The sequence below is a fragment of the Halomonas salsilacus genome, assembly GCF_051216275.1.
Taxonomy (GTDB): Bacteria; Pseudomonadota; Gammaproteobacteria; order Pseudomonadales; family Halomonadaceae; genus Halomonas.
Window position 1 is genome coordinate 260987 of sequence record NZ_JBPKAQ010000001.1, and the last position, 228165, is coordinate 489151.

The window sequence follows — 228165 nt, forward strand, 5'->3', positions numbered from 1 at the left end:
CCTTGCGGGAAAGCGATGTCATTGTTGTGTTCTCCTGGCTTTCGGAAAGCCGAATGCCTGTTGTTATAGTTCGGGATGCTGTTGTCGTTAGATGGCTCGCCGTTGCCCGCGGGACGAGGGGCAGCGCGCCAGGCTTCATTGATACCCTCCCGGTATCGACCTGTACATTGGTGATTCATGAAGCCGCCTTCTCCAAACAAGAAGGCAAGAAAAGCCCCACTTCCATGCCGCATTGCAGCGTTAAAAATCGCCCCGTATGTCTTGAAGATCTCCGGCATTATCCGCCGGTAGCGGCGGATTCGATCAGGTGATCGACGAACATGCGTGAGGCCATGGAGAGCCGGTCGAGGTCGTGGACATAGATGCTCAATCTGCGCCTTGCCCAGTCGTCTCGAATCCCCAGGACCCTGACATCCAGCCCGCCCACGTACTGCCGGATGGCGCCACGGGGCACCACGCCGACGCCCAGTCCGGCCTGGACCATCATGCACAGGGCGTCGTAGCTGGTGACCTGGATGCGCAGCCGCAGAGGCCGGTTGGCGAGGCTGGCGGCACGCAGCAGTTCCAGGTTGATGGCGCTCGAGGTGTGCAGCCCCACGTGAGGGAAGTCGAGGCACTCGCGGAAATCGATCCTCTCTCGATCGGCCAGCGGGTGGTTCTGGGGCGTCACCAGCACCAGGTCGTCGACATGGTAAGGAAATTCCACCAGGTCGTAGCCGTGGGGAAGCCGCGCGCAGACGCCGATGTCGGCATTGTTGCTGACCACCTCACGGGTGATGATCGGGCTGACTTTTTCCTCCAGCTGAACGCCGATATCGGGGTATTTCTCGAAGAACAGTTGGGTCTCGGTGGGCAGGTACTGGGTGATGGCCGACATGTTGGCAAACACCCTGACGATGCCCCGGTTACCGCTGGCGTACTCGCGCATCTGCAGCTCGAGATCTTCAAGGTTATGCAGCACGCCTCGCGACAGGTTGAGCAGGGCGTTGCCGGCCGGGGTCAGCTCCACCCCGCGGTTGTTGCGCTTGAGCAGCGGGCTGTTGAAGTGGGCCTCCAGCTCGCTGAGCCGCTTGCTGACCGCCGAGGTGGCGATGAATTCCGCCTCGGCGGCGCCGGTGATGGTGCCGGTCTCGGCGACCCGGACGAACAGCCTGAGCGAGGTGGGGTCGAGTCTCATGCGGCGCTCCCGGGTCAGGGGTCGAGCAGCTGGTCGGCCAGGTCGTGAAAGTCATCGGCCACCAGGTCGAAGACCGGGTCCACCGTGAGGTCGGGGATGGCATCCGGTCCATGCTCCAGTGGCCGCTTGACGAAGGCGGTACACAGCCCCTCGCGATGGGCCGCCTGAAGGTCGTCCTGGTGGGCCGCCACCATCATCACCTGGTGGGGGGGCAGGTCGAGCAGCTCGCAGGCCTTGTGGTAAACCTGTGGGTCGCGCTTGTAGTGGCCGGCCAGCTCCGCCGAGATCACGCAGTCCCAGGGCAGTCCCGCATGCCTGGCCATGTTGACCAGCAGCGATACGTTGCCGTTGGAGAGGGTGGCGAGGATGAATCGGGGCTTTAGGCGCCGAAGCCCTGACACGCTGTCCGGCCAGGCATCGAGGCGGTGCCAGGCACGGTTGAGGTGCTGCCGGTCCTCCTCGGTAAGGGCCTCGCCGATGCCGAACTCGTCGATCAGGCGATCCAGGGTCAGGCGGTGGAGGTCGTCGAGCCGCGTCCAGGGCAGCTCGCCCTGGCGCACCCGGTTCATGGCCGGCGCATAGCCACCGCGCCAGGCATCGGCGAAGGCGGCCCAGTCGACGCTGATGCCGCGGGCCTGACCCAGGGCCTCACCCTCGCGGATCACGCTGCTGCGCCAGTCCACCACAGTGCCGAAGACATCGAAGGTCAGGGCCTTGATCTCGCTCAGGGTATTGCGTGTCTGACTCATCTGCAGGCTTCCCGGTGGGCATTACGGTTGAAGAGATAGGCGTCGGGCAAATCTATGCCGGTGCCGGTTCGCTATGCAAATCATCGTTCGCCTGGAGCAGGTGATCGACCAGGTGGCGGGCCACCACCGGCAGGGTCTCGTAGTGACGCATGCCGATGACGATCTCCCGGCGTGCCCAGTCATCGGCCAGCGGGATCAGTCGCAGGCGCAGGTCACGCAGGTCACGGTAGAGGGTTCGCTCGGGCAGCACGCCGATTCCCATGCCGTGGTGGATCATGCGGCAGATGGCGTCGAAGCTGCGTACCTGGATGCGCATGCGAAGGCTGCGCCCCGCCTGATTGGCTTGATCGTGGAGCAGCGACTGCAGGGAGGCGTCCTGCTGCAGGCCGACGAAGTCATGCTCGGTGGCCTCGTGCAGGAACAGGCGATCGCGATCGGCGAGCGGATGATCCTCCGGGGTCACCAGCACCAGCTGGTCGCGACGGTAGGGCACAACCTCGAGGCCGTCGGCGGCCACATGGCCGGCGAAGATGCCCACATCGGCCACGCCGTCGCGCACGGCGGCGATGGCCTCGGCGCTGGTCCGCTCCTGGAGGTCGAGCTTGATCTGCGGGTACTCCCGGGAGAAGACGCTCAGGTCCTGGGGCAGGAAGGCGATGATCGCCGAGGTGTTGGAGTGGATGCGCACATGGCCGCGCACCCCCTCGCCGTACTCGCTGAGCTCCGCCTCGAGGCGGGCGACATCCTCGAGGATGCGCCGGGCGTGGTGCAGGAAGGCCTGGCCGGCCGGGGTGAGCTCGACGCCGCGGGAGCGCCGGTAGAGCAGTTCGGTGCCGATCATGGATTCCAGGTCGCTGACCCGTTTGCTGACGGCGGCCAGCGCCAGGTGTTCGCGATCCGCGGCGGCGGTCAGCCGCCCCTCCTCGGCGATGGCAACGAACAGCTTGAGGGTCACGAAATCGAAGCGGCGCATGGCTTCTGGACTCCAGGGAGGGGCGGATCCCTCCCATGCTAGCCCATGGCTTCGTGTACAGCGAAACCTCGGTTCCCGATTGCCGAATTGCTAGGGGAGCCCGAGGTGGCCCACTCTCGGTGACTACAAACCGCGTTATTCAGGAGTTCCTCCATGACCTCCCCGACCTCCCCGACCTCACGCCAGCTGCCGCTGGCCGGGCTCAAGGTGATCGAACTGGGCCAGCTGATCGCCGGTCCCTTCGCCACCAAGTTGCTGGGCGAGTTCGGCGCCGACGTGATCAAGGTCGAGCCCCCGGGCACCGGCGACCCCCTTCGCAAATGGAGAATGATCGAGGACGGCACCTCGCTGTGGTGGCATGTCCAGACTCGCAACAAGCGCTCGGTCTCCCTGGACCTGCGCACGGCCGAAGGCCAGGCACTGGTCCGTCGGCTGGCCGCAGAGGCCGACGTGCTGGTGGAGAACTTCCGCCCCGGCACCCTGGAGGGCTGGGGGCTGGGCTACGAGGCGCTGGCGTCCGCCAATCCGGGGCTGATCATGGTGCGCGTCTCCGGCTACGGCCAGACGGGCCCCTATCGCGACAAACCGGGCTTCGGGGTGATCGGCGAGGCCATGGGCGGCCTGCGCTACCTGACCGGCCAGCCCGGTGAGCCCTCGGTGCGGGTCGGGGTCAGCATCGGCGACTCCCTCTCCGCCCTCTATGCGGTGATCGGCACCCTGCTGGCGCTCCAGGAGCGACACCACAGCGGGCTTGGCCAGGAGGTCGACGTGGCCCTCTACGAGTCGGTCTTCGCCATGATGGAAAGCCTGCTGCCCGAATACGACGCCAGCGGCCAGGTTCGCGAACCCAGCGGCAGCGCCCTGCCGGGCATCACGCCGTCAAACGCCTATCGCACCCGGGACGGCGACTACGTGCTGATCGCCGGCAATGGCGACAGCATTTTCAAGCGTCTGATGGCGGTGATCGGCCGCCCCGAGCTGGCCGAGGATCCCGAGCTGGCCCAGAACGATGGCAGGACCCGCCGCGCCGGGGAGATCGACGCCGCCATCGAGGCCTGGACGCGGTCCCGGGGGCGTGACGAGATCCTCGCCGCTCTGGACGAGGCGCGCGTGCCGGCCGGCTACCCCTACACCGCCGCCGACATCGCCAGTGACCCCCACTACCTGGCGCGGGAGATGATCCAGTCGTTCACCCGGCCGGACGGCCGGCCGCTGAAGGTCCCGGGGGTGCTGCCCAAGCTCAGCGCCACGCCGGGCCGCCTGGGCCACGGCGGCCCGGCGCTCGGGGCGCACACCGAGGAGGTGCTCGACGAGTTGGGCATCGACGCAGACACCCGCGCCAAGCTGCGCGACGCCGGCATCATCTGATCCCCGGCCGATCCAGGACACCGATCATGACCCAACTGCAGATCAACGAGGTGGCGACCCGCGATGGCTTCCAGAGCGAGGCGACCTTCGTGCCCACCGCGGAGAAGATCCGCCTGATCGACGCGCTCTCCGCCACCGGCCTGGCCCGTATCGAGGCTACCTCCTTCGTCTCGCCCAAGGCGATTCCTCACCTGAGCGATGCCGCCGAGGTGGTCGCCGGCATCCATCGCCGTCCGGGGGTGGGGATCACCGTGCTGGTGCCCAACCTCAAGGGCGCCGAGCGGGCCCTGGCCTGCGGCGTCGACGAGATCAACCTGGTCATGTCGGCGAGTGACTCCCACGGCGGGGCCAACCTGCGCATGACGCCGGACCAGTCGCTTGCGCAGTTCGCCGAGATTCTCGCGGTGGTGCGATCGCACCCACAGGGCAGCGGCGTCTTCGTCAACGCCTCGCTCTCCACCAGCTTCGGTTGTCCCTTCGAGGGCGAGGTGCCCCAGGCGCGGGTCCTCGACCTGGTGGGCAGGCTGCTAAAGCTCGGCGTCCAGGGAGTGACCCTCTGCGACACCACCGGCATGGCCAACCCGGCCCAGGTGGTGCGGGTCTGCGAGGCGGCGCTTTCGCGCTTCCCCGGCACCCCCTTCACCCTGCACTTCCACAACACCCGCGGCATGGGCCTGGCCAACGCCCTGGCCGCCTGGCAGGCCGGCATCATCCGCTTCGATGCCTCGCTGGGCGGCCTCGGCGGCTGCCCCTATGCGCCGGGCGCCACCGGCAACGTCTGCACCGAAGACCTGGTGCACATGTTCGAGCAGATGGGCGTCCCCACCGGCGTCGACCTGGACGCCCTGCTGGCCGCCGCGGCCCTGCTGCCGGCGATTGTCGGCCATGATACCCCGGGCCAGGTGGTGAAGGCAGGGAAGGCCGACAGACGCTATCCCATCCCGGCCCGCTGACGCCGACGCCCCATCAACGACCGTGATCATGAGACCAATAACAATGACTTCCTCATCAACGCCCCTGAACCTCGCCCGACAGCTGATCCGCGATCATCTTGTCGAGGGCGAGATGACGCCCGGCAGCGAGATTGCCCTGCGCATCGACCAGGCCCTGCTGCAGGATGTGTTGGGCACCCTGGTGATGCTCGAGCTCGAGGCCATGGGCCTCGAGCGGGTGCACACCGAGCCCAGCGTGCAGTACATCGACCACGGGCTGGTGCAGGCCGACCAGCTCAACGCCGAGACCTATCTGTTCCTCAAGAGTGCCTGTGAGCGCTTCGGGGTCTGGTACTCCGGGCCCGGCAACGGCATCAGCCACCCGGTGCACATGGAGCACTTCGGCATCCCGGGGCAGTCCATCGTCGGCTGCGACAGTCACACTACCTCCGCCGGCTCGCTGGGAATGCTGGCGATCGGCGCCGGCGGCATCGAGGTGGCCACGGCCATGGCCGGCGAGCCGCTCTACCTCACCATGCCCGAGATCTGGGGCATCCGCCTGGAGGGGCGGCTGCCTGACTGGGTCTCGGCCAAGGACGCGGTGCTCGAGCTCTTGCGCCGCCACGGCGTGGCCGGCGGCAAGGACACCATCATCGAGTATCACGGCCCTGGCCTCGAGCACCTCTCCGCCATGGACCGCCACGTGCTGGCCAACATGGGCACCGAGATGGGCGCCACCGCCACGGTCTTTCCCAGTGACGAGGAGACCCGCCGCTTCCTGACCGCCCGTGGCCGCGAGTCGGACTGGAAGCCGCTTTCCGCCGAGCCGGGCTGTACCTATGACCGCGAGGAGGTCCTGGACCTCTCGAGCCTGGAGCCCCTGATCGCGCTGCCCTCGAGCCCCGACAGGGTGGTGCCGGTGCGCGAGGTGGCCGGCAAGCCGCTGCACCAGGCCTATGTGGGCTCCTCGGGGAATCCGGGCTACCGGGACTTCGCGGTGGTGGCGGAGATGGTGCGCGGGCGCAGCGTCGCCGAAGGGGTCTCGCTGGACATCAACCCCTCGTCGCGCCAGGTGCTGGCCACCCTGATCCGCGAGGGGTATCTGGGGTATCTGGTGGCCAGCGGTGCGCGGCTTCACCAGACCGGCTGCAACGGCTGCATCGGCATGGGCCAGGCACCGGCGGCGGGCCTCAACAGCCTGCGCACCGTGCCGCGCAACTTCCCCGGCCGCTCCGGCACGCGGGAGGACAGCGTCTTCCTGTGCAGCCCGGAGACCGCCGCCGCCTCGGCGCTGGCGGGGATGATCACCGACCCTCGGACCCTCGACATGGCCTATCCACGGATAGCGGAACCCGAGAGGATGGTGGTCAACCGCGATCTGTTCACGCCGCCGCTACCGCTGGCCGAGGCACGCCTGAAGCCCCTGCAAAAGACCGACAACACCCCGGCGCTCCCGGAGCTCGCTCCGCTGCCCGACCTCATCGAGGTGCCGGTGCTGCTGGTCACCGGCGACAACATCTCCACCGACGACATCATGCCCGCGGGGCAGCGGGTGATGCCCTACTGGAGCAACGTCTACGCCTCGGCGCCCTTCACCTTCGAGGCGGTGGACCCCGACTACGCCCGCCGCGCCGAGGCGACCCGCGAACTGGGCGGCCACGCCATCGCCGGCGGCCACAACTATGGCCAGGGCTCCAGCCGCGAGAACGCCGCCCTGGTGCCGCGCTACCTGGGGCTGCAGGTGGTGCTGGCGAGAAGCTTCGCGCGCATCCACTGGCAGAACCTGATCTGCTTCGGCGCGCTGCCGCTCATCTTCGTAGACGAGGGCGATGGGGACAGGCTCGAGCAGGGCGACAGCCTGGTGATCCGTGACCTGTATGCCCAGCTGGCCGCCGGCCCCACGCTAGCCGCCGAGGTAGTGGGCAAGGGCCACTTCCGCATGCACCATGGCCTGACCCGGCGGCAGCGGGAGCTGATCGCCCTGGGCGGGGTGATCAACCAGCTGCGGGCGCGCCAGGGCGAGCTGATGGCGGCCCGCTGAGTTACTGGATCAGCGGGTCAGGGCTTCCTCGACAAGTTCGAGGCGGTCCTGACCCCAGAAGGGTTCACCGTCGACGCTGTACCAGGGGGCGCCGAAGCAGCCCTCCACCAGCGCGACCCGGCAGGCCTCGTCGAGGCGGGCCTGGGCCTCGGGACCTTCGGCCTCGGCCAGCAGGGCCCGCCCGTCGAGCCCAACGGTGTCGGCGATCTCGCGCAGGATGCTCGCCTCGGCGATGTCCCGTTCCTCGACCCAGCAGGCCCGCATCAGGGCAAGCGACAGCTCGGCGATGTCGTGCCCACGGGCCTTGGCCGCGAGGGCCAGACGGGCGGCGGGGCGGTCGTCGGTGGGAAAGTGCTTCGGCTCCACGTTCAGCGGCAGTCCCAGCCGCTGGGGCCAGCGCCGCAGCTCGGCCATACGGTAGGCCTGGCGGGCCGGGGCGCGCTTGGCGAGTGGCTGGCCCCCGGTGCGCGGGAAAATCGCGCCCAGGGTGATCGGCACGTAGTCCACCGTGGCGCCGTGGCGCGCGGCGATCTTGCCCAGTCGGGCATGCCCGAGATAGCTCCAGGGGGAGACATGGGTGTAGTAGTAGGTGATATGGCGGGACATGGGCGTTCCTCGTCGGTTCAGCGGTAGGTGGCGTCGTACTGCTTGCGCAGTTCGTTCTTCTGCACCTTACCCATGGTGTTGCGGGGCAAGACGTCGACGAAGAATACTCGCTTGGGCTGCTTGTACTTCGCTAGCCGGCCATCCAGATGGGCCAGTACACCGACCTCGTCGATGCTCGCGCCCGGCTGGCACACCACCACGGCGGTGACGCCCTCGCCGAAGTCGGGATGGGGCAGGCCGATCACTGCCGACTCGTAGACCTCCTCGAGCTCGTCGATCAGCTGCTCGACCTCCTTCGGGTAGACGTTGTAGCCCCCCGAGATCACCAGGTCCTTGTCGCGGCCGACGATGTGCACGTAGCCGCGCTCGTCGACCATGGCCAGGTCGCCGGTGATGAAGAACCCATCCTCCAGCAGCTCCTCGCGAGTCTTCTCGGGCATCCGCCAGTAGCCGATGAAGACGTTGGGGCCGCGGATCTCGAGCATGCCGATCTCGCCCTCGGGCACCTCGCCCCCAGTCTCGCGGTCGGTGATGCGGAACTCCACGCCGGGCAGCGGCATGCCCACGGTCCCGGCGCGGCGCTCGCCATCGTAGGGGTTGGAGAGGTTCATGTTGGTCTCGGTCATGCCATAGCGCTCTAGGATGGCATGCCCGGTCTTCTGCTCGAACTCCCGGTGGGTCTCGGCGGTGAGCGGGGCCGAGCCGGAGACGAACAGGCGCATGCTGGCGGTTGCCTCGGGCGTCAGGCGCTCGTCGGCCACCAGGCGGGTGTAGAAGGTCGGCACGCCCATCAGCACGCTGCCGTGGGGCATCTCCTCGAAGATCACGTCAGCATCGAACTTCGGCAGGAAGAGCATGCTCGAGCCGGTCATCAGGGTGACGTTGCAGGCCACGAAGAGGCCGTGGGTGTGGAAGATGGGCAGCGCGTGGATCAACCGGTCCTCGGGAGTGAAGTGCCAGGCCTGGCGCAGCGTCTCGGCGTTGGAGCCGAGGTTGCGGTGGGTGAGCATGGCCCCCTTGGAGCGCCCGGTGGTGCCCGAGGTGTAGAGGATCGCCGCGAGGTCGCGCTCGCCGAGCGTCACGATGTCTTCCCGAGGCGTGGCGGCGGCGGCCTTCTCCATCAGGCTGCCGTCGGCGGCGGTGCCGAGGGTCTCCACCGCCGGGCAGCCGGTCTCGGTCGCGATACGCTGTGCTTCGTCCAGGACGGCGGCGCGGCAGACGAACAGGGCCGGCTCGGCGTCGGAGAGGAAATAGCGGATCTCCTCGCCGGTGTAGCCGGTATTGAGCGGGAGATAGACCGCGCCGATGCGTAGGCAGGCGAGGTAGAGCAGGATGGCCTCCGGGCTTTTGTCGACCTGCACCGCCACCCGGTCCCCCTGCTGCACGCCTAGCGCGGTCAGTGCACCGGCGAGCCGGGCGCTGGCCTCCAGCGCCTCCGCGTAGGAGTAGCCTCGCCCCTCGCGGGCAGTGATGAAGTCGGCGTCGCCGCGTTCCTGCATGCGCTCGGCGAAGGTCGCGAAGAGGTTGTGGTTCATTTGCTGTGCTCTCCCTTGGCCAGCTTCCGTGCCTTGCGGGCAAGGTCACGCACCTCGCTCGAACAGGCCACGGCGGCGTTGGCGGTATAGTTCTCGTGGTTGCGCTCGATTTCCTCGAGCACGTAGAGATAGTTGACCATCAGGCCGGCGGCCTGCTTGAGCCCCTTGGCGGAGACGTCACCCAGCCAGTTGACCCGGTGCAGCTCGGCGCCGTTGCCCAGGTGGAAGCGGGCCACCGCGTTCTGCGGCTTGCCGCGTGCGTTCTTCTCGTGGACCAGATAGCGCGCGGCCAGCGGCTTGACCACCGCCTCGAGCTTTGTCGCCCGTTCGGGGTCACGCTGCCACTCGGCCGCGTCGAGTTCGCCGAGGGTCTTGCGCAGCTCGCCGGGCAGGCTGTCACTCTGACGTTGCTCGGCCAGCCAGTGGGCGAAGCCCGGCACCGGCGACAGGGTCACGAAGTACTTTAACTGCGGCAATTCGTGCTTGAGCTCCTGGACAACCTGCTTGATCAGGAAGTTGCCGAAGGAGATGCCGCGCAGGCCTGTCTGGCAGTTGCTGATGCCGAAGAAGGCGGCGCTGTCGGCGTCCTCGGGGTCCTCCACGCCGCTGTCCTCGCCGGTCAGGATCGGCTGGATGCGGTTCGGCAGTCCCTTGCACAGCGCCACCTCCACGAAGATCAGCGGCTCGTCGCCGATTGCCGGGTGGAAGAAGGCGAAGCAGCGGCGGTCGCGGGCATCCAGGCGGCGGCGCAGGTCGTCCCAGTCCTGGATCTCGTGCACCGCCTCATAGCGGATGATCTTCTCGAGTATCGAGGCGGGGGTGTTCCAGTCGATGCGCTTGAGCACCAGGAAGCCGCGGTTGAACCAGGAGCCGAACAGGTGGGCGAAATCGGCGTCGATGGCGTCCAGCCCGGGGTGGTCGCGCAGCAGGGCCAGCAGGTCTTCGCGCATCCGCACCAGTTCCACGGTGCCGTCGCTGGCCAGGTTCAGCCGGCGGAACAGCTCCTGGCGGCGCGGCTCACAGGCCTCGAACAGCGCCTGCAGGCTGGCGTTGTCGCGGTCCTCCTGATAGGCAGCATAGGCCGCATCGATGCGCTCCGGCTCGGCGGCGAACTCTGCCTCCAGGCGAGCGAAGAAACGCTCCCGCTCCGGGGCGGAAAGACGGCGGTACATGGCCAGCGCCCGGCTGGCCAGGGCGATGCTCGAGGCCTCGCCATCGCTCTCCAGCAGTGCCTGGCAGGCCGCCACCAATTGCCCGTGGTCGGGCGTGGCGGACTCCCCGCTGCGGCGCCGCCGCAGGGCGTCGCGCTGGGTGATGTTGTTGAACAGCTCCTGCAGGAAACTCATGTTCATGGTCTCGTCTCCATTAGCCCATGATCAGGTTGGGCAGCCACAGGGCGATGCCCGGGAAGAGGCACAGCAGCAGTATGCCCAGCACCATGCAGAGCGCGTAGGGCAGGCTGCCCATGAGGATGTCGCGCAGGGAGATATCCGGAGCGATCCCCTTGATGATGAACAGGTTGAGGCCCACGGGTGGTGTGATCAGGCCGATTTCCAGGTTGATGGTGAGGATCACCGCGAACCAGTAGGGATCGAAGTTGGCGGCCAGGATGATCGGCAACAGGATCGGCGCGGTCATCACGATCACCGCCACCGGCGGCAGGAAGAAGCCGGCCACCAGCAGGAAGAGGTTGATGATGCCCATCAGCACCCAGCGGTTGACGTCGAGGTCGCTGATCGCGGCGGCAATGGTCTGGGTGATGAACATGGAGGATAGGGCATAGGCGAACACCTCCGCGGTGGCGATCACCAGCATGATCATCACGCTCTCGCGCAGCGAATCGCGCATGATCAGCTTGATCGGCTTGACCTGCCACATGCGGTAGATCAGCACCGCGAGGGCCACGCACAGGAAGGCGCCCACGCCGGCCGCCTCGGAGGGCGTGGCCACCCCGCCATAGAGGGCGAACAGGATGCCGGCGATCACCAGCAGGAAGGGCACCACACGAATCAGGGCCTTGAGGTTGGTATCGACGTTGGCCTTGATGTTCTCCTTCACGCGCTCGGCGGTCTGGGACATCGGGTTGTTGTAGCCCCCCTCCAATCGGCAGGCGATCATGGTCCAGATCATGAACAGGCCGGCGAGCATCAGCCCGGGCATGATCCCTGCCATGAACAGACGACCAATGGAGGTTTCGGTGGAGATGCCGTAGATGATCATGGTCACCGAGGGCGGAATCAGGATGCCCAGGGTGCCGCCTGCGGCGATGCAGCCGGCGGCGACGCCGTCCGGGTAGCCTCGGTTGCGCATTTCGGGGATGCCCATCTTGCCGATGGCGGCACAGGTGGCGGGAGACGAACCGGAGAGGGCCGAGAAGATGGTGCAGGCGCCAATGTTGGACACGGCAAGGCCCCCTGGCAGCCGGCCCATCCACAGGTCCAGGGAACGGTAAAGGTCGCGCCCGGTGGGCGAGGAGGCCACGGCGGCGCCCATCAGGATGAACATGGGGATGGCCACGAAGCCAAACTCGGCGATCCTGTCGAAGAAGGTCTCGCCGAAGTAGATCAGCTCGGGTAGCCCACGGTCGTATATCAGCGCGAGCAACGACACCCCGCCCAGGGCGAAGGCGATGGGCGTGCCGATCGCCATCAGCAGGACCAGCACGACGGCAACGATGATGCCCAGTGTAATCGGATCCATGGCTAGGCCTCCCCGCGCAGGATTTCAGCCACGTATTGCAGCGTCAGTAGGGTGGTTCCCACGGCCATGGGCATCAGGGCAGGCCACAGCAGGGGGTTCCACACGGTGCCGGTGCGCCAGTTGAATTCGAAGGCCTCCACGACGTAGACCCAGGAGGCGTAGGCCAGGGCGGCGCAGAAGGCGAGTCCGACCAGGGAGGCCGTCAGCCGCATGGCCTTGCGGGCCATGCCGCCCAGGGCGTCAGGCAGGATGGTGATGGCGACGTGTCCGCCTGTCATCAGCACGTAGGGACTACCCATCAGCATGGCGCCGGTCACCGAGAATACGGTGAACTCGGTCTGCCAGCTGGTGCTCATGCCGAGCAGGTAGCGAATGAAGACCATCTGACAGATCACCAGCACGCCGGCGATGAACATCACCGTCGCCAGGTAGGCGCTGGCCCGGGACAGCACATCCATCAGCCGTATGTAGCCGCCGATGACACCGGGGCGTCGAGCAAGGGGTTGGGAATTGGCCATGGCCGTTGACTCCTCCCGGTTTGCGAAATGGGGGCCGCCCCTTGCGGGCGGCCCGGATCACGGTGGGAAGGGGAAGGCGTTACTCGACCGCGAGGGCGGCGTCGATGATGGCCTGGCCGTTAGGTACGTTCTCGGCGAAATTCTTGTAGGAGGTTTCCCGGGCGATATCGAGCCAGGCGTTGTAGTCCTCCTCGCTCATGCTCACTACCTCGATGCCGTTCTCCCTGTAGACGTCCACCATCTTCTGATCGACGGCGGCCGCTTCTGCAGTGAAGTACGCCTCGGCGGCCTCGCCGGCCTCCATCAGCACGGCCTGCTGCTCCTCGGTGAGGCCCTGCCAGACCTGTTCGGAGATCAGTACCGGCTCATACATGAACCACAGGGCGAAGTCGCCCGGTTCGGTCAGGCACTCCACCTGCTCGTAGAGGCGGAAGGAAACGAACGACATGGAGGAGGTGTTGGCGGCGTCCAGCACCCCGGTCTGCATGGCCGTGTAGACCTCCGACGAGGGCATGGAGGCGATGGAGGCACCGGCGGCCTGGAGCATCTGCTCGAAGGCGGGCCCGGCGGCACGGATGTTCTGGCCGGCCACGGTGTCCGGCGAGGTGATGCACTGCTCGCTGGAGGCGAAACCGCCGGCCAGCCAGCTGTCGGCCAGCACGCGAGCGCCGTTGTCCGAGATCACCTGCTTGATCATGCCCATGTATTCGGAGTCGTTGAGGCGCGCGGCGTGCTCGTGGTTGCGCACCAGGCCGGGCATCAGGGTGGCGGAGAACTCCGGATGGCGACCGCTGGCGTAATCGAGGGGGAGCAGGGTCATGTCGAGGCGGCCGCGAACCAGGGCACCCCACTGTTCCCCGGCACGGAACAGGGACTGGCCCGGGTAGACCTGAATCTGCAGGCCCACATCGGCCTCTTCCACGTGGCGGGCCATCAGTTGGACCATCTCGTCGCGGATGTCCCCCTGGCCCCCGGGGAACTGGTGGGAGGCTCGCAGGACGGTGTCGGCCGAAGCGGAGCTGGCGGCGATGGCAAGGCCCAGGGCAGCGACGGCGGGCAGGGTATAGCGTTTCATTGGGCGTCTCCAAGGTTGTTCTTGTGTCTTGGTCTTGTGTGCTTGGTCTTGTGAGCTTGGTCTTTGGCGTGATGTTTATCAGCGGCGCTGATGTATATATCAATAGTCTTGACATATGCTACTGTCAAGGAAAGGACACATGTTGCGGGCCCGCAAGATACTGCTCACCGGGGCCCGATAGCTTGGATAGCTTGATCTAGGGAGGTGTCGCATGACGGGTGCCAAGCGCTCCAGCGCCCAACGACTCAGGGATGCGCTGGAGGATGACATCATCAACGGGCGCCGGGCGCCGGGAGAGCGCCTGGACCCCGAGGCCCTGGGGCAGGAGTTCAACGTCTCGCGCACGCCGGTGCGGGAAGCGATCCAGCAGCTGATGGCCAGCGGGCTGGTGACGGTATCACCCAAGAAGGGCACCTTCGTGGCCCGGGTGGGTATCGATCAGCTGATCGAGATGTTCGAGGTGATGGCCGAACTGGAGGGGATGTGCGGTCGCCTGGCGGCGCGGCGCATCAGCGAGGAGGAGCTCGCGGCCCTCAAGGAGGCCCATGCCCGCTGCCAGGCCGCCGCCCGGGTCGGTGATCCGGACGAGTACTACTACGAGAACGAGGCCTTTCACTCCTGCATCTACGCGGCCAGCCATAATGACTTCCTGGCCAGCGAGTCGCGCCAGCTCAAGCAGCGACTGAAGCCCTATCGGCGCCTGCAGCTGCAGGTGCGCCATCGGATGCACACCTCACTGGATGAGCACCAGGCCATCGTCGCTGCCATCTCTGCCGGAGAGGCGGGGCGCGCCGAGGCGCTGTTGCGCGATCACGTGCTGATCCAGGGCGAGCGGTTCAGTGATTTCGTGGCCAGCGTGCGTCGCTTCGAGAGTCCGCTCAGCGGCATGGGGTGAGCCCCGGGGCCCGAATGGATGCCATCAACGCCTCGCCTGCGGTAATCTCGTCAGCCTGACAACGACAAGGCCCCGCCGCCATGAACTTCACATGAAGGCGGAAGGCCACGCTGGACTGACACGAGGCTCCCATGAATCGCATCAAGACGCTGACCCTGGCCGTGGCCGCCACCGCGCTGGCCGCCTCTTCATTGACCGCCCAGGCGCGGGACTTTCGCCTGGGGTTGATCACTCCGCCGCAGCACCTGTGGAGCACCGAGGCCGAGGCCTTCGCCGAGACCCTCCATGAGCGCTCGGGCGGCGAGCATAGCATCAGCGTCTTCCCGGCCCAGCAGCTCGGCAACGAGGCGCAGATGGTCCAGCAGCTGCAGACCGGCGCTCTCGACATGGCCTTCCTGACCATCGCCGAGATCTCCAACCGCATCCCGGACTTCGGCGCCCTCTACGCCCCCTACCTGGTGGATGGCGTTGACCACGCCGCGCGCCTGCTGCGCTCCGACACCGCCGCCGAGCTGCTCGAGCTGATGCCCGCCGAGGTGGGCCTGGTGGGGCTCGGCTACGGCATGGTGGGCATGCGCCAGGTGCTCAGCCGCGCCCCCATCGAGCGCATGGATGACATGCGCGGCAAGCGCCTGCGCATCACCCCCTTCGAGCCGATCCGCGACTTCTACACCGCCACCGGCGCGGCGCCGGCGCCGCTGCCGCTGCTCGAGGTCTATGACGCTCTGGCCAACGGCCAGGTGGACGCCATCGACATGGATTTCGATTCGATCCTGATCCTCAAGTTCTATGAGCAGGCCGATAACCTGCTGATCTCCAATCACATGATGTTCCCGATGGTGGGCGTGGTCTCAGGCCGGGTGTGGCGCGAGCTCTCCGCCGAGGACCGCGAGCTGATCGAGACCACCATGGCCGAGCACCTGGAGAACGTGCTGGCCGGCTTCCAGGCCATGGACGCCGCCCAGGAGGAGGAGATCCGCGGCCTGGATCTCAACATCGTCGAGGCCGACGCCGAGTACTTCAGCGAGGCCATCGCCGAGTGGGAAGCCACCTGGGCCGAGAAGGCGCCGATGCTCGAGGCGCTGCGCGAGGAAGCCGAGCGCCTGCGCCAGTAAGGAGACGCGGAGCCAATGCTGTCACGCCTCTCCGACCGCCTGGCGCGCCTGGAGGAGATCGCCGCCGCTGCCCTCGCGGCGTCGGTCACCCTGTTGATCCTGGTCAATGTGGCCTTTCGCGCCGCGGGCAGCCCCCTCTACTGGATCAGCGAGCTGGCCATCTTCGCCATGATCTGGATGACTTTCCTGATCGCCGGCGCGGTGCTCAAGCGCCGGCAGGGCATCGCCGTCACCCTGGTGGCCGATGCCCTGCCGGGCTTCGCCCATCGCCTGCTGATGGTCTTGGTGGATCTCGCCGTGCTGGTCTTCGCCGTGCTGCTGCTGTGGCTCTGCTGGCGCTGGTACCAGCCGCTGGAACTGGCCCGGCTGGGCTTCGACGTCCGCGCCTTCCAGGGCGAGACCTTCAATTTCATCTACGCCGAGAACACCTCGACGTTGGGTATCCCCAAGTTCTGGGTGTGGCTGATCGTGCCCTGGTTCGCGCTGTCGCTGACCTTCCACGCCGTGGTCAACCTGGATGAGGCGCTGCGCGGGCTGCGTGACCCGGTCGAGCCGTTCCGGCCGCCGCGGGCGGGGCCATGACGGTCGCGGTCTTCGGGCTGCTGCTGCTCGGCGCGGTGCCCATCGCCCTGGTGCTGGCGCTGACCGCCATGGTCTATATCCAGGTCTCGGGTAACAGCGTGCTCTTCGAGTCCTATCCCCAGCAGCTGTTCGGGGCCATCGAGAGCTACGGGCTGCTGGCGATTCCGTTGTTCATGCTGGCCGGTGAGCTGATGAACGAGGGCGGGGTGACGCGCCGGCTGATCGATCTCGCCCGGCTGCTGGTGGGCGGCTTCCGCGGCGGGCTGGCCTACATCAACCTGGTCGCCAACATGATGATGGCGGCGATCATCGGCTCGGCCGCCTCGCAGATCGCCATCATGTCCCGGGCGATGGTGCCGGCCATGGAGCAGGAGGGCTACAGCCGCTCCTATGGCGCAGCCATCACCGCCGCCGGGGGCCTGCTTTCGCCGATCATCCCGCCCTCGATGCTGTTCGTGCTGTTCGGGGTGATGGCCCAGGTGCCCATCGCCGAGATGTTCATTGCCGGCATCCTGCCCGGGCTGCTGCTGGGCTTCAGCTTCTTCCTGGCCATCGCCGTGGTGGGGCTGGTGCAGCAGTATCCGAAGGGGCGCTGGCCGAGCCGCGCCGAGGCGAAGCGGGCGCTGGCCATGGGTCTGCCGGCGCTGGCCATCCCCCTGATCATCATCGGGGGCATCCTGCTGGGGCTGGCCACACCCACAGAATCCGCGGCGCTGGCGTCGCTGGCCGCGCTGTTGCTGGGGCGCTTCCTCTACGGCGACTTGCGCTTCGCCATGCTGCCCACGGTGCTCAAGCGCACCGCGGTGAATGCGGGGCTGGTGATCATGCTGATCGCCGCCGCCGGGGTGTTCGGCTGGGTGATCGTCTACGAGCGCCTGCCGCAGATGGCCGCGGCCTGGATCGCCGCGCTCACCACCGACCCCTTCCTGTTCCTGCTGCTGCTGATCGGCGTGCTGCTGCTGGTGGGCATGATCATCGACGGCATCGCCGCGTTGATCCTGGTGGTGCCGATCCTGCTGCCCATCGCCACCCAGCAGTTCGGCATCAGCCCCTACCAGTTCGGCGTGGTGGTCTGCCTGACCCTGGTGCTGGGGCTGCTGACGCCACCGGTGGGGGCGGGGCTCTACATCGCCTCCTCCATGACCGGTGCCCCGCCTCTGCGAATCTTCCGCTCGCTGGTGCCCTTCCTGCTGGCGAGCCTCGTCACCCTGGTGCTGCTGGCCTGGCAGCCCTGGCTGACCACGGCGCTGATCGGACGCTGATCGGGCCGCCGAGGACTCTTCATCGGCTGGCCATCATGCTGCCCGTTACCACCAGCAGCGCGGCCACCGGCAGCCGCCAGTCCGGCGTGGCAACCCCTGCCAGCACCAGGAACAGGGTGGCCAGCACCGGCACCGTATGGGCGAGATGGCCGACGCGGTGAGCCTGTGGGTCGCCCATGGCCCGATCCCAGGCCAGCATGGCCAGGCCGTAGGGTCCCAGCCCCAGGGCGGCGGTGATCAGCAGGGTCTCCGCCGAGGGCAGAGCAATGGTGCCCTCCAGGATCAGGCTGGCGATGCCGGTGACCACGCTGGCGATCAGCAACAGGTGCGGCATGCGCTCGCCCAGGCGCCAGGCCGATACCTGACAGGCCAGCGAATAGAGCGCCCAGCAGAGCGCCGCGACCGCGGCCAGCAGGTAGCCGCCCCAGGCGCCGGAAGCACCACCGGTCAGCGCCTGGGGCGCCACCAGCAGGGCGGCGCCGGAGAAGGCCAGGCCGGCACCGAGCAGGGTGCTGCTCGGCAGCCGCCCCGTTGTCAGCCACCGGCTGGTCAGCAGCAGGAGCACCGGCCAGGTGTAGAGGATCAACGCCGCCTCGCCGGCGGGGGCCAGGGTGAAAGCGGCGGAGCAGGCGCCCACCGCGCCGGCGACCAGCAGTGGCACGCCCAGATAGACCAATCCCCCTTGCGTGCGGGTCAACCCGGCGCCAGGCCGCCGGCGGTACGCCATGGGCAGGGTGCCCAGCGCCCCGGCCAGCAGCGCCAGGGCCGAGAGCCGCAGCGGCGGCAACTCGTCCGCCTGGGCGACCAGCAGCGGTACCAGCGCCCACAGCACCACGGCCAGTATCGCGGCGCTGCCTCCGAACCAGGGGAAGTGAAGGGACCGAGAGGGATGGAATTGCATGGGGGTGACCTCCTGCGAGGTGTCGATGGGGTCAGTCGGGAGATGCCACCATGCTATCCATGCCATACTCATCAAGATAACGATCATTCTTGAAGATAATCATCAAGGAGCTTGATGGTTTCATGCGCGCCCCAACCCTCGACCTGAGTCTGCTGCGCACTCTGGTGGCGATCGCCGATACCGGCAGCGTCACCGCGGCGGCGAGACGCCTGGCCTATACCCAGTCCACCGTGAGCATGCAGCTGAGCCGCCTGGAGGCAGCGCTGGGCGTGGCACTTCACGAACGGGAAGGGCGGCGCATCCGCTTCACCGCCGAAGGTGAGCGGCTGCTGGGACATGCGCGGCGGCTGCTGGCGCTCAACGACGAGGCGTTGGCCGACATGCGTGCCCGGCGCGTCGCCGGTGAGCTGAACCTGGGGATTCCCGAGGACTATGCCTCCCTGCTCACCTCGGTGTTCTCCTGGTTCCATCAGCTCTATCCGGACGTGCGCCTGCAGGTGACCTGCGGCACCAGCGTCGATCTGGTCGAGCGGGTGCGTGCCGACGAACTGGACCTGGCGCTGGTGACCCGCCAGCGCCGCTCGCCGGGGGGCGAGGTGATCCGCCGCGAGCCCTTGGCCTGGGCGGTGGGCCTGGAGCGCCAGCCGCCGCTCTCCGACCCGCTGCCGCTGGCGCTCTATTCCCCGGGGGCCGACCTGTTTCGCGAGGTGGCCGAGGAGGCCCTGGCCGCCGCGGGCCGAGACTGGCGGGTGGCCTACACCAGCCAGTCCATGGCCGGGCTGGCGCCGGTGGTGCAGGCGGGACTGGCCATCGTGGTGGTGACCCGCAGCATGCTCGGCCCCCAGCTGCGCGCCCTGGATGAGACCAGTGGCCTGCCGCCGCTGCCCGCCGTGGAGCTGGCCCTGCACCGCGCCGCCCGTCGCCCCACCGAGCCGGCCCGGCGCCTGGCCGAGCTGATCCGCGAGGAGCTGATGCCGCTGGAGTCCAGCGGCGGCGTCGGGCCGGCTCGAAAGGGATAAGCCTGAGCGTTATACTCGGGTATCCGTTCCTCCCGCTCTACGCCGCCGACCGGAGCCGCCATGTTTCCCGAGTTCACCCTGTGCTACGCCCGCCTGCCCGAGCACTTCTTCGAGCGCTTCGACCCCGTGCCGGTGACCGCGCCGCGGCTGGTGGCCTTCAACCGGCCGCTGGCCGAGGAACTGGGCTTCGATCTCACCCGGTTCGACGAGGCCCGAGCCGCCGAATGGTTCTCCGGCAACGCCGTGCCCCAAGGCGCCGAACCCGTCGCCCAGGCCTATGCTGGCCACCAGTTCGGCCACTTCAACCCGCGCCTCGGTGACGGTCGGGCGGTGCTGCTGGGCGAGGTGACCGATCGTGAGGGACGGCTGCGCGATATCCAGCTCAAGGGGGCGGGAATGACGCCTTTCTCCCGCGGTGCCGACGGCCGCGCCCCGCTCGGCCCGGTGCTGCGCGAGTACTTGGTGAGCGAGGCGATGCATCGCCTCGGCGTGCCTACCACCCGGGCCCTGGCCGCGGTGACCAGCGGGGAGCGGGTCTTCCGCCGGGTGCCCGAGCCCGGCGCGGTGCTGACCCGCGTCGCCGCCAGCCACCTGCGGGTGGGCACCTTCCAGTACTTTGCCGCCCGCGGCGACCACGAAGCCGTGCGCACCCTGGCCGAGATGGCCATCGAGCGCCACTATCCACCACTGGTGGAGTTGGCGGACAGTGAGCGCTACCAGGCGCTGCTGGAGGCCGTAGCGGCGCGTCAGGCGGCGCTGGTGGCGAAGTGGATGGGGCTGGGCTTCATCCACGGGGTGATGAACACCGACAACTGCGCGATCTCGGGGGAGACTATCGACTACGGCCCCTGCGCCTTCATGGAGGCCTACTCGCCGACCATGGTGTTCAGCTCCATCGACGAGCAGGGGCGCTATGCCTTCCGGAACCAGCCGTGGCTCGCCCAGTGGAACCTGGCGCGCTTCGCCGAAACGCTGATTCCGCTGCTCGATCCCGACCAGAAGCGCGCCGTGGAGAAGGCCACCGCGGTAATCGAGGCCTTCGAACCGCGCTATGAGGCCGAGTGGCTGGCGGTCTTTCGTGCCAAGCTCGGGCTCGTGAAGGAAGAGGAGGGCGACCGCGCCTTGGCTGAGGCCTTTCTGGACGCGCTCGCCGCCGGTCGTGCCGACTTCACCCTGGGTTTTCGCCGCCTGGCCGAGGCCGTGGAGGAGGACGCCCCCCCGCTGCTCGCGCTCTTCGAGAGTGACGGGGCGCTGCAGGAATGGCTGCCGCGCTGGCGTGAGCGGCTGAGTCGGGAGGGTGTGGGCATGGAAGAGGTCGCCGCGTGGATGAACGCAATCAATCCGCTCTACATTCCCCGTAACCACCAGGTGGAGAGGGTGATCGCCGCCGCCGCCGAGCACGACGACTTCGCCCCCTTCGCGGCACTCACCGAGGTGCTGGCCGAGCCCTTCACCGAGCAGCCCGGCCGTGAGGCCTACGCCCAGCCGGCGCCGCCCACTGAGCGGGTGTTTCGGACCTTCTGCGGGACCTGATGTCGTTAACACCGCTATTCACTTACTGGGCAGCGGCCCCTGCACTGTGGAGCATCAAAAAAGTCGCCCGGGGTTGTCCCGGGCGACTCTGTATCTCAACCAGGCAGAATGCCTGGCTTATGCCACCATCACATCTGGAGCTTTTCCAGGTCGAAGCGATCGGCGTTCATCACCTTGGTCCAGGCCTTGATGAAGTCCTTCACGAACTTCTCCTGGTTGTCGTCCTGGGCGTACACCTCGGCATAGGAGCGCAGAATGGAATGCGATCCGAATACCAGGTCCACGCGGGTGGCAGTCCACTTCAGTTCGTCGGTCTTGCGGGTGCGAATCTCGTAGACATTGTTGCCCGCCGGCTTCCAGGAGTAGGCCATGTCGGTCAGATTGACGAAGAAGTCGTTGGTCAACTGACCCTCTCGATCGGTGAACACGCCGTGCTTGGTGCCGCCGTGGTTGGTGTTCAGCATGCGCATGCCGCCGATCAGTACGGTCATTTCCGGTGCGGTCAGCCCCATCAGTTGGGCGCGGTCGAGCAGCATCTCCTCCGGCTTGACCACGTAATCCTGCTTCTGCCAGTTGCGGAAGCCATCGGCCAGGGGTTCCAGGAACTCGAAGGAGGCAGCGTCGGTCATCTCGTCGGTGGCGTCGCCGCGGCCCGGGTTAAAGGGCACCAGCACGTCGTGGCCGGCGGCCCTGGCGGCCTGCTCGATGCCCACGCTGCCACCCAGCACGATCAGGTCGGAAATGCTGGCGCCGGTCTCGGTGGAGAGCGTCTCGTAGACCTTGAGCACCCTGGCCAGGCGATCGGGCTCGTTACCTGCCCAGTCCTTTTGCGGGGCCAGACGAATACGGGCACCGTTGGCGCCACCGCGCATGTCGGAGCCCCGGAAGGTGCGGGCGCTGTCCCAGGCGGTGCTGACCAGTTCGCCGATGGAGAGACCGCTGTCGGCAATCTTCTGTTTGGTTGCCTCGATTGAGTAGTCAGTGCTTCCGGCCGGGACCGGATCCTGCCAGATCAGGTCTTCCTGTGGGACTTCCGGTCCGATATAGCGGCTCTTCGGCCCAAGGTCGCGGTGGGTCAGCTTGAACCAGGCGCGGGCGAAGCAGTCCTTGAAGTATTCGGGATTCTGACGGAAGTTCTCGAGGATCTTGCGATAGCTTGGGTCCACCTTCATCGCCATGTCCGCATCGGTCATGATGGGATTGTAGCGAATGGAAGGGTCGCTGGCATCGACCGGCTTATCCTCTTCCTGGATGTCGACGGGCTCCCACTGGTTGGCACCGGCGGGGCTCTTCCTCAACTCCCACTCATGGTCAAGTAACATGTCGAAGTAGCCCATGTCGAACTGGGTCGGATGCTTGGTCCAGGCCCCCTCGATACCCGAGGTGATCGCATTGGCGGCCTTGCCTCCCATGTTCGGGTTATGCCAGCCAAAGCCCTGTTCATGAACGTCGGACCCTTCCGGCTCCGACCCAAGGGATTCGGCATCGCCGTTGCCGTGGCACTTGCCAACGGTATGGCCGCCGACGGTCAGCGCCGCAGTCTCTTCGTCGTCCATCGCCATGCGCGCAAAGGTTTCACGCACCTGCCCGGCGGTCTTGAGCGGATCTGGCTGGCCGTTCACACCCTCCGGGTTCACGTAGATCAGACCCATCTGCACGGCGGCCAGCGGGTTCTCCATGGTGGCCGGATTCTCGACATCTCCGTAGCGCTCATCGGAGGGCGCCAGCCACTCCTTTTCCGCCCCCCAGTAGATGTCCTTCTCGGGGTGCCAGATGTCTTCGCGACCTAAAGCGAAGCCGAAGGTTTTCAGGCCCATGGACTCGTAGGCCGCGTTCCCGGCCAGAATCATCAGGTCGGCCCAGCTGATCTTGTTACCGTACTTCTTCTTGATCGGCCACAGCAGACGACGTGCCTTGTCCAGGCTGGCGTTGTCGGGCCAGGAACTGATGGGAGCGAAGCGCTGGTTGCCGGTACCGGCGCCGCCGCGGCCGTCGGCGATGCGGTAGGTGCCTGCCGAGTGCCAGGCCATGCGAATCATCAGGCCGCCGTAGTGGCCCCAGTCGGCCGGCCACCACGACTGGCTGTCGGTCATCAGGGCGTGCATGTCCTTCTTCAGAGCGTCGAAATCGAGCTTTTTTACCTCTTCTCGATAGTCGAAGTCCTCGCCCATCGGGTTGGTCTTGCGATCGTGCTGATGGAGGATGTCCAGGTTCAGGGATTCCGGCCACCAGGCGACCACATCCGCTTTCCCTTGCGTGTTGGCCCCGTGCATCACCGGGCACTTGCCTGCGTTCTGCTGATCACCCATAGCGCTCTCCAATCTTGGCTGCGTTGTTCTGACTGCCACCTCTATATAGACGATGGCGGTTTGGCGGGACAGTGAGCCTGGTCAACCCTCGGCCACTGGGTGGCGACGAGTTCGGCTACACACCCGAGTACCACCAAACTACTCTCCATGAATCCATTAGCACAATGCGAGATTGTCGACCGCGTCGATAGCCAATCTTTATCGGCGACCGACGCCTGGGGTGCTAGGGATGGCGGGGGATTCAGGCCTCTGGCAGGCGCAGCTCTGGAGCCTCGCCCACCAGGAAGGCGCGGTTGACCTCCAGCGCCTCGCGCAGGAAATCCCACAGCAGGCGCACCCGGGCCAGGCGGCGCTGCTCCTGGCGAGCGGTGATCCAGAATTGGCGGTCGATGGCCACCTCATCCGCCAGCACCCTGATTAGTGGCCCGCTGCTCTCCGCCATGAAGCAGGGCAGCACCGCCAGGCCGGCCCCGTGCAGGCAGGCGGCATGCTGGGTGGTCACGCTGGTGCTGCGCATGGCGAAGTGGGGCCCGGGGTGGCCGACCACCGCCGGGTCGAGCAGCGGCTCCAGGTAGCTGAGCTGCTCGCTGAAGATCAGGTCGTCCACGTAGCCGATCAGCCGGTGAACCCCCAGCTCGGCGAGCTTCTCCGGCCGGCCGTGGCGGGCGAGATACCCCTGGCTGCCGTAAAGCCGCAGCCGGTAGTCGCACAGCCGCGAGATCACCAGGCCCGGGCTCACCGGGCGCTCCACGGTGATGGCCAGATCCGCCTCGTGGCGGCTCAGGTTGACCACCCGGGGCAGGGCGAGCAGATCCAGGGTCACGCCGGGGTGGCGTTCGCAGAAGGCCGAGAGTAGCGGGGCGATTACCCAGGTGCCGAAGCCCTCGGTCACCCCCAGGCGGATCTGGCCGCTGATCTGATGGTTCTTGTCGGTGAGGCTCTCGCCGGCCTCGAAGGCATGGCGGGCCATTTCCTCGGCGTGGGCCAGCAGCTGCTGGCCGGCCTCGGTGAGGTGGTAGCCGTGGGTGCTGCGCTCGAACAGCTGGGTGTTGAGCTTCTGCTCGAAGCGTCGGGTGCGACGCGACAGGGTGGAGTGGTCGAGCCCCAGCCGGCGGGCAGCATCGGTGAGCCGCTGGCTGCGGGCCACCTCGAGAAAGATCTGGATATCCTGCCAGTCGAGCATGGGGGCCTCGCCGTGGGGGATGAGCGGCTGGTTGTGCGCAGGCGCACAAACAATGTGCCCGACTGCCCGTTGTCACACCATCCGACCTCTGGATAGACTCGTCTCTATCAACTTCCGTGTTTTTATACACACAAAGTCTAATGTCTGGGTGATCCACGGCAAGGTCCAACAACAAGCCGATCCCCGGGCAGCGACAGAAGAGAGAGGAGCATGCCCATGTCAGTCCGCGAAATCCCCATGGTTATCGATGGCCAACAGGTTCAGTCCCAGAGCCAGGAGTGGCGCGACGTGGTCAACCCGGCCACCCAGGAAGTGGTTGCCCGGGTGCCGTTCTGTACCCCCGAGGAGGTCGAGCGCGCCGTGGCCAGCGCCAAGGAGGCCTTCAAGACCTGGCGCAAGGTCCCGCTGGGCAAGCGCATGCGCATCATGCTCAAGCTCCAGGCGCTGATCAGAGAACACACCGACGAGCTGGCCGTGCTGATCACCGAAGAGCACGGCAAGACCCTGCCCGACGCCGTGGGCGAAGTGGGTCGCGGCCTGGAAGTGGTGGAACACGCCTGCTCGATCACCTCCCTGCAGCTGGGCGAACTGGCCGAGAATGCCGCCAGCGACGTGGACGTCTACACCATGCACCAGCCGCTGGGCGTGGGCGCCGGCATCACCGCCTTCAACTTCCCGATCATGCTGCCCTGCTTCATGTTCCCGCTGGCCATCGCCACCGGTAACACCTTCGTGCTCAAGCCCTCCGAGCAGGACCCGAGCTCCACCATGCGTCTGGTCGAGCTGGCCCATGAGGCGGGCATCCCGGCCGGCGTGCTCAACGTGGTCCATGGCGGCCCGGACGTGGCCAACCAGATCGCCGACCATACCGACATCAAGGCGCTCTCCTTCATCGGCTCCACCCACGTGGGTTCGCTGCTCTACAACCGTGCCGCCGCCGCGGGCAAGCGCATGCAATCGATGATGGGCGCCAAGAACCACTGCGTGATCATGCCCGATGCCAACCGCAGCCAGGCCATCAACAACCTGCTCGGCTCCGCCTACGGCGCTGCCGGCCAGCGCTGCATGGCCAACTCGGTGGTGGTGCTGGTGGGCGAGGCCCGCGAGTGGCTGGAGGATATCGTCGAGGGCACCCGCAGCATGAAGGTGGGTCCCGGCACCCAGACCGACGCCGACCTCGGCCCGCTGGTCTCCCCGGCCGCCAAGGAGCGCGTGGAGCGCCTGATCACCGCCGGCGAGAAGGAGGGGGCGACGCTGCTGGTCGACGGCCGCGGCTGCCAGGTCGAGGGCTACCCCGACGGCAACTTCGTCGGCCCGACCCTCTTCTCCGACGTCACCGCCGAGATGACCATCTACCGCGAGGAGATCTTCGGCCCGGTGCTCTGTGTGGTGAACGTCGATACCCTGGACGAGGCGATCGCCTTCATCAACGCCAACCCCAACGGCAACGGCACCTCCATCTTCACCAACTCCGGCTGGGTGGCGCGCCGCTACGAGACCGATATCGACGTCGGCCAGATCGGCATCAACGTGCCGATCCCGGTGCCGGTCGCCTACTTCAGCTTCACCGGCTCGCGGGCCTCAAAGCTCGGTGACCTGGGCCCCAACGGCAAGCAGGCGATCGCCTTCTGGACTCAGACCAAGACCGTTTCCGCCCGCTGGTTCGAGCCGGAGAACGTCTCCAGCGGCATCAACAGCACCATCTCGCTGAGCTGATTCTCAAAGCCCGGTGATCCGGCGGCCCCGTCTCGAGAGAGGCGGGGCCGCCTGCGTTGGTGGCCTTTTATCGTCAGGTCAGGCGAAGCTGCTAGAGTGCACGCATCGTACGGATACGATCTCGGAGCTCACGTGACCCGTCGTTTCTCGCCCCTGCCAGCGGCCATGGCCGTCTGGCTGCTGCTCGCCTGCCTGCTGGTGTCGCCGGCCCGGGCCGCCGTCGACGTCAGCGAGTCGCCCGGCGAGCTCAACCTGGGCCCGCACATGCAACTGCTCGAGGATGCCGGCCGTGAGCTGGGCATCGACGACCTGCTTGGCCGGGACGTCCCCCTGCCCTGGCGGCCCACGGGTGAGGAGACGATCAACTTCAGCTTCTCCGACTCGGCCTGGTGGCTCCAGGTGGAGCTCGCCAATACCGGCGAGGGCCCAGTGCGCCGGCTGCTGGAGCTGGCCATGCCGTTGCACGACTACCTGGATGCCTGGGTGGTCGACGAGGCGGGGGAGGTGGTCGGAGCGTGGCAGACCGGCAACCGCCGCGCCTTCGACACGCGACCGGTGGCGCACCGCACCTTCGTGCTGCCCATTCCGCTGCCGCCCGGCGAGACGCGTCGCGTGATCCTGCGGCTGGACACCCACGACGGCCTGTTCGACGCCACACCGCTCTACCTGCTGAGCGACGGCAGCTTCCTGTACAAGGCCCAGCGCGAGCTCATGGCCTTCAGCCTCTACTTCGGCGCGCTGCTGGCGCTGATGATCTTCAACCTGCTGCTCTACCTGGTTATCCGGGAGCGCAGCCTGCTGCACTATGTGGTCTACCTCGGCACCTTCTTCGTGCTGATGTTCGCCGCGCGGGGCTTTGCCTTCCAGTACTGGTGGCCGAGCTGGCCTACCTTCAACAACCAGATGCTGCCGCTCACCATCGGGCTCTTCGCCGTCACCCTGGCCGGATTCAGCAGCAGCTACCTCAACCTACCCCGGTACGCGCCGCGCTTCTCCCGGCTGCTCCACGGGGTGGCGGGCCTGTGCCTGGCGAGCGCCTTGCCGGCGCTGCTGGGGCACTATGCCCTGGTATTTCGCATCATGATCCCCGCCGCCATCCTGCTCTCCTCGCTGATGCTCGGGGTGGCCGTCTGGCGCAGCTGGCTGGGCGACCGGCTGGCGCAGATCTTCCTGGTGGCCTGGAGCGTGCTGCTGGTGGGAGTGTCGCTCTACTTCCTGCGGGTGGCCGGGGTGCTGCCCTACAACTTTTTTACCGAATACGCCGTGCAGGCGGGCTCTGGCCTGGAGTTCCTGCTGCTCGCCTTTGGCCTCGCTTACAAGATCAACCTTCTCAAGAACGAGAAGCTCGCCGCCGAACGCGCCACCCACGACCTGGAGCGCTCGCACAGCCTGCGGCTGGAGGCTGAGGTCGCCCAGCGTACCCGCGAGCTCGAGGCCGCCAACCGCCGGCTCGCCGCCATGGCCCGCACCGACCCGCTGACCGGCCTGCTCAACCGCCGCCAGTTCCAGGAACTGGTCGACGAGGAACTGCAGCGGCGACGTCGCAGCGGCCGGGCGCTGCTCTTCGCGGTCATGGATATCGACGCCTTCAAGCTCTACAACGACACCCTCGGGCACCAGGCCGGTGACGAGGTGCTCATTCGAGTCTCGGACCTGCTGCAACAGCACTTTCGGCGCGCCGGTGACCGGCTGTTCCGGCTGGGCGGGGAGGAGTTCGGCCTGCTGCTCGAGGTCGACAAGCTGGACCAGGGCCGGCACGGCCTGGAGGCCTTCCGCCAGGCGCTGGAAGACCTCGCCATTCCCCATGTGCAGGCCGAGGGCGGCGTGGTCACCGCCTCCTTCGGGTTGGTCTGCTGCAACGACTACCGACGCGTGCCTGACGCCGACCGGCTCTACCGGGAGGCCGACGAGGCGATGTACGAGGCCAAGGAGCGCAATCGCAACCGGGTGGTGACCCGCGCCATCCTGGAGGAGACGCCATGACCCTTGCGTCTCCGCCCTGGGGGCGTGGCCGGGTTCAGGCCGGCACGATGTTCTGATTCAGGTGGAAGAGATTCTGCGGGTCGTACTGCGCCTTGATCCGGCTCAATCGTTCATAGTTCGCTCGCCCGAAGCCGGCGATGATCCGCTCCCTGCCTTCATCGCCGATGAAGTTGAGGTAGACGCTGCCGCTGGCCCAGGGGCTGAGGTCGCGGCGCAGGCGATGCGACCACTGCCTGCCCCGCTCGTCGTCGGCCGGATCCTCCCACATCCCGAAAGGGTGCACGGCCCAGGGGGCGTGTCGCCAGGGAACCGGGAAGTCCGACGGCCCCCTGGCCACCGCACCTCCCTGGGGAATCAGCACATGCTGGGAGTGGGACGGCACGATCATGTCGCCCGCCCGTTCGCAGAACAGCTCGATCGCCTCGTCGGGCAGGGTATCCAGGTAGTCGGCGGAGCAGTAGTTGCGATAGCCGTGCGGGTCATCGAGCATGCACTGCAGGTCGGCGTAGGGCATCTCGGCTATCATCTCGCCCTCGTGGCCGAGTGCCAGCAGCGGGGCCACCACGTCGCGTGCCTCGACCTCCGGCCCGGCGTAGACGATCAGGACGGCGAAGGTGAGCCTTGCGACGAGGTGGTCAGGCACGAAGGCCTCCGGAGGGGCCGTCAGGTAGACAACGGCGCCTCCGACGTCATCCGGTGCCGCTTCCAGAAAGTCGCGATAGGCGTGCAGGACCTCCGGTGCCTTCTCGGGCGACCACAGCAGCAGCAGGGCGGTGACCTGCTTCAGCACGTGCAGCCGGAAGGTCAGCGATGTGGCCACCCCGAAGTTGCCGCCGCCCCCGTGCAGCGCCCAGAACAACTCGGGATTTTCCTGCGCACTGGCGTGCACGATGCTGCCGTCGGCGGTCACCAGCTCGGCGGCGATCAGGTTGTCGCAGGCCAGCCCGAACTTGCGGGCCAGCCAGCCGTCGCCACCGCCCAAGGTGTAGCCGCCCACGCCGGTGGTCGATACCCGGCCACCCGTCGTCGCCAGGTCATGGGGCTGGGTAGCGCGGTCGAGGTGGCTCATGGTCGAGCCGCCGGCGGTGGTGGCGGTGCGCGCCTCCGGGTTGACTGCCACGCGATGCATCCGGCGCAGATCGATCACCAGCCCGCCATCCGTCAAGGCCTTGCCGGCGACACCGTGTCCGCCGCCGCGCACCGCGATCTCGAGCCCCAGCTGCCTGCCGAAGTTGACGGCGCTCACCACATCCTCCACTTCGTCGCACTGGGCGATGACCCCCGGGTGGCGGTCGATCATCGCGTTGAACAGCGTGCGGGCTTCATCGTAGCCGGCATCCTCGGGGAGCAGGACCTCCCCGGAGAAGCCCTGGCGAAACTCCTTGAGTGCTGTGTTATCGATGTGAGTTGTCATGACACCCTCCTCAGAAGAGTGAGGCCGATGGGCATGATCCGATAGAGTGACGGGTCGCCTTCAGTATAGCGTTACAGCCGAGTGCTCCTGCCATTTTCGTCACGCGAGCAGCACCCCGAAACCGATGACGAGGCCTGCGCCACAGGTCCTATGGACAGGAATCTGACGTTGACGTTAACTGGAAGACGAATTGCCACCATAGCCCGTTCAGGAGCGCCCATGACCACCCCGATCAGCCGTTTTCCCATTCCCGAATCCATCCAGGACCTGCCGGACGATATCCGCGATGCCATGCTGGCGGTGCAGGAGAAGGCAGGCTTCATTCCCAACGTTTTCCTGATGCTGGCCCACCGGCCGGCGGAGTTCCGCGCCTTCTTCGCCTATCACGATGCCCTGATGGAGCGAGAATCCGACAGCCTGACCAAGGCGGAGAAGGAGATGATCGTGGTGGCCACCAGTGCCCGCAATCGCTGTCTCTACTGCGTGGTGGCCCATGGTGCCCTGGTACGCATCTACAGCAAGGATCCGCTGCTGGCCGATCAGGTGGCCATCAACCACCGCGTCGCCGGCCTGAGCGAACGCCACACCGTCATGCTCGACTTCGCCATGCATTGCGGTCTGGAGGTGGGTGAACTCACGGAAGAGTGGCAGACCCGCCTGCTTGAGGTCGGCTTCACCCAGGACGACATCTGGGATATCGGCGCCATCGCCGCCTTCTTCGGCATGTCTAACCGCCTGGTCACCCTGGCTGCTACCCCGCCGAATGAGGAGTTCTATCTGATGGGGCGGGTGCCGCGGGAGAAGTAGGAAACGCCGGTCTTTGTGGGAGCGCAGGCTTCCTGCGCGAAGCCGGGGATACCCAATTTTAGCTAATTGCTGGTACCTTGGATTGCCTATGGAAAGGGATAATCGGGGTTACGCATGGATCGGCTACCTGAAGGGGTGTATGAACGGCTACTCGATGAAGAGCTGAAGACGCAGTTGGATGCGCATCCCGAACTGAAACCAGTTCTTCGCTCCCTCGACGACGAGACGGCACCCCATGCCTACTCGCAATTTATCGGCCAGTTGCTCCATCAAGCCTTACGCATCGTAGACGTCCAGGATCGGCTACGGCTAATTAACCGCATCATCGAGTTGGTGTCGGCGACCGATGGTCTCGACCATCTGACTCGCAAGCGACTACTCAGCACCGATAAGCCACTTCTCACTGAGGTCGGCCATCACCGCGAGTCATTACCCCGCCCGCATACACCACTTTCTACCAGTGCACTTCTCACTGGCTTGGGACATGATCCGCCATTGGAGCATGAGCTGCGGGCCGAGATGGCCACGGCGGATGGCGTCGATATCTTGGTCTCCTTCATCAAGTGGTCGGGTCTGCGGCTGCTGATGCCTGCATTAGAGCGTCTTGCGAAACGCGACATACCGGTGCGCCTTATCTCCACCAGCTACATGGGCGCCAGCGACCCGACGGCATTGGAGTGGCTATCTCGGCAGCCCAATGTCACCGTGCGCGTCTCCTACGATACCGGCGGCACACGTCTCCACGCCAAGGCCTACCAGTTTCGCCGTGATAGCGGCTACTCGACCGCCTATATCGGCTCGGCCAACATGTCCCACTCGGCAATGACCCAGGGGCTGGAGTGGACGGTCAAGGTCACCGAGCAGGATATGCGGCATGTTTTGGAGAGGTTTGCCGCCGAGTTTTCCGCCTACTGGGAAAGCGACGAGTTCGAGCCCTACACCGAGGCAGATTTCACCCGCTTTCGACAAGCCATCGCGGCGCACAAGGAACGTGATCGACGTGGGGTGACCTTCTTTGCCGAGATCACGCCGCGGCCTTTCCAATTGCGCATCCTGGAGGCAATCGACGCCGCGCGACAGCGTGGCTCCTACCGCAATCTGGTAGTAGCGGCCACCGGCACCGGGAAAACCGTGATCTCGGCGCTGGACTACCGACGGGTCTGCGAGCACGAGGGACGCCAGGTGCCGCTGCTATTTGTGGCCCACCGTAAGGAGATCCTCGAACAGGCCCAAGGCTGTTACCGTACTGTGCTGCGCGATCAGAACTTCGGCGAGCTCTGGGTAGGCGGACAGACGCCGACAGAGCACCGCCATCTATTTGCGTCGGTGCAGACGCTCAATCGGCAGCGGCCTTGGGAAAGTCTTGGTCTTGAGCACTTTCACTATGTGGTAATCGATGAGGCACATCACGAGGCTGCTAGTAGCTATCGAGCGCTGCTTGAGGACCTAAAGCCGGTAGTGTTGTTGGGATTGACGGCGACGCCTGAAAGGATGGACGGCAGCAGCATCCTGCCAGACTTTGATGGCGACTTCGCCGCGGAGATTCGCCTGCCCGAGGCGTTGGAAGAGAAGCTACTGTGCCCCTTCCACTACTTTGGCGTTAGCGACAACATCGATCTCAGTGATGAAAGCCTATGGCGGAATGGGCGCTATGACGCCCGGCAACTCGAGAACCTGCTAACCGGCGACGACTTTCGTGCTCGCCAGCGCGTCGATACCGTTAGGCAGGCGTTGGAACGCTACCAGCCTGACCTCCAAGGCTTGCGTGCGGTGGGGTTCTGCGCCGGCGTGCGGCACGCCGAGTATATGGCTAAGTGCTTCAACGCACTCGGCGGCGAGTATCGGGCCGCCGTGCTGGTCGGCGACACCCCGGCGGAGCTCCGCGCTGAGCGGCTGCGGGAGTTTCGCGAGGGCAGGCTACCATTTCTTTTTACTGTGGATCTTCTTAGCGAAGGCGTCGATGTCCCCGACATCAACCTGGTGATGTTCCTGCGTCCCACGGAGAGCCTAACGGTGTTCTTGCAGCAGTTGGGACGGGGATTGCGACATGCGCCGGGCAAGGAGTGCCTCACCGTGCTGGATTTCGTGGGCCAGACCCACCGCCGCTATCGACTGGATACCAAGTTTACCGCGCTGCTCTCCTGTCAGCGGCAGCGCCTAGACCGTGAGGTAGAGGCCGATTTTCCGAGCCTGCCGCCGGGCTGCAGCATCCAACTGGAACGCATAGCGCGAGAAAGAGTGCTCGGCAAGATCCGTGCGGTGCTGAGTGATTTGAATCAATTTATTCCTGAGACCCTGCGCACCTGGTCGGAGGAGGTGGGCCAGCCGCTCACTTTCGGACGGTTCCTTGAGGAGACGAGGCTGACGCCGGTTCAGGTGCTCGCTCGCCGCAGCTGGACGGAGTGGAAGGCGATGGCCGAGTATCAAATGCCGCCTGCGGACCCGGACCTTGAGCAGGCCCGAAAGGCGCTGCCGCGAATCGCCCTGCGTAGTGATCCTGAACTTCTCAAAGCTATTGAAACCCTTGGCGCTCCGGATGGCAGCGTTGAGGAGGCTCTCGGGCGCTATGACGTCGCGCAGCAGACGGCGCTGCACTATCTGCTGTGGGCCCGAAAGGGTGGCTTGGCGGGCGTCGAGAGTCTCGAGCAGTCTTTGCAGAAGTGGCGCAGCAATTCCAGCGTGGCGGCGGATGCCGCCGAGATCGCCGCCTGGCGGCGAGCGCACCAGCGGACTCCACTACGCAGGTTAGATGATCTGCCTTTTGAATGTGATCTGCTGCTGCATGGAGCCTACGGCACCCCCGAGATCAAGGCGGCACTGAGTCTAGCCAGCCTCGAGAAACCAGGGGCCACGGGCGTGGGTGTCATCCATGCCAAGGAGATCCGCGCTTACATCCATCTGGTCACATTCCATAAAGAGGACGGTGACTTCTCGCCCACCACGCGTTATCGCGACTATCCTATCAGCCGAACGCTGTTGCACTGGGAGAGCCAGTCTAATACTACGCAGGCGAGCTCGACGGGGCAGAACTACCTCCATTTCGAGGGCCGTGGCTACACCATTCTCTTCTTCGCTCGTCTGACTAAACGTATCGAGGGCGAGACGGCGCCATTTATCTTCCTGGGCCCGGCCAAGGCGCTAAACCGTTATGAAGGAGATCGCCCTATCGCCATGACGTGGGAGTTGGCGTATCCGATGCCAGCCGAACTCTTCGAGGAGGCGCGTCCGGCATGAATCAGCCGATGGGGAGATGGCCGAGGGAGGCCGAAGCGGTGTCCCGAGCGGCGACTTCGTGATGAGATGGGCCTTGCTCAACAAGGGCTGCAAGCCGCCGGGCCTAGCCCTTGTGAGCACTTGCCGTCGCTGGCAGTCGGTCAGTACTCCCAGAAAATCCGCTGAAGTTCCTTGCTGTCATCGGTCTTTGTCAGGGCTACCATGGCCAGGATGCGGGCTTGTTGCGGGCGATGGTCGTGGGCCACTACCCAGTCGTAGTCGTCATCGGGCTGCTCGGCGTTGCGTAGCACGAACCCGGCGGGCACCCGGGAAGAACGGATGATATTCACCCCCTTGTCACGCAGTGCCTTCAAGGCATCGACCGCCGGTGCCGCTACCGAGCCATTGCCCGTACCGGCATGGATCAGTGCCGCGATGTTGGTCTCGCCGTAGGCCTCGATGCCCGTGGTATTCATGTTGCCGTAGCCGTAGACGATATCGACGGCTGGCAGGGTGTCGATATCATCGATGTTGAATTCGGATGAAGTGGTGTGACGCTTGACCGGGTCGCGGAACCAGTAATTGCGCCCTTCGACCACCATGCCGAGCGGGCCCCACTGGCTCTGGAAGGAGTTGGTCTTGATGTTGATGCTCTTGCTGACGTCACGCCCGCTCAAGATGTCGTCGTTCATGGTCACCAGGACCCCCTTGCCCATGGCATCCTCGCTGGCAGCGACGCTCACGGCACCGTAGAGGTTCAGGCCGCCGTCGGCGGACAGGGCAGTGCCAGGGCGCATGGAGCCCACCAGCACGATTGGCTTGTCGGTTTGCACCACCAAATTTAGGAAGAAGGCGGTCTCCTCCAGGGTATCGGTGCCGTGGGTGATGACGATTCCGTCGACATCGGCCTGCTTGGTCAACTCCGATACGCGCTGGCCCAGGGCAAGCAGATTTTCATTGTTGAAGCTTTCGGAGGCGATCTGAAAGACCTGCTCCCCGCTGACCCGAGCAAGGTTTTCCAATTCGGGTAAGCCCGCCAGTAGCTTATCGACCGGTACCGTGGCGGCGGCGTAGGTCGCGCTATCGGCGACGGAGGCCCCTGCCCCGGCTATGGTGCCACCGGTGGCGAGCACCACTACGTGCCGTTCCTCCGACTGCGCCAAGACAGCCGCCGATACCGCCATCAGCACAACCCCTGCAATCCAGCTTCTCGCTAACTGTTGTATTTTCACGATACCCCCACCCTGTTGGCTGGTTAAGTTGGCTTGAGACGCAATCAATTAACGCTGCAGGCTTGACTGCTTCCAGATAAACACCATAGCCAGTTCATCGGGATGTCGCCGTGATTTTTCCCCAACTGTCGATTCCTGATGGGTGCGTGATTGATAGGTGGCGTTATGGGGGGATAGCGGGGTTAGGAGGTGGTCGTTCGAACCAAGCGCGTGCGCTATCATGACTCTCGTTCCTTCCGCTATCGGCCAGGCCGGCCGGGACGCGAGGAAGGACACCCACCATTCATTCACTTGTCGCCAGGGGAGTCCCACCGCATCTGCGAGGGCTGAGAGGGCCATGCGCCGACCCTGGAACCTGATCCGGTTCACACCGGCGGAGGAAGTGCGACATGCCCTACCTGACGTCTGCCGTGCTCGGCGCGGCGCTCTTGTGCTTTGCCTTCCTGGGCCTGAGGGCCCGCCGGGCCGATGGCCTTCTCGATGACTACGTCACCGCGCGCAACTCCCAGGGCGCCCAGTCCATCGGCCTGTCATTCCTGGCGTCCAGCATGGGCGCCTGGATCCTCTTCGCGCCGCCGGAGATCGGTGCCTTCGTGGGGCCGGTGGCGCTGGCCGGCTACGCCATCGGCTCGTCGCTGCCGTTCCTGATCATTGGGCTCTATGGCCCCTCTATCCGCCGCTACCTGCCGGAGGGGCGCAGCATCGGCGAATTCGCCGAGGCCTGCTATGGCGCCGGCGTGCGGCGCTGGGTCTCCTTCGTTTCCGTGGCCTACATGGCCATCTTCCTGGCGGCCGAGCTGACCGCCATCGGCGCCATCGCCGCGCTGCTCTCTGACGTGCCGCCCTCGCTGGTGATCCTCGGCGTGGCGGTGGTCACCCTGGTCTACACCACCCTGGGCGGGCTGCGGGCGAGCCTGGCCACGGACCGCTGGCAGGCCTGGCTGCTGCTGACCCTGCTGGTGCTGGTCGGCGGCGTGGCCTGGTGGTGGCTGCCGCCCATGCCGGCCGGGGCGGTGATGCCGTCCATCCCCATCGGCAGCGCGCTCTCCGTGTCGCTGACCCTGGTGATCGCGGTCACCGCGGCCAATCTCTTTCACCAGGGCTACTGGCAGCGCATCTGGGCGGCCGCGGATGACCGTGCTCTGGGCCGCGGGGCGTTGTTGGGCGGGGCCAGCAGTCTGCTGGTGGTGATGGCCATCGGCGGGTTGGGCATGCTGGCGGCCATGCAGGCGCTGCCGCTGGGCCAGCCGCCGATCCCCTTCTTCGCGCTGCTCTCCGCCGCACCGGCGTGGCTGGGCCTGCCGGCCCTGGTGCTGGCGGTGACCCTGGTGGCCTCCAGCGTGGACACCCTGCAGAACGCCATCGCCTCCATGGCGGTGGCCAGCGCCGGGCGGCGCGGGCTCTCGGTGCGGGGCGCGCGGTGGGTCACGGTGGCGCTGATGGCGCCGGTGGTGTGGGTGGCCCTGCAGGGCTTCTCGGTGTTGCGCCTGTTCCTGATCGCTGACCTGCTGTGCGCCGCCATCGTGGTGCCGGTGCTGCTCGGCCTGTGGCAGCGCATGTCGCCGTTGGCAGCCGTGGCCGGGGGCGTGGCGGGCCTGCTCGGCGCGGTGCTGCCGGGCTGGATCACCCAGGGCAGCCTGGCTGCCGGCGTGCTGGCGGCGAGCTTTCCGGACAGCATTCCGACGCTTCCGCCCTTCCTGGGGGCGCTGGTCGCCTCCACCCTGGCCAGCCTGCTGATCGCCTGGCTGCGCCCGGGGGCGAGATTTCACCTGGCAAGCAGGGGAGATGCCCGATGACCACACGCTCCGACTGGAACGCCTGGGCCGCCGGTCGCGAATCGGCGCGCATCACCGACTGGCTGCGCGAGATCAGCGAGCCTGACTGGTCGGCCACCGTCAACCATCCGCTGTTCGACGCCCTGGCCGAGGGGCGGCTATCAGGGGAGGGCTTCGCCGCCTATATGGTGCAAGACTACGGCTTCGTCGACCCCTTTACCGCGCTGATCGGCCACGCCATCGGCCAGGCGCCGACCATGGATGACCGGGTGGTGCTGGGTCAGTTCATGGGCATGCTGACCAGCGACGAGAATAGCACCTTCCAGCGCACCTTCGAGGCCTTCGATGTGCCGGCGGCCCAGCGCGAGGCGCCGGACTACCTGCCGCAGACCCTGGCCTTCCAGGCGCTGCTGCGCGACACCGGCCGGGGCGGTGGCTATGCCGAGATAATGGCGGTGCTGGTGGTCACCGAGTGGATCTACCTGGAGTGGGCGCTGCGCGTGACCCGCGTGGTCGGGCTGCACCCGCTGATGGGCGAATGGATCGATCTGCACGACAACCCGGCTTTCCAGGACTTCGTGGCCTGGCTGCGCTGGCGCCTGGATGAGGAGGCGGAAGGGCTCGGTGACGCCGCCTTCGCGCGCATGGCGGAGCGCTTCCGCGACACGGTCGCTAGGGAGCGCGCCTTCCACGATGCGGTGCAGCCCGCCTGAAACAATCCCCGTCAGTGTGGCGGTTGTCAGGCTCGTTAATGAGGGCCACCCTCTAACGGTCCCCCGATCAACGCATAGGAACTGCCATGAGCGATACCCCGAAGGATTCACGCCGCCGCCACTCCGCCAAGGTGGTGGATGGCCCCGGCAAGGCCGCCGGCCGCGCCATGCTGCGCGCGGTGGGTTTCACCGACGACGACTTCACCAAGCCCCAGGTGGGCATCGCCTCCACCTGGAGCAACCTCACTCCCTGCAACAGCCACATCGACGAGCTGGCCCGCCATGCCAGCGACGGCGCCGATGCGGCGGGCGGCAAGGGTGTGATCTTCAACACCATCACCATCTCCGACGGTATCGCCAACGGTACCGAGGGCATGAAGTACTCGCTGGTGTCGCGGGAGGTGATCGCCGACTCCATCGAGACCGTGGCTGGCTGCGAGGGCTTCGACGGCCTGGTGGCCATCGGCGGTTGCGACAAGAACATGCCGGGCTGCCTGATGGGGCTGGCGCGGCTCGACCGGCCGAGCGTGTTCGTCTACGGCGGCACGATACTGCCGGGCAAGGGCCATACCGACATCGTCTCGGTATTCGAGGCCATGGGCGCCCACAGCCGCGGCGATATCGACCTGATCGAGCTCAAGCAGATCGAGGAGACGGCGATACCCGGGCCCGGTTCCTGCGGCGGCATGTACACCGCCAACACCATGGCCTCGGCCATCGAGGCGCTGGGCATGAGCCTGCCGGGCAGCTCGGCTCAGAACGCCGTCTCCAATGACAAGCGCGAGGACTGCGAGGCGGCTGGTGCCGCCGTGCTCAAGCTGCTTGAGCGCGATATCAAGCCCTCGGACATCATGACCCGGGAGGCCTTCGAGAACGCCGTCACCGTGGTAATCGCCCTCGGCGGGTCCACCAATGCGGTGCTGCACTTGATCGGCATGGCCAGCACCATGGGGGTGGAACTGTCGCTCGAGGACTTCACCCGCATCGGCAAGCGCGTGCCGGTGCTGGCCGACCTGCGCCCCAGCGGGCATTACATGATGAGCGAGCTGGTGGCCATCGGCGGCATCCAGCCGCTGATGAAGCTCCTGCTCGAGGCCGGCCTGCTCCACGGCGACTGCCTGACGGTGACGGGGAAGACCCTGGCCGAGAACCTGGCCGACGTGCCCCCCTATCCCGATGATCAGACGATCATCGCGGCGCTGGATCGCCCCCTCAAGGCGGAGAGCCACCTGCGCATCCTGCACGGCAACCTTGCGCCCGAGGGGGCGGTGGCCAAGATCACCGGCAAGGAGGGCACGCGTTTTTCCGGCACGGCGCGGGTGTTCGGTTCCGAGGAGGAGGCTCAGGCACGCATCAATGACGGCACCGTGGTGGCCGGCGACGTGGTGGTGATCCGCTACGAGGGGCCGAAGGGCGGGCCCGGCATGCGCGAGATGCTCACGCCGACCTCGGCGATCATGGGCCGGGGCCTGGGCAGCGAGGTGGCGCTGATCACCGACGGGCGTTTCTCCGGCGGCAGCCACGGCTTCGTGGTGGGGCATGTGACACCGGAGGCGTTCGACGGCGGCCCCCTGGCGCTGGTGGAGGATGGTGATGTGATCACCATCGATGCCGAGGCCGATACCATCGAGGTCGATCTCAGCGACGATGAGCTGATGCGCCGCCGGGCCGCCTGGCAGCAGCCGGCGCCGCGCTACACCCGCGGTGTGCTGGCCAAGTACGCCAGGACGGTGAGTTCCGCCTCCACCGGCGCGGTGACCGACCTGCCGGAGTGACTTGTCACGCCGTACCTATCTCCGCCGGTTGCCCGCGTCTCCTGACCGGCACCTGACACCTTGTTCCGCGCGGAAGCCATGCCTCCGCGCGGCCCCTTCGTCAGGTCTTTGCCCCCCGGACTACCTCCTTGCCTGGCGATATTTACGAACCATATGAGGCATTCGCTGCGCCGGTTGAAATCCCTCACCCGGGCACGGTTGGCCCAGCGGCATGAGCTATCCTCTTATCGACAACATCGTGCTTACGCAAAGGACGCGATGATGACGAAACGGGAAGCCCATATTCGGCCCGAGGGTGACACCGGCACCGTTGTCGCCATTCGTGGTGGTGTCGTGGATGTCAGGTTCGCGAAGCCGGTACCCGCTATCCGGGAGCTCCTGTATGTCGGAAAGACGGCCCTGGAGGTTGCCGGCCTTGAGGACAAGGGCATCGTGCGTTGCATGGCGCTGGGCCCGGTCAGGGGGCTTGGGCTTGGCATGCCGGTGCGGGCCACCGGCGCTCCGATCAGCGTGCCTGTCGGCGATGCCGTCCTGGGTCGCATGCTCAACATGTTTGGTGCGCCTATCGACCGCAAGCCCGCGCCGGTGACGGCGGAGCGCCGCGCCATTCACCAGGCGCCGCCTCGGCTGGAAGACCGTGTCGTTCGCAGCAGGATACTGGAGACTGGCATCAAGGCCATTGACCTGCTGTCCCCCATCGAGCGAGGTGGCAAGACCGGCCTGTTTGGTGGCGCCGGTGTGGGCAAGACCGTGCTGATTACCGAACTGATCAACAACACGGTGCAGCAATACAAGGGCGTGAGTCTCTTCTGCGGCATCGGCGAGCGCTCCCGCGAGGCAGAGGAGCTCTACCGGGAAATGGGCGAGGCCGGCGTGCGGGACAACACCGTGATGCTGTTCGGCCAGATGAACGAGGCGCCCGGGGTGAGGTTCCTGGTCGGCAAGACCGCCCTGACCATGGCGGAGTATTTCCGCGACGAGCAACACCGGGATGTGCTGCTGTTGATCGACAATATCTTCCGCTTCGTGCAGGCCGGCTCCGAGGTCTCCGGGCTGCTGGGCCGAATGCCCTCGCGGGTGGGGTATCAGCCGACGCTGGCGACCGAACTGGCGGAGCTGGAGGAGCGCATCACCTCCACCCGCCAGGCCGCCATCACCTCGGTCCAGGCGGTCTATGTGCCCGCCGACGACTTCACCGACCCCGCGGCCGCCCATATCTTCTCCCACCTGTCGGGCTCGGTCGTGCTGTCCCGCAAGCGTGCCAGTGAAGGACTGTATCCGGCCATCGATCCCCTGGCCTCATCCTCGGTCATGCTTACGCCGTCGGTGGTGGGGCAGCGTCATTACGACATTGCGCGGGCGGTGCGCCGTACCCTGGCCGAATACGAGGAGTTGCGGGATATCATCGCCATGCTGGGTATCGAGGAACTGTCAGCCGCTGATCGAGCAACCGTTGCCCGCGCCCGCCGGCTGGAACGCTTCCTGACCCAGCCCTTCTTCACCACGGCGGCCTTTACCGGTGCCGACGGCCGGCGCGTGACCACCGCCGATACCCTCGAGGGTTGTGAAACCATCCTGAGCCAGACCCATTTCGAGCGTAACGAAGGCGACTATTACATGATCGGCGCACTCTCCGATCTGGAGGCGGTGGCATGACCCAGTCAACACAGATGCAGGTGACCTTGCGACTACCGACCAGAACCCTGCATCAGGGCCCGGCAAGTCGGCTGTTTGCCGAGGCGGAAAACGGTGCCTTCGGGATGCTGCCGAACCATGTCGATTTCGTCACCGCCCTGGTGCCCTCGGTGTTGATCCTGACCATGGCGGACGTCGGAGAGCAGATCTTCGGCATCGACGAGGGGATCCTGGTGAAGAAGGGCCATCGCGTGGATATCGCCATCCGGCGGGGTGTGCGGGGAGCGGATCTGGCCTCGCTGAGGGAAACCGTGCAGAGAAACTTTATCGAGATCGATGAGGATGAGCGCGTGGCCCGCTCCGCCTTGTCACGCCTGGAGGCGGGCATCGTGCGGCGGTTTGCCGACCTGCAGCGACCCAAGACGCCATGACCAGGCAGCGAAAGTCTCCGGTGGATGACATCGGCCGTCGTGCTCGACGTCTGAAAAGGGCACGGGATGACCCCGGTACGAGCCCCCTGCGGGGCCTGGGTGTCTTCGGCATGATCGGTTGGTCGATCGCAGTACCCACCGTGGGCGGCGCCTTTCTCGGGCTGTGGCTCGATCGCAACATGCCGCAACATTTTCAGTGGACCATCGCCTTGATTCTGGGTGGCGTAACCCTCGGCAGCTTCATTGCCTGGGCCTGGGTCAGCAAGGAAGGCAAGGAAAACGGGAGTGACCATCATGACGATTGACTGGCATGCCGTGATCACCGGCTTCGGCACCGGTATCACCGTCAGTATCCTGTACTTCGTGGGCCTGGCACTGAGTGTCCGCCTGGCACTGCGCCTGACTCACCCCGTCTCTGTCCTGCTGCCCAGTGCCGCGCTGCGGATTGGCCTGCTGCTGTCGGCAGGCTGGCTGGTGACCGATGGGGGAACCTCGGGCTGGGCGTTCGCCGGCTATACGCTCGCTTTCTTCGTGGTGCGCTTCAGCGCCACCCTGATGGCCCGGATACCCCGGGGGAAGGAGGCCGGATGCAACTGACACCCGACGAAACGACGGTCTTCACGCTATGGGGACTCGGTATCAATGAAACCGTCGTCAATACGTGGATCGTCATGGCCCTGCTGACCGGCGCCTCGATCCTCGTGACCCGGAGACTGAGGCCGGATGTGCCGCCGAATCGCTGGCGAACGACCCTGGAAGTGATCGTCACCGGGATCCAGGGGCAGATAGACGACATCTCGCCGCACTCGTCGCGCCATGTCCTGTACTTTTCGGGAACGCTGTTCCTGTTCATTGCATTATCGAACCTGCTGCTGGTCGTGCCGGGCTTCACGCCGCCCACGTCCTCGCTGTCGACCACGGCGGCCCTGGCCTTGTCGGTGCTGATCGCCGTCCCGCTTTTCGGCATCACCCGACAGGGCATCGGCGGCTACCTGAAAACCTATATCCAGCCATCGATCATCATGCTGCCCTTCAACATCATCAGCGAGTTCTCCCGGGGCATCTCGCTGGCCATACGCCTCTACGGCAACGTGATGAGCGGAGCGGTCATTGCCGGCATACTGCTGGGCGTGGCGCCGTTCTTCTTTCCCGTGGTGATGGACGTGCTGGGCCTGCTGACCGGCCTGATCCAGGCTTACATCTTCGCCATCCTGGCGACCGTCTACATCTCGTCGGCAACGGCCATCGTCAAGAAGCCGGAAAACAAGGAGGAAGATCGATGACAGAAGCAGCCCTCATCGCGGCCATTTCCATCCTCACCGCGGGACTGACGGTGTCGTTCGGCGCGATTGGCCCGGCGCTGGGGGAAGGCCGCGCCGCGGCCGCCGCCCTGAGCGCCATCGCCCAGCAGCCGGACATGGCCTCCATGCTGTCGCGAACCCTGTTTGTGAGCCTGGCGATGATCGAGTCCACCGCGATCTACTGTTTTGTGGTGGCGATGATCGTGCTGTTCGCCAACCCGTTCTTGGATCAGTTTGTGCAAGCCACCCAAACGGCGGCAGGCTAGGCCATGTCGATCGACTGGGTTACGGTCCTCGCCCAGATCGCCAATTTTCTGGTTCTGGTCTGGCTGCTCAAGCGTTTTCTTTACAAGCCGATCTTGAATGGCATCGATTCTCGCGAGGCCGAAATCGCCGAGCAGATGGGGGAGGCAGCACGGATCCAGCAGAAGGCGGAAGCCGTCGAGGCGGACTTCGTGGCAAAGAAGCAGCAGTTGCTGGTCGACCAGGCCGCCCTGGCGGACCGGGTTCGCCAGGAAGCCGAGCAACAGCGGAACGCCCTGTTGGCCGAAGCCCGGGAGAAACTGGAGCAGGAGCGGCTGGACTCGCAGGCGCACCTGGCGCGAGAAAGGGAACGCTTCACGACGGAGTTGTACAAGGCGAGTGCCGAAACGCTTTACCAGCTGGCCGGCCGGGCACTGCACGACCTGGCCGACGAGCGCCTGGAGGAGCACATTGCCCGGCATGTGGTCAGCCAGCTTGCGCCGCTGTCGGAAGAACTGGCCGCTGCGGCCGGCAACGCCGAAGAGGCGGTGGCCACCACCCATGCCCCGTTAACGGAGGGCGCCCGGCGAAAGGTGAAAGTCGCACTGGAGCCCCTAGTGCCTGGAATTCCCTTGCGCTTTACCACGGATGACAGCCAGTCCCCCGGGCTGGTCCTGCGAATCGGCAGCATCCAGCTCGACTGGACGGTGGACAGCTATACCGACGAGCTGGTGGGTCTGCTGGAAGAGCGCCTGGCAAGTGGCGAGTCGGGCAGGGTGCACGATCATGGCGGATGAATCGCGACGGCCTGGCGTGCAGGGGTTTATCGACGTCCTGCTGGACAGCCCAGCACCCACGCCGGTGCTGGCCGAGGTGGGCACGGTCGTCGCGGTGGGGGATGGCATCGCCGTGGTGGCCGGGCTGGGGCGTGCCCTGGCGGATGAGCTGCTGGTGTTTGCTTCGGGGGTGCGCGGTGTGGTGCTGGACCTTGAGCCGGACCGGTTGGGCGTCGTTTTGCTGGGCCCTTCGGAGCGGGTGAGTGCCGGCGAGGATGTCTGGCGCACCCGCAAGGTGATCAGTGTGCCGGTGGGGCCGGGCCTGGTCGGCCGTGTGGTCGACGCCACGGGCCAACCACGGGATGGCAAGGGCAAGGTGACCGCCGTAGCCGAACGGCTGGTGGAAGCCCAGGCACCGGATATTCTCAGCCGCGCGGCCGTCAGCCGCCCCCTGGCGACCGGCCTCAAGGCGATCGATGCCGCGGTGCCTGTGGGCCTGGGGCAGCGGGAGCTGATCATCGGTGATCGGCAGACCGGCAAGACGTCCATCGCCGTGGATACCATCCTCAACCAGGCCCGGTCGGAGGTCCTGAGTATCTACTGCGCCATCGGCCAGCGTGGGGATGCGGTGGCCAGAGTCATCGAAACGTTGAGAGAGAGTGGACAGCTGGCGAAGACGATAGTGATGGTCGCCGGTGATGAGGACCCGCCGGGCCTGGCCTACATCGCCCCCTATGCAGCGATGACGATGGCCGAATACTTCGCCGACCAGGCCCGGGATGTACTGGTCGTTTTCGATGACCTCACGCATCATGCCCGCTCCTATCGTGAGCTCTCGCTGCTGCTGCGGCGTCCGCCGGGGCGTGAGGCATTTCCCGGCGACATCTTCTACGTGCATGCCAGGCTGCTCGAGCGAGCCGGCCAGTTCACCCCGGAGGCCGGGGGCGGTTCCATTACCGCCTTGCCCGTGGTGGAAACCCAGGCGGAAAACCTGTCGGCCTATATCCCGACCAACCTCATCTCGATCACCGACGGCCAGATCTATCTGTCACCGCGACTGGTGCGCAAGAACCAGTTCCCGGCGGTCGACCTCGGGGTGTCGATGTCGCGAGTGGGCGGGAAGGCGCAGCACCGGGCGTTTCGGGAAGTTGCCGGCAACCTCCGCGTCACCCTGTCCCAGTTCGAGGAGTTGGAAGACTTTGCCCGCTTTGGCACCCGGCTGGATGACGCCACCCGGGCGCGCCTGAGCCGAGGCGCGGCGGTCCGGGCGGCCTTGCGCCAGCCCGAGCGGGATCCGGTGCCGGCGGTGGAGCAGCTACTGGTGTTGCTGGCGGCGATGGACGGCATGTTCGACGGGCTGTCAGAAACCGAGGTGGTGGCTGCTATGGAAAACGTCAGAGCGTCAGTGGGAGACGCCCTGGCAGGGGTCGCAACGCGAATCGCAGACAACCAGCCACTGGATGAAGATGACCGCGCCTCCCTTCGGGGAGTGGCGCGTGCCGCCCTGGGTGTGCCGGAGGAAGGCCATGACGCAGACGCTTGAAGCCCTGACCCGCCGCGATGAGACACTCACGAGCATTCGCGGGATCGTTCACACCATGAAAACCATCTCTGCCATCAACGCAGTGCCCTATGAGCACGCCGCCAGGTCCATCGAGGCCTATCATCGGACGGTGCGAAGCGGACTCGCGGCCTTTGTCGCCAGAACCGGCCCCATCGCCTTGCCGCAAGCAGAACCGGCCGAGAGCATCGTGGTGGTATTCGGCTCTGATCATGGCCTATGCGGCAACTACAACGAACTCCTGGCCGAGAAGGTACGGGCCGAAGCCGCACCCACAACGGCCGCAACTTCGGGTATCCGGATATTGTGTGTCGGCGCCCAGATGAATGATGCTCTGGCGGGGCAGGGACTCAGCCCCGAAAGCGTTTTCCTGCCACCGGCCTCTGCAGATGGCATCGGACGCTTGGCGGGCAGCATCGTGACCCGGCTGGACGACATCGGGCGCGGTGAGCCCCACCATCGGAAGGTCACGCTGGCCTTTACCCGGCGAGCCGGGCGCGGTCAGCACGAACCGGTGCTGATGCCGCTGCTGCCCCTTGGCCAGGCGTTCCTGGCGGGGCTTGCCGACCGACCATGGAAATCCCGTTCCCTGCCCGACTATTCGATGCCGCCATCCGAGCTGTTTGCCGCCTTGTTGCGCAGCCATATCTTCGCCAGTGTCTTTCGTGCCTCGGCGGAGGCCATGGTCACCGAAAATGCCGCACGTCTTGCCCTGATGCAGCAGGCCGAACAGTCGGTGGACGATCGCCTGGACGAGGTGAAAGGGCAACTGCGATCTGTTCGCCAGGATGACATCACCACCGAGCTGCTGGATGTCATCATTGGCTTCGAGGCCTTGCGCAATAAGCCGCGCAGGGCCTAAACCCAGGGGCTCGCGCTCCATCGGTGCTGTACGTCTGCTCGAGGATGGCGACACCATTCACCTAAACATTTCTCCAACGGGTATTTCCTGCGATACGCTTGACTGATGTCAAGCCGTTACCCGGCTGTGCTGTCTAGTGTGAAGGAGCCGGTCGGAAAAGACATTCGGCCTTCAATGACACCTTGAGGCCTGGTAGATGAAATCGATCACGATGGCGAAAAGCAGGATGCCCGCCCGACTCGATCTGTGGCAGAGCCTGAGTGGGTTGGTGCTGGCGCTGTTCATGTGGTTCCACATGTTCTTCGTCGCCTCCATCCTGCTCGGCGCCGAGTCCTTCGATCGGGTGGCGGGCTGGATGGAGGGCTCGATGCTCTTCGAGCAGACCTATCCCATCATCGTCTCCATGGCGGCCATGGGGGTCTTCGCTCTCTTCGTTCTGCATGCGCTCCTGGCGCTGCGCAAGTTTCCCTCCAGCTATCGCCAGTACCGCACCTTTCACGGTCACATGAAGCGCATGGGGCATGAGGATACGACCCTCTGGTTCGTCCAGGTCTTTACCGGATTCGCCATGTTCTTTCTCGGATCGGTCCATCTCTACATCATGATGACGCGCCCCGACACCATCGGCGCCTATGGTTCGGCCAATCGGGTGGTCTCCGAGTGGATGTGGCCGCTGTACCTTCTCCTGCTGCTGGCTGTGGAATTGCACGGCTCCATCGGCCTCTACCGCCTGGCGATCAAGTGGGGTTTTCTTACCGGCCGCAACCCCGTCGAGGGTCGCAAGAAGCTCAAGCGTGCCAAGTGGTTGGTCACCGTCTTTTTTCTGGCGCTCGGGCTGGCCTCCCTGGCCGCCTTCATCAAGATCGGTGTGACCCAGTCGGATCATTATGGACAGCCGGTCTTGCCAGCGGAGCACTCGCTGCTGTCTGTCGCTTCGGTGGGAGGAGTGTCATGAAACTGGTCTATACCGACGTCCTTGTCATCGGCGGTGGCCTGGCGGGTATGCGCACCGCCATTGGTGTCAAGCAGCGCGGCAATGATGTGATCGTGCTCAGCCTGGTACCAGCCAAGCGCTCGCATTCGGCTGCGGCCCAAGGGGGCATGCAGGCCAGCCTGGGCAGCAACGCCATGGGCCGAGGCGACAACGAGGATGTGCATTTCGGTGACACGGTTCGGGGCAGCGACTGGGGGGCCGATCAGCGCGTCGTGCGGATGTTCACCCACGTCGCGCCCAAGGCCATCCGCGAGCTGGCCGCCTGGGGCGTGCCCTGGAATCGCGTACAGAAGGGCGACCGCGAGAGCGTGATCAATGCCGAGCGGGTGGTGATCACCGAGAGCGAGGCGGCCCATGGCCTGATCACCGCCCGGGACTTCGGCGGCACCAAGAAGTGGCGGACCTGCTACACCTCCGACGGTACCGGCCATGCCATGCTGTTCACCCTGGGGGATCAGACCATTGCCAACGGCATCCCGGTGATGGAGCGCATGGAGGCCCTGGCGCTGATCCACGACGCCGGCCGCTGCTACGGTGCCATTGTCCGTGATCTGGTCACCGGCCAGCTCACCGCCTTCGTTTCCCGGGCCACCGTCATCGCCACCGGCGGCTACGGGCGCATCTACAAGGTCTCGACCAACGGCATCATCTGCGAGGGCACCGGAGTGGCCCTGGCACTCGAAACCGGCCGGGCGGCGCTTGGCAACATGGAGGCGGTGCAGTTCCACCCCACCGCCATCGTGCCTGCGGGCATCCTCACCACCGAGGGGTGCCGGGGCGATGGCGGCATCCTGCGCGACGTGGATGGCTATCGCTTCATGCCCGACTACGAGCCCGAAAAGAAGGAGCTGGCCTCCCGGGACGTGGTGTCGCGGCGCATGACCGAGCATATCCGCAAGGGCAAGGGCGTCACGTCGCCCTACGGCGACCATCTCTGGCTGGACATTACCGTGCTCGGCCGGGCCCATGTTGAGAAGAACCTGCGCGAGGTCACCGACATCTGCCGCTACTTCCTGGGCATTGACCCCGCCGTGGACTGGATCCCGGTTCGGCCGACCCAGCATTACTCCATGGGCGGGATCCGCACCGACCATACCGGTGAAAGCCAGACCCTCAGGGGGCTCTTCGCCTGCGGGGAAGCCGCCTGCTGGGACATGCACGGCTTCAACCGCCTGGGGGGAAACTCGGTCGCCGAGACGGTGGTGGCGGGCATGATCGTCTCGGAATACATCGCCGATTTCTGCGCCTCGGGTGCCAGCGATATCGATATCTCCACCGGCCTGGTACGCGACTTCCTGGGCCGCGAGCAGGGCAAGCTCGATGACTTGATGAAGACGCCAGGCACCGAGCGTGTCGTGGCCATCCGCAAGCGCATGGAAGAGATCATGATCGACAAGGTGGGCATCTTCCGCACCGGTGATGAACTCGCAGAGGCCGTGGACGAGCTCGAGCAGCTGCTGGAGAAGAGCCGCCATATCGGCGTGGCCTCGCGCGCACTCGGCGCCAACCCGGAGCTGGTGGCGGCCTATCGGCTGCCGAAGATGCTCAAGGTGGCGCTCTGCGTGGCCCTGGGCGCGCGCGAGCGCACGGAGAGTCGCGGCGCCCATTTCCGCGAAGACTATCCGCAGCGCAACGATCACGACTGGCTGAAGAGGACCCTGGCGACCTGGCCCGACGAGGCCGCCAGCCTGCCACACCTGGACTACGAGGCCATCGATGTCATGGGCATGGAGATGCCGCCGGGGTTTCGCGGCTATGGGGTCCGCAATCACATCGATCATTCCGATACCCCGGAACGTCTGGCCGAGGTCGAGCGCGTCCAGGCGGAACATGCCGATGCGGACCGAGCCGATCTGCAGCGGGCGCTGATGTCCTTCGAGGAGTTGCTGCCGCCCAGGTATCGAGGCCCCAACCAACGGCTTGAGGATGACACCCATGAGCACTGATTCACTGTCGGCTTCAACCGCTGATTCAACGCCTGATGCGCCCGGGACGGCACCAGGGCGTCGGTTGACCTTTCACATCCTGCGCCACAATCCTCAGGAACCGCAGAGCCGTCCGCAGATGGTGACCTACGAGATGGATGAGGCGCCGGGGATGACGCTCTTCATCGCGCTGAATGCCATCCGCGACGAGTACGACCCGTCCCTGCAGTTCGATTTCGTCTGTCGGGCCGGGATCTGCGGCAGTTGCGGGATGCTGATCGACGGGCGCCCGGGGCTTGCCTGCCGGACCCTGACCCAGACTCTCGGCGAGGAGATTACCCTGGCTCCGCTGCCGGCGTTCAAGCTGATCGGCGATCTGTCGGTGGATACCGGCCAGTGGATGCGGGGGATGAGCGAACGCCTGGAGACCTGGGTGCATGGCCAGGAAGAGATCGATCTGGATCGCCTCGAGGCCCCCATGGAGCCCACCCTTGCCGAGGAGATCTACGAGCTCGACCGCTGCATCGAATGCGGCTGCTGCGTGGCCGCCTGCGGGACCGCCCTGATGCGTGAGGATTTCATCGGTGCCGTGGGGCTCAACAAGATCGCCCGCTTCCGCCTGGACCCCCGTGACGATCGCACCGATGCGGACTATTTCGAGCTAATCGGCGACGACGACGGGGTCTTCGGCTGCATGACCCTGCTCGGCTGCCAGGATGTCTGTCCCAAGGACCTTACCCTGCAGACCCAGATCGCCTTCCTGCGGCGGCGAATGATCGCCACGGGATAGCGGATTGCCGGGGAGCGATCTTTGCTGTCTTGCGAATGGGCCTGGTCTTAACGCTTGCCTGAAGGGCTCAGCCGGATGGGCGCCAGGCCATCCCCCGCGGGATGCACGCGACCGATGATCCTGGCCCGGGCATAGCCCTGCGCCACCAGGTCGGCCAGGCAGGCCGCGGCATGCTCGGTTGGCACGCTGGCCAGCAGGCCGCCGGCGGTCTGGGGGTCGAAGAGCAGCGGATAGCGGGGGTGGTCGACCCAGGCCTGGAGGTCCTGCAGAGCATGGCGCAGCCGCATGTTGGCGGGTTGCAGGGAGCTCAGGATGCCGGCGGCGACGGTCTCTTCGGCGCCCTCGAGGAGGGGCAGGGCCGCCAGGTCGAGCTCGGCGTCCACCCCCGAGGGGCGCGTCATCTCCACCAGGTGGCCCAGCAGGCCGAAGCCGGTGATGTCGGTGCAAGCACTGGCGCCGTGCTCGCGCAGGCAGTCGGCGGCCTGCCGGTTCGACTGGCACATGCTCTCCAGGGCCGCGTCGATCCAGCGCCCACGCGCCGCCAGCCGGGCATGGGCGGCGAACAGGGTGCCGGTGCCCAGGGGCTTGGTCAGGATCAGCACCTCCCCGGGTCGCATCCCGTCCTTGCGCAGTACGCCGTCCATTCGCTCGTCGACCAGGCCATTTACGGCAAACCCCAGCGCCAGCTCGCTGCCCTCGCCGGTGTGTCCGCCGACCAGGGCGCAGCCGGCCGCGTTGAGCACCTCCACGGCGCCGGTCATCATCTGGAACACTGTGTCCTCGACTTTCGCCTCGAGCCCCTGGGGCACGGTGGCGATGGCCGTGGCGGTCTGCGCCTCGGCACCCATGGCGAAGATGTCGCCCAGGGCGTGATTGGCGGCGATCTTGCCGAACAGGTACGGGTCGTCGATGAAGGCGCGGAAGAAGTCCACGGTGTGCACCATGGCCTTGCCCGGCGGCACCCGCACCACGGCGGCATCATCCGGCGCATGCAGGCCGATCAGCACCTCCTCGCGCTCCACCGGCGCCAGCTCCGCGATGGCCCGGGAGAGCACCGGAGCGCCCACCTTGGCCCCGCAGCCGCCGCAGCGCATGGCCATGGCCGAGATCGCCTGGTCGTTTTCGGCCGCGTCGAGGGGGACGCGGCTGGCCCTGGCCGGCTTCATGGGGCCTGCCTGCATCGGTGGCAGATCGTTGAGCTGAGACATGAAGCGGGCCATGAAGCGCCGGTCGATGCGGTCCTTCCAGCGCCATACCCAGTCGCCGGCGAAGCAGAGCCCGCCGCGGGAGGCCACGGCGTGGCGGTCGCCGGTGCTGATCAGGGCCAGCCATTTCACCTGGGGGCGGTAGGGCCTGAGAGGCCGGCCGGTCACGGCGGCGCGCAGGTTGTCGGCCAGCGGCCGGCCCTGGCGCACGGCGAAGACCCCGGCCTTCTCGCGGGGGTGGTTGATCAGGTGGGCGATGTCGCCGGCAGCGAAGATGCGCGGATCCGAGGGCGAGCGCAGGGTGTCGTCGACCTCGATGAAGCCGTCGTCATCGAGGGCCAGGTGGGTGTCGCGCAGCCAGGCGGCGCCGCCGGCATTGGTCACCCAGACGATTTCGTCGGCGGCATGCCAGTGGCCATCGGCGTCCTTCAGCCGTTTCGCTTCCACCGCGACGACGTCCGTGCCGGTATGCACGGTCACATGGCGGCGGGCCAGAGTGTCCTCGAAGCGAGCGCGCACCCGGGCGTTGTGGGTCGGCAGGATCGTCTCGCCGCGGGTGTAGAGCGCGAAGGAGAGTTCGGCCGGGTCGCGCTCCCGGGCGGCCAGCTCCCTGCCCAGCCGGTACTGCATGGCCAGCAGCAGCTCGACGCCGCCGGCACCGCCGCCGACCACCGCGACGCGGGTCTTCACGGGGTGCTCCTCGATGCGATGGAGCAGCGTCTGCCAGCGGTCGTTGAAGCGGTGGATCGGCTTGACCGGGACGGCATGGTCGCCGGCGCCGCCGACGCTATCCATGCGCGGGGTCGAGCCGATGTTGATCGACATGACGTCGTAGGACACCGGGGGGCGTGAACGGCACAGCACTGTCCGCGCGTCATGGTCGATGCCGATGGCCTCGTCGCGGAAGAAGCGGGCGCCGGCATACTCTGCCAGGCGTCGCAGGTCGATGTGCACGTCGTCATAGCAGTAATGCCCGGCGATGTAGCCCGGCAGCATGCCCGAGTAGGGGGTATGGGTGTCGCGACAGATCAGGGTGAGCCTGACGCCCGGTTCGGGCGCCATGGCGAAGCGCTTGAGCACCCCCACGTGGGTGTGCCCGCCGCCGACGAGGACGATATCCCGTAACACCGGCTGCTGTGGCGTTGGCTGCATGGTCAGGCGCGCTCCAGATAGGACTGGCATCAGGGTGATGAGGCAACAAGGTGGTGACTCAATGGCGCTGGCGTGAGCTCCACGACGCCATCCGTGCTGATAACCACTGGCTGCCGACCCTGCTCGACTTAGGAGCTTTCCACCCAACGCAAAGAGCGCCCCACGGGGCGCTCTTTGCATGTAGGGCTATCCGGTCATCCACGCCCGCTTGGCGTCAGGCGTTGCCGAGGGGTCAGTGGGACGTTGGCTGGGGGTCGATGGTGCGGTAAAGAATCTGCAGCTCCTCGACGGAGAGGTGCTCGAGGCGGCCGGAGAGCAGATCGCTGACCTTCTGGGTCGGCAGGCCGGCACGGCGGGCGATCTCTCGGCATCCGAGGTCGGAGACGGCAATCAACCGACTCACGATGCGCATGAGGCGTGAACGTTTTTCCAGGTCCCTGACGTCGAGGTCAGGGCTTGTTCGCGGGGGGTCGGAAAGATCCGCGCTGTGGGTGTTACGTGCAGTACTCATGGTGCTCCAGTAGGCGATTTCGACACGCACACTATGGCGGCTGTCCGGCGATTTTGCCAGTGTCGATTCCATGATGCTTTCGTTGCATTTTGAGTGATCGGGCCCGTAGAAGATCAGGAGCTCTCGGCGTCCATATTATCGAGCTCGATGCCTGTGCCGAAGCTGACTACTTCACCCACGCCAGGACCCTGCACAACCCGCGCCAGGTGTGAGGGGAAACGCCGCGAGCGGTGGGGTATCCTGACCGGGTCACGTCGCGACCAGGGCGTGGCCGTCTCATTGCAGGAGAGAGGAAGGCATGTACGATTTCGTCATCGTGGGCGGCGGCATCCTGGGGATGTCCACCGCCATGCAGCTCAAGCAGGCCTACCCGGAGCGGCGCATGCTGCTGCTGGAGAAGGAGGCGGGGCCGGCCATGCACCAGACCGGTCACAACAGCGGGGTGATCCACGCCGGGGTCTACTACACGCCCGGCAGCCTCAAGGCGCGTTTCTGCCTCGAGGGCAACCGGGCTACCAAGGCCTTCTGCGACGTCCACGACATCTCCTATGACACCTGCGGCAAGCTGCTGGTGGCCACCAGCGAACTGGAGATGCAGCGCATGACCGCGCTGTGGGAGCGCACCGCGGCCAACGGCCTGGAACGCGAGTGGCTCTCGGCCGAGGCACTGGCCGAGCGCGAGCCCAACATCACCGGGATCGGGGGCATCTTCGTGCCCTCCAGCGGCATCGTCGATTACGCCGAGGTCACCCGCGCCATGGCCGCCGAGTTCGAGCGGATGGGCGGCGAGACCCGCTACGGCTGCGAGGTCACCAGCCTGGAGGAGCGCAGCGCCGAGGTGGTGGTGAAGGGAAACGCGGGGGAGTTCAGCGGACGCTATCTGGTGACCTGTTCGGGGCTGATGGCTGACCGGGTGATCCGCCTGCTGGGCCACAACCCGGGCTTCACCATCTGCCCTTTCCGCGGCGAGTACTTCCGGCTGCCGGCGAAGCACAACGCCATCGTCAACCATCTGATCTACCCGATTCCGGACCCTTCCATGCCGTTTCTGGGCGTGCACCTGACCCGCATGATCGACGGCAGCGTGACCGTCGGCCCCAACGCGGTGCTGGCGCTCAAGCGCGAGGGGTATCGCAAGCGTGACCTGTCGCTTACCGACATGGCGCGGATGTTCACCAACCCCGGCATCCTCAAGGTGCTGGGCAAGAACCTTCGCCCGGGCCTTATGGAGATGAAGAACTCGCTGCACAAGCGTGGCTACCTGGAGCTGGTGCGCAAGTACTGCCCGAGCCTGAGAATGGAGGATCTCGAGCCCTATCCGGCGGGGGTGCGCGCCCAGGCGGTCTCACGCGATGGCCGGCTGGTGGACGATTTCCTGTTCGTGAATACCCGCCGCACCCTCAACGTGGGCAACGCGCCGTCGCCCGCGGCGACCTCCGCGATTCCCATCGGGGCGCATATCGTCGAGCAGGTGAAGACAATGGTGGCAGAGTGAGGTGGAAACCCGTGGCGTCGCAGGGCGGTCTCGGTAGAATTGCCGAAATAAACTCGGAACGTAGAAATATGGCCGTTGGCTTCCCACGCAGGGGCCGTGCTAGCTTCCATTGAGGCGCTGGGTCCCTGCGCCGCTAACACGCACACAACAATCGGGTTCCAGCCCGGAGGATCGCCATGAAAGCCATGAAGTACGCCATAGCCGCCTCGCTTCTCGCCTCGGCCCCGCTGGCCGCGGCACAACAGCTGTCCATCGCCACCGGCGGCACCGGCGGGGTCTACTACCCACTGGGCGGTGGCTTGGCCGAGCTGATCAACAACCACCTCGAGGGCGCCAGCGCCGTGGCCGAAGTCACCGGAGCCTCGGTGGAGAACATGGGGTTGGTGTGGCGCGGCGATTCCGACCTGGCCCTGGCCCTGGCCGATACCGTCTACCAGGCCTACAACGGCACCGGCGACTTCGAGGGCCGTCAGCTCGACAACATCAGGGCCCTGGCCTCGGTCTACCCCAATGCCGTGCAGCTGGTCACCCTGGCCGATTCCGGCATCGAGAGCCTCTCCGATCTCGAGGGCAAGACCATCTCGGTGGGCGCCCCGGGCAGTGGCACCGAGCTCAACGCCCGCGCCCTGCTGGAGGCCAATGGCATCAGCTACGACGATTTCGATCCCCGGAGGCTGAACTTCAACGAGACCGCCGACGCCATTCGCGATGGCGACATCGACGCCGGCTTCTGGAGCGTGGGGCCGCCCACCAGTTCGATCCTCAACCTGGCCACCACCCGCGACATCCGCCTGATCGCCCTCTCCGACGAGGAGGTCGCCAACGCCCGCGACGCGGAGCCGGTGTTCGCGCCCTACAGCCTGCACGCCGATCTCTACGACGGCATGGAAGAGGCGGTTCAGACCATCGGCATTCCCAACGTGCTGGCGGTGAGCAGCGAGATGGACGAGGAAATGGCCTACCAGATCACCAAGATCCTCTTCGAATACACCGACGAGCTGATCGCGGTGCATCCGGCGGCCAATGACACCACCGTGGAGTTCAGCATCGAATCCACCCCGATCCCCTTCCATGACGGCGCCCTGCGCTACTATGAGGAGGTTGGCGCCGAGGTCGCCGATCACCAGCGTCCCTAGGCAATGGGGAAACTGCATGTGAACGCGGGACGGGCCTGGCTGCCCGTCCTGCTGCTGTGTGCGGGGCTCATCCTGGCCGCTCCCGCGGTTGGCCAGGATGAGCCCCGCCTGGAGGTGATCGGCGAGCTGGGCGAGACACTGGTGGCGCTGCCCATGCCCGAGGGGAAGGCCTGGTGCCTGGAGTGGAACCACTCGGTGGCAGGTTTCGCGGTGCTTGACTGCTACCGCCATCGCGACCGTCGCATGGTGCTTGAACGCAGCCACCTGCCCGACTTCGCGGCGGGGCTCGACCATATCCCCGGACGCGGTCGACAGGTTTCCGATGGCGAAGGCGGCTACTGGATCGAGGCGATCGACGAGCCAGTGCCGGGCAACTCCTACCGGCTGAGGGTGGGGAGCCTGTGTGTGGACCACCGGCTGGTGGTCGACGGTGAGCGCATCAGCTTGAGTCGCCTGGCCGCCAACCGCCGCGTCACACTCCGTCTGACCCTATCGGACTGAAACACGACCCTTCGAGAGAACCACGATGAGCGATTTGGACAACACACCCATTGTCCCCGGCAGCAAGGCCAACCATGCCCGGCCGGTGCTGTGGCTGATCACCCTGGTGGCGGTGGGGCTGTCGCTGTTCCAGCTCTACTCTGCCGGTATCGAGCCGCTGGGGCTGTTCTACCAGCGCAGCATCCACCTGATGCTGATCATGGTGCTGGCCTTTCTGATGTTTCCGGTGTTCGGTCCCCATCGCCGGCGCGGCGGGCTGGGCTGGGCCATCGACTGCCTGTTCCTGGCCGGGGCCCTCATCACCGGCGGTTATCTGGTGATCTACCTGGATGATATCTTCGGGCGCGCCGGGTTCTGGAGCCAGACCGATATCGTGGTGGGCTGCATCGCCGTGGTGACCGTGCTGGAGGCGGCGCGCCGGGCGGTGGGGCTGGGCATGACCATCATCGGGGTAATCGCCATCCTCTACGCCTTCTCCGGCCCCCGTGGCGAGCTGCCCTGGCTGGGGCAGTGGCTGCCCGGCATCCTGGAACACCGCGGCTACAACATCGACCGCGTGGTGGGCCAGCTCTACCTGGGGCAGGAGGGCATCTTCGGCCTGCCGCTGGGCGTGGCCGCGACCTACATCTTCATCTTCGTGCTGTTCGGTGCCTTCCTGGAGATCACCGGCGCCGGCAAGTTCTTCATCGATATGGCCTATGCGGCCACCGGGCGCCAGCGGGGCGGCCCCGCCAAGGCGGCGGTCATCGCCTCCGCCGGCATGGGCTCGATCTCCGGCAGCGCCATCGCCAACGTGGTGACCACCGGCGCGTTCACCATCCCGCTGATGAAGCGACTGGGCTACAAGCCCAAGCAGGCCGGCGGCATCGAGGCGGCGGCCTCCACCGGCGGCCAGATCATGCCGCCACTAATGGGGGCGGGGGCCTTCCTGATTGCCGAGTACACCCGGATGCCCTACCTGGACGTGGTCAAGGTCAGCATCGTGCCGGCCATCATGTACTTCGGCACCGTCTACCTCTTCGTCCATATCATTGCGTTGAAGCAGGGCATGCAGGGCATGGCCAGAAGCGAGCTGCCGCAGATGCGCGATGTGATGAAGCAAGGCTGGCACTTCCTGCTGCCGCTGGGAGTGCTGGTGTGGCTGCTGGTGATGAACATGTCGCCGATGCGGGTGGGTTACTACGCCGTTGTCACCATGCTGGCGGTGGCGGTGCTGCGCTTTCTGGTATGGTTCCTCTTCGTGGCACCCAGGCAGGGTGAACCGGTGACCGGTGAGCGACTCGCCGCGGCCACCGGCAACGGTCTGATAAAGCTGATGCGGGGCCTGGAACTGGGGGCACGCAATGCCGTGGCGGTCTCCATGGCCTGCGCGGTGGCGGGTATCATCGTCGGCATCGTCGGCCTCACCGGCCTGGGGCTCAAGTTCTCGGCGATGATGCTGGCCTTCTCCCAGGGCAATCTGCTGCTGGCACTGATCATGGTGTTGCTGGCCAGCCTGGTGCTGGGCATGGGCCTGCCGGTGACCGCCAGCTATATCGTGCTGATCGTCCTGGTGGGCCCGGCGCTGACCGCCGAGTTCGGCGTCCCGCTGTTGATCGCCCACCTGGTGGTGTTCTGGTACTCCCAGGATTCCAACGTGACGCCACCGATTGCGCTGGCCGGCTTCGCCGGGGCGGCCATCGCCGGCTCCAAGCCCATGGAAACGGGCTTTCAGGCCTGGAAGTTCGCCAAGGGGCTCTACCTGATACCGTTGTTCATGGTCTACAACCCGGAGCTCATCATGGGTGGCCCGCCGCTGGTGGTGGTGTGGACCGCGCTGACCGGCTTCCTGGCACTGGGGGCCTTCGCCGCCGCCCTGGAGGGCTATCTCTTTGTCCGCCTGGCCTGGCCGCTGCGTGTGGTGCTTCTGCCGGCCATCGTGGCGGTTTTCTACCCGAACCTTATGGTGGAGGCGGCCGGGGCCGCCGTGATGCTGGCGGTGATCATCGGCAACTGGCTGGCCAGCCGTCGCGAGGCGCAGCTGTCCGGATAGTCAAGGTGACGGGGGAGGGCCGCGCGGCTAGAATGTGCGGCTTTTCTTATTGCACCCTTTACCGTTCTCCCCATTCCATGAACAGGCAGTCGCCGAGGAGCCGTCCATGCAGTCCGAACAGTCGCCGAAGGTTGGCGTGATCATGGGGTCGAAGTCCGACTGGCCGGTGATGGAACACGCCGTGGCGATGCTCGAACGCCTGGGCGTACCCTGCGAAACTCGCGTGGTCTCCGCCCATCGCACCCCGGACCTGCTCTTCGACTACGCGAAAGGCGCCGCCAAGCGGGGCCTTCAGGTGATCGTCGCCGGCGCCGGCGGGGCGGCCCATCTGCCGGGCATGGTGGCCTCCCAGACCGCGCTGCCAGTGCTCGGCGTGCCGGTGGAGTCCAAGGCGCTCAAGGGCCTGGATTCGCTGCTTTCCATCGTGCAGATGCCCGGTGGCATCGCCGTGGGGACGCTCGCCATCGGCAAGGCCGGCGCCACCAACGCGGGCCTGTTGGCCGCGCAGATCGTCGGCCTGCAGGACGCGACGGTGCGCGCCGCCGTGGAGGCCTTCCGCGCCGAGCAGACCCGGACGGTGCTCGACCATCCTGACCCCCGGCCCGACCCGCGCGCCCAGCCCTGATCCAGACGGACGAATGAAGGAGGCAACCATGAATATTGGCGTCCTGGGTGCCGGCCAGCTCGGCCGCATGCTGGCCCTGGCCGGCTACCCCCTGGCCAACCGCTTTACCTTCCTCGACACCACCGGTCATCCCAGCGCTGGCATCGGCGATGTGATGATCGATACGGATCGCAGGCACCTCGAGGCGTTCCTCGCCAAGGTGGACCTCGTCACCTACGAGTTCGAGCACCTGCCGGTGTCGCTGGTCCGTGCCATCGAGGAGGTCAAACCGGTTTTTCCCTCGAGCGAGGCGATCCGCGTCTGTCAGAACCGCGCCGAGGAGAAGGCGCTGTTCGACCGCCTGGGCATTCCCACCCCGGCCTATCGCCTGGTGGAGCACGCCGACGAGCTCGAGGCCGCGGCCCGCGAGCTGGGCTGCCCCGTGGTGGCCAAGTCGGTCACGGAGGGTTATGACGGCAAGGGCCAGGCGGTGCTCAGGGACCCTGGCGAGGCCCATGACGCCTGGCGCTCGATCAACCACCCGAAGCTGATCGTGGAGGCCTTCGTCGACTTCGTGCGCGAGGTGTCGATCATCGCCGTGCGCGGCCGCGACGGCGAGGTGGTCTTCTATCCCATGGCCGAGAACCAGCACGTGGACGGCATTCTGCGCTACTCCATCGCGCCCCTGCCGGACCTGGATGACAGCGTGCAGCAGACCGCCGACGGATATATCCGTACGCTGCTCGACGAGCTCGACTACGTGGGCGTGCTGACCCTGGAGCTGTTCCAGACCCGTGACGGGGGCCTGCTGGCCAACGAGATGGCGCCCCGGGTGCACAACTCCGGCCACTGGACCATGGACGGCGCGGTGACCAGCCAGTTCGAGAACCACCTGCGCGCCATTCAGGGCCTGCCCCTGGGCGATACTGCCGCGCGGATGCCCACCTGCATGGTCAACGTGATCGGCCGCGAGGGCGACCCGGTGGCCATTCTCGCCCTACCGGACGCCCACCTGCACCGCTACGACAAGAGCGAGCGCGCCGGGCGCAAGCTGGCCCACGTCAACCTGGTGGCGCCGACTGTTGATGCGCTGCTTTCGAAGGTACGCGCCTGCGCCGCGCTGCTGCCCGATGCGCCGCCGCCGAGTTTCAGCTTCGAGTAGGCTGACTGCCTGACGTTGTCGTTCGGCAATGCAAGCGGCCCCGCCATCTGGCGGGGCCGCTTGCGTTACTAGAGTGAAAATAGAGTATGTGTCAGGCGGTCTTGCGCTGGCTGATGATGCCGAACGCCCCCAGAGCGATGCCGATGATCACCATGATGGCAATGACCCATAGGGGGCTATAGAAGGTGGTGTAGACCGCCCATCCCATCAGGCCGAGAACATCGGAGAACATCGTCGGGGCGCCCACCAGGTGGCCACCCAGGGTGCCGGCGGCGGCGAAGAACAGGCCACCGACCAGTGCCAGGATCACCAGCGCCCAGCGGCGGGCGCCGTAAAAGGCGGCATCGCCGGCGCGCCACACCAGCACGGTGATCACGGTAAAAATGCCCAGCGACCAGAGCGCCATCAGGATATGGTTGCGCGCCAGCGGGCTTGCCAGGTTGGCCGCGATCGGCCAGACAGTAAAGCCGGTGATGATGGCAACCAGCGCCCCCAGAAGGCTGAGTACCAGCACCGGCAGCAGGGCGGCGCGGCTGAGCTCGGCCATGCGACCGGACAGGAAGGCACCGACCAGGATCATCAGGGTAGCGAGTGCCCAGAATCCCAGCGGGAAGTGAACAAGCATATGGTGCATGCCGGTCATGAGCGATCTCCTTGGCGAGTCGTGCGGAAGGCAGGCAACAGGGCGAGGGTCACGCCGAGCATGACGATCAGGCCCGCGATCAGGGTCATCAACCAGCGTGAGGTGATGGTGTCGTTAAACTCCATCTCCACCCCGTAGAGGGCAAGCTGCATCTCGCTGTGGCGTGCCCGGACCGGCGTGCCTTCAGCGATATCCTCGGCACCGGCGTGGGCGCGGCTGACCAGCAGCGGCCAGTTCACCTGTCCGGGATAGAAGAGCGTTACCTCCTTCCAGTCATTGGACCAATCAGGCGTGCGGCCCTGGAAGCGGTTGGCGGTCAGGTCGGCGTCCTCGCGCCCCATGCCCAGGGAGTAGGGGTGGGAGACCTGGTGCCAGCGCCCGCCGGTGGCGTCGCGGTGCACCGCGAAGGCCACCGAGTAGAGCCCCTGGTCGCGCAGGATCTTGTCATCCAGTGGGCTACCGGTATCCAGTGCCCTGGCCAGGGTCACGTCCCAGTAGCCGTCGGCCCAGCGGCCCTCGCCGTGGACCCGGATGCTGCCCCGGGAGCCGGCCGGCTCTTGCAGCAGGCGGTAGGGGATAGTGTCGCCCTCCTGCCAGTCATGCTCCGGGTCGAAGGGAACCGCGAAGTCCTCGGCCAGATAGTAGCGGCTGTCGAAGTCCAGGACGCCGGACTCAATGTCCTCCCAGCGCATGGCCGTCATGTCGGTGAGCTCCGGCGAGAACATCCACAGTGGCACGCCGGCATCGCCGTCCCAGTTGGTGGAGTAGGGGCTGCGGCCCTCGTCGCCGCTACGCGCCTCACCGACCCACTGGTCGTCGGAGACGTTTATCGGGTTGGAGCGATGACCGCGCCAGTGCCAGAGGTCGAGGAAGTAGCCGGCCTCGCGCTGGGCCTGGAGGGTCTCCGGCGCCTGACGGCTGGCCCAGTCGCCCAGATCCATGCGGGTCGCTGGCAGTGACTTGGAGACCTCTTCCGGGGCCTCGTCGGTGAAGCCGGCGGCGCCGGCGCCCACGGTAAGGTAGCCGCCATAGAGAGCAAACTGGGGCACGCTGCCGTCGTCCATCAGCATCGTGACCCGGTCCTCGTGGAGGCCGTCGGGCTCGGAGCCCGGCACGGCGCGTCCCTTGCGGACCCATTGGCCCCCCTCGCGGACCAGCACGTCGTGATGAATACCGGGGCGCTCGGCCGGCCAGCGGTATCGGAAGAAAACCTCGTTGCCGTTGTAGGCGGCCTGCACCTGCAGCGGCATGGTCAGCTCATCCGGGATCGAGATGTTGCGCTCGGGATCGTTCGCGACCACCCCGGTGCCCTGGGTGACCCAGGCCAGGCCGAGGGCAATCGGCAGCCCAAGGACCAGCCAGGGCCCTGTTCCCTTGTTATGTGTTGACATGTGAACTCCTGCTCTTGAAGGGGCAATTGCTTCATTGTCCGCCATCAGTATGGCCCCGTTCTATGAACGTTTCCTGTTGCAGATCAACAGGAGTGCAACAAAGCACTGCCGGCCTTGAAGACTGATGTCGATCGTCGACACTGTCAGGGAAGCCGTGGACCCGGGGAGGCATGATGCGACGATGGTTAAGGCGGGGCGATATCGCCCTCGTGGTAGCGCTGCTGCTGCCGCTCGCGGTGGCGCTGCCGCGCCTGGGCGGGCTCGGTGGCCCCCCCGAGCTGTGGCTGACCTGGGTGGGGCGAGTGACCGGCATCCTGGGGCTGGCCATGATGCTGCTGGCCGCGGCGGTGAGTTGCCGGGTGCCGGGCTTCGATCGCCCCTTTGGCGGGCTGGCACGGCTCTGGCACCTGCATCACTGGCTGGGCTTCACCGCCTTCATCCTGGTGATGCTCCACGCCCTGGCGCTGGGGCTGTCGGCGGTGCCGACCTCCCTGGACGCCGCGGTGACGACCCTCTTCCCGCCGGTTTCCCATGGCAGCGTCTGGCTCGGCTGGCTGGCCTGGGTGGCGCTGGTGGTGTTCCTGGCGCCCACCTTCGACTTTTTCGGCCAGCCCCACTACCAGCGCTGGAAGCGCCTGCACCTGGTCTCGGCGGCGGCACTGCTGCTGGGGCTCTGGCACGCCCTGTTGCTGGCCGGCGAGACCTGGCCCTGGTGGCTGCTGGGTATCGCCGGGCTGGGTGCCATCGCCTGGCGCAAGGGGGTGGCGCCGCGGTACCGTCACGCCTACCGCATCGAGGAGGTGGTGCCGCTGGCTCGCGGTGTGGTGGAGGTGGTGCTGCGTCCCGAGGGGAGCGGTATCCGCCATGAGACGGGGCAATTCGTCTATCTCTCGCCGCTGGACGAGTCGCTTTCCGACGGGCGTGGCGAGGAGCACCCCTACACCATCGCCTCGGCGCCGTCGGATTCCCGCCTGCGCATCGGCATCAAGGACCTGGGCGACGCCAGTCATGCCCTGCAGACGGTGACGCCGGAGACCCGTGTACTGGTCGAGGGGCCCTACGGGGAGTTCTTCGGACGCCGCTTCCCCGAGCGCGACATGCTCTGGCTGGGCGGTGGCATCGGCATCACCCCCTTCGTCGGCGGCGCCCGCGACCTGGCCGGCGGGGCGGGAGGCGAGGGCCATGTCCATCTGTTCTATCTCGCCCACGACCCCGATCGCGCCTACTACCGGGAAGCGCTCGAGGGGATCGCCGAGGCCCATGAGGGCTTCGCCTTCACCCAGCACTATTCTAAAGAGCAAGGCCGGCTGGACGAGGCCTTCCTGCGCGGGCATTGCCCGGACTTCACCGAGCGAGAGATCTACCTCTGCGGCCCGCCGGCCATGAACGCCCACCTGCAGCGGTTGCTCACCGACCAGGGGGTGCCCGCCTCACGCATCCACAGCGAGGTCTTCGATTTCCTATGAACATGCACAAGATCGCCTACTCCTTCTTCATCGCCTTCGTGGCGAGCCTTGCCACCCTGGTTTCGGTCAGCGCACTCTCGAGCAGCGAACGCGACGCGGCCGACGATGAGGGCCTGGATCCCATCACCCTGGACGAGCTGGCCGAGCATGACGGCGCCGAGAGCTGCTGGAAGGCCATCCATGGTCGTGTCTACGACATCACCGACTACGTGCCCAACCATCCCACCGACCCCGGGGTGATCCTCGAATGGTGCGGTCGGGAGGCCAGCGAAGGCTGGGACAACAAGCGCCCCGGCGTGCCCCACAGCCCGCGGGCCGAGGGGATGCTCGACGAGTACCTGATCGGGCGCCTGGTAGATGAGGAGGGCGAGCCAGCCGCGGCCGAAAGCTCGGCGGCCGCCGACGAGGCTCGCGATGACGCCGGCACCGCCGAGGTGCCGCTCTCGCCCGCCGAGGACGAGCGGCTGCATCGGGCGCTGCTGAACCAGCCGCTGGATGGCCGCTACCGCGGCGTGTTCGGCGACGGCGGCGAGATGCAGGTCAACGTGCAGTTCGACCTGCGCGACGGCCGGCTGTCGAACGTCGGCTATCGGCACCTGGCCTATCGCGGCGTCGACTACCGCCAACTGGACGAAGACGAAGACCTCTACCCGGTCATGGTGCAACACCTGCAACTGGCCGAAGGCCTGGAGGGTCAGCCGCTGACCGCCATCTTCGCCCTCTACGAGCCGGAGCGGATGGCGGAAGACCTTGATGGCTACAGCGGCGCCACCCTGCGCGGCAACAAGGTCCACTCGGCCTTCCGCGACGCCCTCAACCGCGGGGTCTACAGCTGGCCCTGAGGCTTGGCTCAGCCTAGCCGAGTCCACCGGTCAGCCACAGCCACAGCGCGATCAGCGCGAAGTGGCCGGGATACCAGGCCAGCCACAGTCGGCGCGGCATCGCCAGGGGCACCGTCGGCGCCAGGCGGTGGGCGCCGGCAGCCAGCCACAGCGCCGCCAGGCAGGTGGCCACGGTGAAGGACTTGGCCATGTCGGTGACGTTCATCTGGCCGGCCACCACCAGCACCGGCACGGCCACGGCGGCGGCCGCCAGACGCCCGGCGATGGGATTGCCGGCCCGGTTCAGATGGTGCATGGCGAGCATCAGCAGCGGAAGCAGTGCAAGGCCGTTGTGGCCGTATTCCACCCAGCCTCCGAGCAGGTACCACATTGTCAACGAGGTCGCCAGGCCAAGGGCCAGCCAGTGAAGGGCCAGGCCGCCTTCACGGTAACGGGCCAGAAGCTCGCGCAGCCAGGCGCCCCAGGCGAGCCCAGCGGCCAGGGTGAAGCAGACGTTGAACAGCAGGGCGTCGGAGGCGCGGGGCATCATCATGAACGGCCACTGGGCGACGAGGCCGATCACCAGGATGCGCCGGGCGTAGCGCAGCGGATTGCGGGTATTGAACAACCCGTGCCAGGCGACCATGGCGGCGAACAACGGGAAGGCGATACGGCCCAGCGACGAGCCGACCCAGTCGAGGCCCCAGGGTTCTGGCACTATGTAACGGGTCAGGTGGTCGAGGGTCATGGTAGCCAGCGCCAGCCACTGGCCCCAGCCGGTCCAACTTGACGAGGGGCGCGGGGTGGTATCGGTCGACTCGGCTGCGAGGGCGGTTCTTGAGGTCATCCTGTCCTTCCTTCGGGGGCGACTCACAGTGACAGGCCGTGCCGCCGAGAGTTCCTGCGTGGCGCCGGGTGATACTCGTCAGGGATTCGTGTTGCAACGCAAGCGGCCTCGCATCTGCGAGGCCGCTGACAGCGTCCTGCGTCAGGAATCACTCGTCGTCGAAGTAGCGGGCGAAGATCTCGTCGTAGGTGCCATCTTCCTTGAGGGTGGCGAGTGCCTCGTTGAAGCGCTCGGCCAGGGCCTCGTCACGCTGGCGGAAGGCAATGCCGAAGCCTTCGCCGAAGTACTCCGCCGGCTCGCTGACCATCTCGCCGACCACCTGGTAGTCGCCTTCCTCGCTGTTCAGCAGCGTGGCCTGGCCGACCACGTACTCCAGGAAGACGATGTCCAGGCGCTGGGCCTGCAGGTCCAGCACCATGTCGTCGGCAGTGGAGTAGCGGTTGACGGTGGCGATACTACCGTAGGTGTCGGTGGCGAAGTTGTCGTAGGTGGTGCCACGCTGCACGCCGATGCTCTTGTCGGCCAGGGTCTCCTCATTCACCTCGGAGATCTCGCTGCCTTCCGGAGCGAACCAGGCGCCAGGGATGGTGATGTAGGAGTCGGAGAAGAGCACGGTCTGGCGGCGCTCGTCGTTGATCGACATGGAGGACATGATGGCATCGTAGTTGCGCGCCAGCAGACCGGGGATGATGCCGTCCCACTCTTGCTCGATCCACTCGCAGGTCACGTCGATCTCAGCGCACAGGGCGTTGCCCAGGTCGATGTCGAAGCCTGTCAGTTCGCCCTCCGCAGTGCGGTATTCCATGGGCTCGTAGGGCACGTCGACGCCGATGCGTACGTGGTCGTAATCGCGGGCCTGGGCGGTGCCGGCGGCTATGGCCGCACCGAGGATCGAGATGGTCAGCAGTTTCTTCATGCGGTGATTCCTTGTGATGAAGCGGCACCCGAGGTGCCAACGGGCTCGACTCTAGCCCAGCCGTCCCGGGACTGGAAACCCCGGGCGGCGGTTTTTTAAACGCTTGTTTGACGCTGGCGCCGTGGCCCGCCCCCGGGCGCTCAGTTCTGGGGCCGGAGGTGGGCCAGCAGACGCTTCTCCAGCCAGCGGAAGAAATAGAGGATGGCGAAGGTCAGGCAGAGGTAGATGGCCGCCACGAACAGGAAGGCCTCGAAGGGGGCGTAGTAGCGTGCGTAGATAAAGCGCGCCGCGCCCGTGAGGTCCATCAGGGTGACCACGCTGGCGATGGCGCTGGCGTGGAGCATGAAGATCACCTCGTTGCCGTAGGCGGGCAGGGCGCGGCGGAAGGCGCTGGGCAGGATGATCCTGCGCATCATCAGGCTATCCGACATGCCGTAGGCCCGGGCCGCCTCAATCTCCCCGCGGGCGGTGGCCTTGATGGCGCCGCGGAAGATCTCGGTGGTATAGGCAGCGGTGTTGAGCGTGAAGGCGATCAGCGCGGGATAGAAGGCCTCGCGCAGCATCGGCCAGAGGAAAGTCTCCTGGATGCCGTCGAAGAACACCACCCCGTAGTAGATGATGTAGAGCTGGATCAGCAGCGGGGTGCCGCGGAATACGTAAGTATAGAGGTAGATCGGCAGGCTGATCCAGCGGCGGCCGGAGCTTCTGCCGATGGCCAGGGGCACCGCCAGCACCAGGCCGATTACCAGCGACAGGAACACCAGCTGGGTAGTGGTGACCAGGCCGTCCCAGTAGTAGCCGATGGTCTGGGCGGTGAAGATCGCATTACCGGCCAGCAGGTCCTGGAACCAGAAGGAGATATCCGGCATGTCAGTGTCCTCCGAAGCCGACGTCGTAGCGCTTCTGAAGTCTGGCGAAGAGCCACTCCGAGACGCTGGCGATCAGCAGGTAGACGGCCGCCACCGGGATCAGGAAGGTGAAGGGCTCATGGGTGGCCCGGGAAGCCTCGGCAGCGACGCGGACCATGTCGGTGAGCCCGATCACCGAGACCAGCGCGGTGGTCTTGAGCAGCACCATCCAGTTGTTGGAGATGCCGGGCAGGGCGTGGCGCATCATCTGCGGGAAGCGGATGCGCCGGAACACCAGCCAGGGCGACATGCCGTAGGCCTTGCCGGCCTCGATCTGGCCAGCGTCCACGGCCATGAAGGCGCCCCGGAAGGTCTCCCCCATGTAGGCACCGAAGATGAAGCCGATGGTCAACGCCCCCGCGGCGAAGGCATTGAGGTTGACGTACCAGTCGACCCCGAAGCGGTCATAGAGCGCATCGGTGACCACGTTGAGCGCCATCTGGCCGCCGAAGAACAGCAGCATCATCAGCACCAGATCCGGCACGCCGCGGATGACCGTGGTGTAGAGGGTGGCGAGCCTCTGCAGCAGCCAGTTGCGGGACATCCTGGCACTGGCGGTCGCAAGGCCCAGCAGAATGGCCAGCGCCAGCGAGAGTACCGCCAGCTGGAGGGTGACGCCGGCGCCTTCCAGCAGCCGCGGGCCGTAGCCTTGAAGATCCAGCATAGTATTCTCCCGCTCGGTACTTGGGGGGGGCGCTCAGTACTTGGGGGCCAGGAACTGCCTCAGGCGTGGAGACTGGGGGTTGCCCAGCACCTCCTGCGGCGGTCCGGCCTCCTCGACCAGCCCCTGGTGCAGGTAGATCACCTGGCTTGAGACGTCCCGGGCGAAGCCCATCTCGTGGGTCACCACGATCATGGTGCGCCCCTCGGTGGCGAGTTCGTGCATCACCTTGAGGACATCGCCGACCAGCTCCGGGTCCAGCGCCGAGGTGGGCTCGTCGAACAGCATCACCTCCGGGTCCATGGCCAGCGCCCGGGCGATGGCGCCGCGCTGCTGCTGGCCGCCGGACATCTGAGCCGGATAGGCGTCGGTGCGGGCGGTGAGTCCCACCCGCTCGAGCAGAGCGCGGGCCTGCTCGATGGCCTCCTTCTTCGGCTTGCCGAGCACGTGCACCGGGGCCTCGATGACGTTCTCGAGCAGGGTCATGTGGGCCCAGAGGTTGAAGCTCTGGAACACCATCGAGAGCCTGGCGCGCATGCGCACCACCTGCTTCCAGTCGGCGGGCTCGCGGCCACGGCGGGTATGCTTGAAGCGGATCTCCTCACCGTGAACGATCAGGTCCCCCTCGTCGGGCTGCTCGAGCAGGTTCATGCAGCGCAGGAAGGTGCTCTTGCCGGAGCCGGAGGCGCCGATCAGGGTGATCACGTCCCCCTTGTGGGCAGAGAGCGACAGCCCCTTGAGGACGTCGGTATCGCCGAAGCGCTTCTTGATGTTACGCACTTCCAGCGGAATCGGGGTTTCGGCCATGGAATGGGCTCCGGGTCAGGGTCGCCGCGGCGACACGCCGTGGGCGAGCGGCGCTCGGCAAGGGCGATGCCAACGGCGCACAGGCCACCCGACCGGGGCGGGATGGCGATCGAAAATGCGGCGCTGGTCCAGTGCGGATCGGCAAAGGGGCAAGATTTTACCCTTCTGTCAGGGTTGTTTTAAGGTTTTTTCTTCTGCCGATCTGGCCATTTGGCTCTGATCGGAGAGGCTAGCCCGTCGGCGGCGGTTCCGGATGCACCAGCAGGGCGGCGCGGGCGCCGACCTCCACCGCGGCGTTGGGGAAGACCACGGCGAGGGGCGCCTCGCCGACCCGGGTCTCCCCGGCCTGGGCATCCTCGGCCAGCAGGGTGCCGGGGGCAAAGGCCGTGAAGTTGGGCGTGTCGTCGGGGAAGGCCAGGTGGAACGCTTCGGATTGCCGCATCAGTTCGTGGGCGACCCGAAAGAAGGCCATGCGACCCGATGGCGCCTCGGGAGGCTCGCGTCCCTCTAACAGCGCCGCCAGCAGTTTCCCCATGGGGGCCAGCACTGACAGATCATTGTGCCCGAAGGGCAGGGCCTGGCCCAACTCCAGGGTAAAGGCCTGGGCGCCGTGAATGTGCTTGCTGTAGTGGGAGAAGGTCCAGCTATGGCGGTGCTGGTGGAGCACCGCCTGGATCTCGGCGGCGGCCAGCCACTGCCACTGCGCCGCCTCCACGGCCGTGCGCTCGGTGAAGGGGCTGACCACGAAGCGCGGGTAGCGGCTGTCGCGGATGGCGGTGTGAAGGTCGTAGTGCAGCCGCCCAAGCCCGGTGTGGCGAGCGAAGAATGCGTCCACCGCCGCCATCAGTGTCCGGGCGCGGTCTGGCTCCATGCCCGCATCAGGCAGGTCGTGGCGGAACAGCCGGTTGAGGTTGGTGCCCACATACCGCACCGCCCGGCGGGCCGCCTCCGGGTTGCCGAGTATGACCAGGGTGGGAGCGCCGAGACGCAGCTCCCCGTTCGCCAGGCGTTTCATCAGCCCGTCGAGCAGCTCCATGGGGGCGGTCTCGTTGCCGTGGATACCTACCGAGAGCACGCAGGCCCGTGCCGAGGGTCCAGGGTGGTCGGGCACGAGCTCCATCAGCCCATGGCCGTGCCATCGGAAGTGCCCGTCGGCCAGGCGGCCCTGTTCAGGGAACTCGGCCTCTTCAAGGCTTCGTGTCAGCCACTCTTGCAGCATGGGATCGTTCTTTAGCACGCTGTCAGGCCTCCTCGCGCCAGGGCGCGCAGGCTTCGCCCTGATCCACCACGATCAGCTCCTCCACGGGGAAGGCCATGCGTTCGGCGCGCTCGACCAGGTCGCGATAGGTGGCATCAGGCAGGGTCGGGGTGCGGGCCAGGATCCACAGGTAGTCGCGATCCGGTCCGGCCACCAGCGACCACTGGTAGTCGTCGTCCAGGGCCAGCACGTTATAGCCGCCGTAGAAGGGGCCGAAGAAGCTCACCTTGAGCCGGCCCACGCTCTCGTCGCCGATGAAGTAGGCGCGTCCCTCCGCCTCGTTGGCCTCGCCCTCGTCGAGCTTCACGCCGCGGTTGAGTACCCGCACGCCGCCATCATCGCGCAGGCTGTAGTCGGCGGTGACACAGTTAAGCCCCCGCTCGAAGGAGTGGTCGAGCCGGGCGATCTCATACCACTGGCCCAGGTAGCGGTCGAGCGCAAAGCCGGTGACCGGTTCGGTGCCCTTGGGGAGGCCGGTACAGCCGGCCAGCAGCAGGCCGGCGCCCAGGGTGGCCAGCAGGGGAAGGTGAGGCATGAAAGCTCCTTGGCGTGATGCCGCGTCAGTGGGCAGCGGTGACCATTGCCGCATGGGGGGAGGGCGAGGAGGCGATCTAGGCTGGCCGCCCGAGCATTCTCAGGAGGTCGCCATGGCTGACCATGCCCTCCATCTCAACGACCACCATGATGCCCTCGCCACCGGGGGCGGGGAAAGCCTGGTGGTGCGTCTTCAGGCGGCCTTCCGTGAGGCCGGCGCCGAGCCGGCCCCGCGACTGCCGGGGCCAACGCTGATCTTCGCCGGCAGGCTCAGCCGTTGATGCGTTCGGCGATGGCGCGGCCCAGGCTCTCGGTATTGCCGGTGCCGCCCACGTCGGGGGTCAGCAGCGCGGTATCGCCCTCGGCCAGCACCGCCTCGAAGGCGGCGACGATGGCATCCGAGGCCTCCTGATGGCCCAGGTGTTCGAGCATCATGGCACCGGACCAGATCTGGCCGATGGGGTTGGCGATGCCCTTGCCGGCGATGTCCGGGGCGCTGCCGTGGACCGGCTCGAAGAGACTCGGGAAGGCGCCATCGGGGTTGATGTTGGCGGAGGGCGCCACGCCGATGGTGCCGGTGCAGGCCGGGCCCAGGTCGGAGAGGATGTCGCCGAACAGGTTGCTGCCCACCACCACGTCGAACCAGTCCGGATGCAGCACGAAGTTGGCGGTGAGGATGTCGATGTGGAACTTGTCCACGGCCACCTCGGGGTAGTGCTTGCCCATGGCGGCCACGCGCTCGTCCCACCAGGGCATGGTGATGGCGATGCCGTTGGACTTGGTGGCCGAGGTGAGCTTCTTCCGGGGCCGGGACTGGGCCAGCTCATAGGCGAACTTCAGCACCCGGTCGGTGCCGTGGCGGGTCATCACCGTCTCCTGGATCACCACCTCGCGGTCGGTGCCCTCGAACATCTTGCCGCCGACGCTGGAGTACTCCCCCTCGGTGTTCTCGCGCACCACATAGAAGTCGATGTCGCCCGGTTTCCTGTTCGCCAGGGGACTCTTGATGCCGGGAAGCAGCCGGCAGGGGCGCAGGTTGACGTACTGGTCGAAGCGGCGGCGGAACTGCAGTAGCGAGCCCCACAACGAGATGTGGTCGGGCACCGTCGCCGGCCAGCCCACCGCGCCGTAGAAGATGGCGTCGAAGCCCTCGAGGGTCTCGAACCAGTCGTCGGGCAGCATCTGGCCGTGCTCGGCGTAGTAGTCGCAGCTGGCGAAGTCGAAGTGCGCAAGCTCAAGCTCGATGCCGAACCGGGCGGTGGTGGCCTCCAGGGCGCGCAGCCCCTCGGGCATGACTTCCTTGCCGATGCCGTCGCCAGGGATCACGGCGATTCTATGGGTCATGTCGGGCTCCCTCGGTTATTGGGGTGGGGGGACGAGCTCCCCGCAGTCTAGCCCTCCTAGAGGTGTCGATAATCAGGCTAGAATGCAATGTATTGTTGATCAAAAGTGGAGAATCAGGTGGCCCAGTTCGATGACCTGGCCTTCTTCCAGCGTCTGGCCCAGGCCGGCAGCCTCACGGCCACGGCCCTGGAGCTCGGCCTGTCGCTCTCGGCGGTGAGCAAGCGGCTCATGCAGATCGAGGCGCGCCTGGGGGTGACCCTGGCCAGCCGCACCACCCGTCGCCTGACCCTGACCCCGGAGGGGGAGCGCTACCTGGGGCGTGGGGCAGTGATCCTCGAGGAGCTGGTCGAGCTGGAGGAGGCACTGGGGGCGCAGCGCTCCGAACTCTCCGGTCCGCTCAAGATCAATGCCACCTTCGGCTTCGGGCGACGACACGTGGCGCCGTTGCTGTCGAGCTTCCGCGCCCGCCATCCGGGGGTGGAGGCGTCGCTGGAGCTCACCAACTTCCCGCTGACCCCGGGAGAGCAGGGGGTGGATATCGGCATCCGCGTGGGGGAGCCGCCCGACTCGCGCCTGGTGGCCCGGCAGATCCTCGCCAATCGCCGGGTGCTGTGTGCCGCCCCCCGCTACGTGGCGGGGATGGTGCCACTGGCCTCGCCGTGGGACCTGGCGGCCCGGCCCTGCCTGCTGCTGCGCGAGAACGACAGCGACTTCGCCCTGTGGCGATTCCGGCGCGGCGGCGGTGATGGCGAGGAGCCGGCGGTGAAGGTCTCGGGCCCGCTGGCCAGCAACGACGGTGAGGTAGTGGTGGGTCTGGCGCTGGACGGCCACGGCATCGCGCTGCGCTCCTGGTGGGACGTGCATGCCCACCTGGCCACCGGCCGACTCGTCGAACTGCTGCCCGGATGGCAGGGGGTGCGTGCCGACTTCCATGCGGTCTATCCCCAGCGCCGCCACGTGCCGGCACGCGTCCGCGCCTTCATCGACCACTTGGCCGAGGGCATGGTGGGGCGGGTGCCGCCGCTTCCCGAGCTGTGACCCATCGGTCACGGAGCCGGGCGTCGGGTCGCGGCATGGCGCCCATCCATACGGCATGTAATAGTCATGGCCTGGCTGTCACCGACTCCGACGGCGACTCCTCCGAACCGGCGAGAGACCCCATGACACAACAAGACGATATCATCGAGCAGGTTTCCGGCCTGCTAGAGCGGGCTTGGCTTAGCGGCGAGTGTCTGTCATCCCTGCCGGATGCCTGCCGACCGGTGGATCAGGCCCAGGCCTACCGGATTCAGCGGCGCCTGGCCGAGCGGCTGGGGCCGACAGGCGGCTGGAAGGTCGGCGCCCCCTCGCCCGATGGGGCTCCCCACTATGCGCCCCTGCCCGCCCGCTTCCTGCAGCATGGCTCCGCGACTTGCCGCCTGGATGAACTCGGCCGGGCCATCCTGGAGGCGGAGCTTGCCTTTGCACTGAAGGAGGACCTGCCGCCGCATGAGGCTCCCTATGGCCGCGACGAGGTGCTCTCGGCCGTGGCCTCGGTGCATGCGGTGATCGAGATCGTCGACTCGCGCTTTCGCGACTGGCCCGAGGGCACCGACAAGCTCAGCCAGTTGGCCGATCTGCAGAACTTCGGCCGGCTGATCGTGGGAGAGGGGCAGGCGGAGTGGTCGGCGCTTGACCTGAGCCGCGTGCCGGCCTCGCTGACGCTGGACGGTGCGCTCGAGGTCTCCGCGGTGGGCGGGAACCCGGCCGGTGATCCCGTTGCCCTGCTGGTGTGGCTGGCCAATGCGCTGCCGGCCACCGGGCAATGGCTGCGGGCCGGCGAGGTGGTGACCTGCGGCTCCTGCACCGGCAAGACCCCGGTGGGCGAACCGGTCCGGGCGACGGCGACCTTCGAGGGCGTCGGTCGTGTCGAAGTTGAGCTGGTTTGACGCACCTCCCCGTCACTCCGCCGGCGTGTCAGCGTCTGGCGGTGGCTCGGGTAGCCGGGCCAGCGGGTCCTGGCGGAAGTAGCGGCAGAGCAGCTCCAGCAGCGCCGGGTAGGCCTCATCCAGCAGGTCAGGGACGGTGAAGAAGGCCTCGCAGCAGACCGCGAAGCACTCGCCCGGGTGGGTGGCGGCGTAGTCGTCGATGGGGGTTTTCTCGCCGCGCTCTAGCCGCCTCTGGAGATCCTCCCAGACGCCCATGAAGACCCGATGCCACTCCCGCGGGTCGATGTCGGCGGGCAGCGGCGGGAAGCCGTCGACGTCCAGGGAGTTGCCCAGGTCGATCTTGTGGGCGAACTCGTGGATCAGCACGTTGAAGCCGGTAAAGTCGCCGCTCTCCATCAGGTCGGGGAAGGCCACCACCACCGGGCCCTGGTGGGAGGTCTCGCCTGCGCGCTCGTCCTCGTACTCGTGCATCACCCCGAACTCGTCCATCTCCTCCACTTGGCGCCTGAAAGCGTCGGGCAGGATCAGCACCTCGTGGACGTTGGCGAAGGCCTCCTGGTGCTCCTCGTCGCTCCAGCCCAGGGTCAGCAGGCAGGCCTGGGCGGCCAGGGCCAACTGAGCCGGCAGGTCGAAGGGGGTGCTCTCGGCCAGTTCCGGATGCAGGCTCAGGCGCATGGCATGCAGCAACAGCCAGGCGCGCTCGCCCAGGCGCCTCGCCTCCTCGGCGGGCAGGGCGGCGAGCAGCGGCAGCCTCGCTCTGGCCTCGGCCCAGGCGTCCTCGGGAAAGGGGTGGCGGGCGGCGAACTGGCGTTCACGCCAGCGGCGCAGGTGACCCAGCATCGGCTCGGCGCTCCTTCTCGTCAGCTCTCGTCCTGGTCGAGCCCAGCCTGGCGGGCCCCTGACTTCCACGACCAGTCGCGCCAGCGCAGGTCGAAGAGGTCCTTGCGGCGGTCCTTGAGGTTGGTCACCGAGCCCTCGTTGCGCACCATGGTCAGCCGCGTCAGGTCCAGATCCGAGAAGAAGATCATCTCGGTGTTGGGGGTGGTCTCGTTGAGCACGGCGTCGTGGGGAAAGGCGAAGTCCGAGGGAGAGAAGACAGCCGACTGGGCGTACTGGATGTCGAGGTTTTCGATGGAGGGCACGTTGCCCACGCTGCCGCACAGCACCACGTAGCACTCGTTCTCGATGGCCCGGGCCTGGGCGCAGTGGCGCACCCGCAGGTAGCCGTTCTTGGTGTCCGTCCAGAAGGGCACGAAGAGGATGTCCATGTCCTGCTCGGCGAGCAGGCGCGGCAGCTCCGGAAACTCCACGTCGTAGCAGATCAGGATGCCGACCCGACCGGCGTCGGTGTCGAAGACCAGCAGACCATCGCCGCCCTCGATCACCCAGTCGCGGCGCTCCTGGGGGGTGATGTGCAGCTTGGCCTGGGACTCCAGGGTACCGTCGCGGTGGCAGAGGTAGCTGACGTTGTAGAGGCGGTCGTCCTCGCCCACCTCGATCATCGAACCGGCCACGATGTTGATGTTGTAGGAGACCGCCATGCGTGACATCTCGGCCTTGAACTTCTCGGTGAAGCTGGCCAGGAAGCGAACCGCCGCGGTCTGGTCCTGCTGGGCATCGCGGTCCTGCAGGCCCATCAGCGGCGCGTTGAACAGCTCCGGGAAGACCGCGAAGTCGCTCTTGTAGTCGGAGAGCGCATCGACGAAGTACTCCACCTGCTGCAGCACCGCCTCCACCGAATCGAACTCGCGCATCTGCCACTGCACCGCGCCGATCCGCACCTGGGTCTTGCGAGTGTCGAGCACCAGCGCCGCGGGCTCGTAGAGGAAGTTGTTCCACTCCAGCAGGGTGGCGTAGCCCTGTGACTTCTCGTCCTCGGGCAGGTAGCCGCGCAGCAGGCGCTTGACCTGGAAGTCGTTGGCCAGCTGGAAGGAGAGGATGGGGTCGTGGATCTCCTTGCGAGCCACCCGGTCGATGTACTGGGTGGGGGAGAGCGCCTCGGCGTGCTTGTGGTACTGGGGAATGCGCCCGCCGGCGAGTATCGCTCGGAGGTTGAGCGAGCGGCACAGCTCCTTGCGGGCATCATAGAGGCGCCGGCCCAGACGGTAGCCCCGATAGTCCGGGTGGATCAGCACGTCCAGCCCGTACATGGCGTCGCCCTCCGGGACATCGAGGATCACATCGCGCTTGCCGATCAGGTCGTCGTACTTGTGTGGGTTGGTGAACTCCTCGTAGTCGACACGCGCGGTCAGCGCCATGCCCACCAGCCGGCCGTCATCCTCGATGGCGATCTGGCCGTCCGGGAAGGTGGCGAGCAGCGTGTCGATGGTGTGCTTCGACCAGGCGCCGCCGATGTCGTGGTAGACGGCGTCCATCAGCGTCTCGAGCTGGGGATAGTCCTCGGGCGTCAGGTTGCGAAGCGTGAGGTGCAGGTCATCGAGGGACATGGCGCGTCCTTGTCTGTCGGTCAGAGGGAGGAGCCCGAGTCTAGCACGGGCGGTCGGCATCGCTCGGTCCCGGACGCGGACGCAGCAGCGGCCGAGTCAGGGTCTGGGCCATGATCACTCCGCCGAGAATCAGTACGCCACCCATGAAATGGAACAGCGCGATGCGCTCGCTCAGGGCGGCCATGGCGATCAGCGCGCTGAACAGCGGCATCAGATTGATGAAGATGCTCGCCTGGCTGGCACCGATCTGGCGAATAGCCAGCATCCACAGGAAGGTGGTGATGATCGAGGCCGGGATGCCCGCATACAGGATCAGAGCGATGTTGCTCCCATCCACAGGGGTCATCGGCCCCATCAGGTAGGGAGGTAGCAGGAACAGTACGGCGAAGATCACCTGGGCGTAGAGCAGCACCCAGGGCGGCAGGCCGATGGGCCAGCGTTTGAGCATCACCCCATAGAGGGCGTAGCAGGTGGCGGCCACCAGCATCAGCGCATCGCCCTTGGCCACCGTCAGTTCCAGCAGCGACAGCGGGTTGCCGCGACCCAGCAGGATGGCCACGCCCACCAGGGCCAGCAGGCCGCCGGCCACGCCGCCGAGGCTCGGCGGCTCGCGCAGGATCAGCGCACTGAGCAGCACGGTGAGCAGCGGCACCATGGCGGCCAGGATGCCCATGTTGGTGGCGCTGGTGGTCTCGGCGGCCACATAGGCGAGCCCCTGCCACAGGCCCATGCCGAGCAGGCCCAGCACGGCGAGCTTGGGCCACTCGCGATAGATCGTTGAACGATGCTTCCACGCCGCCGGGGCCAGGAAGGGGGTGAGCACGACGAGCGCCAGCACCCAGCGCAGGAAGGCGATGCTGCTCGGCGCGATGGCGCCCACGGTGAGCTGGTTGATGGTCATGTTGCCCGACCAGATCAGCACGGCACCCAGCGGGGGCAGGAAGTAGAGCAGCGGCATGGCGTCCTCGGTACGTTGAAACGGGGCCTCTCGCTGTCGGAGGCCCGGAAAGGGGGCATGATAGTCTGCTGAGCCACGACATCCCATCGCCACAGGAAGTCTGCCATGAATGATCCGAACGGCTCGAACGGTCCCTCATCGCACGCCGCCAACAGCGACATGGAGACGGACTACGTTGTCGGCCAGGACAACATCGAGGGCCAGTTGGGCCCCTTCGGCTTCGACATCCACAACCGGGTCTTCGCGGTGTCGGCCCTGGCCTCATTGGTCTTCATCGTTCTTACCCTGCTGTTTCCGGAGCGAGCCGGGGCCATCTTCCAGTCCATCGTCGGCTTCTCGACCGGTACCCTGGACTGGTATTTCATGCTCGTGGTGGATTTCTTCATCCTGTTTAGCCTGGCGATGATCGTGCTGCCCTACGGGAAGATCCGGCTGGGCGGCCCCGATGCGCGTCCGGAGTATTCGTACCTTTCCTGGTTTTCGATGCTGTTCGCCGCGGGCATCGGGATCGGGCTGTTGTTTTTTGGCGTGCTCGAGCCGGTCTACCATGCCAACGTCTCCCTGCCTCTCGGCATCGCGTCGCCCTTCGGGGCCGACGGAGCGCTCGATCCTGAGGCCGTCCCTGCCGCCACGGCCATGGGCCTGGCCGGCACCTATCTGCACTGGGGCATCCACGGCTGGGCGGTCTATGTGGTGATGGCGCTGGCATTGGCCATCTTCACCTACAACAAGGGGCTGCCCTTCTCGATCCGTTCCGCGTTCTTTCCGATCCTCGGCGATCGCGTCTGGGGCTGGTGGGGGCACGTGATCGACATCCTGGCGGTGTTCTCTACCCTGTTCGGCCTGGCTACCTCCCTGGGGCTCGGCGCGCAGCAGGCCAACGCCGGGATGAATTTCGTCTTCGGGCTGGAGGTCAGTGCCACCGCCCAGGTCGTCATTATCCTGCTGGTGACGGCAGTGGCGCTGGTGTCGGTCTGGCGCGGGCTCGATGGCGGCGTGAAGCGCCTCTCCGAGCTCAACATGATCCTCGCCGTGCTGTTCTTCCTGTTCGTGCTGTTTGCCGGCCCGACCCTGATCGCCCTGAGCGGTTTCTGGAAGGGACTCACGACCTACGTGACGGAATTCGTTTCACTGTCGGCGCCCTTCGGCCGTGACGACGATGCCTTTCGCCAGGACTGGACCATCTTCTACTGGGCCTGGTGGATCAGCTGGGCCCCCTTCGTCGGCATGTTCATCGCCCGGGTGTCGCGCGGCCGGACGATCCGCGAGTTCGTGACCTGCGTGTTGATCATTCCCAGCCTGTTTATCTTCATCTGGATGGGGGTCTTCGGTGCCACCGCCCTGGAGCAGCTCTACGCCAGCCCGGATACCAGCCTGGTCAAGGACTACGTCATCGACAACTACAGCCCCGAGCTGTCGCTGTTCGGCATGCTCAACGAGTTGCCCCTGACCGGCCTGATGGCGACCATCGCCATCGTGCTGGCGCTGGTCTTCTTCGTCACCTCGTCGGATTCCGGCTCCCTGGTGATCGACACGATCACGGCCGGTGGCAAGATCGATGCCCCCAGGACCCAACGGATGTTCTGGGCGACGGTGGAGGGACTCATCGCCATCGTGCTGCTGCTCGGTGGCGGCCTGTCGGCGCTGCAGGCCGGGGTGACGGCGACGGCGATTCCGTTCTCCATCGTGATGCTGCTGATGTGCTACTCGATCATCAAGGCGCTGAACGGCGAGCTGCATCGCCGCTAGGCCGGACACGGCCGCCGGCGATCAGGCCCGCTGGCGGTCGTCGATGATCTCATCCATGGAGGCGATCTCGAGCTTGTTGCAGAGGTGATCGCGCAGGATCTGCCCCAGCCACCGGCCGTCGCGCTGCTCGAGGGCCTCGATCATCGCCTCGTGATCCTCGACCGCCCGGCGCCAGTAATCGGTGGTCATCTGCTTGGAGTAGCGCACCCGCTTCACCCGCTGGCTCAGGTTGCTGTACATCTCCTGCAGTGCCTCGTTGTGCGAGGCGGCGAGAATGCCCTCGTGGATCTGGCGGTTGACCCGAAAGTAGTCCGCCAGCTCCCGGTTCCGGTAGTGGCCGAGCATTCTTCCGTGCAGGTCCCGGATCTCGGTGATCTCCTCATCGGTGATGTGCTGGCAGGCCAGCTCCCCCGCCAGCCCCTCCAGGGCCCCCATGAGGTCGTAGGTGTCCTTGACCATCTTGAGGGTCAGCTGCCTGACCCGGGCTCCGCGGTTGGGCAATAACTCGACTGCCCCCTCCGAGGCGAGCACCTTGAGTGCCTCGCGCAGCGGGGTGCGGGAGACGCCGAAGCGCTCACATAGCTCCCGTTCGGGAATGCGATCACCGGATGCCAGCTCGCCCTGCTCGATGAGGTCGAGGATGCGGTCGGCGACCTCCCGGTAGAGGTTTCGGTGCTGAATCTTGCTCATGCTCGCTTCCTTGTGCGTGATGCCGGCCAGCGTTGTCACCGCGGCCCGGCAGCCCCCTGCCGTCTCGCATTCTGCCCCGGCCGTCTTCTCCATGGTGGCGAGGGCGGCGAGAGTGTGCAAAGTCATTATGAATTCAAAATTCCATCGGGTACAGCAGAGGGGGAGGGCGAGCAGGCCACCATCCCCGGTGTCGAGGCGGCCGGCCCGGGGGGCCTGGCACCGGATTGAGCCCTGCCCGTTGCGCGAGCCGGGAAGTTGCGTCGATACGGCTGCCTTGACACCTCTTCATGGCCGGGGCTAGCTTTAGGGCAGACGCATTTCGCATAAAGAATTCATTTTACGCGGCGTCTACCCGGCTTCGCTGATATTCACAACAACTTTACAAACAACATTCACAACAGCATTCACAACGGCATTCACAACAACAGAAGCGCAGCCCGGGCGGCATCCCCGCTCGAGCCAAGACTACAACAAGAGGAAAAGCGCCATGCATCTGCTACGTCTCACGGCGGTCGCCGCCGCTGTTGCCCTCGTGTCGGCCCCGCTCCAGGCCCGCGAGATCACCTTCGGTCACGTCGGTGGCCCCGACTCGCTGTTCTCCGACTCCGCCAACCACTTCGCCGAGCTTGTCAACGAACGCCTCCCCGAGCCTTACGAGGTCGTGGTGTTCGGTTCCAGCCAGCTGGGCACCGACTCCGAGCTGCTCCAGCGCATGCGTCTGGGCACCGTCGACCTGGCGCTCCCCTCCACCATCATGTCGTCGGTGGCCGACGAGTTCGGTCTCTTCGAGCTCCCCTATCTGATTCAGGATCGCGAGCACATGAAGCGGGTCGAGGAGGAGATCGTCTGGCCGATCCTGGCGCCGCTGGCCGAGCAGAACGGCTATCGCATCCTGGCCGTCTGGGAGAACGGCTTCCGCCATATCACCAACAACCGTCGTGCCATCAACACCCCCGAGGACCTGCGCGGCATCAAGTTGCGGGTGCCCCAAGGTGTCTGGCGCGTACGGATGTTCGAGGAGTACGGCGCCGAGCCCTCGCCGATGTCGCTCTCCGAGGTGTTCATGGCCCTGCAGACCGGCGTCATGGATGGTCAGGAGAACCCCCTGGCGCAGATCGCCGGCCAGCGCTTCCAGGAGGTTCAGGACTACCTGTCTCTGACCGGACACGTCTATACGCCGGCCTACCTGACCGCCGGCCGCCGCTTCAACAACTTGCCCGACGAGATCCAGGAGATCGTCATCGAGGCGGCCAAGGAGACCCAGGCGTTCGTCTATGAGCATGCCGCCCGGCTCGACGAGGACCTGATCGACGTGATCCGCCAGGCGGGCACCGAGGTAAACGAGGTCGATACCTCGGTCTTCATCGACGCCTCCGGTCCCATCTACGAGGCCTTCGCCAATGAGGTGCCCGGCTCCCAGGAGCTGATCGACAAGGTGCTGGAGCTCGGCAACGACTCCTGATCCGATCTGCTGACCAGCGAGGCAAATGCCCCCACGCCCTGAGGCGACGTGGGGGCTCCCGCCCCTTTCCCTGAACGAGTCGAGACCCATGGGTACTGTGAATCAGATTTCCCGCATCATGGAGCGTCTGCTCGAGATCATCACGGTGATGCTGATGGTCACGCTGACGCTGGTGGTGCTTTACGCGGTAGTGACCCGCTACGCCTGGCGCACGCCCTCCTGGTATGACGAGGTGGCTGCCATCATGCTGGTATGGCTGACCTACTACGCTGGGGCGCTGGCGGCCCTCAAGCGTGGCCATATCGGCGTTGACGGCGTGCTTGCCGCCATGCCGGTGCATATCCGCATGCCGATCGCCTATCTCTCCGAGGTGCTCTTCATCGGCTTCTTCCTGGTGCTTGGCTGGGCCGGCCTGGTGGTCCTAGATGTCATGCAGGGCATGGCATTGATCACCCTGCGCTGGGTGCCGCTCACCTTCACCCAGTCGGTCATTCCCATCGGGGCGGCCCTGTTCATCATTGCCCAGTTGCTCAGCATGCCGGCCCACCTGGCCAAGGTGCGCTCGGGCCGCACCCAGGAGGAGGAGGAGATCCGCCTCGCCATTGCTGAAGCCGAGCGTGACAATGCGCGGGCCGGCTTCACGGCCGATTCACTGACCAAGGATGCACTGACCAAGAGGGATCAGTCATGACACTTCCCTTCATGATCATCGGCCTGCTGGGGCTGATCCTGATGGGGCTGCCCATTGCGGTGGCCCTGGCGATCGTGGCCACGGTGGCCATCGTGGTCTACCAGGGCGTGGACATGCTGCCCAACATCGGCCTGACGATGTTCGAGGGGGCGAGCAGCTTCCCGCTGCTGGCCATCCCCATGTTCGTGCTGGCCGGGGCCATCATGAACACCGGCGGCATCTCCAAGCGACTGATCGCCTTTGCCTCGGCGCTGTTCGGCTTCATTCGCGGCGGGTTGGCGATGATCAACATCGGCGTCTCGCTGTTCTTCGCCGAGATTTCCGGCTCCGCAGTGGCCGACGTGGCCGCCACCGGCTCGGTGCTGATCCCGGCCATGAAGAAGCGGGGCTACCCCAGCGCCTTCGCCGCGGCCGTCACCTCCTCGTCGGCGTCCCTGGCGATCATCATTCCGCCCTCCATCCCGATGATCCTCTATGGCGTCATGTCCGGTGCCTCCATCGTCCAGCTGTTCGTGGCCGGTATCGTGCCGGGGCTGCTGGGGGCCGCGGGCCTCGCGGCGCTGAGCTACTACTATGCCCGTAAATACGACTGGCCGGTGGAGGAGGTCTTCCAGCTCAAGCGCGTCAAGCAGACCGCCAAGGAGGCCAGCTGGGCCCTGACCCTGCCGATCATCATCCTGGGTTCCATCTTCGGCGGCTTCGTCACCGCCACCGAGGGGGCGGGTCTGGCGGTGGCGGCGGCGATCTTCATCAGCGCGGTGATCTACCGTGAGCTGGACATGCGCACCCTCTACAAGGCGATCGTCGACGGCGGTCAGCAGACCGCGGTGGTGATGCTGCTGGTGGCGGCCTCGGCCCTGATTGGCGTCTTCCTGACCGAGATGCGCATGCCCCAGCAGCTGGCCCAGGCGGTGCTCGGCCTGACGGACAACAAGTACGCCATCTTGATGATGCTGAACGTCTTCTTCCTGATGATCGGGCTCTTCCTGCACTCGGCCGCGGCGATCATCCTGGTGGTACCCATCGTCATGCCGCTGGTCGGTGCGGCCGGGATCGACCCGGTCCACTTCGGCCTGGTGGTGTGTCTCAACCTGGCCATCGGCCAGCAGACCCCACCGGTGGCCAGCGTGCTGATCACGGCCTGCTCGATCGCCAAGACGGATGTCTGGTCGGTGACCCGCTCGAACCTCGGCTTCATCGGCGTGCTGCTCTTCATCCTGCTGCTGGTGACCTACATCCCCGCCATCCCGATGGCCTTGGTGGAGCTCTTCTACCGCTGACCGAGGGCCCCGGCGGGCGCCTGTCCTCCGGGCGGCGCACCGCCGGGCTGATCACCCGAGGTGGGGAGGCGACAGTCATGAACAATGCATTCATTATTCATTGTCAGGCGTTCTGCCGGCATGAAGGAGAGGCATGATGAACGGCAACACCCTGCTCCATGAGGTGCGTGACGGCGTGGCATGGCTCGGCTTCAATCGCCCCGAGAGCCGCAATGCCATGACCTGGGAGATGTATGACGCGCTCTCCGCGCAGTGCGACCGCATTCAGGCGGATGACGCCATTCACGCGGTGGTGCTGCACGGGGTAGGCGGCGAGGCCTTCGTGGCCGGCACCGATATCGGCCAGTTTGAGCACTTCAGCGAGCCCGACGACGCCCTCGGCTACGAGCAGCGCATCGATGCGGTGGTCGGCAAGCTGGAGGCCCTGGACAAGCCCACCATCGCCCTGCTGGAGGGAGCCTGCGTGGGTGGCGGCGCGGCGCTCGCTCTGGTCTGCGATTTTCGCTACGCCACCCCGAGCCTGAAGTTCGGCGTGCCGATTGCCCGCACCCTGGGCAACACCCTCTCCATCACCAATGTCTCGCGCCTGATCGACATGCTGGGGGTGGCCCGCACCAAGGAGGCGCTGATGCTGGGCACCCTGTTCGATGCCGAACAGGCGAGTGCGGTCGGGCTGGTCAATGCGGTGATTCCCCCGGAGTGCATCCACGACGAGGTGGCCGCGGTGGCCGAGCAGCTGGGCAGACGGGCGCCGCTCACCCTCAAGGCCAGCAAGGCGCTGGTGGGCCGGGTGCTGGCCCATCGCCGCCTCGCGCGGGAGGCCAGCGATGACTGGGTCACCGCCTGCTACATGAGCGATGACTTCAAGGCAGCGGTGGCCAAGTTCCTGCACAAGACGCCCTTCGAGTGGACCGGCCACTGAGCCGATCACCGGGCTGGCCGAGGCTGGCATGACACGACAACAACAAGTGAGGTGAAGCCCATGCTTCCCCTGGAAAGACTCAAGGTTCTGGACGTCTCTCAGATCATGGCGGGCCCCTACTGCACCATGGTGCTGGGCGACATGGGGGCCGAGGTGATCAAGGTCGAGAAGATCAACGGCGGTGACGACAGCCGCCAGATGGGCCCTTATGTCAACGACGAGTCGACCTGCTTCTCGCAGATCAACCGCAACAAGAAGAGCATCTCCCTCAACCTCAAGGAGGAGCGGGCCCGGGAGATTTTCTACCGGCTGGCCCGGGAGGCGGATGTGATCGTCGAGAACTATCGCCCTGGCGTGACCACCTCTCTGAAGATCGACTACGACACCCTCAAGGCAATCAACCCGGGGATCATCTACTGCTCGATCTCCGGCTACGGCCAGACCGGTCCCTACAGCCACCGCGGCGGCTTCGACCTGGTCGCCCAGGGCATGTCCGGCCTGATGTCGATGACCGGTGAGCCGGGCCGCCGCCCGCTCAAGACCGGCGTGGCCGTCTATGACATCGGCGGCGGCATCACCGCCGTCTACTCGATCCTCGCCGCCTATATCCATCGGATGGCCACCGGCGAGGGGCAGCACATCGATATTGCCATCACCGAGTGCGGCCTGCCCTGGTTCACCTGGGAGGCGGCGGCCTTCTTCTCCGAGGGCAAGGTGCCGGAGCCCACCGGATGGCGCCATCGGGTCTCGGCGCCCTACCAGGCGGTCAAGGCCCGCGACGGTTACCTGATGCTGGGCTGCGCCAACCAGCGCACCTGGGAGCGCTTCTGCGGTGACGTGCTGGCGCGCCCCGAGCTGATGGAGGACCCCCGCTTCATCACCAACCAGGATCGCGGTCGGCACGTCGAAGAGCTCGAGGCGCTGCTGGAGTCGATCATGGCCGACCGGGACGTTGACGACTGGCTGGCCAACTGCGACCGGGCCGGCGTTCCCGCCGGGCCGATCAACGATTTTGCCCAGGCCATGGCCGATGAGCATTACCTGGCCCGCGGCATGGTGCAGGAGATGGAGCACCCGGTGATGGGCCGGATGAAGACCATCGGCTTTCCGAGCAAGTTCTCGGCCACGCCCTCGCAGATCCGTTCCCCGGCCCCGCTGTTTGGCCAGCACACCGACGAGGTCCTGTCCGGACTCGGCCTGGCCCCCGACGAACTCGCCACGCTGCGTGACGAGGGCTGCATCAAGTAGTCCTCGAACCCTACGGAGAACCCCCATGCTCAATCTCGACTTCCATCCTTCCGGCCGCCACTTCCTGCAGATTCCCGGCCCCTCGCCGGTGCCGGACCGTATCCTGCGCGCCATGAGCCTGCCGACCATCGACCACCGAGGGCCTGAGTTCGGCGCCCTTGGTCTCGAGCTCCTCGGCAAGATCAAGCGGGTCTTCAAGACCGAGAGCCCGGTGATGATCTACCCGGCCTCCGGCACCGGGGCCTGGGAGGCCGCGCTGGCCAACACCCTCTCGCCGGGAGATAAGGTGCTGATGTTCGAGACCGGCCAGTTCGCCACCCTTTGGCACAAGATGGCGCGTCGTCTGCAGCTCGAGCCCGAGTTCATCGGCCTGCCGGGCTATGAAGGCTGGCGCCACGGGGTGCAGGCCGGGATGATCGAGGCGCGCCTCAGGGAGGATGCCGGCCACGCGATCAAGGCGGTCTGCGTGGTGCACAACGAGACCTCCACCGGGGTGACCAGCGATATCGCCGCGGTACGCCGCGCCATTGATGCCGCCGGTCACCCGGCGCTGCTGCTGGTCGACACCATCTCGGGGCTCGCCAGCGCCGACTATCGTCATGACGAGTGGGGGGTGGACGTGACCATCTCCGGCTCCCAGAAGGGCCTGATGCTGCCCCCCGGCATCAGTTTCAACGCGATTTCCGACAAGGCCATCGCGGCCAGCCGCGAATCGACCATGCCCAGGAGCTTCTGGGCGTGGGACGAGATCCTCGAGGCCAACCGGACCGGCTACTGGCCCTACACTCCCAGCACCAACCTGCTTTACGGCCTCAACGAGGCGCTGGACATGTTGCTCGAGGAGGGACTGGAGCATGTCTTCGCCCGCCACCAGCGCTGGGCCGCCGGCGTGCGCACGGCGGTTGCGGCCTGGGGGCTGGAGATCCAGTGCCAGGATCCCGAAGTCTACTCGCCGGTGCTCACCGGCGTGGTGATGCCGAAGGGGGTCGACGCCGACGCGGTGCGCAGGATCATCTACGAGCGCTTCGACCTTTCGCTGGGCACCGGCCTGGGCAAGGCCAAGGGCCGGATGTTCCGCATCGGCCACCTGGGCGACTGCAACGACCTGACCCTGATTGCCACCCTGGGCGGCTGCGAGGCGGGCATGAAGCTGGCCGGCGTGCCCCTGGCAGGCAGCGGCGTGACAGCGGCACTGGAGTACTTCGCCCAGCATCCACTCGATGCCCAGTGATCCCACCTCATGTTTCCCCCACCCACGGCTGAGGAAGGCAGGATGACGTCGCTGACGGGCAAGAACGCTTCCCCGGATGCGCGGGTCAAGCCAGTGACCGAGCTGGCGGCCCGCCTCTCCCGGGAGATGGAAGGTGAAGTGCTGTTCGACCAGGCCTCGCGCGGTCGCTACTCGACGGATGCCTCGATCTACCAGGTGATGCCGGTGGGCGTGGTGATCCCGCGCCACCAGCAGGACCTGACCACGGCGCTGGAGATCGCCCGCGACGCCCGGGTGCCGATCCTGGCCCGCGGCGCCGGCACCAGCCAGTGCGGCCAGACCGTGGGCGAGGCGCTGGTGATCGACAGCACCCGCTGGCTCAAGGAGATCATCGAGTTCGACGCCGAGGCGCGCACCGTGGTGGTGGAGCCCGGCATCGTCCTCGACCATCTCAACGCCTGGCTCAAGCCCCACGGGCTCTGGTACCCGGTGGATGTCTCCACCAGCGCCCAGTGCACCCTGGGGGGGATGACCGGCAACAACTCCTGCGGCTCGCGCTCGATCCACTACGGCAACATGGTGCACAACGTATTGGGCGTGGACGCCTGGCTAACTGACGGCAGCGAGGGCCACTTCGGCTTCGTCGACCGGCTGCCGGCCTCGGGAAGGGTGCGTGAACTCGCCGACCGGGTAAAGGCCATCGCGGACGGCGTGGCCTCCGAGATCCGCGAGCACTTTCCCAAGGTGCTACGGCGTGTCGGCGGCTACAACCTCGACCTCTTCGACTGCCAGAATCCCAAGCCCTACGACCTGGAGGGGCGGGTCAACCTGGCCCACCTGCTGGTGGGTTCCGAGGGCACCCTGGCGGTGAGCCGGCGCATCACGCTGAGGCTATCGCCGCTGCCGGAGCACAAGGTGCTCGGCGTAGTGAACTTCCCCACCTTCTACCAGGCGATGGATGTCACCCAGCATATCGTCACCCTGGGGCCCACCGCCGTAGAGCTGGTGGATCGCACCATGATCGATCTGTCGCTGGAGAACCCGGCGTTCCGCCCAGTGATCGAGAAGGCGCTGATCGGCCAGCCCCAGGCGGTGCTGCTGGTGGAGTTTTCCGGACAGGACCATGAGGCCCAGCTCGCGTCACTGGCGCGCCTCAGCGAGCTGATCGCCGACCTGGGACTGCCCGACAGCGTGGTGGAGATGCCGGCGCCCGCCGAGCAGAAGGCGCTATGGAACGTGCGCAAGGCCGGCCTCAACATCATGATGAGCATGAAGGGTGACGGCAAGCCGGTCTCCTTCATCGAGGACTGCGCGGTGCCTCTGGAGCACCTTGCCGAGTACACCGACAGGCTGACCGAGGTGTTCCACCGCTACGGCACCGAGGGGACCTGGTATGCCCACGCCAGCGTAGGCACCCTGCACGTGCGGCCGATCCTTGACATGCGCCGCGACGGCGGCGAGAAGATGCGCGAAATCGCCGAGCAGGCCTCAGCCCTGGTGCGCGAGTACAAGGGCGCCTACTCCGGCGAGCACGGCGATGGCCTTTGCCGCGGCGAGTGGGTGGCCTGGCAATTCGGGCCCGCCGTCAACGATGCCTTCAGGGCGATCAAGGGCGCCTTCGACCCGGAAAATCTGCTCAACCCGGGCAAGATCGTCGACACCCCGCGGATGAATGACGACCGCTACTTCCGCTTCCCGAAGGCGTATCGCAGGATCCCCCTGGCCCCGGTGTTCGATTGGTCGGGCTGGAACGTCACTCGCGACCCGTTGACCGGCGAGCAGGGCGAGGCCGGGAGCGCCGGCGACGCTACCCATGGCCTGGCCATGGCGGTGGAGATGTGCAACAACAACGGCCACTGCCGCAAGTTCGACGCCGGCACCATGTGCCCGAGCTTTCGTATCACCCGGGACGAGCAGCACCTCACCCGCGGACGTGCCAACACCCTGCGCCTGGTGCTCTCGGGCCAGCTGGGCGAGGAGGGGCTGGCCAGCGACGAGGTCAAGGAGGTGCTCGACCTCTGCGTCTCCTGCAAGGGCTGCAGGCGCGACTGTCCCACCGGCGTCGACATGGCCAAGTTCAAGATCGAGGCGCGCACCGCCCGGGCCCGAGCGAAGGGGCTATCCCTGCGCGACCTCATAGTCGGGGAGATGCCGCGCTATGCCCCCTGGGCCAGCCGGTTCGCCGGGCTGGTCAATGGCGTCGAGCGCGTGCCCCTGCTGGCCCGAGCCATCAAGCGCTCGCTGGGCTTGGCCCCGCAGCGCCCACTGCCGGCCTTCAGCGGCAACTTCCTGGCCGAACCCCACGACACCCCGGCCCTCGCCTCCCGGGAAGTGCTGCTGTTCGTGGATACCTTCAACAACTATCAGGAAGGGGATAACGCCCGGGCCGCTCGGCGGGTGCTGGAAGCCGCCGGCTACCGGGTACACCTGAACGTCAGGCAGGGCGACAGACCGCTGTGCTGCGGGCGCACCTACCTCTCTTCCGGGCAGTTCGACAAGGCCCGGCGGGAGGCGCGCCGCACCCTCGATCACCTGATGCCCCACGTGAAGCGGGGCGTGGCCATCGTCGGGCTAGAGCCGTCATGCCTGCTGACCCTGCGCGACGAGTTCCTGCAGTACGGGTTCGGCAAGGAGGCCGAGGCGCTCTCCCGTTCGGCCTTCCTGTTCGAGGAGTTCCTGGTCAGGGCGCGGGACGAAGGCGAGCTGCCGCTGGTGCTCAAGGCGCTTCCCCGGCGGCGCGCCATGCTCCATGGCCACTGCCACCAGAAGGCCTTCGACGCGGTGCGCCCGGTCGAGGCGGTACTGTCGTGGATCCCCGATCTCGAAGTCGAGACCATCGAGTCCTCCTGCTGCGGCATGGCGGGCAGCTTCGGCTACGAGGCGGAGCACTACGACGCCTCCCTGGCGATGGCCGAGCTGTCGCTGCTGCCGGCGATCCGCGAGGCCGACGACGACACCGTGCTGGTCGCCGACGGCACCAGTTGCCGCCACCAGATCCGCGACGGCAGCGGCCGCGAGGCGATCCACGTGGCCCGCCTGCTGGAACAGGCCCTGGCGTGAGCGTCGTTGTGGCGCCATCATGCCGGAAAGTGAGGCCAACCGACGAGGAGGCGAGGCGCTTCGATGATCGATCTGCGCAGTGACACCGTGACCCGGCCGACCGCGTCCATGCGCGAGGCCATGGCCCATGCCGAGGTGGGCGACGACGTCTGGGGCGACGACCCCACCGTCAACGCCTTCGAGGAGGGCGTGGCCGAGCGCGCCGGCAAGGCCGCTGCGCTGCTGTTCCCCTCGGGGACCCAGAGCAACCTCTGTGCACTGCTGACCCACTGTCAGCGAGGCGAGGAGGTGATCGCCGGGCAACACTCCCATATCTTTCGCGACGAGGGCGGCGGGGCCGCGGCCCTGGGCAGCATCAGCGTCCAGACGCTGCCCCACGCGGCCGACGGTAGCCTGGCTCTCGATGCCCTGCGCGGTGCGGTTAAGGGCGACGACATCCATCACTGCCGCAGCCGGCTGCTGGCGCTGGAGAACACCTTTCGCGGCAAGGTGCTGCCCCGGGACTACGCCCTGGCCGCCACGGCCCAGGCTCATGGGCAGGGGCTCGCCACCCACCTGGACGGGGCGCGGCTGTTCAACGCCGCGGTCGCCAGCGGCCACAGCCTGGGTGAGCTCTGCGAGGGCTTCGATTCGGTATCCCTGTGCTTCTCCAAAGGGCTCGGCGCGCCGGTGGGGTCGCTGCTGCTGGGCGAGGCGGATTTCATCGCCCGGGCGCGGCGCTGGCGCAAGACCCTGGGCGGGGGCATGCGCCAGGCGGGGCTGCTGGCCGCGGCTTGCCAGCATGCCGTCCAGCACCACGTCGAGCGCCTCGCCGAGGACCACGACAACGCCCGGCGCCTGGCCGAGGGCCTGGGGAACCTGTCCGGTGTAAAGGTGCGGGCCTGCGATACCAACATGGTCTTCGCCGCCTTCCCCGAGGCCCATTGTCGGGCGCTGCAGGCACACCTCGAGGGGCAGGGCATCCTGATGGCGGTGGGGCCGGTCACGCGGCTAGTGACCCACCTGGACGTGAGCGCCGAGGATATCGGGCGGGTGGTCGCGGCGGTGAACGACTACTTCACCCGAGCCGGCGGCGACCTGCCGGCCGCGGTGAGCTGACAACCCAAGGAGAAGAACGCGATGGCGATCTACCAGTACGGGGAATACCGCCCCGAGCTCCAGGACGGCGTCTATGTGGCCGAGACGGCCGACGTGATCGGCCAGGTCACCCTCAAGCGCAGCGCCAGCGTCTGGTACCAGGCGGTGCTGCGCGGCGACACCGACCACCTCGAGGTGGGCGAGGAGAGCAATATCCAGGACGGTGCGGTGCTTCACGCCGACCCCGGCTTTCCCCTCCGGGTGGGGAAGGGCGTGACGGTAGGGCACCAGGCGATGCTGCATGGCTGCACCATCGGCGACGGCAGCCTGATCGGCATCCAGGCGGTGATCCTCAACGGCGCGGTGATCGGCGAAAACTGCTTGGTGGCGGCCGGTGCCGTGGTCAAGGAGAACGCCAGCTTTCCCGACAATTCGCTGATCGTCGGGGCGCCGGCCAAGGTGGTGCGTGAGCTGTCCGAGGAGGCCATTGCAGGCCTGCGCAAGAATGCCGCCGGCTATGTGGAGCGCGGTCGGCTGCACGCCAGTCAGCTGACCCGCATCGGTTGACTGTCAGCTAGACGCTCATGGCACGCATTTCTTGCAAGGGTCCTACTCAAAAATGACCTTGGGAAGATAGAAGGCCACGACCCAATTGGGGGCGTCCACGATCTCGCTGATCCGAAGATCGCCGCACACCGAGCAGAGCATATAGGCCTGCTCGGCGGGTAGGTTGCGTGTCCGGCCCAACCAGTCGATAGCCCCTTCCACCGCCTGGCGAGCCCCCGTCATCAGGTCCGGGCCGATCCCCGTGAATACCTCATAGCCGGCGCCATCCAGGTGGTGCGTCACCGGCCCCGGGGTGCTGAAGCGCGGCATGGCCAGGGGCGTGTCCTTGATCAGGTCGAGGGTGACACTGACCTGCATGGCGCTCTCGATGGCCGTGCCGCAGACCTCGCCGTCGCCCTGGGCGGCATGGGTATCCCCGATCGAGAACAACGCCCCGGCGACTTCCACCGGCAGGTAGAGCGTGCTGCCGGCGCTCAGGTCGCGAATGTCGAGATTCCCGCCGACCCGCCTCGGGGGCACGATGGAATGGGTGCCTTCGGCGGCGGGGGCCAGTCCGATCGTGCCAGCGAACGGCTTCATGGGGATGCGCGCCTGGCTGCCATAGGCGGCGGGCGTGCGGGTGGTGGTGTCGTAGTCCCACAGAAACAGATCCGGCGCGGTGAACTGGTCGGCCATCAGTCCGAACCCGGGAATGATGGCCGTCCAGCCGAACCCAGAGGGGCGGAACTCGTTGATCGTGACCTTGAGGATGTCGCCCGGCTGGGCGTCATCGATGAAGATGGGGCCAGTGACGGGATTGAGGCGCTCGAAGGGCATGGTCGTGACATCGGCGGCTCGTGAGTCGCGGGTGAAGAACCCGCCGGCGGCGTCCTGACACTCGAAAGAGAGCGTGGTGCCGGGGGCCACCCTCTCGACGGGGGCGTTGGCATTGTTCCAGCCGTGATGGCAATGCTGGCCGTGGATCGTCTTGATGGGCATCGGGTGGGCCATGTCGGCATCTCCTTGTTGGAATGTTTCAAGGCATCAGGGCGCTGGCGATACTCAGTAGCCTCAAATCCTGATAGCGGCCGGCGATCAATTGCACGCCGACGGGCAGTCCCCGAGGCGTCCAGTGCAAGGGAAGGTTAACGCAGGGAACTCCCAGCAGGGTCCAGGCGCGTGAGTAGATCGGGTCGCCGGTACTGTCCAGACCCTCAGGGGCCACGCCCGGGGCACTGGGGGCGAGGAGCACGTCGAAGCGCTCGGCAAGCTGTTGCGACAGCATGAGCCTGGCCCGGTCGGCGGCCTGCCGAGACGCCCAGTAATGCGCCAGGGAGAGGCGTTGACCCTCGTCCAGCAGCGCGATCAGGGCCGGGCTCATCGATGCCTCGAAGCGCACGTGTTCGCTGGCCAGGGCGCGTGCGGCCTCGTAGGCCAGGATGACCTGCTGGTGGGTCACGAGCTCATCGAATGACGGGCCCAGCTCGGCGGTGTCGAGATCGGCGCCAAGGGCGGCCATCTTCTCGGCGGCGCCTTCCAGAGCGGCGGCGGTCTCCAGCGACGGCGAATGCGTGCTGGGCACCCGGCAGAGGCCAACGCGCACGCCCTCGAGCCGCTCCAGAGCGGGGGTCGGGTCGCTGCCGGTGAGGGCCGTGAACAGCGTGCGTGTGTCCTCCAGGTGCCGCGTGAACCAGCCCAGGGTGTCCAGTGACGGGGCGAGTGCCTTCACGCCAGCAATGCTCAACGTGCCGTGGGTGGGCTTGAACCCCACGACGCCGCAGTAGCTGGCGGGACGGATGATGCTGCCCACGGTCTGGGTGCCGAGGGCTACGGGGACCATGCCGGCGGCGACGGCGGCAGCCGAACCGCTCGAAGAGCCGCCCGGGGTGCGTGCCGAGTCATGAGGGTTGCACGTCTTGCTGGGCTGGAAGTAGGCGTACTCGGTCGATACCGTCTTGCCCATGGGCAGAGCGCCGAGGCGCGTGAGCTGGGTGACGATGGCCGCGTCCATGTCGGAGTGGGTGACCCGATGATAGCCTCGGGTGCCCCAGGTGGTGGGCAGCCGTGCCGTGTCGATGATGTCCTTGATACCCACCGGAATCCCGCACAGGGCAGGGTAGGGGGGGGCGCCATCACATCCTGTAATAGCGGGTTCCGGTGCCAGGCACTCCCAGGCCTGGAGGTTAGGGTCCATGGCATTGATGCGTTTCCGGCAGGCCTTCCACCAGTCAAGCGGTGAGAGTTCGCCGTCGGCGAGCTTTCGCTGAAAGCCCGCCAGGGTCATGTGGTTCCAGTCGGTCATGCGTGTCGGCTCCTGATTGACCTGGTGCCTCAAGTTGGGCGAAGGATACCGGGGCGGGCGGGCGTTCAGGGTGCGGGGGGGTCGCCGAGCAGGATCAAGCCGGTCCCCAGCTCCTCCTCGATAGCCTGGCCGATGGCCAGCAGCCGGGCATCCTGCCAGGGTCCGGCCAGCACCTGAAGCCCGACCGGCATGCTGGCGCTGTCCTTGCCCACCGGCATCGTCAGCCCGCAGAGCCCCATGAAGTTGGCGATCACGGTGTTGCGCAGGGCGTGCATGTTGGCCCTGGCGTAGGCGCCCTCGGGGAGAAGGCTCTCCAGGGTAGGCGGGGTGAGTGCCACGGTGGGGGTGAGCATGGCATCCACGTCGGCCAGTCGGGTCGCGGCCGCAGCAGTCAGCTTGTCGATGACGGCGCGGCGGCGGACGTACTCCCAGGCCGGCATGTCGTCGGCCGCCTTGACCCGGGCGGCGACATTGGGATCCAGGGCCTCGATCATCTCGGGCAGTTCGGTCTTGAGGAACGCTGCCAACTCGGCTGCGGCGAGGCCACCTTGCTGGAACAGCGCGAAGGCCTCATCGGTGTGGGGCAGGTCAAGCGTGACCAGTCGCGCACCGGCGGCCTCGAGTTGGCGGATGGCGGCTTCGACGGCTTCGGCGACGCCGGGGCTGCAATCCTCCCAGAAGAAGGCGCCGGGGACCCCGAAGGTGAGATCGGCCAGTGCCGGCGGGGCAGGGACACGGGCGGCGCGGCGCGTCAGTCCGCCGTCGAGGGCGTCGAAGGCGAAGGCCAGGTCGTCCACGCGGTGGGCCAGCAGGCCTGGGGTATCCAGGGTGGTGGAGAGCGGCACGATCTGGTCCGTCGACCAGCGTCCGGCGGTGGTCTTGAGGCCGGCGACGCCGGTCATGGCGGCCGGAACGCGTACCGAACCGGCGGTGTCGGTGCCCAGGGCCAGGCTCGCGGTGCCGCCGATCAGAGAGACCCCGGCGCCGGCACTGGAGCCGCCGGGAGTGCGGTGGGCCTGGCTGTCCCAGGGGTTGCGGGGTGTGCCCCAGTGGGCATTGGTCCCGAGCCCTCCGAACGCAAATTCCACCGAGTGGGTCTTGCCCATGACACTGGGCAGCTGGGCGAGCAGGGCGGCGATCATGGGCCCCGGCTGCTCCCACTGCTGGGGAAGTCGCCGTGACGAGCCGGCATAGGTCGGCAGGCCAGGTACCGCATAGATGTCCTTGATCGAGACAGGGATTCCCATCAGGGCCCCGGCATCACCGCCCTGGCGGATCACGGCATCGGTAGCCTGGGCAAGGGCCAGGGCGGCCTCGCCGTTCCAGGTCAGGTAGGCATGGTCATGCGGGCCGCGGGTCCGGTGAGCCTCCAGGGAGGCCTCGGCCAGGGCAGTGGCGGTGAGCTTGCCGCTGCGCAGTCCGGCGTATTGCTCGCGCAGCGGGCGCTTCAGGGGAGAGTCGGTCATGGCGTGCTTCCTGGTTGACAGTCTGTTGTCAGTCGCGAATCTCGAAGATCGATTCGACTTCGACGGCGGCGTTGCCGGGCAGGGTGGCGACGCCGATGGCCGTACGAGCATGGCGCCCGTTCTCGCCGAACAGGGCGATGAAGAGCTCCGAGGCGCCGTTGATCACCAGCGGCACGTCGTGGAACCCGGGCGCCACGTTGACGAACCCGTTCATGCGCACACAGCGCACGACACGGCTCATGTCACCTTCCACCGCATCGCTGAGCGAGGCCAGCAGGTTCAGCGCGCAGGCCTGGGCCGCCAGCTTGCCCGTTTCGAGGTCGAGCTCGGCGCCCACCTTGCCGGGGTAGAGAACCTCGCCGCCTCGCTCGCAGATCTGGCCGGCCAGGAAGAGCTGGTTGCCCAGCCGTGACCAGGGCAGGAAGGCACCCCGGGGGCGGGGGATGGCGGAGAGGGTGAGCCCCTGTGCCGCCACGGCGGCTTCAATGGTCTGGGTCATGGGAATCATTCCTTGTCGTGAGCAGTTTCTCGACGGCGTGCGCCAGGGCGCGGACTGCGACCTCGGCGTCGTCCCGTTCGATGTGCTCATCGGGATGGTGGCTGATGCCCGCACGGCAGGGGGTGAAGAGCATCGCCGTGGGACACAGGTGGGCGAGGTGGATGGCGTCGTGGAAAGCCCCGGACACCAGCCGCGGAGCCTGGGGGAAGAAGGCCTTGACGCTGGCGTCGAGGATGGCGACCAGATGGTCATCGAAGGCCACCGGGGCCACCCGCGAGGTCGCCTCCAACTGGGCCGTGCAGCCAGACCACTCCTGTTCGGCCAGCCGTCGGAACGCCGCATCCAGGGCATCCAGCACCGCCGGGTCGGGGTGGCGAAGGTCGATGGTAAAGCGGGCCTGCTGGGGGATGGTGTTCACCGAGCTGGGCGACAGGGTGAACTTGCCGATGGTAAAGCGCACCTGGTCGCCTTTTGCCGCTACGGCCTCCTTGAGAGCGCCGACCAGGGCAAGGGCGCCCATGAACGCATCGCGACGCGACGCCTCCGGGGTGGTGCCCGCGTGGTTGGCCTGGCCATTGACCTCGACCTCGTACCAGTTGACGCCCTGGATGCCGGTGACCACGCACACCGGTGCCCCCTGGTTTTCCAGCACGGGGCCCTGCTCGATGTGCAGTTCCAGAAAGGCGTGGGGTATGACCGGCGTGTCCCGAAACTGAGCTCCCTGTGCCTCGAGTAGCCCCAGGCAGTCGGCCAGCGCTTCCTGGAAGGTCACGCCGTCATCGTCACGTGCGGCGAGGATCGTCTCGGCGTCGCGCCGGCCGGCAAACCACGAGGAGCCGGAGGCGCCAGGCGCGAAACGCGCGCCCTCCTCGTTGGTCCAGGAAACGACCTCGATTGGCCTTTCGTGGGCGATCTGCTGTTTGGCAAGGGCGCGGAGCACGGCCAGGCCGGCCACCACGCCCAGGGTGCCGTCATAGGCCCCGCCGCTGGGTTGGCTGTCGAGGTGGCTACCGATCAGCAGGGGAGCCAGAGAGGGGTCCTGCCCCTCCCGTCGCAGGAAGACGTTGCCCATGGCATCGTAGTGCGCGCTGCAGCCGAGCGCCTTGCCCTGGTCCATCAGCCACAGCCGTGCTCTATTGTCCTGGTCGTCCAGAGCCAGCCGGCGCAGGCCGCGAGGAGAGAGGGCGCCGATCTGTGACTGGGCCTCGATATCGGCCCAGAAACGCTCGCCGTCGACCGCGCTTGCCAAGGATGAATTTGCTTTCATGGTCGGTCTCCTCAGTAGAGCAGCGAAGGCATATAGAGGCTGATCCACGGAACGTAGGTGATGACCATCAGGGCGATCAGCATGATCAGGATCAGCGGGAGGCAGGCCTTGAAGACCTCCTGCAGCGACATCTTCGAAATCGCCATGGCCACGAACAGGTTCAGCCCGACCGGCGGTGTGATCATGCCGACGGAGAAGTTGACCAGGGTGATGATGCCGAAGTGGACAGGATCCACTCCGACCTGGGCGGCGATCGGCTGCAGCAGCGGTGAGAGCACGATGATTGCCGAAGCACTGTCGAGGAAGAACCCCGCAACAATCATCACCACGTTGAACAGGGCCATCACCGCGAGCGGATCGTCCGTGAGGGAGAGGACCTGGCTCGCCAGCTGGGTCGGGGTTCCGGTGATCGCCAGCAGCCACGAGAAGGCCGAGGCGCCGGCGGTGATCAGCAGCAGGGTGGCCGAGATCAAGCCGGAGCTGCGCAGGGTGCCGAGCAGGGCTCGGAAATCAATGGTTCGATAGATCACCATGCCGACGAAGAGCCCATACACGCAGGCGACCGCGGCGGATTCCGTCGGGGTGAAGATACCGCTGTAGATACCACCGAGCAGGATGAACGGCAGTCCCAGGCCCCATGCTGCCGACGTGAACGCGGCTCCTATCTGACGCAGTGTCGGAAACGGAGAGCGCTCGTATCCCTTGAAGGAGGAGTAGACGATGCAGTAGGCGATCAGCAGTGACCCGATCAGGATGGCCGGCAGCAGGCCTGCGGCGAATAGCCGACCTACCGAGGTGCCGGTGACCGAGCCATAGATGATCAGGGCAATGCTGGGCGGCACGATGGGCCCCAGGGTGCCCGATGTGGCGATCAAGCCGATGGCGAAGCGCTTGTCGTAGCCGGCAGCCACCAAGGCAGGAAACATGATCGAGCCGATGGCCACGACCGTAGCGGGACTGGAACCCGAGATTGCACCGAAGAACAGGCAGGAGAGAACGGTGGCCGCCGCCAGTCCTCCTGGTACCCAGCCGACCAGCGCCTTGGCCAGGTTGATGAGCCGGTCCGACAGCCCGCCGATGCGCATCAGTTCGGCGGCAAGGATGAAGAAGGGGATGGCCATCAACGAGAAGTTGTTCATGCCGGTGAACATGCGCATCGGCACGATGACCGGGTTGGTGGCGCCGAAGAACTCGATGGCCAGGAAGACGGAGAAGGCCAGGGCCGCAAAGATCGGCAGCCCCAGCAGCAGCACCGCAAAGAAGATGGGGAGAAGTGCCGTGATCATGTGGATCTCCAGTCGTCAGACAAGCTTGTCTTTTTCGGCGGCGAGCTCTTCAGCGAGGCTTGCCGGCGGCTTGGTCCAGGCTTCGTGGATGACCCACAGGTAGCGCAGAATCAGCAGGATTCCCGACACGCCGATGGGCAGGTAGAACCAGGCCATGGGGAGTCGCAGGGCGGCCGTCAGCTGTCCTCGTCCCAGGGTATTGAAGTAGAGATCGAAGCCGTAATAGGTCAGGAAGCCGGCAAAGCTGATGCCCAGCATGGCTGCGATGATATGCAGCCAGCGATTGACGGCGGGCGGCACGAAGGCGTTGAGCACATCGACGGAGATATGCACGCCGTGGCGGACCCCCATGCTGGCCCCGACAAAGCTCATGCAGATGATGGAGTAGATGACGACTTCCTCGGCCCAGAACAGGGAGCCATTGAAGCCGTAGCGATAGACGACCTGGATGGTGGTAATGATGGTCGCGATCGACATGAACGCGACCATCGCCACACTCTCCAGGAAATCAATCACCTTGTTGAGTGCTTCGAACATGGTGAGTGCACCGGGTTAGAGTGTCATCGGGGTGAGTGGCAGGATCAGTACTCGATACCCACCGCGTCATAGACCTTGTGCAGGAGCTCGGTGGTGACGACGCTTTCGTACTCCTCATGCACCGGCATGCTGGCCTGGATGAAGGCCTCGCGAGCCTCTGGTGTGATCTCGTTGATCGCGATCTCGTCCTTGATGGCCTCGAGGATGGTTTCCTCGTCCTGGAGGGTCAGCTCGCGTGAAGCAGTGCGCCCGTTGTCGAAGGCCTCGAGCATCACCGCCTGAAGGTCCTCGGGCAGCGAGTCCCAGGAGTCCTGATTGATGACCGCTGCGTAGGCGTGGTATGCGTGGTTGGTCAACGACAGGTAGTCCTGCACCTCGTGGAACCGCATGGTGTAGATGTTGGCCAGCGGGTTCTCCTGGCCGGCGACGACCCCCTGCTGAAGACCGTTGTAGACCTCGGTGAAGGCCATGGCAGTGGCGTTGGCGCCGTAGTTCTCATAGGTGGAGATGATGATCGGTGCCTGCATGGTGCGCATGCGGATGGCGTCGAGGTCCTCGGGGCCATTGATGGGACGTATGTTGTTGGTCATGTGACGGAAGCCGGCGCCCCAGAAGTTCACGCCATACATGTTGTGCCCGTTGAGGGTGTCCAGAATCTCCCGGCCCACCTCGCCGTCCAGGGTCTCCACCATGGTGTCGTAGTCGGCGATCAGGAACGGCAGGTCTAGAATCTGCATGCGTGGCTCGAAGTTGCCGAGCGTGGCCGTGGGCGGGATGCCGATGTCGACCAGCCCCATCTGGATCTGCTCGATGATCTCGACGTCGCCGCCGACCTGGGCCGCGGGCAGCACGTTGATCTGGATGCGTCCCTCGGATTTCTCTTCTACCTCCTCCTTGAAGCGAAGTGCTGCCTGGCCGTTGGGCGTTTCCTCGATCAGGACGTGGGCGAAGCTGAAGGTGTAGTCGGCGGCCTGGGCCTGGCTCATGCCGAAGGACGCGGCGGCGATCGCCGTCACCAGTGACGCCTTGATCAGTTTGCTTTTCATTGTCAGCACCTTATTGGGTTATTGGTGTGCATCGTTGAGTGTTGTTTGACGCCGGGTCACCCCGGAGTCACCCGTACTCGGAACGGGCCCTTTCAGCCTGACGCAGGCAGGCGGAGCATGTTGCCGGCCATGCTCAGGCCGTCAGGGTTCGTAGTGTTGAGGCCACCTCGCCTTGCGCGGCGGAGGCGAGGATGGCCGAGAGGGCGAGGCGGGCCTTGCGGGCGCTCAGATCGGGCACGGCGATGACGCCGACCGCCTCCAGGCTCGCCAGGCTGCCGGTGAATTCGTAGCTCGCATGGACCGGCCCGGTGGGGCAGCTGCTGACGATCACCACCGGAATGCCCCGCGCCGTTATATGCCGGATGACATCCAGCCAGCCTGGAGGCACATGGCCGCGTCCCAGGCCGTCGATCACCAGGCCGGCGGCGCCATTCTCGGCGGCGGCCTCGAGCAGTGCCGGTGAGGCGTCCAGATAGGCAGGCAGGATGTCGACCCTGGGCAGCGTGGCGTCGACGGTGAGGTCCAGTTGCGCCGAACGAGCGGGATGCACCGATATGTTGACCCGCGCGCCGTCGATATAGCCGAGCGGGCCGGTCTCGGGCGCGGCAAAGCCATTCACCTGAAAGCTGCTGACCTTGCGGACCTGCCGTGCAGCGAAGATCGACTGGTTGAACACCGCCAGGGTGCCCAGGCCGCGGGCCTGATCACTGGCAGCCACCAGCAAGGCGTCCGCGATGTTGCGTAAGGCATCCGTTCCCGGCTCGTGGGGAGCACGTTGCGAGCCGGTCAGCACAACGGTGGGAGAAGCCGGCAGGGTGATGTCGAGGAAGTAGGCGGTCTCCTCCAGGGTATCGGTGCCATGGGTGATGACGATGCCCGCTACGTCGGAAGACCGCGACAGGGCGTGGCACTCCTGACGTAGGGTCAGCAGGTCCGCGAGGGTGATGGCGTTGCTGGGTTTCTGCAGAAGGGAGCGGACCTCGACGTCGATGTCCACCTCTACAGGAAGCGAGACTCGATTCATCAGGTCCTCGCCCTGCAGGGCCCCCGACCGGTTGCGGCCCGAGGCATCCGGGCGGCTGGCGATGGTTCCGCCAGTGGTGATGACCACGATTCTGGCTATTGTCATTGTTGTTGTCACCGTATCTGACATGGGGCTTGGCGCCTTGTCATGCCGTTTCAGTGTGCAGACATCTGATGTCTGACGTCTGGTCCCATGCTAGACTCAGTTCAGAGTCGTCTGCAAGCGGGAAATGACAGGACGTCCGACAATCCTGTGTCGAAGAACCGGCTGCCAGAGCGCAATTTATTGGCAGACCACGATTTTTTTCGATGCGGCACGCCACACCACCACGAGACGCCAGCATGAGCCTGAAACGCCAGCCCACACTGCCTCTCACCTCCATAGGGAGTTTCGGCAGTTCCATCGATCGCAGCTCCGTTGCCCAGCAACTGCTTGAACGCATCAAGGGAGCATTGATTCGCGGCGAGCTACTGCCGGGGGATTATTTGCCATCGGAAACCGAGCTGACCCAAAGTCTGGGCATTGGTAAATCGAGTGTCCGCGAGGCCATCAAGATGCTGCAGGCCATCGGTATCGTGGAGGTCAAACGGGGTCAGGGGACCATGATCTGCCGGGAACCCGGTGATCCCCTGGTGGACCCGATGGCCTTCGGTATGATCCTGGCACGGGGCATGACGCGAGATGTGCTCGAGTTCCGAAAGATGTTCGAGCCCGCCTATACCCTGCAGGCCATGCAGAATGCCCGTCCGGAGGACCATGTCCGCATCCGGCAGAGCATCGAGTCCATGGCCTCGGCGATTGCCAACGGTGAGCAGACGGCTCGTCACGATGTCGCCTTCCACCGGGCGATACTCCAGGCGACCCATAATCCGATGACCATTCGGGTGGGAGAGACCCTGATCCAGCTGATTGAAGCGGCACTGGAAACGTCCATGCAGACGATGCCGGAGGTCGCCCTGAAGGACCACCAGGCGATCTATTCGGCCTTTCAGGCGGGCGACGAGGAGGCGGTAAAGGCGGCCATCGTCGTCAGTAGTGAAAGCTGGGAGACCAACCTCACCTATGTGAGTTGATGGGATGACCTGCGCTCATGGCTTGGCCTCTTGCTCCTGCCTGGTTGGTCAAGGGCTGGTGGTGAAAGGCCGGCGTCGGAGGTAACCGCGAGGCTCGAGCGTCGTCGAGGTGTCCCTACGCACAGGGCCCCGCTCCGGTAGGAGCGGGGCCCTGTCATGTCGGGCGGGGCCAGCTCAGCCAATGGCGGCGACGCCGGCCTTGGCCACCTGTACGTCCTGGTCGGGCTTGACGCCGGAGATGCCGACGCTGCCGGCGACCTCACCGTCCACCAGGACCGGCACGCCGCCGGCCAGCAGCGACTGCATGGGTGCGGTGACGAAGGCGGTACGGCCGCCGTTGATCATGTCCTCGAACGCCTGGGTCTCGCGGCGGCCGATGGCGGCATTGCGGGCCTTCTGGGCGGCGACGTCGGCGCTGAAGGGCGGTGCCGTGTCCATGCGGCGCAGGGCGAGCAGGTGGCCGCCGTCGTCGGCCACGGCGATGGTCACGCCCCAGCCGTTGGCCTCGGCCTCCTGCTGGGCGGCATCGAGAATGGCGTTCACGTCGGTCAGGGTCAGTACGGGCTTGGTCTTCATGGGTCTCTCCTCAGGGTGATAGAGCTTCGTCGACGATTTCGATCCAGTGCCTGACCGGGGTGCGGTTGGCCCCGGCCAGGTGGGTCTGGCAGCCGATGTTCGCGGTCACGATCACCTCGGGGCTGCCGGCTTCCAGGTTGTCGAGCTTGTTGTCGCGCAGCTGGGTCGCAAGCTCGGGCTGGGTGATGGCGTAGGTGCCCGCCGAGCCGCAGCAGAGATGGGCGTCGGCCACGGGCGTGAGAGCGAAGCCGAGCCGGGTCAGGACGGCCTCCACGGCGCCACCGAGCTTCTGGGCGTGCTGCAGGGTGCAGGGGCAGTGGAAGGTGAGCCGGCGGCCCCGTTTCACCGCGAGGCCATCGAGGTCCTCGTCCCGCAGCACCTCGACCAGGTCCTTGGCCAGCTCGCTGACCCGAGCGGCCTTGTCGGCGTAGGCCGGGTCATCCTTGAGGATGTCGGCATACTCCTTGACGAAGGCGCCGCAGCCACTGGCGGTCTGCACGATGGCCTCGACGCCGGCTTCGCCGTTCTGCTTCTGGACGTGAGGCCACCAGACGTCGATATTGGCCCGCGCCCGGGCGCGGCCGTCGTCATGGGCATTGAGGTGGAAATCGATGGCGCCGCAGCAGCCGGCCTTTGCCACCGGGGTCAGGCCGATGCCGAGGCGATCCAGCACCCGTGCGGTGGCGGCATTGGTGTTGGGCGAGAGCCCCGGCTGCACGCAGCCCTCGAGGATCAGCATCTGCCGGGCGTGTCGCTGGCCATCCGGGCGCTTTCCGGCATCCACCGGGGCCGGGGGCAGCTTGGCCCTGAGGGCGCCGGGCACCAGCGGCCGGAAGGTCTGGCCCAGCCTGAGCAGCGCCTGGAAGCGTTTCGGCTCCACCAGCATCTTGCGCAGGGCATAGCGCTGGGCGCGCTCCGCCGGCTTGCGGGGCACCCGGCGCTCGATCTCGGCGCGGCCGATGTCGAGCAGCTTGTGGTATTCCACCCCGGAGGGGCAGGTGGTCTCGCAGTTACGGCAGGTCAGGCAGCGGTCCAGGTGCAGCCGGGTCTCCTCGGTGACCTTGTCGCTGCCTTCGGGGGCCTCGAGCATCTCCTTCATCAGGTAGATGCGCCCCCGGGGGCCGTCGCGCTCGTCACCCAACAGCTGGTAGGTGGGGCAGGTGGCGTTGCAGAAACCGCAGTGCACGCAGCTGCGCAGCACCCGGTCGGCCTCGCGGATATGCGGCTTCTTGAGGTCTTCCTCGGTAAAATGCGTCTGCATCTCGGTGTCTTCCCCTCTGTCTCAGAATGCCGCGTAGAGCCGACCCGGGTTGAAGATTCCCTTGGGGTCCAGCTCGGTCTTGAGGTTGCGGTGATATTTCTCGACCACCGGGGCGAGCGGCGTGAAGGGCTCGTCCACCGGCTGCCCGCTGGCGCCGCGGAAACAGGTGGCGTGGCCGCCGGCGTGGGCGACGATCTCGCGCAGGGCATTGGCATCCAGGTCGCAGCGCACCCAGCGCTGGGCGCCGGCCCAGTCGTAGAGCACGTCGGTCGCGTCGACGTCAAGCAGCTCGAGCTCCGGGGTGTGATTGGGCAGCGAGAGGCGCCACAGCGGCCTCGGGTCCTCGGCGCCGAAGAACGCCAGGCGCTGTTCGCGCAGGGCCTCCCAGAAACCCGCCTTGAGTTCGTCGCCGCCGAGCCGCTCGGCGGTAGCGGCCACCGAGCTCGGCCCGCCCTCCAGGCGCAGGTGCAGGGCGCCCTCCAGCCAGGCGGCGGCGGTGATAGGCAGCGGGTGGCGGCCCCACTCGGAGAGTTTCTCCAGGGCGTCGGTCAGCGGCATGTCGAGATGCAGGCTGCGGCTGGCGCCGGGCAGCGGCAGCACCTTCATGGAGACCTCGGTGAGCAGCCCCAGGGTGCCCTGGGCGCCGACCATCAGGCGCGAGAGGTCGTAGCCGGCCACGTTCTTCATCACCTGGCCACCGAAACGCTGCTCGCTGCCCTGGCGGGTGATAACCCGGGTGCCCAGCACGAAGTCGCGCACGCTGCCGGCCCAGGGGCGGCGGGGGCCGGAGAGACCGGTGGCGATCATGCCGCCCACGGTGGCGTCCTCCCCGAAATGGGGTGGCTCGCAGGGCAGCATCTGCCCCTGGGCGGCCAGGGCGGCCTCCAGTTCGCGAAGCGGCGTGCCGGTGCGCACCGAGACGATCAGCTCTACCGGGTCGTACTCGGTGATGCCGTGGTGTTCGCGGGTCGAGAGCGCTTTGCCCTGGACCTCGCGACCATAGAAGGCCTTGGTGTCGCCGCCGACGATGCGCAGGGGGGTGCCCTTGGCCTCGGCGCAGCGGATACGGTCGGCCAGCGCTTCGCTGGCGTCGTGGCGGGGAATGTCGTGGGGGATGTCGTGACGGGTCACCATGTTGTCCTGTCTCTCAGCCGTGGCTCTTGTGAGCCTGGGCCTGGGCCTGGGCTTGGGTCTGGGCGGGCGCGTCGCTGGCGCTCTTGGTCAGGCGGAACTCGGAGCAGCGCGCCGGGGTGGGGATGTTCTTGCCCGGGTTGAGCAACTCATCGGGGTCGAAGGCGCGCTTGGCCGCCCGGAAGGTCGCGAGCTCGCCGGGGCTGAACTGCACGCACATCTGATGGATCTTCTCGCGGCCCACGCCGTGCTCGCCGGTGATGGTGCCGCCCACCTCGACGCACAGCTCGAGGATGCGGCTGCCGAGCTCCTCGGCGCGCTCGAATTCGCCGGGCTGGTTGGCATCGAACAGGATCAGCGGGTGCATGTTGCCGTCGCCGGCGTGGAAGACGTTGGCCACGCGTAGGCCGTAGGTCTCGCCCAGGTCGCCGATGCCCTTGAGCACCCGCGCCAGCTCACGGCGGGGAATGGTGCCGTCCATGCAGTAGTAGTCCGGCGACATGCGGCCCACCGCCGGGAAGGCGTTCTTGCGCCCGGCCCAGAAAAGCGCGCGCTCGGCCTCGTCGCGGGCCAGCTGGATGCCGGTGGCGCCGGCCTCTTCCAGTACGCGGCGCACCGTGGCGCAGTCGTCGTCCACGTCCGCCTCGACGCCATCCAACTCGCAGAGCAGGATCGCCTCGGCCTCCACCGGGTAGCCGGCACCGATGAAGTCCTCGGCGGCGCGGATCGCCAGGTTGTCCATCATCTCCAAGCCGCCGGGAATGATGCCCGCGGCGATGATGGCGCCTACGGCATTGCCGGCCTTCTCGATGTCGTCGAAGCTGGCCATCAGCACCTTGGCGCTTTCCGGTTTGGGCAGCAGCTTGACGGTCACTTCGGTGACTACGCCGAGCATGCCCTCGGAGCCGGTAAACAGTGCCAGCAGGTCGAAGCCGGGGGCATCCAGGGCGTCGGCCCCCAGGGTCATGTGCTCACCCTCGATGGTGAGCACCTCTATCTTGATGACGTTGTGAACGGTGAGACCGTATTTCAGGCAGTGCACGCCGCCGGCGTTCTCGGCCACGTTGCCGCCAATGGAACAGGCGATCTGCGACGAGGGGTCCGGGGGATAGTAGAGGCCATGGGGGGCGGCCGCCTCGGTGATGGCCAGGTTGCGAACCCCGGGCTGGACCCGGGCGGTGCGCGCATCGGGGTCGATCTCTAGGATGCGGTTGAAGCGCGAAAGCACCAGCAGCACACCGTGCTCCAGCGGCATGGCGCCGCCGGAGAGGCCGGTGCCGGCGCCGCGGGTAACCACCGGTACCCCCAGGGCAGAGCAGCGCTTGAGCAGGGTCTCGACCTGCTCGAGGGTCTCGGGCAGGGCGACCAGCATGGGCAGGGCGCGATAGGCGGATAGGCCGTCGCACTCGAAGGGGCGAAGATCCTCCTCGCGGTGCAGCAGGGTCATGCCGGGCAGGGCCTGCAGGAGGTCGGCCAGTACCTCGGACTGATCTCTCCCGGGTTGGCCGCCATCGAGTCTTGGATCGAAGTGGGTATTCATGGTGACTCCTGAGCGAGAGGGGCATCACTTCAGTGTAGGACCAATTTAATGGAAAAAGTTTCCATGAAACCATGGAATCTTTTTCCATCGGATTGGTTTTTGCGGTTCTCATTTCAAGAAATGATCGGGCCCCGCCGAGAGTCGGCGAGGCCCTTGGTGCGTCATGCCATTGCCATCAACCCGCCCGCATCAGGGGATCGGAGATACCCATGACATAGAAGGCCACCATCGCGATGATGCCGGTAAATACCAGGTAGTAGATGGTCGGCAGGATGGTCTTGCGGATGGTGATGCCTTCACGGCCGAGCAGGCCCACGGTGGCGGATGCCGCGACCACGTTGTGGATGGCGATCATGTTACCCGCCGCGGCGCCAACGGCCTGCAGGGAGACCATCATGGCGGTGGAGAGCCCCAGTTGCTGTGCCACGTTGAACTGGAAGTCGGCCAGCATCAGGTTGGACACGGTGTTGGAGCCGGCGATGAAGGCCCCCAGGGCACCCACGGCCGGGGCGAAGAACGGATAGACGTCCCCCACGCCGTCGGCCACGAACTGCGCCATGGCCACCGGCATGGAGACCAGGTCCGCCGCATTGACGCCGGAGTTGATCAGGATCCGCACCATGGGAATGGTGAAGATCAGCACGAAACCGGCGCCGAGGATGGTCTTCGAAGACTCGCTGAAGGCGGCACCGAGCTCACCCAGGCGCATGCGGTGGAGCAGGGCGGTAAGCAGCACCACCATCAGCAGGATGCCACCCGGCAGGTAGAGCGGCTGGATGGCACCGGAGACCCCGGCCTCACCGAGGATATTGCTCCATCCGAAGGAGATCGAGGTGAGCGCATTCCGGAACGGCTCGATGGTGCGCGAGGCCACCAGGATCACGGCCAGCAGCACGTAGGGGAGCCACCCCATGAAGGTGGTGATCGGCGTCTTGCCCACGATGTCCTCGGTCTTGATCACCAGCTTGCCGATCCACTCGTCCGGCCAGGACTTCGAGTCCGGGAAGTCCCAGACGTCCTTGGGAATCAGGAAGCCCTTTTTCGCGGCGGGGACCACGATGGCCAGACCGACCATGGCGCCGATCATTGACGGGAATTCCGGGCCGAGCAGCACGCCGGCCAGCATGTAGGGGACCACGAAGGCCACGCCGGCGAAGATCGCGAAGGGGGCGATGGAGAGGCCCTCCTTCCAAGACTTATTCGCGCCGAAGAACTTGACCATGATGACCACCATGATCAGCGGCATCAGGACGCCGACGATACCGTGGATCACGGCCACCTCGGCGGCGATCAGGCGGAAGTACTCGAGCCAGGTGTAGCCGCCGGCTTCCAGTGTCTCGGTGATCCCTTCGCGGTTGATGCCACCGGTGACGCCCACCACGATGGGGGTACCCACCGCGCCGAAGGAGACCGGGGTGGACTGGATCATCATGCCGACCACCACGGCGGCCAGCGCCGGGAAGCCGAGGGCGACCATCAGCGGCGCGGCCACGGCGGCGGGGGTGCCGAAGCCGGAGGCGCCCTCGATGAAGCAGCCGAACAGCCAGGCGACGATGATGGCCTGAACACGGCGGTCCGGACTGATGCCTGAAAACCCCTTGCGGATCGCGGTGATGCCACCGGAGTGCTTCAGGGTGTTGAGCAGCAGGATGGCACCGAAGATGATCCACAGGATCGACACGGTGAGGATCAGCCCTTGCAGGGTTGACGCCAGCACCCGGTTGAAGCTCATGTCCCAGGCGAACAGGGCGATGAGGGCGGTGACCACATAGACGGCCGGCATGGCGGTCTTGGCCGGCATTCGCAAGCCAATCAGCAGTACACCGGCCAGCACCAGAGGCGTGAAAGCCAGCAGTGCAAGTAGGGTGTTATTCATGAGACAGGTTTCCCTCGACTGTTGTGATGGTGTTGTCTGCAATGAGGTGGCACGACACCGCCTGCCGGGGGCGGCGGATGCGCGAAAGATACGCCCTGGGGGCGTTGACTCGCCAGCGGTGGAAAATTGGTATTACCAATATGTCAATGGGTTCTGTCGGGCATGAAATAAAAAAATATCTTTACTAACAATAGGTTGTTCGAAGCTGTCCGAGATATGGAGCGACAGGGTGCTTCCCGGCTATAGACTAATAGACAAAGCGGCGGCGCCCGGCTGCGTTGGGTCAAGCCGCATGGCGGGGCCAGCCAAAGGCTGGCACACTGCAGCGCACACGCCGATTGAAACGGGAGAACGTCATGACACGGGTGCTGTTTGATCTCTGCGGCATCGATGAGGGGCTGCGCTTCTCACCCTACTGCTGGCGGGTCCGCTATGCCCTGGCCCACAAGGGGCTGGAGGTCGAGACTCGCCCCTGGCGCTTCACCGACAAGCAGGCGCTGGCCTTCGCCGATCACGACAAGGTGCCGGTGCTGGTCGATGGCGAGGCGGTCGTGCCCGACAGCATGGCGATCCTGCACTACCTGGACCGTACCTACCCCGAGGCCCCGCTGTTCGGCGATGCCCTGGCCCAGGCCCGGGCCAGCTTCCTCGGTCACTACGCGGAGCGCTCCCTGCAGCCGGCGATGCTGCGTACCATCGTCATGGACCTGCTCAATGCCATTCATCCGGACGACCGCGACTACTTTCGCAAGACCCGCGAGCAGCGCTTGGGCCGCACCCTGGAGGAGTTCCATTCGCCGGCCAAGGGGCTCGCTCAGCTCGATGCCGCCCTGGCGCCCCTGAGGGGCCGCCTCAGGGAGGCCGACTTCATCGACGGCGAGGCACCGGCTGCAGGGGACTACCTGGTGTTCGGCAGCTTCATGTGGGCTCGCTGCGTGTCGAGCGCTGATCTGGTCTCCAACGCCGACCCCGTCCATGGCTGGCTGGAGCGCATGCTTGACCAGCACGGTGGTCTCGGTCGCGGGGCCATGCGCATCACCGATGTGGAGGGCGCATACCGCTGAGGGCAAGGTGGCCGCTGCTGTCTAGATGACGCCCGGCAATCGCCGGGCGTCGCCCTTTTGGGATGCGAGTGGGTCGAGATAGGGGGGATGAATTCGCGGTATGAGGAAACGGTTCCCCTGACATGTTGCGCTGCCCAAAATCGCCTGCTATGTTGCAATGCAGCACAGGACGAAGCGTCCTGTCTTCCCAAGCTTGTCTTACCGAGTTAGACGGAGGTGTTCCATGACCAAGGCAACCACCCAGACAGCCACCGAGAAGTTCGAGGGCCTGTTGGTCGAGCCGGCACGCGCCTATGGCTCCCTGACCCTGGAGTACTACGAGAAGCTGATGGCCGCTCAGCTGGAGGCGACGCGCCGCTACGCTGACTTCAGCCTGGCCCAGGCCCGCGCCTGGATCGATGTGCATGATGCCGAGGGGCTCAAGAAGGTGATGGAGGACCAGCAGAAGGTCGCCCAGGACCTGGGGGATCACCTCAAGTCAGACGCCGAGAAGCTCTCCGAACTTGGCCAGGACTACCTGCAGAAGAGTCAGAAGCTGGTCGAGGAGAGCATGAAGTCCGCGACCGCCGCCGCCAAGTAAGGCCGGCGCCGGCCGATGGAGGTTCAAGGGCCGCCCCATGTCGGGGCGGCCCCGTCGTTACTGGCCCCGTCGTCGGTGGCCCAAGTTCGGTGAATGCCGTCAGTGCCGTCCCTGACCGAGAAGCCGGATCACCTCGGCGTCGTCGACCTGATCGAAGGTGGCGAAGAACTGGCCCACGGCGCGAAAGTGGGGAGGGGTCTCGGGGCAGACCACTTCGTCGGCCAGCGCCCCGAGCCGTGCCAGGGTATCCGGCGGCGCCACCCCGATGGCGGCGATGAGCCGGGCCGGGGCACGCTGGCGCAGGGTGGCCAGGGCGGCGGCCATGGTGGCCCCGGTGGCGATGCCGTCGTCCACCACCACCACGACCCGCCCGGCCGGATCGATGGGCGAGTGTACCGGCGTGTAGCGGCGGCGTCGCTCGTCGATCAGCTCGCGTTGACGGTTGATCTCGCGAGCCAGCCATTCCTGCCGGCATCGCCGGGCTTCCTCCCCCAGGTGCACGCTGCCGTCCTCGCTGACCGCACCGATGGCGTACTCGGGGTTGCCGGGAGCGCCGATCTTGCGCACCAGCACCACGTCTAGTTCCCCCTCCAGGGCGTCGGCGATCACCCGACCCATGGGCACCCCGCCGCGGGGAATGGCCAGCACCAGGGGATACTCCCCCTTCAGATGGGCCAGGGCTTCGGCCAGGCGTCTGGCCGCCTCCAGTCGGTCTCGGTACATGGCACTCCCTCCACCGTTATCTCAGGAAGAAGTCTAGCCGAGGTGGGCCCGACGGTCGGGCGTATACGCAAGCACCGCCGCAGGGCAGAGGGCTCAGCCCTCCGCACGAGCCTGCAGGCGTAACAGGGCGATACGGTTGATCTGTTCCACGGCGGTACGGCGCTCCTGCCCAGGGTCGTTTTTCAGGCGCATCTCGAAGGCGACGAGGATGGCGAAACGGTCGCTATCCTTCACGGCCATCACGAAGGGGAAGCCGAACTTGGTTTTGTAGGCGTCGTTGAGGCGCTCAAAGCGGGCCAGCTCCTCAGGGCTGCACTGGTCCAGGCCGGCACCGGCCTGCTCGCGGGTGGAGTCGTCGGTCAGGGCGCCGGCGAGAGCCGCCTTTCCGGCCAAGTCCGGGTGGGCGCGGATCACGGTGAGCTGGCTCTCGGCATCGGCCTCGGCGAGCATCCGACCCATCACTTCCGCCAGGTGCTCGGGCGTGTCGTGGCGCTCGTCCAGCCCGCTATCCCAGGCCAGTTCGGCTACCCAGGGAGAGTGTTCATAGATGTCGCCGTAGCCGGCGACGAAGCTGGCCTTGTCGAGCCGGCTGGGGCGCGGGGTCAGGGTCTTGTCGGTCATGGTCGGGCTCCTTGGGGGGAGTATTTACAATAACTGTATACAAAAAATATTTTGAAATGTACTCAATAAACATCTAGAAATGTTCCACGGATACCCGCGGCATCCATGAAACAGTTCATGGCACAGTCAACAGAGTGCTTGATATTGATAGAGCAGTTGATTGATCGGTCACATAGAACAACAGGAGACTGAACATGGGACGCCTGACCACCCACGTGCTCGACACCGCCCAGGGTCGCCCCGGCCAGGGCATCCGCATCGAGGTGTACCGCCTCGCGGGCGAGGCGCGAGAGCGCCTCAAAGAGGTCGTCACCAACGTCGACGGCCGCTGCGACGCCCCGATCCTCGAGGGCGATGAGTTAGCCGTCGGCGAGTACGAGATGATCTTCCACGCGGGTGACTACTTGCGCCAGCAGGGCATCGCGGCCGAGGAGCCGCGCTTTCTCGACGTGATCCCGCTGCGCTTCGGTGTGGCCGATGCCTCCGCGCACTACCATGTGCCGCTGCTGCTCTCGCCCTATGGCTACTCCACCTACCGCGGCAGCTGATGGCACGGCCCTTCGCCGTTTCCATGACAACATGAGCTAGACGAGGCATCTCCCGATGCAAGCCTTCCTGCTGGACGTTGCCAACTTAATGCTGCGCTGGCTGCATGTCATTGCGGCCATCGCCTGGATCGGCGAATCGATCTACTTTGTGATGCTCGACAACGGCCTGCGCACGCCCAAGGCCGCCGAGGATCGCGACAAGGGGATATTCGGCGAGATGTGGGCGGTGCACGGCGGCGGTTTCTACCACAACCAGAAGTACGCCACGGCTCCCGCCAAGCTGCCCGCGGACCTGCACTGGTCGTTCTGGAAGGCCTACACCACCTGGCTGTCGGGCTTTGCCCTCTTCGTGCTGCTCTACATGGCCAACCCGAGCTTCTACCTGGTCAACCCCGGGAGCAGTTGGGAGTGGGCGGCCAGCATGAGCGGCTGGCAGGCCAATGTGCTGGCGCTGCTCTTCCTGCTCGGCGGCTGGGTGGTCTACAACGAGTTGTGCAAGCGCATCAGCCCCGACATGACGCGTGACGGAATGCTGAGCCTGGCAGTCGCAGTAATGATGGTGGTGGTGGCCTACCTGAGCACCCAGATGTTCTCGGGCCGTGCCGCCTTCCTGATCACCGGCGCGGTGATGGCCACGGCGATGTCCGCCAACGTCTTCTTCTGGATCATCCCCGGCCAGCGTCGCATGGTCGCCGCCATGAAGGCCGGCGAGGCACCCAACCCGCTGGACGGCAAACGCGGCAAGCAGCGCTCGGTGCACAACACCTACTTCACCCTGCCGGTGGTGCTGCTGATGATCAGCAACCACTACTCCTTCGCCTACTCCCACGAGCTGGCGTGGGTAATCATGTCGCTGTTCATCTTCGCCGGCGCGGTGATTCGCCAGTTCTTCGTGCTGATGCACGCGGGCAGCATCAAGCCCGCCTACCCAGCTGCCGGTGTGGCGCTGATGGCCCTCGCGTTCTGGGTCGCCGCCCCCTCGCCGTCGCCCGCCGCGGACCCAGGCCGCGCCGCGGTCAGCCTCGAGGAGGTGCACGCCATCGTTGAGACCCGCTGCGCGGCCTGCCACGCCAGCCAGCCGAGCCAGCCCGGTTTCAACGCGCCGCCGGCCGGGGTCGCCTATGACTCCCCGCAGCAGACCGCCGCCCAGCGTGCCCGGATCCAGCAGGTGGTGGCCAGTGGCTACATGCCGCTGGGCAATATGACCGGCATGACCGACGAGGAGCGTAATGCCATCGCCGCCTGGTCACAGTGATAACAGCAGAGGTATGCCAAGATGAACCAGCGCCAGCCCGGGCCCGACCACCGGCCGTCCTCCCCGCGCCGCGGCAAGGACGGTGACGGTGCCGAGCGCCACGAGGCCATCTATCGGTCAATCAGCGATGCGATCATCGAGCATCGCCTCAAGCCCGGCGCCCGCCTTCGCGAGGATGCCCTCGCCGAGGTGTTCGGCGTCAGTCGCACCGGTATCCGCAAGATCCTGCAGCGCCTGGCGCTGGAGCAACTGGTCACCTTGACACCCCGGCGCGGTGCCAGCGTGACCCGCCCCACCGCCGACGAGGCCAGGGATGTCTTCGATGCCCGCCAGATGATCGAATGCGGCCTGATGCCGGAGGTCGCGCGGCGTATCACCGAGGCCGACGTACGCGAGCTGCGTGACATGGCACGGCGCGAGCGCGAGTCGCTCAAGGTCGGCGAGCAGAGCGCGGCGATCAAGCTATCCGCCGCCTTCCATGCGCGTCTGGCGAGGATCTCGGGCAACGCCACCCTGGCCGACTTCGTCGAGCGGCTCTGCTCTCGCTCCTCGCTGATCCTCGCCGTCTACGGCAACCCCGGCCACTTGGGCTGCGAGTCCCACGACCACGATGACCTGATCGGCTACCTGGAGGTCGGTAACGGTGACCGGGCCGCAGCTTTCATGAGCCGCCACCTCAAGGCCATCGAGGCCTCCCTCTCCATCGTCGAGGAGGCCGAAGAGGCGCCGGACCTGCACAGCATCTTCGGGCGCTGAGCAATCGCGCCTGCCTGCCAATGTAAACGCCAGAGCCCCGGACTTCAGTTCGGGGCGCTGGCGTTGGGGACTACGTGGCTCGGGTTACTGACGGAAGCGCTGGCAGGGGGTCCAGTGCTGCATCAGCAGGTAGTAGGTGACACCGGCCGGGATCAGGCTGGCGTACCAGGAGACCGCGGAAAAGCTGAGGGCGGCGGCGATACCTACCACGGTGGCCACCAGGGCCGCGTAGTTCATGCCCTGGTAGGGGCCGGCCTCATCATACAGCTTGCCGAGATCCAGGGTGCGGCGACGGATGATGTAGTAGTCCACCACCAAGATGGCGAAGATCGGGCCGAGGAAGGCGGAGTAGGTCTGTACGAAGAGCTGCAGGCCGGCGGCGGAATCCGGCTGGACCAGCTTCCAGGGGAAGGTGGCGAAAGCCAGCAGCCCGACGATCACGGTGGCCACCGGAAACTTCAGCTTGAACACGTCCATCAGCACATAGGTCGGCGGCACCACGTTGTTGAGCACGTTTGTGGTGACCTGGGCGAAGGCGATGAACAGCAGAGTGGTCATCAGCAGCGGCGTGTTGTTCACGGCGTTGGCGAAAACCTGGATCGGATCCGCGGTGCCGGTGGCCTCGGAAACCATGTAGCCGATTAGACCCATGAAGAGGGTGCAGGGCAGGATCGACATGGCATAGATGGTGGTTAGGATGCCCGGGCCGGTGCCGTGCTTGTGCTCGCGGGAGTAGTCGCTGACGTTGAGCATCATAGTGCTGTAAATACCCAGGAACAGCATGGTGGCGCCCCAGAACGGCATGCCCCAGGAGCCCTCCATGGTCAGCAGGTTGGCCGAGAGCTCATCGCCATAGCGCTCTACCGTGGCGTAGAACATGTAGCTCAGCGAGGCGAGGATAAAGACGCTGCCGATATTCTCCAGCCACTTGATGCCCTGGAAGCCCATCACCGACAGGCCGATCTGCAGGAACTGGAAGGTGATGAAGTAGAAGATCAGGTTGTCGAAGCCGAACAGCGTGGCCGAGACCATGTTCAGGGCCCCGGCACCGATCCAGCTCTGGAAGCCGTACCAGACGATGGCCGGTACGGCGCGTACCAGTCCCGGGATGCGGGTCCCAGCGAAGCCGAAGGCGCTGCGCGCCTGGACCATGAAGGGGATGCCGTACTTGTAGCCGGCGGCGCCATTGATGGCCAGGGCGATGCCGATCACGAAGCAGCCAATGGCGATCGCCAGCGTCGCCTGGATCAGGTTCAGCGTGCCCACCACGCTAGAGCCCATGGCGAAGGTGCCGATCGACACGCAGCCGCCGAACCAGGCCAGGAAGTAGGAGGGGCGACCCATGATGCGAGTCTGCTGCGGTGCCAGCGACTCCTGGCCGGGGGCCTTGTGGCCGCTGATGGCCTCGGGGGGCGCGGAGGCCACCTGGGCGGTGGTGGCCTGTGAAGAGGGAGTTGTCATGTCGAGGTCCTCGCAAGTCGCTACTTGTTGATCTTGGGTTTGTACCGGCATTTGCCGGGATGGCTTGCGGCGCGGTGTTCCTAGGAGCGGTTGTTGTTGTGTCGGTCTTCTGGTGTCGGTCTTCTTGTATCGGCGTTCGCTGCGTAGTGAGTCTGGGGCGGTCAGCGCTCCGGCGTGACATGGGAAAAGCGCTCGAACTGGCCGGTCATGGATTTGGGCCGTGGGAACGCCAGGTCACCGTACTTGCTTGTACCAAGACCTAGGCCCACCAGCGCCTCGGCCAGCTTCACGGCGGCGGTGACGCCCTCTACTACCGGCAGGCCCAACTCCAGGCTGATGGTGTCGGTCAGGTCGGCCATCCCGCCGCAGCCCAGCACGATGGCGCCGATACCGTCCTCGTCGCGGGCCCGCTTGCACTCCTCGGTGATGCGAGCGAGGGCGGCATCGGCGTCCGCTTCCAGGTCGAGTACCGGGATCTCCGCGGCGCGCACCCGGCGGCAGTGGTGGCGGAAGCCATACTGCTCCAGCAGGTGTTCGGCGATGATGCCGGTGCGTCCGAGAGTGGTGACGATGGAAAAGCGGGTGCTGATCAGTGTCGCCATATGGAAGGCCGCCTCGGCGATACCAATCACCGGTGCCCGGGTCAGCTCGCGGGCGGCCAGCAGACCCGGGTCGCCGAAGCAGGCGATTACGTAAGCGTCCACCTGCTCATGCTCGCCGGCGAGCACCTCGTCCAGCACGCCGACGGCGCTGATCGCCTCGTCGAAGTGGCTCTCGATGGAGACCGGGCCGTTGGAGGGCTCGAGGGCAGTGATCCGAGTGCCCGGTGCCGCGATGCGGCGCGCCGCATCGCCGATAGTGGCGGTCATGCCAACGGTGGTGTTGGGGTTGATGACGCGGATATGCATGTTGGCTCCTGATCGTTGCCATTTTCTTTGTACACAAAATAGTTTTGTTTTGAATATTGAGCAAGGCTTTGTCATATGCCGCTGTTTCCCCGGCAACTAGCTGTTCTAAAGCATCTTATGCTTGGCCAAGGGTGATTTTTCGAAAGTTTAAGAAGTGATACTTTGGTCGAGGCGCGCTCTCACCGGCTCGGTGATCACAAATTCAAGTATGAAATGTATACAGGTTTTCCTGGCCTCGATGGTTGCGATAATTTTGGCCTCACTCTATCTTTTCTTTGTATACACAAGCGCGCGACCGCACTTTTGCTGCGCCGACCATCACAAACAGGAAGCCCTGACTTGACGCCTCCCTTCTTTCCGGACTATCCCCGTGACCTGATCGGCTACGGCCGAAACCCGCCCCACGCCAACTGGCCGGGCAAGGCGAGGATCGCCGTCCAGTTTGTGCTCAACTATGAGGAGGGCGGCGAGAACTGCGTGCTGCACGGCGACGCCGGCTCCGAGCAGTTTCTCTCCGAGATCATCGGTGCCCCCGCCTTTCCGGATCGCCACCTGAGCATGGAGTCGATCTACGAGTACGGCTCCCGGGCGGGCGTGTGGCGGATCCTTCGCGAGTTCGAGCGCCGCGGCCTGCCGCTCACCGTGTTCGGCGTGGCCATGGCCCTGGAGCGCTACCCCGAGGCGGCCCATGCCTTCAAGGAACTGGGCCATGAGGTCGCCTGCCACGGCTATCGGTGGATCCACTATCAGGAGGTGCCCGAGAAGGTCGAGCGCGAGCACGTGCAGCGAGCCATGGCGATCTTTCAGCGACTCTATGGCGAGAAGCCGCTGGGCTGGTACACCGGCCGCGACAGCCCCAACACCCGCCGGCTGGTGCTGGACGAGGGGGGCTTTCTCTATGACAGCGACTACTACGGGGACGACCTGCCGTTCTGGACCCGCGCCTCCGACAGCCAGGGCGTCGAGCATGAGCATCTGATCGTGCCCTACACCCTGGATAGCAACGACATGCGCTTCGCCGCCCCCCAGGGCTTCAACACCGCGGACCACTTCTTCACCTACCTGCGGGACGCCTTCGACGTGCTCTACGCGGAGGGCGAGGAGTCACCGAAGATGCTCTCCATCGGCATGCACTGCCGCCTGCTGGGCCGCCCGGGCCGCTTCCGCGCTCTGCAGCGCTTCCTCGACCATATCGAGGCCCACGACCGGGTGTGGGTGGCGCGCCGCGTGGATATCGCCCGACACTGGGCCGAACACCACCCGGCACCGAGAGCCCGAGGATCAAGACCGTGAATAAACGCACCTACTACGCCCCCACCGGGGGCCATCCGCCCCAGTCTCAGCTGCTCTCGGACCGCGCCGTCTTCACCGAGGCCTATGCGGTGATTCCCAAGGGCGTCTTCGGCGACATCGTCACCAGCAACCTTCCATTCTGGGAGGGGACCCGGCTGTGGGTGCTGGCGCGCCCGCTCTCCGGCTTCGCCGAGACCTTCTCCCAGTACCTCATGGAGGTCTCGCCGGGCGGCGGCAGCCAGCGCCCCGAGCTCGACCCCGAGGCCGAGGGCGTGCTCTTCGTGGTGGAGGGGGTGCTGACCCTGACGCTCTCTGGCGGGCGTCACCGCTTGGTGCCCGGCGGCTACGCCTTTCTTCCGCCGGGCAGCGACTGGCAGGTGAAGAACGAATCCGACACCCCGGTACGCTTCCACTGGGTGCGCAAGGCCTATGAGCGGGTCGAGGGCATCGAGGAGCCTGAAGCCTTCGTCACCAACGAGAACGATATCGCGCCCAACGAGATGCCGGGCACCGAGGGGCGCTGGGCCACCACCCGTTTCGTGGATCCGAACGACGTGCGCCACGACATGCATGTCAATATCGTCACCTTCCAGCCCGGTGCGGTGATCCCCTTCGACGAGACCCACGTCATGGAGCACGGCCTCTACGTGCTGGAGGGCAAGGCGGTCTACCACCTCAATCAGGACTGGGTGGAGGTGGAGGCCGGCGACTTCATGTGGCTGCGCGCCTTCTGCCCCCAGGCCTGCTACGCCGGTGGCCCGGGGCCCTTCCGCTACCTGCTCTACAAGGACGTCAACCGCCACGCGGCGCTGCGCATGGGTAGCCGCTGAGGAGGCCAACATGCTGGAACTGAAAGCCGAGCCGTTGACGCCCGAGGCCTTCGCCCCCTTCGGCGAGGTGATCGATGCGCGAACGTCAGACTGGTTCCCCATCAACGCCGGTCGCACGCGGCGCCACCATGACCTGGCCAGGGTCGTGACCCTGGGCGAGCAGGCACATACGCTGATCAGCATCTTCGTCAGCCAGCCGGTGACGCTGCCCCTGGAGCTCGACTTCCTGGAGCGCCACCCGCTGGGCAGCCAGGCCTTTATTCCGCTGCATGAGGAGCGCTTCGTGATTGTTGTGGCTCCGCCGGGCGAGACCATTGACCCGAGCGAGGTGCGCGCCTTCGTCAACGACGGCCGTCAGGGGGTCAACTACCGTGCCGGCACCTGGCATGCCATCCAGTCGGTGCTGGAGCGGGAGGGGGAGTTCCTGGTGGTGGACCGGGGCGGGGCGGGGAACAACTGCGACGAGCATCCGCTGGCGTTGCGCGTCTCCCTCTGAGCCGTACCGCCCCGGACAGCCGCGGCTGGGATCGGGTATGTTGGCGTGAAACGATGTCAAGGAGATCGATATGCCCCAGTTTGCCGCCAATCTCAGCATGCTGTTTACCGAGGTGGAGTTCCTCGACCGCTTCGCGGCCGCCGCCCGGGCCGGTTTCACAGGGGTGGAGTACCTCTTCCCCTACGACTACCCGGCTGAAACTCTGAAGGCCCGGCTGGAAGAGAATGGTCTCACCCAGGTGCTCTTCAACCTGCCGGCCGGGGACTGGGCTGCCGGTGAGCGCGGCATCGCCTGCCACCCGGATCGCGTCGAGGAGTTTCGCGACGGCGTCGAGCGCGCCATCGAGTTTGCCACCGCCCTGAGCTGTGCCCAGGTCAACTGCCTGGCCGGCATCAAGCCGCAAGGCGCAAGCGACGAGGTGGCCCGGCAGCCCCTGGTGGAGAACCTGCGCTTTGCGGCCGGGAAGCTCGAGGCCGCCGGCGTCCGGCTGCTGGCCGAGCCGATCAACACCCGCGATATCCCTGGCTTCTTCCTCAACTGCACCGAGCAGGCGCTGGCGCTCTTCGACGAGGTGGGAAGCGACAACCTCAAGCTGCAGTACGACATCTACCATATGCAGATCATGGAGGGGGACCTGGCGCCGACGATCGAGAGGCACCTGGGCCGCATCGCCCACGTGCAGATCGCCGATACCCCGGGCCGCCACGAGCCGGGCAGCGGCGAGATCTACTACCCCTTCCTGTTCGCCCACCTGGACCGGCTGGGGTACCGGGGCTGGGTCAGCGCCGAATACTGGCCGGCCGCCGGCACCGAAGCCGGCCTGGGCTGGCTGAGGGAGGCCGATAATAGAACGGGGAGCACCTGAGGGGGTCGCGCTGCGTTGTGGCGCTATCAATTACCTGTCATGCCGGGAGGCGTATACTCATTCTCATGTGCCGCTATGCGGTGCCGCCGATAACGATTTCTGTGCCATTCTGGTCTTGCCGAGGACACCATGACGCTCCCCCCCCACGCCCCCATCCATGACCCCATCCGCCGCACCAAGATCGTCGCCACCTTGGGCCCGGCCAGCGACCGCGAGGGCGTGCTGGAGGCCATGATCGCGGCCGGCGTCGACGTGGTCCGCCTCAACTTCTCCCACGGCAGGGCCGACGATCATCGCCAGCGCCTGGTGCGCGTGCGCGAGATCGCCGACCGCCTGGGCAGAAGCGTCGCCGCCCTGGGCGACCTGCAGGGGCCCAAGATCCGCATCGCCCGCTTTAGTGAGGGTGCCGTCGCGCTGGTCGAGGGCGCGCCCTTCGTGCTCGACATGGCACTCGACGGCGACGCCGGCGACGCGACGCGGGTCGGCTGCGACTACCAGCAGCTGATCGACGACGTGGCCAAGGGCGACCGCCTGCTGCTCGACGACGGCCGAGTGGTGCTCGACGTCACCACCGTCCGCGGCCGCGAGATCCACACCCGCGTGGCGGTGGGCGGCAAGCTCTCCAACAACAAGGGCATCAACAAGCAGGGCGGCGGCCTCTCGGCGCCGGCGCTCACCGACAAGGACCGGGCGGATCTCGCCACCGCGGTCGAGATTGGCGTGGACTATCTGGCGGTGTCGTTTCCGCGCAGCGCCGCCGACATGCGCGAAGCCCGCGCGCTGCTCGGCGAGGCCGGTGCCGAGATCGGCCTGGTGGCCAAGCTCGAGCGCGCCGAGGCGGTGGCCGATGAGGCCACCCTGGACGGCATCATCGAGGCCAGCGAGGCGGTGATGGTGGCCCGCGGCGATCTCGGCGTGGAGATCGGCGACGCCCAGTTGATCGGCATGCAGAAGCGCATCATCAAGCGCGCCCGCACGCTCAATCGCGCGGTGATCACCGCCACCCAGATGATGGAGTCTATGATCGACTCGCCCTTGCCCACCCGGGCCGAGGTGTTCGACGTGGCCAACGCGGTGCTCGACGGCACCGATGCGGTGATGCTCTCCGCCGAGACCGCCGCCGGCGACTTTCCGGTGGAAACCATCGAGGCCATGGACCGGGTCTGCCTGGGCGCCGAGCGCGAGAAGAGCGCCCAGGAGTCCGGACACCGCATCCATGAGGGCTTCTCGCGGATCGACGAGACCATCGCGCTTTCCGCCATGTATGCCGCCAACCACCTCTCCGGCGTGGCGGCCATCGCCTGCATGACCGCCTCCGGCTATACGCCGCTGATCGCCTCGCGGATCCGCTCCGGGCTGCCCATCGTCGGCCTGGCCCACAACCCGCTGGCCCAGCGGCGCATGGCGCTTTACCGCGGGGTGGTCTCGCTGCCCTTTGACACCCGCGACATGGCCCCCACCGAGCTCAACGACCGGGCGCTGGCGCTGCTGGTGACGCAGGGCATTGCCGCGCCAGGCGACCATGTGATCCTGACCCGCGGCGACCACATGAACGCCCATGGCGGCACCAACACCATGAAGATCCTCGACGTGAACGGAAGTCACGGGAGCTGAGGAGGCGCCCATGCGGGACACGATGCCGGCGTTCGACCCCACGCCCGGTGGCAGCAAGGGGAGCATGGAGTCTGGCCGGGAACTGCTCTGCGGGGTGAGCCTGCCGGCCGCTGTGATCCATGAGGCGCCCCTGGCCCATAATCTGGCCTGGATGCAGCGCTTCGCCGAGGTGCGTGGTGCGCACCTGGCGCCCCATGGCAAGACCACCATGGCCCCGGCGCTGTTCCAGCGCCAGCTCGACGCCGGTGCCTGGGGCATCACCCTGGCCACCGCGCCCCAGTGCCGCTCGGCCTTCGTCCATGGCGTCATTCGGCTGCTGCTGGCCAACCAGCTGGTGGGCGAAGCCAACATGGCGATCATCGCCGGGCTGATCGAGGCGGGGGCCGACATCACCGGCGTGGTCGACGGCGCCGAGAACGTCCGCCAGCTCGGTCGCTACTTCGCCGCCCGTGGGCTGCGCCTGAAGGTGCTGATCGAACTGGGTATCCCCGGGGGACGCTGCGGCTGCCGCCACCATGACCAGGTGATGGCCCTGGGCGAACGGATCGATGCCGAGCCGGCCCTGGTGCTGGCCGGGCTCGAGGGGTACGAGGGCGTGGTCCCGGGAGCCAGGCCCGAGGCCGAGGTGAGCGCCTATGCCTGGCGGCTGGTGGAAGCCGCCCGGGCACTGGACCACGACGGCCTGATCGAGGCGGCCGAGCCGATCATCACCGCTTCGGGCTCGGCCTGGTACGACCTGATCGCCGAGGTCTTCCAGGCGGCGAGGCTCGGGCCCCGCTTCGTGCCGGTGCTGCGTCCCGGCTGCTACGTGGTCCATGACCACGGCCTCTACCATGACGCCCAGCGAGGCGTGATGGGGCGCCGGCCCGAACTGGAGCGAGGCCTCGAGCCGGCGCTGGAGGTATTCGCTCAGGTGCAGTCGCTGCCCGAGCCGGATCTGGCCATCGTTGCCATGGGCCGGCGGGACGTGGGCGGCGACCGCCTGCCGATGCCGCTGCGTCGCTACCGCGAGGGCGGCGATCCGGCTGGAGCGCTCGAGGTGGCAGGCTGGGAGGTGGTCAAGCTGATGGACCAGCACGCCTTCGTGCGCCTGCCCGATGCGCCAGGCGTTGTGAACGTGGGCGTAGGCGATGTGCGTGTCGGCGATATTATCGCCTTCGGGGTTTCCCATCCCTGCCTGACCTTCGACAAGTGGCGGACCCTGCTGCGGGTCGACGAGCGCCTGGAGGTTCGGGAAGTCATCGCCACCTGTTTCTGACTGCGCACTTGTTTCTGACTACGCACCTGTTACTGAGCATGTATACAGGATGGTCCTGGTGTGTGGTCAGCCACCGGGAATCGTGCCAAGGTGCTTCCAGGTAACACGGGGGCGTCGAATGGGTGGGGCCTGGAAGGACGACGTGGAGGCCGCCGCCCATTGCCCAATCGGGTGCTCGGCGCCATCCTCACCGACCTGATCCTGCGCACCTCCCTCGTCATCGCCCTCTGCAAGTGGCCCTCACTGGCCTCCTTGATTCTCGTCAGTCCGGCCCTGCGCGTTGGCGGGCATGCCTTGTCGCGGTTACGACCCTGGCCGACAATGCGTGCATCCCGATTTTTCCGGAGACTCCCATGCGTTCACGATGCGCGGCCTGGCTGCTCGGCCTGGCGCTGCTCTTTCCCGCCGCCCTGATCAAGGCCGATGTGCCCACGGTGGCGGCGGCCTCGGACCTGCAGTTCGCGCTCAGCGAGGCCGCCGAGCGCTTTCGCGACGAGACCGGCCGCGAGCTGCGCCTGAATTTCGGCTCCTCGGGGAATTTCCGCCGCCAGATCGGCCAGGGCGCGCCCTTCGAGCTCTACCTCTCCGCCGACGAGGAGTACGTGCTGGCGCTCCACGAGGAGGGGCGCACCGAAGACGAGGGCGTGGTCTACGCCATCGGCCGGCTGGTATGGCTGCAGCGCCCAGGTCGCGACGACCTGCCGAGCGACGACGAGCCCATGGCCGGGGCGCGCGAGGCGATCAAAGCCCACGAGGCGGGGCAGGGGCGTCCGCGCATCGCCCTGGCCAACCCGGAGCACGCTCCCTACGGCGTGGCCGCCCGGCAGGCGCTGGAGCATGCCGGCCTGTGGGACGAGACCACGCCGCTGCGCGTGCTTGGCGAGAACGTCTCCCAGGCCGCCCAGTTCGCGCTATCAAGCGACGCCCGCGGCGGCCTGGTGGCCTGGTCCCTGGCGCTGGCGCCTCAGCTCGCCGAGCGCAGCGAGCATGTGCTGATTCCCGAGGCCTGGCACGCGCCGCTGGTGCAGCGCATGGCGCTGGTGCAGGGGGCCGGCGAGACCGCGCGGTCCTTCTACGCCTGGCTGCAGGAGAAGGAGGCCCGCGAGATCCTGGCCCAGTACGGCTTCCGCCTGCCTGATGAGGGAGACACCACGCCCTGATGGACTGGACGGCCCTCTCGGTCTCGCTGCGCCTGGCCGCCTTTACCTGTCTACTGCTGCTACCGGTGGGGCTGTGGCTGGGGCGCACCCTGGCCACCACCCGCTTTCGCGGCAAGCCGCTATGTGAGGCGCTGGTTGCACTGCCGCTGGTGATGCCGCCCACGGTGCTGGGTTTCTATCTGATGCAGTCCTTCGGCGTTGAGGCACCCGTCGGCAGCCTCTGGCAGCGCCTCTTCGGCTCGGGGCTCAACTTCACCTTCAGCGGTATCCTGCTTGCCTCGCTGGTGGCCAACCTGCCTTTCGCGGTACAGCCGATCCAGCGCGCCTTCGAGACGGTGCCGGCCAACCTGCGCGAGGCGGCCTGGTGCAGCGGACTCTCGCCGTGGCAGACCTTCCTGCGCATCGAACTGCCGCTGGTATGGCCGGGGATCATATCAGCCTTGGCGCTCACCTTCGCCCATACCCTGGGCGAGTTTGGCGTGATCCTCATGGTGGGTGGCGCCATCGACGGCGAGACCCGCACCCTGGCCATCGCCATCTACGACCGGGTACAGGCCTTCGACGAGGCGGGGGCGGGCATCATGTCGGCGATGCTGCTGCTGATCTCCTTCCTCACCATCGGGGTGGTCTACGGCCTGGCGGGCCGGCGGAGGTGGCGGCGTGCCTGAGATCCTCGACTCACCTGCACCGCTGTCGGTGAGCCTGCACCAGCCGGGCCCCATTCCCCTGGACGCCAATTTTCACTGCGAGGCCGGCGAGTTGCTGGCGCTGGTAGGGCCCTCCGGCAGCGGCAAGACCACCCTGTTGCGCGCCATCGCCGGCCTCTACCGCCCCGCGGCCGGGCGCATCACCTGTGGTGGCGAGGCCTGGTTCGACGCGGGGGATAGGCTCTTCCTGCCGCCCCAGCGCCGCCGTGTCGGTCTGGTGTTCCAGGACTACGCGCTCTTTCCCCACCTCACCGTCCTGGGTAATGTCATGGTGGCCCTGGACCACCTGCCGCCCCGGGAGCGCCGCGGGCAGGCCATGGCCTGGATCGCCCGGGTGCGCCTCGAGGGGTTGGCTGAGCGCCACCCCGTCGAGCTCTCCGGCGGCCAGCGCCAGCGGGTGGCGCTGGCCCGTGCGCTGGCCCGTCAGCCGCGGGTGCTGCTGCTCGACGAGCCCTTCTCGGCGGTGGATCAGGTCACCCGACGGCGCCTGCAGCGCGAGCTGGCCATGCTGCGCGAGCAGATCCGCATCCCCATCGTGCTGGTGACCCACGACCTGGACGAGGCCGCGGCCCTGGCCGACCGGCTCTGCGTGCTCCACGGGGGGCGCAGCCTGCAGGCGGGGCCGCCGGAGGCGCTGTTCCGCCGCCCGGCCTCGCCGGAGGTGGCCCGTGTGCTGGACCGCCATAACCTCTTCGAGGGCGAGGTGGTGGAGGAAGGCGGCGAGCGTCGCCTGGCCTGGGGGCCCTGGCGGCTTGAGGTATCCGAAGGGCTGCAGGCGCTGCCGGTCGGCGTGCGGGTGAGCTGGTACCTGCCGCCCTCCGATGTGGTGCTGCATCGCCGCGGCAGGCCCTCCCAGGGCGAGCGCGAGAATCCGGTCCGGGCCCGGGTCGAGACGCTGGTGGTGCTGGGTGGGATGACCTCGGTCACGCTGGCCTTCGACCATACTGAGCGTACCCTGGGCTTCGAGATCGCGACCCACGCGGCGCGTCGCAACGGCCTGGCCCGGGGTGAACCCGTACAGGTCTCGCTGCTGGCGGCGGGAATTCACGTGATCCCGGCGCAGGACCTGCCGGACGAGACGAGGACGATGAGATGATGCCTGCGTGGCAGTGGATCGGCGGCCTGGCGCTGCTGTTGAGTGGCCCGACCGGGGTGGCGGCCGAGGAGAGAGGGCCCGATGGCCCGGACAGGCTGCTGCTGGTGGTGCATGCCATCCAGGGGGCGCAGCGGTTTCAGGTGGAAGTGGCGAGCACCATCCCCGAGCGCAGCCGCGGCCTGATGGAGCGCGACCACCTCGACGAGGATGCCGGCATGCTGTTCCTCTACCGGGACACTCAGTCGCCCCGCAACGGCTTCTGGATGTATCGCACCCGCATCCCTCTGGACATCGCCTTCATCGGCGAGGATGAGCGCATCGCCGCCATCTACACCATGCTGCCCTGCGGCTCGGCCAACCCCGCCGAGTGCCCCGTGACCTACCCTGGCGTGCCCTATCGGGCGGCGCTGGAGGTCAACGCCGGGCTCTTCGAGGAGCTGGGCATCTTCGAGGGGGATTGCGTCAGCTGGCCCGGCAGTGCTGGCGACTGTGTGCCCGAGCCGATGGCTGATGAGGAGGCCACAGCATCCGACCAATAAGGCAATGGCCGGGCTAGGATTCAACGCTGCGCTTCGTGGATGATTTACTTTCCAACAACAATCACGCTGCCCGGCATGCAGCCGGGTTGCGGCTGCAAGGACACGCCATGACCGCCTCACGCTCTCTCGCCAAGCTGGCCGCCGCCCTGGCCGGCGCCGCCGTGCTCACCGCCTCGTTCTCTGCTCAGGCGCGCGAGCTCTCCGTCTCCACCGTGCTCTCCGATGCCTTCCCCTGGGGCCAGGCCGCCGAGAAGTGGGCCGAACTCGTCGAGGAACGCACCGAAGGGCGCCTGACCCTGCGGGTCTACCCCAACTCCCAGTTGGTGGCCGGCGACCAGACCCGCGAGTTCTCCGCCATGCGCTCCGGGCTGATCGACGCGGCGGTGGGCTCCACCATCAACTGGTCTCCCCAGGTGCCGGAGCTCAACCTCTTCTCGCTGCCCTTCTTGCTGCCCGACGAGGCGGCGGTGGACGCCGTGACCGGCGGGGCAGCCGGCGAGATGATCTTCGAGGCCATCGAATCCCGTGACGTGATTCCGCTGGCCTGGGGCGAGAACGGCTTTCGCCAGCTCTCCAACTCCCGTGGCCCGATCGGTGAGCCCGCCGACCTCGACGGCCTGAAGATTCGCGTGGTGGGCTCGCCGCTGTTCCAGGACACCTTCAACGCCCTGGGCGCCGACCCGACCCAGATGAGCTGGACCGACGCCCAGCCGGCGCTGACCACCGGCGCGGTGGACGGCCAGGAGAACCCGCTCTCGGTGTTCGACGTGGCGCGCATCGACCAGGTGGGCCAGCAGTACCTGACCCTGTGGAACTACATGAACGATCCGCTGATCTTCGCCGTGAATCGCCAGGTGTGGGACTCCCTGGACGAGGGCGATCGCGAGATCCTGCGCGAGGCGGCCGTGGAGGCCGGCCAGTGGGAGATCGCCATGACCCGCGAGGAGGAGGGCGCGCGGCTCGCCGACATTCAGGAGCGCGGCGTGAACGTCACCGAGCTGAGCGATGAGCAGTACCAGGCCTTCGTCGAGGCCACTGCTGAGGTCCACGACAAGTGGGTGCCGCGCATCGGTGAGGCCCTGGTCGAAGCGGCCCGCGAGGCCGTCGAGGCGCGCTGAGCCCCGGCGCATGCCACGCCCGTCGCCCCCTATGCAACTCACCCCCGATGCCCGGCCGGAGCGCTGGCTCGCCTCCCTGGCGTTGATCATCATCTCGCTGATCAGCCTCGGCAACGTGGTGACCCGCTACATCACCGGCGGCTCGCTGGCCTTCACCGAGGAGTTCTCGGTGTTCCTGCTGGTGGTGCTCACCTTCGCCGGTGCCTCGGTGGCCTTGCGTCGCAACGGCCATATCCGGGTGGGCCTGCTGGAGCGGGCGCTGCCCACCGCACCCCGCCGGGTGCTGATCCTCTTCCAGTGGGGCTGCGGCATGGCGGTGCTGGGCCTGATCACCTGGTTCGGCGGCAAGCTCGCCTGGCAGGAGTACCAGTGGGAGTCGCTCTCGCCGGGGCTGGGGCTGCCGCAGTGGTGGTATATCGTCTGGCTGCCGCTGCTCTCGGCGGCGATGCTGATCCGCCAGACCCAGCAGACCCGGGACCGCCTGCGCGGGAGGCTCAATGATGAGCCCTGACCTGTGGATGCTGCTGGCCTTCGCGGGCCTGCTGATTGCCGGGGTGCCGGTGGCCTTCTCCCTGGGCCTGGCAGGCGCCGTAGGGATCCTGGCCGGGCTGCCGCCGGCGATGCTGGCGACTCTCGGTACCAACACCTACAACAGCATCGCCAAGTACCCGCTGATCGCCATCCCGCTGTTTATCCTCACCGGGCTGATCTTCGAGCGCTCAGGGGTGGCGCTGCGCCTGGTGCGTTTCGCCCAGGCGCTGATCGGCCCCCGTCACGGCGGCCTGGCCCTGGTGGCGGTGCTGGTCTGCATGATCATGGGCGGCATGAGCGGCTCGGGGCCGGCGGATGCCGCCGCGGTGGCCATGGTGATGCTGCCGAGCATGACCAGGGCGGGCTACCCGAAGCCCTTCTCGGCGACCCTGATCGCCGCCTCGGCCTCCACGGCGATCCTGATTCCGCCCTCGGTGGCGCTGATCCTCTACTCCATCGTGGTGCCGGGGGTCGACCTGCGCGCGCTCTTCGCCGCCGGGCTCTTCCCCGGCATTCTCGCTGGCCTGGCGCTGTTGGTGCCGGCGCTGCTTGTCTCGAAGCGCTACGGCTGGGAGGGTGGCACGCCGGTGGCGGGCGCCGAGCGGCTGCGGGTGGGCGAGACCTTCAAGCAGGCACTGCCGGCGCTCTTCGCGCCGGTGCTGATCCTCGGCGGGCTGCGCTCCGGGCTCTTCACCCCCACCGAGGCGGCCGTGGTGGCGGTTGCCTACGGGGTAGTGATCGGGCTCTGCGTGACCCGCGAGATCGGCCTCAAGGACCTCTGGGGGCTGCTGGGCGAGGCGGCTGTGATCTCCGGGGTGGTGATGCTGATCATCGCGCTCGCCGGCATTTTCGCCTGGGCCGGCACCATGCTCGGCACCTTCCGCGACCTGGCCGAGTGGATCATCGCGCTCACCGACAATGGCGTCGTCCTGTTGATCCTGATCATGCTGGCGGTGCTGGCCGCCGGCATGCTGCTCGACGCCATCTCCATCTATCTGATCCTGATGCCGATCCTGATCCCGGTGATGCAGCATTTCGAGTGGAACCCGGTGTGGTTCGGCATCCTGCTGGCCATGAACATCGCCATCGGGCAGTTCACGCCTCCGGTGGCGGTGAACCTGATGGTGACCACCGAGGTGGCGAAGATCCGCCTGGAGCAGACCCTGGGCTGGGCGCTGCTCTTCGTGGTGGCCATGGCGGGCGCCCTGGCACTCGTCGCCGTGTTCCCCGAGATCGCCCTATGGCTGCCGCGGACGCTGGGTTACAACGTGGGATAGGGCACTCGTCGCGCGATTCCTGCTGCCCCGAGATCGCCCTGTGGCTGCCGCGGACGCTGGGTTACAACGTGGGGTAGGGCGCTTGTCGTGCGACGCTTATCCGCTAGCCGACGTAGAGGGCCGGTCGCATCGAATGAACTGTTGCATGCTTTGCGTTTTTTCGTGACATTCATTGCAAATCGCCGCAGGAATTTGCGCTTTTCCCGCCGGATCTGTACCAATGGCCTCCCCGATGAACAGACGAACGACGAGGAGGCGAGATGAACCAGCACGTCAACATCGAGCTCGGCGGTCCCGGGGCAGAGGCCTTCGAGGCCAGGCAGTTCAAGGTCTATACCCACCGCCAGCTCGACAAGATCGAGGCGATCCAGAACCTGCCTGACGAACTGCGTTTCGACATGCGGGTCGTCAGTCAGGTGCTGCCGTTCCGGGTTAATGAGTATGTGATCGAGGAGCTGATCGACTGGAACAACATCCCGGCGGATCCGGTCTTCCAGCTCACCTTTCCCCAGCGCGGCATGCTCAAGCCGGAGCACTTCGACGAGGTGGCCGACTTGGTGCACCGCGGCGCCAAAGCCGACGAGATGAAGCCGGTGATCGAGCGGGTGCGCGGCGAGCTCAACCCCCACCCGGCGGGGCAGATGGACCTCAACCTGCCGCTGCTCGACGGCGAGCCGTTGCCCGGCATGCAGCACAAGTACCGCGAGACGGTACTGTTCTTCCCCAGCCAGGGCCAGGTCTGCCACAGTTATTGCACCTTCTGCTTCCGCTGGGCGCAGTTCGTCGGCGACACGGAGCTCAAGTTCGCCTCAAGCGAAGCCGGTTCGCTGCACCGCTACCTGGCCGAGCACACCGAGGTCACCGACCTGCTGCTGACCGGTGGCGACCCCATGGTGATGAAGGCCAAACACCTGCGTAAGTATTTGGAAGGGCTGATGGCTCCCGAGCTGGACCATGTGCAGGACATCCGCATCGGCACCAAGAGCCTGACCTTCTGGCCTTATCGCTTCGTCACCGACCCGGACGCTGAGGATATCCTCGAGCTGTTCCGTGAGCTGACTGCCGCCGGCAAGCACGTCGCCTTCATGGCGCACTTCAACCACTGGAAAGAGATGGACACCCCCATCTGCCGCGAGGCGATCCGCCGCATCCGTGCCACCGGTGCCGAGATCCGCACACAGGCGCCGTTGCTGAAGCACATCAACGACGACGCCGACCAGTGGGCCAGGATGTGGGCTACCCAGGTGCGGTTGGGGATGATTCCCTATTACATGTTCGTCGAGCGCGACACCGGCGCCCGCCACTACTTCGAGGTGCCGCTGGTGCGCGCCTGGGAGATCTATCGCGAGGCCATGAAGCAGGTGCCGGGCCTGGCGCGCACCGCCCGCGGGCCGTCCATGTCCGCCGATCCGGGCAAGGTGGAGATCCAGGGCGTCACCGAGATCCACGGCGAGAAGGTCTTCGTGCTGCGCTTCATTCAGGGCCGCGACAGCGACTGGGTCCAGCGGCCGTTCTTCGCCAAGTACGACGAGAATGCCACCTGGCTCAACCACCTCACGCCTGCGTTGGGGGAGAGCGAGTTCTTCTATGAGGCCGACTTCGCCGCCATGAAGGACGAGAAACAGGCGCTGATCCTCAAGGCCACTTGACGTCATGGGATGGCGCCCTGACCCAAGTGCAAGCCCGGTCGTATTGGCCGGGCCATGCTCTGCTCCTTGTCGAGAGTTAAAAGCGTACCGCTATACCCAGATATCCATTCGCCCCGGATGAACTATTGAAGGAATCCGGGCGCGAGACGGGCCAGCCGAGCTCGACATAGCCGGATAGATAGGATGTCGCATCAAAGCGCACCCCGAACCCAACTGCCGTCGCCTTGTTGTCGTCTCCGAACTCGAACTCCGTTTCCCGGGTCCAGGCCCTGCCGGTCTCCAGATAGCCATACCACTGCATATCCATGGGAGTCTCGAACGGAGGCACATAGTTCAATTCCAAGCTGACGGTCACGCCATGGTCTCCGAACAGCAGGCCGGATTCGTAGGCGCGAAGGGTATTCTCTCCACCGAAAGAGATGAACTCCGAGGACAGCAAGGGATCGTAGGCATACTGACCCTCCAGGGCGGCGAAGAGAGACCAGTTATCGGTAATCGGCTGCCAGCGAGACAGGTAGAGTGAGAGCTTGGTGAACTCGAGTTGCCCCCCGAGACGGCTAGTGGTGGTGAACAGCCCACCCGCGTCGGCTCCCATGATGTCGAGGCCACGACTCACCTCGCCACTGATCACATTGCTCCCTCCCCAGCGGTCGTCCCGGATATAGGTAGTGCCAAGACGCAAGGCTCGCACCCTTTCCTTGAGCAGCTTCAGCTCACCGGAAAAGGCGTCGCTCTCGGAGTCGGCGTAATGGAGCGTCGCATAGTGCCAAAGGCTTTGATCGTCCGAGCGTAACAACGGATGATCGACGGTGAGGTAGGCTTCTCGATAATCGCTGACAATGTCGATCGGCTTCAGGTCGGCTCCCGGGCGAGTGCGCGTCAGCGCCAGCCCCAGGGAAACCGTGGTGCCTTCCGAGCCCACCGGGTGGCGGCCGACCAGTTCGACCGCGTGCAACTCCTCGTGGTCGGGAATCGTGGTGTAGAACCGAACAGAGGCTTGATCGTGGCTGCCCAACAAGGCCGAGTTCTGCCTCACGCCCACCGAGGTAAGCCACCGCCCCACATAGCGACTGCCGCGGTTATCCAGCGTCGCCAGGTAATCCACCGCCTTGTAGCTCACGTTCAGTACTAACGGCTCGGCCCCGTCAGGGTCGGAAGGAAACCCGAGATTGCCGTCGACGCGGAGGCCTGGCAGATCATTCATCAGGTTGAAGTAGCGCTCGAAAACGGCAGTCCGCAAGGGAATGGACTCCATGATCTTTTCCGCATAGGTAATCAATAGCGGGTGTCGGTCGACATCGTCCCCGGTAAAAGCAACCGAATCGATATAGCCCTCGGTTACATATAGGGTCAGTTCCCCGTTCTCATCGGGCTCATCGGCGAAGGCAAAGATCAGCATGTACCCATCGGCCAGGTACTGCTCCATCAGCGTATCGGCGAGAGCATCGGCATCCTGCTCGTTAATTTCCTGCCCGACCAAATCCGACCACAAAGCCCCAAGCTCACTCTCCTCGTAGACGCTCACGCCTTCGAAGACTACCGAGGTCAAGGTGGTGCTGTAGGCGGATTCTTCTGAGGGTTCCGCGGGCATCACCTCGAACAGCGTGATGCCACTTCCCTCACGGGGTTCCGCACGGCCACGTCGTTGCTCCGTCGGGTCCAGCGTCTGAATGATCCTACGCTGCCGATCCGCCGGGGTGACCTGAGCAAGCAGGTCGGAGGAGATCAGCAGTAGAAGGATTCCTGAGACCCAGGCCGGAGTCCGCCATACATTCGTCATTGCAGCATCCCTTTGATCATCATCGGATAGGTTTCCGGAACCCTTGTCGCTGGAGATCGCGCTGTTCACACGCTTATGGCGGTAGTTACTCAAGAACCGAGCGCAAGGTTACCTTTCGAAACTCAAGCATAGTTATGCCTTGAATGCTAGGCACACATTATGCTGACAATGGATATTCCTATCAAATTGAAGGCATTACACTCCGCATTAGCCGATGACGTGCATGTGGGTATTAGAGGCTTAGTTATATTTGTTTAAAAACACTAATTCATCAGCCTTTATTTTATAGTAATTTATCGGTAAGTGTTTGTTGATTATCAAATTTCTTATGACAAATTCAGCAGCCGGTTAATCGCTATCCATGTTATGGAAGTGTAAAGAAAAGAATGAATAAAGAGAAATTTGTAACTAAATTAAAGCCAATTCGCCGGTTGATCGGTCACTTCTGTCGGTTTACCTTTATAATAAACTTTTGATAAATATAAGTTAACAATGGGTTATGCCTGTTTACAGGGAGGATTGCGACATTGAATCTGGTGCGCAACCCGATTTTTTGATCGTCATCCGGTTTATTGACCCTCTCTTGCGACCGGACTATACCGATACGGGCAAGGAGAGAGTCTGACCTTCAGAGATAAGAATGCTTGTGTCCATCAATAACTCAGAATCTGTGATGCACCAGCTTACTGTGTCGCTGGAGGAAAGAAATTAGGCAACAAAACCTCAGGCGTATAGTTCAATCATCAAGGGGTACTCAAGCATGAATAAGCTGAAGACCATGCTGGCTGGTTTGGTCATGGGGACCATGGTGGCGGCTGCTGGAACCGGAGTTGCTGTCGCAGGCGCTGGTTTTAACGGTAATGGTAGTGGTTCCATGTCCTACAACCAGAATGATAACAAACACTACAAGCATGTTGTGGGTAATGGTAACGGAGCTAAGTGGAAAAAGCATAAGGATAACGGAAACGGTGCAAACGGGAATAATGGCAAGAACGATAAGGAAAAGAGTAAGTGGGCTCACAAGAAAGACAGTGACAAGAAAGCTTGGCTGAAGAAGAAGAGATTAGCCGAGAAGAAAGCGCAAGCCCAGAAACGTAAGGAGATGATAGCCCAGAAGAAGGCACAAGCCAAGAAGGAGGCGATAGCCCAGAAGAAGGCGCAAGCCAAGAAAGAGGCGATAGCTCAGAAGAAGGCGCAAGCCAAGAAGAAGGCGCAAGCCCAGAAACGTAAGGAGGCGATAGCCAAGAAGAGGCAGGAGCGCGAGGAGTGGCTGGCCAAGAAGAAGAAGTACGAGGATCGAAAGTACAATGGAAAAAAGGGTCATGATCACGGAAAGTACAGCAAGAAGGTGGCTTCGAAATAACAAGGTCACGGCATGAAAATATTGCAAGCGTATTGGTGATTTGGCTTTTATTTTAATAGTGAGCCTTCATTCTGGGATGCCTCAGATGATGAGTCCGGCAGGTAACCCCTGCCGGATTTTGCTGGATGCGCCGGGTACAGACAGCAAGGCTCGAACATGGCTGTTCTCACGCTGGTATCCTTTTCCCCATTATCACCTGACTACGGGTTTGGAGGCCCTGTCGCGCTCACCACGTCAAGTCGATCGCCGCGCAGCTCGTGAAGTGCTGCGACTGGAGCAAAACCAATCGAGGTGTCCTGGTACGATTTCAGGACCCCTTCAGACTGGTCGTCCCAGCGCCGTCCGGCCTGTTGCGACAGCGCGTCCCGACATGAGGCCGATCGCGCGGTCGTGAAGGCCGAGAAACAGGCGCTGATCATGAAGGCCTCCTGACGGCCACCGGGCAACTGCCGATCAACGGGAGAGCCGCGCCATGGCGCGGCTCTCCCGTGTTTAGAGCGCTAATTTCCAACGCAGCACAAACGATGGCACCGACTAGACTGCTTCTTGATGACATCCAGTTTTCCGTTGAGGGAGGTTGTTACCCGAAAACAGCTTTATCCGCTAAAGTAGAAGTTACTGGCAGATTTGCCGACCCGAGAGTCCTCGCTGCCACGTACGTTTGACTAAATTATCGAGGTATCTTCATGAAACGTCATGCTTTTTCCGCCGCAGCCTTCTCTGGCGCCTTGCTGGGTGCCGCTATGTTATCGGCCCCCGCCGTGGCCCAAGAGCGCTTTATCACCATTGGTACCGGCGGCCAGACCGGCGTCTACTATGTCGTCGGCCAGTCGGTCTGCCGGATGGTCAACCGCGGGAGCGATGAGCACAATATCCGCTGCAACGCGCCGACCACCGGCGGCTCCGTGGCCAACGTCAACGGCATGAAGAGCGGTGAGCTCGACATGGGCGTCGTGCAGTCCGACGTCCAGTACCGCGCCTACCATGGCGAGGACAACTTTGCCGACGGCGGTGCCTGGGAAGAGATGCGCGCTGTCTTTACCATGCACGGCGAGCCGCTGACCGTGGTGGCCCGCGCCGACTCCGGCATCGAGCATATCAGCGACTTCCCGGGCAAGCGGGTCAATATCGGCAACCCCGGCTCTGGCCAGCGCAACACCATGAATGTCGTCATGGAGGCCATGGGTTGGGATACCGATGTCTTCTCCCTGGCTTCCCAACTGGATGCCGCCGAGCAGGCCGCGGCCCTCTCCGACAACAACATCGATGCCATGGTCTATGTGGTGGGCCACCCCAACGGCTCTATCCAGGAGGCCACCACCACCATCGATGCCCGCCTGGTCCCGGTGACCGGCCCGGAGATCGAGAAGATCATCGAGGAGAACCCCTACTACACCCACTCGGTGATCCCGGGGGGCATGTACCGCGGAAACGACGAGGACGTCGAGACCTTCGGTGTGGCGGCAACCTTCGTCTCTTCCACGGCGGTGGACGAGGACATCATCTACGAGACCGTCAAGGCGGTGTTCGAGAACTTCGACCGTTTCACGCGCCTGCACCCGGCTTTCGAGAACCTGAAGGAAGAGCAGATGATATCCGAGGGCCTGACCGCGCCGCTGCACGACGGTGCGGCTCGTTACTACCGTGAGCGCGGCTGGATCGAGTGATCCCGGACGTGTCAGCCAATCACCCGTGGTGATCGATGCGCGGACTCCCCTCGGGGCGTCCGCGCATCTCGTTGGCAAGTCGGCTTCCTGTTGTCGCCGCGGGAAGGACATCAACCATAAGTCATTGACAGTGGGCAGGGCCAACCTATGACGGATGAGAAGAACAACACCCGCGCCTCGGAGATCGACCTGGAGGACATGGTCGCCTCCAGCGACTCGGGAGCGCGCAAGCCGGCGGGGGCGCCCGGCAAGCTGCTGGTGGGGATCGCGGCCACTTGGTCGCTCTTTCAGCTCTGGATCGCCTCGCCGCTCCCCTACATGCTTCGCTTCGGGGTCTTCAACGCCACCGAGGCGCGATCGATTCACCTGGCCTTCGCCCTCTTCCTGGCCTTCATGGCCTATCCGGCGTTCAAGCGTTCGCCACGTGACAGGATCCCTATCCAGGACTGGGTGCTGGCGGCCGTCGCTGCCTTCTGTGGCGCCTACATGTTCCTCTTCTACGAGCAGCTCGCGACCCGGCCCGCTGCACCGCTCACCCAGGACGTGATCGTCGGCATTGTCGGCATCCTGATGCTGCTCGAGGCAACCCGGCGAGCCCTGGGGCCGCCGCTGATGATCGTGGCCACGGTCTTCATTCTCTACTCGCTGTTCGGCCCCTATATGCCGGGCATCCTGGCCCACCGCGGGGTCAGCTTCAACGGCCTGGTCAATCACCAGTGGCTGACCACCCAAGGGGTGTTCGGCATTGCGCTGGGGGTCTCGACCAGCTTCGTGTTCCTGTTCGTGCTGTTCGGCGCCCTGCTCGACAAGGCCGGGGCCGGCAACTATTTCATCAAGGTGGCGTTTTCCTTGCTGGGCCACTACAAGGGCGGTCCGGCCAAGGCGGCCGTGGTGGCCTCGGGCATGACCGGGCTGATCTCGGGCTCCTCTATTGCCAATGTGGTGACCACCGGCACCTTCACCATCCCGATGATGAAACGCGTCGGCTTCTCCTCCGAGAAGGCCGGCGCGGTGGAGGTCGCTTCCTCGGTGAACGGCCAGATCATGCCGCCGGTGATGGGCGCCGCGGCCTTCCTGATGGTGGAGTACGTGGGCATCAGCTACGTGGAGGTGATCAAGCACGCCTTTCTGCCGGCATTGATCTCCTATATCGCGCTGGTCTACATCGTCCACCTCGAGGCGCTCAAGGCCAACATGCAGGGTCTGCCTACCAGCAACCCGGCGCGCCCTTTCCTGAACAAGATCATCGGCTTTCTCACCGGCCTGCTGCTGTTGATGGCGCTGTCGTTCGCGGTCTATTACGGACTCGGGTGGCTCAAGCCGGTGCTGGGTGATGCCACCCCCTGGGTGGTGGCCGTGGCGCTGGCGGTGGTTTATGTCGGATTGCTCAAGGTCGGCGCGAAGTACCCCGAGCTCGAGCTCGACGATCCGAATTCCAAGGTGCTCACGCTGCCCCAGACGCGGCCCACCGTGATGGTCGGGCTGCACTATATCCTGCCGGTGATCGTGCTGGTCTGGTGCCTGATGGTCGAGCGCCTGTCGCCCGGCCTTTCGGCCTTCTGGGCGACGGTGTTCATGATCTTCGTCATGGTGACCCAGCGTCCTGTCACGGCGTTCTTCCGCGGTCGCAGCAAGGTGGCCGAAGACATCAAGGAGGGCTTCAAGGATCTGTGGGACGGCCTGGTGGCCGGGGCCCGCAACATGATCGGCATCGGCATCGCCACCGCGGCGGCGGGCATCATCGTCGGCGCGGTCTCCCAGACCGGCGTCGGCCTGGTGCTGGCCGACGTGGTGGAGATCCTCTCCATGGGCAACCTGATGCTGATCCTGGTGTTCACCGCGCTGCTTAGCCTGATCCTCGGCATGGGCCTGCCCACCACGGCCAACTACATCGTGGTATCGGCCCTGCTGGCGCCGGTAATCGTGACGCTGGGTCAGCAGAGCGGCCTGATCGTGCCGTTGATCGCCGTGCACCTCTTCGTGTTCTACTTCGGCATCATGGCCGACGTGACGCCGCCGGTGGGCCTGGCCTCCTTCGCGGCGGCCGCGGTGTCGGGGGGCGACCCGCTGCGGACCGGTTTCCAGGCCTTCTACTACAGCCTGCGCACGGCGGCGCTGCCGTTCCTGTTCATCTTCAACACCGATCTGCTGCTGATCGACGTGACCTTCCTGCAGGGCATCGTGATATTCATCATCTCGACGATCGCGATGCTGATCTTCGCGGCGGGGACCCAGGGCTTCATGATCGCTCGCAACCGTTGGTACGAATCGATCCTGCTGCTGCTGGTGGCCTTCACCCTGTTCCGCCCCGGCTTCTGGATGGACCAGATTCACGACCCCTACCAGCAGGTGCCACCGGCGCAATTCGCTCAGGCGCTGGGGGATGTCGATGAGGGTAGCAACCTGCGGGTGCAGATTGCCGGAGAGAACGCCTTTGGTGATGCCATGACCACCTATGTGCTGGTGCCGGTCCCCGGTGGTGACAGCGCCGAGGAGCGCATGGAGAACCTGGGGCTGGAGCTCTACGTCGACGGCGACCAGGCCATGGTGGACTTCGTCGAGTTCGGCAGCCTGGCGGCGGATCTCGGCTTCGATTTCGATCAGGAGATCATCGGGGTGTCGGCGCCAGTGGATCGCTGGGCCAAGGAGTGGATGTGGATACCGGGGTTCCTGGTGTTTGGCCTGGTGGTGATGCTGCAGCGTCGCCGTCGTGAACCCGATACCGGCCAGGCGGCTACCGCCTGAAGGAGACGATGACATGTACAACAAGATCATGCTGCCGGTGGACCTGAACGAGGAGAGCTCCTGGGAGAAGGCGCTGCCCACGGCCGTGACCCTGTGCCGGACCTTCGGCGCCTCGCTGCACGTGGTGACGGTGCTGCCCGACTACCGGATGCCGCTGGTGGGCTCCTACTTCCCCAAAGACTTCGCCAAGAAGGCCCACGCGGGGGTCACCGAGGCCCAGCACAAGTTCATCCAGGAGCACGTGCCCGAGGATATCCAGACCCAGTCGGTGATCGTCGACGGCTCGCCCTGGGAGGCGATCATCAAGGTGGCCAAGAAGCTCGAGGTCGAGCTGATCGTGATGGCGTCCCACAACAAGCGCAAGTTCGCCGATTACGTGCTCGGCCCCAACGCCGAGCACGTGGTGCACCACTCCAAGATGTCGGTAATGATCGTGCGTTAAGCGCCTGCCAGGCTCCCCCAGTGGGTGCCATTAACGCAAGCACCCCGGCCAGTCGGCCGGGGTGCTTGCGTTCGGCTGGACGTTGTCGTTGATCAGCCGACGCTGACAAAAACCATTCGTGACCGGCTCTTGTATGGAGCGCCGTGAAAGCGTGAAAATCCGTGGTGGTGTCAAGGCTGCAGAATTAACTCGAGTCAACTACATTAAACCTGTATTAATAGATGAAGTCGGCATTAAGGCGTTAGCCGGTGTCGAGAATTGGCCCGCCGGAGGCGGGCATTATAGAAGGCGCAACAGGGGTGACAGCATGAACGCGGCAACAACAAAAGAGCATCACAAGGCTGCAGCGCCCAGGGTCAAGATCACCATCAACCCGGTGGGCATGGATCGGCCGAGGGCCTGGCTGGCGGCTGGGATCGAGGACTTTCGCCAGGCCACGGCGGTCAGCCTCGCCTACGGCATGTTCTGGGTTGGCCTGAGCATTGCCATCACCGCAGGTGCCATCACTCTGGGGCTGTGGCACTGGCTGTTGCCCATGGTGGCCGGCTTCATGTTCATGGGGCCGCTGGTAGCGGTGGGTTCTTACGGGGTCAGTCGCGCCCTGGAAGCCAGTCGGGCTCCCCATCTGGGTGACGCCTTCGGCGCCTGGCGTCCCCATGCCGGCCAGCTCGCCATGATGGGCGTGATGATGATGATCTTCTTCCTGGCCTGGATCCGGCTGGCGACCCTGCTGTTTGCGCTATTCTTTGGTTTCGAGGTTCCCAGTCCCGCCGGCCTCTACTCGGCCCTGCTGACTACCCCCGAGGGCCTCGGCATGATCGCGGTGGGCAGCGTGCTGGGCGGCATACTGGCCTTCGGGGCCTTCACCATCAGCGTGGTGGCCATTCCCACCCTGATGCACCACGACCTCACCTTCATGGAGGGGATCGAGGCTAGCGTGCGCTCCGTGGCCCGCAACTTCCGCCCGATGCTGCTGTGGGCGGCGATCCTGACCGGCTGCGTGCTTATCGGTGTGTTGACCTTCTACATCGGGCTTGCGCTGATCCTGCCGGTACTGGGCTTCGCCAGCTGGCACGCTTACGAGGAGCTTGTGCGCGTCGAGGTGATCGATGAGGGCGAGCCACTGCGCGGTTGAGCCTGCTCGCCTCGCGCCCTCGGGGCCGGGTCGCTATGCTGGGGGGCGTTGACGCCCCCCTTTTCTATTGCTGGCCGGGGGCCAGCGCCCGCAAGGTGATGCCATGCCGATACTGCGCCCGCTTGCCTGCCTGCTGCCTGCGCTGCTTCCCCTGATGCCGCTCCAGGCTCAGCCCCTTCCTCCTCCACTTTACGGTGGTGGCCAGGTCATTGCCCATGAACTCGACGCCTGCCTGTCCGACGCCGAGTGGCAGCCGGAACCTGCACTGGGCTGTGCGCAGGAGGCCGAAGTTCGCTGGGAGGAGGAGGTCGAGCGCCTCGGCGCTCGGCTCGACAAGGTGCTCGGGCGGGAAGCGCGCCTCGCCCTGGAGGCCTCGCGGGCTGCCTGGGAGCAGGGTCGGGCGGCCGACCTGGCGCTGGTGGAGGCCTACCATGGACAGCTGGCAGAGGCGCAGCTGGGTGACCCCGACTTGCTGCCGCTGTCACGCCAGCTTCACCGCAGCGCCGTGTGGGAGCAGCGCGCCCGCTACCTGCAGCGGCTGCTGGATGGCCTGGAGGAGCGACTGCCGGAGCCGATCCGGGAGGCGCCATGATAACCCCCGGTGCAAGCGGGGGCAGATTGGCTAACTGATCTTTGTCGCGGGATCGGGTAGGCTTGTGGCTTCCCGGATCCCGCCACAGGATTGCCCCCATGTGCCAACGCGTCCTGCCCCTTCTGCTCGCCCTTGTCTCCTTCCCGTGGCTGCCGCTGTCGGCCGTCGCCGAGGGGACGCTGCCGTCGCCGAGCGGCGAGGTGCTGCTGACCATCAGCGGCAACATCGTCCTCCCCAATGTGGATGACCAGGCCAGGTTCGACCGTGAGATGCTGATGGCCATCGCCCCCACCGAGGTTCACACGGGCACCCCCTGGCACTCGGATTCTGCTCACTACGAGGGTCCGCTGTTCCGCGAGGTGCTGGCGGCGGCCGGGGTTCGCAGCGATCGCATCCGGGTCCGGGCGTTGAACGACTTCGAGGCGGAGATTCCCCTCGCCGAGCTGCATGACTACGACGTCATCCTGGCCATGAGCCGCAACGGCACGCCGTTGCAGATCCGCGAATTCGGCCCGCTGTTCGTGCTCTATCCCTTCGACGATCATCCGGAACTGCACAACGAGTCCGTGCGTTTCCGCTCGGTGTGGCACGTCGTGCACATTCACGCCCCCTGAGGGCGCGTTATCGGGAGCGTTCCATGCTGAGCCTGCCCCTGCGAGTCAAGCTTGGCGCCATCAGTGCGCTGCTGCTGCTGGCGGCGGCGCTGGTGGTGGTGGGGCTGGTCTCCTGGCGCCAGGACAGCCTGGCTCAGAGCGTGGGCGGGGACACCTCCTGGCACGCATACAAGCTCGATCGCGACGTGGTCCAGCTGCGCAACTACCTGGCCCAGCCGGAAGCCGACCGGGCGGGATTGACGCTGCGCTTCGAGCTCTTCTACAGTCGGTTGTACCTGATGCGCGGGGGCGGTGATATCAGCGAACTGCTGACCTCGATTCCCGCCGCCAGCGCCCTGCTGGACCAGATAGAGCAGCGCATCGACGAGCTCGACCGCCTCATCCAGGCCCTCGAGGGTCTTCAAGAGAGCGACCGCCATGCCCTGGACAGGCATCTTGATACCCTGGGTAACCGCACCGAGCGGCTGGTAATCGCCATCAATGGTCACCTGGCCGATACCGCCACCCGCGAGCGTGGCCAGCTGCAGCGGCTATATGCCCTGCTGCTGGTGCTGATCCTGGCGATGAGCCTGTCGGCCATGCTGGTGGCGCTCATCCTGTTCCGCGAGGCGCGGGACAACGCCGCGGCGCGTCGTGACCTGGAGGCGCTGAGTCGAGAGCTGGAGGCGACCGCCCGGCAGGCGGAGTCGGCCAGCCAGGCCAAGTCGGAATTCCTGGCCACGGTCAGCCACGAGATCCGCACTCCGCTCAACGGCGTCATCGGCATGAGTGATGTGCTGCTGGAGCACCGGCTCGAGGGGGCGGCGCGCCATTGCGCGGCCACCATCCACGACAGCGCCGGGCTGCTGCTGGAGCTGATCAACGACCTGCTGGACTTTTCCAAGATCGAGGCCGGGCGTCTCGAGCTGGAGCAGCGTGCCCTGGCGCTGGACGAGCTTGTCGATAGGGTGGTGGCCCTGCTCGCGCCCCGCGCCGAGGCCCGCGGCGTGGCGCTGTTGACCCATCTGGATCCGCAGCTGCCGGAGCGGGTGCTGGCCGATCCGGGGCGCCTGCGCCAGGTGCTGATCAACCTGGTCTCCAACGCGGTGAAGTTCACTGAGCAGGGGGAGGTTCGCCTGGAGGTACGCTCCGAAGGAATGGGGCGAGTCCGCTTCGAGGTGGTGGATACCGGCTGCGGTATCGCCCCCGAACAGCTCTCGCGGATCTTCGAGCCGTTCCGGCAGGGGGATGCCTCCACCGCGCGGCGCTTCGGGGGTACCGGGTTGGGCCTGGCGATCTGTCGCCGCCTGGTGGAGGCCATGGGCGGGCGGGTCGAGGTGGCCAGCGAGCCGGGAGTGGGCAGCCGCTTCTGGTTCGTGCTGCCCCTGACGACCGCCGAGGGGCCTGCCCCGACGCCGCCGATGGCAAGGGGTTCGCGGCGGGCGGATCTGCACAGCGCCCATCTGCTGGTGGTGGAGGACAATCCCGTCAACCAGCAGGTGGCCAGGGCCATGCTGGAGCGCCTCGGCTGTTCGGTCACCATCGCCGGCTCCGGTGCGGCCGCCCTGCAGCTGGCGGCGGCGGGGAGGTTCGACCTGATCTTCATGGATATCCAGATGCCGGACATGGACGGCCTGGAGGTGACCCGCCGGCTGCGCGCCCGCGACGGCTGGGCGGCAGGTATGCCGATCGTGGCGATGACCGCCGGGGGCCCCGGGGGCGAGCAGGCCCGCTGCCTGGCCGCCGGCATGAACGGTTACCTGACCAAGCCGCTGCGCCAGGAACTGCTGCTGGAGGCGCTGATTCGCCACCTGGCCGACGGGGCGCCGCCGTCGCGCACGAACGGCGGCGGGATGGGCGCCGGCCGCGACTGCCTGGTCGATCCGCTGATGCTGCAGGCGCTGCGCGACTCCCTGGGCGAGGAGGGGCTCGCCTCGCTGGTGGAGCTTTTCGGCGGCCAGGCCGAGTCTAGGCTGGTCAGCCTGGAGCGTGCCCTTGGCGAGGGTGACCTCATTGAGGCGCGCCACGCGGCGCATCAGCTCAAGGGGGAGTCGTCGAGCCTGGGGGCCGTCAAGGTGGCCGGCCTCGCCACGCGGCTCGAGCGACTGGCCAACGAGGGGGACGGGATGGCGGCCAGGGCCCTGCTGAACGAGCTCTCTTCCTGCCTGGCGGCCACCCTGGCCGCCCTGACCGCCTGGCGGGCTCCGTCAGCCCTCTGACCCGATCGTTTGTGGCGCATCCTCCCGGCGGCCTACACTGGACGAGCGTTGAAGTCGGAGTCCGCCATGCCAGATGCCTCGAGCCTCACCCCCGTTCCGGTGCCTGCCGGAACTGCCCTGCTGCGCACCGCGCTCAGCCATCGAGCCGACCCGGCCGAGGCCGTGGCGGAGCTCGCCTGCGACCTTTGCCATTCCTCGCTGGGCTTCGTGCTCTTCTTCTGCAGCGTCGAGTATCCTCTGGAGGCCCTGTCTCGCGCTTTCAATGAGGCCTTCGCCGACATCCCGGTGGCGGGTTGCACCTCGGCCGGGGAGATCACCCCGGCGGGCTATGCCCGGGGCAGCATCGTGGCGATCGGCTTCGATCGCCACCACTTCGAACTGGCCCCGGCGCTGGTGGAGTCGCTCGACGCCTTCGACCTGCCCTGTGCCCAGCGTCTGGTGGACGAGCTGCTGGGCCGCTGTCGCGAACGTGCCCTGGCGCCCCTGGCGGACAACAGTTTCGTGGTGACCCTGCTCGACGGCCTCTCGAGCAGCGAGGAGAGCGTGATCGCGACCCTCGATGCGGCCCTCGGCAGCATTCCCAGTTTCGGCGGCTCAGCCGGGGACGACAACCGCCTCGCCCGCACCCACGTCTTCTGCCAAGGGCGCTTCCACACCGAGGCGGCGGTGGTGCTGATGGTGAATACGCCGCTGCCCTTCGAGGTCTTCTCCACCCACCACCTGCGGCCCCGGCATGAAAAGCTGGTGGTCACCGCGGTCGACCGGGAGTCGCGACGGGTGCTGGAGCTCAATGCGGCGCCCGCCGTGGAGGCCTATGCGGCGCTGGTGGGGCAGCCGGTGGCGCGGCTGGGACCGGAGCTGTTCGCCAGGCACCCCCTGGCGGTGCGCATCGGCGATCACTACTACGTGCGCTCCATCCAGCGTGCCAACGAGGACGGCAGCCTGAGCTTCTACTGCGCGGTGGAGAACGGCATCGTGCTCACGGCGATGACGTCCGCTCCGATCCATGAAGAGTTGGTGCAGACGCTGAGGGGCCTCGAGGAGCGCTTGGGCTCTCCCGAGCTGGTCATCGGCTGCGACTGCTTCCTGAGGCGCCTGGAGCTGGAGGTGCTGGACGAGGATGCGGCGGTTTCGGATCTGCTGAGCCGCAGCCGGGTGATTGGTTTCAATACCTACGGGGAGCAGTACCATGGCATGCACATCAACCAGACCTTCACCGGGGTGGCCATTGGCACCGCTCGCGACGACGGCGCTGCCTGAGGCGCCCGAGGCCCGGGCGGCACTCCTGGCCGAGGAGAATGTCCGCCTGCGACGCATCTGCGAAGCGCTGATCGAGAGGGTGGAGTCCAGTGGCGTGCCCGGTGGGGCGCCCTATGCGGCCTTCGAACACTCGGTGCTGCTGGCCGAGCAGGTCCGCGAGCGTACCGAGACCCTGCAGCGCACCTTGGGTGAACTGCACCGAGCCAAGGCCGAGGCCGAGGCGGCCAACCTCTCCAAGACCAAGTTCCTCGCCGCGGTTAGCCATGACCTGCTCCAGCCGCTGAACGCGGCGCGGCTGTTCGCCAGCGCCCTGGAGGAGCAGCCGCTGCCGGACGGCTCCCGGCGCCTGGTGGGCAACATCGGGCGCTCGCTCAAGGACGTCGAGGCGCTGATCGGCAGCCTGGTGGATATCTCGCGGCTCGATGCCGGGGTGCTCAGGCCCGATATCGCGCCCTTTCCCGCAGAGGAACTGCTCGGTGTGATGGCGGAAGAGTATCGGCAGATGGCCGCGGCCAGCGGGCTGGCCTTCCACTACGTGCCCACCCGGGCAGTGATCGAGACCGACCTGGCGCTGCTGGCGCGGGTGGTGCGCAACTTCCTCGGCAACGCGATTCGCTATACCCCCCGGGGCCGCATCCTGCTGGGCTGTCGGCGTCGTCAGGATGGGCTGGAGATCCTGGTGGGCGATACCGGGCCCGGTATCGCCACCGGGCAGCAGCGTGAGATCTTCGAGGAGTTCCGACGCCTCGAGTCGGGGCACGGTGGCGAGGACCGTGGTCTGGGGCTGGGGCTGGCCATCGTCGACCGCATCAGCGGTATGCTCGGCCATCCGCTGGGCCTTGCCTCGGTGCCCGGGCGGGGCTCTCTGTTCTCGGTGACGGTGCCCTACGCCACGGCGCCCCGGCCGTCCCCTGGCCGCCTCGCCCCTGCGCCGAGCAGTCCATCGCTGGTCGGTGAGGTCATCTGGGTCCTGGACAACGACGCGGCGATCCGCGAGGGCATGGAGGCCCTGCTGGGGGGCTGGGGGTGCCGGGTGGTGGCCGTGGGGTCGCCGGCCGCGCTCGAACAACGTATCCCCGAGCCCGGTACCTTGCTGCTGGTGGACTACCACCTGGGAGACGGGCAGCTCGACGGTCTCGAGGTCGCCGCCCGGCTGCGCGAGGCCCATCACGGGCTGCCGGTGGTGGTGATCACCGCCAACCATGACGCGGCCTTGAAGTCACGGATACGCCAGGCCGGCTACCACTGCCTGCTCAAGCCCATCAAGCCACTGCGCCTGCGCCTGCTGCTGACCGCACTGCTGGGGCCTCAGCCGGAGCGGCGACCGGCCTGATAGTGGGCGAGATCCAACTCGCCAGCCAGCAGGACCGCCTGGACCCGGCTTGCCACGCCCAGTTTCCTCAGGATGGCCGAGACATGGGTCTTGACCGTGGTCTCGGCGACGTCCAGCTCCCGTGCGATTCCCTTGTTGGAGGCGCCGCGGCTGAGCAGTTCGAGCACGTCGAGTTGCTTGTCGGTGAGGCGCGCCAGGCGCGAGTCGGGGGCGGCGGCGGTGACGGCCGGCGCCGGGTGTGCGGGGGGAGCGCGGCGCATGACCAAGGGCGGCAGGTAGAGCTGCCCCTCGAGGAGTTGACGCAGGGCGGCCAACAGGTCGTCGCGGGGCGTCGACTTGGGAATATAGCCTACCGCGCCCATCTCGATGGCCGCCAGCACCGTGCGCCTGTCCTGCTCCGCCGAGAGGATAGCCACCGGCAGCGCGGGGTAGGCGTCCCGGAGACGGCTCAGTCCGTCGAGGCCCTCGGCGTCGGGCAGATCCAGGTCCAGCAGCAGCAGGTCGAGGATCTCCTCGTGGCGCTCGGCCTCCTGCATGGCTCGCGCCAGGCTGTCGGCCTCCAGCAGCCGAGTGCCCGGCAGGCCCGCCGCGACCACCGCGCCGATGGCGTCGCGGAACAGCGGATGGTCATCGGCGACCATCAGGGTCGTCATCGCGTTACTCCCGTCACTCCCCTCGGGGCCCTCCTCCCAAGGGATGAGGGCGTCTCATGCCACCGGAGTATGTCGCAGAAGCGCAACCTGACCAAGACTGAGGTGTGTCCAACATAATCTTAACGTACAGGAGCCGTGCCATGATCTATGCCAACCCCGGCCAGTCTGGTGCCGTCATCGCCTTCGAAGCGCGCTACGGCAACTACATCGGTGGTGAGTTTGTGCCGCCGGTCAAGGGTGAGTACTTCGACAACGTCAGCCCGATCAATGGTGAGGTGTTCTGCCAGATCCCGCGCTCGAGCGCGGAAGATATCGATAAGGCGCTGGACGCCGCCCACGCCGCTGCCCCGGCCTGGGGGAAGACCTCCGCCGCCGAGCGCTCCAATATCCTGCTGAGGATCGCTGACCGCATCGAGCAGAACCTCGAGATGCTGGCCGTCGCCGAGACCTGGGACAACGGCAAGGCGGTGCGCGAGACCCTCAATGCCGACCTGCCGCTCGCCGTGGATCACTTCCGCTACTTCGCTGGCTGCATCCGCGCGCAGGAGGGCGCCGCCGCCGACATCGATGCCAACACCGTGGCCTACCACTTCCACGAGCCGCTGGGCGTGGTGGGGCAGATCATCCCCTGGAACTTTCCGCTGCTGATGGCCGTGTGGAAGTTGGCTCCAGCGCTGGCCGCCGGCAACTGCGTGGTGCTCAAGCCTGCCGAGCAGACCCCGGCCTCGATCCTGGAGCTGATGAAGCTGGTCGGCGACCTGCTGCCCCCGGGCGTGGTCAATATCGTCAACGGCTACGGTGCCGAGGCGGGCCAGGCGCTGGCGACCAGCAAGCGCATCGCCAAGATCGCCTTCACCGGCTCCACCCCGGTGGGGTCCCATATCCTCAAGTGCGCCGCCGAGAACATCATTCCCTCCACGGTGGAACTGGGCGGCAAGTCGCCGAACATCTACTTCGCCGACATCATGAACGCCGAGCCGGAGTTCATCGACAAGGCGGTCGAGGGCCTGGTGCTGGCCTTCTTCAACCAGGGCGAGGTCTGCACCTGCCCCTCCCGGGCGCTGATCCAGGAGAGCATGTACGACGCCTTCATGGCCAAGGTCATGGAGCGCACCCTGTCGATCACGCGTGGCAATCCGCTGGACACCGATGTCCAGGTGGGGGCCCAGGCCTCCCAGGAGCAGTTCGACAAGATCATGTCCTACATGGAGATCGCCCGCGAGGAGGGCGCCGAGTTCCTGACCGGTGGTGACAAGGAGTCCATGGACGCTGCGTTCGATAGTGGTTTCTATATTCAGCCGACCCTGCTCAAGGGCAACAACAAGATGCGGGTCTTCCAGGAGGAGATCTTCGGCCCGGTAGTGGCGGTGACCACCTTCAAGGATCAGGAAGAGGCGCTGGCCATCGCCAACGACACCGAGTTCGGCCTCGGCGCCGGTCTGTGGACCCGCGACATCAACCTCGCCTTCCGCATGGGGCGTGGCATCCAGGCCGGCCGCGTCTGGACCAACTGCTACCATCAGTATCCGGCCCACGCCACCTTCGGTGGCTACAAGAAGTCCGGCATCGGCCGCGAGGGCCACAAAGTGGCGCTCGAGCACTACCAGCAGACCAAGAACTTGCTGGTGAGCTACGACATCAACCCGCTGGGCTTCTTCTGATTGGTGGCGTCGGACGACGCCTCGGCTTCAGCCGGCAGAGACACGGGCGCGACGCGAGTCGCGCCTTTTTCATCCTCGTTTTTATCCCCATGGCTACACGTCTCGGTCGCGTTGCGGCATCATCACCCGCCAGGTCCACACGGAGACAGCATGGAGATGATCGACCTCGAGGCCCCCGACCTTCACCAGGAACGACTGCAGCGCGTGGTGTCGCTGTTCAGGGCCAGCGGTGCGCGACGGGTGCTCGATCTGGGGTGCGGCTCCGGCGGGCTGCTGCAGTACCTGCTGCGTGACGCCCAGTTCGAGCGTGTGGTGGGCTTGGAAATCTCCGGCGAACTGCTCGCCCAGGCCAAGCTGCGCCTGGAGGATCTGCCGTCCGTTCGTGCGGGGCGTCTCGAACTGGTGTGCGGCTCCTATACCGATCGCCATCCAGCGCTGATCGGCTTCGAGGCCGCGGCCATGGTGGAGACCATCGAGCATGTTCCTCCCGAGGCGCTCTCCCGGGTCGAGCGTGCGGTGTTCGCCGGATTGCGGCCCCAACTGCTGGTGATGACCACCCCCAACCACGAATACAACCCGCTCTACGACATGGGACCAGGTGAGTTCCGCGACCCCGACCACAAGTTCGAGTGGGACAGGGCGCGCTTCCGCGAGTGGGCCCAGGGGGTGGCACGCCGCAACGGCTACCAGGTGCGTTTCTCGGGGGTCGGCGAGATGGACGCCCACCTTGGCCAGCCGACCCAGGTGGCGAGTTTCACCCTGGCGTCTGGCCCTGCCTGATCTGAGGGGGCCTTGCATCGCCGTTCTCCACACCGTCCAGCACCCTGGGGCTCATGGTGTCTGCTCTCCTTTTCCCTGGTGGCCGGAGGCGACCCCGGCATCCCTTGCCTGCCGCCAGAGCGTCTTCTGCAGTAGGCCTCGGGCACGGCTGAGGCGTGATCTCACGGTGCCCAGCGGAATCCCCAGCAATCGTGATACCTCCTCATACGTATAGCCCTGCACCTCCACCAGCACTATCACCAGGCGAAAGGGCTCGGGCAGGGCGTCCAGCGCCGCCCGCAGGTCCTCATGCAGCACGTGGTTGAAGAACTCCTCCTCGAGGCTTCCCCACCACAGCAGGAAGGGCTGATGAAGCTGCTGGAAGAGGGTGAACTGCTCGGCCTCCAGGTGTTCGGCGTCCTGCGCCTCGGGGGTCTCCTGGGGATGGCTGTGGCGTCGACGCCACTCGCTGATGAAGGCGTTGGTGAGGATATGGAACAGCCAGGCCTCGAAGCGTTGCGGGTCACGCAGGGTGTCGAGGCGCCGCCATGCCTGGCTCACCGCCTCGGCGACGATGTCCTCGGCGTCATCGGGATGTCGTGTCAGGCGCAGGGCCGTGCCGTAGAGCCGATCCATCAGCGGCTCCAGGCGCTGCGTGAACCACTGCCGGCGATGGGCGGTATCGTGCTCTCGCATGGCGGCCCCCGAATCGCCCCGGCGAGGCGGCCATGGCTGTCGTGTCGGGGCTCGAGTGGTCGAACTGGCCAGATTCATGGGCCAATACCTCGAGGATGGCGGGTGAGACGGCAACCGGCAAGTCGCCGGTTCATCAGGGACGCGCCCGGGGTCGGGAGGGTTCTCGGTCCCGTCAGGCCAGGTGCCGGGAACAAAAGGAGGCGGCGCTGCGTCCTCGCGGACACGACACACCGGAGTCCACCGATGTCGTCGCCGCACAGCCACAAAAAGAGGAGAACCACCATGACCAGCACAGCAACCGCGTCCGCCTTCTCCGCGGTGGATCGCAACGACCTGGAGGTGCGGGTCAAGGCCATGTACCGGGAGGTCGCCGAGACCCCCGATGGCGGCTTTCACTTCGAGATGGGGCGCGCCCTGGCCGAGCGCCTGGCGCTGGCCGGTATCGTCACCGAGTCGCCGCTGCCGGAGAGCGTGAGCTGCGATGCCACCCTGTGGGCCGCCTGCATCGGCATCGCCAGCCAGCAGGACGCCTATCGCTCGGCCATCGAGGCCACCGGCCTCGCCGTTCGCACCTTCCGCGAGCAACCCGAATACCGCTTCCTGACCGAGTCGTCACGCGGCGCCTGCGAGAAGTGGGGCGTCAAGAGCATCTCGCTGCTGGCCGTCAAGGCCTGAGTGAAGCCGCATCACCCGTTGCAGAGGAGAGAAGCACCATGAACGCCATCATCAAACAGTCAGCACTGACCCTGGGCCTGGTCGCGGCCCTACCCATCACCGCGGCCCTGCCCATCACCGCGGCACTCGCCCAGGACGATGTCCTGCCGGCCGGCTTCCAGACCGAGCCGGCGCTGAAGACGACCACTACCCGCGACGGCGATGCTATCGCCTGGCCCGAGGGGACGCCGGAAATCGTCTCGGTGATCGGGACCATCGAGCCCGGCGGGCGGACGCCGCTGCATCAGCATCCGGTGCCCGTCTTTGTCTATGTGATTGAGGGCGAGGTCGAGTTGCGCACTGAAGGTGGTGACCCCCATGTCTATGCCACAGGAGAGGCCTATATCGAGTCGCTCAACCGGGACCACCAGCTCTTCAACGTGACCGACAGCGACGCGAAGGTGCTGGTGGTGTTTACCGCCGAGGAGGGACAGCCCACCACCGTGGCCACCGAGTGATGGGCTGCACGGCGAGGCCGCAGGGAGGCGGCATCGCCGTGAGGAGGCCGGGGCAATGCGGAGTCACGTCGCCGCCAGCCACCGCTCGGCCAGGCGTGCGGCCTGGGCCTGGCCGGCGACCATGGCCAGCCGTCCCGCCTCGCGGCGCAGCCCGGCGCGCTTGAGCTTGATGACCATCCGCGCGGGCAGGCCGAAGAAGATCAGTCCTACCCGCTGAGCATGCAGTTCTCCCACCAGCGATTGCAGGGCGACGATGGCCGTGGCATCCAGGCTCGGCACGTCATGCATGTCCAGCATCATCACCTTTACTTCCGGGTCCACCACCCGCAGCGACGCGACGGCCTTCTCGGCGGCGCCGAAGAACAGCGGGCCGTTGATGTCGTAGAAGGCCACCTCGCGGGGCAGCGTCGGTGGCGCTTCGCGTTCGCCGGCGCGCAGCTGGCGGGCTTCGGTGAGGCTGGCCATGCGGCGGATGAACAGCGCCGCGGCCAGGCCCATGCCCACGGCCACCGCCAGCACCATGTCGAAGATCACCGTGAGCGCGAAACAGATCACCAGCACCGCCACGTCGCTGCCCGGGGCGCTCTTCAGGGTGTGGGCGAAGTGGCGCGCCTCGCTCATGTTCCAGGCGATGATGAACAGCAGGGCGGCCAGTGCCGCCATGGGCACATAGCCCAGCACCCCGGCCAGCAGCACCACCGCCAGCAGCACCACCAGGGAGTGGACCACGCCGGCCACCGGCGAGACGGCGCCGCTGCGGATATTGGTGGCCGTGCGCGCCAGGGCCGCGGTGGCGGTGATGCCGCCGAAGAAGGGTACCACCACGTTGCCGAGCCCCTGGCCGATCAGCTCGGCGTTGGGGTCGTGGCGAGTGCGGGTCAGGCCGTCGGCCACCACCGCGCAGAGCAGCGACTCGATGGCTGCCAGCATGGCGATGGCCAACGCCGGACCGAGCAACTCGCGGATCAGCGCGAAATCCACCGTAAGCGGCGTGCCATCGGGCCCCGGCAGTCGCCAGGGGACCACCAGGCCGGGGGCGAAGGGCGGGATGCCGCTGCCACTCTGGCCCTGGAACTCCCAGCTGAAGCGCGAGGCGATGGTGGCGACCTCGACACCGGTGGCGCTCACCGCCAGGGCCGCCAGGGTGCCCACCACCAGCCCCACCAAAGGGGCGGGGACCGGCACCTTGAGCCGGGGCCAGAGGATCAGGGTGGCCAGGGTCACCAGGCCGATGCCGAGCTCTGCCGGAGCGAGGGTCGGCACGGCGCGAACGATGGCGGCCAGGTTGTGTGGGGTACTGTCGCCGAGCTCGACCCCGGCCAGCCCCAGAAAGTCGGGAAGCTGTAGCAGGGCGATCACCACCGCGATGCCGGCGGTGAAACCGAGCACAACCGGATAGGGCACGAACTGGATCAGGCTGCCGAGCCGGGCGAGCCCCAGGGCGACCAGGATCAGACCCGCCATCAGGGTGGCGATCAGCAGGCCGCCGACGCCATGACTGGCGACGATGGGGAAGAGGATCACCACGAAGGCCGCGGTGGGGCCGGAGATGTTGAAGCGGGAGCCGCCGGTCAGGGCGATGATGGCGCCGGCCACGATGGCGGTGTAGAGCCCGTGCTGGGGCGGTACCCCGGTGGCGATGGCCAGCGCCATGGAGAGCGGCACCGCAACGATGCCGATGGTCAGGCCGGCCATCAGGTCGCGGCGCAGCTCGGACAGGCCGTAGCCCGCACGCCAGGTGGCGAGCAGCGCGCTGCCGGGAACGGGGAGACGATAGCCGCTCCCTGGGGAAGAACGGGACATGGCGACTCCTTTGCTTGCTAAAGAGCGGAGCCAATACGTTACGCCTCCCTGCTGCGCTGCCGCAAGCGCTCCTTCCGTCGCAGGTGTACCTCCGGAAACGCCGCGGGGGCGCCGTGTGGCGCCCCCGCGATCTTGGCGCTAGGGCCGCGGCCGACTCAGCCCTGGGTGGTCCCCTCGGGCGGCTCGCCCACGGCGCCCGGCATCGCCTGGACGCTGCCGTCCGCGCCGGCCAGCTCCAGGAAGTGAAGGTGGCGCTCGTACTCAGAGAGCACGTCACCGATTACCTGCCCGCGGGTGTAGCCGTTGAGATCCTGGCCGGTGCCGCCCTCGGCGAGGTACACATCCAGGCGCACATAGAAGTCGTCATCTACCGGCAGGAAGCTCGGGGTGCGCATGCGGTGCGGACAGACCTGATAGACGAAGCTCGCGGCGTTCTCCAGCACCACCTGCAGGGTCAGACGCGGCAGCGGCTCCCCCTCGACCGGCTCCTCGGTCAGCGTGGCGTCCTGGCCGCGGCCCTCCAGCTCCTGGGCGAACTGGGTCAGCGCCGGCCGGATGGCGTGCTCGATGGTGGCCTCGGCCCCGGCGCGGTTAGAGGTGTCCAGCGCCCGGTCGAGCCGCTCGCGCCAGTCGCCGCCGGGCGCGGTGCCGGAGACCTGGCGGCGCGCCTCGGCCTTGCTGCCCTCGAGCTTCAGCGCCTTGTACATGCCCCACATGATGGCGAAGATCACCAGCGAGAAGGGCAGGGCGGTGATCACCACCGCGCTCTGCAGCGCCGCCAGGCCCCCGGCCATCAGCAGGGCCACGGTGACCAGGCCGATCACCACCGACCAGAAGATGCGCAGCGTCACCGGGGCGTCGTGGTTCACGTCGGACAGGATCGAGGTGAAGTTCGCCAGTACCAGGGCGCCGGAGTCCGCCGAGGTAATGAAGAAGACGATGCCCAGCACCGTGACCACCGCGGCGGTGAGGCCGATGTACGGGTAGTGCTCGAGCAGGGTGTAGAGGGTGGTTTGAGGCGTACTCAGGGCCTGCTCGCCCAGCTCCACCACTCCCTGGTTGGCCACCAGCTCGATGCCACTGTTACCCAGCACCGACATCCACACCATCATGAAGGCCAGGGGAATGAATAGCGCCCCGGCGACGAATTCGCGAATGGTGCGCCCCCGGGAGATGCGTGCCAGAAACAGGCCCACGAAGGGGGTCCAGGCGATCCACCAGCCCCAGAAGAAGACGGTCCACCACATTTTCCACTCCTGAGCTTCCTCGCCGGCGAAGGCGTAGGTGTCGAAGCTCTTGGCCACGAAGCTCGACAGGTAGTCGCCCGCGTTGTTCACCACCATGTCGAGCAGCTGCAGGGTGTGGCCCTGGAAGAGCACGAACAGCAGCAGGGCCAGCGCCAGCAGCATGTTGAACTCCGACAGGCGGCGGATGCCCTTCTCTACGCCGCTGACCACCGAAACGGTGGCCAGAATCACCACCAGGCCGATCAGGATGACCTGCACCGAGAGGCTCTCGGGCAGGTCGAACATGTAGGCCAGCCCATAGTTGAGCTGCATCACGCCGATGCCGAGGCTCGTGGCGATGCCGAATACCGTGGAGACCACCGCGGTGATGTCCACGGCGTGGCCGATGGGGCCGTGGATGCGCTTGCCGAGCAGCGGGTAGAGGGCGCTGCGGATCGCCAGTGGCAGGCGGTGCCGATAGCTGAAGTAGGCCAGCGCCATGCCCATCAGCACGTAGAGCCCCCAGCCGGAAAGCCCCCAGTGCAGGTAGGTCTGCACCACGGCCTGGCGCATCGCCTCCTGGCTCTCTGGCGTCAGGTCGGGCGGTGCCAGGTAGTGAGCCACTGGCTCGGCCACGCTGAAGAACAGCAGGTCGATGCCGATGCCGGCGGCGAACAGCATCGCCGACCAGGAGAGCAGCGAGAACTCCGGCCGCGAGTGGTCGGGGCCCAGGCGGATGCTGCCGAAGCGCGAGCAGCCGATCATCACCACGAAGATCAGATAGGCCACCACGGCCAGCATGTAGTACCAGCCGAAGGTCTCGCTGACCCAGGCCAGCCCGGCATCGAAGAAGGCGCCGGCCTGCTCGGTCAAGGTCATGGTCAGGACGAGGAAGACGAGGATCCCGGCCACGCTGCCGTAGAAGACCACGGGGTTGAGCCGATCTCGCCGCTCGGGGGGTGAGGTGTCGTGGGCCATGCAGGCAACTCCTGTGGGGTGGACCTCCCTGCCGCCGCGCGTCGATCGGTACGCGCTGTGGATTGTTTCACACAATCGAGAGCACGCACTGCTGCCGGACGCCACGGCGGGCGAGGTGATTTTCTTTGAATGAACGTTCAAATAAAATAATCACATCGTCGTCGACCTGCAACCTTGCGTTGAAAGGCGGCGGGGTAGCGTGGAGGCTTCTGGACTTGTGTAATCTTTTGCAACAACTATACCTATATAACCGAATGGCAACAGGGACGGGGGCCAGGGAGAATCGACCAGCGCAGGATGCATCGGTACGGGAACGAATCCGCCGGGTCTGAAGCCATGGTGGGTCGACTATAACGACAAGATGTCTGGAGTATTCGATGGCACACAATAAAACGCCCGCTACCCCCGAGGTGGTCACCCAACCGACCACCACCGAGACCCCGACGCCGGCCAGCACCTCACGGCGTCGCTTCCTCACCGGCTCGGCCGTCGCCGTCGGCGCAGGCGCCGCCGCGGCAGTCGGCTTCCCCAGCATCGCGGTGGCCCAGACCACCACGCTGCGTTTCCAGAGCACCTGGCCCAACCAGGACATCTTCCACGAGTTCGCCTCGGACTACGTGCGTATCGTCAACGAGATGTCCGGCGGGCGGCTTCGCCTCAACTTGCTGCCCGCCGGCGCGGTGGTCGGTGCCCTGCAGCTGCAGGATGCGGTGATCTCCGGCGCTCTGGACGGCGGCCATGGGGTGACCGCCTACTGGTACGGCAAGCACAAGGCCTTTTCACTGTTCGGCACGCCGCCGCCCTTCGGGTGGGACGCCCACCAGTTCCTCGCCTGGTACTGGACCGGCGGCGGCAAGGAGCTCTATGCCGAGCTGCTGGAGATGCTTGAACTGCCGCTGATTGGCTATCAGACCGGCCCCATGCCGACCCAGGCGCTGGGCTGGTTCAAGGAGCCGATCACCAGCGCCGATGACCTGCGCGGGCTGAAGTACCGCACCGTGGGTCTGGGCGCCGACCTGATGAACGAGTTCGGTGCGGCGGTGACCATCATGGGCGGCGGCGACATCGTGCCGGCCATGGACCGTGGCCTGCTCGATGGTGCCGAGTTCAACAACCCCTCCTCGGATCGCCTGCTCGGCTTCCCTGACGTCAGCAAGACCTGGATGCTGCGCAGCTACCATCAGGACTGCGAGGCGTTCGAGATCATGTTCAACAAGAACAAGCACGACAGCCTGCCAGAGGAGTTCCAGGCGATCCTGCAGTACGCCGCCAAAGCGGCCTCGTCGGAGATGTACTGGAAGGCCATGGAGCGCTACCCGCGTGACCTCATCGGCATGCGCGAGGAGCAGGGCGTCCAGACCTACATCACCCCCGATTCGGTGCTTCAGGCGCAGCTCGAAGCCTGGGACGCGGTCATCGAGCGGGAGTCCAGCAACGAGTTCTTCAAGAAGGTGGTCGACCACCAGCGCGAGTATTGCGAGCGGGTGGTGGGCTTCCACCTGGAGAGCATGGCGCCCAAGGAGCCGGCCTACCAGCACTTCTACGGCAAGGCCTCCACCGACACCTCCACTCTCCTGTAGCGGTGCCCGGCGGCCGTCGTCGCCAGGGCCGTTTGTCCCGGCGCCAGGAGGGCGCCGGGTCCTCGTTGTCACCGCCCTTCCGGAGGAGAGGCGGTGGCCGGTGAGAGGCTATCATGCGCTTCATCTTCATGATCGATCATCTTAGCACTTGGGTGGGCAAGGTGTTCGCCTGGGCGATCCTGATCCTGACCTTCGTGGTGAGCTACGAAGTCTTCATGCGTTATGTCATGGGCGCACCCACCACCTGGGCCTACGACACCAGCTACATGCTCTACGGCACCCTGTTCATGATGAGCGGGGCCTATGCCCTGGCTCACAACGCCCACGTGCGTGCCGACGTGGTCTCCCGCTACTTCCCGGCACGCGTCCAGGCGGGGTTGGAGCTTGCGCTCTACCTGGTGTTCTTCTATCCGGGCATCCTCGCCCTGATGTTCTACGGTTGGGATTTCTTCGCGCTTTCATTCCGCCAGAACGAACACAGTTCCTTCACTCCCGGCGGGCCGCCGATCTGGCCCTACAAGTTCGTGATCCCCGCCTGCGCCGCCTTCCTGGCGCTGCAGGGTGTCGCCGAGGTCGCTCGCTGCGTGCTCTGCCTGCGCCAAGGCCAGTGGCCGCGCCGCCTGGGTGACGTGGAGGAGATCGCCATTCCGGTCAACAAGGAGGCCGAGGTCAAGGCCGCCCAGCAGGATTCAGGGGAGACGCGTCAATGAGCGAACCGGAAATCGGCATCCTGATGCTGGGCATGCTCGTCATCCTGATCATGCTCGGCTTTCCCATCGCCTTCACGCTGATCGCCATGGGCATTGCCTTCGGCTACTTCGCCATCGGCGATATCATCTTCCCGCTGCTGGTGCAGCGCGCCTATGGGGTGATGTCCAATGACGTGCTAATCGCCGTGCCGCTGTTCCTCTTCATGGGCTACATGGTGGAACGGGCCAATATTCTCGATCGGCTGTTCTCCAGCCTTCAGCTGGCCGCGCGCGGCATGCCCGCCTCCCTGGCGGTGGCCAGCCTGATCACCTGCGCGCTGTTCGCCACGGCAACGGGCATCGTCGGGGCGGTGGTGACTCTGATGGGCCTGCTGGCGCTGCCGGCGATGCTCAACGCTGGCTACGACAAGCGCCTGTCGAGCGGAGTGATCTGCGCCGGCGGCTGCCTGGGCATCCTGATCCCGCCGAGCATCATGCTGATCCTCTACGGGGCCATGGCCGGGGTCTCGGTGGTGCGCCTCTACGCAGCGGCCCTGATACCGGGGCTTCTGCTCGCTGGGCTCTATATCCTCTACGTGATGGGCCGGGCGATGCTCAACCCCAAGGTGGCGCCCAAGCTGTCCGCCGAGAAGCTCGATGTGCCGCTGGGGAAGGTCTACTGGGGGCTTCTGACCTCCTTCGTGCCGCTTTTCGTGCTGATCATGTCGGTACTGGGGGCGATCCTGTTCGGCCTGGCCACTCCCCACGAGGCGGCCGGCATCGGGGCCCTCGGCGCCATCCTGCTGGCCGCGGTCTATCGGCAGCTGACCTTCGCCCGGCTGCGCGAGGCGGTATTCCTGACCGCGCGCACCAGCGCCATGGTCTGCTGGCTGTTCGTCGGCTCCTGGATCTTCTCGTCGGTGTTCTCGCTGCTCGACGGTCACTCGCTGATCGAACACTGGATCAGCGGGCTCTCGCTGACGCCGCTGCAATTCCTGCTGCTGGCCCAGTTGATGATCTTCATCCTCGGCTGGCCGCTGGAGTGGACCGAGATCATCATCATCTTCGTGCCGATCTTCCTGCCCCTGCTGCACATGTTCGGCATCGACCCGTTGTTCTTCGGCGTGCTGGTGGCGCTGAATATCCAGACCTCCTTCCTGACGCCGCCCATGGCGATGTCGGCCTTCTACCTCAAGGGCATCGCGCCCAAGGGGATAGAATTGGGCGATATCTTCATGGGGATCATGCCCTTCCTGCTGCTGGTGTTTGTGGCCATGTTCATCCTCTACATGGTGCCGGGCATCGTCTTCTGGCTGCCGGGGGTGCTTTACGGCTGAGCTCCTGATTCGACCGGGCCTGACGCCATGCGTCGGGCCCGGTCAGATCCATACGAAATCGCCGCCGGCCCAGGCCGGCGGCGACGTGTGTCAGTTGCGGTACTCTGGTTACCGTAGTTCGGTAACCGTATTTCGATCACTGGGCCTCAGTCCCTGCGCTTCTCGCCATGGTAGTTCTTGCCGTGGCCCTTGCCGTACCCCTTGCCATAGCCGCGCTCTCCACGAGGCATCATGGTGGCCCTCAGCTCCTCGAACTGCTCGTCGCTGAGGATCTCGGACAGCGCCTCCTGGTGGCGGTCGCGCATCTCGCGCATGGCGTCGTGACGTTCGGTGCGTGAGTCGAAGTCGCGTTCACGCAGCTCGGCCATGTCGGCGTAGATCGCTTCGCGGGTCTCGCGCAGGGCCTCGCGCTCCTCGTCGGAGAGCCCCCAGTCATCCACCAGCGCTTCGAGACGCTCCTGCATGCTGGCGCGGCGCTGCTCCATCATCTCGGCGTGACGTGCCTCGCGCATCTCGCCGCGGGCCTCCTCCAGGGCGGCGCGCTGCTCCTCGTCGAGGAGTTCGGCCAGGCGCTCCTGGTGCTGCTCATGGAGTTGGCGCATCGCCTCGCGGTGCTCGTTGCTCGCCTCGTCCAGGGCCTCGCGGGTCGCCTCGTCGATGCCGGCGCGCTCGAAGAGCGCCTGACGCTGCTCCTGGTGATGCTCCTTGTGATGCGCTGGCCCGCTGCCGTGGTCGGCGGCGGTGGCGGAGAGTGCCAGGGGGGCAATGGCGATGGCGAGCAGGGCCGGCGCCAGCAGCTTGCGGGAAACGGTCATCTTCATGGGGGTCACTCCTTCGGGCCTCGGGTTGATGGTTCCAGTCTCGCTCGGCGCGGTGCAAGGGCCATGCACCGACGGTGCAAAGGTGGTGCATGCGAGGCCGGCATCACTCCTCGGGCTGGTACTTGTAGCCTACCCCGTAGACCGAACGGATCACCTCGCGTTCCGGCCACGCCTCGCTGATCTTGCGGCGCAGCTTCTTGACGTGGCTGTCCACGGTGCGCTCGGAGACGATGCGGTGGTCTCGGTACATGTGGTCCATCAACTGGTCCCGTGAGAAGATCCGCCCCGGGGCATGCATCATCACCTTGAGCAGCTGGAATTCCACCGCGGTGAGGCTCAGGTCCCGGCCGTCGGCCAGCGCCCGCCAGCCCTCCTCGTCGAGCACCAGATCGCTGCCGGCGGCAGGGTCGGGGTTGTCCGCGCCCTGGCTGCGGCGCAGCACCGCCTTGACCCGGGCGACCACCTCCCTCGGGCTGAAGGGCTTGCAGATGTAGTCGTCGGCGCCCAGCTCCAGGCCCAGCAGGCGGTCCACCTCCTCGACCCGGGCGGTGAGCATGATCACCGGCAGCCCCGACCAGCGCTGACGGATCTCGCGGCACAGGGTCAGGCCGTCGGTGCCGGGCAGCATCAGATCGAGCAGCACCAGCACGGGGCCCTGGCCCGCCTGGCGTACCTCCGACAGCCAGGGCAGCACGGCGTCGCCGTGGTCCAGATGGTGGGTGGCAAAACTGCTGCCCGCCAGGTAGTCGGCCACCAGCCGGGCGATCTTGGGCTCATCCTCGACGATCAGGATCTGCTGTTGCTCGTGTTCCTGTGATGTCATGCGATCTCCTCCCTGAAACGGTCGTCATCGAGCGTGGGAAACGTCAGCGTCCAGCATAACCCACCCAGCGGTGAGGACGAGGGTCGCATCTCGCCGCCATGGGCCTTGACCAGGGCCGCGGCGATGGAGAGCCCCAGGCCGCTGCCGCCGCTGGCGCGATTGCGCGAGCCCTCCACCCGATAGAGACGCTCGGTGAGTCGGTCAAGCTCGCTCTCGGGCACCCCGGGGGCGCTGTCCTCCCAGGTCACCCGGATGCCTTGTGAGGCGGCGGCGAGGGTGACCTTGAGCCGTCCCGGTATCCGGGTATAGGCGCAGGTGTTGTCGAGCAGGTTGTTCCACAGCTGGTGCAGGCGCTGTACGTCACCCCGCACCCAGGCCTCGCCCTGGATGCGGGTCTCGAGGGTGATGCCGCTGTCGGTGAGCCATCTCTTCGCCTCATCCAGTCGGTCGGCGAGGCTCTCGGCGAGATCCAGCGGGGCGAGCTGCACCTCCAGGGCGCCGGCGTCGCTCTGGGAGAGCAGGCGCAGGTCGGCCACCAGCCGTTCGAGTTGGCCCACCTCCTGGGCCAGGGAGTGCAGGCTGTCCGGGTCCAGGCGCCGGATGCCGTCCTGCATCGCCTCGATCTCGCCGCGCAGCACCGCCAGCGGCGTGCGCAGCTCGTGGGCGATATCCGAGACCCAGCGGCTGCGCGCCTCGCGGCTCGCCTCCAGGGTGGCGGCCAGCACGTTGAAGTCCCGGGAGAGCCGGGAGAGCTCATCGCGCCCCTTCTCGGGGAGCCGGGTGCTGTAGTCCCCCTCGGTGAGGCGGCGGGTGGCCAGGGCCATGCTGCGGGTCCGTCGCCCCAGCCACCAGGAGAGCCCGCCGGCCAGTAGCAGCGAGGCGACTCCCAGCGAGCCGACGATGATCGACAGGTTGCGCTGCTGTCGGGAGAGAAAGATGCGGTCCATGCGCGCCATCAGCTGCTCGGGCGGGCGGTAGCCCAGGGTGCCGACCCGCTCCCCCTCGTGGAGGATCGGCAGCCAGCGCAGGGTGGCGGCCTCCTCCTCGTCGTCCGGTGGCAGGCCGATCACCGGCAGGCCGGCGGCGTCATGGAGCACGAAGTCCTTGGGATCGCCCAGGCGGCGCTCGATGCCCTGAGGCGGCGCCCCGGCGCCCGGCCACAGCTGCTGGCGCACCAGGCGCTGCCAGGCCGAGGGCGAGACGCGCAGCCACTGCCAGTCGCCGCGCCTTGCCCACTCCTCACCGAGCCCCTCGGCCAGTGTCTCGGCGCGATTCGCCTGGGTGGTGTCCAGGTACTCGATGAATCCGCGGTCCAGGCTGCGCGAGACGCCCAGGAACACCAGTCCCGAGATGGCCACGTTGACCGACAGGATCACCACGAACAGCTTGACGCCCAGCCGGGAGACGGCTGGGCGAGGCAGGCGCAGGCTCATGGGGTGGCCTCCTCGGGTTGGGGGCTGCTGCCCTGGAGGCGCTCGCGCAGCCCCTCCAGAATCAGGTAGAGGCAGGGGACCAGCAGCAACAGGATGAAGGTGGCGAACAGCATGCCGAAGCCCAGCGAGATCGCCATGGGGATGATAAAGCGCGCCTGGCGTGAGGTCTCGAAGATCATCGGGGCGAGTCCCAGGAAGGTGGTCAGGGTAGTCATCATGATCGGGCGCAGGCGGCGGGTGGCCGCGGCGACGATGGCCTCCCGGGGGCCCAGGCCCTCGCGGCGCCGACGGTTGGCATAGTCGATCAGTACCAGGGCGTCGTTGATCACCACCCCGGAGAGCGCCAGCATGCCCATCAGGCTGATCACCGAGAGGCCGAAACCCATGATCATGTGGCCGGCCACGGCGCCGATGATGCCGAAGGGAATGGCGGCCAGCACCAGCAGCGGCTGCAGGTAGCTGCGGAAGGGGATGGCGAGCAGGGCGTAGAGCGCGATCAGGGTCAGCCAGGCCGCCCGGGAGAGTGCCGAGACGTTGTCGGCGGTCTCCTGCTGGCGGCCGCCGGGGGTGATCTCGAGACCCGGCCAGCCGGCCCGCAGGGCGGGAAAGGTATCTGCCTCCAGGGTCGCCAGGACCTGGTTGATGCGCCCCTCGCCGGCGGCATCGGCGGTGACGCTGATGATACGCCGACCGTCGATGCGCTGCAGGGTGGTGGCGGCGCGGCCGAGCTCGATCTCGGCGACCCGGGCCAGCGGCACCTGGCGCCCCTCCGGGGTGCGGATCGGCAGCCGGTGGAAGTCGGCGAGGCTCTGGCGAGCCTCGCCGGGCAGGCGCACCTCGACGCTGATCTCGTGGCGGCCGACGAACTGCTCCAGGGCGGTGATGCCCTGCAGGGGGGCGCGCAGCTGGGCGGCCAGGTCACCGCCGGTGAGGCCCAGGGCGCGACCCTCCGGCGACAGGCGGATCTCCAGCTGGGGCTTGCCGTCGGCCAGGCCGCTGTCGATGTCGGTGACCCCCTCGAATTCACCCAGCGCCTCCGCGAGGCGGTTGGCCCCGCCCTCCAGGGCGCGGCTGTCGGGATGGGAGAGGCGCAGGGTCAGCCCGGCCCCGGCGCCGGGGCCGCCCACGTCGGTTTCGAAGCGCACCGCCTGGGCACCGCTGAAGTCCCCGGTGAGCTCGCGCCACTCCCGGGCCACCCGGGAGGGCGGCCAGGCATCGAGGCTGTCGCGGTCCAGGGTGAGCTGCACGGTCAGCCGGTCGCCGTCGATCTGAGCGCGGTTGGCGGTGAAGGCCGGGCCCCGGTCGCGCTCGGCCAGGGCCTCGGCGGCGTCCAGCAGGCGGTCGCGGATGTCGCGGTCGTCGGCGATGGGGCTGCCCACCGGCAGGGTGACCGTGGCCTGCACCCGGTCCGACTCTACCCGGGGCATCAGCGAGAAGCCCAGCCGCCCGCTCATGGCATAGGCCAGGGCCACCGTCAGCACCGCCACGGCCAGGCTCACGGTGAGCAGTCGCTGGTCCAGGCAGCGCTCGAGGAAGGGGGCGAAGCGCTCTCGGGTGACGCGTGAAAGCCACGTCTGCAGCCCCTGACGCACCCTGTCCAGGGGGCGGCGCCAGGCCGGCGCCTCGCGGTCGTTGGAGCGATGGGCCAGATGGGCGGGCAGGATGAACAGCGCCTCCAGCCAGGAGGCCAGGAACACCGTGATCACCACCAGCGGCACCACGGCGAAGATCATGCCGAGGAACCCGGGCAGGAACAGCAGCGGCAGGAAGGCGACGATATTGGAGAGGATGGCGAAGGTGATCGGCACCGCCATCTCCCGGGCGCCGCGCACCGCGGCCTCGCGCGGTGAGTGGCCCTGCTCGCGGTAGCTGTGGATGTTCTCGCCCACCATGATGGCGTCGTCCACCACGATGCCCAGGGCGATGATGAAGGCGAACATCGACATCATGTTCAGCGATACCCCGAACCAGGGCAGGAAGAGCATCGCGCCGAGGAAAGCGGTGGGGATACCCAGGGTGACCCAGAAGGCCAGCCGGGCCTCCAGGAACAGGCCCATCAGTATCAGCACCAGGGCCAGGCCGAGGAAGGCGTTCTTGAGGAGCAGGTCGAGGCGGTCGCGGTAGACCTCGGAGGTGTCCCGGGAAACCGAGAGGCTCACCCCCTCCGGCAGGCCCGCCCGGAGCCGTTCGAGCTGGGCCTGCACGGCGTCCGAGATGCCGATCGGCGTCTGGTCGCCGATCTGGTAGACCTCGAGGGTCAGGCTCGGTGCGCCGTTGTAGAGCACCTCACGGTCGGTCTCGGCGAAGCCGCGCTCAACCCTTGCGATGTCGCCAAGGCGCAGCTGGCCGCCGTCGGAGGTGCCGAGGATCGGTAGCTCGGCGAACTCCCGTGCCTCGTCGCGGCGGCCCTGATAGCGGATCAGCCACTCCCCCTCGCTGGTGGTCAGGCGCCCGCCGGCGAGGTCCTGGGCCTCGTCGCCGATGCGGCTGGCGAGTTGGCGATGATCGAGGCCGTGGCGCTGCATCGCCTCCTCGTCGAGCAGCACCTGGATCTCGCGCTCGCGGTTGCCGGAGAGCTCCACCCGGGAGATGCCCGAGGCGGCCTGGAGCTCGGCGCGCATCGCCTCGGCGACATCATGCAGCAGCTGATCGTCGACCCAGCCGTGGAGTTGCAGGTCCATCGCGCTGCGCGAGCGTCCCGCCAGGCCAAAGCGGGCCGGGTCGGCGGCGGCCGGCAGGCTGGTGATGGCCCCAACCGCCTGCTGGATCTCCTGGTAGACTCGCATCACCTCAACGCCCTCCACCAGGCTGGCGGAGACTCGGCCGCTGCCTTCACTGGCGGTGGCGGTGAGCTCATCGATGCCGTCCACGCCCGAAAGTGCCGCCTCCAGCGGCAGCAGCAGGCTGCGCTCCACCTCCTCGGGGGTGGCGCCGGGATAGCCGATGGCGACGGTGATGATCTCCAGCTCGAAGTCTGGGAAGACCTCCTTCTTGATGGTGGTGGAGGCCATTAGGCCGCCGATGATCAGCAACAGCATCAGCAGGTTGGGGGCCACCCCGTGGTGGACCATCCAGGCGATGGGGCCGCGGCGCGTCATCGGCGGGCCTTCGCTGGCTCAGCCGCCGCCTCGACGGCCGGGCGCTCGTCGCTGGAAGACGCGATGCGCAGGCGCATGCCCTCCCGGGGTTGGCCCAGCGGCGAAGTGATCACCCGCTCCCCGTCTGCCAGGCCCTCCGCAACCAGCACCCGATCATCATCGCGATGCAGCACGCCCACCGGGCGACGGCGCAGGCGCTCCTCCTCGTCCAGCACCCAGACCTCGTCGCCGGGGCGCAGGGCCGCGGTGGGCAGCGCGAACAGGTCGTCCCGCTCGCGAGCCTGGAAGTCCAGGCGCACTACGTCGCCCAGGCGCAGGGCCGGCGCGGCGCGGTTCTCCTCGATAATCGCCAGAGGGTCCTCCACGGCCACCAGCAGCTGGGCCTGCAGGCCGTTCTCTTCCAGGGCGGGCAGCACCGCGAGCAGCTCGCCCTCGCGTTCGCTGCCGGCGGGCCAGCCGCGGCTGGTCAGCGTCACGGCGCTGCCGGGGGTGGTGTCGGAGGCGGTCGCGAGCCACGCCAGCGCCTCGCCGGGCAGCGCGGCCTGCACCCAGAAGCGCGAGACATCCACCAGTTGGAGCAGCTCGGTGCCGCTGGCCACTTCGCTGCCCTCACCGAGCAGGCGGGCCTGGATCATGCCCCGCCAGGGGGCCGTAAGGGTGGCACGCTCCAGGTCAAGCCGGGCCCGGTCGCGGGCGGCCTGGGCCCGCTCCACTTCGGCACGGGCACTTCTCAGCTGAGGCTCGCGCAGCACCAGGGCGCGTCGTTCGGCCGGCAATTCGCGGCCGAAGCTCTGGTACTCGGCCTGGGCGCGCTGCTGCTCTCCGCGCTCCATGGAGAGTGCCGCCTCGGCCTGGTCCAGGGCGGCCTCGGCCTCGCGCAGGGCGAGGGCCAGGTCGGCGTCGTCCAGCTGGGCGAGGGGGGCGCCGGCCTCCACCATGCGGCCCGGAAGTACTCCGGGGGCAAAGGCCTCCAGGCGGCCGGCGACCCGGCTGGCCAGGCGCGCCTCGCGCTCGGCCACCACGCGGCCGAAGCCGTGCAGCGAGGGCGCAATGGCCCGGGGCACCAGGGTCACGGCTTCCACCAGCGGTGGAGCGGGAGCCGGCGCGGGGCGTCGCTCCACCCGTGGTGGCTGGCTCATCAGCCACCCGGCCAGGGAGAGCCCGCCGGCCAGCACGAGCAAGGCGGCCAGGGCACCGAGGCGACCGCGCCCGCGCTGGCGAAATGGGCAGACCTTGGAGGAGGGCGGCGGGCTCATCGGCGGCTCGGGCAGGGAGGCGGAGTGGACAGCATCGCCCGGGGCGATGCAGACAAAGGTCACGAAATGTGCAAGCAGCATGCAAGCCGACGGGTCGCTGCGTCGGGACATCGCCGAGTCAGGTCATCATAGCGACAGGAAGAACAGGATCAGTGGCGGCGAGAGCAGCGACAGGATGAAGCCCGAGACCACCGCCACCGGCACGCAGGCCACGCCGCCATGCTGCTGGATCACCGGCAGGGTGAAGTCCATGGAGGTGGCGCCGCCGTAGCCGATGGCCAGCGCCGCATGGCGGCGGATCACCAGAGGGATCAGCACGAAGGCCAGCAGTTCCCGTGCCAGGTCGTTGAAGAAGGCGACGCCGCCCATCGCCGGCCCCAACTGGTCGCCCACCAGGATGGCGGAGAGGGAGTACCAGCCGAAGCCGGCGGCCAGGGCCAGCCCCTCGCTGGCGCGCAGGTCGAGCAGCGGAGCGGCAAGCAGGCCCCCGGCCAGCGAGGTGACCGCCAGCACCAGGGCGATGGCCAGGCCGTGGCGATTGAGCAGGATCTGGCGCAGCGGCATGCCGGAGTTGCGCAGCTGACAGCCGATCAGCGCCAGCAGGGCATAGAGCACCCACTCGGCCAGGGTCTCGGCGCCAGCATGAAGCCCGGGCAGGAAACGGCCGGCCAGCCCCAGCGCAACACCTGCGACCACCACGCCCACCAGGGTCAGGGAGCCGGCCATGGCGGCGAGCTTGCTGGTGGGGGCGCCGGGCACCACCCGGGAGGGGTCAGCGGCAAGGCCCAGGCGGCCCGAGAGCCACCAGAGCCCCACCAGGTTACAGACGCTGATCACCGTGAACAGGGCGAGCGCCTGGCCGCCCATGCGGGACAACTGGCCGCCGAGGTCGTCGAGCCCGGCCAGGCTCACGCCCATCAGCAGCAGGATCCCGTAGACCGAGGCGTTCACCCCGCGGTTGATCAGCCCCATCACGCTGGCGTGGCGCACCGGCACCAGGTAACCCAGCACCAGTGGCAGCAGCACGATCACCAGTCCGCTCAGCATCGAGAGTCCCATCCCCGTGCCGTCGCCGGGGCAGCGACGGCAAACCTGCGACTCTAGCAGGCCCGGAGCGGGGCATCACTCCAGCAGCGAGAGCCGGGTGAGGGAGAGGCGGCTCCTGCGCTCGCCGTCGCGGTGGTACTCCACGCCCAGCATCAGGCCGGGCACCTCGGGGTGGAAGCGGAACACCAGGCGGCGCTCGGGCTTGTCGGGTTCGGTGACCTCCACCGCCAGGGCCTCGAAGTGGCCGGCGGGCAGACTCAGGCTCTCGGGACCCAGCGCGCGAACTTCCATGCGCTCCTCCCGGCCGCGGTGGTCCTGGTAGTGGATGACGCAGGCCTCCTCGCAGCCACCGTCAAGCACCCGACGAGAGAGGTCGAAGAGGGCGGCCTGGCGGTCGGGAAGCAGGGCCAGTTCGTCGGGGGTGAGACGGTAGTCGCCGCCCAGCCCCAGCAGGGAGTAGCCGCTGATGTACTGCAGCGAACGGACCCCATCTTCCTCGATCAGGAAGCGACTGCGCTCTTCTCCTCGTGCCACGGCGATGGCGGCGCTCATCTCGCTGTGCCAGGAACCGCCGTCCCGGGAGAGCCGGTGCACGACGCTGGTGCTGGGCCAGCCGCTCACCTCCAGGCGGTAGCGGGCGGCGAAGGGTTGGGGGGTGACCCGGGCGGCGCTCTCTATGTAAGGCTCGACGACGGGCTGAGCGACGGACTGGCCCTTGCGGTCCGCGGGTGACGGGGCGGCGGGTGCCCCAGCCGCCGCGGCGGCGAGCGGGAGGGATAACAGCAGGCAGATCAGCAGGCGTCTGAGGGGCATCTCGTTCTCGATGGACGATGGCAGTGCTGTTGACCCGCACGCCGGGCATGGGTTCCGGCATGTGGGGTTGTTGCACAGTCTACTCCCTCACAGCCGGCGGCTGAGGGCCTCGAGCCCGGGACTCAGGCTGACCGGGTAGTCCGACTCGCCCGGGGACAGCTCCAGCAGGGCCTCCGGGAGCCGGGCCAGGGCCTCTTTCGTGCGCTTCCGGGCGCCGTCGGCGAGCGCCATCTCCTCCAGCGACAGATCGCCGTTGCGCACCAGGGGGCGCAGCAGTGGTTCACACGCGATCCCCGCTTCGTCTCGCAGGGCGATGAGGTCGCCCACGTAACGCCCCCTGGCGTCAACCTGGCGATAGAGCTGCTTGCGGCAGGGCAGGTTGACCTTGCCCGGCGAGTGCTTGAGACGCGGCGTACCGGCGTACTCCACCAGCTTGTAGGAGAGATCGATCACCGGGGCATCGGCGGAGACGCCCATCTCTGTGCCCACGCCGAACACGTCGATGGGGGCGCCGGCCGTCACCAGGGCCTCGATCTGCCACTCGTCCAGCCCGCTGCTGGCGATGATCCTTACCTGCGCATGGCCCGCCTCGTCGAGCAGCCGGCGTGCTCCCCTGGCCAGCTCGCCCAGGTTCCCGGAGTCCAGGCGGATGGCGCAGACGGTCAGTGTCGGGTCGTCACGCATCAGCGCGATCACCTTGCGCACGCCCTCGAGGGTATCATGGGTGTCCACCAGCAGGGTCGTGGCCGGGTAGTGGCGGGCGAAGGCGCGGAAGGCCTCGCCCTCGTCGTCGTGAGCGAGGATGTAGCTGTGGGCCATGGTGCCGCGCAGCGCCAGCTCGTGGCGCAGCCCGCCGAGCACGTTGCTGGTGCCCTCGAGCCCCGCCGTGCGGTAGGCCCGCACCCCGCGCACCGCGGCGTCGATGCCGTGCATGCGACGCAGGCCGAAATCCACCACCGGTCGGCCCCCGGCGGCCAGCACCACGCGCACCGCCTTGGAGGCAAGTACCGTCTCCAGCTGCACCAGGTTCATCGTCAGGCTCTCGAGCAGCTGTGCCTCGGCGATGGGCGCATCCACCTCCATAACGGGTTCGTTGGCGAACACCGGCGTGCCCTCGGGCAGGGTCCAGATATCGCCGCTGAATCGCCAGTCGCCGAGCCAGTGGAGAAAGGCGTCGTCGAAGATGCCGGTCGTGGCCAGGCTGGCGAGATGCGCCTCGCTGAAGCGCAGCCGGGTGGCCAACTCGGCGGCATACTGTTGGCCGCAGGCCAGCATGAAACGCCGCGTGGGTGGCAGCCGGCGGAAGAACAGGCTGAAGGTGGCGCGCTCCTTCATGCCCTCGGCCCAGTAGGCCTGCAGCATGGTGAGCTGGTAGAGGTCGGTGAGCAACGCCAGGTCGTCGTCGGCGACCGCGTAGGGGGTCGGCGTCATGGGCGACCCTCGCCCTTCCTCTCGCCCATCACCTCGACCCCGGCGGCCTGCAGCTCCGAGCAGACGTCCTCCACGGTGCCGGGGTCCACCGCCGCGCTGAGCCCGGCGAGCAGCAGGGTGACTAACCCCTCGCGGCACGCCTCCAGGGCGGTGGCCTTGACGCAGACATCCAGGGCCAGGCCACAGATAACCACGCGCCCGATGCCGCGTTCACGCAGGTAGCCCCCGAGCCCGGTGCCGTCGAAGGCGGAGTAGGCGTCGGCGTCGAAGGCGCAGGCCTTGCTGACGCGGATGGCGTCGGCGGGCAGTGCGAGGTCGGGGTGGAAGGCGGCGCCCTCGGTATCCTGCACGCAGTGCACCGGCCAGGGTCCGCCGCGGTGGGAGAAGCTCAGGTGATCGACCGGGTGCCAGTCCCGGGAGACGATCACCAGCGCCCCCGCGGCTCGGGCGGCGGCGATCTCGGCGTTGATGCCCGGCACCAGGGCGCTGCCACCGGCCACGGCCAGGGCACCCCCCTCACAGAAGTCGTTCTGCAGGTCGACGACGACCAGTGCGTCCTCCTGACCGTATCCCACTGACGGTTTCATGGCAGCTCTCCACATTGGTGTGACGCTTCCTCAAGCGTAGGACCCGGGTCCGACATCGTGTAGGGCGCCACGGCAACGCCTGGATCGAGTCAGTAGCCGGCGTCGGGGTCCACGGTGGCCTGTGGCTTGCCGGCCGCGAAGGCCCGCAGCGCCTCGGCGACCTGGTCCATGGCCTCGCCAAGCGGGGTGGGACCGGCCATGTGCGGGGTGACCCAGACCCGAGGATGGCGCCACAGCGGGCTTGCCTCGGGCAGCGGCTCCTCGGGGAAGGCGTCGAGTATGGCGCCGCGCAGCCGGCCCACGCTCCCGGCGTCGTCGTCTGGCCCCAGGGCGGCGAGCAAGGCGACCTCGTCGATCAGGGTGCCGCGACCGGGGTTGACCAGGCTGGCGCCCTCGGGCAGCCGGGCCAGCGCCCGGGCATCGATGATCTGCCGGGTGGCGGGGGTGTCCGGCAGCAGGAGAACCAGAGTGCGCACCCTAACGAGCAGCGCCTCGAGCCCCGCGTCGCCGTGGTGGCAGGTGATGCCCGAGAGCCGCTTTGCCGAGCGGCTCCAGCCGTGTACCGGGAAGCCGTCGGCGGCCACCATGGCGGCGACCTTCGCGCCGATGGCGCCCAGTCCCAGCACCCCCACCGGCCAGTCGGCCTTGTCGACCACCGCATGCTCGCGCCACTGGCGGACGTGCTGCTGGCGACGATAGCGGTCGAAATCGCGCTGGAAGTGGAGGACGGCGTAGCGAACATAGTCGCCGATTAGCTCCCCCATGCCGGCGTCGCGCAGCTTGACGATGGGCACCCCCTCGGGCAGCCCGGGGTTGTTCAGCAGGGCGTCTACACCGGCGCCGAGGTTGACGATGCCCTTGAGCGCCACGGGCTCGCGCAGCAGCGCCTCCGGCGGCTTCCACACCGCCAGGTAGTCGGCCTCGCGGCGCTGCTCCGCGGGCGCCGAACTGGTCATCACCTCGGCTTCGGGCAGGCGTTCGGCCAGGGCGTCGCGCCACTGTTCGGCCCCATCGATATGCACCAGTACCTTCATGGCTCCTCCTGACTCATGGGTGGTGTCCATCATGGGAGCCATGGGCGCGGCGGACAAGCATTGCAGCGCCTGCGCCGGTCGCTGAACTAAATGCTTGACCGCCTACGGTGGGTTGGCAGTAACCTCGACCCACGGGGGTCACTCCCCGACTGCTGGTGCGACTGACCGGACGGCGACCCATGGAGGTCTCTTGTCCGTGACCGTGACCCTGGCCGGCCTTCTCCTCATCGAGAGGGCCGATTTTCTTGATGTTGCTTTGGCGAGTGGCCTAATGACCCAGGTAAACCTGCCCTTCACCCGCGAGGAGTACGCCAGCCGGCTGTGGAAGGTGCGTGCCGAGATGGCCGGTCGTGGCATCGACGTGCTGATCATCAGCGACCCCTCCAACATGGCCTGGCTCACCGGCTATGACGGCTGGTCATTCTACGTGCACCAGTGCGTGCTGCTCGGCCTCGAGGGCGAGCCAGTATGGTACGGGCGGCGCATGGACGCCAACGGGGCGCTGCGCACCTGCTGGATCGACCCGGACAACATCACCTACTACCCCGACTACTACGTCCAGAACCCTGACATGCATCCCATGGACTACCTGGCCCAGTCGATCATGCCCGACCGCGGCTGGCACCTGGGTGTAATCGGCATGGAGATGGACAACTACTACTTCTCCGCCAAGGCCTACCAGAGCCTGCTGCGCGAGCTGCCCCACGCCCGCTTCATGGATGCCAACGCCCTGGTCAACTGGTGTCGCGCCATCAAGTCGCCCCAGGAAGTCGCGTACATGCGGGTGGCAGCGAAGATCGTCGAGGGCATGCATTCGCGAATCCTTGAGGTGATCGAACCCGGCCTGCCCAAGAGCAAGCTGGTCTCGGAGATCTACCGGGTGGGCATCGAGGGTTGGCGCGACGAGCAGGGGCGGGTGTTCGGTGGCGACTACCCGGCCATCGTGCCCATGTTGCCCACCGGCAAGGACGCCGCCGCTCCCCACCTGACCTGGGACGACACGCCGTTCCGGAAGGGAGAGGGCACCTTCTTCGAGATCGCCGGGGTCTACAAGCGCTACCATGCGCCGATGTCGCGCACCGTCTTCCTGGGGCGGCCTCCCCAGGAGTTCATCCGCGCCGAGTCGGCGCTGCTCGAGGGCATCGAGAAAGGCCTGGCCGTCGCCAAGCCCGGCAACCGCACCGCGGATATCGCCATGGCACTGGGCGCGGCCATGGACAAGTACGGCTTCGACCGCGGTGGCGCTCGCTGCGGCTATCCCATCGGCATCAGCTATCCGCCGGACTGGGGCGAGCGCACCATGAGCCTGCGTCCCTCCGACGAGACCATTCTCAAGCCCGGCATGACCTTCCACTTCATGCCTGGCCTGTGGGAGGACGAGTGGGGGCTGGAGATCACCGAGAGCATCCTGATCACCGAGACCGGCTGCGAGACCCTGGCCGATTTCCCGCGCCAGCTCTTCGTGCGCTGAGTCGCGTTAATTGCACAAGGAGTCACATGACCATGACCAAGCCCCCCAGCCCGCTACGCCCAAGCCCGATCAGCGCCACCGTCAACTTCGACGCCGACGGCGTCCAGCACGGTTTCCTCAAGCTGCCCATCTCCGTGGATGATTCCGCCTGGGGCGCGGTGATGATCCCCGTCACCGTGGTCAAGAACGGCGAGGGCCCCACGGCGCTGCTGACCGGCGGCAACCACGGTGACGAGTACGAGGGCATCACCTCGCTGCTCAAGCTCTCGAGTCGGCTCAAGGCCGAAGAGGTCAGCGGCCGGGTGATCATCGTGCCCTGCATGAATCAACCGGCGGTGATGGCCGGCAAGCGCACCTCGGGCCTCGACGGCGGCAACCTCAACCGCAGCTTCCCCGGCGACCCCGACGGCAGCGTGACCGAGCGGATCGCCGACTATTTCACCCGGGTGATGGTGCCGATGTGTGACGTGGTGCTCGACCTGCACTCCGGCGGCCGCACCCTGGACATCATCCCCTTCGGGGCCTCCCACGTGCTGGAGGAGGCCGAGCAGCAGCGCAGCGCGCTCGAGGGCGCTAAGGCCTTCGGCGCGCCCTACGCCATGATGATGTTCGAGCTCGATGCTGCGGCGCTGTTCGACACCGCGGTGGAGAGCCAGGGCAAGATCTTCGTGGCCACTGAGCTCGGCGGCGGCGGCACCTCCACCCCCGAAACCATGGCGATCACCGAGCGCGGCGTGCGCAACTTCCTGATCCACTATGGCCTGCTCCAGGGCGAAGTGGAGATGCCGGCCGAGCCCCAGGTCTACCTCGACATGCCCGATGCCAGCTGCTACGTGCAGAGCGAGCACTCCGGCGTGCTGGAGCTGGCCTTCGCCCTGGGCGAGCGGGTGGAGAAGGGGGAGGTGGTGGCCCGGGTCTATGACATGACCCGCAGCGGAACCCCCCCGGTGGAATATCGCGCCGGGCGCAGCGGGCTGTTGGCCGCCCGTCGCCATCCGGCGCGGGTCAACATGGGCGACACCATCGCGGTGATCGCCGACGTGGTCGACTCCCTCTCATGAAGCTCGACCGCTACGATCTGAAGATCCTCGAGATCCTCTCCCGGGATGGCCGCATCACCAAATCGAAGCTGGCCGAGGCGATCAACCTCTCGGTCAGTCCCTGCTGGGAGCGGGTACGCCGGCTGGAGAAGGCCGGCGTCATCGAGGGCTACAGCGCACGCATCAACTCGGCGGCGCTGGTCAAGCGCACTCCGGTGTGGGTGCAGATCGAGCTCAAGGCCCACAACGCCGAGTGCTTCGCCCGCTTCGAGGCGCTGGTCCACGCCACCCCCGAGGTCACCGAGTGCGTGGCGGTGGGCGGCGGCGTCGACTACCTGATCAAGGTCGAGGCCGACTCCATCGATGCCTACCAGCGGCTGATCGATGCCTGGCTCACCGGCGAGGCAGGCATCGAGCGCTACTTCACTTATATCGTCACCAAGACGGTCAAGAGCCCCGGAACAGGCCTCTCTCGCGTCGACCTCGCGACCTGATCTTCGCCTTCCCGACCGGACCGTTTTCGTCGCTTCGCGAGCACAGCGTTGATTGTTTCCGTAACCGTTTGTCATAAACTGACGCCAAGGGGTGGGTAGACACTCACCATGCCGGGCGATCTTTCCGGCATACTACTGATGGTGCCGGTCATGGTCGATTGACAATTGACAGCGCCCTGAGAGTTCCGAGATCGCCTGACGCAGAGAGACCAAGATGTCCTATTTCACTATTGCCGGGGTACAGATGCATGCCCTGCATCACGGCGACAACACCGAAGCCATGCGCCACCGGGTTGACGTCCTGATGAGCCGTTTTCCCCAGGTCCAGATGGTCGTCTTCAGCGAGCTGATGCCCATGGGCGCCTCGCCGCACCATGCTCAGCCCATGCCGAGTCACGCCGAGCAGCTGTTCTGTCAGATCGCCGAGCAGCATCGCATCTGGCTGATCCCGGGCTCGATGTTCGAGCAGACCGACCAGGGGATCTTCAATACCCTGTCGGTGATCAATCCCCACGGGCAGGTGGTGACCCGCTACCGCAAGATGTTCCCCTTTCTTCCCTACGAGGCAGGCGTGGAGAGCGGCAGCGAGTTCGTTGTCTTCGACGTGCCCAACGTGGCGCGCTTCGGGGTGTCGATCTGCTACGACATGTGGTTCCCCGAGACCACCCGCACCCTGGCCACCATGGGCGCCGAGGTGATCCTGCACCCGACCATGACCGACACCATCGACCGCGACATCGAGCTGTCCATCGCGCGCACCAACGCCGCGGTCAATCAGTGCTACTTCTTCGACATCAACGGTGCCGGCGCCATCGGGAACGGGCGTTCCATCGTGGTCGGTCCCTCGGGTGACGTCATCCACCAGGCCGGCACCGGCGAGGAGGTGATGCCCATCGAGGTCGACCTCCACCGGGTACGCCGCGAGCGCGAAACCGGCCTGCGCGGACTCGGTCAACCCCTCAAGAGCTTTCGCGACCGCCGCGCGGACTTCTCTGTCTATCGCAGCGAGAACGGAACCCCTCCCTTCCTCGATACCCTCGGGCCGCTGATCAAGCCGCTGCGCGCCGACGTCGAGGAGTACTGATCCACCGTCCCCTGTCCCGGTAAGGAGACCATCATGCTGTTGGAGTCCCTCAAGCGCGCCCTGTACCAGCTTTTCGGTCGCCGGGACTCCGCCTTCGCCACCGCGACACGGTCCACCGCGAGAGCGGCCGACGCTTTCCCATCCGCCATCGTTGGAGCAACAACAATGAACAAGATCACCAGCATTGCCGGTGTCCGCCGCCACTTCCTCAATAATAAGGAGCCGATCTACTTCATCTCGGCCACCAACTTCAACCTGCTCGGCATCGGCGATTGGGTGGGCAACTTCCGCCATATCAACTACATCGACTGTTTCGACGGCCAGCAGCGCAACGTCTTCGTGCCCAAGGAGAAGTTTCCCCGGGATTTCGAGAGCATCGAAGACATCAACAACTACCTCCTGGAGCACAAGGAGGTGATCGACTTTATCCAGTCGCGGGCCGATGGCGACATCGCGGGCACCGCCGCCTTCCTGATGTTCGACGAGCACACTGAGGAGGTGTGCGAGCAGCTGGGGCTCAAGGTCGCCTTCCCGCCGGCGACGCTGCGTCAGCGGATGGACAACAAGATCGAGACGGTGCGCATCGGCAACAAGGCCGGCGTGCCCAGCGTGCCCAACGTGCTGGCCAGGGTGGGCAGCTATCAGGAGCTCTGCGAGGTGAGTCAGGAGCTCGGCAATGACCTGGTGGTGCAGACCGCCTTCGGGGATTCCGGCCATACCACTTTCTTCATCGCCAGCGAGGACGACTACTACAAGCATGCCGAGGAGATCGAGGCCGAGGCCGAGGTCAAGATCATGAAGCGCATCAACTGCCGCGGCTCGGCCATCGAGGCCTGTGCCACCCGCTGCGGCACCGTGGTGGGGCCGCTGATGACCGAGCTGGTGGGCTTCAAGACGCTGACCCCCTACAAGGGCGGCTGGTGCGGCAACGAGATGTTCGCCGGGGCCTTCACCCAGGAGATTCGCGACAAGGCCCGGGAGTTCACCTTCCTGTTCGGTGAGGCGTTGCGGGAGGAGGGGTATCGCGGCTACTTCGAGCTCGACTTCCTGATCGACATGGACAACGGCGAGGTCTACCTGGGCGAGCTCAACCCGCGGGTCACCGGGGCCAGCTCGCTGACTAACGTGGCGGCCTTCGCCCACTCCGATATTCCGCTGTTCCTCTTCCATCTGCTGGAGTTCTCCGACGTCGACTTCGATCTCGATATCAACGAGATCAACGAGCGTTGGGCCCATCCCGAGAGCGTCGACAGTTGGAGCCAGCTGGTGATCAAGCACACCGACGAGAGCGTCGACCTACTGACCAGCGCCCCGCGTACCGGGGTATGGAAGATGACTGGCGACGGCAGCATCGCCTACGACCACTACAGCTATCACCCCCACGCCGCCGAGAACGACCAGGAGGGTTTCTTCCTGCGCATCAGCGGTGCCGGTGACTTCCGCTACGAGGGGGCCGATCTGGGCATCCTGATCACCCGCGGGCGGCTGATGGATGATGACTTCCAGCTCAACGAGCGGGCGAAAGCCTGGATCGACGGCATTCGCGGCCAGTATTCGGGGCAGTCACTGCAGGATCCCGTGGTGGAACAGGTCGCCGTCAGCCACGCCGTTGGCGGCGGCAACTTCAAGATCCTGTGAAGGGGGAGGGCGCCGCTTCTGTTCCCCAGGGGGCGGCGCCTATCAAAATGGACGATAAGACGCTGGTCTTTCGCACCCTGCACGAGGCGACGCCGGGCCCCAAGTGGCGGTCGATCTTCGATGCGCACTGGTCCGCCTACGAGGCCTGGTACCTGGCCGAGGGGGAGCGCGAGCGACCGGGGTATCTGGCCTGCCTCAACGCCCTGCGCCGGCACATGCCGGAGCTGCTGCCAACCTATCGTGCGCTGTGCGAGCTGGCCGGCGGCGGTGACCTGGCCTCCCGCTTCCTGAGCCTCTATCAACCGCCGCCCTACATCACCGGCTGCTCCCAGGCGGTGCTGGCTCGGCCGGGCAGCACCCTGCTGGCGCGCAACTACGATTACCCGCCGGAGCTCTGCGAGGGGTCCATCCTCTTTACCCGCTGGAATGGCCGCGGCGTGATTGCCATGTCTGACTGCCTGTGGGGCGTGCTCGACGGCATGAACGACCACGGGCTGGCCGTGTCTCTGGCCTTCGGCGGGCGCAAGGCGGTGGGGGATGGCTTCGGCGCACCGGTTATCCTGCGCTACCTGCTGGAGTTCTGCGACAGCGTGCCCGAGGCCGCCGAGGTGCTGGCGCGCGTGCCGACCCACATGGCCTACAACATCACCGTGGCCGACGCTGCCGGGCGCTACGTGACGGCGATGATCGGGCCGGACCGCCAGGCCAGCATCCGCCGGGTGCCGGTGGCCACCAACCACCAGAAACGCATCGAGTGGTACGCCCATGCGCTGGCCTCCGAGACGCTGATCCGTGAACGCCAGCTCTCCATCCTGGTGGACGACGAGGCCACCAGCGAGGCGCGTCTGGAGGCGGCCTTCTCGGCGCCGCCACTGTTCCGTCATGACTATCGCCGCGGCCTGGGCACCATCTATTCGGCCTTCTATCGACCCGCAGAGGGTAGCGTGCGCTACCACTGGCCCGGACTCGATCTGGACCTGAGCTTCGACCACTTTCCCGAAGAGTGGATCACCGTGCGCTATGGCGTGCTGGAAAGGTTCGGCCGCTGATCGATATCGACTACAACCATCATCATGGAAGGGTATCGCCATGCAAGAGACCAGCCAGACTGAAACGCCCTATACCGCGCTGGGCTTCTACCACAAGATCTCCCAGCTGCGTGCCGATACCTGGAACGCCCTCAAGCGTGACCTGGGACAGCTAGTGCGTCTGACCGATGACGCTCGGGTCAGAAACCTGGTGAAGGCGATCGACGTCAAGCTGACGCGGCTCGAGATCATCGAGGACTACCACGCCTTTCCCTCCAAGGAGGATTTCCGCCACCTCTGGTCGCTGTTCGATCGTGAGGAGTACGGGCTGCTGGAGAAGGTGGTCAAGCGCCTGGTGCGGGCGCTGATCAGCGAGTCCTACCGCCGGCGCCATGTCGATCTCAGCGAGACCGACGCCGGTGCCGAGGATATGGAGACCCTGGATGCCCTGGCCCAGCTGCGCCGCGGCCACCCGGCCTCCAACAGCGCTGCCCAGCCCTACTTCGAACTGCTGATCGTCGACAACCTCTCGGCCCCGGAAGAGGAGGTGGTGCGTGAGGCCTTCCACAACATGCGCCGCCCCGAGGACCGTTTCGTCTATGACGTGGTGACGGTGAGAAGCTTCGAGGATGCGCTCATCGCGGTGCTGGTCAACCCCAATATCCAGGCCTGCCTGATCCGCTATGAGTTCCCCTACAAGTCGAAGTACAACCTCAGCGCCCTGCGCAACTACCTCGAGGGGATCTCCGAGCAGTCCCTCGAACACCAGTCCGAGGCCGAGCGCAGCATCCTGCTGAGCAGCATGATTCACGAGCTGCGTCCCGAGATCGACCAGTTCCTGGTCACCAGCGGCGACGTGGAGGCCACGGCGAGCCGCGATATCCGTCATTTCAACCGCATCTTCTATCGCGAGACGGACTACATCGAGCAGCATCACACCATCCTGAGGGCCATCGACAACCGCTACCGCACTCCCTTCTTCGATGCCTTGCGCGAGTACAGCCGCAAGCCCACCGGGGTCTTCCACGCCATGCCCATCTCGCGGGGCAAGTCGATCACCCGCTCCCACTGGGCCGGGCAGATGATCGACTTCTACGGGATCAACATCTTCCTCGCCGAGACCTCGGCCACCTCCGGCGGCCTGGACTCCCTGCTGCAGCCCTACGGGCCGATCAAGAAGGCCCAGGAGTACGCCGCCCGGGCTTTCGGCGCGCGGCAGAGCTTCTTCGTCACCAACGGCACCTCCACCGCCAACAAGATCGTGGTGCAGGCACTGGTCAAGCCCTGCGACATCGTGCTGATCGACCGTGACTGCCACAAGTCGCATCACTACGGCATGGTATTGGCCGGGGCCCACGTCAGCTACCTGGACTCCTACCCGCTGCACGACTATTCCATGTATGGCGCGGTGCCGCTCAAGGAGATCAAGAAGACACTGCTCGAGTACAAGCGTTCGGGCCAGCTGCACAAGGTCAAGATGCTGCTGCTGACCAACTGCACCTTCGACGGCGTGGTCTACAACGTGCGTCGGGTGATGGAGGAGTGCCTGGCGATCAAGCCCGACCTGGTGTTCCTCTGGGACGAGGCGTGGTTCGCCTTCGCCGGCTTCAACCCCACCTACCGGCCGCGTACCGCCATGCATGCCGCCCGCACCCTGTGCGAGCGCTACCGCAGCGTGGCCTACCACGAGGAGTACGCGGCCTGGAAGGCGGAGTTCGACCAGCTCGATCCCGACGATGATGCCACCTGGCTCGACCGCCCGCTGATGCCGGATCCCGATCAAGTGCGCATCCGTGCCTATGCCACCCACTCTACTCACAAGACCCTGACCTCGCTGCGCCAGGGGTCGATGATCCACGTCTGGGACCAGGACTATCGCCAGAAGGTCGAGGCACCGTTCCACGAGGCCTATATGACCCATACCTCGACCTCGCCCAACTACCAGATCATCGCCTCGCTGGACGTGGGTCGCATGCAGGCCGAGATGGAGGGCTTCGAGCTGGTGCACGCTCAGGTCGAGGCGGCGCTGTCGCTGCGCGAGCAGCTATATACCCATCCGCTGCTGCAGAAATACTTCCGGGTGCTGATCAACAAGGACATGGTGCCGCTGGAGTACCGGCAGTCCGGGGTCGACACCTTCTACGACCCGGTCACCGGCTGGAACAAGATGGAGGAGGCCTGGGCCAACGACGAGTTCGTCGTCGACCCCAGCCGCATCACCATCGCCATCGGCACCACCGGGATCGACGGGGATACCTTCAAGAACGAATTCCTGATGAACAAGTACGGCATCCAGATCAACAAGACATCGCGCAACACCGTGCTGTTCATGACCAATATCGGCACCACCCGGGGGTCCATCGCCTACCTGCTCGACGTGCTGATCAAGCTGGCCAAGGAGTTCGAGGCCCGCTGGGATGAGAGCAGTCGGCCGGAGCGCAAGATCATCGAGAACCGCGTCCACTCGCTGACCCAGGAGCTGCCGCCGCTGCCGGACTTCAGCCGCTTCCACGACGCCTTCCGGCCGAACCCCGACGGCAATACCCCCGAGGGCGATATCCGCTGCGCCTACTTCCTGGCCTATGACGAGGTGAACACCGAGTACCTGCGCTTCGACAATGGCGAGGTGCAGGCGGCCATGCGGGCTGGTCGCGACGTGGTCTCGGCGAGCTTCGTGATCCCCTACCCGCCGGGCTTTCCGGTACTGGTCCCGGGCCAGGTGGTCAGCGAGGAGATCCTCTACTTCCTGCAGGCCCTGGACGTTACCGAGATCCACGGCTATCGCCCGGAGCTGGGTCTGCTGGTGTTCACCGAGGCGGCGCTGATCGATCCCGAGGCGGGCTGACGTCCCCCTTCGGAAAAAAACCTCCTGTCAGGTGTGGGCGGACAAAAAAAAGCGCATCCCCCTGGCGGGTTAACGAAAAGTCCCCGCCGTCCATCTGCCTTAAGATGAACCTACCGAGCCGCCCTGGAGGAGTTCCTTCAGGCGGCTCGACCGTTTCATCGACGCCGGCCTCCAACGTCAATACGGCCGGCGCCTCAGGGAGGTGCCGCATGACCCTATCCAGCAAGCTCAGTGACCCGCGTCTGTTCCGCCAGCACGCCTACGTGGACGGCAAGTGGACCCACGGTGAGGGCGGCCGCGAGGAGGCCGTGTTCGATCCGGCCACCGGCGAGGCGCTGGGGTACATCCCCTGGCTCGAGCCGCATCAGATCCGCGCCGCCGTGGACGCCGCCGAGGCCGCCTTCGTGCACTGGCGTGCGCTACGTGCCGACGAGCGCTGCGAGCGCCTGCTGGCCTGGTACGACCTGCTCCAGGCCAACCGCGAAGACCTGGCTATCCTGATGACCCTGGAACAGGGCAAGCCGCTGCCGGACGCTCGCGGCGAGGTGGAATATGGCGCCAGCTTCGTGCGCTGGTTCGCCGAGGAGGGCAAGCGCACCTTCGGCGAGACCATCCCCAGCCACATCCCCAACGCCGCCTTGGGTACCCTCAAGGAGCCGGTGGGCATTGCGGCGCTGATCACGCCCTGGAATTTCCCGCTGGCGATGATCACCCGCAAGGCGGCCGCCGCCATGGCCGCCGGCTGCCCGGTGATCGTCAAGCCGGCCGGCGAGACCCCCTTCTCGGCGCTGGCGCTGGCGGAGCTCGCCGAGCGCGCCGGCATCCCGGCGGGGGTGTTCAACGTGGTGCTGGGCGAGCCCGCCGAGGTGTCGCAGCTGCTGTGTGCCGAGCCCCGGGTCAAGGCGCTCTCTTTCACCGGCTCCACACGGGTCGGTCGCCTGCTGCTGGAGCAGTGCGCCAACACCGTCAAGCGGGTCTCGCTGGAGTTGGGTGGCGACGCGCCCTTCATCGTCGGGCCGGACATGGACCCGAAGGAGGCGGCCTTCGCCGCGGTGGCGGCCAAGTTCCAGACCTCGGGGCAGGACTGCCTGGCCGCGGACCGTATCCTGGTCCACGAATCGATCCACGACGCGTTCGTCGCCCACTTCGCCGAGCGCATGGCGGCGCTCACCGTGGGCAACGGCATGGAGAGCGAGGTCGACCTGGGCCCGCTGATCCACCGCCAAGCGGTAGACAAGGCCGCCGGCATCGTCGACGACGCCATCTCCAAGGGCGCCACCCTGGTGGCCGGCGATCAGCGCCAGGCGCCGGGCGAGAACTTCTTCATGCCGGTGCTGCTGACCGGGCTGACCCGCGATATGCGCCTGTGGCAGGAAGAGAGCTTCGCCCCCATCGCCGGCGTCATGGCCTATGCCGATGATGACGAGGCCATTGCCCTGGCCAACGACACCCAGTACGGTCTCGCCGCTTACGTCTACACCCACGATATTCGCCGCATCTGGAAGCTGCTGCGGGCCCTGGAGTTCGGGATGGTGTCGGTCAACTCGGTGAAGATGACCGGCCCGCCGGTGCCCTTTGGCGGCGTCAAGCAGTCGGGCCTGGGCCGCGAGGGCGGCATCACCGGCATCGATGAGTTTCTCGAGACCAAGTATTACTGCCTCGGCGCCCTGGGGTCCGTGTCGGGTAGCTAGCTGCGCTTCGGCCTGGCGTTGTTGAACCGCTGCCGCGAAATGCTCATGGACAACAGTCCACTCCGCTTTTCCGGCAGCGTTTCGCCTAGCCAGGCCTTTGATCGCAGAGCTCCCGGTTTGGTAGTCCACCGATTAGCAACACAAACGAAGATGAACATCTCCTCGGCGGGACGCCGGGGAGCCTTGAGAAAAGAGAGAACGAGATGAGCCAGCAGCACCAGGACCTGATCGACCGCGATCGCAAGGTGACCTTCCACGCTTCAAGCCATCTGCGCGACTTCGCCCACGGCGATGCGCCGGGACGCGTGATCACCGGTGGCAAGGGCATCCATATCCGCGACAAGGATGGCCGCGAGTTCATCGACGCCTTCGCCGGGCTCTACTGCGTCAACATCGGCTACGGTCGCACCGAGGTGGCCGAAGCCATCTACCAGCAGGCCCTGGAGCTCTCCTACTACCACACCTACGTGGGCCACTCCAACGAGCCGCAGATCGCCCTCTCCGAGAAGATCATCGAGCTCGCCGGCCCCGGCATGTCCAAGGTCTACTATGGCCTCGGCGGCAGCGATGCCAACGAGACCCAGCTCAAGATTGTGCGCTACTTCAACAACGTGCTGCGTCGCCCCCAGAAGAAGAAGGTCATTTCTCGCCAGCGCGGCTACCACGGCTCGGGCCTGGCCACCGGTTCCCTGACCGGCCTCAAGGCGTTCCACGACCAGTTCGACCTGCCGCTGTCCGGCATCCTGCATACCGAGGCGCCCTACTATTACCATCGCGCCGCGGAGCAGGAGGGCATGACCGAGCGGGAGTTCTCGCACTACTGTGCACAGAAGCTCGAGGAGATGATCCTGGCCGAGGGGCCGGAGACCGTGGCCGCCTTCATCGGCGAGCCGGTGCTCGGCACTGGCGGCATCGTGCCGCCGCCTGAGGGCTACTGGGAGGCGATCCAGGCGGTGCTGGCGAAATACGACGTGCTGCTGATCGCCGACGAGGTGGTGTGCGGCTTCGGGCGCATCGGCGCCGACTTCGGCAGCCACTTCTACGGCATCAAGCCCGACCTGATCACCGTCGCGAAGGGCCTGACCAGCGCCTACCAGCCGCTTTCCGGCGTGATCGTCGGTGACCGCGTCTGGGCGGTGCTGGAGCAGGGCGCCGGTCAGCACGGCCCCATCGGCCACGGCTGGACCTACTCCGGCCACGCCCTGGGCTGTGCGGCGGCGCTGGCCAACCTGGCGATCATCGAGCGCGAGGGCCTCACCGTGAACGCCCGTGATACCGGCGGCTACCTGCAGCAGGTCATGGCCACCGCCTTCGGTGACCATCCCATCGTCGGCCACGTGCGCGGCGTGGGCATGCTGGCGGCCCTGGAGTTCTCCGTGAATCCCGAGCAGCGCAAGCACTTCGATCCGGCGCTCAAGGTCGGCCCGCGTATCGCCGCCGCCGCGCTGGACGAGAACCTGATCGCCCGCGCCATGCCCCAGGGCGACATCCTCGGCTTCGCGCCGCCGCTGATCGCCACCCGCGCCGAGGTCGACGAGATCGTCGCCCGTACCCGCCGGGCGGTGAACAGGGTCACCGACGAGCTGGTGCGCGAGGGCGCCGTGCAGGCCCTGCGCGCCTGATACCAAACGTCCGCCGTCCACAAGGGCAGGAGCGCGCCGCGGGGGAGACCTCGCGGCGCGCTCCTGTTCAGGACGCTTGTGTTCGAAGCATGAGCGGACAGAGCTTGAGCCACGAACCCCGGGGCCTCATGCTCGATGTCGATACCCCACCGAGGAGCGTGAACGATGGCAACGGTACTGGCCTTCGATGTCTACGGCACCCTAATCGACACCCATGGCGTGGTGGCCGAGCTGGAAACACGGCTCGGCGCGGCCGGCAAGGGAGAGCTGGCCGCGGAGTTCTCGCGGCGCTGGCGGGACAAACAGCTGGAGTACAGCTTCCGGCGGGGCCTGATGGGCGCCTACGTGCCCTTCGACCAGTGCACCCGGGAGGCGCTGGAGTTCACCGACCGCGCCCTGCAGACCCGTCTGGCCGATGTCGACAAGGAGCACCTGATGGCGATCTACGCCAGGCTGCCGGCCTTTGCCGAGGCCGCCGGGGCCCTGGAGCGCCTGGCCGAGGCGGGGGTGCGCTGCGTGGCCTTCTCCAATGGCACCTCGGAGGCGGTGGAGGGGTTGCTCAAGCAGGCGGGGATTCGCGGGCACTTCGATGACGTGGTCAGTGTCGACGAGATCAAGCGCTTCAAGCCGGACCCGGCGGTCTATGCGCACCTGCGCAACCGTCTCGAGGTGGCGCCGGGGGATACCTGGCTGATCTCCAGCAACCCCTTCGACGTGATCGGGGCCCGCCATGCCGGCCTGCACGCCACCTGGGTGCGTCGCAGCCTGGAGGCACCCTTCGACCCCTGGGGCGTCGAGCCGGACATGACCGTCGCCGACCTCGACGCCTTGGCCGAGCGGTTGGGATAGCTCCAGACGGCCGGTACCACAGGCCATACACAAGCTCCCCGCGGCCCTTGGGACGCGGGGTGTTGCTTTATCGGGGGAGCCAGGCGAGCCGGGTGGCCTCAGTTGATCAGTTCCCCCACGCTGACGATGCCACCGTCGGCCAGCTGCATGGGGCGCGCGTCGTCCTGAGTCCACTCGGCCATGGAGCCGTCGTACATGGTGACGTTCTCCAAGCCGCCGAGCTCGCTGAGCTGGAACCAGCCGCTGGCGGCCCAGTGGCCGGTGTTGCAGAAGGCCACGGTGGGAGCCTGGCGATCCAGCCCCACTGCATCGATAGTGGCGTTCAGCCGCTCGGGCTCCAGGTAGTAGGCGCCATCGCCCTCGACCAGGGCGCCGTCATGGGGCAGGTTGACCGACCCCGGGATGGTGCCAGGGGCGCGGGTCGCCGGCGACTGGGTCTCGCCGGTGAAGAAGCCCGGCGGACGGGCATCCACCAGCGGCTCACCGGCCTGGCGGGCCGCTTCCACCTCCTCGGTGGTGGCCAGCAGCGGCTCCTGCAGCGTCCCCGAGAAGTCGGCTGTCTCCGGGGCGCTCGCCGATCCGCTGGCGACTTCGAAGCCCTGTTGCTCCCAGCCGGCGAAGCCGCCGTTGAGGATCGTCACCTCGTCGTGGCCCAGCACCTTGAAGGTCCAGTAGATCCGCGCGGCGCTGCCGAAATCGGTGGGCCCCGTGCCGCCGGCGACCACCACCACGGTGTCGTCGTTGGCGATGCCCAGACCGCCGATCAGCGCCTCCAGGTCGGCGACGTCCGAGAGCAGGCCGGCCACGTTGCCGCGTGTTTCACGCCAGCCGGCATCGGTATAGCTGCTGTAGCGGCTGCCGGGAATACGGGCGGACTCGAAGGCGGCATGGTCGCCGCCGTCATCGATGGAAGAGCGTACGTCGAGCACCACCAGGCCATCGCTGCCCAACTGCTCGTTGAGCCACTCGGCCTCGACCAGCGGTGCGGGGTGTAGGGCGTAGACCGGGCCGGCAATGGCCAGGGCGCTCGCGGCCAGGATCAGTCGGGATCGCATAAGGAATCTTCCTCGTCGGAAATGGAGCATGACCGTCATCCTGCAACGGGATAGCGCTTCCTCGCCAAGAAGGCTTTCTGACACAGATATTCTATCATAGTATATAAATAAATTTGAATATTCTATTCATGTGATACTGCTGGAGGCTGACTCCGAGGAGTGTGTCGACGGCAATTTAAGGTTGTCAGCGACAGATCGCATGGGAGTTGCTATCGCTGTAAGGAGCCTGCACATCCGACGACACACTTACAAGGGTGCACACCATCACCTTCGCTACGGCGGAGAGGAGACTCCCGCATGATCGAGCAGCATTCGCCGACCCGGCGTTTCTGGCTGGGCGGCCAACGAGCCGCCGAGCAGGATCGTTTTTTCCGCGAGGCCCTGGAACTGCTGGGCTGGGAGGCCGGGGACGAGCAGGACTGGGACGCCGGCTGGGTCACCGGCATGCCGGATTCCGCGCAGTTCCGGCGGGTCTCGCCGGCACGCCGGATCAACCACTTCCCGGGCAATGCCGCGCTGACCGTCAAGAGCCGTCTCCACGAGAGTCTCTCCACGCTTCGCGAGCGCATCATGGAGAGCTACGGCGCAGAGAGTGAACAGGCGTCGCGGCTGGCGTTCTTTCCACGTTCCTGGGTAATGCCCCACGACTACCACGCCCTGCAGGCGGCGGCCCTGGCCAACCCCGGCCAGCGCTGGATCCTCAAGCCGACCAATGCCTCCAAGGGCAAGGGCGTGCGGGTGCTGCGCGACCCGGGCGATGCGCCGCTGGCACGCGACTGGATGGTGCAGGAATACCTGGCGAACCCCCATACCATTCGCGGACACAAGTATGTGCTGCGTCTCTATGTGCTGATCAGTTCGCTTGAACCGCTGCGCGTCTATCTCTACCGGCAGGGCTTTGCCAAGCTGGCCTCGGAGCCCTGGGATCCCGATGACACCGACAACCCCTACAGCCAGTTGACCAACCCGGACATCAATGCCCTCAATGACCGCGTCGAGGTGCCGGTGGAGTTCATCGACCTCGACCGCTATCGAGCCTGGCTGCGCGATCAGGGGCATGACGACGATCGTCTCTTCGCCCGTATCCACGACCTGGTGGCCCTGACGGCCATCGCGGCGGTAGACGCCATGCGCCAACGCACCGCCGAGGTGGGGGCCGACCCGCGCGGCTGCTACGAGCTGCTGGGGCTCGACTGCCTGGTAGACGATACCCTCACGCCCTGGATACTCGAGTGCAATCTCAGCCCGTCGCTGGGGATCTGCGCCTCCCCGGAGCATGGCGGGCGGGTCGAGGAGGCGGTCAAGGGTGGCCTGGTGCGCGATATGGTCAGGCTGCTGGATCTTGCCGGCATTGACGCCACACCGACGGCAGCCGGCGAAGGGGATACCATGGCTCGCCTGGTCGCCGAGACCGAGGCGGAGCAGTCACGGGCCGGGGGCTTCCTGCGTCTACTGCCTTCGGAGACGCCATCCCGCTACTTGCCGTTTTTTTTGCTGCCTAGCCTGGACGACCTGCAATTGGCCGAGGGACTGGCGCGGCAGCCTGTAACGCGGCCTGTGCTGCGCCGTCGCCATGCGGCGGAGCTTCTGCAGGATGACCAGCTTGCACTGTATGCCACCCGCAGCGGGCGTTACTACCGGCCCAACGAGACGGCAACCTTGATCTGGCTGCTGGCCACCGAGGGGCTCGACCCCGACGCCATTGTCCAGGCGCTGCTGGCCGCCACGGAGGGGGGCGGCACGCCGGCCCCACAAGCGCTGCGCAAGGAGGTCTGGTCCACCCTGGGGGACTGGTGCCGCGAGGGGTTGCTTTGCCAGCGTGGGGAAGCGATGGTCATGAGGCCGGATAATGTCGCCACACTGGCCGAGCCGGTGGCGGAGTCTCCCGAGGAACGCCTCATGCAGCTGAACCACGATGGCCGACGCTGGTCGCTTAACATCAGCAGCCCTGCCGCCCTGACCAGGCTATCGGCGATGTTCAAAGAGCGACTCGCGCCGCTGGACGACGCGATGGCTAGCCGGTTGCCCCGCCTGGCCGTGTTGCGCGAGACGGCCGGCTATGCCCTGGTGGCCGACGATGAGGTGGTCAGGTCACGACTGACACTGACTCAACTCACCCCGGCCCTGCTGGCACACCTCGTCATCCAGGCCGCGCGGCCCGGTCACCCGGTGATCGACGCCCACCTGCTGGTCACCAAGGAAGGGGGCGGCGTGCTCTGCCTGATGTTCGACGAGACCGAGTGCCAGGAGATGATCCAGCGGTTGAAGGCAACGAGCGCGACGCTGACCCGCGGCGTGCGGTTGTCTCTGTCGGCCCCCGAGGTGGCCGAGCCGCTGGGCCTGCCGTTGATGACCCTCTCCGGCGACCCCTGGCCGATGCCGCCTCCCAGGGTGGCGATCCGCGGGGTGCTGGTGCCCGCCGATACCGACGATTTTCTGGCCAACGCCGGTGTGCTGGATGTGCTCGGTGCCCTGCTACCGTGCTGTGTCGCGGCACCGGGCGAGACCCTGACGCCAGACGAGGTGGCCGACTTGGGCGAGTGGGTGGCCAGACTGGAGCGCCTTGCCGTGGGGGACTCTGATCACGACAACGTTTCCGTCTCCCTGGCCGACTGGCTGGCCAGCCCAGTCGAATCCGACGCCCGTATTGTCGACCCCGCCGTGGCGAGGGGATGAGAGGCATCGGGTGCTAGCAAGTCGCCTGGCCAGTCACGGGGTACCGAGCTGATGGCGATGCCCGTTCGCAAGGCGTCGCCGAGGGAAAGCCAGCCCCACCATGGAGGCTGACTTTACTGTACGGCGGCATGCGTTTGCATATCGCCTAGCGCATCGCGAGATGCACCATTGAAGAGGTCATGACCATGACACTACAAGACGAGAAACGCCGTAACCTGCTGGGGCGGCTGGGTCGCCGGCTGGGATACGCGACGCCGGCGCTGCTGCTGGTCGCCAGCGGTGCTGCCTTCCAGGCGGTGGCCAGCGACACGGCCGCCGAGCCCACCTATACCAGCGGCCAGGAAGCGCCCCTGATGCTGGCCGAGGCTCACCACGCCGACCCGGAAACCGAAGCGGCAGGCGAGGCGGCAGGAGAAATCGAGCGTGAAGATGTCGCAGAGGCCGAGGGTGAGGCTGTCATAGAGAGCGAGGGGACGGCGGAAGATGAACCCGAGCATGAGGCTTTAGGAGAGAAGGAGAGTGGGGCCGAAGGCGAGGATGAAGCAGCTGAAGCCGAGGCCGAAGCGGAAGGCGAAGCCGGGAACTGACGCTCAACAATCGACAGGCTGAAGGCCGGGCCGTGCGCCATGGGCGCCGGTCCGGACTTCCCCGATGCTTCAGCGCCACCCGCTCAGGAATCAGGAGATCCCGGCGATGACACAGCCTTCACTTGAATTGTCCCCCTCTCTGGAAGGGCTCATCGAGGAGAATCTCCTGGCGCTTGCCCAGCTGAGGGGGCTGCTGCATGAGTTGATGCCTGCCACTTACCGACAGCCCTCCGGTCCGGGGGGCCGTCACACCCTTGGCGTGCACGTTCGTCACATCATCGATCACTATGATGCACTGCTCGCCGGCCTGGAAGGCGCCGGGGGGGAGCAAATCGACTATGAGCATCGCCGCCGTGACGAGATGCTCGAACATTGGCCAACCCGGGCCTCAGAGCGGCTGGCCTCCCTCGAGGCCTCGCTGATAGCGCTGGTCGACCGACAGCCGTCGTCTCGACTGACCCTGGACTACCCCCTCGATGAGGACCGCCTGTCACTCGGCTCCACTATCGAGCGAGAGCTGGCCTTCCTGACCAGCCATACGATCCACCATATGGCGATCCTCGCCCTGCTGGCCGAGCGGCTCGGGGTCTCACTGCCCGAGTCCTTCGGCGTCCACCCTTCGACCCTGCGCCACTGGCGGCGGGAAGCCATGCGGGTGCCCGTCACGGCTGAGGGGGTGTGATGGCCGCGGCGCTTTTCGCCATTGTTGATCAGTCTATGGACGTCAGTTGGTTGTCACTGGCGCCCTCATCGAAGTCGGTCTCGAAGCGCTCTCCTGACCGCCGGCAGTCGTTCCATGCGGGTCGGGGACGCTGCCAGGGTGACGTCGTCTTCCGGGCGTCTCTGGTTTGTCATCGCATGCAGGCTCCGGGTTTTGGGTTTTGGGTCTGGCGGGACTGGCGGGCAACACGCCTCACTGAGTCGAGCGGTGCTTACGGATTCAGACCGCTTCCGCCAGTGCCGGATGCGACGTCGACAGCCTGATCAGATCCTCTGGGACGTCGACGTCCCAGACGGTTTCCGGGCAGGTCAGGCGCCAGCCGAGCGCCGCGATACGTTTGCGCGTCTGGGTCATCACGCTCCCGGTGCCCCAGTCGATGTCGCTGAAGGGGTGCCGATGGGCCCGGCGCAAGCCGAGTAGCGCATAGCCGCCGTCCTCGGCCGGCAAGCAGACGGCGTCGTGATCCTCCAGCGCCTCGGCGCAGCGGTGCAGCAGCGCCGGGGTGAGCACCGGACAGTCGCTGCCGATCACCATGGCCGGGCCGTCGGCCGCGGACAGGGCGGCATGCATGCGTTGCCCCAGGTCGCCCTCGGGCTGGGGGCGCAGGACGATGTGGTGGCGTTCGGCGAGTTCCAGGAACAGCGGGTGGGCGTGGTCCAGCGCAGTCCACAGGGTCAGGCGCCCGACGGGCAGGGCGGCGCAGGCCACTTCCAGGGTGTGGCGCAGCAGTTGGCCATGAACGAAGGTGGCCCGCTGGGCACCGCAGGCCGGAATCAGCCGCGTCTTGACCCGCCCGGGGATCGGTGCCTTGGCCAGGACGGCGAGCGATACCCCGGCATCAGCGCACATGGCGATACTCCCGGGCCAGGCTTTCCGGCGATGCGCCCCGCCAGTAGCGCCAGCGCAGCCGCCACATCAGGTGGATCGTGCGCCGGGCGCCTTGCTGCTCCCAGCGACGGCCGCTGGTCACCACCTTCTGACGCAGGCAGGCGGGCGGTGAGAGGCGCTTCAGTCGTCGCGACATCTCGATGTCCTCCATCAGCGGCTGGTCGGGAAAGCCGCCCGCCGCGTCGAAGGCCTCGCGGGTCATGAACAGCGCCTGGTCACCGGTGGCGATGCCGGTCAGGCGTGAGCGCAGGTTCATGGCGATGGCGATGACCGGTAGCAGGCGGGTCGTCCCCTCCAGGCAGACGTCGAAGCGCCCCCAGCACTGCCGGCCCGCCAGCGCGGCGTCGATCAGGCGGTCGGCGTCTTCGGGCAGGCGGGTATCGGCGTGCAGGAAGAGCAGCACGTCGCCCCCGGCCGCCGCCGCCCCCCGGTTCATCTGCCGGGCGCGGCCGCGGGGGGCATCGACCACCCGAGTGCAGAGCGGCGCGGCCAGGGCGGCGGTGTCGTCGTGGCTGCCACCGTCCACCACGATCACCTCCACCCCCCGCTGGATCAGCGGCTGCAGGAAATCGAGGGTGGCGGCGATGGTCGAGGCCTCGTCCAGGACGGGCATGATCAGGCTCAGCGTCGGCGCAGGCATCGTCTCTCTCGCTATCGTAATGGGCATAGCCAGCGGGTCATGCTGACGCCTGTCTTGGTCGCATGATCGGATTGGACCTTTCATCCCGGGCCGGGCCTGTAAGGATGATGACCCGCTGGCGACTCATTCAGGCATGCCCCCGTGGGGCAAGCAACCCCTTCCCGGCCACCAAGGAGGCCAGATGAGATCTCGCCGTCTATTGCTCGTATTAGTGATAGTCGCCGCCGTGGCGGCCTTCTTCCTGTCCGGAGCCAGCGATTTCCTGACGCTGGAGACCCTGCAGGCGGAGCAGGCCCGCTTCCAGGCCTGGCTGGCGCGGGAGCCCGTCACCGTCATCGGTGGCTTCTTCCTGCTCTACGTGGTCATGGCGGGGCTCTCCCTGCCGGGCGCTACTCTGATGACCCTGTTGAGCGGCGCCCTGTTCGGCCTGGGCTGGGGGCTCTTGATCGTCTCCTTCGCCAGCACCCTGGGCGCGACCCTGGCGGCGCTGATTGCGCGGACCCTGCTGCGTGAGCCCCTGGAACGGCGCTATGCCAGGCAACTGAAGCGCATCAATGCCGGGATCCGCCGTGAAGGGGCGCTCTACCTCTTCACCCTCCGGCTGATCCCGCTGTTCCCCTTCTTCGTGATCAACCTGGTGATGGGGCTGACGCGGATGCGATTGGCCACCTTCTACTGGGTCAGCCAGGTGGGCATGCTGGCGGGCACGGCGGTGTTCGTGAACGCCGGCAATGAGCTGGCCGAGCTGCAGGCCCTGGGCGATATCCTCTCGCCTTCTCTGGTGGCCTCCTTCGTGCTGATCGGCCTCTTTCCCTGGCTGGCCAAGGGCCTCGTGGCGCTGGTCAGGCGTCGCGCCCTGGCGCGTCGCTATCGGCGCCCGGCGCGCTTCGATCGCGACGTCGTGGTGATCGGCGCCGGTGCCGCGGGGCTCGTGGCCAGTTATATCGCCGCGGCGGTGCGCGCCAGGGTCACCCTGGTGGAGCGCGAGCAGATGGGCGGAGACTGCCTCAACACCGGCTGCGTGCCCTCCAAGGCGCTGATCCGCGCCGCGCGCTCCGTTCGGGAAGTGCGTGGCGCCTCCCGCTTCGGTGTCCAGGTGGCCGAGCCGAGCGTGGACTTCGCCGCCGTGATGGGCCATGTGCAGGGCGCCATCGAGGCCATTGCGCCCCACGACAGCGTCGAGCGCTACGAGAGCCTCGGGGTGGAGGTAATCAAGGGTGAGGCGAGCCTGGTGACCCCCTGGCAGGTGCGGGTGATGACACCGGAAGGGGAGCGCACCCTGACCGCACGCCATGTCATCATCGCCAGCGGGGCGCGGCCCCGGGTGCCCGAACTGCCCGGCATCGAGTCGGTCGAGGTGCTCACCTCCGACACCCTGTGGCGGCTCAAGGAGCTGCCCGAACGACTGCTGGTGCTCGGCGGGGGGCCGATCGGCTGCGAGCTGGGGCAGAGTTTCGCCCTGCTGGGGAGCCGGGTCACCCTGGTGGAGTCGGCCGGCCAGCTGCTGCCCCGGGAGGATGCGGAGGTGGCCGAAGCGCTTCAGGTTGCCATGGGCGAGGACGGCGTTCGGGTCCTGATGGGTCACCGGGCGCTGGGGGTGGTGGCGGACGCGGCAGGCTCGGCACTGGAGGTGGCGAACGCCGACGGCCACCGCGAGCTTGTTCCCTTCACGCACCTGCTGGTGGCCGTGGGTCGCGAGGCCAACGTCACCGGCATGGGGCTCGAGGCACTTGGCATCGACACTCGCGGCAACGGCACCCTGGACGTGGACGAGACGCTGCGTAGCGTGCTGCCCAACGTCTGGGCCTGCGGCGACGTGGCGGGGCCCTACCAGTTGACCCATGCCGGGGCCCACCAGGCCTGGCATGCCACGGTCAATGCGCTGTTCGGCGAGGTCAGGCGCTTTCGGGTCAGCTACCGGGCGCTGCCGGCGGTGACCTTCACCACTCCCGAAGTGGCGAGGGTGGGGCTCAACGAGCGTGAAGCCCGCGAGCAGGGGCTCGACTATGAGGTGACCCGCTATGCGCTGAGCGAGCTCGACCGCGCCCTGGCCGAGGCCGAGAGCGGGGGCTTCGTCAAGGTGCTCACTCCCCCCGGTAGCGACCGCATCCTCGGCGCCAACATCGTCGGTGAGGGGGCCGGCGAGATGCTGGCCACCTTCACCCTGGCGATGACCCGCGGGATCGGGCTCAACCGCCTGCTGTCCATCATTCACCCCTATCCCACCCGCAGCGAGGCGGTGAAGGCGACCGCCGGCGTGTGGAAGAATGCCCACAAGCCCGAGCGTCTGCTGGGCTGGCTTGAGCGCTACTTTGCCTGGCGTCGCGGAGCGGGGCGCGTTACTCGAGGGTGATGATCCGACCGCTCGCCGCTGCTGCGTCCTGGTGGTCGTGGGTAACCAGCAGGCTGGGCAGCCCCGCTTCGCGCAGCCTGCTGAACACCAGCTCGCGCATCTCGTGACGCAGCGCCGTGTCGAGCTTGGAGAAAGGCTCATCGAGCAGCACGGCGCTGGGGGCCGAGAGCAGCAGGCGCATCAGGGCCACCCGCGACTGCTGGCCACCGGAGAGGGTTGCCGGGTCGCGCTCGCCGAAGCCCGCCAGGCCGATCGCCGCCAGTGCCGCCTCGATCCTGGCGGCCTTGTCGGGAGTGGCGCGGGGCAGGCCGAAGCGCAGGTTGCCGGCCACCGAGAGGTGGGGGAAGAGCAGCGGATCCTGGAACAGCAGGCCGATGCCGCGCCGCTCGGCGGGTAGCGCGGTGATGTCATGACCATCCAGCAGAACCCGGCCCGCTGACTCGAAGGCGGGTGACAGGAAGCCGGCGGCGAAGGCCAGCAGGGTCGACTTTCCCGAGCCGGAGGGGCCCATCACGGTGAGCACCTCGCCGGGGGCGATCCGGGCATCCAGCGCCAGCAGCGTCCTGCCCTGAAGGGCGATATGCACGTTATCAAACACCAGGTCGTGCACCAGGTCGCATTCGGGTGAGGGGGCGGTCATGGCGATCCTCGCATTCCGCGTCGGTTGCTCCAGAGTAGCCGCGGCAATCCCACGGCGATGAGAAAGCCCAGCAGCGGCAGGCTGGCCTGGACCAGCGCCCAGACGCCGATCAGGCGGCGGTTGCCACCGGCCGCCAGGGCCACCGCCTCGGTGGTCACGGTGGGCACGCGTCCGGCGCCCAGCAGCAGGGTAGGCAGGTACTGACCGATGCTCACCGCCAGGCCCACCGCCATGGCGGTGAGCACCGGCGCCAGCAGCATCGGCAGGCGCACGCGCCAGAAGGCGCCGTCGGGCGTGGCGCCCAGGGTCAAGGCCACCCTCGACCAGCGCGGATCGAAGCGCCGATAGGCCTCCGACAGCGACAGGAACACATAGGGCAGAACGAACAGCAGGTGGCCGAAGATCACCAGCCACGTTGTGGGGCGCGTGCCCAGTGACTCCATGACCACCACCAGACCGAACAGGAAGGCGATCTGCGGCACGATCAGCGGCAGATAGAGCAGTCCCATGGCCGACAGCATGCGTCCCTGGGCTGGGTGGCGCCCGCTGCGCTGCTCATGTTCCAGGGCGGCCAGGGCCAGGCCCAGGGCGAGCAGCGTCGAGACGGCGGCGATCACCAGCGTCGCAGCGACCGGCCCAGCCAGCGACGGCAGGGCGCGCTGCCAGTGCTGGAGCGTGAAGGCCTGGGGCAGGGCGTCGGGAAAGCGCCAGAAACCGGCCAGGGAGTTGAGCGCCAAGCCGGCGATGCCCACCAGGGCGGTCACCGCGGCCAGCAGGATCAACGCCTTGCCGGCCATCCGCAGTGACCTCTCGCCACGATGCCGCTGGCCGCCCGCCACCCAGCCGCTGCCCAGGCGCCGCACCAGGCACTCCAGCCCCCACCAGGTGGCCAGTGCCGCGGCGGTGACGCCCAGCTGCAGCAGGGCGCCGGCCGAGGCCATGAAGCGCCGCGACAGGTCCGGATCGTTGAACCAGTTAAGGATCGACACCGCCAGGGTCGGCGGCAGGGTCGGGCCGAGGATCATCGCCACGTCCACCACCGAGGAGGCGTAGGCGATGACGGCGAAGACCGGCAGGCGGATCAGCGGATAGAGCGAGGGCACCACCACCTTCAACCAGGCAAGGGTCGGGCGGTAGCCCAGCGATCGGGCCATCGCCACGCGCCGCTCGGCGTCGAGCTGGTACAGGGCGGCGAGGCTCATCAGCAGCAGGAAGGGAATCTCCTTGATGATGAGCCCCGCCATCAGCGAAAGCCCCCAGGGGTCCTGGACGATCAGCAGGTCCGGCGGTCGCTCCCAGCCGGTCAGCCCGGGGGAAGCCAGTCGCGCCAGCAGGCCCGAGGGGGCGATAAGGAAGGCCAGGCCGAAGGCCGCCGCTGCATGGGGAATCGACAGCAGCGGCGAGACCATGCGCCGGATCCAGTGGTCCAGTCGATTACCCGAGGCCCCGGCGAGGAACAGGAGCACCACCGTCAGCGATATGGCCGTGGTGACCAGGCCGCTGGCGAAGCTTATCCCTACCGACCTTGCCAGGCCGGGCTGGACGAACAGCTCCCGCCAGGGCGTAAGGCTGAAGGTTTCCCCACCCAGCGCTGGCAGGTAGCCGAAGGCGGGCAGCAGGGCCATGGCCAGACCGGCCAGGATCGGACCTACCAACAGAAGGGTGATCAACCAGGGGGCGAGTCTGAGCATCGCGCTACCCGCCGATCAGCGGCCGACGTAGCGTTCTTGCCAGGCCTCGGCCAGGGCGTCGACCCAGGTGGGGTGAGGCTGGCCGAGCACCTCGCCGAGTTCGTCCGGCGACAGGGTCGCGATGCCCAGATCGATGTCGTCGAACCGGGCGCGGTCGGCCTCGTCGAGGGTCTCAAGCGCGAGCACCGTGTTGCTGCCCCATACCCGCGGGTCCTGCTTGTGGGCCTGGGCCTCGGGGCTCAGCAGGTAGTTGGCTACCACCATGGCGCCGGCCTTGTGCTGGGCGTTGTAGGGGATCGCCATGAAGCTCATGTTGCCGATCATGCCGTGGTCATGCACATAGCTGCGGACGCTGTCGGGCAGTTCGAAGTTGGCGATGGCACCCGAGGCCTCGGTAGTGCTGAAGGATAGGGCAATGCTGATCTCGCTGTCGCCCATCAGGCGGCGCAGCTCCGAGCTGTTGGCGGGAAAGGCGCGGCCACTCCGCCACAGCAGCGGGTGCAGCTCATCGAGGAAGGTCCAGAGCGGGGCCGTTACCGCGTCGAAGTCGGCTTCCTGCATGGGCCGATAAAGGATGTCTGTCTCCTCGGTCAGTTCGAGCAACGCCTGGGTGATGAAGGCGTTGCCGAGGAAGTTGGGGACCCGGGCGTAGGTAAACTCGCCGGGGTTGTCCCGCGCCCAGTCGAGAAGGCCGTACATGCTGCGAGGATGGGCATCGACCAGCGCCGTGTCGTAGTAGAACACCACCTGGGAGCTGCTCCAGGGCGACTCGAGGCCGTCCACCGCGATCGTCCAATCGTAGCGGACCGCCGGTGTGTTCTCGGGGTCGGTAAGCGGATAGTGGGGCAACTGCTCCGACCAGGGACCGAACAGCAGGTCGTTGGCCTTCATGGTGGCGAAGTTCTCGCCGTTGATCCAGATCATGTCCACGTTGCCGCGATCGTCGTTGCCGGCCTGCTTCTCGGCCAGCACCCGGGATACCGCCTCGGCGGTATCGCTGAGCTTGACGTGCACCAGGTCGATATCAAATCGCTCGGCGACCCGGTCGGCGGTCCACTGGATGTAGTCGTTGGTGCGCTCCTCGCCGGCCCAGGCATACCAGTAGACGCTCTGGCCCCGGGCCTGCTCGAGCACCGCCTCCCAGTCGGTGGTGTCGGGCGCGGCCTGGAGAGGCGCAGCGAGCAGCAGGGAAAGGGCGGGAAGCAAGGCAAGGGGGCGGATTGGCATTCGGGCAGTCCTTGTCGGGTGGGTCGGGAAGGGTATCAGTCGCCCAGGTCGACCCGGAGTTCATCCAGTTCATCGCCCACGCGATCGATCACCGCCGGGGAGAGGTAGTGGTCGACCCGATCGCGGACATGGGCCAACAGGGCATCGTCGCTGAGCTCGGCCGACCAGTCCTCGCCGGAGGCATCGGTATCGCGGTTACGTCGGTGCTGGGTCCGCCACTTGGCGCACCAGGTCAGGGACCACAGCCACATGGCCCGGCGGCAGGCCAACAGTGCGGTGGTATCGCTGGCGGGACCCCCGCCGCGACGCCAGCGGCGATAGAAGTCTGCCACTTCTTCTGGGCTCAGCACGGCGCAGCTGTTCAGGTCCCAGGTGGTGGAGGTATAGAGCGTGGCGTGGGCCAGATCGAAGCCCGGCAGGCCATAGCGGCACTTCTCCAGGTCCACCAGCACCGCGCGCCCCGAGTCGGTGATCAGGAAGTTGCCAGGATGGGCGTCGAAACTGATCAAGCAGGGTGCCATGCCGGGCCCTGTCGGCAGGTGCTTCGGCAGGTTGGCAAGCTCGCCCTCGATCCGTGCCCGGGCCTCCCGGGAGAGCCCGGCGTGGCCGAGCCACTCCGCCTGTCTGGCCACCTCCTCGCGCATGGCGCGCCAGGGGTCAGCGGGGGCGTGGAGGGGAGGGCGGTCCGCAGCGGTAAGCACCTCCAGGCCGTGGATGGCGGCCAGCGCCTCGGCGATAGCGGGCAGGTCGTCCGGGAGTCGGGCCGGCCGCCCACGGATCGCGCTGACCAGCAGGCCGCCGCGGGGCAGCTCCGGCCCGGGCGGCAGCACCGCATGCAGCGCCGGCGCATGGCCGCTCTGGCTGGCGCGGGCGAAGCAGGCCGCCTGGTAGGCAAGGTTCTCGTCAGCGGGTAGCCCCATCTGGCTCTGCTTGGGCAGGCGTGCCACCCAGTCGATGGCGTCTCGCGAAAGCCACACGTGGGTATGGGCCAGCCCGGTATCGGCCATCGGGCGCATGGCACGTATGTCTCTGGCCAGGCCGGCGCGAGCCAGGGCCCCGGCCAGGGCATCGTGCGAGTCGAGTCGGGCGTCCGGGCAGGGGACGGAATCCGTCATGTCACTCCTCGGTGTCGGAAAATCGGCATCCATGGAAGGTCGAGAGAGCTTGGTATTCCTTACACATCCGCTGGTCAGCATCTACGCTGATATGGGTATCGGCCGAACTGAGTTCCTGAACCATTTTTCTGAACTTGCTTTCTGAACTTGCTTTCTGAACCAGGGGTCAAGCCGACACTCACACCCATTGTACGGGTCGCGCAGAGAAGATCACCATGAGCCGAATTCATGCCGCCCTGATCGGACGACGTTTCCTCCTGTTCAGCTTCTGCTGCCTGGCGCTGGGCGTCTTCCTGGCCCTCTTCCAGGCGGTGGTTCAGGCTCAGCAGAATGAGCGTACGGCGCTGGTGATGACCGTCGAGGGCGCCATTGGCCCCGCCACCAGCGACTATTTCAAGCGCGGCTTGAGACGGGCCGCCGAGGGCAATGCCGAGATCGTGGTGGTGCAGATGGATACGCCCGGCGGCCTCGACGCCTCCATGCGCGACATGATTCGCGCCATGCTGACCTCGCCGGTGCCGGTGGCCATCTTTGTGTCGCCGAGCGGCGCCCGGGCGGCCAGCGCCGGCACCTACCTGCTCTACGGTAGTCACGTGGCGGCCATGGCGCCCTCCACCCATCTGGGCTCGGCCACGCCGGTGCAGATGGGGGGCGGCGGCCTGCCGGGACTGGGTGGCGATGACGACGACGACGGCGATGGCGGAGCCAGGGCGGAAGAGCCGGAGGATGCCGCCGACGCTGCCGGGGAAGACGGTGAGGCAGTGGCCGAGAACGATGAGGCAATGTCGCTGGACGAGGAGGAAGCCTCCGCCGAAGACGACACCCGAAGCGAGCCCGCTACCGGCCCGCGCCGCGGCGAGACCGCCATGGAGCGCAAGGTGCTGGAGGACGCCGTCTACTACATCCGCGGCCTGGCCGAACGGCACGGCCGCAACGCCGACTGGGCCGAGGAGGCGGTGCGAGAGGCGGTCAATCTAACCTCCCGGGAGGCGCTGGAGAAAAGCGTCATCGACGTGGTGGCCAGCGACGTCGAGGACCTGCTCGAGCAGATCGATGGCCGCACGGTGGTGATGGAGCGCGGCGAGCTGACCCTCGCGACCTCTGACCTCGGCATCGAGCGCTTCGACCCCGACTGGCGCACCGAGCTGCTGTCGGTGATCACCAATCCCAACGTCGCTTACTTCCTGATGATCATCGGCTTCTACGGGTTGATCTTCGAGCTCTCCAACCCGGGCAGCCTGGTGCCGGGCACCATCGGCATCATCTGCCTGCTGCTGGCTCTTTTCGCCTTCCAGGTGCTGCCGGTCAACTATGCCGGCCTGGCGCTGATTCTGGTGGGTCTCGCGCTGATCGTGGGCGAGGCCTTGATGCCCAGTTTCGGCATCCTGGGAATCGGCGGCATTGTCGCCTTCGTGATTGGATCGGTGATTCTGATGGATACAGACAACCTGAGTATCTCGCTGCCGATGATCGGCGGCATCGCCCTGCTGGCCGCGGTGCTGATGCTGTGGGTCATGACCCGTTTCATGAGCATTCGCCGCCGCCCGGCCAAGGGGGGAGAGGAGGAACTGGTCGGCAGCGAGGCCCGTGTCCTCGAGGATTTCGACGGCCAGGGCCACGTGAGGCTGATGGGCGAGCGCTGGAACGCCCGCAGCGACCAACCGCTGGCCAAGGGTCAGATGGTGCGGGTCTCTCGCATCGACGGCCTGACCGTTGAGGTCGAGCCAATGGAAGAGCACCACTGAACCGTCGCGTTCGGCGCGTCAGGGTTTCACGCTGAACATTCCCGCCAACCCTTCCCCGCAAACCATTCCCTGTTAACCAAGGAGACAGGCCATGTTGATTTCCTATCTCGTGCCGGTCGTGCTGCTGTTCATGCTGATCGCGGCCTCCATACGCATCCTGCCGGAGTACAAGCGCGGCGTGGTGTTCTTCCTGGGGCGCTTCCAGGGGGTCAAGGGACCGGGCCTGCTCATCATCATCCCCGGCATCCAGAAGATGGAGGTGGTCGACCTGCGGGTGGTCACCATGGACGTGCCCGAACAGGATGTGATCTCCCAGGATAACGTGACGGTTAAGGTCAACGCGGTGATCTACTTTCGGGTGGTCGACCCCGAGAAGGCGATCATCCAGGTGGAGAACTTCACCATGGCGACCAGCCAGCTGGCCCAGACCACCCTGCGGTCGGTGCTCGGCAAGCATGACCTGGACGAGATGCTCTCCGAGCGCGACAAGCTCAACAATGATATCCAGGAGATCATCGACAGCTCGGCGGAGAGCTGGGGCATCAAGGTCGCCAACGTGGAGATCAAGCACGTGGACCTCGACGAGAGCATGATCCGCGCCATCGCTCGCCAGGCCGAGGCCGAACGCGAGCGCCGGGCCAAGGTGATCCACGCCGAGGGCGAACTGCAGGCTTCGCGCAAGCTGGTCGAGGCGGCCAACGTCATGGCCGAGAACTCGGCGGCGCTGCAGCTTCGCTACTTGCAGACCATGAGCGACATGAGCAACAAGAACGCCTCCACCATCGTCTTCCCGCTGCCCATGGACATCATGGAGGCCTTCCGGCACCTGAAGGCCTCGCCGGCCGCCCAGGCACGCACCGGCGCCAGGGCGCCTGACGAGGGCAGCGACACCTGAGCCTTTCTCTCCCCACTTCGCCACGGCCCTCCGGCCGTGGCGGCACCTGACAATCGGGTTCAAGGGTGCGGTGCAGCACAAGACCTGTTAGAATCCGCGGCTCGTTTTCCAGGCGACCTTGAACCCGGCTCATGTCGAGGCTCGGCGCCGCGACGAAACTCCAGGCGCCGCCCTCGCGAGCGCCCTTCCAAGACAAGGGACAGCACACCGTGATGACTCCCCTGGCCGGGCTGGCCACGCCGCCCTAGCGCACCTCTCCTCCCCTTGCGGCGGCGCCCTCGTCATCGAGGCGTCACCGTGCGGCATCACCCTGTGGATGCCCGGGCGCCATTGCGCCCACCCCTCCCTCAGCGGCAATAATAACTAGCGGCAATACCGAATCAGTGGCAACACTCAATCGGCAGTGGCAACGCCTGGCCCCGACTGCCATCGATATGGTCATCGGCTCGGCGTTACCTGATTCCCCGGCGCCTGACGGCAAGACACTCACCTGACTGGAACCCAGCATGTACGAAAAAATGAAGCTGAGTTGGTTCTCCAACTTGAAAGGCGACACCCTCGCGGGAATCGTGGTCGCGCTGGCCCTGATTCCCGAGGCGATCGCCTTCTCCATCATCGCCGGCGTCGACCCCAAGGTGGGGCTCTACGCCTCCTTCGCCATCTGCGTGATCATCGCCTTCACCGGCGGGCGCTCCGGCATGATCTCCGGCGCCACCGGCGCCATGGCGCTGCTGATGGTCACCCTGGTCCGCGACCATGGCCTCGAGTACCTGCTGGTGGCCACCCTGCTCACCGGGGTACTGCAGATCCTCGCGGGGTACCTCAAGCTCGCGGAGCTGATGCGCTTCGTGTCGCGCTCGGTGGTCACGGGCTTTGTCAACGCCCTGGCGATCCTGATCTTCATGGCCCAGCTGCCGGAACTGACCGGGGTGACCTGGCACGTCTATGCCATGACCCTGGCCGGCCTGGCGATCATCTATGGCTTCCCCCTCGTGCCGGTAGTCGGCAAGTCGATCCCGTCGCCGCTGGTCTGCATCGTGGTGCTGACGTCGGTCTATCTGCTCACCGGCATGGAAATTCGCAGCGTGGGTGACATGGGCGAACTGCCGGACAGCCTGCCGGTCTTCCTGTGGCCTGATGTCCCCCTCAACCTCGAGACCCTGATGATCGTTCTGCCCTACTCGCTGATGCTGACAGTGGTGGGCCTGCTCGAGTCGATGATGACCGCCACCATCGTCGACGACCTGACCGACACCAAGAGCGACAAGAACCGCGAGTGCAAGGGCCAGGGCATCGCCAACATCGGCTCCGGCCTGATCGGTGGCATGGCGGGCTGCGCGATGATTGGCCAGTCGGTGATCAACATCAAGTCCGGCGGTCGCCGTCGCATGTCCTCGCTGATCGCCGGCGTGGTGCTGCTGATGATGGTGGTCTTCCTGGCCGACTGGGTCTCGATGATTCCCATGGCGGCGCTGGTCGCGGTGATGATCATGGTCGCCATCGGGACGTTCAGCTGGAGCTCCATCAAGGACCTCAAGAAGCACCCGATGAGTACCAATATGGTCATGGTGGCCACGGTGATCGTCACCGTCGGTACCCACAACCTGGCCATCGGGGTCTTCGTCGGCGTGCTGCTCGCCGCTATGAACTTCGCCAACAAGGTGGGCAACATCCTTTATATCGGCAGTGAAGAGGCCGACGAAGGGAGCCGGCGCATCTACAAGGTGGTGGGCCAGGTGTTCTTCGCCTCCTCCGAGCACTTCAGCGGCGCCTTCGACTTCAAGGAGACCGTGGAGAAGGTCACCATCGACCTCTCCCGCGCCCACTTCTGGGACATCACCTCCGTGCAGACCCTGGATCGCGTGGTGATCAAGTTCCGCCGCGAGGGCACCGAGGTGGAACTGGTGGGCCTCAACGAGGCGAGTGCTACCATCGTCGACCGCTTCGCGGTGCATGATGACCCGGAAGCCGTCGAGAAACTGATGGGAGGACACTGACATGACCGAACAGGTAATGGCCGCCATCGACGGCTCGAAATTCTCCGAGGGCGTGTGCGACGCCGCCGCCTGGGCCAGCCTGGCCCTCGGCGCGCCGCTGACCTTCCTGCATGTGAACGACAACCATGTGCCGCCGGAGGAGCGCAATCTCTCCGGCAACCTGCGCGCCGGTGCCCGCGAGCGTCTGCTCGAGGAGCTCTCCCAGCTCGACGAGCAGCGCGCGAAGATCGCCCAGGAGCAGGGCCGACTGATGCTGCAGGCCGCCAAGGAGCGGGCGGTCGAGGATGGGGTCGCCGAGCCTGGCACTCGCCAACGCAACGGCACCCTGGTGGAGACCCTGGAGGAGCTGCAGAACGATATGCGCCTGCTGGTGATCGGCAAGCGCGGCGAGGGAGCCCAGCATGACGGCGACCACCTGGGCTCAAACCTGGAGCGGGTGGTGCGCACCCTGCATCGGCCGATCCTGATGGTGCCGGAGTCCTTCAAGACGCCCGAGACGGTGATGCTCGCCTTCGACGGCAGCAAGACCACCCGCAAGGGCGTGGAGATGCTGGCGAAGAGCCCGCTGTTCGCGGGTATTCCGGTGCACGTGGTGATTGTCGGCGCCGAGACGGGCGATAACCGCTCGCAGCTCGACTGGGCGCTGAAGACCCTGCGCGACGCCGGCCACGAGGCCGAGGGCGCCATTCGCGCCGGCGAGGTGGAGGCCACCCTGCGTGGCTATCAGGAAGAGCAGGGCATCGACCTGCTGGTGATGGGCGCCTACGGCCATTCACGCATCCGCCACCTGCTGGTGGGCAGCACCACCACCGAAATGCTGCGCCGCACCAGCGTCCCGATCCTGCTGCTGCGCTGACCCTTTCCCCGAGCCGGCCCCGTCTTGCACGGTGCGCCGGCTTTTTCTCTATCATGGGGTTCCCCGGCGACACCCTCGGCCGAGTAACCGCCTATCTGGAGTGACCCATGTCCCGCAAGCTCTACTGCATCGCCAACTTCAAACCCAAGCCCGGCCGCGAACAGGCGGTGTTCAAGGCCCTGCAGACGCTCGAGCCCAACGCCCATCGCGAGGACGGCTGCCTGCATTACACCGTGACCCGCCACATCGATCACCCAAACGCCCGGGGGGCCAGCTACCCGATCGTATTCCATGAGATCTGGGCCAGCCGCGAGCTCTTCGAGGCGCACTGCAACCGTCGCGAGATCAGGGAATTCTTCGCCCACCACGTCGAGTCGTCGGACGGAGACATCGAGGATGCCAACGTATGCGTCTATACCGATGAGCCCCTCGACTACGATGCACCGCGTATCTGAGTCCATCGCTCCAGGCCAGGGTGACCCCAGCCGTACAGACAGATCAGCGGTCTCGAGGTGGTGAGATCGCTACACAGAGATGGTCAAAGCCGCTATGTTGGCTCCTTGGCCGGTGATGCGGCGACAACCACGGGGCCGGCCTCGTGGTCAGCTGAACGTGGAGGGCAAGCGATGAACCATCCGGAGATCGATATCGAGGCGATCACCCGCCAGTTGGAGGACACCAGGGCGGCGCTGATCGACCAGAGCTACCAGAGCAAGGAGAGTCGCGCCACGGTCATGCTGGATCAGCAGTCGGTGGGGCGCTTGTCCCGCATGGATGCCCTCCAGGGCCAGGCCATGGCCAAGGCCGAGGAGGATCGCCGTCAGCTGGCGCTACGCCGGATCGAAGCGGCGCTGACCCGGATCGGCCGTGGAGATTTCGGGGAGTGCACCGATTGCGGCGAGTGGATTTCCGCCAAGCGCCTGGAGTGGGATCCGACCGTGCTCAAATGCATCGACTGTGCGGAGTGACATGACCCAGAAAGACGTTGTCATCGACCGGGCGGCCGAGCGCCGCCATCTCGACCACACCCTGGAGCGCATCGAGGCCAACCTGGACGAACTGGACCAGCGGCTGACGGCCTATGCCGAGGAGATCCAGGCTCAGAAGGAGTACCTGTGGTCGAACCGCGATGAGATGGATCATATCGAGAAGATCGCGGCGCGGGAGTCGATCGAGCAGTCCGTCATGTCCGGCGACAACGCCCTGGCCCGTCGCCAGAAGCTCGACAAGCTCCGCCACTCCCCCTACTTCGGGCGCTTCGACTTCGCCCGCGGTGGCGAGGCCGAACCGGTCTACATCGGCGTCCACCACTTCCATGACGACCTCGCCAGAGTCAGCCGGGTGCATGACTGGCGGGCGCCCATCGCCTCGCTGTTCTACGACGTGGAGACCGGCCCGGCCACCTATGAGAGTCCCGAGGGCACGGTGGCCGGCGAGGTGACCCTGAAGCGGCAGTTCCGTATCAAGGGCGGCGAGATCGAGCTGATGATCGACAGCGCGGTGCATGTGGTTGATGACGTGCTCCAGGATGAGCTCGGCCGCGCGTCCGACGAAGGCATGAAGAACATCGTCGCCACCATCCAGCGCGACCAGAACGTCATCATCCGCGACGACGAGGCTCAGGTGCTGGTGATCCAGGGCGTGGCGGGGTCCGGCAAGACCTCCATCGCCCTGCATCGCATCGCCTATCTGCTCTACCGCTTCAAGGACAGCCTGCGCTCCGAGGACATCCTGATCATCTCGCCCAACCGGGTATTCTCCGACTACATCGCCAACGTGCTCCCGGAGCTCGGCGAGGAGACGGTCAATCAGGTTGGCATGGAGGAGCTGGCCGATGAATTGCTCGATGGCCAGTATCGCTTCGAGAGCTTCTTCGAGCAGACCGCAGCGCTCCTGGAAAAGGACGATGAGGCAATGAAGGCGCGGCTACGCTACAAAGCCTCGCCGGCGTTCCTGGCCGAGCTCGACCGCTATGCGGGCCACGTGGAGGCGAACCGCTTCGCCGCCGAGGATATCTGGATCGCCCGTCGTCTGGTGCCTGGTTGGCTGGTCGAGGAGGTGTTTCGCAAACACCGTCACCTGCCCACCAATGAGCGGCTCGGGCAGGTGAGCTGGGAGATCGAGCGCAAGATCGGCAACCAGTACAACTACGACCTGGCGCCGGAGGAGCGCAAGGCGCTCAAGGCCGCCGTGAAGACGATGCTGCGCCAGTCCACCCTGCGCGAGACCTACAAGGGCTTCTATGACTGGCGGGAGCGGCCCGAGCTGTTCAGGACCGCCTCAAGGGGGCGGCTGGAGTACGCCGATGTCTTCCCCTTGATCTACCTGAAGATGCGCCTGGAGGGGGTGCGCTCGCGCTGGCGCGACGTCAAACATCTGCTGGTCGATGAGATGCAGGACTACACCCCGGTGCAGTACGCGGTGATCGGCCGGCTCTTCGCCTGCAAGAAGACCATCCTCGGCGATGCCTTCCAGTCGGTGAACCCCTATACCGGCTCCGGGGTCGAGGAGATCCGCCGGGTGCTGCGCCAATCCTCCTGTGTGACCCTCAACAAGAGCTACCGCTCGAGCCTTCCGATCACCCGCTTCGCCCAGCGCATCTCGCCCAACCCCGACCTGGAGGCGATCGAGCGCCCCGGGGAGGAGCCCGCGGTGATCCGCGCTCGCACCCGCAGGGCGGAGCTTGCCACCATCGCCGAGCTGGCCCGTGACTTCACCGCCTCCGAGCACAACAGCTTAGGCATCGTCTGCAAGACCCAGAAGCAGGCGATGCGGGTCTTCGAGGCCCTGGAGGGTGGCGAGCACGGCGAGTTCGAGCGGCTGCAGATCCTCGGCGAGAAGAGCGCCGCCTTCGGTCGGGGCATCGTCGTCTGCACCGCCCACATGGCCAAGGGCCTGGAATTCGACCGGGTCATCGTGCCAGAGGTCACGGCGACGAACTATGCCACCGACATGGAGCGCAACCTGCTCTATGTGGCCTGCACCCGGGCCATGCACCGTCTGGCGCTGACCTATGCCGGTCCCCTGACCTCCTTCTTGGACGAATCGCTGCTACGTTGATCCACGTCCTATGCAAGGCGCCCTGCATGGGGTAGAAACGTCAGGACAGATAACGACATATGCCAGCCAGGAAAAGACACGATGACCGAACAGGTGATGGCCGCCATCGACGGCTCGAAGTTCTCGGAAGGGGTGTGCGATTCCGCCGCCTGGGCAAGCCTCGCCCTCGGCGCGCCGCTGACCTTCCTGCATGTGGTGGACAACCATCCCCAGACCGCCGAGGCCGATCTCTCCGGCAATATCGGCCTGGGCTCCCGGGAGCACCTGCTCGAGGAGCTCTCCCAGCTCGATGAGCAGCGCGCCAAGGTGGCCCAAGAGCAGGGCCGCCTGACGCTCAAGGCCGCCAAGGAGCGGGCCATCGAGGTGGGGATTGCCGAACCGGGCACCCGCCAGCGCAATGGCACCCTGGTGGAGACCCTGGAGGAGCTGCAGGAGGAGATCCGTCTGCTGATTATTGGCAAGCGCGGCGAGACGGCCCATCAGGACAGCGGCCACCTGGGTTCCAACCTGGAGCGGGTAGTGCGTACCCTGCACCGGCCGATCCTGATGGTGCCGGACGCCTTCAAGACGCCCGAGACGGTGATGCTCGCCTTCGACGGCAGCAAGACTACTCGCAAGGGGGTGGAGATGCTGGCCAAGAGCCCGTTGTTCGCCGGCATTCCGGTGCACGTGGTGATCGTCGGCGCCGAGACGGGCGATAATCGCTCCCAGCTCGACTGGGCGCTGAAGACCCTGCGCGATGCCGGCCACGAGGCCGAGGGCGCGATCCGCGCCGGCGAGGTGGAGGCCACCCTGCGCGGCTACCAGGAGGAGCAGGGCATCGACCTGCTAGTGATGGGCGCCTACGGCCACTCGCGTATCCGTCACCTGCTGGTGGGCAGCACCACCACCGAGATGCTGCGCAAGGCGAAGGTGCCGGTGCTGCTGCTGCGCTGATCGCGGCGGCCACTCGGCCCACGACGCCCCGGTGCTCCCGAACGGATGAAGGGAGCCTGGGGCGTCGTCGTTTGTCATTCCCGGGTCTTGAGGTCGCCAAGCACCCCCTGGGCGAGCCACCAGCCGGCGATGAGAAAGGCCAGCATGCCGGCGAGGATGGCGGTGAAGGAGGCGCCCAGGTCCAGGGCGATGCCTAGCACCGCCGGCGCCAGGCCGGTGGAAAAGACCATGCAGGCACTCAGGGTGGCGCGCACGGTGCCCAGGTGCTCTGCCCCCCAGGTGCGGACCAGCACGCTGGTGGGGGGGGGGTTCCGTTCGNGGCCGGTGGAAAAGACCATGCAGGCACTCAGGGTGGCGCGCACGGTGCCCAGGTGCTCTGCCCCCCAGGTGCGGACCAGCACGCTGGTGGCGATGGGCTCCTGTGCGCCCATCGCCAGCCCCCCGCCCACCATCAGTGCCCAGACGCCGAGGTGGCCGCCCATCAGCATGGCGACTCCCAGGGCCAGGGCGAAGGGCAGCAGATAGAGCCGGGCCAGGCGCACCGGCCCCAGCCTGTCGACGAAGCGTCCACCGAGCAGGGCGCCGGGCAGCTTGGCCAGACCCATGCCGGTGAGCGCCAGGGCGTAGGCCGCCAGGCTGCTGTCCAGGTCGGCGGTCAACTGGGCCTGGTAGATGAACAGCCCGGTCATGGTCACCGGCAGGATCATCAGCAGCGGCAGCAGCCGCCAGAAGCGGACCTCGCGGAAGGGGCGTGGCCCGTCCTGGCGCTGCCCCCTGGCGGGGCGCTTCCCGGGGGCGCCGGGCCAGGGGCCGCGCAGCAGTAGGGGGAGCCAGAACAGCGTCAGTGCCAGCACGAACAGCCACCACAGCTCCCGCCATCCCAGCCACACCAGCAGCACCGCTACCAGCGGGGGCAGGGCCGTTTCACCGAGCATGATGCCGAGACTGGTCAACCCCAGGGCGCGGCCGCGCAGCTCGGTGAACTCGCGCCCGGCCAGGGTATTGCCCAGGTGGGGCATCATGCCCTGGCCACAGAACCTGACCAAGCCCAGGCCGAGCAGCCCCAGTCCCCACCAGGGCGAGAGGGTCAGCAGCAGCGCGCCCCCCAGCAGGCCGCCCAGCACCATGAGTGCGAAGCGCTGCGGTGGTATCCAGTCGATGCTGGGCCCCAGGCACAGCACGGCGAAGCCGGCGACCAGGGTGACCAGGGCATAGGTGGTGCCGAACTGGCCGGCGGTGAGGCCGAGTCGCTCGCTGAGCGGCGCCTGGAAGAGCCCGATGAAGAAGCTCTGGCCGAGGCTCGAGGTGAACATTGCCAGGAAGGCGATGCCGATCAGGCCGCGGTGATCCCGTAGCAGCAGGCGGTAGCCCATGACGCCCTCCTCTGGCGCTGGCATGATGAGACGGTCAATCCTGTCAGGGCCATCTTACCAGCTGGCCGATCATGCATGAGGAGCAGCCATGACTATCACCCGTCACGACACCAAGGCGCGCATGAGCCGCGCCGTGATCCACAATGGCGTCGCCTACCTGTGTGGCCAGGTGCCCGGCCCCGAGGCGCGGCAAGGGGATATCACCGAGCAGACCAGAAGCATGCTGGCGCGAGTGGATACGCTGCTGGCCGAGATCGGTTCCGACCGGGAGAGCCTGCTCACCGCCACCGTCTACTTGAAGGATGGCCACGATGTCGCCGCCATGAACGCGGTGTGGGACGCCTGGGTGCCCACTGGCCATGCGCCGGCGCGTACCTGCGTCTGCGCGCCGATGCCCGCCGATGATCTCAGGGTGGAGATCACCATTACCGCGGTCGTGGTCAGCGGCGACTACAGCTACTGACGCGAACGCCTAGCGGGTGCAGGGGTCGTCCAGGACGGCCCCCTCCCGCGGCCGCAGCCGTCGCGACAAGGCGTCTACGGCGATTTTGGCGATTTTGCACATCGCCACGGAGACCCATCGTCCCGCATGTGAACTAGGCAGCCACTGGTCAGATTGAAATCGGTTCGCTCGAACGGTGCCAAGAAGTGTTCAGTGCAAAGCGACATGAAGACAGTTCTGAACACTGGGTGAATGGGTAATCTGTCGAATTGACTTCCTGCGGCTCTTGTTTCAAGCACTTAGCAGGATGGCCCTGTTTATGCATTGGTCTTGTCTCCTTCACCATGGAGAAGACTCGTGCAGACTCGTTCCCTTCCCGGCAGTGACCTGCGCTTCAGCGCGCTGACTTTCGGCACCATGCGTTTTGCTTCCAAGGACCCTGATGATCATGCGTCGGTTTCCCAGGGAAAACGTGCCCTTTCCGCTGCGCTGGATGCCGGCATCAATACCGTGCATTCGAGCTACGAGTACGGCACCCGCTGGGTCCTGGACGAATTCCTGGGAGAGCATCCCAAACGCCATGAACTGCAGCACATGATCAAGGTGGCCTCGCCTGAATACACCGATGGAGGATTCAGCGAGGCGCAGTTCCGCGAGACCATCGAGACGGCCTTACGGGAACTGCACACGGAACACATCACGCTCGTGCAGCACCTGCAGCGCGGGGTGCCCAAGCCGATCATTTACGACTCGCGTGGCGATGGGCAGCGCCTGGCTCAGTTCGACAGCGTGACCGAGGATCTGCTGGCCGCGTTCGACAAGCTCAAGGACGAGGGCAAGGTCGGCCACCTGACCACCTTCCCCCATACCCTCGGCTTTGCCGAGCGAGCCATCGCCTCCGGTCAATTCGAGGGCATGGTCTCCTTCTTCAATGTGGTCGAGAACGACCTGCTCGACCACTTCCCGCGCATGGCCGAACAGGGCATGCACGTCTTCGCCATGCGTCCCTTCCTGCAGGGCATGCTCAACAGCCGTCGTGCCGAGAGTCAGGAGTTGCTCAATGACTCACCTTTCGGCAAGCCGGAGTGGGCGCCTCACCTCAGGCGCCTCGAGCGCATCCGGCCTCTGGTGCGTGAGGCGGGCATTGCATGGGATGACCTGGCCCTGCGCTTCGCCCTTCACCCGGCCATCGTGCCGTCGGTGATCGTCAGCATGAACCGCGAGGAGCAGGTGGCCAGGGCCGTGGCGGCTATCGAGGGGCCGCCTCTGGACGATGCGCTGGTGATGAAGATCCGTGAGGTAAGTCGAGATATTCCGCTGGCCAATTAAGCCAGCGATGTCCACGAAGTGCCAATTATTGCCAAAGCTCATTCATATGGAGGGTTAATCATGCGTGCTGTGTTTCTTGACCGAGAGTCGCTGGACAGGGGAGACCTCGATCTGGTTCCAGTAGAGCAGGTCGTCGACACCCTGGTGAGCTACCCCCAGACCACCTCGGAACAAGTCGCCAAGCGAATCCGCGGCCACGATATCGTCATCGTCAACAAGGTGGTCCTGGACCGTCAAGCTTTGGCGGCCAATCCACCCAGGCTGATCTGTGTGGTGGCCACTGGGACCAACAACATCGACCTTCAAGCCTGTCGTGATCTGGGTATCACGGTGTGCAACAGCCGTGGCTACGGGACTGACTCGGTTGCCCAGCATGCTCTGTGTCTTATGCTGGCGCTCTCTACGCGCCTGATCGACTACCACCAGGGGGTGGCCAGGGCAGATTGGCACCGCAGTTCCCAGTTCTGCCTGCTCGACTACCCGATCCAGGAACTCGCCGGGAAGACGCTAGTGATCGTGGGGCTGGGTACCTTGGGTGGACGCGTGGCCGAGTTGGGCAGCGCCCTGGGCATGACCGTGAAGGTGGCAGCGCGGCCGGGTGCCGAGACAGACGGCAATCGTGAGCCCCTAGAAACACTGCTGCCTCGGGCAGATGTGATCAGTCTTCACTGCCCGCTGACCGAGTCGACGCGTCACCTGATTGGTGAAAAGGAAATAGCCGCGATGAAACCGACGGCCCTGGTAATCAACACGGCTCGCGGGGGCCTCATCGACGAACACGCACTGGCTGATGCCCTGAGGCACGGCGTGATCGGTGGTGCCGGCATCGATGTCGTGGATGGTGAGCCACCGGCACAGGACAGCCCGCTGCTTGTCGAGCCGTTGCCCAACCTGATCGTCACGCCGCACTCCGCCTGGGGGGCCCGGGAAGCGCGACAGCGTATCGTCGGTCAGCTGGTCGAGAATATCGTGGCCTGGCAAGTCGGTACGCCGACCCGGGTGGTCGAGCAGTGAAGTGTCGTCACCTCGCGTGTTGTTCAGAATTGTCCAGTTTTGACTACCAGCAGCTGACCATGGTTCAGCACTTAACGACACCATGAGAGACGTGAAAATCCCTAACCCATTGAATAAAAGAACATGGCATGGCTCTTGCGAGGTAATGGACAAATATTGAAAGCACGTGACATGGCGAGAGACCAACACGAGGTGCCACTGCCACCGTGCCCGACTCGATAACAATCACAACGACAAGGAGATAGATCATGAAAGCAGCGGTGCTTCATGCCTATGACGAGAAGGTCGAACGCCAGGAACTGGTCACCTACGAAGATTGGCCGGACCCCAGGATCGAGAAGCCCGATGATGTGATCGTCAGGATTGGGGGTGCAGGGGTATGTCGCACCGATCTGCATATCATCGAAGGGATCTGGCGCGAGCATTCGCCGATTGACCTGCCCTTCGTGATGGGGCACGAGAACGCGGGCTGGGTCGAGGAGGTCGGTTCTGGCGTCACTAGTGTCAAGCCTGGCGACTCGGTGATCTGCCACCCGCTGGCCACCAACGGTCACTGCCTCGCCTGTCGGCGCGGCAACGACATGCATGCTGAAGACAGTAGCTTTCCGGGCATCAATGCCCAGGGTGGCTATGCCGATTTCCTCCATACCAACGAGCGGGCGCTGATAAAGCTGCCTACCAGCCTGGCTCCCAAGGACGTTGCCCCCTATACCGATGCCGGCCTGACCGCCTATCACGCGGCCAAGAAGGCCGCCAGGCATCTGGTGCCGGGCCAGAAGGTGGTGGTCCTGGGGGTGGGCGGTCTGGGTCATATCGGGGTGCAGGTCCTGGCGGCCCTGTGTGGTGCTGAGATCATCGCCATCGATCGTGCCGAGAGTGCCCTAAAACTGGCCGAGGCGGGCGGTGCCCACCATGCCATCAAGGCCGATGGCGGTGAGGTCGATGCGGTGATGTCGTTGACCAACGGCCACGGCGCCGAGGCGGTGCTCGACTTCGTCGGCGAGGGCGATGCGGTCAGCAAGGGCCTGGCCATGACCCGGGCCAACGGTAGCTATTACGTGATCGGTTACGGCGGCAAGATCGAGATTCCCACCATCGACCTGATCGTCACCGAGAAGAGCATCATCGGCAATCTGGTGGGCACCTATCCGGAACTGGTCGAGCTGATGGCCCTGGCCGACCGGGGGGCCGTGGAGCTGGCCACTCGCGAGTACGCCCTCAAGGACACCAACAAGGCGCTTCATGATCTGCATCTCGGAAGAGTGCCAGGACGAGCCGTCCTGATTCCCTAGCCTTTGTCTGTGGCCCACCCCGACGGGTCACCACCATTCTTCTGCTAGCGAGAGCCCTTTCCGATGACAGCAAACAAACCGCTTCTCAGCGTCAAGGACCTGAAGGTCCACTTCAAGACTGACGACGGCATTGTCCCGGCCGTGGACGGTGTCAGCTTCGATATCAACGAGGGAGAGACCCTGGCCGTGGTTGGCGAGTCCGGCTCGGGCAAGTCGGTCACCAGCCTGGCGATCATGGACCTGTTGCCGAAGGGCAAGGGCTATGTCGCCGGAGGCGAGATGCTGTTCGAAGGCGATGACCTGGTCAAGATGGAGAAGCAGAAGCGCCAGGCCTTGCGTGGTAATCGCATCTCGATGATCTTCCAGGAGCCGATGACCAGCCTCAATCCGGTGTTCACCTGTGGTTACCAGATCGCCGAGGCCGTGGCGCTGCACCAGAAACTCGACAAGAAGGCCGCCTGGAAGAAGGCCATCGAGATGCTCGACCTGGTCAGCATTCCAGAGCCGGCCCAGCGTGCCAAGGAGTATCCCCACCAGCTCTCTGGCGGTATGCGCCAGCGCGTGATGATCGCTATTGCCCTCTCTTGCAACCCGAGGTTGCTGATCGCCGACGAGCCGACCACGGCACTGGATGTGACCATCCAGGCCCAGATCCTCGACCTGATGCGCAACCTGCAGAAGGAGATCGGCACCAGCATCCTGTTCATCACTCATGACCTGGCCGTGGTGGCCGAGATGGCCGACCGCGTCGTGGTGATGTATACCGGCCGCGCCGTGGAGGAGTCTGGTGTCTTCGACCTCTACGAGCGGCCGACCATGCCCTACACCAAGGGCCTGCTTAACTCCATTCCCTCCTGGGCCGGTAACAAGCAGGGCAAGAAAGAACGCCTGGTGGCTATCCCCGGCAATGTGCCAAGCCCGCTCAACCTGCCGCCAGGCTGCAGTTTCGAGCCTCGCTGTCAGTACGCCAAGGATATCTGCACGAAAAAGGTCCCGCCGCTGGAGTCGATCGGTGGCGACCATCGGGTGCGCTGTGTGCGATGGAAGGATATCGAGAATGACATTCAGGCGGGGAGGTCTTGATTATGGAAAATACCGCGATTAAGCAAGACGTCGAACCAGGTATCCTGTCGGATGACGTGGTATTGCGTGTATCCAATCTGAAGAAATACTTTCCGGTCGGCAAGACTTTTTTCAAGAAGAACCGGCGCGTCGTCAAGGCCATTGATGACGTCTCCTTTACCGTCAACAAAGGGGAGGTCGTCGGCCTGGTGGGTGAGTCGGGGTCAGGCAAGACGACCATCGGCCGCATGATCATGCGTCTCATCGACCCCACCTCGGGCAGCATGGAGTTTGGCGAAACCGACGTGGCCACGGCGGAAGGCAAGGAGCTGATGGCCATGCGCAAGGCCATCCAGATCATCTTCCAGGACCCCTACGGCAGCCTCAACCCTCGCATGAAGGTCGGCCCCATCATCCGTGAAGGTCTTGACGTGCACCGCATGTACAGCATGGCGGAGCGCAACGAGCGTATCGCCAAGCTGTTGGAAACCGTTGGTCTGGGTGCCGCCCACGTCAACCGCCACCCTCACGAGTTTTCCGGTGGCCAGCGCCAGCGCATCGGCATCGCCCGTGCACTCGCAGTCAGCCCCAGGCTATTGGTTGCCGACGAACCGGTCTCGGCACTCGACGTCTCGGTGCAGGCTCAGGTGTTGAACCTGCTCCAGGATCTGAAGGAAGAGTACAACTTTTCCATGCTGATGATCTCCCACGATCTCGGTGTGGTCGAGCATGCGTGCGACAAGGTGATCGTGCTCTACCTCGGCAAGGTCATGGAGATGGCCCCGGCCTCGAAGCTCTATTCCAATCCGGTGCATCCCTACACCCAGTCGCTGCTGTCAGCAATGCCAATCCCCGATCCTCGGCGTCGCGACGACAAGACGCGGATCATCCTCAAGGGGGATATACCAAGTCCGATAAACCCGCCTTCCGGCTGCGTATTCCGTACCCGATGCCCTATTGCTACCCCGGAGTGCGCCCAGGTCGTGCCGCCGCTGGAAGAAACGGGCCCAGGGCATTTCAAGGCCTGCATACATCGCTGATTTCAGCCGGAATGAAATGAACGGGAGTTAACATAATGACAACAACCGCAGCATCATCCCAGCAACCCTCTTCAGATGAGAGAAAGGACGCTCAGGTCGTCGCCGCCAAGCGCAGTATGTGGAAGAGCACATTGCGATCTCTGTATCGGTCAAAGGCTGCCTTCATATCGGCCATTTTCCTTCTCATAATGGTGTTTGTTGCATTCACTGCCCAGTGGATCGCGCCCCATGATCCACAGGGGATCGATATCAGTAATCGGATGCTCTGGCCGGTCTGGTCCGATTCCAACTCAAACCCTATCTATTTGCTGGGGACCGATGCCCTCGGTCGCGACATCCTCAGTCGCCTGATATTTGCTTCTCAGATGACCCTGATCGTCGCCATTTCGGCGGTTGTCGTCAGCGGCCTGGTGGGGATCTTCATGGGTCTGATCAGCGGTTTCTTCGGTCGCTGGATGGACGCAGTGATCATGCGTCTCGCCGACCTGCAGCTGGCCTTTCCGAGCCTGTTGATCGGCTTGATCGTTATGGCACTGATCGGGTCTGGCGTCGTCGAGCTGATATTTGTGATTGCGCTCACCCAGTGGGCTTATTACGCCCGTATCGTGCGGTCTGAAGTCATCAAGGTCAGGGAAACAGAATATGTTCAAGCCTCACGTGCGCTGGGTGCGGGCAATGTGCGCCTGATCTTCAAGCATGTGCTGCCCAACGCGCTGGCATCGATGCTGGTGGTTGCCAGCTTCACCCTTGCCATTGCCATTTATTACGAGGCTTCACTGAGCTTCTTCGGACTGGGGATTCCCCCGGCGATTCCCACCTGGGGGAATATGATCGCCGATGCGCGAAATATCATGCTGCGTAACTGGTGGTTCGCCTTCTTCCCCGGCCTAGCCATTACGTTCACCGTCCTCGCTTTCAATCTCCTTGGGGATTGGGTGCGAGATCACTTCGATGTCAAGGCAGAGTAAGGAGAGCACATCCCGTCGTTTGAACCACCGAGCTATTACATGATGCAACACACAGTCTGGAGACAACAATGAAAATGCCATCCAAGATGATACGCAGAGCCCTGTTGCCATCACTGGCGCTCACCGCGATCGCCAGTGCGGTTCAGGCCAACACGGTCACTTACGTACTCTATGAGACCATCGACGTCATCGGTGACCCGGTGATGAACGTCAACTATTCGGAACAGATGGTCTCCAAGGCGCTCTTCGAACCTCTCGTCTGGGACTTCGATGCCCGGGCTCCCGAAGGAGAAAAAAGCGGCCTGCGCCCGGCTCTGGCAACTGAGTGGGAGCCGATAGAGGGCGAGAATGCCTGGCGCTTCAAGTTGCGCGAAGGCGTCACCTTCCACAATGGTGAACCCTTCACCGCCGAGGCCGTCAAGTACAGCATCGAGAGGGTACATGAAGAAGGCTTCCCGAGCGGTGACAAGTTCCTCGATGTGCCGATCGATTACGTTGAGATCGTCAACGATCACGAGGTGATCATTCACACCACCGAGCCGGCGCCAATTCTGCCCAGCCAGCTGTCACGCAACGGGGCCTTCATTCTGGAGCCCGGTCATTACAAGGCCATCGATGAGATCGATGACATGCGCTTCCAACCTATGGGTACGGGGCCGTACAGCCTGAACGAATATCGCGCCGATGACCGAGTTATCCTTGATCGGCATGATGATTACTGGGGGTGGCATGACAACAGCAATGTCAACCAACTGGTCTTCCGCAATATTCCCGAGGAATCTACGGCACTGGCCGAACTGATCGACGGCAACGTTGACATCATTCGCCTGCGCCCCGATCTGGTGGACAGAGCCGAGAGTGCCGATGGCGTGACCACGGTGGTTGGGCCGAGCCTGGTGCGCGGCATGCTCGGCTTCAACATGGACATGTACGAGGAACTGCGCGATCCCCGTGTCCGTCAGGCGCTGAATTACGCTATCGATCGTGAGGAGATGATTGATGCCTTGGCCTTCGGCAACCAGGAGTTGCAGATGGTCAATGTGGTCAACCCGCCTAATGTCAATCCTGATCTTGACCCGTATCCGTTCGACCTCGAAAAGGCGATGGAGCTTCTCGCCGAGGCGGGCTATCCGCAAGGCTTCACCATCGACACCATCGATGTGATGACACCGGAATCCTTCAACTACGCCGAGATCGCGGCAGCCTACTGGCAGGCCATCGGAGTGAACGTGGGTGAGGTGCGTCAGCTCGACTGGAGCGTGGTGCGTGAGCGTTGGGCGGCCCGAACGCTGAGCGTGCATGCCTTCGCCTGGTCGGCCGCTGAGAACACGCCCGAGACCGACATGTGGGCGGTGCACGATGGCCGTCAGACCAACTCCACTCACTGGGCGACCTACAGTGACCGCTACCAGGAGTGGGAGGACATGTATAGCGAGTTGGCCTCGACCATCGATGCGGATCGTCGTCAGGAGCTGAACTATGCGATGCAGGAGATTCTCCACGAGGATCCGCCCTGGCTTTATACCTACCTGATGCCGATCCCCATGGGTATCAATGAGCGTATTGGTGGTTATTACCCGCATCCGTCGATGCTGCTGGAAGACTGGGCCTCCATCTATGTGAAGGAGTAACCCCGTCCCGGGTAGCCGGCCTTATGATCGGCTACCCCCCTCACAGACAACAAGTCAGCTTCATTGGGGAGCGCCACCGATGTTCTATTTAGCCAACCGCCTGGTGCAGGGTCTGATCGTGATACTGGCTGCCCTCACCCTGGCCTTCTTGATGATGTTCGTGATCGGCGATCCGGCGATGATGTATGTCGGTCCCGATGCCTCGACAGCCGTACTGGAAGCCTATCGCGTCTCATTAGGCTTCGATCGACCGCTGATCGTCCAATATTTTGACTTCATGGGCAGCGCCGTCCAGGGCGATTTCGGCGTCTCTTACCGTCACCGTGTCGACGTCGTGCCGATCATCGGTGAACGCCTGCTGCGCTCGGCGGAACTGGCACTTCCCGCCATGTTGCTCGCGGCGTTGGTCTCCATTCCGGTGGGTGTGATCAGCGCCGTGCATCGCAACTCCTGGATCGACTATGTGGCCCGTTTCGTGGCATTGATCGGCCAGGCCGCTCCCAATTTCTGGGTCGGCATCATGGCGATCCTGTTTTTTTCTTCCTATCTCGGCATCCTGCCCTCATCCGGTCGCGCCGATCCCGGCTCACCAATCCTGGAGCAGGCCCGCTACATCCTGATGCCCATGATCATCCTGTCGTTGATGCCCATGGCCTACCTGACACGGATGATGCGCTCCACCGTTCTGGAAGTGATCAACGAAGACTATGTGCGCACCGCGCGAGCCAAGGGGCTCAGCGAGACCAAGGTCATCTACGTGCATGCCCTGCGCAACGCGCTGATTCCCTATGTCACTCTCTACGCCCTTCAGTTCGGCTGGATCCTGGCCGGTTCGATGGTCATCGAGACCGTCTTTGCCTGGCCCGGCTTCGGACGCCTGCTGATGGATTCCATCCGCATGCTCGACATCCCCGTGGTGGCCGCGGGCCTGACGACGGTTGCCGCACTCTACATTGGCCTCAATCTGCTGGCCGATATGCTCTATACCCTGCTGGATCCGAGGGTCGTGAATCGCTGAACGGATCCGAATCATCGAACAACCCCAAGACTGACCAAGGAGAATGATCATGGCGGAACGCGTAGCAATGATCGGAAGCGGCATTATCGGACGTGCCTTTGCCATTTGTTTTTCGCGCGGGGGGTACGAGGTGACCCTCTATGACCCCAAGGAGGGTGTGGCCGAAGCAGCAATTCCGCTGATTCGCGAGACGGTGGTTGACCTGGAGCAGAACGGTCTGCTCAACGACCGGACAACCGATGACGTGATGAGCCGAATGATTCCGGTCAAGACCATGGAGGAAGCCGTCGAAGGCGCGATCCATGTGCAGGAAAACGCGCCGGAGGTGCTCGAGCTCAAGCGCGAACTGTTCACCAAGCTCGACAGGATCGCCCCGAAGGATGCGGTGTTGGCCAGTTCGTCCTCCTCGATCGTGACCTCCAAGTTCACCGAGGATCTCGAGGGACGTCATCGCTGCATGATCGTCCACCCCACCAACCCCCCCTATGTGGTGACGATTCTCGAACTCGTCCCTGCGCCCTGGACCGATCCCGACGTCACGCAGAAGACCCGAGAGCGCCTGGAAGCGATGGGCATGTCGCCCATCACCCTGCACAAGGAGATCACCGGCTTCATCATGAACCGGTTCCAGTCGCCGATCCTCCAGGAAGCTTTCCGTCTGGTCGCCATGGGTGTCGTATCTCCCGAGGATGTGGACAAGGCAATGTCGGAAGGCATCAGTCAGCGCTGGTCGTTCATCGGTCCGCTGGAAGTCGGCGATCTCAATGCGCCCAACGGCTTCCGCGAATACGCCGAGAAATACGAGGCCATGAACCGCAACATCGCCATGGAGCAGCGCGACCTCGTGCCCTGGGCCGGCCCGCTGCTGGACTACATCGACAAGAGTTTCCGAGAGCGGCTGCCCATGGATAAGTTCAAGGCGCGTCAGCAGTGGCGTGACCGCCGCCTGATGGCACTGGCGGTGCACAAGAAGTGGGCCAACGAGAATATCAAGTAATCAAGTAGTAGCTGATGAAGGAGTTAGCAATGCGACTGGTACATACCATGATTCGCGTGGAAGACCTGGACGAATCCATCGACTTCTACACCCAGAAAATCGGGCTGGAACTCGTGGCCAGGGAAGAGCTGCCCGGCAACGATGCCACGATTGCCTTCTTGCGCGAGCCCAACAGTGGCCATGAGATCGAGCTGACCTACAACCATGATGGCCGCTCCTACGATCTGGGCGACGGCTATGGCCACATGGCCTTCGACGTGGTCAGCGTCGACGATACCTATGAAGAGTGGAAATCCCGCGGCGTCGAGTTCTCACTGCTGCCCAAGACCATGCAGAACGGCATGCGCATCGCCTTCGCCGTGGATCCCACGGGCTACAAGCTGGAGCTTCGGGAGATGCCGGAAACGGCCTGAAATCCGCTCCCTCGAGCCTGTCGTCTCGGCTGACAACTCACGGCTGACAACTCACGGCTGACAACAAGGTGGTCACCCCTGCCGGGGTGGTCATGACAAGAGGACGTAGTATGCAGCTCGACAGAGAAACCCTGCTGACCGCTTACCGGAGCATGGCCACAATTCGTGCCTTCGAGGAGAAGGTGCATGAGGTCTTTGCCAGGGGCGAAATCCCCGGCTTCGCTCACCTCTACGCGGGTGAGGAGGCATCCGGCGTCGGCATCTGCCTGCATCTTGACGATGCGGATTACATCACCAGCACCCATCGCGGCCATGGCCATGCCATCGCCAAGGGGTGCGACGTTCCTGCCATGATGGCGGAACTCTTCGGCAAGCGAACCGGCCTGTGCCTCGGCAAGGGTGGGTCCATGCATATCGCCGACCTTGACAAGGGAATGATGGGCGCCAACGGCATCGTCGGCGGTGGCCCGCCACTGGCCTGTGGCGCGGCTTTCAGCGCCAGGATGCTCAATACCAACGGGGTGGTGGTCTCCTTCCTGGGTGATGGCTCCATCAATGAAGGCTCGACGATGGAAGCCATGAACATGGCCAAGGTCTTCAACCTGCCGGTGATCTTTGCCATCGAGGACAACGAGTACGCTCAGGCAACCGCCACCGCCTGGTCCGTGGCCGGGAGCATGACGAAACGTGCCGCCGGCTTCGATATCCCCACCACCCTGGTGGATGGCTTCGATTTCTTCGACGTTCACCAGGCGGCGGGTACCGCCATCGACAAGGCGCGTAACGGGGAGGGGCCCCAGCTCCTGCATATCAAGCTCTATCGCTACTATGGCCACTTCGAGGGCGATGCCACCACCTATCGGGGCAAGGGCGAGATGGCCAAGGTCAAGGAGACCAAGGACTGCATGGTTCGTTTCCGCGCCGATTTGACCTCCCAGCATGGGATCGCCGAATCGGACCTCGAGCAGATCGACACCGAGATCGCCGCACTTATCGAACAGTCTGTGCAGGATGCTCGCCAGGCCGAGTCGCCGAGGGAAGCAGATCTCCATACTGACGTCTACGTATCCTATTGAGGGGGCCAGCATGTCCAGAAAAAGCTATCGTCAAGCGATCAACGAGGCGCTGCGCGACGAGATGCGCCGTGATCCCAAGGTCTTCATCATCGGCGAGGATATCGTCGGGGGCACGGGTGCGCCGGGCGAGCAGGATGCCTGGGGGGGTGTGCTGGGAGTGACGAAGGGGCTGGCACCTGAATTTGGTCATGAGCGGGTCATCGATACGCCGATCAGCGAGATGGCCTATATCGGGGCGGCGGCGGGGGCTGCGGCCACCGGCACGCGGCCGGTCGCCGAGCTGATGTTCGTCGATTTCATGGGTACCTGTTTCGATCAGGTGCTGAACCAGGCGGCGAAGTTCCGCTACATGTTCGGTGGCAAGGTCAAGACCCCCATGGTGATTCGCACCATGTACGGTGCCGGCTTGAGTGCGGCAGCCCAGCACAGCCAGTGCCTGTATCCGATCTTCACCCATGTGCCGGGCATCAAGGTCGTGATCCCGTCGTCTCCCTACGAGGCCAAGGGTCTGCTGACCCAGGCGATTCGTGACGACGACCCGGTGATCTTCTTCGAACACAAGTTCATGTACGACGACAAGGGCGAGGTGCCCGATGAGCCCTACACGATTCCCTTCGGTGAGGCGAACCTGACCCGTGAGGGCGATGACGTCACCATCGTGGCCCTCGGCCGCATGGTGAAGCTGGCCAACGAAGCGGCCGACCAACTCGCCGAGCAGGGTATTCACTGTACGGTGCTCGACCCGCGCACCACCTCGCCGCTGGATGAGGCGGCAATCCTGGCCAGCGTGCGCCGCACAGGCCGGCTGGTGGTAGTCGACGAGGCCTCGCCGCGCTGTAATGTCGGCACCGATATCTCGGCGCTGGTGGCGGAGCAGGCCTTCGACGCGCTCAAGGGGCCGATTCGCCTGGTGTCACCTCCGCATACGCCGGTGCCGTTTTCACCGGCGCTGGAAGTCCACTATATCCCGTCCGTGGAGCGTATTCGCGATACGGCCCGTTCACTGGTGGAGGTTGCCTGATGACTGAGCGAATCACTGCCCTGACGCTGCCCAAGTGGGGCCTCTCGATGCAGGATGGCTGTATCAGCACCTGGCACGTCGAAGAGGGCGCTCGGGTGTCGCGTGGCGACGAGATCGTCGACATCGAGACCGAGAAAATCAACAACGCCTTCGAAGCGCCGTCCAGTGGCGTGCTACGCCGCCAGCTCGCCAGGGAGGGGGATGAAATCAAGGTGGGCGCCCTGTTCGGCATCATTGCCGAGGCCGACGTCGGCGATGACGAGATCGCTCGATTCATCGAGGCATTCGACGCGCCCTGATGCCATGATCGGCTGGCAGCACCGGCGCCGGCCTTCTTGACACTCGGCCGCCATCCTGCGCCTCAAGCGGTGGCGGGTCCATTAACCAAGCAGCTGTTCACCTGCCAGCAACGAGAAACTCATGCCATGGCGCAATATGTGACGGATTTTTCCGACTACCCCACCGGCGAGGCGCCGGCCGACTGGCGTGATGCCTGGATTCCCGGTGAGCACCGGCTCGAGGTGCAGGAAGCGGCGGATGCCATCGGTGGCAAGGTGTTGAGGCACAGGATCGATGCCAACAACCGCCGCGCCTGGGCCTGGGAGAGAGTGCCTCGCGGCGCGGCCAGTCATGAGGTGCTGACCCGCATGCGCAGCACCAGCGGCGATTCCCGTTTCGGCATCATCGTTCGGGGAGATGGCGACGGCGTTCGCGGCACCGAGCAGGGCGTGACCTGCGAGTGCTTCAAGGGAGCCAATCACGGCCTGGTGGAGCACGAGGCGCCAAAGCTCGAACAACGCCAAACCCTGTTCCTGATCGTCTATAACCCGGACGGTGAGGCCTGTAGGGGACCCGAGCGGCCCCATGGCGTCGCCAGAATCTGGGGAGAGAGTTTCTTTCCCTGGGAACCCAATGCCTGGTGCTGGCTGCGTGTTCGCGTCGAGGCGGTCGGCGACGCGTTGCAGGTCAAGGCCCGGGCGTGGCGGGACGGTGAGGCAGAGCCGGACTGGTGGCACTACGAGGTGCAGGATATCGAGCCCGCCAGCGTGGGCGCCAACGGCTGGGTTGGTATCACCGGCCAGCGCGAATCCGGCGTTCGCGAGTATGACGTCTTTTCGGTGGGCACCGAGGGTGACTGCGCGCCCATGCCGTCGTGCTGAACGGTCGCCTTGAGCCTGATGGATGACGTGACGTGTAGGTAATATCCTACATTGGACACCCTTGTATTTTGCATGGTTTACTGAATCAGCCAGGTCATATCAGTGATGCTAAATGATAATAATAATTTTTCTGGGCAGTCAGGAATCACGCTGCGGCCCAGGCGAGAGGAGTACGCCATGCTTTTCGCGGATGATAGCCAACGGCTATCCACCATTACGAGAGGCGCAACGGGAAATCTGACGGCTGCGGCGGCAAGGGGTTTGTCACAGGAGGAGCTGATCGAGCACTCCTGGTTACGTTGCAGTGTGGCCGGTCTGCAGGCCGGCGATCAGCCCGAGTTGGACTACGTCAGCCAGACCGAGCTTCGACAGGAGCGGGAGCGTCTCGAGGTCATTCGTCGTATCGCCCGAGCCGAGCTAGACCTTCTCTACGGCCAGATTTCAGGCACACGCTTTGCCGTGGCGCTGGGCAACGAGAACGGCCTGATCATGGATGCCCGGGCCGATCAAGACTTCAAGCGAGTGGCCCGGGAGCGCAATATTCGTCTCGGTTCCCTGTGGCGTGAGTCCCTGCAGGGCACCAACGCTTTGGGCACCTGTGCGCTGGTCCAGCATCCGGTGCTGGTTCACGCCGGCGAACATTACCTGGACCGCTACAAGACCCTGACCTGCGCGGCGGCGCCGGTCTTTGACCCCGCCGGGCGCATCATCGCCATTCTCGACGCCTCATCGGACTCTTGCCCGCGGCCGCCCCACACCCTGGCGCTGGTAAACTTCTCGGCCAAGACCATCGAGATGGGGTATTTTCGCGACCAATATCAGGACCAGTTGATCCTCTCCTTTCACAGTCGTCGCGAGTACCGCTATACGGTGAGCGCCGGATTGATTGCATTGAATACCGATGGACAGCTGCTGGCCGCCAACCGTCAGGCCCTGTTCATTCTGGATGGCCTGCGCCTTGCGGAAGGCAGCCATTTCAATGACCTCTTCACCACTCCCTTCGGCAAGGTGATAGACCGAGTGTTGGCAGAAGGAGAGATAATGGTGGCAGACCATGTGGGGAGCCACTATTTCCTGACCATCGAGAATACCAACCGCCTGCAGACTACCCATATCCTTCAGCCCCAGTCGGGGACAGAACCATCGGCCGCGCTCAACGAGGAGACTTCCGACGAGCATACCGTCGCCCGCTCCGTCGAGTCCGCTGCGCACGATCCCTGTGATGGCTCCCGTTTCGTGGCCAACGACCCCCAGCTTATCGAGCGTCTCAAGTACCTCACGAACGCCGTGAAACGCTCACTCCCCATCCTGATCACCGGGGAGACGGGGACCGGCAAGGAGGTCTTCGCCAAGTATATTCACCGAGCGAGCGAGCGCGCCGGAGACTTCGTGCCGGTCAACTGCGGGGCCATCCCGGAAAACCTGGTGGAGGCAGAACTGTTCGGCTACGTGGACGGCGCCTTCACCGGCTCGCGCAAGGGAGGGGCCGACGGCCTCTTTCATCAGGCCCACGGTGGCACCATCTTCCTGGATGAACTGGGCGAACTGCCGCTTGCGACCCAGGTGAAGCTGCTGCGGGTGCTCGACAACCGTCGCTACCGCCCGGTGGGAGGCACCCTGGACATCAAGGTGGATATCCAGGTGGTGGCGGCTACCAATGCCAACCTCCAGGCGGCCGTGCAGTCGGGTGCCTTCCGCTCCGACCTGTTCTACCGCCTCAGTACCATCTCGATCCAACTTCCGAACATCCGCGAGCGCTCCGACTTCGCGGACCTGGCACGACATATTCTCGCCAAGGTTGATCCCGGGGTGAAGCTGACCCGGTGCGGGCTGGACGAGCTGCTGCGCTACGACTGGCCGGGCAATATCCGCGAGCTGCGCAATTTTCTCACTCGTATGGTGGTGCTCAACGACGGTGAAAAAATCACCCGCAAGGAGGTCCAGATCACCTTCGAGATGGCCGACCTGATCGGTATTCCCGATTCCCGCTGCTCCTCGCCGGTGCCGGCCGGCCCCGAGTCGTGGTCCTCCCCGGAGCGGCCGGCTCCGGTGTCCTCTTTGGCGGAGGGAGGGCAGCCTACACGCCAGACCAGGCAGCGGCTGCTGGCCGAGCGAATCCAGCGGGCCTGCGAACAGCACCACTACAACGTGTCGAAGGTGGCGCGGGAGATTGGGGTGTCTCGCAGCACGGTCTACAAGTATCTCAACCAATCCCGCTGAACAGCCGGCCAGTGCCGGCCTTTCCTCTCATCCCTGCACAACAACAAGATCGAGGTAATGATGCGCTACAGACAGTTCGGCAATACCGACCTCAAGCTATCGGAAATCTGTTTCGGTGCCATGCGATTCACCAGCACCGCCTCTCACGTGACCCTCACCGAGTCTCGTGACCGTGAGCAGGAAGAGACACAGAACCGAGAGGGGCGGCGCGCGCTGGAGGCGGCGCTGGCGGGTGGGGTGAACTGCATCCACTCGAGCGGCGACTACGGCACCCGCTGGATGCTCAGCGACATCCTGGCCCGGCATCCTAAGCGCAAGGAGATCCACCACGTCATCAAGATGACCAGCCCAGACTATGAAGAGGGCGAGTTCGATCCCAAGGTGTTGCGCCAGAGCGTAGAGGACTCCCTGCGGGACCTGCATGCCGACCGTATCGCCATCGTTCAGCATCTCCAGCGTGGTCCCCATGTGCCCAAGGCGGAAGCCTATGCCGAAGCGGGGGATCGCCGCCGGATCGACGCTCTGCCCGACATGTTGGGCCCGCTTCGTGAGACCTTCGAGGCGCTCAGGCATGAGGGCAAGGTCGGGCATCTGATCACCTTCCCACATACCATCGGGTATGCCACGGCGGCGCTTGACACGGGGGCCTATGATGGGGTGGCCCACTTCTTCAACCTGATCGAGCCGGAGGCCCTGCCACTCCTCGACCGACTCAAGCGCGAGGGCAAGGGTTTCCTGGCCATTCGTCCTCTGCTGCAGGGTATGCTGACCGACAAGCGCATCGATCGTCGGGGGCTGCCCGAGACGGATCTCAAGCTCCGTTCAGGTTGGGATTCTCGCTATGCGCTGCTCCACAAGATCCGCGAGTGCATCGGCGAGCCGAACGAATCCTGGACGCGCTTCGCGCTGAAGTTTGCTCTCGCCCATGAGGCCGTGACCTCGCTGGTTGCCAGCGGCAACAGCGTCACTCAGGTCGAAGCCCTGCTGGAGGCCTGCGACGGCCAGTATCCATCCCGCGAGCTCCTCGACGACGTGTATGCGCGGGTCGAGGAGGTTGGCATGCCACCCAAGGCAGACCTGTTTGGTCTTTGATGCCGTACTAGCCGAATCCACCCTGCCCACGACTTGCCAGGCCGGCCGCGGCCATCAGGAGAAGTTTCCATGCTCTGGTCGGTGATCCTGTCAGCGCTGTTCAGCTATATCGCTGTGACCCAGGCGGTCAAGCGTAATCGAGCTGGTCGGAACTGGTTCCACTGGGCCTTCTGTTCGGTCTTTGCGATCAGCGGAATGCTGTTCTCCCTGGCCGGGTTGATGGCGGTGCCTCCGGGAAGCTGACAGAGGTGGGGTGCCATTTACCGTCACGGTACCTTGGCGAGCAGTGATTACAGCTACTGACGCGAACGCCTAGCGGGTGCAGGGGTCGTCCAGGACGGCCCCCTCCCGTGGCCGCAGCCGTCGCGACAAGGCGTCCACGGCGATGTTCAGCAGGGCCGTGATCAGCAGCAGGAAGAAGGCCACGTCAAACATCAGGTAGTCGAAGCCCTCCTCGATGTAGAAGCCCAGGGTGGCCACGCCCAGCATCCCCAGGATCGCCGTCTCGCGCAGGATCACCTCTGCGCGGTAGTAGAGCAGCGCCAGCACTCCCGGATAGAGCCGCGGCAGCAGTTCGTAGGCATAGCGCCCCGAGGCGGAAAGCCCCGGCATGCCGGGCGTCAGGGCATCGGCGTGGCGCGCTACCAGGAAGGCGATCAGTGCGCCGTTGTGCAGCGCCAGCGCCAGCCAGGCCGGCAGCAGCGAGGGCCCCAGCAGCAGCAGGAAGAGAAACGCAAGCATCAGCTCCGGGGTGGAGCGCAGGAAGATCAGCAGGCCGTGCCCGGCGAGCCGGGTGCCGCGGTTGCCGAAATGGCGGCAGGCCAGTGGCCACAGTACCATGGCCACCACCAGCGCCCCCACGCTGCCCAGCAGCCCCAGCATCAGGGTGTTGCCGATGGCGGGCCCCAGGTCCGGGATGCGCGCGAGCCACTCGACCAGGCCCGCCCAGTCGCCGGCCAGCAGCGCCGCCGGCCAGATATCCTCCGACACGAAGCGCCACACCAGCGCACCATCCACGCTGGGCCAGGGCCCCAGCAGCCAGACGCCGCCGATCAGCAGCACCGGGATCAGCCGGCGGTGGCTCCACCAGGGCAGGCTGGCGATCAGCAGGTAGAAGAGCCACATCAGCGCGCCCGCCTCGTGGTAGCGGCCCTCGCGGAAGGCGGTCTCCAGATGGAAGCCCAGCGTCGGCAGCCCCACGAAACCCAGCAGCACGCTGGCGCGCAGGGCGCACTCGAAGCGGTAGCGGGTGTAGGCCAGCAGCTGCGCCCAGACCAGCGGTAGCTCGGCATAGACGAAGCGCATCAGGCGACCGGTGCCCTGCGGCAGGGCGTCGCGGGGCGCAGAGGGCGTCTGCTCGAGGATCTCCGCATAGACCTTGGCGAAGATCCCCGCATAGGGGATGGCCAGGGCCGCCAGCGCGGTCAGTGCCGAGAGCCCGAACACCTGCAGGAAGAGCAGCGCCCAGAACAGCTCGTGAATGGCCCGCACGAAGGCACAGCCGGCGCGCACCAGCCGCGAGCGGGCGAACAGCAGCGCCAGCGGAAAGCCCAGCACCACCCCGGCCAGGGTCCCCCAGATCGCCACTGCCACGGTCAGGCCGATGGCGGTGAGGGGCGACTCCAGCGAGCCCCAGGCGGGCCAGGCCATGCCCATGGCCATGCGGCCCAGCTCCGCCCAGGGGTCTCGGGTGTGGATGGCCAGATCCGCCAAAGGCGCCAGCACCACGGCCAGCGCCAACAGCCCCAGAGTGTGGCGGGCCAGCCTCAGCCCCGGGGTGCGCCCTCGCCACCAGTGACGGCCGTGGCTCGTTGGCGCTGAGCTCACGGCCGGCCCCGGGCGCAGGGCAGGGCCTCCGGGCCCGGCATGGCCGCGGGGGCTTGTGCATCGGGAGGGGTCGCCGGCTTCTCGGCGTCCGGGTAGAGACTGTCGAGGTCGGCCAGCGTCAGCTGCGATGCCGGCGCGTCGATCACCACATGGCCGTCACCCAGGCCCCACACCCGGTCGAAGTGGGTGAGTGCCAGCTCGCGCTGGTGCAGGGCGATCACCGAGGTGGTGTGGCGCGCGTCGATCAGCGCCAGCAGGCGTAGCGCCTGGTGGGGGTCGACGCTGGCCACGGGCTCGTCGCCGAGGAAGATATCGCGCTCCTGGTAAAGCGCGCGGCCGATGGCCACCCGCTGTCGCTGGCCGCCGGAGAGCTGGCCCACCGGGCGCCGCTCGAGCCCCGCAAGGCCGAGCAGCGTGCACAGCTCGCCCACTTCCCGCCAGGGTCGAGCCAGGGGGCGTACCAGGTTCCAAAGGCCAGCCAGCGTCGAGTGCTCCGGCAACCGGCCCATGAAGACGTTGTGGTAGATGGCAAGCGCCGGCACTAGCCCATGGTGCTGGGGGCACCAGGCGGCGCTCGCCCCGAGCCGTGCGCGAATCTCGCCAAGCAGGGTCGACTTGCCCGAGCCGCTCTGGCCCAGCAGCGCCACTCGTTCGCCCTCGTACAAGGTCAGGGTCAGCCCGGGCAGTACCACGCTGTCGAGCCTTGCCTGTTGGCTGGACGCGCTGCCGTAGCCGAGATCCTCACCCGAGAAGGCGACCAGGGGACGGCGTTGCTCGCTCTCCATATCGTCGGCCCTCAGCGCAGC

At 66.1% G+C, this 228165-nt stretch carries 202 protein-coding genes and 1 riboswitch (2 of these 203 only partly in view); of the genes, 126 read left to right on the forward strand and 76 right to left on the reverse strand.

What is annotated here, in order from left to right:
- From ACR80S_RS01205 to ACR80S_RS01220, 4 genes are all read right to left on the reverse strand, one after another.
- Window positions 1-22: the 5' portion of a TAXI family TRAP transporter solute-binding subunit gene (locus ACR80S_RS01205; RefSeq protein WP_435400577.1), read on the reverse strand. Its footprint begins 962 nt before the window's first position; only the first 22 of its 984 coding nucleotides appear in the window; its start codon is at window positions 20-22; its stop codon lies beyond the left edge, outside the window.
- 255 nt (window positions 23-277) lie between these two features.
- Window positions 278-1177, reverse strand: a complete 900-nt coding sequence (locus ACR80S_RS01210) for a LysR family transcriptional regulator (protein ID WP_435402344.1) — start codon at window positions 1175-1177, stop codon at window positions 278-280.
- Between the two features lie 14 nt (window positions 1178-1191).
- Entirely contained in the window at window positions 1192-1926 is a 735-nt protein-coding gene (locus ACR80S_RS01215) for a haloacid dehalogenase type II (protein WP_435402345.1), read from the reverse strand.
- A 52-nt stretch (window positions 1927-1978) separates the two neighbouring features.
- Complete coding sequence (locus tag ACR80S_RS01220) at window positions 1979-2899, reverse strand: LysR substrate-binding domain-containing protein (RefSeq protein ID WP_435400574.1); 921 nt, start codon at window positions 2897-2899, stop codon at window positions 1979-1981.
- Between the two features lie 153 nt (window positions 2900-3052).
- Here ACR80S_RS01220 and ACR80S_RS01225 point away from each other — a divergent pair, with 153 nt between their 5' ends.
- The 3 genes from ACR80S_RS01225 to ACR80S_RS01235 are packed head-to-tail and all read left to right on the forward strand — an operon-like array spanning window position 3053 to window position 7240.
- A complete protein-coding gene (locus tag ACR80S_RS01225; RefSeq protein ID WP_435402346.1) occupies window positions 3053-4267 on the forward strand; it encodes a CaiB/BaiF CoA transferase family protein in 1215 nt (404 codons plus the stop codon).
- A 26-nt stretch (window positions 4268-4293) separates the two neighbouring features.
- Window positions 4294-5220 (forward strand): hydroxymethylglutaryl-CoA lyase, encoded by a 927-nt coding sequence (locus ACR80S_RS01230; RefSeq protein WP_435400572.1) that lies wholly within the window; start codon window positions 4294-4296, stop codon window positions 5218-5220.
- A gap of 43 nt (window positions 5221-5263) precedes the next feature.
- Window positions 5264-7240, forward strand: coding sequence for an aconitate hydratase (locus ACR80S_RS01235; RefSeq protein ID WP_435402347.1), 1977 nt, complete (start codon window positions 5264-5266; stop codon window positions 7238-7240).
- 9 nt (window positions 7241-7249) lie between these two features.
- Here the strand turns inward: ACR80S_RS01235 and ACR80S_RS01240 are convergent, their stop codons facing one another.
- From ACR80S_RS01240 to ACR80S_RS01265, 6 genes are all read right to left on the reverse strand, one after another.
- Window positions 7250-7846 (reverse strand): 2-hydroxychromene-2-carboxylate isomerase, encoded by a 597-nt coding sequence (locus tag ACR80S_RS01240; RefSeq protein ID WP_435402348.1) that lies wholly within the window; start codon window positions 7844-7846, stop codon window positions 7250-7252.
- 17 nt (window positions 7847-7863) lie between these two features.
- Window positions 7864-9381, reverse strand: a complete 1518-nt coding sequence (locus ACR80S_RS01245) for a malonate--CoA ligase (protein ID WP_435402349.1) — start codon at window positions 9379-9381, stop codon at window positions 7864-7866.
- Window positions 9378-10733 (reverse strand): malonyl-CoA decarboxylase, encoded by a 1356-nt coding sequence (locus tag ACR80S_RS01250; protein WP_435402350.1) that lies wholly within the window; start codon window positions 10731-10733, stop codon window positions 9378-9380. Before ACR80S_RS01250 ends, ACR80S_RS01245 begins: the two co-directional genes overlap by 4 nt.
- Window positions 10734-10746: 13 nt before the next feature.
- Window positions 10747-12081: a TRAP transporter large permease gene (locus tag ACR80S_RS01255; RefSeq protein WP_435400567.1), complete on the reverse strand. Its 1335-nt coding sequence runs from the start codon at window positions 12079-12081 to the stop codon at window positions 10747-10749.
- Between the two features lie 2 nt (window positions 12082-12083).
- On the reverse strand, window positions 12084-12599 hold the full coding sequence (locus tag ACR80S_RS01260) for a TRAP transporter small permease subunit (protein WP_435400566.1): 516 nt from the start codon (window positions 12597-12599) through the stop codon (window positions 12084-12086).
- A gap of 79 nt (window positions 12600-12678) precedes the next feature.
- Window positions 12679-13674, reverse strand: a complete 996-nt coding sequence (locus tag ACR80S_RS01265; protein ID WP_435402351.1) for a TRAP transporter substrate-binding protein — start codon at window positions 13672-13674, stop codon at window positions 12679-12681.
- A 211-nt stretch (window positions 13675-13885) separates the two neighbouring features.
- Here ACR80S_RS01265 and ACR80S_RS01270 point away from each other — a divergent pair, with 211 nt between their 5' ends.
- The 4 genes from ACR80S_RS01270 to ACR80S_RS01285 all read left to right on the forward strand — a co-directional run bounded on the left by ACR80S_RS01270 (window position 13886) and on the right by ACR80S_RS01285 (window position 17528).
- A complete protein-coding gene (locus tag ACR80S_RS01270) occupies window positions 13886-14569 on the forward strand; it encodes a GntR family transcriptional regulator (protein WP_435402352.1) in 684 nt (227 codons plus the stop codon).
- A gap of 131 nt (window positions 14570-14700) precedes the next feature.
- On the forward strand, window positions 14701-15684 hold the full coding sequence (locus ACR80S_RS01275; RefSeq protein ID WP_435400563.1) for a TRAP transporter substrate-binding protein: 984 nt from the start codon (window positions 14701-14703) through the stop codon (window positions 15682-15684).
- A gap of 15 nt (window positions 15685-15699) precedes the next feature.
- Complete coding sequence (locus ACR80S_RS01280; protein WP_435402353.1) at window positions 15700-16266, forward strand: TRAP transporter small permease; 567 nt, start codon at window positions 15700-15702, stop codon at window positions 16264-16266.
- Window positions 16263-17528, forward strand: coding sequence for a TRAP transporter large permease (locus tag ACR80S_RS01285; RefSeq protein WP_435400561.1), 1266 nt, complete (start codon window positions 16263-16265; stop codon window positions 17526-17528). The genes ACR80S_RS01280 and ACR80S_RS01285 overlap by 4 nt, the downstream gene beginning before the upstream one ends.
- Window positions 17529-17547: 19 nt before the next feature.
- Here ACR80S_RS01285 and ACR80S_RS01290 read toward each other — a convergent pair whose 3' ends face one another.
- Window positions 17548-18429: a DMT family transporter gene (locus ACR80S_RS01290; protein ID WP_435402354.1), complete on the reverse strand. Its 882-nt coding sequence runs from the start codon at window positions 18427-18429 to the stop codon at window positions 17548-17550.
- A 122-nt stretch (window positions 18430-18551) separates the two neighbouring features.
- On the opposite strand from ACR80S_RS01290, the gene ACR80S_RS01295 reads away from it, so the two are divergent.
- Both ACR80S_RS01295 and ACR80S_RS01300 read left to right on the forward strand, forming a co-directional pair.
- A complete protein-coding gene (locus ACR80S_RS01295) occupies window positions 18552-19448 on the forward strand; it encodes a LysR substrate-binding domain-containing protein (RefSeq protein WP_435402355.1) in 897 nt (298 codons plus the stop codon).
- A gap of 60 nt (window positions 19449-19508) precedes the next feature.
- Entirely contained in the window at window positions 19509-20981 is a 1473-nt protein-coding gene (locus ACR80S_RS01300; RefSeq protein WP_435402356.1) for a protein adenylyltransferase SelO, read from the forward strand.
- A gap of 128 nt (window positions 20982-21109) precedes the next feature.
- On the opposite strand, the gene katG is transcribed toward ACR80S_RS01300, so the two are convergent.
- Window positions 21110-23290, reverse strand: a complete 2181-nt coding sequence (katG, locus tag ACR80S_RS01305) for a catalase/peroxidase HPI (protein ID WP_435402357.1) — start codon at window positions 23288-23290, stop codon at window positions 21110-21112.
- A gap of 241 nt (window positions 23291-23531) precedes the next feature.
- The gene (locus ACR80S_RS01310; RefSeq protein WP_435400556.1) at window positions 23532-24473 is read right to left on the reverse strand and encodes a LysR family transcriptional regulator; all 942 of its coding nucleotides are present in this window, start codon (window positions 24471-24473) and stop codon (window positions 23532-23534) included.
- A gap of 216 nt (window positions 24474-24689) precedes the next feature.
- On the opposite strand from ACR80S_RS01310, the gene ACR80S_RS01315 reads away from it, so the two are divergent.
- Together ACR80S_RS01315 and ACR80S_RS01320 are read left to right on the forward strand one after the other, a co-directional pair.
- Window positions 24690-26189, forward strand: coding sequence for a CoA-acylating methylmalonate-semialdehyde dehydrogenase (locus ACR80S_RS01315; RefSeq protein ID WP_435402358.1), 1500 nt, complete (start codon window positions 24690-24692; stop codon window positions 26187-26189).
- Window positions 26190-26321: 132 nt separating this feature from the next.
- Window positions 26322-28172, forward strand: coding sequence for a sensor domain-containing diguanylate cyclase (locus ACR80S_RS01320; RefSeq protein WP_435402359.1), 1851 nt, complete (start codon window positions 26322-26324; stop codon window positions 28170-28172).
- Between the two features lie 34 nt (window positions 28173-28206).
- Here ACR80S_RS01320 and ACR80S_RS01325 read toward each other — a convergent pair whose 3' ends face one another.
- Entirely contained in the window at window positions 28207-29586 is a 1380-nt protein-coding gene (locus ACR80S_RS01325) for an FAD-binding oxidoreductase (RefSeq protein WP_435402360.1), read from the reverse strand.
- 219 nt (window positions 29587-29805) lie between these two features.
- Between ACR80S_RS01325 and ACR80S_RS01330 the strand changes: the two genes are divergently transcribed.
- Both ACR80S_RS01330 and ACR80S_RS01335 read left to right on the forward strand, forming a co-directional pair.
- Complete coding sequence (locus ACR80S_RS01330; RefSeq protein WP_435400552.1) at window positions 29806-30393, forward strand: peroxidase-related enzyme; 588 nt, start codon at window positions 29806-29808, stop codon at window positions 30391-30393.
- A gap of 114 nt (window positions 30394-30507) precedes the next feature.
- Window positions 30508-33627, forward strand: coding sequence for a DEAD/DEAH box helicase (locus tag ACR80S_RS01335; protein WP_435402361.1), 3120 nt, complete (start codon window positions 30508-30510; stop codon window positions 33625-33627).
- A gap of 140 nt (window positions 33628-33767) precedes the next feature.
- On the opposite strand, the gene ACR80S_RS01340 is transcribed toward ACR80S_RS01335, so the two are convergent.
- On the reverse strand, window positions 33768-34838 hold the full coding sequence (locus ACR80S_RS01340) for an asparaginase (RefSeq protein WP_435402362.1): 1071 nt from the start codon (window positions 34836-34838) through the stop codon (window positions 33768-33770).
- Between the two features lie 289 nt (window positions 34839-35127).
- Window positions 35128-35238, forward strand: a riboswitch (TPP riboswitch).
- Here ACR80S_RS01340 and ACR80S_RS01345 point away from each other — a divergent pair.
- The 15 genes from ACR80S_RS01345 (at window position 35228) to ACR80S_RS01415 (ending at window position 49619) form a co-directional block, all read left to right on the forward strand.
- Complete coding sequence (locus tag ACR80S_RS01345) at window positions 35228-36634, forward strand: sodium:solute symporter family transporter (protein ID WP_435400549.1); 1407 nt, start codon at window positions 35228-35230, stop codon at window positions 36632-36634. Its footprint overlaps the riboswitch before it by 11 nt.
- On the forward strand, window positions 36631-37326 hold the full coding sequence (locus ACR80S_RS01350; RefSeq protein WP_435400548.1) for a TenA family protein: 696 nt from the start codon (window positions 36631-36633) through the stop codon (window positions 37324-37326). Before ACR80S_RS01345 ends, ACR80S_RS01350 begins: the two co-directional genes overlap by 4 nt.
- A gap of 86 nt (window positions 37327-37412) precedes the next feature.
- Window positions 37413-39101 carry a dihydroxy-acid dehydratase gene (ilvD, locus tag ACR80S_RS01355; RefSeq protein ID WP_435400547.1) on the forward strand — a complete coding sequence of 563 codons (1689 nt, stop codon included), beginning with the start codon at window positions 37413-37415 and terminating at the stop codon, window positions 39099-39101.
- Between the two features lie 261 nt (window positions 39102-39362).
- Window positions 39363-40757 carry a F0F1 ATP synthase subunit beta gene (gene atpD / locus ACR80S_RS01360; protein WP_435400546.1) on the forward strand — a complete coding sequence of 465 codons (1395 nt, stop codon included), beginning with the start codon at window positions 39363-39365 and terminating at the stop codon, window positions 40755-40757.
- Window positions 40754-41167 carry a F0F1 ATP synthase subunit epsilon gene (locus tag ACR80S_RS01365; RefSeq protein ID WP_435400545.1) on the forward strand — a complete coding sequence of 138 codons (414 nt, stop codon included), beginning with the start codon at window positions 40754-40756 and terminating at the stop codon, window positions 41165-41167. The genes atpD and ACR80S_RS01365 overlap by 4 nt, the downstream gene beginning before the upstream one ends.
- Complete coding sequence (locus tag ACR80S_RS01370) at window positions 41164-41472, forward strand: AtpZ/AtpI family protein (RefSeq protein ID WP_435400544.1); 309 nt, start codon at window positions 41164-41166, stop codon at window positions 41470-41472. The genes ACR80S_RS01365 and ACR80S_RS01370 overlap by 4 nt, the downstream gene beginning before the upstream one ends.
- The gene (locus ACR80S_RS01375) at window positions 41462-41764 is read left to right on the forward strand and encodes an N-ATPase subunit AtpR (RefSeq protein ID WP_435400543.1); all 303 of its coding nucleotides are present in this window, start codon (window positions 41462-41464) and stop codon (window positions 41762-41764) included. The genes ACR80S_RS01370 and ACR80S_RS01375 overlap by 11 nt, the downstream gene beginning before the upstream one ends.
- Window positions 41755-42450 carry a F0F1 ATP synthase subunit A gene (locus ACR80S_RS01380; RefSeq protein ID WP_435400542.1) on the forward strand — a complete coding sequence of 232 codons (696 nt, stop codon included), beginning with the start codon at window positions 41755-41757 and terminating at the stop codon, window positions 42448-42450. The genes ACR80S_RS01375 and ACR80S_RS01380 overlap by 10 nt, the downstream gene beginning before the upstream one ends.
- On the forward strand, window positions 42447-42734 hold the full coding sequence (locus ACR80S_RS01385) for a F0F1 ATP synthase subunit C (protein ID WP_435400541.1): 288 nt from the start codon (window positions 42447-42449) through the stop codon (window positions 42732-42734). Before ACR80S_RS01380 ends, ACR80S_RS01385 begins: the two co-directional genes overlap by 4 nt.
- A 3-nt stretch (window positions 42735-42737) precedes the next feature.
- Window positions 42738-43508, forward strand: coding sequence for a F0F1 ATP synthase subunit delta (locus tag ACR80S_RS01390; RefSeq protein WP_435402363.1), 771 nt, complete (start codon window positions 42738-42740; stop codon window positions 43506-43508).
- Window positions 43498-45030: a F0F1 ATP synthase subunit alpha gene (locus ACR80S_RS01395; protein ID WP_435402364.1), complete on the forward strand. Its 1533-nt coding sequence runs from the start codon at window positions 43498-43500 to the stop codon at window positions 45028-45030. Before ACR80S_RS01390 ends, ACR80S_RS01395 begins: the two co-directional genes overlap by 11 nt.
- The gene (locus ACR80S_RS01400) at window positions 45014-45910 is read left to right on the forward strand and encodes a F0F1 ATP synthase subunit gamma (protein WP_435402365.1); all 897 of its coding nucleotides are present in this window, start codon (window positions 45014-45016) and stop codon (window positions 45908-45910) included. The genes ACR80S_RS01395 and ACR80S_RS01400 overlap by 17 nt, the downstream gene beginning before the upstream one ends.
- A gap of 211 nt (window positions 45911-46121) precedes the next feature.
- A complete protein-coding gene (locus tag ACR80S_RS01405) occupies window positions 46122-46865 on the forward strand; it encodes a fumarate reductase cytochrome b subunit (protein WP_435402564.1) in 744 nt (247 codons plus the stop codon).
- The gene (locus ACR80S_RS01410; RefSeq protein WP_435400536.1) at window positions 46862-48850 is read left to right on the forward strand and encodes a fumarate reductase flavoprotein subunit; all 1989 of its coding nucleotides are present in this window, start codon (window positions 46862-46864) and stop codon (window positions 48848-48850) included. The genes ACR80S_RS01405 and ACR80S_RS01410 overlap by 4 nt, the downstream gene beginning before the upstream one ends.
- Before the next feature lie 64 nt (window positions 48851-48914).
- Window positions 48915-49619, forward strand: coding sequence for a fumarate reductase iron-sulfur subunit (locus ACR80S_RS01415; protein WP_435400535.1), 705 nt, complete (start codon window positions 48915-48917; stop codon window positions 49617-49619).
- Between the two features lie 47 nt (window positions 49620-49666).
- Here ACR80S_RS01415 and selD read toward each other — a convergent pair whose 3' ends face one another.
- Complete coding sequence (selD, locus tag ACR80S_RS01420) at window positions 49667-51976, reverse strand: selenide, water dikinase SelD (RefSeq protein WP_435400534.1); 2310 nt, start codon at window positions 51974-51976, stop codon at window positions 49667-49669.
- Between the two features lie 232 nt (window positions 51977-52208).
- Window positions 52209-52559, reverse strand: coding sequence for an XRE family transcriptional regulator (locus ACR80S_RS01425; RefSeq protein ID WP_435400533.1), 351 nt, complete (start codon window positions 52557-52559; stop codon window positions 52209-52211).
- A 226-nt stretch (window positions 52560-52785) separates the two neighbouring features.
- Between ACR80S_RS01425 and lhgO the strand changes: the two genes are divergently transcribed.
- From lhgO to ACR80S_RS01455, 6 genes are all read left to right on the forward strand, one after another.
- A complete protein-coding gene (gene lhgO, locus ACR80S_RS01430) occupies window positions 52786-53982 on the forward strand; it encodes an L-2-hydroxyglutarate oxidase (protein ID WP_435400532.1) in 1197 nt (398 codons plus the stop codon).
- A gap of 176 nt (window positions 53983-54158) precedes the next feature.
- Window positions 54159-55118, forward strand: a complete 960-nt coding sequence (locus tag ACR80S_RS01435; protein ID WP_435402366.1) for a TAXI family TRAP transporter solute-binding subunit — start codon at window positions 54159-54161, stop codon at window positions 55116-55118.
- Window positions 55119-55136: 18 nt separating this feature from the next.
- A complete protein-coding gene (locus ACR80S_RS01440; protein WP_435402367.1) occupies window positions 55137-55619 on the forward strand; it encodes a DUF1850 domain-containing protein in 483 nt (160 codons plus the stop codon).
- Window positions 55620-55644: 25 nt separating this feature from the next.
- Window positions 55645-57651, forward strand: a complete 2007-nt coding sequence (locus ACR80S_RS01445; protein ID WP_435400529.1) for a TRAP transporter permease — start codon at window positions 55645-55647, stop codon at window positions 57649-57651.
- 106 nt (window positions 57652-57757) lie between these two features.
- Window positions 57758-58276: a 5-(carboxyamino)imidazole ribonucleotide mutase gene (gene purE, locus ACR80S_RS01450; RefSeq protein WP_435402368.1), complete on the forward strand. Its 519-nt coding sequence runs from the start codon at window positions 57758-57760 to the stop codon at window positions 58274-58276.
- 28 nt (window positions 58277-58304) lie between these two features.
- The gene (locus ACR80S_RS01455; protein WP_435402369.1) at window positions 58305-59417 is read left to right on the forward strand and encodes a 5-(carboxyamino)imidazole ribonucleotide synthase; all 1113 of its coding nucleotides are present in this window, start codon (window positions 58305-58307) and stop codon (window positions 59415-59417) included.
- Window positions 59418-59508: 91 nt separating this feature from the next.
- Here the strand turns inward: ACR80S_RS01455 and ACR80S_RS01460 are convergent, their stop codons facing one another.
- Together ACR80S_RS01460 and ACR80S_RS01465 are read right to left on the reverse strand one after the other, a co-directional pair.
- Entirely contained in the window at window positions 59509-60060 is a 552-nt protein-coding gene (locus ACR80S_RS01460; protein ID WP_435400526.1) for a DUF2231 domain-containing protein, read from the reverse strand.
- Window positions 60057-61451 carry an ethylbenzene dehydrogenase-related protein gene (locus ACR80S_RS01465; protein ID WP_435402370.1) on the reverse strand — a complete coding sequence of 465 codons (1395 nt, stop codon included), beginning with the start codon at window positions 61449-61451 and terminating at the stop codon, window positions 60057-60059. The genes ACR80S_RS01460 and ACR80S_RS01465 overlap by 4 nt, the downstream gene beginning before the upstream one ends.
- Window positions 61452-61624: 173 nt before the next feature.
- Here ACR80S_RS01465 and ACR80S_RS01470 point away from each other — a divergent pair, with 173 nt between their 5' ends.
- On the forward strand, window positions 61625-62917 hold the full coding sequence (locus ACR80S_RS01470; RefSeq protein WP_435402371.1) for a ferredoxin reductase family protein: 1293 nt from the start codon (window positions 61625-61627) through the stop codon (window positions 62915-62917).
- Window positions 62914-63759: a cytochrome b5 domain-containing protein gene (locus tag ACR80S_RS01475; protein WP_435400523.1), complete on the forward strand. Its 846-nt coding sequence runs from the start codon at window positions 62914-62916 to the stop codon at window positions 63757-63759. The genes ACR80S_RS01470 and ACR80S_RS01475 overlap by 4 nt, the downstream gene beginning before the upstream one ends.
- A 13-nt stretch (window positions 63760-63772) precedes the next feature.
- On the opposite strand, the gene ACR80S_RS01480 is transcribed toward ACR80S_RS01475, so the two are convergent.
- The 7 genes from ACR80S_RS01480 to ACR80S_RS01510 form a co-directional block, all read right to left on the reverse strand.
- A complete protein-coding gene (locus tag ACR80S_RS01480; protein ID WP_435400522.1) occupies window positions 63773-64585 on the reverse strand; it encodes a TraX family protein in 813 nt (270 codons plus the stop codon).
- Between the two features lie 148 nt (window positions 64586-64733).
- Entirely contained in the window at window positions 64734-65501 is a 768-nt protein-coding gene (locus ACR80S_RS01485) for a transporter substrate-binding domain-containing protein (protein ID WP_435402372.1), read from the reverse strand.
- Window positions 65502-65641: 140 nt separating this feature from the next.
- Window positions 65642-66370, reverse strand: a complete 729-nt coding sequence (locus ACR80S_RS01490) for an ABC transporter permease (protein ID WP_435402373.1) — start codon at window positions 66368-66370, stop codon at window positions 65642-65644.
- Between the two features lies 1 nt (window position 66371).
- Window positions 66372-67073, reverse strand: coding sequence for an ABC transporter permease (locus ACR80S_RS01495; protein WP_435400519.1), 702 nt, complete (start codon window positions 67071-67073; stop codon window positions 66372-66374).
- A gap of 33 nt (window positions 67074-67106) precedes the next feature.
- Window positions 67107-67877 carry an ABC transporter ATP-binding protein gene (locus tag ACR80S_RS01500; RefSeq protein ID WP_435402374.1) on the reverse strand — a complete coding sequence of 257 codons (771 nt, stop codon included), beginning with the start codon at window positions 67875-67877 and terminating at the stop codon, window positions 67107-67109.
- A 229-nt stretch (window positions 67878-68106) separates the two neighbouring features.
- Entirely contained in the window at window positions 68107-69096 is a 990-nt protein-coding gene (locus tag ACR80S_RS01505; RefSeq protein WP_435402565.1) for a succinylglutamate desuccinylase, read from the reverse strand.
- Window positions 69097-69118: 22 nt separating this feature from the next.
- Window positions 69119-69670, reverse strand: coding sequence for a lipocalin family protein (locus tag ACR80S_RS01510; RefSeq protein ID WP_435400517.1), 552 nt, complete (start codon window positions 69668-69670; stop codon window positions 69119-69121).
- A 112-nt stretch (window positions 69671-69782) separates the two neighbouring features.
- Between ACR80S_RS01510 and ACR80S_RS01515 the strand changes: the two genes are divergently transcribed.
- Entirely contained in the window at window positions 69783-69950 is a 168-nt protein-coding gene (locus ACR80S_RS01515; RefSeq protein ID WP_435400516.1) for a hypothetical protein, read from the forward strand.
- Here ACR80S_RS01515 and ACR80S_RS01520 read toward each other — a convergent pair.
- Window positions 69940-71013 (reverse strand): tartrate dehydrogenase, encoded by a 1074-nt coding sequence (locus ACR80S_RS01520; protein WP_435402375.1) that lies wholly within the window; start codon window positions 71011-71013, stop codon window positions 69940-69942. The genes ACR80S_RS01515 and ACR80S_RS01520 overlap by 11 nt on opposite strands.
- Before the next feature lie 117 nt (window positions 71014-71130).
- On the opposite strand from ACR80S_RS01520, the gene ACR80S_RS01525 reads away from it, so the two are divergent.
- Both ACR80S_RS01525 and ACR80S_RS01530 read left to right on the forward strand, forming a co-directional pair.
- Window positions 71131-72051, forward strand: a complete 921-nt coding sequence (locus tag ACR80S_RS01525) for a LysR family transcriptional regulator (protein WP_435402376.1) — start codon at window positions 71131-71133, stop codon at window positions 72049-72051.
- Window positions 72052-72173: 122 nt separating this feature from the next.
- On the forward strand, window positions 72174-72941 hold the full coding sequence (locus ACR80S_RS01530) for a 2-keto-4-pentenoate hydratase (protein WP_435400513.1): 768 nt from the start codon (window positions 72174-72176) through the stop codon (window positions 72939-72941).
- Between the two features lie 12 nt (window positions 72942-72953).
- Here the strand turns inward: ACR80S_RS01530 and ACR80S_RS01535 are convergent, their stop codons facing one another.
- The 3 genes from ACR80S_RS01535 to ACR80S_RS01545 are packed head-to-tail and all read right to left on the reverse strand — an operon-like array spanning window position 72954 to window position 76346.
- Window positions 72954-73781: a M90 family metallopeptidase gene (locus ACR80S_RS01535; protein WP_435400512.1), complete on the reverse strand. Its 828-nt coding sequence runs from the start codon at window positions 73779-73781 to the stop codon at window positions 72954-72956.
- A gap of 20 nt (window positions 73782-73801) precedes the next feature.
- Window positions 73802-75388, reverse strand: coding sequence for a GNAT family N-acetyltransferase (locus tag ACR80S_RS01540; RefSeq protein ID WP_435400511.1), 1587 nt, complete (start codon window positions 75386-75388; stop codon window positions 73802-73804).
- Window positions 75389-75428: 40 nt separating this feature from the next.
- Window positions 75429-76346, reverse strand: a complete 918-nt coding sequence (locus ACR80S_RS01545) for a DMT family transporter (protein WP_435402377.1) — start codon at window positions 76344-76346, stop codon at window positions 75429-75431.
- 105 nt (window positions 76347-76451) lie between these two features.
- Here ACR80S_RS01545 and ACR80S_RS01550 point away from each other — a divergent pair, with 105 nt between their 5' ends.
- A complete protein-coding gene (locus ACR80S_RS01550; protein ID WP_435402378.1) occupies window positions 76452-78095 on the forward strand; it encodes a BCCT family transporter in 1644 nt (547 codons plus the stop codon).
- 21 nt (window positions 78096-78116) lie between these two features.
- On the opposite strand, the gene ACR80S_RS01555 is transcribed toward ACR80S_RS01550, so the two are convergent.
- Window positions 78117-78785 carry a GntR family transcriptional regulator gene (locus ACR80S_RS01555; protein WP_435402379.1) on the reverse strand — a complete coding sequence of 223 codons (669 nt, stop codon included), beginning with the start codon at window positions 78783-78785 and terminating at the stop codon, window positions 78117-78119.
- A gap of 487 nt (window positions 78786-79272) precedes the next feature.
- On the opposite strand from ACR80S_RS01555, the gene ACR80S_RS01560 reads away from it, so the two are divergent.
- The 9 genes from ACR80S_RS01560 to ACR80S_RS01600 all read left to right on the forward strand — a co-directional run bounded on the left by ACR80S_RS01560 (window position 79273) and on the right by ACR80S_RS01600 (window position 90302).
- Entirely contained in the window at window positions 79273-80247 is a 975-nt protein-coding gene (locus tag ACR80S_RS01560) for a TRAP transporter substrate-binding protein (protein WP_435400507.1), read from the forward strand.
- Between the two features lie 88 nt (window positions 80248-80335).
- A complete protein-coding gene (locus ACR80S_RS01565; RefSeq protein ID WP_435400506.1) occupies window positions 80336-80938 on the forward strand; it encodes a TRAP transporter small permease in 603 nt (200 codons plus the stop codon).
- Window positions 80935-82218 carry a TRAP transporter large permease gene (locus ACR80S_RS01570; protein WP_435400505.1) on the forward strand — a complete coding sequence of 428 codons (1284 nt, stop codon included), beginning with the start codon at window positions 80935-80937 and terminating at the stop codon, window positions 82216-82218. Before ACR80S_RS01565 ends, ACR80S_RS01570 begins: the two co-directional genes overlap by 4 nt.
- 136 nt (window positions 82219-82354) lie before the next feature.
- Entirely contained in the window at window positions 82355-83140 is a 786-nt protein-coding gene (locus tag ACR80S_RS01575) for an enoyl-CoA hydratase (RefSeq protein WP_435400504.1), read from the forward strand.
- A 60-nt stretch (window positions 83141-83200) separates the two neighbouring features.
- On the forward strand, window positions 83201-84388 hold the full coding sequence (locus ACR80S_RS01580) for a CaiB/BaiF CoA transferase family protein (RefSeq protein ID WP_435400503.1): 1188 nt from the start codon (window positions 83201-83203) through the stop codon (window positions 84386-84388).
- 25 nt (window positions 84389-84413) lie between these two features.
- Window positions 84414-85619, forward strand: coding sequence for a pyridoxal-phosphate-dependent aminotransferase family protein (locus ACR80S_RS01585; protein WP_435402380.1), 1206 nt, complete (start codon window positions 84414-84416; stop codon window positions 85617-85619).
- A 42-nt stretch (window positions 85620-85661) separates the two neighbouring features.
- Window positions 85662-88658 carry an FAD-binding and (Fe-S)-binding domain-containing protein gene (locus ACR80S_RS01590; protein ID WP_435402381.1) on the forward strand — a complete coding sequence of 999 codons (2997 nt, stop codon included), beginning with the start codon at window positions 85662-85664 and terminating at the stop codon, window positions 88656-88658.
- A 63-nt stretch (window positions 88659-88721) separates the two neighbouring features.
- Window positions 88722-89756: a low-specificity L-threonine aldolase gene (gene ltaE / locus ACR80S_RS01595; RefSeq protein ID WP_435400500.1), complete on the forward strand. Its 1035-nt coding sequence runs from the start codon at window positions 88722-88724 to the stop codon at window positions 89754-89756.
- Between the two features lie 21 nt (window positions 89757-89777).
- The gene (locus tag ACR80S_RS01600; RefSeq protein WP_435400499.1) at window positions 89778-90302 is read left to right on the forward strand and encodes a gamma carbonic anhydrase family protein; all 525 of its coding nucleotides are present in this window, start codon (window positions 89778-89780) and stop codon (window positions 90300-90302) included.
- A gap of 42 nt (window positions 90303-90344) precedes the next feature.
- On the opposite strand, the gene ACR80S_RS01605 is transcribed toward ACR80S_RS01600, so the two are convergent.
- From ACR80S_RS01605 to ACR80S_RS01645, 9 genes are all read right to left on the reverse strand, one after another.
- On the reverse strand, window positions 90345-91292 hold the full coding sequence (locus ACR80S_RS01605) for an acetamidase/formamidase family protein (RefSeq protein ID WP_435402382.1): 948 nt from the start codon (window positions 91290-91292) through the stop codon (window positions 90345-90347).
- Window positions 91293-91317: 25 nt separating this feature from the next.
- The gene (locus ACR80S_RS01610) at window positions 91318-92583 is read right to left on the reverse strand and encodes an amidase (protein WP_435402383.1); all 1266 of its coding nucleotides are present in this window, start codon (window positions 92581-92583) and stop codon (window positions 91318-91320) included.
- Window positions 92584-92648: 65 nt separating this feature from the next.
- Window positions 92649-94049: an amidase gene (locus ACR80S_RS01615; protein WP_435400496.1), complete on the reverse strand. Its 1401-nt coding sequence runs from the start codon at window positions 94047-94049 to the stop codon at window positions 92649-92651.
- Window positions 94050-94077: 28 nt separating this feature from the next.
- Window positions 94078-94548: a RidA family protein gene (locus ACR80S_RS01620; protein WP_435402384.1), complete on the reverse strand. Its 471-nt coding sequence runs from the start codon at window positions 94546-94548 to the stop codon at window positions 94078-94080.
- Window positions 94532-95815, reverse strand: coding sequence for a M20 family metallo-hydrolase (locus ACR80S_RS01625; protein ID WP_435400494.1), 1284 nt, complete (start codon window positions 95813-95815; stop codon window positions 94532-94534). Before ACR80S_RS01625 ends, ACR80S_RS01620 begins: the two co-directional genes overlap by 17 nt.
- Window positions 95816-95826: 11 nt before the next feature.
- Window positions 95827-97101 carry a TRAP transporter large permease gene (locus ACR80S_RS01630; protein WP_435402385.1) on the reverse strand — a complete coding sequence of 425 codons (1275 nt, stop codon included), beginning with the start codon at window positions 97099-97101 and terminating at the stop codon, window positions 95827-95829.
- 15 nt (window positions 97102-97116) lie between these two features.
- Complete coding sequence (locus ACR80S_RS01635; RefSeq protein ID WP_435400492.1) at window positions 97117-97638, reverse strand: TRAP transporter small permease; 522 nt, start codon at window positions 97636-97638, stop codon at window positions 97117-97119.
- A 44-nt stretch (window positions 97639-97682) separates the two neighbouring features.
- Entirely contained in the window at window positions 97683-98684 is a 1002-nt protein-coding gene (locus ACR80S_RS01640; protein WP_435402386.1) for a TRAP transporter substrate-binding protein, read from the reverse strand.
- Window positions 98685-98817: 133 nt separating this feature from the next.
- Window positions 98818-99813: an asparaginase gene (locus ACR80S_RS01645; RefSeq protein WP_435400490.1), complete on the reverse strand. Its 996-nt coding sequence runs from the start codon at window positions 99811-99813 to the stop codon at window positions 98818-98820.
- Window positions 99814-100049: 236 nt separating this feature from the next.
- Between ACR80S_RS01645 and ACR80S_RS01650 the strand changes: the two genes are divergently transcribed.
- Window positions 100050-100781 carry a FadR/GntR family transcriptional regulator gene (locus ACR80S_RS01650; protein WP_435400489.1) on the forward strand — a complete coding sequence of 244 codons (732 nt, stop codon included), beginning with the start codon at window positions 100050-100052 and terminating at the stop codon, window positions 100779-100781.
- Window positions 100782-100955: 174 nt separating this feature from the next.
- On the opposite strand, the gene ACR80S_RS01655 is transcribed toward ACR80S_RS01650, so the two are convergent.
- From ACR80S_RS01655 to ACR80S_RS01675, 5 genes are all read right to left on the reverse strand, one after another.
- Complete coding sequence (locus ACR80S_RS01655) at window positions 100956-101357, reverse strand: GlcG/HbpS family heme-binding protein (protein ID WP_435400488.1); 402 nt, start codon at window positions 101355-101357, stop codon at window positions 100956-100958.
- A 10-nt stretch (window positions 101358-101367) separates the two neighbouring features.
- Window positions 101368-102618 (reverse strand): glycolate oxidase subunit GlcF, encoded by a 1251-nt coding sequence (gene glcF / locus ACR80S_RS01660; RefSeq protein ID WP_435402387.1) that lies wholly within the window; start codon window positions 102616-102618, stop codon window positions 101368-101370.
- 21 nt (window positions 102619-102639) lie between these two features.
- Window positions 102640-103752 (reverse strand): glycolate oxidase subunit GlcE, encoded by a 1113-nt coding sequence (glcE, locus tag ACR80S_RS01665; protein ID WP_435400486.1) that lies wholly within the window; start codon window positions 103750-103752, stop codon window positions 102640-102642.
- Between the two features lie 13 nt (window positions 103753-103765).
- Window positions 103766-105289 carry a glycolate oxidase subunit GlcD gene (gene glcD / locus ACR80S_RS01670; RefSeq protein WP_435402388.1) on the reverse strand — a complete coding sequence of 508 codons (1524 nt, stop codon included), beginning with the start codon at window positions 105287-105289 and terminating at the stop codon, window positions 103766-103768.
- A 175-nt stretch (window positions 105290-105464) separates the two neighbouring features.
- Window positions 105465-107165, reverse strand: a complete 1701-nt coding sequence (locus ACR80S_RS01675; protein WP_435400484.1) for an L-lactate permease — start codon at window positions 107163-107165, stop codon at window positions 105465-105467.
- A gap of 356 nt (window positions 107166-107521) precedes the next feature.
- Here ACR80S_RS01675 and ACR80S_RS01680 point away from each other — a divergent pair, with 356 nt between their 5' ends.
- Both ACR80S_RS01680 and ACR80S_RS01685 read left to right on the forward strand, forming a co-directional pair.
- Complete coding sequence (locus ACR80S_RS01680; protein WP_435400483.1) at window positions 107522-108229, forward strand: glutathione S-transferase N-terminal domain-containing protein; 708 nt, start codon at window positions 107522-107524, stop codon at window positions 108227-108229.
- Between the two features lie 223 nt (window positions 108230-108452).
- Complete coding sequence (locus tag ACR80S_RS01685; RefSeq protein ID WP_435400482.1) at window positions 108453-108809, forward strand: phasin family protein; 357 nt, start codon at window positions 108453-108455, stop codon at window positions 108807-108809.
- Between the two features lie 99 nt (window positions 108810-108908).
- Here the strand turns inward: ACR80S_RS01685 and ACR80S_RS01690 are convergent, their stop codons facing one another.
- Window positions 108909-109532: a phosphoribosyltransferase gene (locus tag ACR80S_RS01690; RefSeq protein WP_435400481.1), complete on the reverse strand. Its 624-nt coding sequence runs from the start codon at window positions 109530-109532 to the stop codon at window positions 108909-108911.
- 93 nt (window positions 109533-109625) lie between these two features.
- The gene (uraD, locus tag ACR80S_RS01695) at window positions 109626-110153 is read right to left on the reverse strand and encodes a 2-oxo-4-hydroxy-4-carboxy-5-ureidoimidazoline decarboxylase (protein ID WP_435400480.1); all 528 of its coding nucleotides are present in this window, start codon (window positions 110151-110153) and stop codon (window positions 109626-109628) included.
- 194 nt (window positions 110154-110347) lie between these two features.
- On the opposite strand from uraD, the gene uraH reads away from it, so the two are divergent.
- Genes uraH through ACR80S_RS01710 form a run of 3 tightly spaced genes read left to right on the forward strand, consistent with a single transcriptional unit; the run spans window position 110348 to window position 112712 of the window.
- The gene (gene uraH / locus ACR80S_RS01700) at window positions 110348-110701 is read left to right on the forward strand and encodes a hydroxyisourate hydrolase (RefSeq protein ID WP_435400479.1); all 354 of its coding nucleotides are present in this window, start codon (window positions 110348-110350) and stop codon (window positions 110699-110701) included.
- A 55-nt stretch (window positions 110702-110756) separates the two neighbouring features.
- A complete protein-coding gene (locus ACR80S_RS01705; RefSeq protein ID WP_435402389.1) occupies window positions 110757-111956 on the forward strand; it encodes a urate hydroxylase PuuD in 1200 nt (399 codons plus the stop codon).
- Window positions 111957-111977: 21 nt separating this feature from the next.
- Window positions 111978-112712, forward strand: a complete 735-nt coding sequence (locus tag ACR80S_RS01710; RefSeq protein ID WP_435402390.1) for a GntR family transcriptional regulator — start codon at window positions 111978-111980, stop codon at window positions 112710-112712.
- An 84-nt stretch (window positions 112713-112796) separates the two neighbouring features.
- Here the strand turns inward: ACR80S_RS01710 and ACR80S_RS01715 are convergent, their stop codons facing one another.
- Together ACR80S_RS01715 and ACR80S_RS01720 are read right to left on the reverse strand one after the other, a co-directional pair.
- On the reverse strand, window positions 112797-114173 hold the full coding sequence (locus ACR80S_RS01715; protein ID WP_435402391.1) for an NCS1 family transporter: 1377 nt from the start codon (window positions 114171-114173) through the stop codon (window positions 112797-112799).
- Window positions 114174-114334: 161 nt separating this feature from the next.
- Entirely contained in the window at window positions 114335-115081 is a 747-nt protein-coding gene (locus tag ACR80S_RS01720; RefSeq protein WP_435402392.1) for an aspartate/glutamate racemase family protein, read from the reverse strand.
- Window positions 115082-115420: 339 nt separating this feature from the next.
- Between ACR80S_RS01720 and puuE the strand changes: the two genes are divergently transcribed.
- From puuE to ACR80S_RS01790, 14 genes are all read left to right on the forward strand, one after another.
- Entirely contained in the window at window positions 115421-116374 is a 954-nt protein-coding gene (puuE, locus tag ACR80S_RS01725) for an allantoinase PuuE (RefSeq protein ID WP_435402393.1), read from the forward strand.
- Window positions 116371-117204 carry a bifunctional allantoicase/(S)-ureidoglycine aminohydrolase gene (locus ACR80S_RS01730; RefSeq protein ID WP_435400475.1) on the forward strand — a complete coding sequence of 278 codons (834 nt, stop codon included), beginning with the start codon at window positions 116371-116373 and terminating at the stop codon, window positions 117202-117204. Before puuE ends, ACR80S_RS01730 begins: the two co-directional genes overlap by 4 nt.
- A 10-nt stretch (window positions 117205-117214) precedes the next feature.
- Window positions 117215-117700 (forward strand): ureidoglycolate lyase, encoded by a 486-nt coding sequence (locus tag ACR80S_RS01735; RefSeq protein WP_435400474.1) that lies wholly within the window; start codon window positions 117215-117217, stop codon window positions 117698-117700.
- A gap of 70 nt (window positions 117701-117770) precedes the next feature.
- Window positions 117771-118565 carry a hydroxypyruvate isomerase gene (hyi, locus tag ACR80S_RS01740; protein WP_435402394.1) on the forward strand — a complete coding sequence of 265 codons (795 nt, stop codon included), beginning with the start codon at window positions 117771-117773 and terminating at the stop codon, window positions 118563-118565.
- Between the two features lie 129 nt (window positions 118566-118694).
- On the forward strand, window positions 118695-120179 hold the full coding sequence (gene pyk / locus ACR80S_RS01745; RefSeq protein ID WP_435402395.1) for a pyruvate kinase: 1485 nt from the start codon (window positions 118695-118697) through the stop codon (window positions 120177-120179).
- 10 nt (window positions 120180-120189) lie between these two features.
- On the forward strand, window positions 120190-121437 hold the full coding sequence (locus ACR80S_RS01750; RefSeq protein WP_435400471.1) for an amino acid deaminase: 1248 nt from the start codon (window positions 120190-120192) through the stop codon (window positions 121435-121437).
- Window positions 121438-121790: 353 nt separating this feature from the next.
- Window positions 121791-122597 carry a molybdate ABC transporter substrate-binding protein gene (modA, locus tag ACR80S_RS01755; protein ID WP_435400470.1) on the forward strand — a complete coding sequence of 269 codons (807 nt, stop codon included), beginning with the start codon at window positions 121791-121793 and terminating at the stop codon, window positions 122595-122597.
- Window positions 122597-123265: a molybdate ABC transporter permease subunit gene (modB, locus tag ACR80S_RS01760; RefSeq protein WP_435400469.1), complete on the forward strand. Its 669-nt coding sequence runs from the start codon at window positions 122597-122599 to the stop codon at window positions 123263-123265. The genes modA and modB overlap by 1 nt, the downstream gene beginning before the upstream one ends.
- Window positions 123258-124400 carry an ABC transporter ATP-binding protein gene (locus tag ACR80S_RS01765; RefSeq protein ID WP_435400468.1) on the forward strand — a complete coding sequence of 381 codons (1143 nt, stop codon included), beginning with the start codon at window positions 123258-123260 and terminating at the stop codon, window positions 124398-124400. Before modB ends, ACR80S_RS01765 begins: the two co-directional genes overlap by 8 nt.
- Window positions 124397-124939, forward strand: coding sequence for a DUF192 domain-containing protein (locus ACR80S_RS01770; protein WP_435402396.1), 543 nt, complete (start codon window positions 124397-124399; stop codon window positions 124937-124939). The genes ACR80S_RS01765 and ACR80S_RS01770 overlap by 4 nt, the downstream gene beginning before the upstream one ends.
- A 107-nt stretch (window positions 124940-125046) precedes the next feature.
- Window positions 125047-126057: a DctP family TRAP transporter solute-binding subunit gene (locus ACR80S_RS01775; protein ID WP_435402397.1), complete on the forward strand. Its 1011-nt coding sequence runs from the start codon at window positions 125047-125049 to the stop codon at window positions 126055-126057.
- A gap of 31 nt (window positions 126058-126088) precedes the next feature.
- Complete coding sequence (locus ACR80S_RS01780; protein WP_435400465.1) at window positions 126089-126568, forward strand: TRAP transporter small permease; 480 nt, start codon at window positions 126089-126091, stop codon at window positions 126566-126568.
- A complete protein-coding gene (locus ACR80S_RS01785; RefSeq protein WP_435402398.1) occupies window positions 126558-127865 on the forward strand; it encodes a TRAP transporter large permease in 1308 nt (435 codons plus the stop codon). The genes ACR80S_RS01780 and ACR80S_RS01785 overlap by 11 nt, the downstream gene beginning before the upstream one ends.
- Window positions 127866-128125: 260 nt before the next feature.
- The gene (locus ACR80S_RS01790) at window positions 128126-129514 is read left to right on the forward strand and encodes a KamA family radical SAM protein (protein ID WP_435402399.1); all 1389 of its coding nucleotides are present in this window, start codon (window positions 128126-128128) and stop codon (window positions 129512-129514) included.
- 76 nt (window positions 129515-129590) lie between these two features.
- Here the strand turns inward: ACR80S_RS01790 and ACR80S_RS01795 are convergent, their stop codons facing one another.
- Window positions 129591-131294 (reverse strand): ShlB/FhaC/HecB family hemolysin secretion/activation protein, encoded by a 1704-nt coding sequence (locus tag ACR80S_RS01795; RefSeq protein WP_435402400.1) that lies wholly within the window; start codon window positions 131292-131294, stop codon window positions 129591-129593.
- 760 nt (window positions 131295-132054) lie between these two features.
- Between ACR80S_RS01795 and ACR80S_RS01800 the strand changes: the two genes are divergently transcribed.
- A complete protein-coding gene (locus ACR80S_RS01800; protein WP_435402401.1) occupies window positions 132055-132657 on the forward strand; it encodes a hypothetical protein in 603 nt (200 codons plus the stop codon).
- Between the two features lie 200 nt (window positions 132658-132857).
- On the opposite strand, the gene ACR80S_RS01805 is transcribed toward ACR80S_RS01800, so the two are convergent.
- The gene (locus ACR80S_RS01805) at window positions 132858-133076 is read right to left on the reverse strand and encodes a hypothetical protein (protein ID WP_435402402.1); all 219 of its coding nucleotides are present in this window, start codon (window positions 133074-133076) and stop codon (window positions 132858-132860) included.
- Window positions 133077-133343: 267 nt separating this feature from the next.
- Between ACR80S_RS01805 and ACR80S_RS01810 the strand changes: the two genes are divergently transcribed.
- The 9 genes from ACR80S_RS01810 to ACR80S_RS01850 all read left to right on the forward strand — a co-directional run bounded on the left by ACR80S_RS01810 (window position 133344) and on the right by ACR80S_RS01850 (window position 144643).
- Window positions 133344-134324, forward strand: a complete 981-nt coding sequence (locus ACR80S_RS01810) for a TAXI family TRAP transporter solute-binding subunit (protein ID WP_435400461.1) — start codon at window positions 133344-133346, stop codon at window positions 134322-134324.
- A 147-nt stretch (window positions 134325-134471) separates the two neighbouring features.
- Window positions 134472-137069 carry a TRAP transporter permease gene (locus tag ACR80S_RS01815; protein WP_435402403.1) on the forward strand — a complete coding sequence of 866 codons (2598 nt, stop codon included), beginning with the start codon at window positions 134472-134474 and terminating at the stop codon, window positions 137067-137069.
- 13 nt (window positions 137070-137082) lie between these two features.
- Complete coding sequence (locus tag ACR80S_RS01820; protein WP_435400459.1) at window positions 137083-137511, forward strand: universal stress protein; 429 nt, start codon at window positions 137083-137085, stop codon at window positions 137509-137511.
- Window positions 137512-137818: 307 nt separating this feature from the next.
- Window positions 137819-138646: a DUF2189 domain-containing protein gene (locus ACR80S_RS01825; RefSeq protein ID WP_435400458.1), complete on the forward strand. Its 828-nt coding sequence runs from the start codon at window positions 137819-137821 to the stop codon at window positions 138644-138646.
- Window positions 138647-138749: 103 nt separating this feature from the next.
- Window positions 138750-139238 (forward strand): hypothetical protein, encoded by a 489-nt coding sequence (locus ACR80S_RS01830; RefSeq protein WP_435400457.1) that lies wholly within the window; start codon window positions 138750-138752, stop codon window positions 139236-139238.
- Window positions 139239-139336: 98 nt separating this feature from the next.
- A complete protein-coding gene (locus ACR80S_RS01835; RefSeq protein WP_435402404.1) occupies window positions 139337-139852 on the forward strand; it encodes a putative pterin-binding protein in 516 nt (171 codons plus the stop codon).
- 23 nt (window positions 139853-139875) lie between these two features.
- Window positions 139876-142050, forward strand: coding sequence for an ATP-binding protein (locus tag ACR80S_RS01840; RefSeq protein WP_435402405.1), 2175 nt, complete (start codon window positions 139876-139878; stop codon window positions 142048-142050).
- Window positions 142051-142116: 66 nt separating this feature from the next.
- Window positions 142117-143310 (forward strand): nitric oxide-sensing protein NosP, encoded by a 1194-nt coding sequence (nosP, locus tag ACR80S_RS01845; RefSeq protein ID WP_435402406.1) that lies wholly within the window; start codon window positions 142117-142119, stop codon window positions 143308-143310.
- Window positions 143279-144643, forward strand: a complete 1365-nt coding sequence (locus tag ACR80S_RS01850; RefSeq protein ID WP_435400453.1) for a hybrid sensor histidine kinase/response regulator — start codon at window positions 143279-143281, stop codon at window positions 144641-144643. Before nosP ends, ACR80S_RS01850 begins: the two co-directional genes overlap by 32 nt.
- On the opposite strand, the gene ACR80S_RS01855 is transcribed toward ACR80S_RS01850, so the two are convergent.
- A complete protein-coding gene (locus ACR80S_RS01855) occupies window positions 144619-145296 on the reverse strand; it encodes a response regulator (RefSeq protein ID WP_435402407.1) in 678 nt (225 codons plus the stop codon). The genes ACR80S_RS01850 and ACR80S_RS01855 overlap by 25 nt on opposite strands.
- Window positions 145297-145436: 140 nt before the next feature.
- Between ACR80S_RS01855 and exaC the strand changes: the two genes are divergently transcribed.
- Both exaC and ACR80S_RS01865 read left to right on the forward strand, forming a co-directional pair.
- Window positions 145437-146957 carry an acetaldehyde dehydrogenase ExaC gene (exaC, locus tag ACR80S_RS01860; RefSeq protein WP_435400451.1) on the forward strand — a complete coding sequence of 507 codons (1521 nt, stop codon included), beginning with the start codon at window positions 145437-145439 and terminating at the stop codon, window positions 146955-146957.
- 150 nt (window positions 146958-147107) lie between these two features.
- Window positions 147108-147737 carry a methyltransferase domain-containing protein gene (locus ACR80S_RS01865; protein WP_435400450.1) on the forward strand — a complete coding sequence of 210 codons (630 nt, stop codon included), beginning with the start codon at window positions 147108-147110 and terminating at the stop codon, window positions 147735-147737.
- Between the two features lie 51 nt (window positions 147738-147788).
- Here the strand turns inward: ACR80S_RS01865 and ACR80S_RS01870 are convergent, their stop codons facing one another.
- Window positions 147789-148412 (reverse strand): sigma-70 family RNA polymerase sigma factor, encoded by a 624-nt coding sequence (locus tag ACR80S_RS01870; protein ID WP_435400449.1) that lies wholly within the window; start codon window positions 148410-148412, stop codon window positions 147789-147791.
- Between the two features lie 282 nt (window positions 148413-148694).
- On the opposite strand from ACR80S_RS01870, the gene ACR80S_RS01875 reads away from it, so the two are divergent.
- Window positions 148695-149087: a class I SAM-dependent methyltransferase gene (locus tag ACR80S_RS01875; protein ID WP_435400448.1), complete on the forward strand. Its 393-nt coding sequence runs from the start codon at window positions 148695-148697 to the stop codon at window positions 149085-149087.
- A gap of 38 nt (window positions 149088-149125) precedes the next feature.
- A complete protein-coding gene (locus ACR80S_RS01880; RefSeq protein ID WP_435402408.1) occupies window positions 149126-149584 on the forward strand; it encodes a cupin domain-containing protein in 459 nt (152 codons plus the stop codon).
- Between the two features lie 63 nt (window positions 149585-149647).
- Here ACR80S_RS01880 and dauA read toward each other — a convergent pair whose 3' ends face one another.
- A complete protein-coding gene (gene dauA / locus ACR80S_RS01885) occupies window positions 149648-151387 on the reverse strand; it encodes a C4-dicarboxylic acid transporter DauA (RefSeq protein WP_435402409.1) in 1740 nt (579 codons plus the stop codon).
- A 155-nt stretch (window positions 151388-151542) separates the two neighbouring features.
- Window positions 151543-153591: a choline BCCT transporter BetT gene (betT, locus tag ACR80S_RS01890; RefSeq protein WP_435402410.1), complete on the reverse strand. Its 2049-nt coding sequence runs from the start codon at window positions 153589-153591 to the stop codon at window positions 151543-151545.
- Window positions 153592-153968: 377 nt separating this feature from the next.
- On the opposite strand from betT, the gene ACR80S_RS01895 reads away from it, so the two are divergent.
- From ACR80S_RS01895 to ACR80S_RS01905, 3 genes are all read left to right on the forward strand, one after another.
- Window positions 153969-155171, forward strand: a complete 1203-nt coding sequence (locus ACR80S_RS01895; protein ID WP_435400444.1) for a TRAP transporter substrate-binding protein — start codon at window positions 153969-153971, stop codon at window positions 155169-155171.
- 113 nt (window positions 155172-155284) lie between these two features.
- Window positions 155285-155881, forward strand: coding sequence for a TRAP transporter small permease subunit (locus tag ACR80S_RS01900; RefSeq protein WP_435400443.1), 597 nt, complete (start codon window positions 155285-155287; stop codon window positions 155879-155881).
- Entirely contained in the window at window positions 155878-157197 is a 1320-nt protein-coding gene (locus ACR80S_RS01905) for a TRAP transporter large permease (protein WP_435400442.1), read from the forward strand. Before ACR80S_RS01900 ends, ACR80S_RS01905 begins: the two co-directional genes overlap by 4 nt.
- Window positions 157198-157343: 146 nt before the next feature.
- Here the strand turns inward: ACR80S_RS01905 and ACR80S_RS01910 are convergent, their stop codons facing one another.
- The 10 genes from ACR80S_RS01910 to ACR80S_RS01955 all read right to left on the reverse strand — a co-directional run bounded on the left by ACR80S_RS01910 (window position 157344) and on the right by ACR80S_RS01955 (window position 169540).
- A complete protein-coding gene (locus ACR80S_RS01910; RefSeq protein ID WP_435402411.1) occupies window positions 157344-158018 on the reverse strand; it encodes a hypothetical protein in 675 nt (224 codons plus the stop codon).
- Between the two features lie 103 nt (window positions 158019-158121).
- Window positions 158122-158841, reverse strand: a complete 720-nt coding sequence (locus ACR80S_RS01915) for a response regulator (RefSeq protein ID WP_435402412.1) — start codon at window positions 158839-158841, stop codon at window positions 158122-158124.
- Window positions 158838-160274 carry an ATP-binding protein gene (locus ACR80S_RS01920; protein WP_435400439.1) on the reverse strand — a complete coding sequence of 479 codons (1437 nt, stop codon included), beginning with the start codon at window positions 160272-160274 and terminating at the stop codon, window positions 158838-158840. The genes ACR80S_RS01915 and ACR80S_RS01920 overlap by 4 nt, the downstream gene beginning before the upstream one ends.
- Complete coding sequence (locus ACR80S_RS01925) at window positions 160271-163372, reverse strand: efflux RND transporter permease subunit (RefSeq protein WP_435402413.1); 3102 nt, start codon at window positions 163370-163372, stop codon at window positions 160271-160273. The genes ACR80S_RS01920 and ACR80S_RS01925 overlap by 4 nt, the downstream gene beginning before the upstream one ends.
- Window positions 163369-164709 (reverse strand): efflux RND transporter periplasmic adaptor subunit, encoded by a 1341-nt coding sequence (locus tag ACR80S_RS01930; protein WP_435402414.1) that lies wholly within the window; start codon window positions 164707-164709, stop codon window positions 163369-163371. The genes ACR80S_RS01925 and ACR80S_RS01930 overlap by 4 nt, the downstream gene beginning before the upstream one ends.
- A gap of 45 nt (window positions 164710-164754) precedes the next feature.
- Complete coding sequence (locus ACR80S_RS01935; protein WP_435402415.1) at window positions 164755-165675, reverse strand: LysO family transporter; 921 nt, start codon at window positions 165673-165675, stop codon at window positions 164755-164757.
- Window positions 165676-165750: 75 nt separating this feature from the next.
- Window positions 165751-166488 (reverse strand): hypothetical protein, encoded by a 738-nt coding sequence (locus ACR80S_RS01940; RefSeq protein WP_435400435.1) that lies wholly within the window; start codon window positions 166486-166488, stop codon window positions 165751-165753.
- 87 nt (window positions 166489-166575) lie between these two features.
- The gene (locus ACR80S_RS01945; protein WP_435402416.1) at window positions 166576-167919 is read right to left on the reverse strand and encodes a nicotinate phosphoribosyltransferase; all 1344 of its coding nucleotides are present in this window, start codon (window positions 167917-167919) and stop codon (window positions 166576-166578) included.
- Entirely contained in the window at window positions 167916-168506 is a 591-nt protein-coding gene (locus ACR80S_RS01950) for an isochorismatase family protein (protein ID WP_435402417.1), read from the reverse strand. The genes ACR80S_RS01945 and ACR80S_RS01950 overlap by 4 nt, the downstream gene beginning before the upstream one ends.
- 89 nt (window positions 168507-168595) lie before the next feature.
- Complete coding sequence (locus ACR80S_RS01955; RefSeq protein ID WP_435400432.1) at window positions 168596-169540, reverse strand: 2-hydroxyacid dehydrogenase; 945 nt, start codon at window positions 169538-169540, stop codon at window positions 168596-168598.
- Window positions 169541-169811: 271 nt separating this feature from the next.
- On the opposite strand from ACR80S_RS01955, the gene doeA reads away from it, so the two are divergent.
- From doeA to ACR80S_RS02005, 10 genes are all read left to right on the forward strand, one after another.
- The gene (gene doeA, locus ACR80S_RS01960; RefSeq protein WP_435400431.1) at window positions 169812-171011 is read left to right on the forward strand and encodes an ectoine hydrolase DoeA; all 1200 of its coding nucleotides are present in this window, start codon (window positions 169812-169814) and stop codon (window positions 171009-171011) included.
- A 32-nt stretch (window positions 171012-171043) separates the two neighbouring features.
- Window positions 171044-172072, forward strand: a complete 1029-nt coding sequence (gene doeB, locus ACR80S_RS01965; RefSeq protein WP_435400430.1) for a N(2)-acetyl-L-2,4-diaminobutanoate deacetylase DoeB — start codon at window positions 171044-171046, stop codon at window positions 172070-172072.
- Window positions 172069-172545 (forward strand): Lrp/AsnC family transcriptional regulator, encoded by a 477-nt coding sequence (locus tag ACR80S_RS01970; protein WP_435400429.1) that lies wholly within the window; start codon window positions 172069-172071, stop codon window positions 172543-172545. Before doeB ends, ACR80S_RS01970 begins: the two co-directional genes overlap by 4 nt.
- A 214-nt stretch (window positions 172546-172759) precedes the next feature.
- Window positions 172760-173629 (forward strand): carbon-nitrogen hydrolase family protein, encoded by an 870-nt coding sequence (locus tag ACR80S_RS01975; RefSeq protein WP_435400428.1) that lies wholly within the window; start codon window positions 172760-172762, stop codon window positions 173627-173629.
- Between the two features lie 165 nt (window positions 173630-173794).
- Window positions 173795-175267, forward strand: a complete 1473-nt coding sequence (locus ACR80S_RS01980) for a biotin carboxylase (protein WP_435400427.1) — start codon at window positions 173795-173797, stop codon at window positions 175265-175267.
- A gap of 47 nt (window positions 175268-175314) precedes the next feature.
- Window positions 175315-176316: a C45 family autoproteolytic acyltransferase/hydolase gene (locus tag ACR80S_RS01985; protein ID WP_435400426.1), complete on the forward strand. Its 1002-nt coding sequence runs from the start codon at window positions 175315-175317 to the stop codon at window positions 176314-176316.
- Between the two features lie 40 nt (window positions 176317-176356).
- Entirely contained in the window at window positions 176357-179140 is a 2784-nt protein-coding gene (locus ACR80S_RS01990; RefSeq protein WP_435402418.1) for an aminotransferase class I/II-fold pyridoxal phosphate-dependent enzyme, read from the forward strand.
- 209 nt (window positions 179141-179349) lie between these two features.
- Entirely contained in the window at window positions 179350-180831 is a 1482-nt protein-coding gene (locus ACR80S_RS01995; protein ID WP_435402419.1) for an NAD-dependent succinate-semialdehyde dehydrogenase, read from the forward strand.
- A 203-nt stretch (window positions 180832-181034) separates the two neighbouring features.
- The gene (locus ACR80S_RS02000; RefSeq protein WP_435402420.1) at window positions 181035-182453 is read left to right on the forward strand and encodes an aminotransferase; all 1419 of its coding nucleotides are present in this window, start codon (window positions 181035-181037) and stop codon (window positions 182451-182453) included.
- A 165-nt stretch (window positions 182454-182618) separates the two neighbouring features.
- Complete coding sequence (locus ACR80S_RS02005) at window positions 182619-183302, forward strand: haloacid dehalogenase type II (RefSeq protein WP_435402421.1); 684 nt, start codon at window positions 182619-182621, stop codon at window positions 183300-183302.
- 98 nt (window positions 183303-183400) lie between these two features.
- Here ACR80S_RS02005 and ACR80S_RS02010 read toward each other — a convergent pair whose 3' ends face one another.
- Complete coding sequence (locus ACR80S_RS02010) at window positions 183401-184357, reverse strand: sulfurtransferase (protein WP_435402422.1); 957 nt, start codon at window positions 184355-184357, stop codon at window positions 183401-183403.
- Window positions 184358-184654: 297 nt separating this feature from the next.
- On the opposite strand from ACR80S_RS02010, the gene ACR80S_RS02015 reads away from it, so the two are divergent.
- From ACR80S_RS02015 to ACR80S_RS02025, 3 genes are all read left to right on the forward strand, one after another.
- Window positions 184655-187033 carry a PqqD family peptide modification chaperone gene (locus tag ACR80S_RS02015; RefSeq protein ID WP_435402423.1) on the forward strand — a complete coding sequence of 793 codons (2379 nt, stop codon included), beginning with the start codon at window positions 184655-184657 and terminating at the stop codon, window positions 187031-187033.
- A 185-nt stretch (window positions 187034-187218) separates the two neighbouring features.
- Window positions 187219-187620 (forward strand): hypothetical protein, encoded by a 402-nt coding sequence (locus tag ACR80S_RS02020; protein WP_435402424.1) that lies wholly within the window; start codon window positions 187219-187221, stop codon window positions 187618-187620.
- Between the two features lie 106 nt (window positions 187621-187726).
- The gene (locus ACR80S_RS02025) at window positions 187727-188302 is read left to right on the forward strand and encodes a DinB family protein (protein WP_435402425.1); all 576 of its coding nucleotides are present in this window, start codon (window positions 187727-187729) and stop codon (window positions 188300-188302) included.
- A gap of 258 nt (window positions 188303-188560) precedes the next feature.
- On the opposite strand, the gene ACR80S_RS02030 is transcribed toward ACR80S_RS02025, so the two are convergent.
- Together ACR80S_RS02030 and ACR80S_RS02035 are read right to left on the reverse strand one after the other, a co-directional pair.
- Window positions 188561-189190: a TIGR04282 family arsenosugar biosynthesis glycosyltransferase gene (locus tag ACR80S_RS02030; RefSeq protein ID WP_435402426.1), complete on the reverse strand. Its 630-nt coding sequence runs from the start codon at window positions 189188-189190 to the stop codon at window positions 188561-188563.
- Complete coding sequence (locus ACR80S_RS02035) at window positions 189180-189869, reverse strand: TIGR04283 family arsenosugar biosynthesis glycosyltransferase (RefSeq protein ID WP_435402427.1); 690 nt, start codon at window positions 189867-189869, stop codon at window positions 189180-189182. The genes ACR80S_RS02030 and ACR80S_RS02035 overlap by 11 nt, the downstream gene beginning before the upstream one ends.
- A 181-nt stretch (window positions 189870-190050) precedes the next feature.
- Here ACR80S_RS02035 and ACR80S_RS02040 point away from each other — a divergent pair, with 181 nt between their 5' ends.
- Window positions 190051-192222 (forward strand): FAD-dependent oxidoreductase, encoded by a 2172-nt coding sequence (locus tag ACR80S_RS02040; protein WP_435402428.1) that lies wholly within the window; start codon window positions 190051-190053, stop codon window positions 192220-192222.
- Here ACR80S_RS02040 and ACR80S_RS02045 read toward each other — a convergent pair.
- From ACR80S_RS02045 to ACR80S_RS02060, 4 genes are read right to left on the reverse strand one after another with little or no spacing between them, the layout of a single operon-like run.
- On the reverse strand, window positions 192209-192862 hold the full coding sequence (locus tag ACR80S_RS02045) for an ATP-binding cassette domain-containing protein (protein ID WP_435402429.1): 654 nt from the start codon (window positions 192860-192862) through the stop codon (window positions 192209-192211). The genes ACR80S_RS02040 and ACR80S_RS02045 overlap by 14 nt on opposite strands.
- Window positions 192859-194553 carry an ABC transporter permease gene (locus ACR80S_RS02050; protein WP_435402430.1) on the reverse strand — a complete coding sequence of 565 codons (1695 nt, stop codon included), beginning with the start codon at window positions 194551-194553 and terminating at the stop codon, window positions 192859-192861. Before ACR80S_RS02050 ends, ACR80S_RS02045 begins: the two co-directional genes overlap by 4 nt.
- Window positions 194554-194568: 15 nt before the next feature.
- Window positions 194569-195780, reverse strand: a complete 1212-nt coding sequence (locus ACR80S_RS02055; RefSeq protein ID WP_435402431.1) for an ABC transporter substrate-binding protein — start codon at window positions 195778-195780, stop codon at window positions 194569-194571.
- Between the two features lie 35 nt (window positions 195781-195815).
- Window positions 195816-196895, reverse strand: coding sequence for an aminoglycoside phosphotransferase family protein (locus ACR80S_RS02060; protein WP_435402432.1), 1080 nt, complete (start codon window positions 196893-196895; stop codon window positions 195816-195818).
- A gap of 215 nt (window positions 196896-197110) precedes the next feature.
- Between ACR80S_RS02060 and ACR80S_RS02065 the strand changes: the two genes are divergently transcribed.
- The 8 genes from ACR80S_RS02065 to ACR80S_RS02100 all read left to right on the forward strand — a co-directional run bounded on the left by ACR80S_RS02065 (window position 197111) and on the right by ACR80S_RS02100 (window position 206384).
- Window positions 197111-198640, forward strand: coding sequence for an NfeD family protein (locus ACR80S_RS02065; protein WP_435402433.1), 1530 nt, complete (start codon window positions 197111-197113; stop codon window positions 198638-198640).
- Window positions 198641-198731: 91 nt separating this feature from the next.
- Complete coding sequence (locus ACR80S_RS02070; RefSeq protein ID WP_435400407.1) at window positions 198732-199535, forward strand: slipin family protein; 804 nt, start codon at window positions 198732-198734, stop codon at window positions 199533-199535.
- A 506-nt stretch (window positions 199536-200041) separates the two neighbouring features.
- Window positions 200042-201532, forward strand: coding sequence for a SulP family inorganic anion transporter (locus tag ACR80S_RS02075; RefSeq protein ID WP_435402434.1), 1491 nt, complete (start codon window positions 200042-200044; stop codon window positions 201530-201532).
- Between the two features lies 1 nt (window position 201533).
- Window positions 201534-202388, forward strand: a complete 855-nt coding sequence (locus ACR80S_RS02080) for a universal stress protein (RefSeq protein ID WP_435402435.1) — start codon at window positions 201534-201536, stop codon at window positions 202386-202388.
- 107 nt (window positions 202389-202495) lie between these two features.
- Window positions 202496-202843 (forward strand): putative quinol monooxygenase, encoded by a 348-nt coding sequence (locus ACR80S_RS02085; protein ID WP_435402436.1) that lies wholly within the window; start codon window positions 202496-202498, stop codon window positions 202841-202843.
- 171 nt (window positions 202844-203014) lie between these two features.
- A complete protein-coding gene (locus ACR80S_RS02090; RefSeq protein WP_435402437.1) occupies window positions 203015-203356 on the forward strand; it encodes a TraR/DksA family transcriptional regulator in 342 nt (113 codons plus the stop codon).
- A 1-nt stretch (window position 203357) separates the two neighbouring features.
- Window positions 203358-205448, forward strand: coding sequence for a HelD family protein (locus ACR80S_RS02095; protein WP_435402438.1), 2091 nt, complete (start codon window positions 203358-203360; stop codon window positions 205446-205448).
- An 81-nt stretch (window positions 205449-205529) separates the two neighbouring features.
- A complete protein-coding gene (locus ACR80S_RS02100) occupies window positions 205530-206384 on the forward strand; it encodes a universal stress protein (protein WP_435402439.1) in 855 nt (284 codons plus the stop codon).
- 74 nt (window positions 206385-206458) lie between these two features.
- On the opposite strand, the gene ACR80S_RS02105 is transcribed toward ACR80S_RS02100, so the two are convergent.
- Complete coding sequence (locus ACR80S_RS02105; protein WP_435402440.1) at window positions 206459-207781, reverse strand: MFS transporter; 1323 nt, start codon at window positions 207779-207781, stop codon at window positions 206459-206461.
- A 64-nt stretch (window positions 207782-207845) separates the two neighbouring features.
- Between ACR80S_RS02105 and ACR80S_RS02110 the strand changes: the two genes are divergently transcribed.
- From ACR80S_RS02110 to ACR80S_RS02195, 18 genes are all read left to right on the forward strand, one after another.
- Window positions 207846-208220, forward strand: a complete 375-nt coding sequence (locus ACR80S_RS02110; protein WP_435400672.1) for a RidA family protein — start codon at window positions 207846-207848, stop codon at window positions 208218-208220.
- 336 nt (window positions 208221-208556) lie between these two features.
- A complete protein-coding gene (locus ACR80S_RS02115) occupies window positions 208557-209528 on the forward strand; it encodes an aldo/keto reductase (RefSeq protein WP_435402441.1) in 972 nt (323 codons plus the stop codon).
- A gap of 60 nt (window positions 209529-209588) precedes the next feature.
- On the forward strand, window positions 209589-210542 hold the full coding sequence (locus ACR80S_RS02120) for a 2-hydroxyacid dehydrogenase (RefSeq protein WP_435402442.1): 954 nt from the start codon (window positions 209589-209591) through the stop codon (window positions 210540-210542).
- A gap of 248 nt (window positions 210543-210790) precedes the next feature.
- Window positions 210791-211834 (forward strand): NAD(P)-dependent alcohol dehydrogenase, encoded by a 1044-nt coding sequence (locus tag ACR80S_RS02125; RefSeq protein WP_435402443.1) that lies wholly within the window; start codon window positions 210791-210793, stop codon window positions 211832-211834.
- A gap of 63 nt (window positions 211835-211897) precedes the next feature.
- The gene (locus ACR80S_RS02130; RefSeq protein WP_435402444.1) at window positions 211898-212917 is read left to right on the forward strand and encodes an ABC transporter ATP-binding protein; all 1020 of its coding nucleotides are present in this window, start codon (window positions 211898-211900) and stop codon (window positions 212915-212917) included.
- 2 nt (window positions 212918-212919) lie between these two features.
- Complete coding sequence (locus tag ACR80S_RS02135) at window positions 212920-213936, forward strand: ABC transporter ATP-binding protein (RefSeq protein ID WP_435402445.1); 1017 nt, start codon at window positions 212920-212922, stop codon at window positions 213934-213936.
- Window positions 213937-213971: 35 nt separating this feature from the next.
- A complete protein-coding gene (locus ACR80S_RS02140; RefSeq protein ID WP_435402446.1) occupies window positions 213972-214904 on the forward strand; it encodes an ABC transporter permease in 933 nt (310 codons plus the stop codon).
- 68 nt (window positions 214905-214972) lie between these two features.
- Window positions 214973-216535, forward strand: coding sequence for an ABC transporter substrate-binding protein (locus ACR80S_RS02145; protein ID WP_435402447.1), 1563 nt, complete (start codon window positions 214973-214975; stop codon window positions 216533-216535).
- 79 nt (window positions 216536-216614) lie between these two features.
- Window positions 216615-217553, forward strand: a complete 939-nt coding sequence (locus ACR80S_RS02150; protein ID WP_435402448.1) for an ABC transporter permease — start codon at window positions 216615-216617, stop codon at window positions 217551-217553.
- A 49-nt stretch (window positions 217554-217602) separates the two neighbouring features.
- Complete coding sequence (locus ACR80S_RS02155) at window positions 217603-218550, forward strand: 3-hydroxyacyl-CoA dehydrogenase (protein ID WP_435402449.1); 948 nt, start codon at window positions 217603-217605, stop codon at window positions 218548-218550.
- Window positions 218551-218579: 29 nt separating this feature from the next.
- Complete coding sequence (locus ACR80S_RS02160; RefSeq protein WP_435402450.1) at window positions 218580-218963, forward strand: VOC family protein; 384 nt, start codon at window positions 218580-218582, stop codon at window positions 218961-218963.
- Between the two features lie 110 nt (window positions 218964-219073).
- Complete coding sequence (locus ACR80S_RS02165) at window positions 219074-220039, forward strand: thiamine pyrophosphate-dependent dehydrogenase E1 component subunit alpha (protein WP_435402451.1); 966 nt, start codon at window positions 219074-219076, stop codon at window positions 220037-220039.
- A 10-nt stretch (window positions 220040-220049) separates the two neighbouring features.
- Entirely contained in the window at window positions 220050-221060 is a 1011-nt protein-coding gene (locus ACR80S_RS02170) for an alpha-ketoacid dehydrogenase subunit beta (protein ID WP_435402452.1), read from the forward strand.
- On the forward strand, window positions 221060-221359 hold the full coding sequence (locus ACR80S_RS02175; RefSeq protein WP_435402453.1) for a biotin/lipoyl-containing protein: 300 nt from the start codon (window positions 221060-221062) through the stop codon (window positions 221357-221359). The genes ACR80S_RS02170 and ACR80S_RS02175 overlap by 1 nt, the downstream gene beginning before the upstream one ends.
- 138 nt (window positions 221360-221497) lie before the next feature.
- Window positions 221498-222220, forward strand: a complete 723-nt coding sequence (locus tag ACR80S_RS02180) for a hypothetical protein (protein ID WP_435402454.1) — start codon at window positions 221498-221500, stop codon at window positions 222218-222220.
- Between the two features lie 261 nt (window positions 222221-222481).
- Complete coding sequence (locus tag ACR80S_RS02185; RefSeq protein ID WP_435402455.1) at window positions 222482-224440, forward strand: sigma-54-dependent Fis family transcriptional regulator; 1959 nt, start codon at window positions 222482-222484, stop codon at window positions 224438-224440.
- Between the two features lie 57 nt (window positions 224441-224497).
- Entirely contained in the window at window positions 224498-225532 is a 1035-nt protein-coding gene (locus tag ACR80S_RS02190) for an aldo/keto reductase (protein ID WP_435402456.1), read from the forward strand.
- Window positions 225533-225601: 69 nt separating this feature from the next.
- The gene (locus tag ACR80S_RS02195; RefSeq protein WP_435402457.1) at window positions 225602-225775 is read left to right on the forward strand and encodes a hypothetical protein; all 174 of its coding nucleotides are present in this window, start codon (window positions 225602-225604) and stop codon (window positions 225773-225775) included.
- Between the two features lie 69 nt (window positions 225776-225844).
- On the opposite strand, the gene ACR80S_RS02200 is transcribed toward ACR80S_RS02195, so the two are convergent.
- The 3 genes in view from ACR80S_RS02200 to ACR80S_RS02210 are tightly spaced (at most 11 nt apart) and all read right to left on the reverse strand, a layout consistent with a single transcriptional unit that may run on beyond the window.
- Window positions 225845-227359, reverse strand: coding sequence for a PhnE/PtxC family ABC transporter permease (locus ACR80S_RS02200; RefSeq protein ID WP_435402458.1), 1515 nt, complete (start codon window positions 227357-227359; stop codon window positions 225845-225847).
- Complete coding sequence (locus tag ACR80S_RS02205; protein ID WP_435402459.1) at window positions 227356-228144, reverse strand: ATP-binding cassette domain-containing protein; 789 nt, start codon at window positions 228142-228144, stop codon at window positions 227356-227358. Before ACR80S_RS02205 ends, ACR80S_RS02200 begins: the two co-directional genes overlap by 4 nt.
- Window positions 228145-228155: 11 nt before the next feature.
- Window positions 228156-228165, reverse strand: partial view of a putative selenate ABC transporter substrate-binding protein gene (locus ACR80S_RS02210; protein ID WP_435400675.1) — the end only. Its footprint extends 848 nt past the window's final position; 10 of the gene's 858 nt are visible here — the last part of the coding sequence; its start codon lies off the right edge, out of view; the stop codon is at window positions 228156-228158.

Coding starts and splice junctions, on each gene's coding strand:
- ACR80S_RS01210 (WP_435402344.1), bottom strand. CDS start 1,177: ATGAGACTCGACCCCACCTCGCTCAGGCTGTTCGTCCGGGTCGCCGAG.
- ACR80S_RS01215 (WP_435402345.1), bottom strand. CDS start 1,926: ATGAGTCAGACACGCAATACCCTGAGCGAGATCAAGGCCCTGACCTTC.
- ACR80S_RS01220 (WP_435400574.1), bottom strand. CDS start 2,899: ATGCGCCGCTTCGATTTCGTGACCCTCAAGCTGTTCGTTGCCATCGCC.
- ACR80S_RS01225 (WP_435402346.1), top strand. CDS start 3,053: ATGACCTCCCCGACCTCCCCGACCTCACGCCAGCTGCCGCTGGCCGGG.
- ACR80S_RS01230 (WP_435400572.1), top strand. CDS start 4,294: ATGACCCAACTGCAGATCAACGAGGTGGCGACCCGCGATGGCTTCCAG.
- ACR80S_RS01235 (WP_435402347.1), top strand. CDS start 5,264: ATGACTTCCTCATCAACGCCCCTGAACCTCGCCCGACAGCTGATCCGC.
- ACR80S_RS01240 (WP_435402348.1), bottom strand. CDS start 7,846: ATGTCCCGCCATATCACCTACTACTACACCCATGTCTCCCCCTGGAGC.
- ACR80S_RS01245 (WP_435402349.1), bottom strand. CDS start 9,381: ATGAACCACAACCTCTTCGCGACCTTCGCCGAGCGCATGCAGGAACGC.
- ACR80S_RS01250 (WP_435402350.1), bottom strand. CDS start 10,733: ATGAACATGAGTTTCCTGCAGGAGCTGTTCAACAACATCACCCAGCGC.
- ACR80S_RS01255 (WP_435400567.1), bottom strand. CDS start 12,081: ATGGATCCGATTACACTGGGCATCATCGTTGCCGTCGTGCTGGTCCTG.
- ACR80S_RS01260 (WP_435400566.1), bottom strand. CDS start 12,599: ATGGCCAATTCCCAACCCCTTGCTCGACGCCCCGGTGTCATCGGCGGC.
- ACR80S_RS01265 (WP_435402351.1), bottom strand. CDS start 13,674: ATGAAACGCTATACCCTGCCCGCCGTCGCTGCCCTGGGCCTTGCCATC.
- ACR80S_RS01270 (WP_435402352.1), top strand. CDS start 13,886: ATGACGGGTGCCAAGCGCTCCAGCGCCCAACGACTCAGGGATGCGCTG.
- ACR80S_RS01275 (WP_435400563.1), top strand. CDS start 14,701: ATGAATCGCATCAAGACGCTGACCCTGGCCGTGGCCGCCACCGCGCTG.
- ACR80S_RS01280 (WP_435402353.1), top strand. CDS start 15,700: ATGCTGTCACGCCTCTCCGACCGCCTGGCGCGCCTGGAGGAGATCGCC.
- ACR80S_RS01285 (WP_435400561.1), top strand. CDS start 16,263: ATGACGGTCGCGGTCTTCGGGCTGCTGCTGCTCGGCGCGGTGCCCATC.
- ACR80S_RS01290 (WP_435402354.1), bottom strand. CDS start 18,429: ATGCAATTCCATCCCTCTCGGTCCCTTCACTTCCCCTGGTTCGGAGGC.
- ACR80S_RS01295 (WP_435402355.1), top strand. CDS start 18,552: ATGCGCGCCCCAACCCTCGACCTGAGTCTGCTGCGCACTCTGGTGGCG.
- ACR80S_RS01300 (WP_435402356.1), top strand. CDS start 19,509: ATGTTTCCCGAGTTCACCCTGTGCTACGCCCGCCTGCCCGAGCACTTC.
- katG (WP_435402357.1), bottom strand. CDS start 23,290: ATGGGTGATCAGCAGAACGCAGGCAAGTGCCCGGTGATGCACGGGGCC.
- ACR80S_RS01310 (WP_435400556.1), bottom strand. CDS start 24,473: ATGCTCGACTGGCAGGATATCCAGATCTTTCTCGAGGTGGCCCGCAGC.
- ACR80S_RS01315 (WP_435402358.1), top strand. CDS start 24,690: ATGTCAGTCCGCGAAATCCCCATGGTTATCGATGGCCAACAGGTTCAG.
- ACR80S_RS01325 (WP_435402360.1), bottom strand. CDS start 29,586: ATGACAACTCACATCGATAACACAGCACTCAAGGAGTTTCGCCAGGGC.
- ACR80S_RS01330 (WP_435400552.1), top strand. CDS start 29,806: ATGACCACCCCGATCAGCCGTTTTCCCATTCCCGAATCCATCCAGGAC.
- ACR80S_RS01335 (WP_435402361.1), top strand. CDS start 30,508: ATGGATCGGCTACCTGAAGGGGTGTATGAACGGCTACTCGATGAAGAG.
- ACR80S_RS01345 (WP_435400549.1), top strand. CDS start 35,228: ATGCCCTACCTGACGTCTGCCGTGCTCGGCGCGGCGCTCTTGTGCTTT.
- ACR80S_RS01350 (WP_435400548.1), top strand. CDS start 36,631: ATGACCACACGCTCCGACTGGAACGCCTGGGCCGCCGGTCGCGAATCG.
- ilvD (WP_435400547.1), top strand. CDS start 37,413: ATGAGCGATACCCCGAAGGATTCACGCCGCCGCCACTCCGCCAAGGTG.
- atpD (WP_435400546.1), top strand. CDS start 39,363: ATGACGAAACGGGAAGCCCATATTCGGCCCGAGGGTGACACCGGCACC.
- ACR80S_RS01365 (WP_435400545.1), top strand. CDS start 40,754: ATGACCCAGTCAACACAGATGCAGGTGACCTTGCGACTACCGACCAGA.
- ACR80S_RS01370 (WP_435400544.1), top strand. CDS start 41,164: ATGACCAGGCAGCGAAAGTCTCCGGTGGATGACATCGGCCGTCGTGCT.
- ACR80S_RS01375 (WP_435400543.1), top strand. CDS start 41,462: ATGACGATTGACTGGCATGCCGTGATCACCGGCTTCGGCACCGGTATC.
- ACR80S_RS01380 (WP_435400542.1), top strand. CDS start 41,755: ATGCAACTGACACCCGACGAAACGACGGTCTTCACGCTATGGGGACTC.
- ACR80S_RS01385 (WP_435400541.1), top strand. CDS start 42,447: ATGACAGAAGCAGCCCTCATCGCGGCCATTTCCATCCTCACCGCGGGA.
- ACR80S_RS01390 (WP_435402363.1), top strand. CDS start 42,738: ATGTCGATCGACTGGGTTACGGTCCTCGCCCAGATCGCCAATTTTCTG.
- ACR80S_RS01395 (WP_435402364.1), top strand. CDS start 43,498: ATGGCGGATGAATCGCGACGGCCTGGCGTGCAGGGGTTTATCGACGTC.
- ACR80S_RS01400 (WP_435402365.1), top strand. CDS start 45,014: ATGACGCAGACGCTTGAAGCCCTGACCCGCCGCGATGAGACACTCACG.
- ACR80S_RS01405 (WP_435402564.1), top strand. CDS start 46,122: ATGGCGAAAAGCAGGATGCCCGCCCGACTCGATCTGTGGCAGAGCCTG.
- ACR80S_RS01410 (WP_435400536.1), top strand. CDS start 46,862: ATGAAACTGGTCTATACCGACGTCCTTGTCATCGGCGGTGGCCTGGCG.
- selD (WP_435400534.1), bottom strand. CDS start 51,976: ATGCAGCCAACGCCACAGCAGCCGGTGTTACGGGATATCGTCCTCGTC.
- ACR80S_RS01425 (WP_435400533.1), bottom strand. CDS start 52,559: ATGGAATCGACACTGGCAAAATCGCCGGACAGCCGCCATAGTGTGCGT.
- lhgO (WP_435400532.1), top strand. CDS start 52,786: ATGTACGATTTCGTCATCGTGGGCGGCGGCATCCTGGGGATGTCCACC.
- ACR80S_RS01435 (WP_435402366.1), top strand. CDS start 54,159: ATGAAAGCCATGAAGTACGCCATAGCCGCCTCGCTTCTCGCCTCGGCC.
- ACR80S_RS01445 (WP_435400529.1), top strand. CDS start 55,645: ATGAGCGATTTGGACAACACACCCATTGTCCCCGGCAGCAAGGCCAAC.
- purE (WP_435402368.1), top strand. CDS start 57,758: ATGCAGTCCGAACAGTCGCCGAAGGTTGGCGTGATCATGGGGTCGAAG.
- ACR80S_RS01455 (WP_435402369.1), top strand. CDS start 58,305: ATGAATATTGGCGTCCTGGGTGCCGGCCAGCTCGGCCGCATGCTGGCC.
- ACR80S_RS01460 (WP_435400526.1), bottom strand. CDS start 60,060: ATGACCGGCATGCACCATATGCTTGTTCACTTCCCGCTGGGATTCTGG.
- ACR80S_RS01465 (WP_435402370.1), bottom strand. CDS start 61,451: ATGTCAACACATAACAAGGGAACAGGGCCCTGGCTGGTCCTTGGGCTG.
- ACR80S_RS01470 (WP_435402371.1), top strand. CDS start 61,625: ATGCGACGATGGTTAAGGCGGGGCGATATCGCCCTCGTGGTAGCGCTG.
- ACR80S_RS01475 (WP_435400523.1), top strand. CDS start 62,914: ATGAACATGCACAAGATCGCCTACTCCTTCTTCATCGCCTTCGTGGCG.
- ACR80S_RS01480 (WP_435400522.1), bottom strand. CDS start 64,585: ATGACCTCAAGAACCGCCCTCGCAGCCGAGTCGACCGATACCACCCCG.
- ACR80S_RS01485 (WP_435402372.1), bottom strand. CDS start 65,501: ATGAAGAAACTGCTGACCATCTCGATCCTCGGTGCGGCCATAGCCGCC.
- ACR80S_RS01490 (WP_435402373.1), bottom strand. CDS start 66,370: ATGCCGGATATCTCCTTCTGGTTCCAGGACCTGCTGGCCGGTAATGCG.
- ACR80S_RS01495 (WP_435400519.1), bottom strand. CDS start 67,073: ATGCTGGATCTTCAAGGCTACGGCCCGCGGCTGCTGGAAGGCGCCGGC.
- ACR80S_RS01500 (WP_435402374.1), bottom strand. CDS start 67,877: ATGGCCGAAACCCCGATTCCGCTGGAAGTGCGTAACATCAAGAAGCGC.
- ACR80S_RS01505 (WP_435402565.1), bottom strand. CDS start 69,096: ATGCTGCAAGAGTGGCTGACACGAAGCCTTGAAGAGGCCGAGTTCCCT.
- ACR80S_RS01510 (WP_435400517.1), bottom strand. CDS start 69,670: ATGCCTCACCTTCCCCTGCTGGCCACCCTGGGCGCCGGCCTGCTGCTG.
- ACR80S_RS01515 (WP_435400516.1), top strand. CDS start 69,783: ATGGCTGACCATGCCCTCCATCTCAACGACCACCATGATGCCCTCGCC.
- ACR80S_RS01520 (WP_435402375.1), bottom strand. CDS start 71,013: ATGACCCATAGAATCGCCGTGATCCCTGGCGACGGCATCGGCAAGGAA.
- ACR80S_RS01530 (WP_435400513.1), top strand. CDS start 72,174: ATGACACAACAAGACGATATCATCGAGCAGGTTTCCGGCCTGCTAGAG.
- ACR80S_RS01535 (WP_435400512.1), bottom strand. CDS start 73,781: ATGCTGGGTCACCTGCGCCGCTGGCGTGAACGCCAGTTCGCCGCCCGC.
- ACR80S_RS01540 (WP_435400511.1), bottom strand. CDS start 75,388: ATGTCCCTCGATGACCTGCACCTCACGCTTCGCAACCTGACGCCCGAG.
- ACR80S_RS01545 (WP_435402377.1), bottom strand. CDS start 76,346: ATGCCGCTGCTCTACTTCCTGCCCCCGCTGGGTGCCGTGCTGATCTGG.
- ACR80S_RS01550 (WP_435402378.1), top strand. CDS start 76,452: ATGAATGATCCGAACGGCTCGAACGGTCCCTCATCGCACGCCGCCAAC.
- ACR80S_RS01555 (WP_435402379.1), bottom strand. CDS start 78,785: ATGAGCAAGATTCAGCACCGAAACCTCTACCGGGAGGTCGCCGACCGC.
- ACR80S_RS01560 (WP_435400507.1), top strand. CDS start 79,273: ATGCATCTGCTACGTCTCACGGCGGTCGCCGCCGCTGTTGCCCTCGTG.
- ACR80S_RS01565 (WP_435400506.1), top strand. CDS start 80,336: ATGGGTACTGTGAATCAGATTTCCCGCATCATGGAGCGTCTGCTCGAG.
- ACR80S_RS01570 (WP_435400505.1), top strand. CDS start 80,935: ATGACACTTCCCTTCATGATCATCGGCCTGCTGGGGCTGATCCTGATG.
- ACR80S_RS01575 (WP_435400504.1), top strand. CDS start 82,355: ATGAACGGCAACACCCTGCTCCATGAGGTGCGTGACGGCGTGGCATGG.
- ACR80S_RS01580 (WP_435400503.1), top strand. CDS start 83,201: ATGCTTCCCCTGGAAAGACTCAAGGTTCTGGACGTCTCTCAGATCATG.
- ACR80S_RS01585 (WP_435402380.1), top strand. CDS start 84,414: ATGCTCAATCTCGACTTCCATCCTTCCGGCCGCCACTTCCTGCAGATT.
- ACR80S_RS01590 (WP_435402381.1), top strand. CDS start 85,662: ATGACGTCGCTGACGGGCAAGAACGCTTCCCCGGATGCGCGGGTCAAG.
- ltaE (WP_435400500.1), top strand. CDS start 88,722: ATGATCGATCTGCGCAGTGACACCGTGACCCGGCCGACCGCGTCCATG.
- ACR80S_RS01600 (WP_435400499.1), top strand. CDS start 89,778: ATGGCGATCTACCAGTACGGGGAATACCGCCCCGAGCTCCAGGACGGC.
- ACR80S_RS01605 (WP_435402382.1), bottom strand. CDS start 91,292: ATGGCCCACCCGATGCCCATCAAGACGATCCACGGCCAGCATTGCCAT.
- ACR80S_RS01610 (WP_435402383.1), bottom strand. CDS start 92,583: ATGACCGACTGGAACCACATGACCCTGGCGGGCTTTCAGCGAAAGCTC.
- ACR80S_RS01615 (WP_435400496.1), bottom strand. CDS start 94,049: ATGACCGACTCTCCCCTGAAGCGCCCGCTGCGCGAGCAATACGCCGGA.
- ACR80S_RS01620 (WP_435402384.1), bottom strand. CDS start 94,548: ATGACCCAGACCATTGAAGCCGCCGTGGCGGCACAGGGGCTCACCCTC.
- ACR80S_RS01625 (WP_435400494.1), bottom strand. CDS start 95,815: ATGAAAGCAAATTCATCCTTGGCAAGCGCGGTCGACGGCGAGCGTTTC.
- ACR80S_RS01630 (WP_435402385.1), bottom strand. CDS start 97,101: ATGATCACGGCACTTCTCCCCATCTTCTTTGCGGTGCTGCTGCTGGGG.
- ACR80S_RS01635 (WP_435400492.1), bottom strand. CDS start 97,638: ATGTTCGAAGCACTCAACAAGGTGATTGATTTCCTGGAGAGTGTGGCG.
- ACR80S_RS01640 (WP_435402386.1), bottom strand. CDS start 98,684: ATGAAAAGCAAACTGATCAAGGCGTCACTGGTGACGGCGATCGCCGCC.
- ACR80S_RS01645 (WP_435400490.1), bottom strand. CDS start 99,813: ATGACAATAGCCAGAATCGTGGTCATCACCACTGGCGGAACCATCGCC.
- ACR80S_RS01650 (WP_435400489.1), top strand. CDS start 100,050: ATGAGCCTGAAACGCCAGCCCACACTGCCTCTCACCTCCATAGGGAGT.
- ACR80S_RS01655 (WP_435400488.1), bottom strand. CDS start 101,357: ATGAAGACCAAGCCCGTACTGACCCTGACCGACGTGAACGCCATTCTC.
- glcF (WP_435402387.1), bottom strand. CDS start 102,618: ATGCAGACGCATTTTACCGAGGAAGACCTCAAGAAGCCGCATATCCGC.
- glcE (WP_435400486.1), bottom strand. CDS start 103,752: ATGGTGACCCGTCACGACATCCCCCACGACATTCCCCGCCACGACGCC.
- glcD (WP_435402388.1), bottom strand. CDS start 105,289: ATGAATACCCACTTCGATCCAAGACTCGATGGCGGCCAACCCGGGAGA.
- ACR80S_RS01675 (WP_435400484.1), bottom strand. CDS start 107,165: ATGAATAACACCCTACTTGCACTGCTGGCTTTCACGCCTCTGGTGCTG.
- ACR80S_RS01680 (WP_435400483.1), top strand. CDS start 107,522: ATGACACGGGTGCTGTTTGATCTCTGCGGCATCGATGAGGGGCTGCGC.
- ACR80S_RS01685 (WP_435400482.1), top strand. CDS start 108,453: ATGACCAAGGCAACCACCCAGACAGCCACCGAGAAGTTCGAGGGCCTG.
- ACR80S_RS01690 (WP_435400481.1), bottom strand. CDS start 109,532: ATGTACCGAGACCGACTGGAGGCGGCCAGACGCCTGGCCGAAGCCCTG.
- uraD (WP_435400480.1), bottom strand. CDS start 110,153: ATGACCGACAAGACCCTGACCCCGCGCCCCAGCCGGCTCGACAAGGCC.
- uraH (WP_435400479.1), top strand. CDS start 110,348: ATGGGACGCCTGACCACCCACGTGCTCGACACCGCCCAGGGTCGCCCC.
- ACR80S_RS01705 (WP_435402389.1), top strand. CDS start 110,757: ATGCAAGCCTTCCTGCTGGACGTTGCCAACTTAATGCTGCGCTGGCTG.
- ACR80S_RS01710 (WP_435402390.1), top strand. CDS start 111,978: ATGAACCAGCGCCAGCCCGGGCCCGACCACCGGCCGTCCTCCCCGCGC.
- ACR80S_RS01715 (WP_435402391.1), bottom strand. CDS start 114,173: ATGACAACTCCCTCTTCACAGGCCACCACCGCCCAGGTGGCCTCCGCG.
- ACR80S_RS01720 (WP_435402392.1), bottom strand. CDS start 115,081: ATGCATATCCGCGTCATCAACCCCAACACCACCGTTGGCATGACCGCC.
- ACR80S_RS01735 (WP_435400474.1), top strand. CDS start 117,215: ATGCTGGAACTGAAAGCCGAGCCGTTGACGCCCGAGGCCTTCGCCCCC.
- hyi (WP_435402394.1), top strand. CDS start 117,771: ATGCCCCAGTTTGCCGCCAATCTCAGCATGCTGTTTACCGAGGTGGAG.
- pyk (WP_435402395.1), top strand. CDS start 118,695: ATGACGCTCCCCCCCCACGCCCCCATCCATGACCCCATCCGCCGCACC.
- ACR80S_RS01750 (WP_435400471.1), top strand. CDS start 120,190: ATGCGGGACACGATGCCGGCGTTCGACCCCACGCCCGGTGGCAGCAAG.
- modA (WP_435400470.1), top strand. CDS start 121,791: ATGCGTTCACGATGCGCGGCCTGGCTGCTCGGCCTGGCGCTGCTCTTT.
- modB (WP_435400469.1), top strand. CDS start 122,597: ATGGACTGGACGGCCCTCTCGGTCTCGCTGCGCCTGGCCGCCTTTACC.
- ACR80S_RS01770 (WP_435402396.1), top strand. CDS start 124,397: ATGATGCCTGCGTGGCAGTGGATCGGCGGCCTGGCGCTGCTGTTGAGT.
- ACR80S_RS01775 (WP_435402397.1), top strand. CDS start 125,047: ATGACCGCCTCACGCTCTCTCGCCAAGCTGGCCGCCGCCCTGGCCGGC.
- ACR80S_RS01780 (WP_435400465.1), top strand. CDS start 126,089: ATGCAACTCACCCCCGATGCCCGGCCGGAGCGCTGGCTCGCCTCCCTG.
- ACR80S_RS01785 (WP_435402398.1), top strand. CDS start 126,558: ATGAGCCCTGACCTGTGGATGCTGCTGGCCTTCGCGGGCCTGCTGATT.
- ACR80S_RS01790 (WP_435402399.1), top strand. CDS start 128,126: ATGAACCAGCACGTCAACATCGAGCTCGGCGGTCCCGGGGCAGAGGCC.
- ACR80S_RS01795 (WP_435402400.1), bottom strand. CDS start 131,294: ATGACGAATGTATGGCGGACTCCGGCCTGGGTCTCAGGAATCCTTCTA.
- ACR80S_RS01800 (WP_435402401.1), top strand. CDS start 132,055: ATGAATAAGCTGAAGACCATGCTGGCTGGTTTGGTCATGGGGACCATG.
- ACR80S_RS01805 (WP_435402402.1), bottom strand. CDS start 133,076: ATGATCAGCGCCTGTTTCTCGGCCTTCACGACCGCGCGATCGGCCTCA.
- ACR80S_RS01810 (WP_435400461.1), top strand. CDS start 133,344: ATGAAACGTCATGCTTTTTCCGCCGCAGCCTTCTCTGGCGCCTTGCTG.
- ACR80S_RS01815 (WP_435402403.1), top strand. CDS start 134,472: ATGACGGATGAGAAGAACAACACCCGCGCCTCGGAGATCGACCTGGAG.
- ACR80S_RS01820 (WP_435400459.1), top strand. CDS start 137,083: ATGTACAACAAGATCATGCTGCCGGTGGACCTGAACGAGGAGAGCTCC.
- ACR80S_RS01825 (WP_435400458.1), top strand. CDS start 137,819: ATGAACGCGGCAACAACAAAAGAGCATCACAAGGCTGCAGCGCCCAGG.
- ACR80S_RS01830 (WP_435400457.1), top strand. CDS start 138,750: ATGCCGATACTGCGCCCGCTTGCCTGCCTGCTGCCTGCGCTGCTTCCC.
- ACR80S_RS01835 (WP_435402404.1), top strand. CDS start 139,337: ATGTGCCAACGCGTCCTGCCCCTTCTGCTCGCCCTTGTCTCCTTCCCG.
- ACR80S_RS01840 (WP_435402405.1), top strand. CDS start 139,876: ATGCTGAGCCTGCCCCTGCGAGTCAAGCTTGGCGCCATCAGTGCGCTG.
- nosP (WP_435402406.1), top strand. CDS start 142,117: ATGCCAGATGCCTCGAGCCTCACCCCCGTTCCGGTGCCTGCCGGAACT.
- ACR80S_RS01855 (WP_435402407.1), bottom strand. CDS start 145,296: ATGACGACCCTGATGGTCGCCGATGACCATCCGCTGTTCCGCGACGCC.
- exaC (WP_435400451.1), top strand. CDS start 145,437: ATGATCTATGCCAACCCCGGCCAGTCTGGTGCCGTCATCGCCTTCGAA.
- ACR80S_RS01865 (WP_435400450.1), top strand. CDS start 147,108: ATGGAGATGATCGACCTCGAGGCCCCCGACCTTCACCAGGAACGACTG.
- ACR80S_RS01870 (WP_435400449.1), bottom strand. CDS start 148,412: ATGCGAGAGCACGATACCGCCCATCGCCGGCAGTGGTTCACGCAGCGC.
- ACR80S_RS01875 (WP_435400448.1), top strand. CDS start 148,695: ATGACCAGCACAGCAACCGCGTCCGCCTTCTCCGCGGTGGATCGCAAC.
- ACR80S_RS01880 (WP_435402408.1), top strand. CDS start 149,126: ATGAACGCCATCATCAAACAGTCAGCACTGACCCTGGGCCTGGTCGCG.
- dauA (WP_435402409.1), bottom strand. CDS start 151,387: ATGTCCCGTTCTTCCCCAGGGAGCGGCTATCGTCTCCCCGTTCCCGGC.
- betT (WP_435402410.1), bottom strand. CDS start 153,591: ATGGCCCACGACACCTCACCCCCCGAGCGGCGAGATCGGCTCAACCCC.
- ACR80S_RS01895 (WP_435400444.1), top strand. CDS start 153,969: ATGGCACACAATAAAACGCCCGCTACCCCCGAGGTGGTCACCCAACCG.
- ACR80S_RS01900 (WP_435400443.1), top strand. CDS start 155,285: ATGCGCTTCATCTTCATGATCGATCATCTTAGCACTTGGGTGGGCAAG.
- ACR80S_RS01905 (WP_435400442.1), top strand. CDS start 155,878: ATGAGCGAACCGGAAATCGGCATCCTGATGCTGGGCATGCTCGTCATC.
- ACR80S_RS01910 (WP_435402411.1), bottom strand. CDS start 158,018: ATGAAGATGACCGTTTCCCGCAAGCTGCTGGCGCCGGCCCTGCTCGCC.
- ACR80S_RS01915 (WP_435402412.1), bottom strand. CDS start 158,841: ATGACATCACAGGAACACGAGCAACAGCAGATCCTGATCGTCGAGGAT.
- ACR80S_RS01920 (WP_435400439.1), bottom strand. CDS start 160,274: ATGAGCCTGCGCCTGCCTCGCCCAGCCGTCTCCCGGCTGGGCGTCAAG.
- ACR80S_RS01925 (WP_435402413.1), bottom strand. CDS start 163,372: ATGACGCGCCGCGGCCCCATCGCCTGGATGGTCCACCACGGGGTGGCC.
- ACR80S_RS01930 (WP_435402414.1), bottom strand. CDS start 164,709: ATGCTGCTTGCACATTTCGTGACCTTTGTCTGCATCGCCCCGGGCGAT.
- ACR80S_RS01935 (WP_435402415.1), bottom strand. CDS start 165,675: ATGCTGAGCGGACTGGTGATCGTGCTGCTGCCACTGGTGCTGGGTTAC.
- ACR80S_RS01940 (WP_435400435.1), bottom strand. CDS start 166,488: ATGCCCCTCAGACGCCTGCTGATCTGCCTGCTGTTATCCCTCCCGCTC.
- ACR80S_RS01945 (WP_435402416.1), bottom strand. CDS start 167,919: ATGACGCCGACCCCCTACGCGGTCGCCGACGACGACCTGGCGTTGCTC.
- ACR80S_RS01950 (WP_435402417.1), bottom strand. CDS start 168,506: ATGAAACCGTCAGTGGGATACGGTCAGGAGGACGCACTGGTCGTCGTC.
- ACR80S_RS01955 (WP_435400432.1), bottom strand. CDS start 169,540: ATGAAGGTACTGGTGCATATCGATGGGGCCGAACAGTGGCGCGACGCC.
- doeA (WP_435400431.1), top strand. CDS start 169,812: ATGACCCAGGTAAACCTGCCCTTCACCCGCGAGGAGTACGCCAGCCGG.
- doeB (WP_435400430.1), top strand. CDS start 171,044: ATGACCAAGCCCCCCAGCCCGCTACGCCCAAGCCCGATCAGCGCCACC.
- ACR80S_RS01970 (WP_435400429.1), top strand. CDS start 172,069: ATGAAGCTCGACCGCTACGATCTGAAGATCCTCGAGATCCTCTCCCGG.
- ACR80S_RS01975 (WP_435400428.1), top strand. CDS start 172,760: ATGTCCTATTTCACTATTGCCGGGGTACAGATGCATGCCCTGCATCAC.
- ACR80S_RS01980 (WP_435400427.1), top strand. CDS start 173,795: ATGAACAAGATCACCAGCATTGCCGGTGTCCGCCGCCACTTCCTCAAT.
- ACR80S_RS01985 (WP_435400426.1), top strand. CDS start 175,315: ATGGACGATAAGACGCTGGTCTTTCGCACCCTGCACGAGGCGACGCCG.
- ACR80S_RS01990 (WP_435402418.1), top strand. CDS start 176,357: ATGCAAGAGACCAGCCAGACTGAAACGCCCTATACCGCGCTGGGCTTC.
- ACR80S_RS01995 (WP_435402419.1), top strand. CDS start 179,350: ATGACCCTATCCAGCAAGCTCAGTGACCCGCGTCTGTTCCGCCAGCAC.
- ACR80S_RS02000 (WP_435402420.1), top strand. CDS start 181,035: ATGAGCCAGCAGCACCAGGACCTGATCGACCGCGATCGCAAGGTGACC.
- ACR80S_RS02005 (WP_435402421.1), top strand. CDS start 182,619: ATGGCAACGGTACTGGCCTTCGATGTCTACGGCACCCTAATCGACACC.
- ACR80S_RS02010 (WP_435402422.1), bottom strand. CDS start 184,357: ATGCGATCCCGACTGATCCTGGCCGCGAGCGCCCTGGCCATTGCCGGC.
- ACR80S_RS02015 (WP_435402423.1), top strand. CDS start 184,655: ATGATCGAGCAGCATTCGCCGACCCGGCGTTTCTGGCTGGGCGGCCAA.
- ACR80S_RS02020 (WP_435402424.1), top strand. CDS start 187,219: ATGACACTACAAGACGAGAAACGCCGTAACCTGCTGGGGCGGCTGGGT.
- ACR80S_RS02025 (WP_435402425.1), top strand. CDS start 187,727: ATGACACAGCCTTCACTTGAATTGTCCCCCTCTCTGGAAGGGCTCATC.
- ACR80S_RS02030 (WP_435402426.1), bottom strand. CDS start 189,190: ATGTGCGCTGATGCCGGGGTATCGCTCGCCGTCCTGGCCAAGGCACCG.
- ACR80S_RS02035 (WP_435402427.1), bottom strand. CDS start 189,869: ATGCCTGCGCCGACGCTGAGCCTGATCATGCCCGTCCTGGACGAGGCC.
- ACR80S_RS02040 (WP_435402428.1), top strand. CDS start 190,051: ATGAGATCTCGCCGTCTATTGCTCGTATTAGTGATAGTCGCCGCCGTG.
- ACR80S_RS02045 (WP_435402429.1), bottom strand. CDS start 192,862: ATGACCGCCCCCTCACCCGAATGCGACCTGGTGCACGACCTGGTGTTT.
- ACR80S_RS02050 (WP_435402430.1), bottom strand. CDS start 194,553: ATGCTCAGACTCGCCCCCTGGTTGATCACCCTTCTGTTGGTAGGTCCG.
- ACR80S_RS02055 (WP_435402431.1), bottom strand. CDS start 195,780: ATGCCAATCCGCCCCCTTGCCTTGCTTCCCGCCCTTTCCCTGCTGCTC.
- ACR80S_RS02060 (WP_435402432.1), bottom strand. CDS start 196,895: ATGACGGATTCCGTCCCCTGCCCGGACGCCCGACTCGACTCGCACGAT.
- ACR80S_RS02065 (WP_435402433.1), top strand. CDS start 197,111: ATGAGCCGAATTCATGCCGCCCTGATCGGACGACGTTTCCTCCTGTTC.
- ACR80S_RS02070 (WP_435400407.1), top strand. CDS start 198,732: ATGTTGATTTCCTATCTCGTGCCGGTCGTGCTGCTGTTCATGCTGATC.
- ACR80S_RS02075 (WP_435402434.1), top strand. CDS start 200,042: ATGTACGAAAAAATGAAGCTGAGTTGGTTCTCCAACTTGAAAGGCGAC.
- ACR80S_RS02080 (WP_435402435.1), top strand. CDS start 201,534: ATGACCGAACAGGTAATGGCCGCCATCGACGGCTCGAAATTCTCCGAG.
- ACR80S_RS02085 (WP_435402436.1), top strand. CDS start 202,496: ATGTCCCGCAAGCTCTACTGCATCGCCAACTTCAAACCCAAGCCCGGC.
- ACR80S_RS02090 (WP_435402437.1), top strand. CDS start 203,015: ATGAACCATCCGGAGATCGATATCGAGGCGATCACCCGCCAGTTGGAG.
- ACR80S_RS02095 (WP_435402438.1), top strand. CDS start 203,358: ATGACCCAGAAAGACGTTGTCATCGACCGGGCGGCCGAGCGCCGCCAT.
- ACR80S_RS02100 (WP_435402439.1), top strand. CDS start 205,530: ATGACCGAACAGGTGATGGCCGCCATCGACGGCTCGAAGTTCTCGGAA.
- ACR80S_RS02110 (WP_435400672.1), top strand. CDS start 207,846: ATGACTATCACCCGTCACGACACCAAGGCGCGCATGAGCCGCGCCGTG.
- ACR80S_RS02120 (WP_435402442.1), top strand. CDS start 209,589: ATGCGTGCTGTGTTTCTTGACCGAGAGTCGCTGGACAGGGGAGACCTC.
- ACR80S_RS02125 (WP_435402443.1), top strand. CDS start 210,791: ATGAAAGCAGCGGTGCTTCATGCCTATGACGAGAAGGTCGAACGCCAG.
- ACR80S_RS02130 (WP_435402444.1), top strand. CDS start 211,898: ATGACAGCAAACAAACCGCTTCTCAGCGTCAAGGACCTGAAGGTCCAC.
- ACR80S_RS02135 (WP_435402445.1), top strand. CDS start 212,920: ATGGAAAATACCGCGATTAAGCAAGACGTCGAACCAGGTATCCTGTCG.
- ACR80S_RS02140 (WP_435402446.1), top strand. CDS start 213,972: ATGACAACAACCGCAGCATCATCCCAGCAACCCTCTTCAGATGAGAGA.
- ACR80S_RS02145 (WP_435402447.1), top strand. CDS start 214,973: ATGAAAATGCCATCCAAGATGATACGCAGAGCCCTGTTGCCATCACTG.
- ACR80S_RS02150 (WP_435402448.1), top strand. CDS start 216,615: ATGTTCTATTTAGCCAACCGCCTGGTGCAGGGTCTGATCGTGATACTG.
- ACR80S_RS02155 (WP_435402449.1), top strand. CDS start 217,603: ATGGCGGAACGCGTAGCAATGATCGGAAGCGGCATTATCGGACGTGCC.
- ACR80S_RS02160 (WP_435402450.1), top strand. CDS start 218,580: ATGCGACTGGTACATACCATGATTCGCGTGGAAGACCTGGACGAATCC.
- ACR80S_RS02165 (WP_435402451.1), top strand. CDS start 219,074: ATGCAGCTCGACAGAGAAACCCTGCTGACCGCTTACCGGAGCATGGCC.
- ACR80S_RS02170 (WP_435402452.1), top strand. CDS start 220,050: ATGTCCAGAAAAAGCTATCGTCAAGCGATCAACGAGGCGCTGCGCGAC.
- ACR80S_RS02175 (WP_435402453.1), top strand. CDS start 221,060: ATGACTGAGCGAATCACTGCCCTGACGCTGCCCAAGTGGGGCCTCTCG.
- ACR80S_RS02190 (WP_435402456.1), top strand. CDS start 224,498: ATGATGCGCTACAGACAGTTCGGCAATACCGACCTCAAGCTATCGGAA.
- ACR80S_RS02195 (WP_435402457.1), top strand. CDS start 225,602: ATGCTCTGGTCGGTGATCCTGTCAGCGCTGTTCAGCTATATCGCTGTG.
- ACR80S_RS02205 (WP_435402459.1), bottom strand. CDS start 228,144: ATGGAGAGCGAGCAACGCCGTCCCCTGGTCGCCTTCTCGGGTGAGGAT.